The sequence below is a fragment of the Sphingopyxis sp. 113P3 genome (assembly GCF_001278035.1).
In the GTDB taxonomy this organism is placed as follows: domain Bacteria; phylum Pseudomonadota; class Alphaproteobacteria; order Sphingomonadales; family Sphingomonadaceae; genus Sphingopyxis.
The window spans coordinates 2,625,914-2,850,361 of sequence record NZ_CP009452.1; the positions used below are offsets into that span (position 1 = coordinate 2,625,914).

The 224,448-nt window shown below is 64.1% G+C and carries 217 protein-coding genes, 1 tRNA gene and 2 pseudogenes (2 of these 220 only partly in view); 95 read left to right on the top strand and 125 right to left on the bottom strand.

Features of this window, described 5'->3' with window-relative positions; genetic code table 11:
• Together LH20_RS12835 and LH20_RS12840 are read right to left on the bottom strand one after the other, a co-directional pair.
• A protein-coding gene (locus tag LH20_RS12835; RefSeq protein ID WP_053554537.1) for an MFS transporter crosses the window boundary here: on the bottom strand, positions 1-1,052 show its 5' portion. The gene continues 370 nt to the left of window position 1, outside the view; the window shows 1,052 of its 1,422 coding nt (coding positions 1-1,052); it begins with the start codon at positions 1,050-1,052; its stop codon lies beyond the left edge, outside the window.
• A complete protein-coding gene (locus tag LH20_RS12840) occupies positions 1,053-1,835 on the bottom strand; it encodes an SDR family oxidoreductase (RefSeq protein WP_083455401.1) in 783 nt (260 codons plus the stop codon). It lies immediately after the preceding gene.
• 117 nt (positions 1,836-1,952) lie between these two features.
• Here LH20_RS12840 and LH20_RS12845 point away from each other — a divergent pair, with 117 nt between their 5' ends.
• A complete protein-coding gene (locus LH20_RS12845) occupies positions 1,953-2,615 on the top strand; it encodes a TetR family transcriptional regulator (protein ID WP_053554539.1) in 663 nt (220 codons plus the stop codon).
• A gap of 4 nt (positions 2,616-2,619) precedes the next feature.
• Here the strand turns inward: LH20_RS12845 and LH20_RS12850 are convergent, their stop codons facing one another.
• The 7 genes from LH20_RS12850 to LH20_RS12880 form a co-directional block, all read right to left on the bottom strand.
• On the bottom strand, positions 2,620-3,444 hold the full coding sequence (locus LH20_RS12850; RefSeq protein ID WP_053554540.1) for a coniferyl-alcohol dehydrogenase: 825 nt from the start codon (positions 3,442-3,444) through the stop codon (positions 2,620-2,622).
• 20 nt (positions 3,445-3,464) lie between these two features.
• Positions 3,465-4,838, bottom strand: a complete 1,374-nt coding sequence (locus LH20_RS12855; RefSeq protein ID WP_053554541.1) for a phosphotransferase family protein — start codon at positions 4,836-4,838, stop codon at positions 3,465-3,467.
• Positions 4,835-7,033: a CaiB/BaiF CoA-transferase family protein gene (locus tag LH20_RS12860; protein WP_053554542.1), complete on the bottom strand. Its 2,199-nt coding sequence runs from the start codon at positions 7,031-7,033 to the stop codon at positions 4,835-4,837. Before LH20_RS12860 ends, LH20_RS12855 begins: the two co-directional genes overlap by 4 nt.
• A gap of 3 nt (positions 7,034-7,036) precedes the next feature.
• Positions 7,037-7,462, bottom strand: a complete 426-nt coding sequence (locus LH20_RS12865) for a Zn-ribbon domain-containing OB-fold protein (RefSeq protein WP_053554543.1) — start codon at positions 7,460-7,462, stop codon at positions 7,037-7,039.
• A gap of 5 nt (positions 7,463-7,467) precedes the next feature.
• On the bottom strand, positions 7,468-8,685 hold the full coding sequence (locus LH20_RS12870) for a thiolase C-terminal domain-containing protein (protein ID WP_053554544.1): 1,218 nt from the start codon (positions 8,683-8,685) through the stop codon (positions 7,468-7,470).
• Between the two features lie 70 nt (positions 8,686-8,755).
• Positions 8,756-9,982, bottom strand: coding sequence for an alpha/beta fold hydrolase (locus tag LH20_RS12875; RefSeq protein WP_053554545.1), 1,227 nt, complete (start codon positions 9,980-9,982; stop codon positions 8,756-8,758).
• On the bottom strand, positions 9,979-10,686 hold the full coding sequence (locus LH20_RS12880; RefSeq protein ID WP_053554546.1) for a FadR/GntR family transcriptional regulator: 708 nt from the start codon (positions 10,684-10,686) through the stop codon (positions 9,979-9,981). The genes LH20_RS12875 and LH20_RS12880 overlap by 4 nt, the downstream gene beginning before the upstream one ends.
• A gap of 131 nt (positions 10,687-10,817) precedes the next feature.
• Between LH20_RS12880 and LH20_RS12885 the strand changes: the two genes are divergently transcribed.
• A complete protein-coding gene (locus tag LH20_RS12885) occupies positions 10,818-11,933 on the top strand; it encodes an amidohydrolase family protein (RefSeq protein ID WP_053554547.1) in 1,116 nt (371 codons plus the stop codon).
• Positions 11,934-12,028: 95 nt separating this feature from the next.
• Here the strand turns inward: LH20_RS12885 and LH20_RS12890 are convergent, their stop codons facing one another.
• From LH20_RS12890 to LH20_RS12935, 10 genes are all read right to left on the bottom strand, one after another.
• Positions 12,029-13,279: an MFS transporter gene (locus LH20_RS12890; protein ID WP_053554548.1), complete on the bottom strand. Its 1,251-nt coding sequence runs from the start codon at positions 13,277-13,279 to the stop codon at positions 12,029-12,031.
• 108 nt (positions 13,280-13,387) lie between these two features.
• Positions 13,388-15,856 carry a TonB-dependent receptor gene (locus LH20_RS12895; RefSeq protein ID WP_235526972.1) on the bottom strand — a complete coding sequence of 823 codons (2,469 nt, stop codon included), beginning with the start codon at positions 15,854-15,856 and terminating at the stop codon, positions 13,388-13,390.
• A gap of 80 nt (positions 15,857-15,936) precedes the next feature.
• On the bottom strand, positions 15,937-18,273 hold the full coding sequence (locus LH20_RS12900; RefSeq protein ID WP_235526973.1) for a TonB-dependent receptor: 2,337 nt from the start codon (positions 18,271-18,273) through the stop codon (positions 15,937-15,939).
• Between the two features lie 191 nt (positions 18,274-18,464).
• A complete protein-coding gene (locus LH20_RS12905; RefSeq protein WP_144423574.1) occupies positions 18,465-19,346 on the bottom strand; it encodes a DUF2889 domain-containing protein in 882 nt (293 codons plus the stop codon).
• Positions 19,347-19,496: 150 nt separating this feature from the next.
• On the bottom strand, positions 19,497-20,291 hold the full coding sequence (locus LH20_RS12910; RefSeq protein WP_053554552.1) for an SDR family oxidoreductase: 795 nt from the start codon (positions 20,289-20,291) through the stop codon (positions 19,497-19,499).
• A 25-nt stretch (positions 20,292-20,316) separates the two neighbouring features.
• Positions 20,317-21,111, bottom strand: coding sequence for an SDR family oxidoreductase (locus LH20_RS12915; RefSeq protein ID WP_053554553.1), 795 nt, complete (start codon positions 21,109-21,111; stop codon positions 20,317-20,319).
• Complete coding sequence (locus tag LH20_RS12920; RefSeq protein ID WP_053554554.1) at positions 21,111-21,929, bottom strand: SDR family NAD(P)-dependent oxidoreductase; 819 nt, start codon at positions 21,927-21,929, stop codon at positions 21,111-21,113. The genes LH20_RS12915 and LH20_RS12920 overlap by 1 nt, the downstream gene beginning before the upstream one ends.
• A complete protein-coding gene (locus tag LH20_RS12925) occupies positions 21,929-23,428 on the bottom strand; it encodes a class I adenylate-forming enzyme family protein (protein WP_200905374.1) in 1,500 nt (499 codons plus the stop codon). The genes LH20_RS12920 and LH20_RS12925 overlap by 1 nt, the downstream gene beginning before the upstream one ends.
• Positions 23,428-24,192, bottom strand: a complete 765-nt coding sequence (locus LH20_RS12930) for an SDR family NAD(P)-dependent oxidoreductase (protein WP_053554555.1) — start codon at positions 24,190-24,192, stop codon at positions 23,428-23,430. The genes LH20_RS12925 and LH20_RS12930 overlap by 1 nt, the downstream gene beginning before the upstream one ends.
• Positions 24,189-24,953, bottom strand: coding sequence for an SDR family NAD(P)-dependent oxidoreductase (locus tag LH20_RS12935; protein ID WP_200905375.1), 765 nt, complete (start codon positions 24,951-24,953; stop codon positions 24,189-24,191). Before LH20_RS12935 ends, LH20_RS12930 begins: the two co-directional genes overlap by 4 nt.
• A gap of 83 nt (positions 24,954-25,036) precedes the next feature.
• Here LH20_RS12935 and LH20_RS12940 point away from each other — a divergent pair, with 83 nt between their 5' ends.
• Genes LH20_RS12940 through LH20_RS12955 form a run of 4 tightly spaced genes read left to right on the top strand, consistent with a single transcriptional unit; the run spans position 25,037 to position 28,804 of the window.
• The gene (locus LH20_RS12940; RefSeq protein ID WP_053554557.1) at positions 25,037-25,816 is read left to right on the top strand and encodes an enoyl-CoA hydratase/isomerase family protein; all 780 of its coding nucleotides are present in this window, start codon (positions 25,037-25,039) and stop codon (positions 25,814-25,816) included.
• A 2-nt stretch (positions 25,817-25,818) separates the two neighbouring features.
• A complete protein-coding gene (locus LH20_RS12945) occupies positions 25,819-26,727 on the top strand; it encodes an SDR family oxidoreductase (protein WP_053554558.1) in 909 nt (302 codons plus the stop codon).
• A complete protein-coding gene (locus LH20_RS12950; RefSeq protein WP_053554559.1) occupies positions 26,727-27,878 on the top strand; it encodes an acyl-CoA dehydrogenase family protein in 1,152 nt (383 codons plus the stop codon). Before LH20_RS12945 ends, LH20_RS12950 begins: the two co-directional genes overlap by 1 nt.
• A 5-nt stretch (positions 27,879-27,883) precedes the next feature.
• On the top strand, positions 27,884-28,804 hold the full coding sequence (locus LH20_RS12955; protein ID WP_053554560.1) for an acyl-CoA dehydrogenase family protein: 921 nt from the start codon (positions 27,884-27,886) through the stop codon (positions 28,802-28,804).
• Between the two features lie 5 nt (positions 28,805-28,809).
• On the opposite strand, the gene LH20_RS12960 is transcribed toward LH20_RS12955, so the two are convergent.
• Entirely contained in the window at positions 28,810-29,370 is a 561-nt protein-coding gene (locus tag LH20_RS12960) for a TetR/AcrR family transcriptional regulator (protein WP_158501139.1), read from the bottom strand.
• 62 nt (positions 29,371-29,432) lie between these two features.
• Here LH20_RS12960 and LH20_RS12965 point away from each other — a divergent pair, with 62 nt between their 5' ends.
• The 4 genes and pseudogenes from LH20_RS12965 (at position 29,433) to LH20_RS12975 (ending at position 32,949) form a co-directional block, all read left to right on the top strand.
• Positions 29,433-30,620 carry a cytochrome P450 gene (locus LH20_RS12965; RefSeq protein WP_053554562.1) on the top strand — a complete coding sequence of 396 codons (1,188 nt, stop codon included), beginning with the start codon at positions 29,433-29,435 and terminating at the stop codon, positions 30,618-30,620.
• 55 nt (positions 30,621-30,675) lie between these two features.
• Positions 30,676-31,080 (top strand): annotated as a pseudogene (locus LH20_RS24410) (aldehyde dehydrogenase family protein); the annotation flags it as partial.
• Positions 31,081-31,159: 79 nt separating this feature from the next.
• On the top strand, positions 31,160-32,158 hold the full coding sequence (locus LH20_RS24000) for an aldehyde dehydrogenase family protein (RefSeq protein ID WP_268796075.1): 999 nt from the start codon (positions 31,160-31,162) through the stop codon (positions 32,156-32,158).
• A gap of 2 nt (positions 32,159-32,160) precedes the next feature.
• A complete protein-coding gene (locus LH20_RS12975; protein ID WP_053554563.1) occupies positions 32,161-32,949 on the top strand; it encodes an SDR family oxidoreductase in 789 nt (262 codons plus the stop codon).
• A 47-nt stretch (positions 32,950-32,996) separates the two neighbouring features.
• Here LH20_RS12975 and LH20_RS12980 read toward each other — a convergent pair whose 3' ends face one another.
• The 6 genes and pseudogenes from LH20_RS12980 to LH20_RS23770 all read right to left on the bottom strand — a co-directional run bounded on the left by LH20_RS12980 (position 32,997) and on the right by LH20_RS23770 (position 37,632).
• Positions 32,997-34,502 carry an AMP-binding protein gene (locus LH20_RS12980; RefSeq protein ID WP_053554564.1) on the bottom strand — a complete coding sequence of 502 codons (1,506 nt, stop codon included), beginning with the start codon at positions 34,500-34,502 and terminating at the stop codon, positions 32,997-32,999.
• On the bottom strand, positions 34,499-35,269 hold the full coding sequence (locus LH20_RS12985) for a FadR/GntR family transcriptional regulator (RefSeq protein WP_053554565.1): 771 nt from the start codon (positions 35,267-35,269) through the stop codon (positions 34,499-34,501). Before LH20_RS12985 ends, LH20_RS12980 begins: the two co-directional genes overlap by 4 nt.
• A 110-nt stretch (positions 35,270-35,379) precedes the next feature.
• Positions 35,380-36,240 carry an SDR family NAD(P)-dependent oxidoreductase gene (locus tag LH20_RS12990; protein ID WP_053554566.1) on the bottom strand — a complete coding sequence of 287 codons (861 nt, stop codon included), beginning with the start codon at positions 36,238-36,240 and terminating at the stop codon, positions 35,380-35,382.
• Entirely contained in the window at positions 36,233-36,736 is a 504-nt protein-coding gene (locus tag LH20_RS12995; RefSeq protein WP_053554567.1) for an SDR family oxidoreductase, read from the bottom strand. Before LH20_RS12995 ends, LH20_RS12990 begins: the two co-directional genes overlap by 8 nt.
• A pseudogene (locus LH20_RS13000) lies at positions 36,733-37,455 on the bottom strand (SDR family oxidoreductase); the annotation flags it as partial. The gene LH20_RS12995 and the pseudogene LH20_RS13000, both read right to left, overlap by 4 nt.
• Positions 37,456-37,467: 12 nt before the next feature.
• Positions 37,468-37,632, bottom strand: coding sequence for a hypothetical protein (locus LH20_RS23770; RefSeq protein WP_200905379.1), 165 nt, complete (start codon positions 37,630-37,632; stop codon positions 37,468-37,470).
• Positions 37,633-37,695: 63 nt separating this feature from the next.
• On the opposite strand from LH20_RS23770, the gene LH20_RS13005 reads away from it, so the two are divergent.
• The 6 genes from LH20_RS13005 to LH20_RS13030 are packed head-to-tail and all read left to right on the top strand — an operon-like array spanning position 37,696 to position 42,589.
• Positions 37,696-38,556, top strand: coding sequence for an SMP-30/gluconolactonase/LRE family protein (locus LH20_RS13005; RefSeq protein ID WP_053554568.1), 861 nt, complete (start codon positions 37,696-37,698; stop codon positions 38,554-38,556).
• Positions 38,549-38,971, top strand: a complete 423-nt coding sequence (locus LH20_RS13010; protein ID WP_053554569.1) for a nuclear transport factor 2 family protein — start codon at positions 38,549-38,551, stop codon at positions 38,969-38,971. The genes LH20_RS13005 and LH20_RS13010 overlap by 8 nt, the downstream gene beginning before the upstream one ends.
• Before the next feature lie 41 nt (positions 38,972-39,012).
• Complete coding sequence (locus LH20_RS13015; RefSeq protein WP_053554570.1) at positions 39,013-39,471, top strand: MarR family winged helix-turn-helix transcriptional regulator; 459 nt, start codon at positions 39,013-39,015, stop codon at positions 39,469-39,471.
• On the top strand, positions 39,468-40,535 hold the full coding sequence (locus tag LH20_RS13020) for a phosphotransferase family protein (protein ID WP_053554571.1): 1,068 nt from the start codon (positions 39,468-39,470) through the stop codon (positions 40,533-40,535). The genes LH20_RS13015 and LH20_RS13020 overlap by 4 nt, the downstream gene beginning before the upstream one ends.
• 15 nt (positions 40,536-40,550) lie before the next feature.
• Positions 40,551-41,846 (top strand): acyl-CoA dehydrogenase family protein, encoded by a 1,296-nt coding sequence (locus LH20_RS13025; protein ID WP_053554572.1) that lies wholly within the window; start codon positions 40,551-40,553, stop codon positions 41,844-41,846.
• On the top strand, positions 41,843-42,589 hold the full coding sequence (locus LH20_RS13030; protein ID WP_053554573.1) for an SDR family NAD(P)-dependent oxidoreductase: 747 nt from the start codon (positions 41,843-41,845) through the stop codon (positions 42,587-42,589). Before LH20_RS13025 ends, LH20_RS13030 begins: the two co-directional genes overlap by 4 nt.
• A gap of 47 nt (positions 42,590-42,636) precedes the next feature.
• Here LH20_RS13030 and LH20_RS13035 read toward each other — a convergent pair whose 3' ends face one another.
• Positions 42,637-43,617: an NAD(P)H-dependent flavin oxidoreductase gene (locus LH20_RS13035; RefSeq protein WP_053554574.1), complete on the bottom strand. Its 981-nt coding sequence runs from the start codon at positions 43,615-43,617 to the stop codon at positions 42,637-42,639.
• An 85-nt stretch (positions 43,618-43,702) separates the two neighbouring features.
• Here LH20_RS13035 and LH20_RS13040 point away from each other — a divergent pair, with 85 nt between their 5' ends.
• On the top strand, positions 43,703-44,686 hold the full coding sequence (locus LH20_RS13040) for an NADPH:quinone oxidoreductase family protein (protein ID WP_053554575.1): 984 nt from the start codon (positions 43,703-43,705) through the stop codon (positions 44,684-44,686).
• An 89-nt stretch (positions 44,687-44,775) separates the two neighbouring features.
• Here the strand turns inward: LH20_RS13040 and LH20_RS13045 are convergent, their stop codons facing one another.
• The 4 genes from LH20_RS13045 to LH20_RS13060 are packed head-to-tail and all read right to left on the bottom strand — an operon-like array spanning position 44,776 to position 49,397.
• The gene (locus LH20_RS13045) at positions 44,776-45,834 is read right to left on the bottom strand and encodes a DUF7065 domain-containing protein (protein WP_053554576.1); all 1,059 of its coding nucleotides are present in this window, start codon (positions 45,832-45,834) and stop codon (positions 44,776-44,778) included.
• Complete coding sequence (locus LH20_RS13050; protein ID WP_053554577.1) at positions 45,831-47,195, bottom strand: wax ester/triacylglycerol synthase domain-containing protein; 1,365 nt, start codon at positions 47,193-47,195, stop codon at positions 45,831-45,833. The genes LH20_RS13045 and LH20_RS13050 overlap by 4 nt, the downstream gene beginning before the upstream one ends.
• Positions 47,196-47,198: 3 nt before the next feature.
• Complete coding sequence (locus tag LH20_RS13055; RefSeq protein ID WP_053554578.1) at positions 47,199-48,182, bottom strand: acyl-CoA dehydrogenase; 984 nt, start codon at positions 48,180-48,182, stop codon at positions 47,199-47,201.
• A 3-nt stretch (positions 48,183-48,185) separates the two neighbouring features.
• Complete coding sequence (locus LH20_RS13060; RefSeq protein WP_053554579.1) at positions 48,186-49,397, bottom strand: acyl-CoA dehydrogenase family protein; 1,212 nt, start codon at positions 49,395-49,397, stop codon at positions 48,186-48,188.
• Positions 49,398-49,569: 172 nt separating this feature from the next.
• Here LH20_RS13060 and LH20_RS13065 point away from each other — a divergent pair, with 172 nt between their 5' ends.
• Positions 49,570-50,874, top strand: coding sequence for an IS701 family transposase (locus LH20_RS13065; RefSeq protein ID WP_053552719.1), 1,305 nt, complete (start codon positions 49,570-49,572; stop codon positions 50,872-50,874).
• A gap of 42 nt (positions 50,875-50,916) precedes the next feature.
• On the opposite strand, the gene thiL is transcribed toward LH20_RS13065, so the two are convergent.
• The 4 genes from thiL to hisG all read right to left on the bottom strand — a co-directional run bounded on the left by thiL (position 50,917) and on the right by hisG (position 54,368).
• Positions 50,917-51,846 (bottom strand): thiamine-phosphate kinase, encoded by a 930-nt coding sequence (gene thiL / locus LH20_RS13070; RefSeq protein WP_053554580.1) that lies wholly within the window; start codon positions 51,844-51,846, stop codon positions 50,917-50,919.
• Between the two features lie 119 nt (positions 51,847-51,965).
• A complete protein-coding gene (nusB, locus tag LH20_RS13075; protein ID WP_053554581.1) occupies positions 51,966-52,430 on the bottom strand; it encodes a transcription antitermination factor NusB in 465 nt (154 codons plus the stop codon).
• Positions 52,427-53,725 carry a histidinol dehydrogenase gene (hisD, locus tag LH20_RS13080; RefSeq protein WP_053554582.1) on the bottom strand — a complete coding sequence of 433 codons (1,299 nt, stop codon included), beginning with the start codon at positions 53,723-53,725 and terminating at the stop codon, positions 52,427-52,429. Before hisD ends, nusB begins: the two co-directional genes overlap by 4 nt.
• Positions 53,712-54,368, bottom strand: coding sequence for an ATP phosphoribosyltransferase (gene hisG, locus LH20_RS13085; protein ID WP_053554583.1), 657 nt, complete (start codon positions 54,366-54,368; stop codon positions 53,712-53,714). Before hisG ends, hisD begins: the two co-directional genes overlap by 14 nt.
• 38 nt (positions 54,369-54,406) lie before the next feature.
• Between hisG and LH20_RS13090 the strand changes: the two genes are divergently transcribed.
• From LH20_RS13090 to LH20_RS13100, 3 genes are all read left to right on the top strand, one after another.
• The gene (locus LH20_RS13090) at positions 54,407-55,492 is read left to right on the top strand and encodes a DUF2332 domain-containing protein (protein WP_053554584.1); all 1,086 of its coding nucleotides are present in this window, start codon (positions 54,407-54,409) and stop codon (positions 55,490-55,492) included.
• 65 nt (positions 55,493-55,557) lie between these two features.
• A complete protein-coding gene (locus LH20_RS23775; RefSeq protein WP_200905380.1) occupies positions 55,558-55,707 on the top strand; it encodes a hypothetical protein in 150 nt (49 codons plus the stop codon).
• A gap of 232 nt (positions 55,708-55,939) precedes the next feature.
• Complete coding sequence (locus LH20_RS13100) at positions 55,940-56,416, top strand: hypothetical protein (RefSeq protein WP_053554586.1); 477 nt, start codon at positions 55,940-55,942, stop codon at positions 56,414-56,416.
• A 77-nt stretch (positions 56,417-56,493) separates the two neighbouring features.
• Here LH20_RS13100 and LH20_RS13105 read toward each other — a convergent pair whose 3' ends face one another.
• The 5 genes from LH20_RS13105 to LH20_RS24210 all read right to left on the bottom strand — a co-directional run bounded on the left by LH20_RS13105 (position 56,494) and on the right by LH20_RS24210 (position 59,902).
• Positions 56,494-58,077: a sulfatase-like hydrolase/transferase gene (locus LH20_RS13105; protein ID WP_053554587.1), complete on the bottom strand. Its 1,584-nt coding sequence runs from the start codon at positions 58,075-58,077 to the stop codon at positions 56,494-56,496.
• Positions 58,078-58,260: 183 nt separating this feature from the next.
• Entirely contained in the window at positions 58,261-58,518 is a 258-nt protein-coding gene (locus LH20_RS13110) for a DUF2171 domain-containing protein (RefSeq protein WP_053554588.1), read from the bottom strand.
• A gap of 136 nt (positions 58,519-58,654) precedes the next feature.
• Complete coding sequence (locus LH20_RS13115) at positions 58,655-58,984, bottom strand: hypothetical protein (protein WP_053554589.1); 330 nt, start codon at positions 58,982-58,984, stop codon at positions 58,655-58,657.
• 57 nt (positions 58,985-59,041) lie between these two features.
• Entirely contained in the window at positions 59,042-59,734 is a 693-nt protein-coding gene (locus tag LH20_RS13120; protein WP_235526974.1) for a DsbA family oxidoreductase, read from the bottom strand.
• Between the two features lie 33 nt (positions 59,735-59,767).
• Entirely contained in the window at positions 59,768-59,902 is a 135-nt protein-coding gene (locus LH20_RS24210) for a hypothetical protein (RefSeq protein WP_268796076.1), read from the bottom strand.
• A 223-nt stretch (positions 59,903-60,125) separates the two neighbouring features.
• Between LH20_RS24210 and LH20_RS13125 the strand changes: the two genes are divergently transcribed.
• The gene (locus LH20_RS13125) at positions 60,126-60,308 is read left to right on the top strand and encodes a hypothetical protein (protein ID WP_053554591.1); all 183 of its coding nucleotides are present in this window, start codon (positions 60,126-60,128) and stop codon (positions 60,306-60,308) included.
• Between the two features lie 164 nt (positions 60,309-60,472).
• Here the strand turns inward: LH20_RS13125 and LH20_RS13130 are convergent, their stop codons facing one another.
• Positions 60,473-61,822 (bottom strand): IS1380 family transposase, encoded by a 1,350-nt coding sequence (locus LH20_RS13130; protein WP_053552723.1) that lies wholly within the window; start codon positions 61,820-61,822, stop codon positions 60,473-60,475.
• Between the two features lie 419 nt (positions 61,823-62,241).
• Here LH20_RS13130 and LH20_RS13135 point away from each other — a divergent pair, with 419 nt between their 5' ends.
• Genes LH20_RS13135 through LH20_RS13140 form a run of 3 tightly spaced genes read left to right on the top strand, consistent with a single transcriptional unit; the run spans position 62,242 to position 65,451 of the window.
• Entirely contained in the window at positions 62,242-63,525 is a 1,284-nt protein-coding gene (locus tag LH20_RS13135) for an AAA family ATPase (RefSeq protein ID WP_083455405.1), read from the top strand.
• Complete coding sequence (locus LH20_RS22965; RefSeq protein ID WP_083455406.1) at positions 63,522-64,169, top strand: RloB family protein; 648 nt, start codon at positions 63,522-63,524, stop codon at positions 64,167-64,169. Before LH20_RS13135 ends, LH20_RS22965 begins: the two co-directional genes overlap by 4 nt.
• Positions 64,147-65,451, top strand: coding sequence for an IS701 family transposase (locus LH20_RS13140; RefSeq protein WP_053552719.1), 1,305 nt, complete (start codon positions 64,147-64,149; stop codon positions 65,449-65,451). The genes LH20_RS22965 and LH20_RS13140 overlap by 23 nt, the downstream gene beginning before the upstream one ends.
• A 42-nt stretch (positions 65,452-65,493) precedes the next feature.
• On the opposite strand, the gene LH20_RS22970 is transcribed toward LH20_RS13140, so the two are convergent.
• Positions 65,494-66,263 (bottom strand): IS5 family transposase gene (locus LH20_RS22970; protein ID WP_144423492.1). Its coding sequence is split into 2 segments (ribosomal slippage): positions 65,494-65,948 and positions 65,948-66,263, totalling 771 coding nucleotides; the frame shifts between segments, so codons are not numbered across the junction.
• Between the two features lie 350 nt (positions 66,264-66,613).
• Here LH20_RS22970 and LH20_RS13155 point away from each other — a divergent pair.
• The 4 genes from LH20_RS13155 (at position 66,614) to LH20_RS13170 (ending at position 69,935) form a co-directional block, all read left to right on the top strand.
• Positions 66,614-67,135 (top strand): hypothetical protein, encoded by a 522-nt coding sequence (locus LH20_RS13155; RefSeq protein WP_053554593.1) that lies wholly within the window; start codon positions 66,614-66,616, stop codon positions 67,133-67,135.
• Between the two features lie 208 nt (positions 67,136-67,343).
• A complete protein-coding gene (locus tag LH20_RS13160; protein WP_235526975.1) occupies positions 67,344-67,853 on the top strand; it encodes a hypothetical protein in 510 nt (169 codons plus the stop codon).
• Between the two features lie 168 nt (positions 67,854-68,021).
• Positions 68,022-68,501, top strand: a complete 480-nt coding sequence (locus LH20_RS13165; protein WP_053554594.1) for a PilZ domain-containing protein — start codon at positions 68,022-68,024, stop codon at positions 68,499-68,501.
• Positions 68,502-68,585: 84 nt separating this feature from the next.
• Positions 68,586-69,935 (top strand): IS1380 family transposase, encoded by a 1,350-nt coding sequence (locus tag LH20_RS13170; protein WP_053552723.1) that lies wholly within the window; start codon positions 68,586-68,588, stop codon positions 69,933-69,935.
• Positions 69,936-70,300: 365 nt separating this feature from the next.
• Here the strand turns inward: LH20_RS13170 and LH20_RS13175 are convergent, their stop codons facing one another.
• Positions 70,301-70,771 (bottom strand): DUF3237 domain-containing protein, encoded by a 471-nt coding sequence (locus LH20_RS13175; protein ID WP_053554595.1) that lies wholly within the window; start codon positions 70,769-70,771, stop codon positions 70,301-70,303.
• 56 nt (positions 70,772-70,827) lie between these two features.
• A complete protein-coding gene (locus LH20_RS13180; RefSeq protein WP_053554596.1) occupies positions 70,828-73,011 on the bottom strand; it encodes a TonB-dependent receptor in 2,184 nt (727 codons plus the stop codon).
• A gap of 144 nt (positions 73,012-73,155) precedes the next feature.
• Between LH20_RS13180 and LH20_RS13185 the strand changes: the two genes are divergently transcribed.
• The 4 genes from LH20_RS13185 to LH20_RS13200 all read left to right on the top strand — a co-directional run bounded on the left by LH20_RS13185 (position 73,156) and on the right by LH20_RS13200 (position 77,250).
• A complete protein-coding gene (locus tag LH20_RS13185; RefSeq protein WP_053554597.1) occupies positions 73,156-74,529 on the top strand; it encodes an MFS transporter in 1,374 nt (457 codons plus the stop codon).
• 92 nt (positions 74,530-74,621) lie between these two features.
• Positions 74,622-74,960, top strand: a complete 339-nt coding sequence (locus LH20_RS13190; RefSeq protein ID WP_083455594.1) for a putative quinol monooxygenase — start codon at positions 74,622-74,624, stop codon at positions 74,958-74,960.
• 136 nt (positions 74,961-75,096) lie between these two features.
• Positions 75,097-75,771, top strand: a complete 675-nt coding sequence (locus LH20_RS24415; protein WP_083455409.1) for a GntR family transcriptional regulator — start codon at positions 75,097-75,099, stop codon at positions 75,769-75,771.
• A 129-nt stretch (positions 75,772-75,900) separates the two neighbouring features.
• Complete coding sequence (locus tag LH20_RS13200) at positions 75,901-77,250, top strand: IS1380 family transposase (RefSeq protein WP_053552723.1); 1,350 nt, start codon at positions 75,901-75,903, stop codon at positions 77,248-77,250.
• A gap of 243 nt (positions 77,251-77,493) precedes the next feature.
• On the opposite strand, the gene ctrA is transcribed toward LH20_RS13200, so the two are convergent.
• Entirely contained in the window at positions 77,494-78,201 is a 708-nt protein-coding gene (ctrA, locus tag LH20_RS13205) for a response regulator transcription factor CtrA (protein WP_053554599.1), read from the bottom strand.
• Between the two features lie 187 nt (positions 78,202-78,388).
• Positions 78,389-79,339: a LysR family transcriptional regulator gene (locus tag LH20_RS13210; protein ID WP_053554600.1), complete on the bottom strand. Its 951-nt coding sequence runs from the start codon at positions 79,337-79,339 to the stop codon at positions 78,389-78,391.
• 136 nt (positions 79,340-79,475) lie between these two features.
• On the opposite strand from LH20_RS13210, the gene LH20_RS13215 reads away from it, so the two are divergent.
• The 5 genes from LH20_RS13215 (at position 79,476) to LH20_RS13235 (ending at position 83,208) form a co-directional block, all read left to right on the top strand.
• Entirely contained in the window at positions 79,476-80,171 is a 696-nt protein-coding gene (locus tag LH20_RS13215; RefSeq protein WP_053556280.1) for a pirin family protein, read from the top strand.
• Between the two features lie 90 nt (positions 80,172-80,261).
• Positions 80,262-80,858, top strand: coding sequence for an FMN-dependent NADH-azoreductase (locus tag LH20_RS13220; RefSeq protein ID WP_053554601.1), 597 nt, complete (start codon positions 80,262-80,264; stop codon positions 80,856-80,858).
• 71 nt (positions 80,859-80,929) lie between these two features.
• A complete protein-coding gene (gene wrbA / locus LH20_RS13225; RefSeq protein ID WP_053556281.1) occupies positions 80,930-81,532 on the top strand; it encodes an NAD(P)H:quinone oxidoreductase in 603 nt (200 codons plus the stop codon).
• Between the two features lie 8 nt (positions 81,533-81,540).
• Positions 81,541-82,347, top strand: a complete 807-nt coding sequence (locus tag LH20_RS13230; protein WP_053554602.1) for a DODA-type extradiol aromatic ring-opening family dioxygenase — start codon at positions 81,541-81,543, stop codon at positions 82,345-82,347.
• Between the two features lie 165 nt (positions 82,348-82,512).
• Positions 82,513-83,208 carry an RluA family pseudouridine synthase gene (locus tag LH20_RS13235; protein ID WP_053554603.1) on the top strand — a complete coding sequence of 232 codons (696 nt, stop codon included), beginning with the start codon at positions 82,513-82,515 and terminating at the stop codon, positions 83,206-83,208.
• A gap of 89 nt (positions 83,209-83,297) precedes the next feature.
• Here LH20_RS13235 and LH20_RS13240 read toward each other — a convergent pair whose 3' ends face one another.
• The gene (locus LH20_RS13240; RefSeq protein WP_053554604.1) at positions 83,298-83,963 is read right to left on the bottom strand and encodes a hypothetical protein; all 666 of its coding nucleotides are present in this window, start codon (positions 83,961-83,963) and stop codon (positions 83,298-83,300) included.
• A 308-nt stretch (positions 83,964-84,271) separates the two neighbouring features.
• Between LH20_RS13240 and arfB the strand changes: the two genes are divergently transcribed.
• Positions 84,272-84,700 (top strand): alternative ribosome rescue aminoacyl-tRNA hydrolase ArfB, encoded by a 429-nt coding sequence (arfB, locus tag LH20_RS13245; RefSeq protein WP_053554605.1) that lies wholly within the window; start codon positions 84,272-84,274, stop codon positions 84,698-84,700.
• Positions 84,701-84,712: 12 nt separating this feature from the next.
• Complete coding sequence (locus tag LH20_RS13250) at positions 84,713-85,309, top strand: SOS response-associated peptidase family protein (RefSeq protein ID WP_053554606.1); 597 nt, start codon at positions 84,713-84,715, stop codon at positions 85,307-85,309.
• On the opposite strand, the gene LH20_RS13255 is transcribed toward LH20_RS13250, so the two are convergent.
• Positions 85,306-85,731 (bottom strand): EVE domain-containing protein, encoded by a 426-nt coding sequence (locus tag LH20_RS13255; RefSeq protein WP_053554607.1) that lies wholly within the window; start codon positions 85,729-85,731, stop codon positions 85,306-85,308. The genes LH20_RS13250 and LH20_RS13255 overlap by 4 nt on opposite strands.
• Positions 85,732-85,862: 131 nt before the next feature.
• Here LH20_RS13255 and LH20_RS13260 point away from each other — a divergent pair, with 131 nt between their 5' ends.
• Positions 85,863-86,792: an isopenicillin N synthase family dioxygenase gene (locus LH20_RS13260; protein ID WP_053554608.1), complete on the top strand. Its 930-nt coding sequence runs from the start codon at positions 85,863-85,865 to the stop codon at positions 86,790-86,792.
• Between the two features lie 19 nt (positions 86,793-86,811).
• Here LH20_RS13260 and LH20_RS13265 read toward each other — a convergent pair whose 3' ends face one another.
• Genes LH20_RS13265 through LH20_RS13275 form a run of 3 tightly spaced genes read right to left on the bottom strand, consistent with a single transcriptional unit; the run spans position 86,812 to position 88,636 of the window.
• Positions 86,812-87,216 (bottom strand): hypothetical protein, encoded by a 405-nt coding sequence (locus LH20_RS13265; RefSeq protein ID WP_053554609.1) that lies wholly within the window; start codon positions 87,214-87,216, stop codon positions 86,812-86,814.
• Positions 87,192-88,010, bottom strand: a complete 819-nt coding sequence (locus LH20_RS13270) for a DUF1295 domain-containing protein (protein WP_053554610.1) — start codon at positions 88,008-88,010, stop codon at positions 87,192-87,194. Before LH20_RS13270 ends, LH20_RS13265 begins: the two co-directional genes overlap by 25 nt.
• Positions 88,007-88,636 (bottom strand): lysophospholipid acyltransferase family protein, encoded by a 630-nt coding sequence (locus tag LH20_RS13275; RefSeq protein WP_235526978.1) that lies wholly within the window; start codon positions 88,634-88,636, stop codon positions 88,007-88,009. The genes LH20_RS13270 and LH20_RS13275 overlap by 4 nt, the downstream gene beginning before the upstream one ends.
• Positions 88,637-88,745: 109 nt before the next feature.
• Here LH20_RS13275 and parC point away from each other — a divergent pair, with 109 nt between their 5' ends.
• Together parC and LH20_RS13285 are read left to right on the top strand one after the other, a co-directional pair.
• A complete protein-coding gene (gene parC / locus LH20_RS13280) occupies positions 88,746-91,049 on the top strand; it encodes a DNA topoisomerase IV subunit A (protein ID WP_053554611.1) in 2,304 nt (767 codons plus the stop codon).
• 90 nt (positions 91,050-91,139) lie between these two features.
• Positions 91,140-92,822, top strand: a complete 1,683-nt coding sequence (locus LH20_RS13285; RefSeq protein ID WP_235526979.1) for a putative bifunctional diguanylate cyclase/phosphodiesterase — start codon at positions 91,140-91,142, stop codon at positions 92,820-92,822.
• Here the strand turns inward: LH20_RS13285 and LH20_RS13290 are convergent.
• The 4 genes from LH20_RS13290 to LH20_RS13305 are packed head-to-tail and all read right to left on the bottom strand — an operon-like array spanning position 92,786 to position 95,715.
• The gene (locus tag LH20_RS13290; RefSeq protein ID WP_053554613.1) at positions 92,786-93,994 is read right to left on the bottom strand and encodes a CCA tRNA nucleotidyltransferase; all 1,209 of its coding nucleotides are present in this window, start codon (positions 93,992-93,994) and stop codon (positions 92,786-92,788) included. The two genes, LH20_RS13285 and LH20_RS13290, sit on opposite strands and share 37 nt — an antisense overlap.
• Positions 93,991-94,581, bottom strand: coding sequence for a CoA pyrophosphatase (locus LH20_RS13295; protein WP_200905381.1), 591 nt, complete (start codon positions 94,579-94,581; stop codon positions 93,991-93,993). Before LH20_RS13295 ends, LH20_RS13290 begins: the two co-directional genes overlap by 4 nt.
• Positions 94,581-95,165, bottom strand: a complete 585-nt coding sequence (locus LH20_RS13300; protein ID WP_053554615.1) for a DUF1285 domain-containing protein — start codon at positions 95,163-95,165, stop codon at positions 94,581-94,583. The genes LH20_RS13295 and LH20_RS13300 overlap by 1 nt, the downstream gene beginning before the upstream one ends.
• Before the next feature lie 46 nt (positions 95,166-95,211).
• Complete coding sequence (locus tag LH20_RS13305; protein ID WP_053554616.1) at positions 95,212-95,715, bottom strand: GNAT family N-acetyltransferase; 504 nt, start codon at positions 95,713-95,715, stop codon at positions 95,212-95,214.
• Positions 95,716-95,804: 89 nt separating this feature from the next.
• Between LH20_RS13305 and LH20_RS13310 the strand changes: the two genes are divergently transcribed.
• Together LH20_RS13310 and LH20_RS13315 are read left to right on the top strand one after the other, a co-directional pair.
• Positions 95,805-96,176: a dihydroneopterin aldolase gene (locus tag LH20_RS13310; protein ID WP_053556283.1), complete on the top strand. Its 372-nt coding sequence runs from the start codon at positions 95,805-95,807 to the stop codon at positions 96,174-96,176.
• Positions 96,173-96,937: an SDR family oxidoreductase gene (locus LH20_RS13315; protein WP_053554617.1), complete on the top strand. Its 765-nt coding sequence runs from the start codon at positions 96,173-96,175 to the stop codon at positions 96,935-96,937. The genes LH20_RS13310 and LH20_RS13315 overlap by 4 nt, the downstream gene beginning before the upstream one ends.
• A gap of 28 nt (positions 96,938-96,965) precedes the next feature.
• Here LH20_RS13315 and LH20_RS13320 read toward each other — a convergent pair whose 3' ends face one another.
• Positions 96,966-98,405: an NAD-dependent succinate-semialdehyde dehydrogenase gene (locus tag LH20_RS13320; RefSeq protein WP_053554618.1), complete on the bottom strand. Its 1,440-nt coding sequence runs from the start codon at positions 98,403-98,405 to the stop codon at positions 96,966-96,968.
• Between the two features lie 151 nt (positions 98,406-98,556).
• Complete coding sequence (locus LH20_RS13325; RefSeq protein ID WP_053556284.1) at positions 98,557-99,156, bottom strand: TIGR02466 family protein; 600 nt, start codon at positions 99,154-99,156, stop codon at positions 98,557-98,559.
• Positions 99,157-99,203: 47 nt separating this feature from the next.
• Between LH20_RS13325 and LH20_RS13330 the strand changes: the two genes are divergently transcribed.
• The 4 genes from LH20_RS13330 (at position 99,204) to LH20_RS13345 (ending at position 103,287) form a co-directional block, all read left to right on the top strand.
• On the top strand, positions 99,204-100,121 hold the full coding sequence (locus LH20_RS13330) for an SMP-30/gluconolactonase/LRE family protein (protein ID WP_053554619.1): 918 nt from the start codon (positions 99,204-99,206) through the stop codon (positions 100,119-100,121).
• Positions 100,122-100,140: 19 nt separating this feature from the next.
• On the top strand, positions 100,141-100,827 hold the full coding sequence (locus LH20_RS13335) for a VIT1/CCC1 transporter family protein (protein ID WP_053554620.1): 687 nt from the start codon (positions 100,141-100,143) through the stop codon (positions 100,825-100,827).
• An 80-nt stretch (positions 100,828-100,907) separates the two neighbouring features.
• The gene (locus tag LH20_RS13340; RefSeq protein WP_053554621.1) at positions 100,908-101,528 is read left to right on the top strand and encodes an OB-fold-containig protein; all 621 of its coding nucleotides are present in this window, start codon (positions 100,908-100,910) and stop codon (positions 101,526-101,528) included.
• A 64-nt stretch (positions 101,529-101,592) separates the two neighbouring features.
• Positions 101,593-103,287, top strand: a complete 1,695-nt coding sequence (locus tag LH20_RS13345; RefSeq protein WP_053554622.1) for a flotillin family protein — start codon at positions 101,593-101,595, stop codon at positions 103,285-103,287.
• Positions 103,288-103,433: 146 nt separating this feature from the next.
• Here LH20_RS13345 and LH20_RS13350 read toward each other — a convergent pair whose 3' ends face one another.
• Positions 103,434-103,823, bottom strand: a complete 390-nt coding sequence (locus tag LH20_RS13350) for a DUF488 domain-containing protein (protein ID WP_053554623.1) — start codon at positions 103,821-103,823, stop codon at positions 103,434-103,436.
• A gap of 56 nt (positions 103,824-103,879) precedes the next feature.
• On the opposite strand from LH20_RS13350, the gene LH20_RS13355 reads away from it, so the two are divergent.
• Together LH20_RS13355 and LH20_RS13360 are read left to right on the top strand one after the other, a co-directional pair.
• Positions 103,880-104,983: a DUF2855 family protein gene (locus tag LH20_RS13355; protein ID WP_053554624.1), complete on the top strand. Its 1,104-nt coding sequence runs from the start codon at positions 103,880-103,882 to the stop codon at positions 104,981-104,983.
• Positions 104,980-105,627, top strand: a complete 648-nt coding sequence (locus LH20_RS13360; protein ID WP_053554625.1) for an HAD-IA family hydrolase — start codon at positions 104,980-104,982, stop codon at positions 105,625-105,627. Before LH20_RS13355 ends, LH20_RS13360 begins: the two co-directional genes overlap by 4 nt.
• 3 nt (positions 105,628-105,630) lie before the next feature.
• Here LH20_RS13360 and LH20_RS13365 read toward each other — a convergent pair whose 3' ends face one another.
• Together LH20_RS13365 and LH20_RS13370 are read right to left on the bottom strand one after the other, a co-directional pair.
• The gene (locus LH20_RS13365; RefSeq protein WP_053554626.1) at positions 105,631-106,449 is read right to left on the bottom strand and encodes a universal stress protein; all 819 of its coding nucleotides are present in this window, start codon (positions 106,447-106,449) and stop codon (positions 105,631-105,633) included.
• A 55-nt stretch (positions 106,450-106,504) separates the two neighbouring features.
• Entirely contained in the window at positions 106,505-107,413 is a 909-nt protein-coding gene (locus tag LH20_RS13370; RefSeq protein ID WP_053554627.1) for a LysR family transcriptional regulator, read from the bottom strand.
• 87 nt (positions 107,414-107,500) lie between these two features.
• Here LH20_RS13370 and LH20_RS13375 point away from each other — a divergent pair, with 87 nt between their 5' ends.
• The 5 genes from LH20_RS13375 (at position 107,501) to LH20_RS13395 (ending at position 111,873) form a co-directional block, all read left to right on the top strand.
• Entirely contained in the window at positions 107,501-108,211 is a 711-nt protein-coding gene (locus LH20_RS13375) for a CoA transferase subunit A (protein WP_053554628.1), read from the top strand.
• Complete coding sequence (locus tag LH20_RS13380; protein ID WP_053554629.1) at positions 108,208-109,077, top strand: HAD family acid phosphatase; 870 nt, start codon at positions 108,208-108,210, stop codon at positions 109,075-109,077. The genes LH20_RS13375 and LH20_RS13380 overlap by 4 nt, the downstream gene beginning before the upstream one ends.
• A complete protein-coding gene (locus tag LH20_RS13385) occupies positions 109,077-109,742 on the top strand; it encodes a CoA transferase subunit B (protein WP_053554630.1) in 666 nt (221 codons plus the stop codon). The genes LH20_RS13380 and LH20_RS13385 overlap by 1 nt, the downstream gene beginning before the upstream one ends.
• 127 nt (positions 109,743-109,869) lie before the next feature.
• Positions 109,870-111,168: a serine hydrolase domain-containing protein gene (locus LH20_RS13390; RefSeq protein ID WP_053554631.1), complete on the top strand. Its 1,299-nt coding sequence runs from the start codon at positions 109,870-109,872 to the stop codon at positions 111,166-111,168.
• Between the two features lie 24 nt (positions 111,169-111,192).
• Positions 111,193-111,873 (top strand): glutathione S-transferase family protein, encoded by a 681-nt coding sequence (locus tag LH20_RS13395; RefSeq protein ID WP_053554632.1) that lies wholly within the window; start codon positions 111,193-111,195, stop codon positions 111,871-111,873.
• A 6-nt stretch (positions 111,874-111,879) separates the two neighbouring features.
• Here the strand turns inward: LH20_RS13395 and LH20_RS13400 are convergent, their stop codons facing one another.
• Positions 111,880-112,398 (bottom strand): sterol desaturase family protein, encoded by a 519-nt coding sequence (locus LH20_RS13400; RefSeq protein WP_053554633.1) that lies wholly within the window; start codon positions 112,396-112,398, stop codon positions 111,880-111,882.
• A 150-nt stretch (positions 112,399-112,548) separates the two neighbouring features.
• Between LH20_RS13400 and leuC the strand changes: the two genes are divergently transcribed.
• The 5 genes from leuC (at position 112,549) to LH20_RS13425 (ending at position 116,233) form a co-directional block, all read left to right on the top strand.
• Positions 112,549-113,979: a 3-isopropylmalate dehydratase large subunit gene (gene leuC / locus LH20_RS13405; RefSeq protein ID WP_053554634.1), complete on the top strand. Its 1,431-nt coding sequence runs from the start codon at positions 112,549-112,551 to the stop codon at positions 113,977-113,979.
• Positions 113,976-114,566 carry a 3-isopropylmalate dehydratase small subunit gene (gene leuD, locus LH20_RS13410; RefSeq protein ID WP_053554635.1) on the top strand — a complete coding sequence of 197 codons (591 nt, stop codon included), beginning with the start codon at positions 113,976-113,978 and terminating at the stop codon, positions 114,564-114,566. The genes leuC and leuD overlap by 4 nt, the downstream gene beginning before the upstream one ends.
• Positions 114,567-114,590: 24 nt before the next feature.
• Positions 114,591-115,586: an NADPH:quinone oxidoreductase family protein gene (locus LH20_RS13415; protein WP_053554636.1), complete on the top strand. Its 996-nt coding sequence runs from the start codon at positions 114,591-114,593 to the stop codon at positions 115,584-115,586.
• A 68-nt stretch (positions 115,587-115,654) separates the two neighbouring features.
• Positions 115,655-115,873, top strand: a complete 219-nt coding sequence (locus tag LH20_RS13420) for a DUF167 domain-containing protein (protein ID WP_321164244.1) — start codon at positions 115,655-115,657, stop codon at positions 115,871-115,873.
• Positions 115,874-115,981: 108 nt separating this feature from the next.
• A complete protein-coding gene (locus LH20_RS13425) occupies positions 115,982-116,233 on the top strand; it encodes a hypothetical protein (RefSeq protein WP_235526980.1) in 252 nt (83 codons plus the stop codon).
• A gap of 94 nt (positions 116,234-116,327) precedes the next feature.
• Here the strand turns inward: LH20_RS13425 and sdhA are convergent, their stop codons facing one another.
• The 5 genes from sdhA to ald all read right to left on the bottom strand — a co-directional run bounded on the left by sdhA (position 116,328) and on the right by ald (position 120,481).
• A complete protein-coding gene (gene sdhA / locus LH20_RS13430; protein ID WP_053554638.1) occupies positions 116,328-118,130 on the bottom strand; it encodes a succinate dehydrogenase flavoprotein subunit in 1,803 nt (600 codons plus the stop codon).
• 1 nt (position 118,131) lies between these two features.
• Complete coding sequence (gene sdhD, locus LH20_RS13435; protein ID WP_053554639.1) at positions 118,132-118,536, bottom strand: succinate dehydrogenase, hydrophobic membrane anchor protein; 405 nt, start codon at positions 118,534-118,536, stop codon at positions 118,132-118,134.
• Positions 118,529-118,972, bottom strand: a complete 444-nt coding sequence (gene sdhC / locus LH20_RS13440) for a succinate dehydrogenase, cytochrome b556 subunit (protein ID WP_083455410.1) — start codon at positions 118,970-118,972, stop codon at positions 118,529-118,531. The genes sdhD and sdhC overlap by 8 nt, the downstream gene beginning before the upstream one ends.
• 130 nt (positions 118,973-119,102) lie before the next feature.
• The gene (locus LH20_RS13445; RefSeq protein ID WP_053554641.1) at positions 119,103-119,345 is read right to left on the bottom strand and encodes a hypothetical protein; all 243 of its coding nucleotides are present in this window, start codon (positions 119,343-119,345) and stop codon (positions 119,103-119,105) included.
• Between the two features lie 20 nt (positions 119,346-119,365).
• Entirely contained in the window at positions 119,366-120,481 is a 1,116-nt protein-coding gene (gene ald, locus LH20_RS13450; protein ID WP_053554642.1) for an alanine dehydrogenase, read from the bottom strand.
• A 211-nt stretch (positions 120,482-120,692) separates the two neighbouring features.
• On the opposite strand from ald, the gene LH20_RS13455 reads away from it, so the two are divergent.
• From LH20_RS13455 to LH20_RS13470, 4 genes are read left to right on the top strand one after another with little or no spacing between them, the layout of a single operon-like run.
• Positions 120,693-122,042: a methyl-accepting chemotaxis protein gene (locus tag LH20_RS13455; RefSeq protein WP_053554643.1), complete on the top strand. Its 1,350-nt coding sequence runs from the start codon at positions 120,693-120,695 to the stop codon at positions 122,040-122,042.
• 50 nt (positions 122,043-122,092) lie between these two features.
• Entirely contained in the window at positions 122,093-122,785 is a 693-nt protein-coding gene (locus LH20_RS13460) for an SDR family NAD(P)-dependent oxidoreductase (RefSeq protein ID WP_053554644.1), read from the top strand.
• A complete protein-coding gene (gene bla / locus LH20_RS13465) occupies positions 122,775-123,677 on the top strand; it encodes a subclass B3 metallo-beta-lactamase (RefSeq protein ID WP_053554645.1) in 903 nt (300 codons plus the stop codon). Before LH20_RS13460 ends, bla begins: the two co-directional genes overlap by 11 nt.
• Entirely contained in the window at positions 123,674-124,645 is a 972-nt protein-coding gene (locus tag LH20_RS13470; protein WP_053554646.1) for a 50S ribosomal protein L11 methyltransferase, read from the top strand. Before bla ends, LH20_RS13470 begins: the two co-directional genes overlap by 4 nt.
• Before the next feature lie 4 nt (positions 124,646-124,649).
• Here the strand turns inward: LH20_RS13470 and phhA are convergent, their stop codons facing one another.
• The 8 genes from phhA to LH20_RS13510 all read right to left on the bottom strand — a co-directional run bounded on the left by phhA (position 124,650) and on the right by LH20_RS13510 (position 132,217).
• Complete coding sequence (gene phhA, locus LH20_RS13475; RefSeq protein WP_053554647.1) at positions 124,650-125,522, bottom strand: phenylalanine 4-monooxygenase; 873 nt, start codon at positions 125,520-125,522, stop codon at positions 124,650-124,652.
• A 50-nt stretch (positions 125,523-125,572) separates the two neighbouring features.
• Entirely contained in the window at positions 125,573-126,193 is a 621-nt protein-coding gene (locus LH20_RS13480) for a molybdenum ABC transporter ATP-binding protein (protein ID WP_053554648.1), read from the bottom strand.
• Positions 126,183-126,878 carry a molybdate ABC transporter permease subunit gene (gene modB / locus LH20_RS13485; protein ID WP_200905382.1) on the bottom strand — a complete coding sequence of 232 codons (696 nt, stop codon included), beginning with the start codon at positions 126,876-126,878 and terminating at the stop codon, positions 126,183-126,185. The genes LH20_RS13480 and modB overlap by 11 nt, the downstream gene beginning before the upstream one ends.
• On the bottom strand, positions 126,878-127,642 hold the full coding sequence (gene modA / locus LH20_RS13490) for a molybdate ABC transporter substrate-binding protein (RefSeq protein WP_053554650.1): 765 nt from the start codon (positions 127,640-127,642) through the stop codon (positions 126,878-126,880). Before modA ends, modB begins: the two co-directional genes overlap by 1 nt.
• A gap of 6 nt (positions 127,643-127,648) precedes the next feature.
• Positions 127,649-128,314 (bottom strand): Crp/Fnr family transcriptional regulator, encoded by a 666-nt coding sequence (locus tag LH20_RS13495; RefSeq protein ID WP_053554651.1) that lies wholly within the window; start codon positions 128,312-128,314, stop codon positions 127,649-127,651.
• A 138-nt stretch (positions 128,315-128,452) separates the two neighbouring features.
• On the bottom strand, positions 128,453-131,188 hold the full coding sequence (gene secA, locus LH20_RS13500; protein WP_053554652.1) for a preprotein translocase subunit SecA: 2,736 nt from the start codon (positions 131,186-131,188) through the stop codon (positions 128,453-128,455).
• Between the two features lie 107 nt (positions 131,189-131,295).
• On the bottom strand, positions 131,296-131,562 hold the full coding sequence (locus LH20_RS13505) for a hypothetical protein (RefSeq protein ID WP_053554653.1): 267 nt from the start codon (positions 131,560-131,562) through the stop codon (positions 131,296-131,298).
• 112 nt (positions 131,563-131,674) lie between these two features.
• Entirely contained in the window at positions 131,675-132,217 is a 543-nt protein-coding gene (locus tag LH20_RS13510) for a hypothetical protein (RefSeq protein ID WP_235526981.1), read from the bottom strand.
• A gap of 76 nt (positions 132,218-132,293) precedes the next feature.
• Here LH20_RS13510 and LH20_RS13515 point away from each other — a divergent pair, with 76 nt between their 5' ends.
• Positions 132,294-133,097, top strand: a complete 804-nt coding sequence (locus tag LH20_RS13515) for an SDR family oxidoreductase (RefSeq protein WP_053554655.1) — start codon at positions 132,294-132,296, stop codon at positions 133,095-133,097.
• 33 nt (positions 133,098-133,130) lie between these two features.
• Here LH20_RS13515 and LH20_RS13520 read toward each other — a convergent pair whose 3' ends face one another.
• The gene (locus LH20_RS13520) at positions 133,131-133,553 is read right to left on the bottom strand and encodes a hypothetical protein (RefSeq protein ID WP_053554656.1); all 423 of its coding nucleotides are present in this window, start codon (positions 133,551-133,553) and stop codon (positions 133,131-133,133) included.
• Positions 133,554-133,608: 55 nt separating this feature from the next.
• Positions 133,609-134,745: a tRNA 2-thiouridine(34) synthase MnmA gene (gene mnmA, locus LH20_RS13525; protein ID WP_053556285.1), complete on the bottom strand. Its 1,137-nt coding sequence runs from the start codon at positions 134,743-134,745 to the stop codon at positions 133,609-133,611.
• A gap of 145 nt (positions 134,746-134,890) precedes the next feature.
• Here mnmA and LH20_RS13530 point away from each other — a divergent pair, with 145 nt between their 5' ends.
• From LH20_RS13530 to LH20_RS13540, 3 genes are all read left to right on the top strand, one after another.
• A complete protein-coding gene (locus tag LH20_RS13530) occupies positions 134,891-135,274 on the top strand; it encodes a hypothetical protein (protein ID WP_053554657.1) in 384 nt (127 codons plus the stop codon).
• A gap of 2 nt (positions 135,275-135,276) precedes the next feature.
• Positions 135,277-135,576 carry a CtrA inhibitor SciP gene (gene sciP / locus LH20_RS13535; protein WP_053554658.1) on the top strand — a complete coding sequence of 100 codons (300 nt, stop codon included), beginning with the start codon at positions 135,277-135,279 and terminating at the stop codon, positions 135,574-135,576.
• Between the two features lie 178 nt (positions 135,577-135,754).
• Positions 135,755-136,027, top strand: a complete 273-nt coding sequence (locus tag LH20_RS13540) for a hypothetical protein (RefSeq protein ID WP_053554659.1) — start codon at positions 135,755-135,757, stop codon at positions 136,025-136,027.
• 62 nt (positions 136,028-136,089) lie between these two features.
• Here the strand turns inward: LH20_RS13540 and LH20_RS13545 are convergent, their stop codons facing one another.
• The 6 genes from LH20_RS13545 to argH all read right to left on the bottom strand — a co-directional run bounded on the left by LH20_RS13545 (position 136,090) and on the right by argH (position 142,623).
• Entirely contained in the window at positions 136,090-136,731 is a 642-nt protein-coding gene (locus LH20_RS13545) for a GNAT family N-acetyltransferase (RefSeq protein WP_235526982.1), read from the bottom strand.
• 66 nt (positions 136,732-136,797) lie between these two features.
• On the bottom strand, positions 136,798-138,621 hold the full coding sequence (gene lepA / locus LH20_RS13550) for a translation elongation factor 4 (protein ID WP_053554661.1): 1,824 nt from the start codon (positions 138,619-138,621) through the stop codon (positions 136,798-136,800).
• A 61-nt stretch (positions 138,622-138,682) separates the two neighbouring features.
• Positions 138,683-139,489: a precorrin-2 dehydrogenase/sirohydrochlorin ferrochelatase family protein gene (locus LH20_RS13555; RefSeq protein WP_053554662.1), complete on the bottom strand. Its 807-nt coding sequence runs from the start codon at positions 139,487-139,489 to the stop codon at positions 138,683-138,685.
• Between the two features lie 119 nt (positions 139,490-139,608).
• Entirely contained in the window at positions 139,609-140,868 is a 1,260-nt protein-coding gene (gene lysA / locus LH20_RS13560) for a diaminopimelate decarboxylase (protein WP_053554663.1), read from the bottom strand.
• A 121-nt stretch (positions 140,869-140,989) separates the two neighbouring features.
• A complete protein-coding gene (locus LH20_RS13565; protein WP_053554664.1) occupies positions 140,990-141,250 on the bottom strand; it encodes a hypothetical protein in 261 nt (86 codons plus the stop codon).
• 2 nt (positions 141,251-141,252) lie between these two features.
• On the bottom strand, positions 141,253-142,623 hold the full coding sequence (gene argH / locus LH20_RS13570; RefSeq protein ID WP_053554665.1) for an argininosuccinate lyase: 1,371 nt from the start codon (positions 142,621-142,623) through the stop codon (positions 141,253-141,255).
• Here argH and LH20_RS13575 point away from each other — a divergent pair.
• The 3 genes from LH20_RS13575 to LH20_RS13585 all read left to right on the top strand — a co-directional run bounded on the left by LH20_RS13575 (position 142,622) and on the right by LH20_RS13585 (position 145,562).
• Positions 142,622-143,254: a TlpA family protein disulfide reductase gene (locus tag LH20_RS13575; protein ID WP_053554666.1), complete on the top strand. Its 633-nt coding sequence runs from the start codon at positions 142,622-142,624 to the stop codon at positions 143,252-143,254. The two genes, argH and LH20_RS13575, sit on opposite strands and share 2 nt — an antisense overlap.
• Positions 143,255-143,479: 225 nt before the next feature.
• On the top strand, positions 143,480-144,397 hold the full coding sequence (locus tag LH20_RS13580) for an SDR family NAD(P)-dependent oxidoreductase (protein ID WP_053554667.1): 918 nt from the start codon (positions 143,480-143,482) through the stop codon (positions 144,395-144,397).
• Between the two features lie 13 nt (positions 144,398-144,410).
• On the top strand, positions 144,411-145,562 hold the full coding sequence (locus tag LH20_RS13585; RefSeq protein WP_053554668.1) for an acyl-CoA dehydrogenase family protein: 1,152 nt from the start codon (positions 144,411-144,413) through the stop codon (positions 145,560-145,562).
• A gap of 40 nt (positions 145,563-145,602) precedes the next feature.
• On the opposite strand, the gene LH20_RS13590 is transcribed toward LH20_RS13585, so the two are convergent.
• The 7 genes from LH20_RS13590 to LH20_RS13620 form a co-directional block, all read right to left on the bottom strand.
• Positions 145,603-146,604 (bottom strand): NAD(P)H-dependent glycerol-3-phosphate dehydrogenase, encoded by a 1,002-nt coding sequence (locus LH20_RS13590; protein ID WP_053554669.1) that lies wholly within the window; start codon positions 146,602-146,604, stop codon positions 145,603-145,605.
• Positions 146,605-146,741: 137 nt separating this feature from the next.
• A complete protein-coding gene (locus LH20_RS13595; RefSeq protein ID WP_053554670.1) occupies positions 146,742-147,677 on the bottom strand; it encodes an alpha/beta fold hydrolase in 936 nt (311 codons plus the stop codon).
• 34 nt (positions 147,678-147,711) lie between these two features.
• Positions 147,712-148,563 carry an alpha/beta hydrolase gene (locus LH20_RS13600; protein ID WP_053554671.1) on the bottom strand — a complete coding sequence of 284 codons (852 nt, stop codon included), beginning with the start codon at positions 148,561-148,563 and terminating at the stop codon, positions 147,712-147,714.
• A gap of 2 nt (positions 148,564-148,565) precedes the next feature.
• On the bottom strand, positions 148,566-150,014 hold the full coding sequence (locus tag LH20_RS13605) for a DUF3336 domain-containing protein (protein ID WP_053554672.1): 1,449 nt from the start codon (positions 150,012-150,014) through the stop codon (positions 148,566-148,568).
• Positions 150,015-150,034: 20 nt separating this feature from the next.
• Complete coding sequence (locus LH20_RS13610) at positions 150,035-151,588, bottom strand: WS/DGAT/MGAT family O-acyltransferase (RefSeq protein ID WP_053556286.1); 1,554 nt, start codon at positions 151,586-151,588, stop codon at positions 150,035-150,037.
• A 25-nt stretch (positions 151,589-151,613) separates the two neighbouring features.
• On the bottom strand, positions 151,614-153,962 hold the full coding sequence (locus LH20_RS13615; protein ID WP_053554673.1) for a glycerol-3-phosphate 1-O-acyltransferase: 2,349 nt from the start codon (positions 153,960-153,962) through the stop codon (positions 151,614-151,616).
• Between the two features lie 120 nt (positions 153,963-154,082).
• Complete coding sequence (locus LH20_RS13620; RefSeq protein WP_235526983.1) at positions 154,083-155,663, bottom strand: HAD-IB family hydrolase; 1,581 nt, start codon at positions 155,661-155,663, stop codon at positions 154,083-154,085.
• Positions 155,664-155,844: 181 nt separating this feature from the next.
• Here LH20_RS13620 and LH20_RS13625 point away from each other — a divergent pair, with 181 nt between their 5' ends.
• The gene (locus LH20_RS13625; RefSeq protein WP_053556288.1) at positions 155,845-156,093 is read left to right on the top strand and encodes a hypothetical protein; all 249 of its coding nucleotides are present in this window, start codon (positions 155,845-155,847) and stop codon (positions 156,091-156,093) included.
• A gap of 50 nt (positions 156,094-156,143) precedes the next feature.
• Complete coding sequence (locus LH20_RS13630; protein ID WP_053554674.1) at positions 156,144-156,896, top strand: alpha/beta fold hydrolase; 753 nt, start codon at positions 156,144-156,146, stop codon at positions 156,894-156,896.
• Here LH20_RS13630 and LH20_RS13635 read toward each other — a convergent pair.
• The 5 genes from LH20_RS13635 to LH20_RS13655 form a co-directional block, all read right to left on the bottom strand.
• Entirely contained in the window at positions 156,850-157,884 is a 1,035-nt protein-coding gene (locus LH20_RS13635) for an alpha/beta fold hydrolase (RefSeq protein ID WP_053554675.1), read from the bottom strand. The two genes, LH20_RS13630 and LH20_RS13635, sit on opposite strands and share 47 nt — an antisense overlap.
• 65 nt (positions 157,885-157,949) lie before the next feature.
• A complete protein-coding gene (locus tag LH20_RS13640; RefSeq protein WP_053554676.1) occupies positions 157,950-159,614 on the bottom strand; it encodes an MFS transporter in 1,665 nt (554 codons plus the stop codon).
• Positions 159,615-159,734: 120 nt separating this feature from the next.
• On the bottom strand, positions 159,735-161,117 hold the full coding sequence (locus tag LH20_RS13645; RefSeq protein ID WP_053554677.1) for a DEAD/DEAH box helicase: 1,383 nt from the start codon (positions 161,115-161,117) through the stop codon (positions 159,735-159,737).
• Between the two features lie 450 nt (positions 161,118-161,567).
• On the bottom strand, positions 161,568-162,236 hold the full coding sequence (locus tag LH20_RS13650; protein WP_144423576.1) for a phosphoribosyltransferase: 669 nt from the start codon (positions 162,234-162,236) through the stop codon (positions 161,568-161,570).
• Positions 162,199-163,107 carry a DNA-processing protein DprA gene (locus tag LH20_RS13655; RefSeq protein WP_053554679.1) on the bottom strand — a complete coding sequence of 303 codons (909 nt, stop codon included), beginning with the start codon at positions 163,105-163,107 and terminating at the stop codon, positions 162,199-162,201. Before LH20_RS13655 ends, LH20_RS13650 begins: the two co-directional genes overlap by 38 nt.
• A 391-nt stretch (positions 163,108-163,498) precedes the next feature.
• On the opposite strand from LH20_RS13655, the gene LH20_RS13660 reads away from it, so the two are divergent.
• A complete protein-coding gene (locus LH20_RS13660) occupies positions 163,499-164,971 on the top strand; it encodes a glycerol kinase (RefSeq protein ID WP_053554680.1) in 1,473 nt (490 codons plus the stop codon).
• Between the two features lie 31 nt (positions 164,972-165,002).
• Here LH20_RS13660 and rpmE read toward each other — a convergent pair whose 3' ends face one another.
• From rpmE to rpsB, 12 genes are all read right to left on the bottom strand, one after another.
• Positions 165,003-165,230 (bottom strand): 50S ribosomal protein L31, encoded by a 228-nt coding sequence (rpmE, locus tag LH20_RS13665; protein ID WP_053554681.1) that lies wholly within the window; start codon positions 165,228-165,230, stop codon positions 165,003-165,005.
• Between the two features lie 114 nt (positions 165,231-165,344).
• On the bottom strand, positions 165,345-165,824 hold the full coding sequence (gene fabZ / locus LH20_RS13670) for a 3-hydroxyacyl-ACP dehydratase FabZ (protein ID WP_053554682.1): 480 nt from the start codon (positions 165,822-165,824) through the stop codon (positions 165,345-165,347).
• Between the two features lie 4 nt (positions 165,825-165,828).
• Entirely contained in the window at positions 165,829-166,539 is a 711-nt protein-coding gene (locus LH20_RS13675; RefSeq protein WP_053554683.1) for an OmpH family outer membrane protein, read from the bottom strand.
• The gene (gene bamA, locus LH20_RS13680; protein ID WP_053554684.1) at positions 166,539-169,229 is read right to left on the bottom strand and encodes an outer membrane protein assembly factor BamA; all 2,691 of its coding nucleotides are present in this window, start codon (positions 169,227-169,229) and stop codon (positions 166,539-166,541) included. The genes LH20_RS13675 and bamA overlap by 1 nt, the downstream gene beginning before the upstream one ends.
• Positions 169,230-169,300: 71 nt before the next feature.
• The gene (rseP, locus tag LH20_RS13685; RefSeq protein WP_053556289.1) at positions 169,301-170,431 is read right to left on the bottom strand and encodes an RIP metalloprotease RseP; all 1,131 of its coding nucleotides are present in this window, start codon (positions 170,429-170,431) and stop codon (positions 169,301-169,303) included.
• Positions 170,424-171,587, bottom strand: coding sequence for a 1-deoxy-D-xylulose-5-phosphate reductoisomerase (locus tag LH20_RS13690; RefSeq protein WP_053554685.1), 1,164 nt, complete (start codon positions 171,585-171,587; stop codon positions 170,424-170,426). Before LH20_RS13690 ends, rseP begins: the two co-directional genes overlap by 8 nt.
• Position 171,588: 1 nt before the next feature.
• Positions 171,589-172,266 (bottom strand): phosphatidate cytidylyltransferase, encoded by a 678-nt coding sequence (locus tag LH20_RS13695; protein ID WP_053554686.1) that lies wholly within the window; start codon positions 172,264-172,266, stop codon positions 171,589-171,591.
• Between the two features lies 1 nt (position 172,267).
• A complete protein-coding gene (gene uppS, locus LH20_RS13700) occupies positions 172,268-172,954 on the bottom strand; it encodes a polyprenyl diphosphate synthase (RefSeq protein ID WP_053554687.1) in 687 nt (228 codons plus the stop codon).
• 122 nt (positions 172,955-173,076) lie between these two features.
• Complete coding sequence (frr, locus tag LH20_RS13705; RefSeq protein ID WP_053554688.1) at positions 173,077-173,631, bottom strand: ribosome recycling factor; 555 nt, start codon at positions 173,629-173,631, stop codon at positions 173,077-173,079.
• A 14-nt stretch (positions 173,632-173,645) separates the two neighbouring features.
• The gene (gene pyrH, locus LH20_RS13710; RefSeq protein WP_053554689.1) at positions 173,646-174,377 is read right to left on the bottom strand and encodes a UMP kinase; all 732 of its coding nucleotides are present in this window, start codon (positions 174,375-174,377) and stop codon (positions 173,646-173,648) included.
• A 118-nt stretch (positions 174,378-174,495) separates the two neighbouring features.
• Positions 174,496-175,422, bottom strand: coding sequence for a translation elongation factor Ts (gene tsf, locus LH20_RS13715; protein ID WP_053554690.1), 927 nt, complete (start codon positions 175,420-175,422; stop codon positions 174,496-174,498).
• A gap of 142 nt (positions 175,423-175,564) precedes the next feature.
• Positions 175,565-176,398, bottom strand: a complete 834-nt coding sequence (gene rpsB / locus LH20_RS13720) for a 30S ribosomal protein S2 (RefSeq protein WP_053554691.1) — start codon at positions 176,396-176,398, stop codon at positions 175,565-175,567.
• A gap of 376 nt (positions 176,399-176,774) precedes the next feature.
• Between rpsB and LH20_RS13725 the strand changes: the two genes are divergently transcribed.
• Positions 176,775-177,032 carry a hypothetical protein gene (locus LH20_RS13725; RefSeq protein ID WP_053554692.1) on the top strand — a complete coding sequence of 86 codons (258 nt, stop codon included), beginning with the start codon at positions 176,775-176,777 and terminating at the stop codon, positions 177,030-177,032.
• Here the strand turns inward: LH20_RS13725 and LH20_RS13730 are convergent.
• Both LH20_RS13730 and LH20_RS13735 read right to left on the bottom strand, forming a co-directional pair.
• The gene (locus tag LH20_RS13730; RefSeq protein WP_053554693.1) at positions 176,995-177,789 is read right to left on the bottom strand and encodes a CDP-alcohol phosphatidyltransferase family protein; all 795 of its coding nucleotides are present in this window, start codon (positions 177,787-177,789) and stop codon (positions 176,995-176,997) included. The genes LH20_RS13725 and LH20_RS13730 overlap by 38 nt on opposite strands.
• Positions 177,790-178,524, bottom strand: coding sequence for a phosphatidylserine decarboxylase (locus LH20_RS13735; protein WP_053554694.1), 735 nt, complete (start codon positions 178,522-178,524; stop codon positions 177,790-177,792).
• Positions 178,525-178,693: 169 nt separating this feature from the next.
• On the opposite strand from LH20_RS13735, the gene LH20_RS13740 reads away from it, so the two are divergent.
• Both LH20_RS13740 and LH20_RS13745 read left to right on the top strand, forming a co-directional pair.
• A complete protein-coding gene (locus LH20_RS13740) occupies positions 178,694-179,908 on the top strand; it encodes an NADP-dependent isocitrate dehydrogenase (protein ID WP_053554695.1) in 1,215 nt (404 codons plus the stop codon).
• A gap of 102 nt (positions 179,909-180,010) precedes the next feature.
• Positions 180,011-181,798 carry a cation:proton antiporter domain-containing protein gene (locus LH20_RS13745; RefSeq protein WP_053554696.1) on the top strand — a complete coding sequence of 596 codons (1,788 nt, stop codon included), beginning with the start codon at positions 180,011-180,013 and terminating at the stop codon, positions 181,796-181,798.
• 7 nt (positions 181,799-181,805) lie between these two features.
• On the opposite strand, the gene LH20_RS13750 is transcribed toward LH20_RS13745, so the two are convergent.
• On the bottom strand, positions 181,806-184,760 hold the full coding sequence (locus LH20_RS13750; protein WP_053554697.1) for a M16 family metallopeptidase: 2,955 nt from the start codon (positions 184,758-184,760) through the stop codon (positions 181,806-181,808).
• A gap of 95 nt (positions 184,761-184,855) precedes the next feature.
• Between LH20_RS13750 and LH20_RS13755 the strand changes: the two genes are divergently transcribed.
• A complete protein-coding gene (locus tag LH20_RS13755) occupies positions 184,856-185,710 on the top strand; it encodes a carbon-nitrogen hydrolase family protein (protein WP_053554698.1) in 855 nt (284 codons plus the stop codon).
• A gap of 124 nt (positions 185,711-185,834) precedes the next feature.
• Here the strand turns inward: LH20_RS13755 and LH20_RS13760 are convergent, their stop codons facing one another.
• Together LH20_RS13760 and LH20_RS13765 are read right to left on the bottom strand one after the other, a co-directional pair.
• Complete coding sequence (locus LH20_RS13760) at positions 185,835-186,065, bottom strand: hypothetical protein (RefSeq protein WP_053554699.1); 231 nt, start codon at positions 186,063-186,065, stop codon at positions 185,835-185,837.
• Positions 186,066-186,248: 183 nt separating this feature from the next.
• Entirely contained in the window at positions 186,249-187,046 is a 798-nt protein-coding gene (locus tag LH20_RS13765; protein ID WP_053554700.1) for an NUDIX hydrolase, read from the bottom strand.
• Positions 187,047-187,145: 99 nt separating this feature from the next.
• Here LH20_RS13765 and LH20_RS13770 point away from each other — a divergent pair, with 99 nt between their 5' ends.
• Both LH20_RS13770 and LH20_RS13775 read left to right on the top strand, forming a co-directional pair.
• Positions 187,146-187,763, top strand: coding sequence for a DUF4126 domain-containing protein (locus LH20_RS13770; RefSeq protein ID WP_053554701.1), 618 nt, complete (start codon positions 187,146-187,148; stop codon positions 187,761-187,763).
• Positions 187,764-187,950: 187 nt separating this feature from the next.
• A tRNA-Thr gene (locus tag LH20_RS13775) sits at positions 187,951-188,026 on the top strand.
• 56 nt (positions 188,027-188,082) lie between these two features.
• On the opposite strand, the gene LH20_RS13780 is transcribed toward LH20_RS13775, so the two are convergent.
• The 6 genes from LH20_RS13780 to LH20_RS13800 form a co-directional block, all read right to left on the bottom strand.
• Positions 188,083-188,472, bottom strand: coding sequence for a transposase (locus LH20_RS13780; RefSeq protein ID WP_083455413.1), 390 nt, complete (start codon positions 188,470-188,472; stop codon positions 188,083-188,085).
• Positions 188,450-189,655, bottom strand: coding sequence for an ISL3 family transposase (locus LH20_RS13785; protein WP_083455375.1), 1,206 nt, complete (start codon positions 189,653-189,655; stop codon positions 188,450-188,452). The genes LH20_RS13780 and LH20_RS13785 overlap by 23 nt, the downstream gene beginning before the upstream one ends.
• A 40-nt stretch (positions 189,656-189,695) precedes the next feature.
• Entirely contained in the window at positions 189,696-190,601 is a 906-nt protein-coding gene (locus LH20_RS13790) for an ISL3 family transposase (protein ID WP_083455414.1), read from the bottom strand.
• 275 nt (positions 190,602-190,876) lie between these two features.
• Complete coding sequence (locus LH20_RS23345) at positions 190,877-191,125, bottom strand: hypothetical protein (protein WP_144423577.1); 249 nt, start codon at positions 191,123-191,125, stop codon at positions 190,877-190,879.
• A gap of 48 nt (positions 191,126-191,173) precedes the next feature.
• On the bottom strand, positions 191,174-192,820 hold the full coding sequence (locus tag LH20_RS13795) for a DUF885 family protein (protein WP_144423578.1): 1,647 nt from the start codon (positions 192,818-192,820) through the stop codon (positions 191,174-191,176).
• Between the two features lie 49 nt (positions 192,821-192,869).
• Positions 192,870-194,039 (bottom strand): pyridoxal phosphate-dependent aminotransferase, encoded by a 1,170-nt coding sequence (locus tag LH20_RS13800; protein WP_053554704.1) that lies wholly within the window; start codon positions 194,037-194,039, stop codon positions 192,870-192,872.
• A 140-nt stretch (positions 194,040-194,179) separates the two neighbouring features.
• Here LH20_RS13800 and LH20_RS13805 point away from each other — a divergent pair, with 140 nt between their 5' ends.
• The 9 genes from LH20_RS13805 to LH20_RS13845 all read left to right on the top strand — a co-directional run bounded on the left by LH20_RS13805 (position 194,180) and on the right by LH20_RS13845 (position 202,861).
• The gene (locus tag LH20_RS13805; protein WP_053554705.1) at positions 194,180-196,480 is read left to right on the top strand and encodes a bifunctional salicylyl-CoA 5-hydroxylase/oxidoreductase; all 2,301 of its coding nucleotides are present in this window, start codon (positions 194,180-194,182) and stop codon (positions 196,478-196,480) included.
• Positions 196,481-197,242 (top strand): SDR family NAD(P)-dependent oxidoreductase, encoded by a 762-nt coding sequence (locus tag LH20_RS13810; RefSeq protein WP_053554706.1) that lies wholly within the window; start codon positions 196,481-196,483, stop codon positions 197,240-197,242.
• Positions 197,239-197,736, top strand: a complete 498-nt coding sequence (locus LH20_RS13815) for a MarR family winged helix-turn-helix transcriptional regulator (protein WP_083455415.1) — start codon at positions 197,239-197,241, stop codon at positions 197,734-197,736. The genes LH20_RS13810 and LH20_RS13815 overlap by 4 nt, the downstream gene beginning before the upstream one ends.
• Complete coding sequence (locus tag LH20_RS13820; RefSeq protein WP_053554707.1) at positions 197,733-198,542, top strand: enoyl-CoA hydratase family protein; 810 nt, start codon at positions 197,733-197,735, stop codon at positions 198,540-198,542. The genes LH20_RS13815 and LH20_RS13820 overlap by 4 nt, the downstream gene beginning before the upstream one ends.
• The gene (locus tag LH20_RS13825; RefSeq protein WP_053554708.1) at positions 198,542-199,708 is read left to right on the top strand and encodes an acyl-CoA dehydrogenase family protein; all 1,167 of its coding nucleotides are present in this window, start codon (positions 198,542-198,544) and stop codon (positions 199,706-199,708) included. The genes LH20_RS13820 and LH20_RS13825 overlap by 1 nt, the downstream gene beginning before the upstream one ends.
• Complete coding sequence (locus LH20_RS13830; protein WP_053554709.1) at positions 199,708-200,112, top strand: acyl-CoA thioesterase; 405 nt, start codon at positions 199,708-199,710, stop codon at positions 200,110-200,112. Before LH20_RS13825 ends, LH20_RS13830 begins: the two co-directional genes overlap by 1 nt.
• Positions 200,109-200,516 carry a RidA family protein gene (locus LH20_RS13835; RefSeq protein ID WP_053554710.1) on the top strand — a complete coding sequence of 136 codons (408 nt, stop codon included), beginning with the start codon at positions 200,109-200,111 and terminating at the stop codon, positions 200,514-200,516. Before LH20_RS13830 ends, LH20_RS13835 begins: the two co-directional genes overlap by 4 nt.
• Positions 200,517-200,531: 15 nt before the next feature.
• Positions 200,532-201,707 (top strand): acyl-CoA dehydrogenase, encoded by a 1,176-nt coding sequence (locus tag LH20_RS13840; protein WP_053554711.1) that lies wholly within the window; start codon positions 200,532-200,534, stop codon positions 201,705-201,707.
• A gap of 749 nt (positions 201,708-202,456) precedes the next feature.
• Positions 202,457-202,861 carry a MarR family winged helix-turn-helix transcriptional regulator gene (locus LH20_RS13845; RefSeq protein WP_235526984.1) on the top strand — a complete coding sequence of 135 codons (405 nt, stop codon included), beginning with the start codon at positions 202,457-202,459 and terminating at the stop codon, positions 202,859-202,861.
• Between the two features lie 9 nt (positions 202,862-202,870).
• Here the strand turns inward: LH20_RS13845 and LH20_RS13850 are convergent, their stop codons facing one another.
• Complete coding sequence (locus LH20_RS13850) at positions 202,871-204,214, bottom strand: amidohydrolase family protein (protein WP_053554713.1); 1,344 nt, start codon at positions 204,212-204,214, stop codon at positions 202,871-202,873.
• A 187-nt stretch (positions 204,215-204,401) separates the two neighbouring features.
• On the opposite strand from LH20_RS13850, the gene LH20_RS13855 reads away from it, so the two are divergent.
• Genes LH20_RS13855 through LH20_RS13870 form a run of 4 tightly spaced genes read left to right on the top strand, consistent with a single transcriptional unit; the run spans position 204,402 to position 210,627 of the window.
• On the top strand, positions 204,402-206,252 hold the full coding sequence (locus tag LH20_RS13855; RefSeq protein WP_053554714.1) for a tetratricopeptide repeat protein: 1,851 nt from the start codon (positions 204,402-204,404) through the stop codon (positions 206,250-206,252).
• A 31-nt stretch (positions 206,253-206,283) separates the two neighbouring features.
• Positions 206,284-207,063: a cyclase family protein gene (locus LH20_RS13860; RefSeq protein ID WP_053554715.1), complete on the top strand. Its 780-nt coding sequence runs from the start codon at positions 206,284-206,286 to the stop codon at positions 207,061-207,063.
• 7 nt (positions 207,064-207,070) lie between these two features.
• Positions 207,071-209,194 carry an indolepyruvate ferredoxin oxidoreductase subunit alpha gene (locus LH20_RS13865; protein WP_053554716.1) on the top strand — a complete coding sequence of 708 codons (2,124 nt, stop codon included), beginning with the start codon at positions 207,071-207,073 and terminating at the stop codon, positions 209,192-209,194.
• A complete protein-coding gene (locus LH20_RS13870; RefSeq protein ID WP_053554717.1) occupies positions 209,194-210,627 on the top strand; it encodes an indolepyruvate oxidoreductase subunit beta family protein in 1,434 nt (477 codons plus the stop codon). Before LH20_RS13865 ends, LH20_RS13870 begins: the two co-directional genes overlap by 1 nt.
• Here LH20_RS13870 and LH20_RS13875 read toward each other — a convergent pair.
• From LH20_RS13875 to LH20_RS13905, 7 genes are all read right to left on the bottom strand, one after another.
• Positions 210,610-212,367, bottom strand: coding sequence for a DUF885 domain-containing protein (locus LH20_RS13875; RefSeq protein WP_053554718.1), 1,758 nt, complete (start codon positions 212,365-212,367; stop codon positions 210,610-210,612). The genes LH20_RS13870 and LH20_RS13875 overlap by 18 nt on opposite strands.
• A gap of 585 nt (positions 212,368-212,952) precedes the next feature.
• Entirely contained in the window at positions 212,953-214,254 is a 1,302-nt protein-coding gene (locus tag LH20_RS13880; RefSeq protein ID WP_053554719.1) for an NAD(P)/FAD-dependent oxidoreductase, read from the bottom strand.
• A 135-nt stretch (positions 214,255-214,389) separates the two neighbouring features.
• Positions 214,390-215,289 (bottom strand): bile acid:sodium symporter family protein, encoded by a 900-nt coding sequence (locus tag LH20_RS13885; RefSeq protein ID WP_053554720.1) that lies wholly within the window; start codon positions 215,287-215,289, stop codon positions 214,390-214,392.
• Between the two features lie 12 nt (positions 215,290-215,301).
• Positions 215,302-215,781 carry a DUF3830 family protein gene (locus tag LH20_RS13890; RefSeq protein WP_053554721.1) on the bottom strand — a complete coding sequence of 160 codons (480 nt, stop codon included), beginning with the start codon at positions 215,779-215,781 and terminating at the stop codon, positions 215,302-215,304.
• A gap of 8 nt (positions 215,782-215,789) precedes the next feature.
• Positions 215,790-217,463, bottom strand: coding sequence for a DUF885 family protein (locus tag LH20_RS13895; RefSeq protein WP_053554722.1), 1,674 nt, complete (start codon positions 217,461-217,463; stop codon positions 215,790-215,792).
• Between the two features lies 1 nt (position 217,464).
• Entirely contained in the window at positions 217,465-219,693 is a 2,229-nt protein-coding gene (locus LH20_RS13900) for a S9 family peptidase (protein ID WP_053554723.1), read from the bottom strand.
• A gap of 87 nt (positions 219,694-219,780) precedes the next feature.
• Complete coding sequence (locus LH20_RS13905; protein WP_158501144.1) at positions 219,781-222,615, bottom strand: TonB-dependent receptor domain-containing protein; 2,835 nt, start codon at positions 222,613-222,615, stop codon at positions 219,781-219,783.
• A 460-nt stretch (positions 222,616-223,075) separates the two neighbouring features.
• On the opposite strand from LH20_RS13905, the gene LH20_RS13910 reads away from it, so the two are divergent.
• On the top strand, positions 223,076-224,448 hold the 5' portion of the coding sequence (locus LH20_RS13910; RefSeq protein ID WP_053554725.1) for a DUF885 family protein. It continues 331 nt past the right edge of the window; only the first 1,373 of its 1,704 coding nucleotides appear in the window; it begins with the start codon at positions 223,076-223,078; the stop codon falls past the right edge of the window.

The following is a 224,448-nucleotide window of genomic DNA, read 5'->3' on the forward strand; positions in this document are numbered from 1 at the left end:
ATGAACCAGATCAGCCAACCCGCGACGGTCAGAATTCCGCCTGCCACCATCGCAAAGCGCCCGCCGCCGCGGGCAGCGAGCCAGCCGCCCAGCGGCCCAGCGAAAACCGAACTGACATTCGAGGGCAGCTTCGCGAGGCCCGCAAGCGTCGCACTGAAGCCAAGGCCGGCAACTGTCCACAGCGGCGCCTGCATGACGAGCGAGAAGAAGACGGTGATCTGAAGCGCGCTCATCGCAACCAGCGCAGTGACAGCGCTGCCAATGGCGATGGTGCGATCCGAAAAACTGCGCACCGCGATCAGCGGATTGGGGCTCGCAAGACTTGCGCGCCACCACCAGACGACCAGCAGCGCGCCGGCGCCAAACGATGCCAGCGCCCACGGGCTCGTCCATCCCCAGCTTTTGCCCACCGAGAAATAGGCAAGAAGGAGGATTACACCCGGCGCGAAGGCGAGACCGGATACCCAATCGACCGGCTCGCTCGGGGGATGACGCGGCGAGCGGGGAATCAGGATCCGGATCGCAAGGGCCGAGACGGCGCAGAGCCCTGCACTTGCGAAAAAGACGCCGTGCCAGCTGAAGCGATCGACGATCATGCCGCCGAGCACCAGGCCGGCGGCAGTGCCCACCGAAGCGCCCGATATCATAAGGCCAATCGCCATCGGAGCGCGCTCTTTGCCCGCGGTCTCGTGAATGAGCCCGATACAAAGCGGCAAGATAGCGCCCGTTACGCCCTGCATCAGCCGGCCGGCGAGGAGGATGGCAAAATTGCTCGAAACCGCACTGATCATCGAGCCGGCGGCGCCGATCAGCAGCACCACGACGAGCACCTGCCGCCGCCCGAATAGATCGCCGAGCCGGCCGATGATCGCAGCGACCGCCGCGCCGACAATAAGATAGCCCGTAATCAGCCATCCAACCATCGCGGGATCGCCGAAATCCTCGATAAGCCTTTTAAGTGCAGCAAGAACCATCGCGGTTTCGAACGACCCGGTGACCTCGGCGGTCCACAGCGCGCCGATGACGAACGGGAGGTTGCGGCGCGCGAGCACCTAGGTCGCAACCGATTTGGCGCCCTCGGGCATGCCAACCTGCGCAGCGCGAACTTCGATGAGGTCGACACCGATGTCGGGCGGCAGATCCATGACCGAAATCAGCGCCTTTGCCATCGATTCCGGCGTTGCGCCCTCGCCCGTCATGGCCGCATGGCCCGTCTCCACGATCTTCTTGTAAAAGGCGGAGATGGTTTCCTCAGACCAGCTCTTGCCACCCGAGCCGCCCTTGACAGAACCCGACCGCAGCACGGTGAAGCGAATATCCTCGCTTCGCAGTTCATCGCGAAGGCCGTGGCAGAGCGTTTCCACCGCAGCCTTGGTCGCCGCGTAAAGCGCAAGCATCGGGAAGGGCATGTTTACCGACTCGCTGCTGATTGCGACGACCTGTCCCTTGGTAGCGCGCAGATGCGGAATGGCGGCCCGAACCAGCCAGCAAACGCCAAGGACGTTGATTTCGACATGGCTGCGGATGATGTCGTCGCTCCCCGCTTCGAAGGCGAAGGGGTGGAAAATGGCTGCGTTGGCGATCACGGCGTCGATGCGCCCGAAATGCTCCGCCGTTTGCGCGATCGCGGCGTTCACGGCCTCCGATGAGGCCACGTCACATGCAATTGGCAAGACGGCATTGCCGAACTCGGCGGCGAGGCTGTCGAGCTCGTCCGATGGCCGCGCGAGGCAGGCGACCCGCGCTCCTGCCCTGGTAAGGGCTGCGACGAAATGGCGGCCCATTCCTTTGGAAGCGCCTGTCACGACAGCGACCCTACCCGTCAGCCTCTCCATCCCCAACTCCTATTGTCCCTGATCAACGCGGGCCGTTTTTGACGATACGTCAACTTTTTGCCATGCCGCAACCCTGCTGCTAAGGTGGCAGCAAGATTTCGGGCGAGGAACAGATATTTGACGCAGCAACAGGTCATCAGCGAGGCGCCGCGTGTCGCTGAAGGACATAGGCGCAAGCTCGGCGCTAAGGGCCAGCGGACGCGCCAGCAACTGATCGACGCAACGGTCGCCCTGCTCGAGACGCACGGTCTGCGTGACGTATCGGTTGTTGACGTTGCGCGCGCTGCGCAAACCTCGCCGGCCACCTTCTACGTTTACTTCAAGGGCGTTCCGGAGGTTGTCCTTGCCGCGCTCGAAAATGCCGATCTGACCTCGCCCGAACTTGAGACCATCGTCAATCGTGATTGGCTGGCGCCGGGCGCCGCAGCGGCGGCCCTCGCCTTCGTCGAATGCTATACCGCGCTTTGGAATCGGCACCGCACGATCTACATCGTGCGCAACCTTGCCGCCGAAGAGGGGGACACGCGCTTCTATCATGCCCGGATGACGCAGGCGAAGCCGATGATGGACGCGCTCAGCCGGCAAGTCGAGCGCGCGCAAGCGGCAGGTCGTGTTCCAGAGCATCTTTCGCCGCGCTCCTGCGCCGGCACCTTGCTGATGATGCTCGAACGCCTCTCCGCCATCGGCCCGATGAGCTATCATAGCGACGGCGTCGGCTTCGCGGATCTGAAAGCGGCGGCGGCGCACAATATCGTCATGATGCTGGGCGCGCGCGACTGACGCATCACGCTGCCGCTTCGGCGATCATCTTCTGAAGGTCGAGCACGCCCGTCGCGAGGCCGCCTGCAAGACCTGCGTCGACTGGCAGGCAAACGCCGCTGATGAAGCTCGCCGCATCGCTGTTGAGCAGGATCAGCGGAAGCGCCTGTTCGGCAGCCGTCGAATAGCGCCCCTTGGCCTTGGCAAAGGCGCCAAGCACCGCGTCGCCTGCGACCTTGCGGAACTCGCCGAGCATCGGCGTGTCGATCGGGCTCGGCATCGTGCAGTTGATACGGATATCGCGTGAAATGAGATCAGGCGCCCGAACCTGCGTCCACGTATTGATCGCTTCCTTTGCAAGGCTATAGGGGTCTCCCACCTCCTTGGCCCGGTCGAGATACCATTGGCGCGCTTCGGCAAAATCCTCGATCGCGATGAATTCCCGAAGCAGCGGCTGGCGCGTCAGCCATTTCATGCCGCCGAGCGAGGAGACCGAGACGATCGCAGCGCCGGAATTGAGGTGCGGGATCCAGCCCTCGGTCCACGCGCGAATACCGAGAAAATTGACCGTCACGACATCTTCGCCCGGAAAGGTCTGCGGCAAGCCCGAAACATTGAAGACCGCGTCGACCTTGCCCCCGATCTTGGCGATACCCGCTAGAATGGCGTCAGGGTTCTTGAGGTCGACCTCGGTGAAGCTTGCAAGCTTCACCGGCGACGGCTTGATGTCGGCTCCGTGCACTTCGGCGCCAAGCTCGACGAGCGTACGAGCGCAGGCCTCGCCGGTGCCGGAAAAACAGCCCATGACGACGACGCGCTTGTCCTTGTAGCCCAGAATATCCTTCGGCATGTCCCTCAACCCTTCCTGAATTATTGCAGCGGTGCGAATTTCGTCCGGGCAAGGCCGCCCATCGCATCGGCCATCAGCGCCGCCTCGCGCGTCACATGCGCATGGCAGAGGATGATCGCCGCCTCGGCGCTGATCGTACCAGCCGCCGCGGCCTCGCAGTAAGCGGCCCATGCTGCCTGGTAATTATCGAAGGTCCGACCCAGCACGGCCTCGATCTCAGCCTTTTCAGCGTGCTGGAAGCCCGGCTCGAAACGCTCGATCGCGCGCCACCATTTTATGAGACGGGCCATGCCTTTTGCCTTCACGGACGCCTGCTGATCGGCCATTCGCGGGACGATCACGTCGCGTATATCGTCGAGCGCGATGGCAAAACTGCGATCGCGCGCGCCGAGCGGGGCATCGGGCAGCGCAACGGGCGGCAGTGTAATTCCTGCCGCCTCCGCCAGCGCCTCTGAGAGCACGCGGCGATGGATCGTCGAATAGACCATGTTCATGCCGAGGTTGGGCGGCGGCGGCGCGGCGGGATCATCGAGACGCGAGCGACGTGCAAAGCCTGTCTGGAACAGCACGCGCCAATAGCGCAGGCGGGCGAGATCAACGCGGTGCCCGCCAGCAGCTTCATAGGCGGAAAAGGCTTGCGGAAGCGGGACGAAGTCCTGGAACAGCATGCGGATCGCAAGCATCGCAAGATCCGCCATGGGGTCGCCATAATGAACGAGCTCCCAGTCGAGCATAGCGGTCACCCGTTCCTCGTCGAACAGGAAATTGCCCGGCCCTGCATCGCCATGGACGATGACCGGAGGAGGCAAATTTGCGGGAATATTCGCCTCAAGCCAATTCAGCGACAAATGGATGAGCGGATCCCAGCTTCTTTCGCTGTTCCCCCGCCGGAGCGCGGCGATGCGCCGCTCGATGAACAAACGCGAAGGTTCGACCGGGCCCATGCCCTCGACCGGGGTCGCTGCCACGTCGATGCGGTGGAGCGCAGCAAGCTGCGCCATGAAATCGGCGGCGAGCCGATCGCGCTGCGCGGGGTCGGTGATGGCGCCGAAGCGATCCCTTCCCGAAACGAGGCCGCAGACCAGCGCCCGCTGGTCGGGAACCGAAGCAAAAAAGGGAGCAACACGCACGCCCGCGTCGGCAAGCGGGCCCGAGAGCGCACGAAGGATACTGGCCTCGCGTAGAAAGGCCGCGTCGTCGCCTGCCCCCGCCTTGTGCACATCATAATTCATATAGGCGCTGGCGGTCCGCCCGCCAGGCCAGGCAAGATCGAGTTCGGCGCCCTCGCGCGAAGCACCGCCGCCGCCGCGGGGCCGAACCTCCGTGATCGTCGCGCCGCTCGCGGCTTCCACGGCCGCTCCGAGTCCCAAGGGCAGAAGGTCGAGCGCACTCATGCGATGATCTTCGCTTCGCGAAAGGCGGCGATCTCGGCATCGGAATAGCCGATTTCGCGCAGGATTTCGTCGCTATGCTCGCCAACAGCCGGGCAGCAGCGCTTGAAGACCAATGGTGTATCTCCGAAGTTCCAAAAGGCGCCCGGCTGTTCGACCATGCCGTAGAGCGGCTGCGGCAGAACCGAGACCAGATTGAGATCGCGGTTCTTCGGATCGTCGAAGAAGCGATGCATCGCGTCCTCGTAATTGACTGCATCGGCAGGAACTCCTGCAGCTTCGAGCGCCGCGAGCAGGTCGGGCGCCTTGCGGGTCTTGGCACCCCTCTCGAAATCCTCGCCGAGCAGATCTCGCAATGCCGCCCGCTGATCCGCCTTATGCGCCGCGACCGCGACCCACGCGCCGTCGGCGCATTCGTAGATGCGGTGATAAGGCGAAAAGCCCGTCTGGTCGCTGGTGAGATGATAGGTGTCGGTGAGCTCGCCATCAGGGCCGATAAGCCGCTCGCCCTGGGTGAAGGCGGCGAGACCGAGGAGCGAAGTCTGGGTGGTGTAGCCCCGGCCTGTGGTGCGCCGGGCATAGAGCGAGGCCATCAATTCAACGAGGCAGCTCTGCGCGGTTGCAACGTCCATTGTTCCTGGACGATTGAAGACCGGGCGATTGCCTTCACCCGCATTCTCGAACTCCCAGCCGGCAATCGCGTTGAAGATCGAGTCGTAACCCGGCCAATTGCCGCGCTGGCCGCGCTGGCCATAGGCGCTGGCATAGTTGAACGCGACATCGGGCTTGGCAGCGCGGATGGCCTCTTCACTGAGGCCCAGTTTGGCAGCGCCCTTGAAGCGCATATTGTGATGAACGATTTCCGCCCATTGGATCAGCCGTTCGAGAATTGGCCGCGCTTCCGGCCTTGTGAGGTCGATCGCGAGGCTCCGCTTCGAACGCGCCGCCGCCTGATAATAGCGATGCATGAACCGGATGCGGTCGCCCGTCAGCGCCTCGACCTTGACGACGTCGGCGCCCATGTCGCCCATCATGGAAGGCCCCATCGGCCCCGCGAGAAACATGCCGAGATCGAGAACGCGGACGCCTTCGAGCACTTCCGACGGCGGGTGTGCCTTCTCGGGCGCAGGCCTTGCCGGCCATCCTGTGTCACCGCCTTCGCCGAGACGGGGTGCAGGACGGCCCTGCGGCAAGTCGGCATCGCTGTGGAAAGGCGTGTTCGGTTGGCGCGTCTTGCCGAACTCGGGATCGTCGACTTCGATGACATAGCCGTTCGCCTCGACGTCCTCGTGCCGGAGCACTTCGCCCATCGGAAAAGCCGGTTCAGCGGCGATGTCGGCGGCGCGAAGATCGGCGAGCCAGCTGGCCAGCGGCCTGCGCCTGAAGGCTTCGGCCTGGCCTTCCTCGGTTTCAAGATCGATGTCGGCTTCGGCCAGGACCTCCCACATCGTCGGCATGGTCGCATAATCGAACTGGCGGGTCGGATCCATGATCTGCAACCAGTCGCCGTCGGCGCACTGGAACAATTGCTGCGCGATCGCGCGCGGCTTATCGGGCGGATAGGTCACCGGATTGGGCATCGGCCCTTCGCTGTTGCGCGCCCAGACGAGCGGAAGCGTGGCGAGGAAACCCTGGAAGATCGAGGTATGGGCAGGGCCGCCGCGCCCGCTCTGAAGGCGCATCACGAGGCGGGCGAGCAACCCCGCCGCGGCAAGATGCGCGGCCGACCAGCTGCCCTGACGGTAGCGATAGACGATCGGCCCGCCTCGGTGCCCGTCATTCTCGTACATGGCCCCCACGCGCGCGGCGACGAGCAGCTCGTCGTCGCTGCGCTCGACATCGGGGTGGTTTGCGGGCGAGCCGGTGATCGCGGTGACGACGAGATGCGGGTGACGTGCGGCAAGGTTCGCATCGTCGAGGCCAAGCGCCCTGGCGCGCGACGGCGTGAACTGGTGGAGCAAGGCGTCGGCTCCGGCGAGACGCTCCTCCAGCAAGGCGAGCCCTTCGGGCGTATCGAGATCGAGGACGAGGCTTCGTTTGCCCCGGTTCCAGTTCGCAAAAGGCGCGGTACCGCGCGCAGGATCGCCCCCCGGCCGCTCGATCTTCAACACGTCGGCGCCGAGTTCGGAGAGCATCAGCCCCGCCACCTGGACCGCCATGCCCTCTCCTATTTCGACGATGCGAAGGTCGCCGAGCATCGTTCAGGCCTTGAAGTTGGGGAGGACCCAGCCATCCTGGATCGGGGTCCAGTCGACACTCACCTTCATCCCGATATGAACATCTTCGGCATTGCACCCCGAAAGATTGGCATTGAGCCGGGTGCCTGGCGCGCCGTCGATGTCGACCACGACGGGGACATAGACATAGTCCTCACCATTCTTCGGGTTCTTGTTGCAGATCGCGAAGCTGAAGACCGTCCCCGTGCCGGGAAGCGTCGGCCAGTTCTTGGCGCGGCTTCCGCATTCGGGGCACACCGCGGTGGGCGGCATACGGAAATGGCCGCAATCGCCGCACTGGCAGGCCGTGAGCCGATGCTCTTTCGCTGCTTGCCAGAAGGGCTCGGTGTCAGGGTTGGTTGTAATCCGGATCTGGTCGCCGGGAAGCGCACGGGCGGGGCCATAGGTCATGTCGATCAGTCCTTGCGCAGGATGAGGCTGGAGACGGGCAGTGAGGCCGGGCCGCCCGATACGAGGGCGAATTCTGCGTCCCTGACCTGGTTGATTGCGGTGCCTCGGACCTGCTCGACGCCTTCGACGATATGCGTCATGCCGATGATATAGGCTTCGTTGAGGTTCCCGCCGTGGGTGTTCACCGGAATGCCGCCGCCCACCCCCTTGCCGGTCGTCGGATCGTAGCGCAGCTTGCCCGAGAGCACATAATCATTGCCCTCGCCCTTCTCGCAGAATCCGTAATCCTCCAGCTGCATGAGTACCATCGGGCTGAAATGATCGTAGAGCAAGGCGACGTCCATGTCCTTCGCCGAGAGCCCCGATTGGGCCCAGATCCGGTCGGCGGTGAACTTGTGGCCCGAACTTGCAAAATGCGGATCGGGCATTCCCATCCAGGCAAAGGCCCTTCCCCATTCACGCTGGCCGCCATGCGCCACAGCGTGCACCACCGCGGGCTTGTGGCGGCAATCCTTCGCGCGGTCCATCGTCGTCGTGATCACCGCGACCGCCCCATCGGTTTCGAGGCAGAAGTCGAGGCGCCGCAGGGGGTCGGCAAGCATCACCGAAGCATCATATTGCTCCTTGGTGAGAGGCTCCTTGCGGACGGCCTTGGGCCGATTGTGCGTATTGGCGCGCGTCGCCATGACGACTTCGCCAAAGGCGTCCTGGGTCGTGCCATAAAGATGCATGTGACGCCGCGCGAGCACCGACATCAAATGACCGGGGCCGACGAGCCCCGAAGGCTGGAGGAAGCTGTTCTCAGGGCTCGGCGCCGCCGCCCCGAAGACGACGCCAAGGCGGTGCTGCGGCAGCTGCTGGAGCGCCATCAGCGTGACCGAATAGGTGCAATCCTCGTTCATGAGCCCCGCCGTCGCAAGTCCGATCGCGCCGGGGCAGCCGCCGCCGCCGCTGGTCAGCGTCGCCGACCAGCTGATGTGGGGCATTCCAAGTGTTTCCATGAGACTCGCGGTATCGAACTTGTCGAGATATCCCGCACCGGCGGTTGAATAATAGGAGAAGCCATCGATCTGCTTGTGGCTGATCCCGGCGTCGGCGCAGGCGTTCATGATCGCCTCCGCAGCCATGTCGTTGATCGTGCGCGGCCAGCTTTTGCCGCGCACGTAATAGTCAGTCGCCCCGATACCGACGATCGCGCATTTGTCCTGATTGACCCAGGCCATTCGCATCTTCTCCTGATTCCCAGTTATCTAACTAGGTTGAATATGATGCTGGCGCGTGCTTGTCCAGCCGTCAAGCAAAATGGAGTTTGCGATATTTGCCGCGGAAATAGAGCAATGGGTCACGGCGCGGTTCGAATATCGCCTTGAGCACGCGCCCGACGAGAATGAAATGGTCGCCGCCATCGTGCACCGCATCGCGAGCACATTCAAAGCTCGACAAGGATCCAGTGAGAACCGGCGTGCCATATTCGCCCACCTCCCACGGGGTGAGACCAAAGCGATCCTCTCCCTTGCCTGCAAAGCGGTTCGAGGTCGGCTGCTGGCCAATCTGAAGCACATTGACAGCAAAACGTTCAGCATCGCGCAGGAAGGGCGCGCTCCCCGCGCTATTGGCGATGCAGACGAGCAGCAAGGGAGGATCGAGGGAGACCGACGTGAAGCTGTTCGCGGTCAGCCCGACCGGGCTGCCGTCGGGGCACATTGCGGTCACAACGGTCACACCCGTGGCAAAGCAGCCGAGCGCATCGCGAAAGGTGCGCGCATCGCTGCCCGCCCGATATTCAGGCGAACCGCGCGGCGCGCGCCGCTCGAGGAAATCAATAAGATAGCCGCTGAGCGCATCGGTGCGGTCGTCGGTCACGACAAGCGCGCTATTTTCAACCTCCACCAGCTCGCCATCGGGGAGCTGATCGACAAAGGCGGCGGCGTCGGCCCTCGTGACCAGTTCACTGATCGCGCCGCGCACATAGAGCGTTGGCAGCGCGATCTTTGAGGCCGCACCGTCGAGCCTATCGGCCATCGCCGAGGTGTCGAGCGTGTCGAAGAGGCGCACGTCCCACTGCGCCTGTCCCGGTGCGAGCGTCGCCGCTTCGCGCAAACGCTCGCCGATCCGCCGAGCCAGCGCCGGGTCGACGCTGACAGGTGAATCGACGAGGACGAGCCCCGACGCAAGAACCGCCGCATCCTGCTCAAGCGCTGCGCTGGCGACCCAGCCGCCCAAGGTCGATGCGACGACGACGGGACGGGTTCCCATTTGCGCGAGCACGGCGCGCAGATCCTCCACCAGCGCTTCGAAATCATAGCGCCCGTCCTCGGGCCATTCGCTGCCGCCATGCCCGCGCAGATCAAGGCTTATGACCCGCCTTCCCGCCTGCTCGAGCGCCTCCGCGACCCCCGACCAGACAGCCCGGGTCTGCCCCGCACCGTGAAGCAGGAGGACCGCCGGATCATTTTCTGAACCGATGATCTCAGCCTCCAGCCGGACGCCCGCAAAACCCCGATATTCGACGATAGTCATTGCCGGTCCTTACTTGCCGCATCCCCAAGACGCAGCCACTCATCAAACTGGTCGGAACGCCGCCGCATCATCAGCCTGGCGATGTCAGGGTCGCCATCGATAATCGCGTTGCACAGGTTGCGCTGCATTTCGCGCGCGCGCTGGCACCGTTCGGGATCGGCGTAAAGGTCGCTGCCCTTTTCGTCGAGGCCAAAGCTATATCCGATTTCAAGGATGAGTTCGATGACCGGATTGCCGCTCATCTGTGAAATCAGCCGCGCCATTTCCACCTCCCCCGCGATGAGGTCGCGCGGCGTGGCGCGCGCGTCGATCGTCGCGGCGAAGGCGCGCAAGCGCTCGGCATCCTCCGCGCTGCGCCGCCGCGCGGCGGCGGTCGCCGCCTCTTCGGACACCGGACGGGTGACCTGAATGACATGGCCGAGGTTCGCGCCCTTGAGACGCAGGTAGCGCGCAAGCGACTGGATCGCGTCGCGCGCATCGGGACGTTCGGCATAATAGCCGCCCTTGATGCCGCGGCGGATGCTGATGAGCCGGTCCCCTTCGACGAGTTTAGCCGCCTGGCGGAGCGTCGGACGGCTGACCGACAGTCGCTGGAGGAGCTCATCCTCCGCGCCGAGATGATCGCCAGGCTCGGCGGCGAGACTGAGGCGCGCAAGCTCGCGAGCCGTGCGGCTCGCGAGCGTTTCAGAGCTTCTTGGCTTCACGGCTCCCCCTCAATCAGATATCTATTTACGAGCAGGCAATGGTACATACTGATAGATTCACGTGTTGACTCGTATAACTAGGTATCTTTTAATGAGTCAAACAGGCCTGCGAGTCGAGAGGAGATTTTTCGATGAAACCCTTCGTGTTCAGCGCCGACAGCCATATCATGGAGCCGTCGGAAATTTTTCTCGACGGCCTGCCGGCGTCGCTGAAGGACCACGCGATCCACGCGCGGATGGAGGGCGAGTATCTCGTCACGGGAACCAGGGACAAGGTCATCTATCGCCTGCGTGTCGGGCAGCACCGCGAAAAGCAGCTCGGCGACGCCCAGCGAAAGGGCATCCGCGAGATACCGGGGCGCCTTGAGGACATGGAACTGGAAGGCATCGACGCGGAAATCTGTTTCCCCTCGCTTGGCCTGTGGCTCTACTGCCTCGACAATGCCGAAGCCGAGGCCGCATCGGCGCGTCTTTACAACGACTGGAACGACAGCTTCCTTGGCGGACATCCCAATCGCTTCGTTCGCTGCGGCATGCTGCCCGTCCTCGACTTTTCGAACACGCTTGCCGAGCTCGACTATCTCGCTTCAAAGGGCTTCACGGCCGCGATGCTGCCGGCAACCACCCCTGCGACGCTTCCCAAGTATAACAGTGATGCGTGGGATCCGATCTTCGCCAAGGCGGCGGCGCTCGGGATCGTGTTCGTGATGCATACCGGCACCGGCCTTGAAAGCGTGATCGTCGAACGCGGCCCTGGCGCCGGGATCATCAACTATACAAACCAGATGAACGATGCGCAGCACAGCGTCATGTATCTGGTGGCGGGCGGCGTGCTCGACCGCAACCCGGGTGCGAAAGTCGCCTTCATCGAAAGCGGCGCAAGCTGGCTCGTTGCGCTCGCCGAACGGATGGACGAAGTCTCGGTCGCGCATGCCAACTTCGTTTTCCCGAAGCTTACTCGCTCGCCGAGCCAGATCGTCGACGATCAGGTTTGGGCGAGTTTCCAGCATGACCGCGCGTGCATCGCGGCCGCCGCGGCAGGGCTGCCGGGGGCGAAAAACGTGATGTGGGGCTCCGACTATCCGCACGCAGAGGGAACCTTTCCGATCAGCCGCCGCATCGTGGACGAACTGTTCCTTGGATTGGATGTCAGCGAAGAGGTTCGGCGCGACATATTGGGGCTGAATGCGGCAAGGCTCTTCGGCATCGAACCTGAAGTCGCAACAAGCGCAAAAGTCGCGGCCTGACGAGCCCCCAATCCAAGGAGGGGGCCGCCCCCTTTGCGCCCTTGCGTTTGGCTCCCCAAAAGGTCCGCCGCACTGCGGCGGGACCTCTTGCCCGATCAGTCCTCGATCGGACGGGCCGTCCGCCCCGCCATGATGGCCGCGATACCGCCCACGAGCAGGCAGCAGGAGAGGGTCGCCAGCGCGGGCTGCAAGGATAAGTCGCCGTAGGCGGGCGTAAAGGCCTTGCTGAGGTAGCCCGCAATCGTCCCCCCGAGCCCGACTCCGGCGAGGCCGATGAACATGTTGATTGTCGCCGACATCATCGCGCGCATCGCGACCGGCACCTGCGCAAAGCAGAGCGCGATGATCGGTCCAAGATGAAGCGTCATCATGAATTTGACGACGACGAAACAGGCAAGCGCGACATAGGCGTTCCCAACGAGCGCAAAGCCGATACCGAAGGGGAAGGAGATGAGGAGCCCGATCCCGGCAAACCAGCCGTTGAAGCCAGGCTTCGCCTGGCCGTAGCGGTCACTCACCCAGCCCGCGACGAGGTTACCGATGACAAGTCCCGCCGCCATCGCACCGCCCAGCCAGAACCCGGTCTCGGTCTTGTCCATTCCGTGCACGCGCTGAAAGAATGACGCGCCCCAGAGGATGAACGCGAAACCGGTGACAGGGACCATGCAGAGAAGGAGCCCGGCCCAGCGCAGCGACGGGTTCGACGCCATGGTTCGTAACACTTCGCCAACTCCGCTCTGCGCTATCGGTCTCGGTTCGACGCCCCCGCGCCGTCGCGGCTCGGCCGCCAGCAGATAGACAAGCAATCCGACCGCGACCCCTGGCAGCCCGACGATCAGGAAGACCGCGCGCCAGCCATACCATTGCGAGAGCCACCCCGCGAGCGCCAGCCCCCCTGAGAGGCCCACGGCGTTCGCGGCGAGCATGACCGAGATGACCGTCGTGCGGCGATCCTTTGGAAAAATGTCGGTGAGGAGCGATAGGCCCGCCGGCCCTGCCCCTGCCTCTGCCGCGGCGAGACCCACGCGCGCCAGCAGCATCTGCCAGAAACTGTGAGCAAATGCTGACAAGGCCGTTGCGGCGCTCCAGATCGACACGCAGACGGCGATCACGAGCCGTCGGTCGCCCCGATCAGCGTAGCGCGCTATCGGAAAGGCCGCGAGGGCGTAAAAGGCTGCAAAGGCGATGCCGGTAAGGAGCCCGAGCTGACCGTCGTCGAGCCCCAGTTCTTTCTTGATATCGTCCTGGAAGAGCGTGAAGACCTGCCTATCGACATAGCTCAGGATCGCGACAAGGACGAGCAGGCCCAGCGTTAATCCGCGGCGGCTGGCGACTTGCGATGACATGGGCTTCCTTTCGAGGGGGACGAGAGAGGGTTATCGCGGCAAAAAAAGAGGGGCACGGCCGAAGCCGCCCCCCCCTAAAATGCTCTTACAAAGAGCGCCCTGTGGCCTTTAGAAGCGGACAGTGCCTGTGACGCCGAAGGTGCGAGGTTCATTTCGCGTCGACGAGACATAGCCCACCGGCGCCACCAGCAGATTGGCCGTGAAGGTGCGGTCGTTCGTGATATTGCGCACAAAGACCGCCAGCTCATAAGCATCGTCCGCGAAGCTGATCGACGCGCGGGCGCCGAACAGGTCCTGCGCATCGCGGGTCAGCACTTTATAGAGCTGCGCATTCTGCGTGTTGACTGCCCCGGGAACGGCGGTCGACCCCGGCGGGACCTGCGCCGCGTTCTGCGCGAAGAAATAAGAGCCCGACGCGCTGTCGCTGAAATGGCTATAGTCCGCATGCAGCTTCAGGCGGACGCCCCCGAAGTCGCGGTCATAGTCGAGCGCTGCGCCCCACTGCCAGGGCACGACCGCGTCGAACCGTTCAAAGCTCCGGTCGCCCGACAAGTCCGAATAACGGATATATTTGGGATCGACATGCGCGAGGAACCCGCTGAAGCGAAGCCCCTCTGCCAGTGAGATCACCGTATCCGCCTCAAAACCGCGGAAACGCGCCTTGCCCGCATTGCCCAAAACGGTTGCCGAGGCGCCCTGGTTCGAGCCGGGCTGCGCTATGAGCGTGCTCCGCTGGATGTCATTGACGTCGGTCTGGTAGGCCGCAATGTTCAGACGCACCCGCCGGTCGAGAAACTCACCCTTGAAGCCGACTTCGTGCGAATAGGCGATTTCGGGCTTGAACGGAATGAGGAATGCTGCCGATGGCGCGCGCAAATTCTGCCCGCCCGAGCGGAAGCCCTTGCCGGTCTTGATATAGAAGAGCAGGTCATCGGTCGGCTTATATTCGAGCCCCGCAGTATAGGACCATCCTGAGAAGGAATCGCGGCGCTTAACCGCGCACTGCGGCATCGCGACAAGCTCGGGCCCAACGATCGGCGGCGCCGCAAACAGCGAACAGGTCGTGGTGCTCGTGACCGTGTTGAAATTATTGTTGAGGCTCGTAATTCCCTTGTCATCGACCGAATAGCGCAGACCGCCCGTGAACGACAGCTTGTCGTTGAAATGGAAGGTCGCCTGACCGTAGCCACCCATGCTGTCATTGTCGATGTTGGCATAGAAATGCGAGGTTGTCGGGTTAATCGCCGGCGCCACGATCGAGATCGACTGGTCGAACCCATTTTCGTGGAAGGCAAAGAAGCCCGCGGCGTAATCGAGGCGGTTGTCGAAGCCGCTCCCGGTGATCTGAAATTCACCCGATAGCTGTTCGACCGACTGCTGGCTTTCGGTAAAATGGATCGGGAATGGCGAGCCATCGAGGTCGACCCCGGCATAGGCGTCGATCTTGCGGTATCCGGTAATCAGTTGGACCTGGCCGAAATCGGTATCGAGAATGCCGGTGAAGCCATAGGTCTGCGTCTTGGCATAGGCATAGGGGACCTCGTTGTTCGAGGCGAGCCTCGGATTGGCCGCGAGGTTGGCGATGATGGGGTCGAGGATCGACTGCCCCGCCGCCCCCGCGGTCGCGGGCGGCGAACCATTGATCAATCCGACGAACAGTGACCCGGTATTCGCGAGATTATAGGTCGAATTGCTGGCGGTGAACGGCGCCAGCGCCATCCGCATCTGGCGCGCGGGACCCGCCTCGTCCATCTCGAAATATTCGCCGGAGAAGCGCAGCGTCAGATTGTCGGTGGGCTTGATGTCGAGCTTGGCGCGGCCGTTCCACCGGTCGCGGTCGTCGAGCTTCACGCCGTTCGGCACCCCCGAATAGGGCGGCTTGGCGACCACCGGATTGGTAGCGCCCACTGCAGAGACAGCCCCTGCGGGCACGACGTTACGGGTGTAGCCGTCGCGCCGCGAGCGCTGCAAGGCAAGCCTCAGCCCGACCTTGTTCTCGATGATCGGCACGTTCAGAACGCCGGTTGCCTGAAACTCGTTGAACCGCCCGTAGGTCAGCGAAAGGCTGCCCCCGAAATCATTGAGGTCGGGGTTGTTCGAGTTGATCAGGAGGGCGCCGCCCGTCGTGTTCCGCCCAAACAATGTTCCCTGCGGGCCTTTCAGGATCTGCGCCGATTCCACATCGAGGAAGTCGCCATTGAGGCCGTAGGAGCGCGCCCAATAGACGCCATCGACATAGGTGCCGACCGACGGGTCGAGCGTGATCAGCGTATCCGACTGGACCTGGCCGCGCAGCGTCAGGATCAGCGCGCTGTGGGTGTTCGACCCTTGGCGGATCGAGAAGCCGGGTGTGAAATTGGCGATATCCTGCACACGCTGGACGTTACGGTCGATCAGCTCGTCACCCGAGAGGGCCATCACTGCGACCGGTACGTCCTGAAGATTCTCGGCGACTTTTCGGGCTGTGACGACAATTTCCTGAAGACCGCGGCTGGCGGTTGCCTCGTCCGGCGCTGCCTGGGCAAGCGCCGGAGACGAGGCCAAACCTATTGCCGCTAGCGACACCGTGGTAAACATCCGGGCTAAAACGCGATTTTTATTCAAAATCATGGTCTTCATCCTCCCCTAATGCTCCCTCGGAGCGCTATTTTAAGTGATCAGAATTTGAAACTTGCCGTCACTCCGTAGCTGCGCGGTTCGTTGTACGACGTACCGACGTAGATGTTGCTTAACAGAAGCGTGTATTGCTGTTCCTGGTCGCCCGTCAGGTTCTTGCCCCACAGCGCCAGCTCGAAGTTGCGTTCTGGCCCAAAAGCGACCGCGACGCGGGCATTGAGAATGCCCAAGGACCCCGAATTTGCGACCGCCGCGACCTGGGCTGCCTGATCGGGAGTCAGCCCAAGACCGCCGATATCGGTCGAGGCGAACAGTTCAGGCGGAATATCGATCTGCGGCATCTTGCCCTGCCAGGCGTAGATCACGTTCGCATCGACCCCGACGCTCCCCAGATCCTTCTTGTAGGAGGCGCCGAGCGAATATTGCTTTTTCACAATACCAATGAAGCGATAGTCGGTCTTGTCGACGGGTACGATGACCTGGCTTCCGAAATCGCCCGAAATGCCCGCCCCTTCGTAGCGCGTATATTTGGGATCGGTGAGCGCGCCCGAGGCGAAAAGGGTGAACCCGTCAGCGACTTCGATCGACGCATCGGCTTCGACGCCCCAGGTCTCGGTATCGGCGTTCTCGATCACCGTCTGGCTAAGACCATTGGGGGCAAGGACAGGTGTACGCTGCGCGCCCTTCACCTTGTTGTGATATCCCGCGATGTTGAAGGTTCCGCGGCCATTCAGGAAGCTCGTCTTGATCCCGACTTCCTGCTCATAGACGATCTCGGGCTGCGAGGGGATCGAGTCCGCGAGCGTCAGCGTGCGAAGCTGGAGCGCGCCGGAGCGATAGCCCTTGCTGTGCTTGGCGTAGACCATGACATCGTCGGTGAGATCGTAATCGATTCCCGCGGTATAAGAGAGGTTGGTGAACGACGCCTGGCTACGGCGCAGGCAGGGCACCGGGGTCTCCACGGGGCTGCAGAAAACGAAGACATCGCCGTTGTTCGGCGTGTTGCCTGACTGGGTGGTCAGACGCCGGTCGTCGATCGAATAACGGAGGCCGCCGGTAATGCTAAGCGCATCGGTGAGCTCATAGTTGAGCTGGGCGTACATGCCATAGCTGTCATTATCGAGCGTGCCGCTGAAATTCGACCAGTCGGTCGCTCCGACAAATTCAGGCGGTACCAAGGGATTGGTTGCTGCGAGCGTTGCGCCGAACAGGTTCGAGCGCGACTGGTCGAAGCCCGTTTCCCGGAAATAGGTAATCCCCGCCGCATAGTTCAGCCTGTCTTCGAACGCGGTGCCGGTCAGCTGCAACTCGCTCGAATATTGCTTCAAATCCTGCGTGCCTGCGGTGAAGTGCCCCACGACGCTCGACCCGTCGAGGTCGATCAGGTTGTCACTTTGAATACCGCGATAACCGTTGATCCAGCGCACCTGGCCGAAGCTGGTGTCGAGGATGAATTTGGCCATGTAGGTCTGGGTCTTGGTGTTGTTGAACGCGCCGCGCGGATCGGCGCCCGCCACCGCCGAGGGCGGCGTGAGTGCGGCGAGGTTCGCGTTATCGCCAAATGCGGCGCGCTCGCTCGCAGCCAGCCCATCGAGGATCGGCTTGAACGGACCGAAAGCCGCCGGTGCATTGAAGAAGAGATTGTGCCGGATCGGCCCGTCGATCTTGGTATCATACCATTCGCCCGAGAGGATCACCTCGAGATTGTCGACCGGGCGAAAGCCTAGCTTGACCCGGCCGTTGATCGTTTCGCGCCCTTCATATTTGGCGCCAGTATTGATGTCGGTCTTGTAGCCGTCGCGCTTTTGATAATAGAGCGCGCCGCGGACCGCGACGCTGTCGGAGAGGCCAAGGTTGATCACCGCCTGCCCGGTCCGTTCATCAAAGCGGCCGTAGGTGGCGCTGATCCTCCCTGAATATTCATTGTAACGCGGATCCGCGGTCTTGATCAGAACGGCACCGGCTGACGTATTGCGGCCAAACAAAGTGCCTTGCGGGCCTTTGAGCACCTGAACATTCTCGATATCAACGAGTTCGGTGTTGAGGCCGTAAGCCCGCGCGATATACATTTCATCGATATAGGTGCCGACCGAAGGCTCAAGCGTCGCAATATTGTCGTTTTGCACCTGTCCGCGCATGGCCAGCGTCAGAGCGGTCGGATTGTTGCCTGAACCGCGGATATTGAACCCGGGGGTAAAGGTCGCGATTTCATCAACCTTCTTGATCCCTTGCGCTTCGAGCTTGTCGCCGCTGAAGGCGGTGATCGCGATGGGCGTTTCCTGAATATTGGCATCCTGTTTGGTGACGCCGATCACGACGATTTCATCGCCGGCTCGCGCAGCATCATCACTGGCCTGTGCGAAGGCGGGGGTCGCCATAAGGGCCATCGCCGTCAGCGATACGCCGGCCAGAATACGTCCAGAATCAAAGTTACGGTTGAAAAACAACGCCTACATCCTCCCTTAGCGGCTCCTGGATGGTCCGCTTTCCCACTTATATAACTAAGTCTAACAAGACATACAAGTCAAATGCGCTGACGGGGCGGCTTGCGACACGCGCGCCCGCGCCGCTATTCCCTCGGCAAACGGGCCGCGAGCACAGGGACGTCTGCCAGGGCGCGCAGCACGTCATTGAGGTGGGTGCAACCCGCGGTTCCGGCGAGGGTCTCAAGCACCGCCTGCCGAAACTCGGTAACATTCTTGCCCACCATGCGCGTCGCCTTGATTGACGCGCCGGGGCACTCGCGAAACGGCAAGATCAGCGGCAACGCCTGCAAGGAAAGCAGCCTGCCGCTCGCCTCATCGATCTCGGCATAGACCCGATATTCATGGATCGCGGTGCGCGTTCCTGCAGGATTGGGACCGCTGTCCTGGAAGCCGGCGTCCACCTTGAGCACCCCTTCGGCGCGCCAGACATCGATCCGGCGCGCGCGGCGCGCGAGCGGACGGCCATCTTGATCGGGCATCGGGTGCCAGCCCATCGCGTCTTCAGGGTGGATGAGCGGACCAACCTCGGTCGCCGACTGGTCGCTATGGTCAACGTCGCCGTCGGCGGTGAGCGAACTTCCCCCTTCGGTAAAGCCGGTACAGATGTTGACCATCCGCCCCTTGTTCCCCGCTCCAGACTTCGCGCGATTGCTTGACATTCGCGCATGCCAGTCGTCGGTCCAGCGCGACCAGATCCAGCCTGCGACAAGGCTCGCACCGGCAAAATCGTCGAGAATCTGAAATAGCGGCGTACCGCGCAGATCACCCAGCACATCGGCGAGCGCAGTCCGGCTCGCTCCGCCCGCGCGCACGCCGACCATCTCGCCCGACCGCGGGTGACCGGGCGAGGTATCAATCGCAAGTATCTCGCGCTGCGGCGAAGCCGTGATCGTGTAAGCCCCGCTCGCCAATTCGACCGCGCCGCCATCGAAGGACGTCAGGAGATCGCGCCCACGCCCCGTCATGATCCAAGGTTCGCCGAAGCCATGAGGCCAATCGGAATCGATCGAAGTCGTCCGCCGGATCGATCCTGGACGACGAAGCGGGGCAAAACCCGCCGACTGGCAGGCAAAGGGAAATTGCTGGGGTGCGCTCAAGTCTTGGTCCAGTCCGAATTATTTGGGGGGCATGCGGATGGCGCCATCGAGGCGCAGATTCTGCCCGTTGAAATAGGTGTTGCGCGCGAGTTCGAGCACAAGCGAGCCAAACTCCTCGGGCTTTCCGAGACGCTTGGGGAACGGCACCGAAGCCGCAAGCCCTTCAAAGATAGCCGGCGCCTTGTCCTTTACCGCGAGCATCGGGGGCGTTGCAAAAATGCCCGGCATGATCGAATTGACGCGGATGCCAAGATCCATCAGGTCGCGCGCCATCGGCAGAACGAGACCGTTCACGCCAGCCTTGAGCGAGCCATAGCCGACCTGCCCGATCTGCGCATCCTGCGCCGCCGCCGACGCGGTGAGCACGATCGACCCGCGCTCCCCGTCCTCATTGAGCGGTTCAGCGTTCGCCATGCCGAGCGCTGAGAGCGAGGCGACGCGGTAACTCGCGATCAGGATGCCTTCCGCCGAGAACGCATAATCCTCAGTCGAATAGCGCACATAGCCCCCCGACGCCTTGTCGAAACGGATGGTCTTGCTGTTTTTCGAGATCTGCGCGCAGTGAACGAGGATGCGCTCCTGCCCTTGCGCCGCGCGCGCGGCGTCGAAACCTGCGACAACGCTTTCCTCGCTCGTGATGTCGACCTTGCAGAAAACCCCGCCGATCGCGTCGGCCACTGCCTTGCCGCCCTCTTCGTTGACGTCGAAAATCGCGACTTTCACGCCCTCGCTTGCCAAAGCCTCAGCGCTGGCCCGGCCAAGGCCCGAGGCACCTCCCGTCACCACCGCTGCAATGTCGCTTCCCAACTTCATATCCAGATCCTTCGCTTACTTAGCATTATTGCAATACTTCCAGATTGCCACCATCGACCACCAGCACCTGTCCGGTGATGAAGCCCGCACGGGCTGAACAGAGAAAGGCCGCCGCCGCTGCCATATCGTCGGGCGTTCCCATGCGAGGGATAGGCCACTGGCTCACGCGCTCTGCGATATGCTCGTCATAGGTCTGACCCTGCGCCTCGGCGATTTTCGTGAACACGTCCCTGAATTGCGGCGTCGCGATCGCCCCGGTACCCAATGTGTTGACCGTGATCCCCATTGGCCCAAGCTCGGCCGAAATCGTCTTCGACAATGCGAGCGCGCCGACCCGGTAGGTGTTCTGCGCCGCCCGCGCGAGCTTGCGGTGCGGGGCCTTTACCGAGTTGGTACCGATTGTCAGAATGCGGCCCCAGCCCGCATCGCGCATGTGCGGAACGACCGCCTGCACAGCCCAGCGGAAGGCCATGACATTATTGTTGTTCGCGGCAGCGAATGTGTCGTCATCGACGTCGAGGAAGCTGCCCTTGGGACCTGAATCGACGTTGAAGATCAGGATATCGGGCGGTGCGAAGGCGTCCGCCGCGGCTCTGACGGCCTTGGCGATCCCCTCCTTGGTCGTACAGTCAGCCGCGACTCCTATCACCTTGCCGCCCAGAGCGGCGACTTCGGCCACGGCCGCCTCGATGGTCGACTGCGTCCGCGCCGCGATGACGGTGCAGCATCCCTCGCGCGCAAATTCGTGCGCACAGCCAAGCCCAATGCCCCTCGAACCGCCAAAGACGAGCGCGACCTTGCCTGCGATCCCAAGGTCCATCAGAGCGCCTTTCCGTGCTGGAGCTTCAGACGCTCCTGCAGGATATCGTTCCGCCCCGGCGATATGGCGATCGTCGAGCCACCATCCATCTTGATCGTCGTGCCGGTAATATAGTCCGAGCGGGCCGACGCGAGAAACAGGCAGGCATGCGCGATATCCTCGGGCGTGCCGGCGCGTCCCACGGGGACGCTCGCGCCATAGGCGGCGAGCCCTTCCTCGCCAAGCACCGCTCTCGCCCGGTCGCTCGCGACCAGGCCGGGATTGATCGCATTGACAGTGATCCGCTCGCGCACCACGTCGCCCGCCGCCGCCCGGATGAACGCATCGAGCGCCGCCTTTGCCATGCCATAGGCGGTCATGTTGGGGACGACATTGAAGGTGCCGTTGACCGACCCGATAGCGATAAAGCGGCCGCCATCGCCTGCCCTTGCAAGAGGCGCCCGCGCTGCATCAAGGAGCCACCAGGCGGCCTTCGCGATGCTTGCAAACCCCGCTTCGAGCCGCTCGTCGTCAACCTGTCCGAGCCCGCCGTGCGGGATGTCTGCCGCGGCATGGATGACGATATCAACGCCGCCAAAGGCGTCTTCAGTTGCCGCAACCAGCGCGCGGCAATCGGCGTGCCGGGAGATATCGGCGCCGTGACACAGAGCGACACCGCCAGCCTTCTCGATTTCGGCTTTCACCTGCTCGGCGTAAGAGAGGGTGCGCGCGCCGAGCATCACCTTTGCGCCCGCCGCCGCGAAGGCACGTGCGATCCCGCGACCGACGCCGCGCCCTCCACCGGTGACGATGACGACCTTGCCCGAAAAATCTTCCATCAACCGGCCTCCTCGAAAAGTGCACGTAATTCCGGCGCTGATGGCTTCATCGACGGCGTGCGCGGAAAGTCGGAAACGATGCGGAAACGGACAGGAACCTGATAGGCAATGAGGCGCTCCTTGAGCCACGCCTTGAGGTCAGCTTCGGCCGGCGCGGATGCTCCCTCCTTCAAAATGATCGCTGCGGCGGGAACAGCGCCGAGTCGTTCGTCGGCGATACCGACAACCGCCGCTTCGCGCACCACTGGATGATCGTTGAGCGCGGCCACCACATCGTCGGGGTGGATTTTGAATCCGCCGCGGATGATCGCGTTGTCGGCGCGCCCGCGAATGAAGAGAAAGCGGTCCGCGTCGAGTACGGCGCGGTCCGTGGTGCGAAGCCACTCGAGCTCGTTGCCGAGCTGCTTGCCCTTGATTTCGAGGAGCCCTTCCTCGCCTGGAGGCAGGATCCGGCCATCGTCTGGGTCAACGACGCGGGCTTCGATATCGGCGTGGACCCGGCCCACCGCCCCGCGCTTTTCGGACCAGCGGGCACGAAAATCATCGATTGTCCAGCCCGCGATGGCCCCAGCAAATTCGGTCGCGCCATAGTTGGCGCAGATCGGGATGCCATATTTATCAAGAAACGCATCGACAAGATCGGGCGACAGCGGCGCGGTGCCGGAGATGAGCGCGCGGAGGCTCGAGAGGTGGGCAGGATCGATGTCGGCGTCGAGCAGCATCCGAACCGCCGAGGGAACCGCTGGCGCAACCGCGGGTCGGTTGCGCTTGACGGCCGCCACCCAGGCATCGACCGTGAATTTTTCCAGAAGCGCTATTTTCCGCCCCGCCGCAAGCGCGCCGATGCAGCTGTAAATCCCCCCGATATGCGTGAGAGGATTGACGATCATAGTGCAGCCCGAGTTGAGCTTCGGCGGATCATCAAAGCTTCGGGAGCGCTCATATTTGGTGAAGCCGCGAAAGCTCGCATCGAAGGATTCGCGGCTGAGCGGCACGCGCTTGGGTGCGCCCGTCGTGCCGCTCGTCAGCATTTCGATAGCAACCCCGGGCGATGTGGTGATGCGGGCAGAAATCTCGGCTCTCATGACTTCGACGCCATCAAGCCGTGCACCGATGGCAATCACCGCCGAACCTCCTCGCTCGAGAGCTTCGGTAACGCCGGGACGCGCGAGATCGGTTGCATCGGCGATGACAACCGGTAGGTCCAGCCCCTCGATGTCGGCAAAAAGCCGAGTGTCGGGCAGAACCGGGTTGAGCGTCACAAGGCAACGGTCCGACGAAAGAACGGCGACGATCGCGGCGATATGACCGGGCCGGTTGCGCAGCATGACGCCGATCCGGGCATCTTCGGGCAATCCCATCGCCGCGAGCGCAGCCTCGATCCCCTCTACGGCTTCAGCGATCTGGCGCCAGCTATAGTCCGTGCCCTCGAAATCGATTTCGACACGATCGGGTTCGAGCGCCATGATCGCGCGCAGCTTTTCGGTCATCAAGGCCATCAGAGCGCCAAGCCTCCGCTCGCCTCGATGATCTGCCCGGTGACCCAGCGCGCATCATCGCCGAGGAGCATCATCACCGCGCCCGCGATATCCTCCGGTTCACCGAGCCGGCCCATCGGCGTATGCTTCGCGGTCGCTTCATCCCATCCCGGCTGCTCGCGCAGCGCAGTGATAAAGTCGGTCGCGACCGCACCAGGCGCGATGCAGTTGCAGGTGATCTGCCGCTTGGCGACCGTGAGCGCGGTCGAGAAGGTCAGGCTCTGGATCGCCCGCTTCGTCATGGCATAGCTCGCGGCAAAGGGCTGGCCGACCTTCCCCGACATCGAGCCGATATTGACGATGCGCCCGCAATCGCGAAGCCGCGGCAGCGCGGCCTGCGTTACGAAATGCGGGCCCTTTACATTGACCGCGAAAAGTTCGTCGAACAAGGCCTCACCCGCACCCTTGAGCGTACCGTCGCGCCCGCCCCGCCCCACGCCTGCATTGTTGATCAATATGTCGAGGTTCGGCGCGCCGCCGAACTCCCTGTCGCATGCAGCGAACATCGTCTCGATGCCGGATAACGACGACACGTCGGCCTGGACGGCAAAGGCATTGCCGCCGTCGGCGAGAATTTCGGCCGCGAGCGCGTCGGCGGCCTCTTTGCTGCCCGCATAGTTGATCGCGACATGCGCGCCCGCCTGCCCGAGCCTGCGCACGATCGCGGCGCCAATACCGCGCGCGCCCCCCGTCACGAGCGCGGTTTTTCCTCTCAGATTCGTCACAGAAAGAGCCCTCCGCTGGCTTCGATAATTTGCCCCGTGACCCAGTGTGCTTCCTCCCGGCAGAGCATCATCGCGGCCCCTGCAATATCTTCAGGCACGCCGAGCCGTTTCATCGGCGTGAGCTTCGAGGTCGCTTCGGCCCAGCCAGGCTTTTCCAAAAGCGCCTTGTTGAACTCGGTGTCGACCGCGCCGGGCGCGAGGAGGTTGCAGGTTATGCCGCGCTTCCCGAGAACCACGGCTGTCGACATGGTCAGGCTCTCGAGTGCGCGCTTCGTCGCCGCATAGGCAGCGAAGGGCGGCAGCGCCGAGCGCCCACCGAGCGAGCCGATATTGATGATGCGTCCGTTATCGCGAAGGCGATCGAGGCACATTTGCGTGATGAAGTGCGGCGCCTTCTGGTTCACCGCGATCATGCGGTCGAACAAGGCCTCGTCGCACTTCGTGAGGCTCCCGGCATCGCCCTCGCCGCCGACGCCGGCATTATTGACGAGGATGTCGAGGTTGGGGAATCCGCCGAAGGCTCTGTCGCAGGCAGCGAGCATCGCCTCGATCCCTGCCATGGTGCCGACATCGGCCTGGACCGCGAACGCACGGCCCCCGTGCGCGATGACCTCGCAGGCGAGAGTCTCGGCGGCATCATGGCTGTGGGCATAGTTGATCGCAACATGCGCCCCCGCCCGCGCCAGTTTCCGCACGATCGCGGCACCGATTCCCCGTGAACCACCGGTGATGAGCGCTGTCTTTCCGCTCAGTTCCGCCAATTTCACTCTCCCCAGCCGTTTCCACATAATTGACTTAGTTATACAAGTCGTGCAAGCCCTGCTGAAAAGAAAGTGGGAGCAGAATGAGCGGGACGATCGAAAGCGAGCGCGATGGCGCCTTGCGCATCCTGACGCTGAACCGGCCTGAGCGGCACAACGCGATGGACGATGAGATGTCGGCGCTCTTCCGCGCGGCGCTTGACGAAGCGCTCGAGGAGAGCGGCAGCAATGCAATCCTCATTCGAGCCAATGGCAAGAGCTTCTGCTCGGGACGTGACACTACTGTGCTTGGCCAGCGCGCCCGCGAGGAAAGCGATTTTCATTTCATCCGCCGCCACCAGGAAGGCCGGCTCAAGATGCAGGAGGCAACAAAACCCATTATTGCGGCGCTGAAAGGCGGTGCAATCGGCGGAGGGTGCGAGCTCGCGCTTGCCGCGGACATCCGGGTGAGCGACACAACGCTGAAGATGGCGCTGCCCGAGATAAACTACGGCGTCCTCCCCGACACCGGCGGCACCCAGATGATGACCGCGCTGGTCGGCCCCTCGCGCGCCAAATATATGGTCATGAGCGGCCGGCCGATCGATGCCCGGACTGCGCTCGAATGGGGCGCGGTCGATTTTGTTGTCGCTCCTGAAGAACTCGATGCCAAATCGCTCGAAATCGCCCGCGATATTGCCGCCAAGCCGCCGATCCATCTCGCCATGGCGAAGGAATTGGTCAATCTGATGCACGGCCCGGCGATCCGAACCGGCACCCGCGCCGAGCTTTACGCGCAATCCTATCTCTTCAAGACCGACGATTACCAGGAGGCACGCGCCGCGCTCCGGGAAAAGCGCGCGCCCTCTTACAAGGGGAAATAGAAATGGCACTTCCCCCTCCCCCGCCGCTCGGCGCCAAGGCGCTGCCCGACGGAACCTACGCAGGACAGGTCGTCGCCGTCACCGGCGGCGGAACGGGGCTCGGCAAGGGCATGGCGACCGAATTTGCGCGCCTCGGCGCCAAGATCGCGGTGCTGAGCCGCAAGGCTGACCATCTCGCGGCGGGGATCGCTGCGACCGAGGCGGTCGGCGCCGAAGCGATCGCGGTAGCGTGCGACGTGCGCGATGCGGATGCGATCGCGCGCGCCTTTGACGAGATCGAGGCGAAGCTTGGCCCTGTCGATGTGCTCATCAACAATGCAGCGGGCAATTTCCCGGCGCCTGCCGAAGAGATGACGCCGAACGGCTTTCGCACGGTGGTCGATATCGTCCTCAACGGCACCTACAATTGCAGCCGCGAGTTCGCGCTGCGGCGGCTCCAAGCAGGACTGCCTGGCGCGATCCTCAACATCGGGGCCACCTACAGCTGGACGGGCGGGCCCGGGACGTCGCATTCAGCCGCCGCCAAGGCCGGCGTCACCAACCTCACCCAAAGCCTCGCGGTCGAGTGGGCGCCCGATGGCATCCGCGTCAACTGCATAGCGCCGGGGCGCTTTCCACACGACGATTTGCCCATGCATATGACGCGCCACCGCGAGGGAGAGCGCGGCGACAACACGGTTCCAGGCATGCGCGTCGGCGAGGTGCGCGAGCTCGGCTGGGCAGCAACGTTCCTCTGCTCGCCCTACGCGGCTTATATCAGCGGGCACACGCTCGTCGTCGACGCCGCCAACTGGCTGCGCCGTTCGCTGGTGATGCCCGAGTTCGTCCCCATCCGCGACCAGTTCGGCAGGCGCGCCGTCGAAAGCGGCCAGGCGCGCGAGGCGATTGCGAAGACGCGCGGAGACAGCTGATGCATATCGGATTTACAGCGCAAGAGACGCGCTTTCGGGAGGAATGCCGGGACTGGCTCGATGAGAATGTGCCCGCCGAGAAGCGACCGATCGACGCCGCTGACGCCATCGATTTCGACAAGGCCTGGCAGCGGCGCCTCTTCGATGCCGGCTGGGCGGGGATCAACTGGCCCGCCCAATATGGCGGCCGCGGGCTGTCGATCGTCGAGCAGGTTATCTGGCTCGAGGAATATGCGAAGGCCCGCGCGCCGTGGATCGGCGCGAACTTCGTCGGGATCAATCATGGCGGGCCGACGCTGATCCTCAACGCGAGCGAAGAGCAGAAGGCCTATCACCTGCCGCGCATCCTCAAGGGCGAGGCGATATGGTGCCAGGGCTTTTCGGAACCCGGCGCAGGGTCTGACCTTGCCGGGATCAGGACGCGCGGGCGGATCGAGGGCGATGAGCTGGTCATCAACGGGTCGAAGATCTGGACGAGCTTTGCGCATGTCGCTGACTGGCAGGAGCTTGTCCTGCGCAGCGAGGAGGGATCGACCCGGCACAAGGGGTTGAGCTGGGTCATCTGCGACATGCACGCGCCCGGGATCACCGTGCGCCCGATCCGCAAAATGTCGGGGCAAACCGAGTTTGCGGAAGTATTCTACGACGACGTGCGCATCCCGCTCGCGAACGTCGTAGGCGGGCTCGGCAACGGCTGGAGCGTCGCGATGTCGACGCTGAGCTTTGAACGCGGCACTGGCTTCATCGCCGATCAGGTGAAGCACAGCCAGGAAATCGAGGAACTGATCGCAGCGGCGCGCGCGAACGGAATGATCCGGGACGAGCGCATTGCGGACAAGCTTGCGCAGCTGCGCGCCGAGGTCGCGGCGGTCCGCGCGATGACCTATCGCAACATCTCCGAAGTGGCGCGGACCGGGCAACCCGGGCCCGAGGCATCGGTGATCCGTCTCTTCACCTCCGAACTCGGTCAGCGGCTTGAGCGCATGGCGGTCTTGCTGATGGGCGAGGATGTCCTCGATTTTGCCTATGGCGAGGACAATGCCGTCGCCGATTACTTAAGGGGCTTCGCCGCGACCATCGCAGGCGGCACCGCGCAGATCCAGCGCGACATCATCGGCGAGCGACTGCTCGGCCTGCCCAAATCGAGATAATCGCCATGGACCTGACACCGAACGAGGGCCAGACCGCTTTTCAGACCGCGACCGCCGAGTGGTGCCGCGGCAACATGGCGCTCGAGGATTGCCGCAACCGAGCCGATGCACTTTGGACAGGGCTCGAGGCGATGGGCTGGACGGCCATGACCGCGCGCGGGATGGGCCTCGACCATGCAACCGAAGCCCTTGTCTTCGCCGAGCTCGGGCGCTTCCTCGCGCCGATCGGCCTCCTCTCGACTGCGGTGGCACGCCGCTGGTTCGAGGAGAGGGTGACGGGCAAGGTCGCGCTCGCGCTGACAGGGTCCGTGCACGCTGCCTTGCGCGTCCTCGACCCTCCAGCTTCAAAGATGGTGCTGATGGCCGAGGCGAAGAAACTCACGCTTCTCGATCTTCCCGCTGCCGAGGGAGACGGTGGCGCGCACCATGTGCCGCACGCTCCCACCATCGACCTTTCGACGCTGCAGAGCCGGCGCGAACGCGCAGGCGCGGAATGGACCGCCGACGATCCCGCCGCGCGCCTCCACCTCCAGCTGCTCAGCGCCGCATTCGCTGTCGGCTGCGCCGACGCCGCGCGCGACATGGCAGCGGACTATGCCAAGCTTCGCGAGCAGTTCGGACGACCGATCGGCTGGTTCCAGTCGCTCAAGCACATATGTTCGGACATGGCCGTTCGCGCGGCCGCCGCGCGGTCCGAGCTTTATTTTGCGGCCTGCGCGCTCGATGAACATGTTGCCGACGCGGCTTTCCATGTTGCTGCAGCCAAAAGACTGGCCGACCAGGCCGCACTCGACAATGGCCGCGCCAACATCCAGGTCCATGGCGGCCTCGGCATGACCGACGAGGCTGCCGCGCATCTGCCGCTGAAACGCGCGCATCTGCTGCAGTTTGTCATGCCGGCCAGCCGCGAAACATTGCTGGCCTGACGATGTCATGCATCGACGATGGCCTGAAACTCGCGCTCAAGCCATTGGCGCAGGCGCGGCTCGATCCGCCCGGAGAATTCCGCGAGCGGCAGTTGGTCGCGGTAGGTGAAGAAGCCCAGCGAGACCATCATGAAGCGCGCCGCCCGCACGCCGGCATCGTCGCCGCCAATCCATTGCTTGAGCGGTTCAAAGACCCGGTCGCGCAAGAGCCGCTGAGCAACGGCGCGCGCGTCGCTGTCGGCCGAGGCCCCAAAAAGCATCGGCAACGGACTGACGCGCCGATCATCATCGGCAAACCGCGCCACGATCTGCTTGCCGAAGTCCTCCTTGGGCAGATCGGTCATCAGCCGGGTGTGCAGTGCCGCATCGAGCGCTGCTTCGAACAGCTTGAGCTTGCCGCCGAAATAGCGACTAACCAGCGAAGGGTTCACCCCTGCGCGCGCCGTAATCTCGCGCACTCCGGCTTCTGCAAAGCCTTTGGCCGCAAAAATTTGCTGCGCAGCATCGAGAATTGCTGCGCGGGTGCGGTCGGCGTCGCGTGCCGGCGCATCGATCGTGCTCGTCATCATCTCTCCCCGTTGACTCACCTTGTAAACGGTCGTTTACTTAGGTCAATGGGAGATGGAAAATGACCGATTCGCAGGGTATGGCGCGCGCGCCCGTTTTCGAATTCGATTATATCGCCGACCCCGGCCTGCTCGCCGATTGCCACGACCGCTATTGGGAATTGAAGGAGACAGCGCCGCCGGTCTTCTGGACCAATGCGCATGGCGGGCATTGGATCTGCAATACAGGGTCATCGGTGCAGCATGTGGTGCGGCATCCAGAGATTTTTTCGAGCCGCTTCCTGTCGATTCCGCCCAATCCCGACCAGCCGCGGATGATTCCCGAAAGCCTCGATCCGCCTGAACATCGCCGCTACCGTCAGTTGCTTCGGCCCTTTTTTGAATCGAAAGCGATTGCCCCGCTCGAGGCCCGCGTCACCGAATGGACCGAGGAACTGCTTGGCAAGGTTGCGGCCACCGGCGAATGCGAATTCGTCAGCGCGGTCGCCTCGCGCCTGCCGGTTGCGGTGTTCATGGAACTCTTCGGCTTCCCGATGGAGAAATTCGACGAGTTTCGAAAGCTCGTCGTCGACTTCTTTTCCTCGCGCGCGAGCATCGAGCAGCGCCAGGCCTATGCCTTCCAGATCATGGCGCACCTCGGTCAGCTCATTCAGGATCGGACCGCCGAGCCGCGCGATGACATGATCTCAAAGATCATCGCCAGCGATTTCGAGGGCCGCAAGCTCGACTTCGACGAACTGATGTCGATCGGCTTCCTCATGTTTCTCGCCGGGCTCGACACGGTGACCAACGCGATGAGCTTTGGCATGCGACATCTCGCGCACGACGAAAAGCTGCGCCAGCGCGTGATCGACGATCCCGCGGCGATTCCCAACATGGTCGAGGAATTGCTGCGTCGCTATGCATTCGTCGCCACGCCGCGCTACATTGTTCAAGATACCGAGCTCGAAGGCGCTCAGCTCAAGGCAGGCGACTGCATCCTGGCGCCCCTCCCCCTCGTGGGCTGGGACGAGGCGCTCACCGAGGACCCAAAGACGGTGTCCGTGGAGCGCCAATTCTATCGTCACGCCGCCTTTGGATCGGGCATCCACACATGCCTTGGCCTCCATCTTGCCCGCATGGAGCTGATCGTCTTCTACCGCGCCTGGTTCGCGCGGATCGGCCATTTCCGGCAGATCGAAAAAGGCGACGAGACCTGTCGGGGCGGCAGCGTGATGGCGCTCGAGCACCTCCATCTGGCCTGGGGTTGAAGTTCCGAGGCCGCTCTAACCCCTGAAACGATAATGGAATGAAGAGGATATCGGTATGGCAAGTGCACCCGCAGTTCACCTGCATCTCGGACATGAGCAACGCACGAGTGGCAGCGGCGGGGTGCACTTCCATCTCCACCCCGTAAGCCAGGAGACGCAGGCGCAAATCCCGCTGGCCGGCGCCAAGGAAGTCGAAGAAGCGGTCGCAAAGGCCGAAGCCGTGCGCGAGCAATGGCGCCGCACTCCGCCCGAGGCGCGGCGGGACATTCTTAACCGCCTCGCCGACCTGCTCGAGGCGAACAAGACGCGGCTGGCTGAAATGGCGGCGCTCGATGGCGGCACGACGTTGATGGTCGGCGAACGCGGGGTCGACACAGCGGTCGGCTGGACCCGTTATTACGCTGGATGGTGCGACAAGATGTCCGGTGAACTCATCTCGACCTTCGACACGCGGGGCGAGCTTAGCTACACCGTTCCGGAGCCGATCGGCATCGTCGGCATTATCATCACGTGGAACGGGCCCGCTCATTTCGCTCGGCATGAAGGTCGTCGCAGCCCTCGCGGCGGGCAATTGCGTGATCTGCAAGCCCGCCGAAATCACGCCTTTCGCTCCCGAGCTCTTCGCTCAGCTCTGCAAGGAAGCCGGCGTTCCCGACGGTGTGCTATCGATTTTCCCTGGCACCGCCGACGCGGGCGAAGCGATCGTCCGGCACAAGAAGATAAGGAAGATCAGCTTCACCGGCGGGCCGATCACCGCGCGCAAGATCCTCGCGGCGTGCGCCGAAGAGATCAAGCCGTCGGTGATGGAGCTTGGCGGCAAGTCGGCGAGCCTTGTCTTTCCAGACTGCGACATTCAGGCCGCCGCCGAGCGCGCTGTGTTCTGGACGGTCGGATGCCTCTCGGGACAGGGCTGTGCCCTTCCAACCCGCCAGCTCGTCCACGCCGACATCTATGACGACTTCGTCGCGCGGCTGAAGGCGATCATCAGCCAGTTCAAGGTCGGCGATCCGATGGACCCAACTGTCGCTGTGGGACCGGTGATCAACAAGGCAGCCGTCGACCGAATTCTCGGCATGTTCGAGAGAGCGAAGGCAGATGGCGCGGCGAAATTCGAGCTTGGCGGCGGCCGTTGCGGCGGCCCGCTGGCCAACGGCAATTTCATCGAACCGACGCTCATCGTCGACGCCGATCCCGACCATGAAATCTGCCAGGTCGAAATCTTCGGGCCCGCGGTCGTGGTGATCAAGTTTAAGACCGAAGACGAGGCGGTCGAGATCGCGAACAACTCCGAATATGGCCTTGCCGCCTATATTCAGTCGAATGATTTGCAGCGCGTCCATCGCCTGTCCGAACGGCTCAACGCGGGGGGCGTCTATAATAATGGCGGCTTCCAGATCAATCCTCACACACCGTTTGGCGGCGTGGGGATCTCGGGCTTCGGCAAGGAGGGGGGGCGCGCCGGTATCGACGAGTTTCTCCACTACAAGACCGTGACCATCGGCGTCGGCGCCCCGATTTTCCCCAGGCAGGAGGCATGAGCATGGCCGATTTTACCAACGAGCAGTTCCGCCTCGACGGAAAGGTCGCGATCGTCACCGGTGCCGGCGGCCGCGGCAACAGTATCGGACGTGCCTACGCGGTCGGCCTTGCCAATGCGGGGGCGAGCGTCGTCGTCGCCGACCTCAATCGCGAAGGCGCCGAACGGGTCGCGGGCGAAATAAACGAGACGGGAGGAAGGGCCACCGCGGTCGAGGTCGACATCGCCGACGAGGCGTCGGTCGCTGCTATGATGGAGGCGGCAAAGGCTGCCTTCGGCGGTCTCGACATACTCGTCAACAACGCCGCGCTCATGGTCGAGGCGGTTGGAACGCCGGCAATTCAGACGAGCATCGCCGATTTCGAGAAGCTGATGCGGGTCAATCTGGTCGGCGCACTCATCTGCTCCAAGGCGGCCGTCCCGCTCTTTCAGATGCGCGGCGGCGGCAAGATCGTCAATCAGCTCTCGGCGGGCGGTTTTCCAGCGCAGACGACATACGGTATCAGCAAGATCGCTCTCCTGGGCCTGACGACAACGCTCGCGACCGAGCTCGGTCCGCTGAATGTCAACGTCAATGCCATCGCGCCCGGAATGACCATGTCAGACGCCGGCAAGGCGCTGACCCCTGAAGAAAGCCCCTTTGTGCAGGCAGCGATGGCGCGCGTTGTCAAGCAGCCCCGCGGCGAACCGCAGGATCTGGTCGGGGCGCTGCTCCTGCTTTGCTCGCCCGCGGGCGACTGGATCACCGGGCAGGCGCTCAACGTCGACGGCGGCTTCATCATGCGCAACTGATAGCCTTTGCTGCCCTCCGGCCACAAACCCGGAGGGCAGCAAGATGGTCAAGCAATACGGCGCAGTTCGTGCTTCAGCACCTTGCCGGACGCATTGCGCGGCAATTCGGACAAGATGCTGAGGCGCTCGGGCGTCTTTTGCTTCGCAATCCCCGCGGCAAAGAAATATTCGCGCAGTTCGTCAAGCGACAAGGCGGCACCGGGCGCGAGCACGACGCAAGCACGCACAACCTCGCCCATCCGCTCGTCGGGTGCAGCCACGGCTGCCGCATCGACGATCTTGGGGTGGGAAAGAAGCAGAGCCTCGACTTCTTTCGAAGAAATATTCTCACCGCCGCGGATAATGATATCCTTCTTGCGGTCGGTGATGAGAAGATAGCCATCCTCATCCACGTGGCCGATATCCCCGGTGCGATACCAGCCCCCCGGCAGAAACGCGCCTTCGTTCAGCGACGGGTCGAAATACCCCATGAACAGTTCGGGCCCGCGCGTGCAGATTTCTCCGTCTTGCCCCGGGGGGACATCCTCGCCATCCTCGTCGACAAAGCGAATTTGCGAACCCGGTATCACCCGTCCCTCGGTGTGGAGCTGCTTGTCGAGCGGGTCGCCCACAACCCCCGAGGTAACTGTCGGGTGCTCGCTCGACCCGTAGCAATGATAGACCGCCAGTCCCTGTTCCTGGCAGCGCGCGATCAGCGAAGGAGGCACCGGCGCGGCACCAACCAGATACTGGCGGAGCGACGCAAGTGTGTAACCGTGCGCGTCGGCAGCGGCCATCATGCCCGCCAGATGAAAGGGCGTCCCCGACGAGGACGTTATATTATGCTCTTCGATCAACCGGGCGGCGAGCGCTGCGTCCCACTGATCCATCAGTACCAGCGGCGTGCCCTGACACAAAAAGCGGTACATCGACAAGGCACCCGCGACATGGCCCGGAGGCCAGGGTGAAATGATCGCGTCGTCGTCGCTTTCGCCGCGCATCTCGCGCATCGACGCAAGTTCGGCAAGGAAGGTGCGCGCCGAGTGCATGACGCCCTTGGGATCAGCGGTCGTTCCCGATGTGTAGACGAGCAGGGCAAGATCATCTTCGCCGACCTCGACCGGCCTTTGAACCGGACATGGCGCCTCAAGCGCCGCGAAGTCGGGACCGGTGACGCAGTGGCGTTCCAGCGCCGGCAGCTGTCCGCAACCGGCCACCACCTGAACATAATCGATATTGCGGAAGCGCTCGGGTGTAAAAAGCCATCGTGCACCCGACTGCTGCAGGATGAAGCCAAGTTCCTTGGCGCCATAAATGGTGACGATGGGCAGCATCACGGCTCCAGCCTGCGCGGCCGCGACCGCCACGACGAGCCATTCGCGCCAGTTCGGCACCATGCACGCGACGATATCGCCGCGGCCGACCCCCGCGGCGGTCATCCGGGTACCCATGCGGCGCCCCGCCTCAACAACCTCGCCCAGGGTTGAAGCGGAGGAATTTGTGTCGGATGCAACGGTGAGCGAAGCATGCGGCGCTCGCTTTGCCGCAGCCATCATGGCGTCGATGAAATTCATGCGTTGAGCGAGTCGACGATCCGTTCGCCTTCGCCGCGCGTCGCCCAGGTCTCATTGGCGTTGCGCAGGTGCAGCCGCCAGTGGGACACTGCGCCCTCAACATCGCCTTCTTCGATCAGTGTCACGAGCTTTTCGAAAGACTTATACCCAGCCCGCAGGCTCTTGTACTTGTCCTCGGTCGTGCGCGGATGACGTCGTTGATAATCGTTCTGATGGTTACGCGCGAGGTCGAGCAGCATACGGTTCATGAAGCTCAGCGTCTTGTTGCCGGTCGCCTCGACAAGCGTTTGATGGAAATGAGCAATATTGTCGACGAAATCGGAATAATTGTCCGCTTTCAGCATGGCATCGAGACCAGCAAGAACCGTCTTCACGCGGGGAAAGCCCGGTGTCTGACCCTTGGCCGTTGCGAGCCAGCGCACGACCGTGGGTTCGATCGCGAGCCGCGCCGCGTAAAGATCCGCAATCGTTGTTCCCTGCGCTTCAAGAACATAACCCGCGTAGCGCGAGACGAGTTCGGTCGATGGGCGATGGACGCGGGCACCGCTGCGCGATCCGCGCACGACGCTGATCAGATTTTCCGCCTCGAGAATGCGAAAGGCCTCGCGCAGCGTTGGCCGCGAGACGCCGAGCGTTGCCATCAGCGTGCCTTCGGGCGGGAGCGAATCTCCTTCATTGAGCTCACCGCGGACAATCTGCGCCCGGATCTGGTCGGCAACCAGTTCCGACGTCTTCGGTACCCGGATGCGCGCGTTGCCGTTTTCCATTTGCAAATTCCTGCCCCTGCTGCCGGATGCTGGTAAAAATTGCGAGCTACACTGCCAGCGTCTTTAGGGGCTTTGGTACAGCCCCGCAATGATCGCGCGGTATCTTGATATTATTGTCCAAATGACAGTCCTTCATTTAGCGTCCACTTCCCGTCACGACCGCGTACCCAGCCCGATGCGGCCCAGGTGCCCCCGTCGACCGGTAGCAAGGTGCCGGTGATGTACGTGGCCATCGGACTGACAAGGAAGAGCGCGGCATCGCCGCATTCCATATCGATCCCTTCGCGGCCGAGCGGCACAACGCGGTTCATCGCATCGACCTCGGCATCGCTGCGCACCTTCCACGTCGCCGGGTCGACAGCTCCTCCACGATTGCCCTGGTTTCCGGGTGTAATCGTATGGTCGGGTGCGATACAATTGACCCGGATCGCATGCGCCGACAGTTCCACGGCCATCGATTTTGTAAAGCTGAGCATCCCCGCCTTGCACGCAGCGTAGACGGCGAAATTCGGAGCCGCGCGGCTCGCCTCGATGCTCGCTACATTGACGATCGAGCCCCCTCGGCCTCCGGCCGCCATATGCAGTGCCGCGGCCTGCGTTGCGATCAGCATCGACATCAGATTGATGTCGATATGCTTGCGCATACTGCGCTCGCTTTGCTCGAGAAACGGGCGCGCCGATACGCCGCCGGCATTGTTGACGAGAATGTCGAGCCTGCTCCACTCGCAGGCGGTTTGGTCGATCGCCTTGCGCAGCGCGTCGCTGTCCATGACGTCGCCCGCGATGGCGAGCGCCCTTTGTCCGCGCTCCCGCACGCGCGCTGCGGCTTCCTCGGCACGCTCGGGTACGATGTCGAAGACCGCCACGTCGGCGCCGCCTTCAGCGAGGCGAAGCGCAATCGCGCGGCCAATGCCGCCCCCGCCGCCTGTCACAAAGGCCGACTGTCCGTCGATCCGCGTCCGGTCAGTCATCGATGCCAACCCCCATGACCGCCCCGGTCACATAAGCGGCATAATCGCTTACGAGATACGCCGCGAGGTGACCGAGCGTCGGCCCAACCTCCCGCGTCAGAATGGCATTTACCCGGATGCCGTCGCGGGCCCATTCGACCCCGAGCGTTTTGACAAGATTGCCAAGTGCCCCCGCGGCGGCCGCGTGATCGGCCCCATGCGCCTGCTCGGGGGCTCCCACGAACAGCACTGCCCCGCCCTTGCCCCGGGCGCGGCGCGCAGCGGCGAAATCCTGAGCGCCGAGGAAGCGCTGGTCGAGCCCGGCGTCGAGGCCTGCGCGCCACTCGGCATGCGTCAACATGTGCGCAGGCCTGGTCGCGGCGGGGCGCGCGATATGAACCCAGATATCGCACTCGCCTTCACTCACCAATGTCGCGCCGGCCGCCTCGATCGCTCGCGCAATGGCATCATGCCGCCCGTCGATGCGCGCGCGCTTGCCTGCCAGCCAAGCGTTCATCGCCACCCCCACGGTCCGTCGGCGCGTTCTCGGGGCGGCACAAAGTCTGGCATCATCAGCGATCGGCGGAGGCTTTCGCCCCCGTCCTGCACGATCACCTGCCCGCTCAGCTCGCCAAGAAGCGGGGTGCAGGTCATCGCGGACAGCCAACCGAACTCCCATATGCTCCCCGTGCGGCCAGCGGGGATCATGTTCTGCAAAGGTTCGATGCCCCCTTCGCGCCGACCCGCGGTTGATGTGGCATGGGGGAAAAATCCCGCCGCAACCGCGTTGACCCGAATATCGTAAGGGGCCCAGTCGGCGGCGAGCTTTCGGGTCATTGTTGCCTGTGCTGTTTTCGCTGCGGCGCTGTGCGCGTCGCCCGGAAACCCGGTCCAGATATACTGGGCGCTGTTGTTTACGATCGCACCGCCCTGCCCTGCGACGATGCGTCGGCGAGCGAATTCGGTCGAGCAATTGAATGTCCCGTCGATCGCGATCCGCGTGACCGCGTTCCATGCATTTAACGAAATATCCTCCGCGAGAATCGGGAAATTGGCGCCGGCGTTGTTCGCAAGCAGCGACACCGGACCAAGCGCTTCCTCAGCCTCGTCGAAAGCCGCCGCGACGGCGTCCGGCAGCCGCACATCGCAGCTCATGGCATGCGTGCGCACGCCGAGCTTCGCGATTTCAGCGGCACCTTCCTCCGCGCGCTCGATGCTGCGGCCCATGACGGCGACATGGGCACCGCCCTAGGCAAAGGCCCTGGCCATCGCGAGCCCCATGCCCGAACCGCCGCCCGTGACCAGGACCGTCTGGCCCGCAAAGATGTCGGCTGGATAGGGCGGCATGTCGTAGGGCGGCGGCAACGACAGGATATGATGTGCTGGAACCGGCAATTCTCTCTCCCTGCCCATGGGGTTGCGCCCTCGCCCCCCGCGTGTCAAGACATACATAACTAAGTTATACAGGATGCTGAGATGGAGATCATTGCCGAAGGGCTCGCTTTTCCCGAAGGACCCGTCGTCATGGCAGACGGGTCGGTCGTCGTCGTCGAACTTGCAGGCGGACGCGTCACCCGCTGCTGGAACGGGCGAACCGAGACGATCTGCGACATCGGCGGCGGCCCGAACGGTGCCGCGATCGGGCCAGATGGTGCACTCTATGTCTGCAACAATGGCGGTCTTGATCTTGGCAAATTCCAGAATGCGCGCGGGCCCGGTCACGAAGGACGCCTTGAGCGGGTGGACCTCTCGACCGGCAGGTTTGAGCGGCTCTATGATGCTTGCGATGACATCGCGCTCGAAGCCCCCAACGACATCGTATTCGACGCCGACGGCCGCATGTGGTTCACCGACCTCGGCAAGACGCACGACGGCATTCGCACTGCCAGCGGATTGTTCAGCGCACTGTCCGACGGATCCTCCATCACAGCGATTAACCGCCATGCCGTCTCCTATAATGGCGTTGGCCTGTCACCGGATGGCGGCCACATATATGTCGCCGACACGCATCAGGCGCGGCTCTGGCGCTATGATCGAAAGGTGGAGGCACAGCGCGCAGACTGGGTGGCAACAGCCCCTGGCCCGGTCGGCTTCGACAGCCTTGCGGTGACCGAAGCAGGCAATATCTGCGTCGCGACGCTTTACGATGGGGGGATCACCACGATCACCCCGAAGGGCGAGGTCAGCAAGCGCGACATCGCGGGCGAACCTTATGTGACCAATATCGCGTTCGGCGGCCCAGATCGCCGCGACGCCTATGTCACGCTCTCGCAGACGGGGCGGCTTGCCAAGCTGCGCTGGGACGAACCGGGGCTCGAACTTCATTATCATGGCTGACCTTGCCGCCGATCGCGATGCCATCCGGGATCTCCTCGCATGCTACACCTATCATGGGGACCGCGGGCGCCTTGCCGAGATGACGGCCTGCTTTGCCGAGGACGGCGTTCTCGAATATCCCGGCAAGGCGCCAAAGGGGCCGGCGGCAATCGCAGCAGCGCTCGCAGGAGGAAAGCGCGACGCGCGCAGGACCTTCGTCCGCCACCACATCACCAACCCGTTGATCGCCGTGAACGGCAACCAGGCGACGGCGCGCAGCTATTTCAGCGTTTATAGCAATCGCGGGGTCGACCACTGCGGGACCTATGACGACGAGCTGATCCGCACAGCTGCCGGCTGGCGCTTCGCATACCGGCGGGTGCGGATCGACTGGCAAGCCGAAAATTCGCTTTTCGAGCCAATGCCCACGCGCTGATCAACATTGACACCATTGTGTCGATTTGACATCACGGTGTCATGAGTGCGCGCTTTACCGACTTTGAACGATTCGCGGACGAGGTCGCGCGGCTACGTGGAAGGATGCGCGCGCTTTATGCCGAAACGCGCGCCGAAAGCGGCCTGCCCGAAATGGAGCTCACGGTCCTCACCGCGGCCGTGAATGCAGCGTCGCCGCCTACGGCCGCACAGATCGGCCGTAGCCTCGGCCATCCCCGGCAGGTCGTGCAGCGGGCGGCAAACCGACTGGCCGACCTCGGCCTGATCGCTTTTACCGAGAATCCTGAACATAAGCGCGCGTCGCTGATTGTCGCGACCGATGCCGGCCGCCGCCTCAAGGCCGCGGACCACGCCCGCGCCCAGGCCGTGACGAGGGCGGTCCACGCCCATGTTCCCGCGCAGGCATTTGGTGAGGCTGCAAGACAATTGAACACGATCCGGACCGGAATCGAAGCCTATTTGCGCGAGCGCAGCGAATGACCAGCGACGCTGCCTTCCTCGCGGACCCTGAGCGGCTGACTGCCTGGCTCGATCCCCATATCCCGGCGCTAGGCGACGGCCCGCTCGAGATCAGGAAAATCCACGGCGGCACCTCGAACGTGATCCTGTCGCTGAACCGCGGCGGTGAAACGCTGATCCTCCGCCGCCCGCCCGCCGTCCCGCCACCGGGCAGCGAAAAGAGCGTCATGCGGGAGGCCCGGGTGCTGACTGCGCTCAATGGCACCGACGTTCCCCATCCCAAATGCCATGGCAGCTGCCCCGATCCCGAGGTCATCGGCGCGCCCTTCTATGTCATGGAACTGGTCGAGGGCTGGCCCGCCGAACTCGCTCACGGCAAGATTCGCGACCGGCCGCCGTTCGACAAGCCGCCGCATGCGCGCGAGGTCCCCTTTGCGATGGTCGATGGGCTGATCGCGCTCGCCAACGTCAACTACAAGGCGGTGGGACTCGATGATTTCGGGCGCCCCGACAACTTCCTCGAACGCCAGGTCGACCGCTGGGAAAGCCAGATGAAAAGCTACAAGCAGCTTTACGATCACGAATGGCGTGAACTCCCCGGTTACGCGCTCGCCCGGGACTGGTTGCGCGCCAATATCCCCGATGATTTCCGTCCAGGCATCATCCACGGCGATGTTGGCACCCCCAACGCCCTGTTCGCCTTTGATCCCCCCTGCCGGCTTACCGCCCTGATCGACTGGGAATTGTCAACGATCGCCGATCCGCTGCTCGACCTCGCCTGGTTCTGCAACGGCGTGCGCGATGACCGCTTTCCGGGCCATGTGCCCGAAAAGGCACTGTACAATGTGACGGAATGGCCCACGCGCCAGGAATTGATGGCGCATTATGCAGCAGGCACCGGCCGCGACATGGCGAGCTTCGATTATTATCTGATCCTCGCGATGTTCAAGGGTGGCTGCATCCTCGAATACAAGGTCGCGCAAGCCGCCAAGGGCATTTTGAGCGCTGAAACCGGACGTCTTTTCGACCGGCTGGTCCGCGGCAATTTCGCCGAGGCCGAGAAACTCATCCGCCTCATCGGCTAATCCAGGGACGACAAGATGATCGATTTCCGCATCGAACCTGAACTGCAGGCAAAGCTCGACTGGATGGCAAGGTTCGTCCGCGAGGAATGTGAGCCGATGGATATACTCTTCCCCGGCCACGGCGCCCCCTATGACGTCGCGAACAAGGAATCGCGATCCTACATGGCCCCTCTCCAAGAACAGGTGAAAGCACAAGGCCTGTGGGCTTGCCACCTGGGCAAGGAGCTTGGCGGGCCGGGCCATGGCCAGCTCACCCTCGCGCTCATGAACGAAATTCTCGGGAGAAGCTATTGGGCGCCGACCGTGTTCGGGACGGCCGCCCCCGATACCGGCAACAGCGAAATCCTCGCGATGTTCGGGACCGAGGAGCAGAAGGCGAAATATCTGCAGCCGCTGATGGACGGCACCATCGTTTCCTGCTTCTCGATGACCGAGCCGCAGGGCGGCGCCGACCCCAAGGAGTTCACCTGCCGCGCGTGGCAGGAAGGAAATGAGTGGGTGATCGAGGGCGAGAAATGGTTTTCGTCGAACGCGCGTTTTGCCGCATTCCTCATCGTCATGGTCGTAACCAACCCGGAAAATCCGCCGCACCAGCGCATGTCGATGTTGATCGTGCCCACCGAGGTGCCCGGCATTGAGTTCATCCGCCACTCGCAGACAATGGGCGACAGCAAGGGGAAGGATGACGGCACCCACGCCTATATCCGATATAACAAGGTGCGCGTCCCGCTCGACGCGATGCTTGGTGGCCCGGGTGAAGGCTTCAAGGTCGCGCAGGCGCGGCTCGGCGGCGGGCGGGTCCACCACGCGATGCGCACCGTCGGCAAATGCCAGCGTGCGATCGATATGATGCTCGAGCGCGCCGTGTCGCGCCGGACGCAGGGTAAGCAGCTCAGCGAACACCAGTTTGTGCAGGGGGCGATCGCCGATTCCATCATCGAGCTTGAGCAATTCCGCCTGCTCGTGCTCAAGACCGCGTGGATGATCGACGAGGTTGAAGCGGGGCGTCTGCCCCACGGCTCGGCGCGCACGCATATTGCGATGTGCAAGATCCAGATGGCGAAAGTCTATCACGACATCGTCCAGCGCGCGATCCAGCTCCATGGCAGCCTCGGTATGACGCTCGAGCTGCCCCTCGCCGACATGTGGATGGGGTTGCCAGCGCTGGCACTCGCTGACGGGCCGACCGAGGTGCACAAGATCCAGGTCGCCAAGGCCTATCTCAGAGACGCCACCCCCGCACCGGGGCTCTTCCCGAGCGAACATATCCCGACGCGGCTTGAGGCAATCCGGAAGAGGATGGGCGCATGACCCCAGATCCGCTCTTCGATTTCACCGGCAAGGTGGCGCTCGTTACCGGCGGCTCGCGGGGGCTTGGCTATCGGATGGTGAAGGCACTCGCTGAACGCGGCGCCGACGTGATTATCGCCAGCCGCAAGCTTGACAAATGCGAGGAAGTCGCCGCGGAATGCCGCGCGCTCGGTCGCCGCGCGCTCGCCCATGCAGCGCATTGCGGACGCTGGGACGAGATCGATGCGCTAGTCGAGGCGGCCTATGCCGAATTCGGTCGCGTCGACATCCTCATCAACAATGCCGGCATGTCGCCGGCCTGTCCGAGCCACGAGATGACCGAAAATCTGTTCGATTCGGTACTTAATCTCAATTTCAAGGGCCCTTTCCGCCTCGCGAGCCAGGTTGCTCACCGTATGAGGAGCGGAGACGGCGGCTGCATCATCAATATCAGTTCGACAGGCGCGCTTATGGCGCTTCCCATGGTCGTCCCCTATGGGTCTGCCAAGGCCGCGCTCAATGCCATGAGCGTATCGCTTAGCCGGGAATATGCCCCGAAAGTAAGGGTGAATACGATCAGCCCGGGCCCGTTCCTGACCGATATTTCAGAGGCGTGGGAACCCCAGAAGCGCGAGACGCAGCCCGTCGCCCTCGGCCGTCCGGGCCACCCCGAAGAGATTGTGACCGCAGCGCTGATGCTCGCCAGCCCTGCATCCTCCTATACGACCGGGGCCCTCGTGCGCGTCGACGGCGGCCAGCGTTGAAACCTTCCTCCGCATGGCTTGGGGCCTGCGGAGGATATTTCGTCCCTCTACTGGCGGAACGATGCGAGCCGCTGATCGAGGATCGCTTCGGCTTCGGCGATAATCCGGTCGATCAGTTCCTGGCAGCTGGGGATGTCGTGGATCAGCCCCTGTACCATGCCCGCCCAGAAGACGCCCTTGGAAAGGTCGCCGGTCTCGAGCAGTTCGCGCCCCGCCGAACCTGCGACCAGTTCCTGCACATCGCTGAACTGGGCGCCCGGCTGCGCGAGACGGCGAACGACCTCTTCCGATACGGCACTCTTGCCGACGCGTGCGGTGTTCTTGAAATTGCGGAAAATCAGGAAGCTCCCGCGCTCGTCATTGTCGATATAGGCTTGCTTCACATTGTCGTGGATCGGGGCTTCCCTGGTCGCGCAAAAGCGCGTTCCCATGTTGATGCCCTCGGCGCCGAGCGACAGCGCTGCAACGAGCCCGCGGCCATCGCCAAAACCGCCCGAGGCGAGCATCGGGATCTTCACCTTGTCCGCGGCGGCCGGAATGAGGATCAGCCCCGGGATATCATCCTCGCCCGGGTGCCCTGCGCATTCGAAGCCGTCGATCGAGATGATATCGCACCCTGCCTTTTCGGCCGACAAGGCGTGGCGAACCGCGGTGCATTTGTGGAGGATGGTGACGCCATGGGGCTTGACCCGCGCCCAGATCTCGCGAACCGCCGGCGTACCTGCGGTCTCCATGATCTTGACCCCGCTCTCGACGATGGCGTCCGCATAGGCGTTGTAATCGGGCGAGTTGATCGTCGGAAATACGGTAAGATTTACCCCGAACGGCTTGTCGGTCATCGACCGGCATTTTTCGATCTCGTCGCGCAGCGCTTCAGGACTCGGCTGAGTGAGTGCCGTCAGAATGCCAAGGCCGCCGGCGTTCGACACCGCGCTTGCCATCTGGGCCGTGCCCACGCTCTGCATGCCGCCCTGGACGATCGGATGTTCGATCCCCAGCATTTCGGTAATCCGCGTCTTGAAGGCCATACTCACCCCTTTCAGTCTTATATAACTTAGTTATACTTCTTACCCCGTCCTGACAAGAGGTGTCCTGATGTCTCACGATAGGCCAATGGCAATACCCCGCGCCGTAATCGCCGATGAACTCGGTCCGGTGAGCAATTATCATCTGGTCGACCATGACCCCGGCCCCCCCTCACCCACGCAGGTCCGCATTTCCATAAAGGCCACGGGGATCAGCTTCGTAGACGTGCTCACGGCGGCGGGCGGATACCAGGTCAAGCCGCCCGTTCCCTTCATCCCTGGGAGCGAATGCGCGGGCATCGTCTGCGCGACCGGCGAAGAGGTCGAAGGGTTCGAAGTTGGCGATCGCGTCGTGGCCAGTGGGTGGGGCGGGCTGTTTGCCGATGCCGCCAATCTGCCGGCGCGTACGGTGCGCAAGATGCCCGAAGGGCTGACCTTCGAGGAAGCGGCCGTTTTCCCGGTCAGCTATGCGACCGCGTGGCACGCGCTGGTCGATCGCGGCAATCTCAAGGTCGACGAGACGCTGCTTGTGCTCGGTGCAGGGGGCGCGACCGGCTATGCGGCGGTGCAGATCGGCAAGCATCTTGGGGCCCGGGTCATCGGATCCGCATCGAGCGATGACAAGCGCAAGCTTGCTATTGCGGGCGGCGCAGACAGCGTGGTCGATGCGCGCGCCGATAATTGGCGCGAACAGGTGAAAGCCGCCAATGATGGCAAGGGCGTCGATGTCGTGTTCGATCCCGTAGGGGGCCAAGCGACCGATCCGGCCTTCCGCTCGCTCGCATGGAATGGACGCCACCTCGTGATCGGTTTCCCGGCAGGCATCGCGGCGTTGCGGACCAACCTGCCCCTGCTCAAGGGCGCGAGCCTGATCGGTGTCGACATTCGCCAGTTTGGCATTTTCGAACCGGAAAAGAACCAAGCCAACCGCGACACGCTGTTCGCGCTGGCAGCCGAGAGGAAGTTGAGGCCGGCCGTTGCAAGGCGCTATCCCCTCGATGAGTTCCGTGCCGCCATGGAGGATGCGGCAGCGGGGAAAAGCGCGGGGCGGATCGTACTGGTGATGGACTAGCCGCCGTCGGCGACTATCCTGCCTCTTAACAGAGCCCCAGGCGCCGACGAGCTGAGCCCGTCGGCACGCATGAGCCACGAGAGTCGCGGTCAGACGGTCGCCTTCAACGCATCGAGCATCCGTACGAAATGCCTGGGGTTCCAGACGTCCTGATCCTCGCCCCAGCCGATTCCACCGTCGATATCCCAGCGCATCAGCTGGTTCACGCCATAGCCCGCCTCGCTCATCGTGCTGACGACAAAGCCCTCGCTTTTCATCTGGCGGCCATGTTCGTCGACGAGCTCCACCTGCATATGGGTGCTCCAGCCGGTCCTGGGACTGCGAAACACGCGCATCCGCGATTTCGAGGCATCGAGGCTGCCGAACTGACCATCGCGGCGAATCCAACCGGCATTCATTGGCGACCAGCCGTCGGCATCGCCTTCCTGCACCCGCGCAAAGCCGAGAAAGCCGGTGCCATCCTTGCGATGGCCGAAGATATACTGGATTCGCCCGCGGCCGCGCTCACGCTCGATTTCTCGCCAGCGCGCCCCCCCGGGGTGTTTCACCCGCTCCATATCGCTCGCATAGACTTTCGGACTGGCAGCGTATGGCCCGCCGCGCGGCCCCCAAGTGCGGTCGCGCACGCCGATGCCGTCGATGCGGATCCGTTCGCCGCGGAGCGTCATCCAGCCCTCGACATGACCGAGCTGGTCAAAATGCGGCGTCTGCATGAAGGGCGGCTTGCCCGGCGGGAAGCGATGCGGCTCGTGGAGCCCCGTATGGGTAAAATCCAGCGCGAAGCCGCGGTCCGGGTCTTCATATCGAAGTTGGTATTTCATTCCGGGCTCCAGCATCTTGAGACTGTAACCGCCGCCATTCTTGTCGCCCGGGAATGTGATGTCGGTAAGGTCGGGATCGTCAGGCATCGGCGCCTCCTCGACCTTGCGGTAATAAGCCATGCGGGCCGGGTCATAGCCTTCATCGTCCCAGGCAAAAATGCGCCAGGTTACCGTCTTGCGGTTGGGATAATAGGGCGCATGGATCCAGCAGCCGATCTTGCGTTCGGGAATATTGAACGACCACCAGTTGGTTTCGGTCTCATAAGGGTCGTCCGACAGCGGGTGATAACGGTCATCCTCAGGCTTGAACGCCAGGTCGTCAGTCATGCAATTGTCTCCAGTTCGTCGAGCGCGGCAGTGAACAGCGCAGCAATCCGTCCGACATCGGCAATCTTCTCCGCATCGGCGATAACGCCCATGTCGAGATTTTCACCGCTGCGGCGCGAGGTGATATTGAGAAAGCGGCCCGACCCGATGATGGGAACAGGGTAGTTGTGGCGCTGATGAAAGCCGGCATAGCTCCGCCCCTCGGCGGGACCCGGTACATTCGACAGCGTCAGATTTCCCGGAAGGAGCCGCTTGCCGCCTGCGACGCGTTCGGCAAAGGCCGCGCGCCGGTCCCGTGCGCCGAACGGCTTTTCAGCCGCGTCGAGGAGCGCCTCGTCATATAGGGTCCGCTTCATCTCCTTGGCCATCGACGCCTGGATCGCGCGAAGGCGCGCCAGCGGATTGGCAAGATGCGTCGCGAGATGCGGATGCAGGGCTACAATGCGGTTGCCAAAGGGGCCATGCTCCTCGCGGCGGTAGGAGCGCGCCGAATTCACAACAAGGGGGGTCTCCGGCAGATCTCCGATCTCCAAGAGATAGTGCCGGAGCGCGGTGCTCGCGAGGGTAAGGAAGATGTCATTGACCGTCGCACCAAGGGCTTTGCGCACTGTCTGAATTCGCGCCACCGGCAGGCTGATCGTCGCGTAGCGGCGCATTGTCGAGGTCGGGCCCGAGAGCTTGAGCTGCGGCGTCGGTGCGCGATCATCCTCCAAAGCATCGAGCGCTGCGAGCGCGACCCTGCGCCGCGCCGATTGCTCGGCGCGCAGCGCTTCTTCTGCCTCGAAGCGGGCCTTGGCCTTCTCGAGCCACTTTTCGGTATCGGGGAGCCGCGCATCGGCAAAGCGCGCAGTGACGGGGGGGGCCGCGTCGCTGAGGAGCCCGAGTATGGTCTGGAAGCCGATGCCGTCCGCGACGCTGTGGTGCATTTTGAGATAGAGCGCGCTCCCCCCTTCCACGAGCCGCTCGAAGAGATGGACGGCAAAGGGCGGGCCCGACAGATCGAGCCGCCGCATGTTGAGCCGGGCCACCGCGGCATAAAGCTCAGCCTCGCTCCACGCGCCGTCGTGGGGCTCGATGGCAACCAGCGTCTCTAGATCGGGATGCGCGATCTCGCTCCAGACGTCGCTGTCGAAGCCATCGGGGGCCTGGTGCAGCCGAACAAGCAAGGGCGTCGCGGGCAGCCGGTCGGCGAGCTGGCGGCGGATAGCCGAGGCGAAACCCGACCGCTCATCGGCCGGAACATCAAGCAGGATAAGCGCGCCGACGTGCATTGGCGAAGCGTCGGTTTCCGACAGGAGCATGAAATGATCGTCGGGACGCAGACGCCGCACGCCGGGGACGAGGATCTGCGGATCGCTCACAGCCTACCAGCCCGCGAGTTTCGCAGCCCGCGCCCGGTGCTCGGCGGGACTTCCGAGCCAGGCGCGATCGGCCATCGCGCGGCGAAACCAGTAATGGAGACCATATTCCCACGTATAGCCGATGCCGCCATGGGCCGCGACCGCGGCACGGGTCGCACGGACATAGACCTCGCAAAGATGCGCCTTCGCCGCCGCCGCCGCGCGCGGTGCGTCGGGCAGCTCCGCGTCCCATGCATAGGCTGCGTACCAGAGAAGCGCACGGGCAGGCTCGACGTCGAGAGCCATGTGGGCGAGCTGATGCTTCAGCCCTTGAAACCGCCCGATCGGTTGACCGAACTGCTCGCGCTCCTTCGCATAGGCGACACTCATGTCCGTCACCCGCTGCGCGCCGCCGAGTGCATCGGCGGCAACGAGGACCAACGCCGCGTCGGCAAGGCGCGCCGTCATCGGATCAGCAGCGGCAAAGAGGGTCTCGCCCGCGCCTGAGGGAACCTGAACCTTCGACATGGGGCGAGTGCGATCGGCAGCCTTCACAGCTTCGACGGCGACATCGGCCGCGTGAACGAGGCGCACGCCCGAGACACGATCTACAATCAGAAAAAGATCAGCGGCGCGCGCCGAGGGGGCATAGGCGCTGCCGCCGTGGACCAAGGTTGCGACCTTTTCTCCACTTGCCAGCGCGTCGCCTTCGCCGTTTCGGCTCCTTGCTACCGCCGCCGCGGCGAGCAATTGCCCGACAATCGGCCCCGGGGCGGCCGCCTCGCCCGCCATCTCGCAGACAAGCGCGGCTTCGAGCAGACCCATGCCGCTATCGGGCATCAGCATACCGCCGAGGCCGAGCGCCATTAACGCCGACCAGCTCTCAGGATCGAAGTCGCCGTCGCCTTCGGCAAAGGCGTGAATGCGTTCCAGCGGCCAGCTATCGGCCAGCGTCCCGCGTACCGCGTCCTGAATGGCCGTCTGCTCCGCGGTGAGATGGAAATGCATGGCCTAGCGCTCCCCGCTCATCGCAAGATCGCGCGGCAGGCCGAGCCCGCGCTCGCCGACAATATTGCGCTGGATGTTCGAGGCGCCCCCCGCGATCGAGTTTCCAAGGCTGCCCATGATCTGGTCGAGCCATTTTTCCGGCCCGCGCGGTCCGCGAGGACCGCGCCCACCCGCGCCCGGCGGCTCGAGGAATGCATGTTCGCCAATCAGCTCCTGCGCGAGCAACGCCATGTCATGGCCAATCTCGGTGAGCAATAATTTCATCATCAGCGCGATGGGGCCGGGATCCTCGCCAGCCGCGGCGCAGCTGAAGATGCGATAACTCGAATAGCGATGCGAGAGAACGAACCCCTCAATCCGGCCAAGCTGGTCGCGAACGAGAGGATCGTCAATCCGCCCAACTTGCTTGGCAAGCTCAACAAGCTTGGCAAACTGCTTGCCAAGACCGTCGGCGCTGCCGATGCTCGCGCGTTCGTGTTTCAGCGTCGTGCGGCTGACATACCAGCCCTTGCCCCGCTCGCCCACCTGCCAGGATACCGGTGTTTCGGCGTTATCGAAGAAAAATTCGCAAAATGTGTGCTCACCGCCCTCGCCTGTCATCTGGCGGATCGGCCGACGGGTGACGCCGGGCTGGTCGAGATCGATCAGCAGATAGGTGATACCATCGTGCTTCGGCGCGTCGGGCTCGGTGCGAACCAACATGAACATATGGGTCGCTTGCATGCCCTGCGACGTCCAGATTTTCTGGCCATTGATGATCCATTTGCTGCCATCGGCCGACAATTCGCCCTTCGTGCGAACGCTTGCAAGGTCGCTCCCCGCTCCAGGTTCGCTATACCCTTGGCCCCAGATATATTCTCCCTCGACGGTCTTGCGAATGAACAGGTCCTTCTGTTCCTCCGTCCCCTGCTCGAGCAATGTTGGCACGGTCATGTTCATCCCGTTGCCCCCGACTTCCATCGGTGCACGCGCCTGAGCGAACTCCTCGCGGATCACCTGCGCCTTGATGACATCGACCGGTTGCTCAGACCCACCGTAACGCTTCGGAATTGCGCGGTAGAGGTAGCCCTGTTCCGTCGCGAGCATGCGAAAGGCGCGGACGAAGGCCTTGAGGTCAGCGCCGCGCAAGTCCGCCCGCGGGGGCCAGTGGGCCGAGAGGAAAGCTCGCACCTCTGCGCGGAAAGCTTCGGCCGCTTCGCCATAGCTCAGGTCCATCAATTGCTCTCCTTCGTTCGCCGAATCCTATGCCTCAGTTGTATAACTACGTCAAATATGTTGTACCGCCGATGGACCGTGCTAGCACTACTTTGGCAGAAATGTGATTTTTGGGATTCCCAAAAGGAGATTTCCCTGATTCATGGGGAGCCAGCTTTTATGGAGGCTGGCGATGTCAGAGGATTGGCGCAATGATCTTGAGGTTTGGCTGACGCCATTTTTGTCGGCGTTGCGGCACAAGGCGCGGAAGCGTGTGTGCCCGGCCTATATCGCGGGATTGATCGGCCCCGGTGACCGCAAGAGCGTGCAGCCGATGGCGGCTCGTGATGGTGAGTTTGGCTACGACCAACTGCATCATTTCGTCGCGGACGGGGTGTGGGATAGTGCGCCGCTCGAGGCTGTTCTTCTGAAGGAAGCCGATCGTCTGGTTGGAGACGAAGCGGGATATCTGGTCATTGACGATACTGCCTTGCCGAAGAAGGGCCGTCATTCGGTCGGCGTGGCTGCGCAATACGCCTCCTCCCTTGGCAAGACCTCGAACTGCCAATCCCTCGTTTCGGTGACGCTAGCGTCCGGGGAGGTTCCGGTGATGGTGGGCCTGCGGCTCTTTTTGCCTGAAAGCTGGACGGACGACGCCCCCCGCATGGAGCGCGCCCGTGTCCCCCAGGAGCGACAAGTCGCTCGCACAAAGCCGGAGATCGCTATCGAGGAGATCGATCGGGTCATTGCCTCGGGCACTCGGTTCGGCTGCGTTCTAGCCGACGCCGGCTACGGGGCGAGCGGCCCCTTCCGCCAGGCTCTGAGCGAGCGTGGTTTGCGGTGGGCGGTGGGCATGTCACGGCGTCAGAATGTCTATCCGGCAGACACCGGGCTGATCTTTCCCGAGGCAGCAACAGGCAGGCGCCGCAAATATCACGTCCCCGACCGCACCGCCGTTTCTGCCGAAAAGATGCTGGGAGAAGAAAAATGGAAGAAAATCAGCTGGCGACGCGGGACCAAAGGCAAGCTGACCTGTAAATTTGCGGCATGCCGCGTCCGGGTGGCCGATGGCCACAGGCACCGCATGAGTGACGGGCGGGTCCAGGCCATGCCCAGCGAGGAGGAAGTCTGGCTGGTGGGGGAACGGCGCGAAAGCGGAGAGCAAAAATACTATCTCTCGAACTTGCCAGCCGACACGCCGATCAAGGCGCTCGCCGGTGCCATCAAGGCGCGGTGGATCTGCGAGCAGGCGCATCAGCAGCTGAAGGAGGAACTCGGTCTCGACCACTTTGAGGGCCGATCATGGACCGGACTACACCGACACGCGCTGATGACGATGATCGCCTATGCCTTTCTTCAGTCCCGCCGTCTAAGCGCAGCGGGGCGGAAAAAAAAGAAACTCGGGACCGCCGCCGCAACCGACCATGCCTGCCGTCAGGCAGGCGATAATCAACCTCTTCGCAAGACCGCCACCGACGATCTGCCCTCACTGCAATAAACTGGTTACAGCGACCGATCCGAATAATCTGCCAAAGTAGTGCTAGTGCATGAAGCCCAGCCGCTCGGGAAGCGGGACCCGCTGCGCCTTGTGGGTCAGCACGACCCCCTCGCCCACTGCGGTATGACCAAGAAGCGTCACCCGGACGTCGAGCCCTTCGGCGATCTCGCGGATCGCAGCGGCCTCAGCCGGGTCGGCTGCGAAAAGAAGCTGATAATCATCGCCGGCAGTCGCCGCGGCCATCCGCGTGTCGACCACATCGGGGCGGACCGCAAGCAATGCTGCCGACAAGGGCAAGGATTCCAGCATGATGCCGAAGCGGCAGCCGCTCGCCTCTGCCATGCGCCCCGCGTCGATGATGAGGCCGTCGGATATGTCCATCATCGCGTGGACATGGGGCGCGACCGCCTGACCGAAGGTCAGCTGCGGCTGCGGGCGGCGATAGGCGTCGAGGCAGGTTTCATTGGGCTCAACCTCACCAAGCCGCATCGCAAGGCCGACGCCCGCATTGCCGATCGTTCCGGTCACCCAGATCTGGTCGCCGGGCCGCGCGCCGCCGCGCGATGGCGCGCCCTCTTCAGGAGCGCGGCCGATCGCGGTGAGGCCAAAGCTGCGCGGTGCGCCCGCTGGCGCGCGCACCGTATCGCCGCCGAGCAGCAGCAGGCCGAAGCGGCGCAGCGCGATATCGAGACCATCCGCGAAGGCCTTGTCCCATGCCTCGTCGCCCAGGCTGTAGCCGACGAGGACCCCGAGGGGCGCTGCGCCCTTGGCGGCCAGGTCGGAAAGATTCACCGCGACCAGTTTCCACGCGACGTCCTGCGGCTTTTCGTCGGGCAGGAAATGGATGCCCTCGATGATCATGTCGTGGGTGAGGACCAACCCTTCCCAAACCGCGGCATCATCGGCGAGCCCTCGCGCAGCGGGGTCGGTCGCGATACTCCGCAGGCGGGCAATGAAATCGGCTTCGCTCATAGACCCCTCGCGTCGACTGGGAGGCATCTCCTGTCCATCACCTCGCGCCGAACCGAGACACTATCGCGGTCGCCCCAGGCTGGCGGTGACGGCGGGCTTCGAGGATGCGAACGGGCGGGTCAAGCGCTGGTTCCCCGCACGGCCTTGCCGATCGCATCGAGCAGACCATTGGCAAAGCCCGCTTCGCGCGCATCGAAGAAGGCCTTCGCCACATCGACATATTCGCTGACAACCGCGCCCACCGGCACATCTGTGCGGGCGATCAGCTCATAGGCGCCGGCGCGCAGGATTGCCTTCATCGTGCGGTCGAGCCGCTCCATCGTCCAGCCGCTCGCGAGCCGCGCCGTGATCGCCGCGTCAACCTCGTCAGCCCTCGCGATGGCGCCTTTCACGATATCATCGAAGAATGGCACGTCCGCATCGGCATATTCGGCGTCTTCGATAATCGCACCGATGCGGTGCTGGTGGAATTCGTGAATCAGCTGCGCGACGGGCGTATTTTCCATCTCGTGCTGATAGAGGGCCTGCACCGCGGCGAGGCGGGCGGCGGAGCGGGGCTGGGTGCGTTTTGTGTTCTTGCTCATGACTGTTTCAATCTGTTCTGGACGCTGAGCGCATGGGCGGGCAGCCCTTCCGCGGTCGCGAGCGCAACCGCGGCGGGACCGATTGCCGCCAGGGCCCCCTCGTCGAGCGCGAGGAAGCTGGTGCGCTTCATGAAGTCGGTGACCGACAGCCCGCTCGAAAAGCGCGCGCGGCGTCCGGTGGGGAGAACATGGTTCGGCCCGGCTACATAGTCGCCGATCGCCTCGGGCGTCTGGCGGCCAAGGAAAACCGACCCTGCATGACGCACCGCCTTGAAGAGGACGTCGGCCTCGGCCGCGTCCACCGCGAGTTCGAGATGCTCGGGCGCCAGCCGGTCGCAAAGCGGGATCGCGTCGGCGAGCGTCGGAACAACGATGACCGCGCCATTTTCGGCCCAGCTTGCCTGCATCGTCGGCGCGGTGGCTAGCGTCGGGATCACATGCGCAACCGCCGCGGCGACCGCGTCGGCGAAATCGCCGTCGTCGGTGAAGAGGATCGACTGGCTGGTCGGGTCATGCTCGGCCTGGCTCAAGAGGTCGGCGGCAATGACGCGCGGGTCATTTTTCGCGTCGGCGACGACAACGATTTCGCTCGGCCCTGCAACCATGTCGATGCCCACGACACCGTAAAGCTGGCGTTTTGCCTCGGCGACCCAGGCGTTGCCGGGGCCGGTGATGACATCGACCGGCGCAATCCGCCTCGTGCCATAGGCGAGCGCCGCGATCGCCTGCGCTCCCCCGATCCGCCAGATTTCGTCGACCCCGCCGATATGCGCGGCTGCCATGACAACGGGATTGACCGCGCCATCGGGCGTTGGCGTGACCATGACGATACGCTCGACCCCTGCGACCTTGGCCGGGAGAATGTTCATCAAGACCGAAGAGGGATAGGCGGCGCGCCCGCCGGGCACATAAACACCCGCTGCATCAACCGCGCGCCAGCGTGCGCCGAGCCGGGCGCCCACCGCGTCACGATAGTCGCGGTCCTCGGGTCGCTGCGCGGCGTGATAGGCGCGGATGCGCTCGGCCGCGAGATCGAGCGCGGCGCGAAGCGCGGGGTCGAGCGCCTCATAGGCCGCGGCACATTCTTCCAGCGAGATGCTCCAGCCTTTTGCATCGAGATCGAAGCGGTCGAACCGCGCGGTATAGTCGGCGAGCGCCGCATCGCCCTTGGCCTTCACCCGCGCAATGATCTCGGCGACGTCGGCCGAAACGTCGGACGCGCTCTCGCGCCGGTCGTTTACCAGCGCGTCGAAGGCGGCCGCAAATCCAGGGTCCGAGGCGTCAAGCCGGCGCATGCCCAACCGCCTGCCGGAATGTCTCGACCAGTGCGGGCACTTCGGCCGAATGCAGCTTGAAGGCCGCGCGATTGACGATCAATCGCGCGGACACCTCGCTGATCACCGTCTGCTCGGCGAGCGCATTCTCGACCAGCGTGCGCCCCGTCGAAACCAGATCGACAATATGCGAGGCGAGCCCGAGCTTCGGCGCAATTTCCATCGCGCCGTTGAGTTTGATGCATTCGGCCTGAATGCCCTGCCCCTCGAACCAGCGGCGCGTGGTCGAGGGATATTTGGTCGCAACGCGGATATGGCTCTCGCCCAGCCCCGGCGGCGCGCTTCCTTGGGGTCCCGCGAGCGACAGGCGGCAATGGCCGATGCCGAGGTCGACGGGTGCGTAAAGCTCCGAATAATCGAACTCGTCAACGACATCCGACCCGACGATCCCGAGCTGCGCCGCGCCATGGGCAACAAAGGTTGCAACGTCGAAGGCGCGCACGCGGATCAGGGAGATATGCGGCTGGTTCGTCCCGAACACGAGGGCGCGGCTCCTGGGATCGAAGAAATCCGGCGCAGGCTCGATCCCGACGCGCGCGAGCAGCGGCAGCGCCTCGTCGAGGATTCGTCCTTTTGGGATAGCAAAGATGATCGGTTCGGGCATAAACGCCGTGCCTTTAAGCGGCAGCGGGAGAAAGGGCAATGAGCGAGCGCTATCAGTTTGTCGACATGGCAAAAACCGGCCCCGACGCCGTGCGCACCGCTTTTTCGAACCAGGTCGCCTATTGCCGCGCCGCCGACGCGCCGGTGACGGCGCGGATCGTCGCAGCAGCAGCCAGCCTTCTCGACAAGCCCGCCACCGACTTCGCGCGGCAGATCGCCGAATGGCCGGGCGCGCCGCTTGCCGACGCCCTGCCGCTGCGGGTAGCCGGCGGGCTCCACGCGCTTCACCTCACGGGCTCCGCGCCCGAGCTTGCGCCCATCTACGCCAATGCCGACGATATCAATGACGCCGCGATCGTCGCCGGCGTCGTTAGCCGGCACGAGACGGCCCTTCTCCCCTGGCTCGGCGGCCCGCCGCAGACCAACGAGGCGGGGCGCTCGGCCAATTTCATCGCGGCGATGCTTTGGCTTGCCGACCAGGGCTTGCCACCGCGCTTCCAATGCCTCGAAATCGGATCGAGCGCGGGGATCAACCTGATGCTCGGACGCTATCATTATGATCTTGCAGGAGTCGAGGTGGGGCCGGAGCCCGGCGTGATGACCTTTGCCCCCGAGTGGCGCGGCGCGCGCCCGCCGCACCACCCCATTGCAATTGCGAGCACGCGGGGCTGCGACATTGCGCCTGTAGATCTCGCCAATCCTCAAGAGGCGCTGCGGCTCAAGGCCTATATCTGGCCCGAGCATCATGTCCGCTTCGGCCGTATCGAGGCGGCGATCGCAGCGGCCAGGGCCGTCCCGCCCGATCTGGTGCGGATGAACGCGGCCGATTTTGTCGAGACCGAGCTTGCAAAGCCGCAGGCCGAAGGGACGACGCGCGTGCTCATGCACTCGATTGTCTGGCAATATGTGCCCGATGATGAGCAGGCGCGGGTGACCCGGGCGATGGAGAGTGCGGGGGCGAGCGCCACCTGCGAGCGGCCGCTCGCCTGGATCTCGCTCGAGGCGAACCGCACGCTGCACCGGCACGAGATGAGCGTGCGATACTGGCCCGGCGGCGGCGAACCGGTGTTACTGGGGAGCGCGCATCCCCACGGGGCCTGGGTCGAATGGACCGCGCCCTCATGATGCGTCTCTCGATTTTGGGTATCGAGCCCAGCCATGCTATGCTGCGCGCGGAAAGGAGAATGCCCATGCAGGCCGTAACCGAAGGCGACCGCCGCAAGGAACTCGCCGTCCTCCTCGACCAGATCCAGGCGCATCCGGAGCGTGACTGGACCCGCGAGCGGCAGCGGATCGCAACGCTCAACAAGCTGATTGCGCCCACCCGAAAACCGCACTGACGGCTCGAGGACACAAAGGCTGCAGGCGGCTCGCTGCGATCGCGCCCGAAAGCCTAATGCGTATTCCGGCGGCGGTTCGCCGCATCTGAGCGTCTGCCCACCGCGTTGACGCGCAGGCTCCGGGAACGCGCGGACCTTCTGTTCGTAATCCCCTCATTCGGCCGCTCGCGCGGGATCCTTGCCGCGCGGGCGGCTGCTTTGAAATCCAAGGGGGAACAGCAGGAGACACATCATGCGCAAGACCCTCATCCTTTTCGCGGCCAGCGCCGCTGCGGTGGCCACGCCCGCCCTCGCCCAGCTTGACACCGGCGTAGTCGGGCAAGTTGGCGGCACGGTTGATCCCGGGCGCGTTGCCGGCGACGTTGTCGGCGATGTGACGCAGCCCGTCGGCGGCGTCGTCGATCAGGTCGACCAGACCGCAAATGACGCGCTCGACAGCGCCGACCTCAAGCTCGCGGCCCGCGAGGAAGTGCGCGCGGGCGCGAATGTGACCGATTCCAAGGGCAACAGCATCGGGACGGTGCAAAGCATTGACGGCGACAACGCCGTGGTGGTGAGCGATGGCAAACTCTACAATGTTCCGCTTTCGGCTCTGTACAGCCACGCCGAAGGCACCGCGCACGGTCTTGTGACCAAGCTGCCCAAGGCCGAGTTCGAGGCGCGCGGCGCAGCCGGCGCCGAAACAGACGCTGCGAACCCCGGTCGCTGACCGAACGAGCCCCTGCGCGGCCATCCCCCCCCCGGCCGCGCATGAAGGCGCCGGAGCCCCCAACGGCTCCGGCGCCTTCACTCCATACCCGGAAAGCGCTTTGCGGCGTGCACCTCCACTTCGTCCCCGGCCCTTAGCGGAATCACCGCACGTCCAAACCAGACGTAGCGCGCGCTAGGCTGCGTCAGGTCATTGTCGTAACGCGCTGCGACCACAGCCTTGTCATATCCCATCCATCCAAGCGTTGCCGGCAGGATCTGGCTTGCCGAATGTCCCCCGCGCGGCGCCTCGGCATAGGCCTCGGCGAAGCGCGCGGGAAGAAAGGCGAGCAGCGGCACACGAAACTCGTCTGCCACGGGCTCGCGGCTGCAGTGCGGCAAGGCGCCCGGCGTCAGATTCTGCCCGTGGTCCGAGGTATAGACAATGGCGACGTCCCGGCGGTCGACCCCGGCGAGCAGCCGTGCGAAGAAGCGCCGCTTCGACCAGGCAAGTGCGGTCGCATATTGGCGTGCGGCGGGCGCGTCGGCGGGAATTGTCCCCAGCGGATAATGGTCGCGGTACTGGAAATGCACCCCGCGCAGCACCGCGTAGCTGAACGTCCGCCCCGGGCGCTTGATCTCGGCGTTCAGCCGGTCGGCAATCTGAAGGTCGGTGTCGATCCCCCCTTTCATCGAGAGGGCAGTGTCAATCAGGGCGCGCTCGGGCGGCAGCAGCAGATTTTGCGGCGCCCCGCTCGTCTGCCCGTCGATCAGCAGCGTGCGGTAGCCCGCCGCGTGGGCGTAGCCCCAGATCGAGGGCGTACGCCGCAAATCGGTTTTGGGGCCGGCGCGGCGCACATCGACGCCCGATCGCAGCGCGACATGCGCGGGGGCGGAGCAATTGGCCATCGAAGCTGCCACCCCGAAATCGAGATGAGGTACATTAGTGATCAGCGGCGCGATGATGCGCTCGAACGGCGCCTGCGCAACGCTCTCGTCGATCACCCAGACGATATGGCGCGGCGCGAGCGCGGCCCCCTCGCTCGTCGGCCGGAGCGCAGGCGCCGCGCGCGGCGGCGGCGCTTCGGCGGTCACAATATCCCAGCCAAGGCCGTAAAGATTGCGCTCGGCGCTTTCGGGCCAGAGGCCAAGAAGGCGCGTTGCAAGCCAAGGGACAATGAGCAGGATCAGGAGGGCGGGCAGTGCGCGCCGCGAGGCCGGAAGCCATCCGCTCCGCCGTGCGAGCACCCGCGCGGCCGCGAGCAGCGCCAGCGCCAGCGCCGCCTGCACGCCGGCAAGGAGCAGCGGCGCGCCAAATTCGCCAGCTGCGGCCCCCGCCTGCCGCGCTTCGGCCAGCATCCAGCCGAGCGTTGCGGCGTCGAGCGGCGCCCCGACCACCTGCCCATAGCCGAGGTTGACGAGGATCGATGCGCCCGCAAGCGCGAGGAGCGCGGTGAACCAGCGCCGGGGGAAGAGCAACGTCGCGGCGAGCAGCAGCGCGGCTTGCGCGGCGAGGAACGCGAAGGCCGACGCGGCGCTTGCCGCGTCGCCGGCGGCGAGACGGTAAAGTACCGAATGGACGAGCTGAAAGCGGTTGGCGAGCGCGAAACCGGCAGCAAAGAGCAACACGGCCGCGGCCATTCGTATCCCGCCGCCGCGCACCGCACGGCGGTCCTCGCTCATCCCCGCATCCCTCATCGAAGAAGGCCATAGCGGGAGAGGGTTGAAAAAGCACGAAGCGATCGCGAGGACCTTGCGCGCTTCCCAAAGGAAAATGGCCCGCCCCGGGGGGTGGGGACGGGCCAGTTTCAGTGCCGGAGCGCCCGATTGCGCATCCAGCCCTCTGATTATCTCGTCAAACTCTCGTCAGCCTTCTTCCTCGAAGAGGTCGGCAGCGTTGGCGGCGCTTGCCGAGAGCCGCACCGTGTCACCATCCACCGAGGCGACTAGCCCGGCGGGCAGATAATGGTGCCGCGCCCCTTCGCCATCCCCGGCCTGTGGGCTGTCGCTCTTGGTGAGCTTGATCCGCTCGCCGTCGAGATGGTCGACGGTGCCGATGTGAACACCGTCCGCGCCCACCACCTTCATATTTTCCTTGATCGCGCTGTGGTCATGCTCGGCCATGGTCTCTCTCCTTGCCGCCCGCGCGTCTCGCCGCGCGAGCTCTTCATCATACGCGCCAGATCGCGTTCTGCTCCCACGCTCCCCGACGAGCCGGGTCAAATTGTCGCCGGCCTTTCCCCTTCAAACGATCCTCGTATCAGGGCGCCCCTCGGGGTTCATCGTCGTCGATCCCGCCGGGGCCGAGTTCGCCTTCCTCATCGTCATCGCTGCGCTCGCCTCGATAGGCGTCCATGTCGATCCGCCCCGACCGCTCCATCTGGCGCATATGGTCCACAAGATCCTGGCTGTCGTCGCCCGGCCCCTGCGAGGGCGTCTTGTCGCTGTCACCTAGCCTGCGGCCGCTTTGCGCGTCCTCGGCAACGCTTTGCCCCTGGTTCTCGTCGTCGCGCTGCTCGCGGTTGACCGCCTCGGGCGCGCCGGGGTCGCGGGCATCGCTCGCGGGGGATGGAGAAATTGTCTCGTTCATGGCCGGCTCCTTCAGGATGGATACCGGTTCAACGCGCGGCTTCGCGCCGCTGTTCCTTCAGGCAGCGTCGGCGAGCACCTTGCGCTCGATCACGCGGATGAAGGCCTCGGGTTCCTGCGCCCCGGGGATCAGCATCCGACCGCCCAGAATGAAGGCGGGAACGCCGGTTATATTCTGGTCAGCCCAATAAGCCTCTTCGGTGCGCACCATTTCGGCAAAGTCGCCCGAGGCAAGGATTGCCGCTGCGCGGTCGGCGGCGAGCCCCACCGACGCAGCAACGTCAGCCAGAACATCATGATCGCTCACATCGCGATTGTCCGTAAAATGGGCACGAAAGAGCGCAAGCTTGAGCGCGGTCTGCACACCGGTTGGACCTGCCTGAGTGGGCTCCTCGAGGGCTCCTGCCCAGGTCAACAGGCGATGCGCATCGAAGCTGTTGCGCATTCTGAAACCCGGTCGGCGGTTGAAGGCGAAATCGAGATCGGCGGCGATTCTCGCCAGGCGGTCGCGGTTCGCCCGGCTCTGATCCGGCGTGATGCCATATTTTCGGATCACATGTTCCACTGCGTCCTCTCCCCCGGGCGGCATGTCGGGATTGAGTTCGAAAGGATGCCACTGGACCCGAAAATCGAGCCGTCCCGCAAAATGCGCGATGACCTTTTCAAACTTCAGCCAGCCGATGATGCACCATGGGCACATCACGTCGGACACGATGTCGACCGAGAGCAAGGGACGGGGCGACCGGGCCACGGCAATTCTCCTTCGCGCGCGGTGCCCGATTGATCAGCTCGTGCGACGATCCTTGCCGCTTCGCCGCTCGCCCTTGCGGCGTTCGCTGCCCTTGTAATCGGGAGCATCGCTGGCACGCCGTTCGCCCGATCGCCGATCGGGACCGTTTCGTTTTTCCTCGTCGGACATCCTTGTTTCCTTTCCACCACAAAGGAACGGGAAGCGACCTTGCGGGGAGTTACTCACATAATTGTCGAAAACACAAGCATCGGCGGATGAAAATCGTGCCCTGCAGGGCGCCTTCATGACGCAGCGAAGCCGCGCGCTCGCACGCGCAACTGGACAGCCTTTTTCAGCTATTGCGACGGCCTCGTCCCGGATGGATCGGCCGGGAGAGACAAGGTGAGGGAACTTGGGGGAACCATACACCCCACACGGCTTCCATTCGTCGTTCCGCGATTGGGTCAGCGAAGAGACGAACCACCCGAGCGAAATCGCCGAAGCCGCCCTCGCGCATACCTTCGCGAACAAGACCGAAGCCGCCTATCGGCGCGAAAACCTCCCAGAGAAGCGCCGGGCGATGATGGCCATCTAGCCGCTCTTATTCGTGACGATGTTGTTCTTGGGGAAGATCAATCGTTGGCGGCAGCGGGCGTTTGAGCAGGCCGAGTGCCTCCGCTGCGTCTTTCATCGCGTGGGATCGAGAGGCTTGCGGGTTTGATGGAGGGGCTCGGACGTTCAGCGGCACGGCCGCACTGGCTATGTCGGGGCGGGCCTGAGGGCGGCGGCGATGATCCGGAACAGGGCGGCGTCGGGACAGGCGGAAGCGAAGGCGACCCGGATGCGGGAGGCGGTCTCGATGACGCGTGCGGCGACTTTGAGGAGCCGCAGGCGCAGGGTCGCGAACTCAGCGTTGGCAAGCGCGGCTGCCTTGGGGATGGCCTGCTGGATGCGCCACATCAGCCAGAATGCGGCGGTGTGCAGGATCAGCCGCATCTGATTGGCGTTGGCTGATCGGCATGACGTGCGATCGCTGGCGAGCTGGGCCTTGTGCAACTTGATGAGGTTTTCGGCCTGGCCGCGGGCGCAGTAGAGTGTGTCGTAGATGTGCTCGGCCGAGCCCTGCTCGAGCGAGGTGACGACGTAGCGGATATCCATGCCGAGCGTGCTGGCCTCGATCCGGGCGACGACACGGCGCTGGCATTTCCAGCTTTTCGCCCCGTAGCGGGTCTGGGCATAATTTCGCAGGACCACGTGCTGTTCCTCGGCCCGCTTGACCGCGCAGGCATCGGCAATCTTCACGATCTGTGGATCGGCGCGCAGCACAGCGTTGGTGGGCAGGCCGAAGACATAATCGATGCCCTGTGCCTCGCAGAAGTTCATGACCTCGGGTCTGCCGTAGTGGCCGTCGCCCCGGATCGTGATGTGGGTCGTGGGCCAGTGCCTCTGGATCTGCCGCACCAGGCGACGGATATGGCCCGCGGCCTCCGCGCCGCTCGGCGTCTTGCCGGTGCGCAGCAGCATGGCGACCGGCCGCCCCGTTGCCGTGTCGTAGACGTGGATCGGCAGGAAACAGCGCTCACCGTGATGCCCGTTCCAGAACGATAACTGCTGGTAGCCGTGCACGACATCGCAGGTGTCATCGATGTCCAGCGTCACCGCCTCGGGCGGGGATGGATAACTGGCGCAGTAGATGTCGACCATCGCGGCCATCATGCGGGCCAGCTCGCGCGTGGTGGGTGCGTTTTCCCAGCGGCTCATCGTCGGTTGGCTGGCAAGGCCCGCGCCCGAACCCGGTAGCTTGCCCAGCGCCAGGCGGAAGCCGGGATCGTCACGCAGGGCGTCGAGGTCGTCGGCGTCCTCGTAGCCGCAGGCAATCGCCAGAACCCGAGCCCGCAGAATGTCATCCAGCTTGTGGACCACCCGCGAAGGATCGCGCCGATCGGCGATGCAGGTGGCCAGCTGCCTGCAGATGTCCATCTCGCGCTCGGCCTGCGCCAATAGCAGAACCCCGCCGTCCGACGTGATGCGACCGCCGTCGAAGGCAGCCGTGACTTTCTTGCGTTGGACCGCTGGGAATCGAAATGAGCTTGAGGTAACGTCGGTCATGGCGGGTGTAGCCTATGGCAATTTCTGTCCCGGAGCAGGGACGGCTTAGACACCCAATTTCTTACTTCAGAACAGAGCTTTACGCTACTCCCGCCTACCGCTCAGACACCCCTTGGTGCATAAGAGCGGCTAGGCCGCTCACTGCGAAAAAGTAGGCCAGAAACGAGTAATATGCAGGACAGTTTTGAAAGCCTGTTATGAACTGACGGCTTTTCGGCGGGACGCGCAAGGTTTGCTGCCAAGCTGAAACCTGATTGCAATCCGACGTCCTTTGGCCAGGTCCAGCACCATCCGCGGGTTGTCTGATCGCGCACACCGCCGCAAAAATTGAACTATCATTGAATTTTCTGGTCAATTTGGTAGAATATTCACCTAAGTCGGGTATAAATTCACCATTACGCTGACTCGGGAGTGCAAAAATGTTGTTGAGATTCCGCGCCAAGAATTACCTTTCCTTGGCCGACACCGAGGAAATCTCGCTCGTCGCTTCTAGTCTCAAAGGTCCAGAGTGCAGCTTAGTGCCCATTCCCGGGACTGACCTTTCTGCTTTGCCGAGCGCGATAATCTACGGCGCAAATGCATCGGGAAAAACAAACTTCTTGAAAGCCTTCAACTTCCTGAAACGCGCCATTCTTCAATCTCACACGCGCGGCAATCCCGAGGGGGGAGTGCCCCGGGTCCCGTTCAGGCTCAATCCTGATCATGCTTCAGATACGACAATGCTCGAAGCTGAATTCGTGGTCGAAGGCATTCGGCTACAATACGGCTTTGAATGCGATGACGACGCGTTCACCGCCGAATGGCTTTATGCCTACCCAGAAGGCAAACGGCGGCGATTGTTCGAGCGAACCGGAAATAAGGTTGAGTTTGGCTCTCACTTTAAGGGACCGAAGAAGATTCTCGTCGATCTCATGCGACCTAACAGCTTGTTCATTTCGACCGCAACGCAGAACGATCACGAGGAATTAAGCCATATCGTCGGCTTTTTCCGGCGGACCCGATTCAGTATGAATGTCGCGGTAGCTAAGGAATTGATCAATAACGCCTTCAAAGAAGATCAAGTGGACCCGAGAACGATTGAGTTTTTGAAATCGATCGGCACCGGAATCACAGGATTCAGGCAAACGGATATCGAAATCCCTGAGTCAGTTCGGATGCTGACAAAGGAGTTCGTTGCTATTGCTCGCAAGCATATGGGAGAATCAGCCTCCATGGATGACGAACATCCGGATCGTTCCCGTGATGTCGCAATTGAATTTGCTCATTCCAGCATCTCTGGGGAGCCATGCTACTTTGGTCTCGAACGTGAAAGCTCAGGGACGAGACGGCTCGTTCTTATGATGAATATCGTATTTAAGGCACTCGATGAAGGAAATCTTGTCGTAATTGACGAACTCGATGCTAGTCTTCATACGTTCGCTGCTGCGCAGATTATGGCGCTTTTCGAAAATCCGAAGATTAATCGGAAAGGCGCTCAGCTGATCGCCACGACGCACGATACAAACTTGCTAAGCCTATCGAGATTGCGTCGTGACCAGATTTGGTTTTGTGAAAAAGATGACGCGGGCGCGTCGCATCTTTTCCCATTGTCCGATATCAAGTCGAGGCCGACCGACAATTTCGAGCAAGGATACCTTGAAGGCCGTTATGGTGCGATCCCACATGCGAGTGACCTCGTAACGCTGTTTGAAGCCCGGCAATGAGGCAGCGCAGATCCCTCCGACGCGCCACTCCCAAACGCGCACCCAAAAAGAAGTTCATTATCTATAGCGAGGGAAAAAACACCGAGCCGCAATATTTCCAAGCTGTTCGTCGCAACCTTTTGGGTGCGCTGGTAGACTTGGAGGTAATTGACGCGGCGGGCGTTCCGATGACGATTGCCGAAAAAGCTTGCGAGCGCGCAACAACTATGAGGCGCGGCCGAGGACGGAGGTCCTCCTTCGAAGAAGGCGATCAGGTTTGGGCAGTCTTTGATCGTGATGAGCACCCGAAGGTGCCCGAAGCGATTGAAAAATGCCATGCATCGAGTGTGCAGGTAGCGTTTTCGGATCCATGCTTTGAAGTCTGGCTCTTACTTCATTTCGACAACTTCGACCGTCCGGACGACCGACGTCAGGTTCAGGCAGCGCTGGCAAAAATATGCGATGATTATGATCCAAAAGGAAAGAAATCGGCAGATTTTAGCAAATTGATGCCAAAGGTCGAAGACGCAGAAAAACGAGCTGAGGCACAACTAGCACTACTTTGGCAGAAATGTGATTTTTGGGATTCCCAAAAGGAGATTTCCCTGATTCATGGGGAGCCAGCTTTTATGGAGGCTGGCGATGTCAGAGGATTGGCGCAATGATCTTGAGGTTTGGCTGACGCCATTTTTGTCGGCGTTGCGGCACAAGGCGCGGAAGCGTGTGTGCCCGGCCTATATCGCGGGATTGATCGGCCCCGGTGACCGCAAGAGCGTGCAGCCGATGGCGGCTCGTGATGGTGAGTTTGGCTACGACCAACTGCATCATTTCGTCGCGGACGGGGTGTGGGATAGTGCGCCGCTCGAGGCTGTTCTTCTGAAGGAAGCCGATCGTCTGGTTGGAGACGAAGCGGGATATCTGGTCATTGACGATACTGCCTTGCCGAAGAAGGGCCGTCATTCGGTCGGCGTGGCTGCGCAATACGCCTCCTCCCTTGGCAAGACCTCGAACTGCCAATCCCTCGTTTCGGTGACGCTAGCGTCCGGGGAGGTTCCGGTGATGGTGGGCCTGCGGCTCTTTTTGCCTGAAAGCTGGACGGACGACGCCCCCCGCATGGAGCGCGCCCGTGTCCCCCAGGAGCGACAAGTCGCTCGCACAAAGCCGGAGATCGCTATCGAGGAGATCGATCGGGTCATTGCCTCGGGCACTCGGTTCGGCTGCGTTCTAGCCGACGCCGGCTACGGGGCGAGCGGCCCCTTCCGCCAGGCTCTGAGCGAGCGTGGTTTGCGGTGGGCGGTGGGCATGTCACGGCGTCAGAATGTCTATCCGGCAGACACCGGGCTGATCTTTCCCGAGGCAGCAACAGGCAGGCGCCGCAAATATCACGTCCCCGACCGCACCGCCGTTTCTGCCGAAAAGATGCTGGGAGAAGAAAAATGGAAGAAAATCAGCTGGCGACGCGGGACCAAAGGCAAGCTGACCTGTAAATTTGCGGCATGCCGCGTCCGGGTGGCCGATGGCCACAGGCACCGCATGAGTGACGGGCGGGTCCAGGCCATGCCCAGCGAGGAGGAAGTCTGGCTGGTGGGGGAACGGCGCGAAAGCGGAGAGCAAAAATACTATCTCTCGAACTTGCCAGCCGACACGCCGATCAAGGCGCTCGCCGGTGCCATCAAGGCGCGGTGGATCTGCGAGCAGGCGCATCAGCAGCTGAAGGAGGAACTCGGTCTCGACCACTTTGAGGGCCGATCATGGACCGGACTACACCGACACGCGCTGATGACGATGATCGCCTATGCCTTTCTTCAGTCCCGCCGTCTAAGCGCAGCGGGGCGGAAAAAAAAGAAACTCGGGACCGCCGCCGCAACCGACCATGCCTGCCGTCAGGCAGGCGATAATCAACCTCTTCGCAAGACCGCCACCGACGATCTGCCCTCACTGCAATAAACTGGTTACAGCGACCGATCCGAATAATCTGCCAAAGTAGTGCTAGGCCGTGGACTCATAAGCGTTGATCCAGAGGCGTGCTGAGAAGAGCTTGATGGCGGCGAGGAAGTTGTCGGCTCGCTTGTCGTATCGGGTGGCCAAGCCTCTGGCGTGTTTGAGTTTTCCGAAGAAGCGTTCGATCAGGTTGCGATATCGGTAGAGGAAGGTGCTGAACACAAAGCCCTGCCTGCGATTGCGCTTGGCGGGAATGTTGGCGAAGCCGCCTTGTGCTGTGATCCGCGCGCGGATGGCGTCGCTGTCATAGGCCTTGTCGGCGAGGAAGGTGCTGCCTTCCGGCACGGCGCCGAGCAGCGGATCAGCTTGTTTGCAATCGCTCGCCTGTCCTTCGGACAAGTGCAGCTGGATCGGCAGGCCTCGTCCATCAACCAGTGCGTGGATCTTGGTCGTCAAACCGCCGCGGGAACGTCCCATGCAGCGATTTGGGTCCCCCTTTTTAAGGTCGCACCGTGCTGGTGGACCCGGATGGAGGAACTGTCGATCATCACCAACTCGCCGTCGAAGGCATGGGAAACTGCCGTCAGCAGCCGATCCCACACACCGGCTTTGCGCCAGCGCACGAAGCGATTGTAGCAGGTGGTGTGTGGACCATAGCGTTCCGGAATATCCGCCCAGGGGCTGCCTGTGCGGAACCGCCACAATATCCCGTTGATCACCCGGCGATCATCCACACGTGGCACGCCCCGCGGCTTGTTCGGAAGCAGCGGCTCGATCACAGACCATTCGAAATCTGTCAGCTCAAAACGGCGACGCATCTCCAAGACTCCTTTCCCGAGCCTTGAATCAATCACTGCCGCCTCGCGCAACTCAGTTTATGAGTTTACCGCCTAGCGCTTCGAGAGAAAGAGGGCACGCCGCCACGCCGTCCTTATACAACCGTCTTCAACCTGACCAAGCAGATGCGAAAGGCTCATTTTGCTTACAAGGGCTCCGACGCCAGTTGAGCTTGCCATTTTGACGGCGACTATGGTGGCGTTCGTTAATCTTCTCAGCAAGATGGAGCAGGCTCTTTTGTCACGGTTCAGCCGCGCGAAAGCTAGCGGCGGCTATGGGCGTCGCCATTGCGGGCCGGAGTGTCCGTCGCCCGCCATGGAGTCCTCCGAAGATGCGCAGATTGACCGGCTTCGCCACCGCCGCCGCGGTCCTCGTCACCACCATCGGGCTCAGCGCCGCGCCCGCCGAAGCGCGCGGCCGCCACGGCGGCTGGGGTCACCGCCATCATGACCGGATCGATGCCGGCGACGTGATCGGCGGTCTGTTCGTGATCGGTGCGATCGCTGCGATCGCAAGCGCTGCGAGCAAGCCGAAGCGCGACCGCGATCACCGGTATGAACCACCCTATCGCGATGACCCGCGCGAAGATGCCGATTACGAGCGGCGTGACGTGCGCCCTTATGAGGACGGCGCCTATGGGTCGGGCGAAGCCGAAGCGCGCGCGAGCGATGCCTGCAGCTGGGCAGCCGAAGGCGAACTCGGCGAGGGCGCGCGCGTCGAAAGCATCACCGACGTGCGTCCCGGCCCCCGCGGCCTTTCTGTCACCGGCACGGTTTCGGAGGCAGACGGTCCGGTGCGCAGCTTTACCTGCAGCTATCGAGGCGGCCGCGTGATCGATGTCAGCTTCGGCTGACCCCTTGCGTCCGCTGTCTGATCGAAGCTCCCCGCAGGACGGGCCTCGTTCCGGCTGGCCCGTTGACACACGGGCGAAGATGAACGCCAGCCAACGACGGCTGAACCTCAGATAAGCAAGGGGTTCAGCGCCCCGTCACCCCCGCGCTGGTAATTCATCTTCAACAGGCTGCGAGTTCGCGCTGCCTGACGGTGAAGGAGACCGAACCATGGCTGAGATGATCAAAACGTCTTTGACCAAGGCCGCAATTGGTGTGGCCACCGCCGGCGCCTTGATGAGCGCCACACCTGCAATGGCGCGCGACCGTTATGACCGCGACGGCATCAGCGCAGGCGAGATCATCGCCGGAGCCGTGGTGCTCGGCGGGCTCGCGGCGATCCTGTCCTCGGACAATGATCGCAATGATTATCGCGCCCGCTACAACGATCCGCGCTACGGCTATGGCTATGATTATGGCCGCTATGGCAACAGCCGCACCGCGGTTGACCAGTGCGTCCGCGCAGCCCAGCGCAGCGCAAGCCGCTATGGCCGCGCCGACGTCACCCAGGTGACGAGCGTTGACCGCAAGCGCGACGGATACAAGATAAAGGGCCGCATCGTGGTCCGCGACGGTTACGGCGGACGCTGGGGCCGCGGAGGCTACTACGACAAGGGCAAGTTCAGCTGCGACATCCGTTACGGCCGCATCCATGATCTGAAGCTTTCGGGTCTGCGCTAAGCTGCCAGGAGGTGCAAGGGAGCCCGCCTGCCGATCGGCAGGCGGGCTCTTTGCGTGCGAGGTGTCCGCGAATGATGACCGAATATTTACCTTCCTTGTTTATACCGGTCCTTGGGACAATAATCGCCATCCGGACGTGGGGGACCGGACGGCAGCTATGGGTTGCGCATGTCTGATATCGAGACCGGATCCGATTCCGCAGGAGCGGACGACAAGCGCCAGCCGCGCCAGTCGCGCCTGGTGAAGGCTGCGCTCGCCTGTTCGCGCTTCGGACAATTTGACGTCACGATCCGCAACGTGTCGCAGACGGGGATTGGCGGCAAGGCGCCGCACACCCTCAATCTTGGCGAACGGGTAACGCTGTTCCTCCCCGGGCACGATCCGATGATGGGCACCGTCCGCTGGGTCGTCGACCACCGGTTCGGGCTCGAAACCGATGCCGAGATCTTTCCCGGCCGGCTCCGCGCTGCGCATTCCGATACGCTGGTGGCCGCGGACAGCCATGCCGACTTCCAGATCATGCCGCCGCCCAAGGTTTCGGCATGGCGGCCGGGTCTCACGCAACCCCAGCCGCTGCCCGGCCACTACGGCCGCAAACGCTATCCGCTCTTATGCACCAAGGGGTGTCTGAGCGGTAGGCGGGAGTAGCGTAAAGCTCTGTTCTGAAGTAAGAAATTGGGTGTCTAAGCCGTCCCTGCTCCGGGACAGAAATTGCCATAGGCTACACCCGCCATGACCGACGTTACCTCAAGCTCATTTCGATTTCCAGCGGTCCAACGCAAGAAAGTCACGGCTGCCTTCGACGGCGGTCGCATCACGTCGGACGGCGGGGTTCTGCTATTGGCGCAGGCCGAGCGCGAGATGGACATCTGCAGGCAGCTGGCCACCTGCATCGCCGATCGGCGCGATCCTTCGCGGGTGGTCCACAAGCTGGATGACATCCTGCGGGCTCGGGTTCTGGCGATTGCCTGCGGCTACGAGGACGCCGACGACCTCGACGCCCTGCGTGACGATCCCGGCTTCCGCCTGGCGCTGGGCAAGCTACCGGGTTCGGGCGCGGGCCTTGCCAGCCAACCGACGATGAGCCGCTGGGAAAACGCACCCACCACGCGCGAGCTGGCCCGCATGATGGCCGCGATGGTCGACATCTACTGCGCCAGTTATCCATCCCCGCCCGAGGCGGTGACGCTGGACATCGATGACACCTGCGATGTCGTGCACGGCTACCAGCAGTTATCGTTCTGGAACGGGCATCACGGTGAGCGCTGTTTCCTGCCGATCCACGTCTACGACACGGCAACGGGGCGGCCGGTCGCCATGCTGCTGCGCACCGGCAAGACGCCGAGCGGCGCGGAGGCCGCGGGCCATATCCGTCGCCTGGTGCGGCAGATCCAGAGGCACTGGCCCACGACCCACATCACGATCCGGGGCGACGGCCACTACGGCAGACCCGAGGTCATGAACTTCTGCGAGGCACAGGGCATCGATTATGTCTTCGGCCTGCCCACCAACGCTGTGCTGCGCGCCGATCCACAGATCGTGAAGATTGCCGATGCCTGCGCGGTCAAGCGGGCCGAGGAACAGCACGTGGTCCTGCGAAATTATGCCCAGACCCGCTACGGGGCGAAAAGCTGGAAATGCCAGCGCCGTGTCGTCGCCCGGATCGAGGCCAGCACGCTCGGCATGGATATCCGCTACGTCGTCACCTCGCTCGAGCAGGGCTCGGCCGAGCACATCTACGACACACTCTACTGCGCCCGCGGCCAGGCCGAAAACCTCATCAAGTTGCACAAGGCCCAGCTCGCCAGCGATCGCACGTCATGCCGATCAGCCAACGCCAATCAGATGCGGCTGATCCTGCACACCGCCGCATTCTGGCTGATGTGGCGCATCCAGCAGGCCATCCCCAAGGCAGCCGCGCTTGCCAACGCTGAGTTCGCGACCCTGCGCCTGCGGCTCCTCAAAGTCGCCGCACGCGTCATCGAGACCGCCTCCCGCATCCGCGTCGCCTTCGCTTCCGCCTGTCCCGACGCCGCCCTGTTCCGGATCATCGCCGCCGCCCTCAGGCCCGCCCCGACATAGCCAGTGCGGCCGTGCCGCTGAACGTCCGAGCCCCTCCATCAAACCCGCAAGCCTCTCGATCCCACGCGATGAAATAGACGCAGCGGAGGCACTCGGCCTGCTCAAACGCCCGCTGCCGCCAACGATTGATCTTCCCCAAGAACAACATCGTCACGAATAAGAGCGGCTAGCACTCGTCGGGCGTCGCACTTGGTATATTCGGGCGATACATTTTTGGGATCGCTGTCGTTCTGATCGCATTTGCGCGTCCTGGGGGCGCCGGCCTTCTGTCTGAAAGGCGCGGGACGCCCCCGGGGGGCGGGCTTGGCAAACACACTCATGCCCGCCGGCGGTTACGGCGGGCGCGCGGACTTGGTCGTTGCCAACTACAGCAGCTCGAACACGTCATATCGCACCGCGCCGCCGATGCTGGCGCCAAGGCCCACGGCAACGATGTCGTTCAACCAAGCGTAGCGCTCGTCGCCGGTTTCGAACATCGGTGTCGTCCGGAAATAGACTTCGGCCTTTTCCTCGGGCGTCTGGGGTCCGCCATTGCGCGCATGCTTGTGGGCGGCGGAGAGCGGTCGCAGAATCCCGCGATAGGAAACGTAGATCAGCGCGCCGTCGTGTGTTTCCATCGTGATCCGCGCATCGAGGCGCAGGGTGTCATTGTCGTCGATCGTCGCCCAGTCGCCTCCGCTCGGCATCACCCGCCCGCGTAGCCGGTCGCCTTCGACCTCTCCGCCGGTCAGCGCTGCGATCATCCGGCGCCCGAAATGCGCCTTGCCTACCATTTGTTGAGGTTCTGTGAAGGTCGCGCGATACGAACAGAGAAAGCGGAAACGAGGCTCTTCCATCGATTGTTCTTTCGAAAGGGGTGCGATGGCGCGGCGGCGAACCGCCGCGCCACGGGTCAGATCTTGAACGCGATTGTCGCGCCATAGGTGCGCGGGGGCGCGTAGGGTGTCAGGATCTGGCGAAATGCGCCGAAATAGGTGATATAAGTCGGCGTCAGTTCATTGGTCAGATTTTTGCCCCAGAAGGACAGTTCCCAGCGATCTTCCGGCCCCGACAGCGAAAGCCTTGCGTCGAGATTCTCGTGACTCGGCCAAAGCTGTTGCGGGATATTCGACGCCTCGAAAAAGGCGTCATCCACCCAGCTGTAATCAACCCGGAGCTTTGCCGACAGGTCGCCGAAAGGTACTTCATACTGGCCGCCGATATTGAATTTATTCTTCGGCGAGCGCGGCAACTGGTTGCCGGTGTAATTCTGTCCCGGGATCGTATATTCGGTGAACTTCGCATCGAGCCAAGCATAGCTGCCGTCGAGCTTGAAGCCGTCGAAGGGCCGGACCACGGCCTCGACTTCGATCCCCTTGATCCGCGCCTTGGCCGCATTGCTGACGACGACACAGCACAGGGGAATGAGCTGCGAGATCTGCAGGTCCGAATAGTTGGTCCGGAATGCTGCGATGTTGAGCCGCAGACGGCGGTCGAACCAGTCGCTCTTTGCGCCTATTTCATAGCTCCACGCGAATTCGGGATCATAGGGGGTCGAGGCGCCTGCCGCAGTCCCCGAGAGCCCCTGGAACCCGCCGCTCTTGTAACCGCGCGCGACCGAGCCATAGAGAAGCACGTCGTCGGTCGCCTTCCAATTGAGCGCGAAGCGGGGGGTGAAGGCCTTCCAGCTCTTCTTGCCCGTGACGTCATAGCCTTCAAGCGATCCCAGTGGCGGCGGCAGGCCCGGCCCATCGTCGGCCTTGTAGCCCGCGAAGCGGCCGCTTTTGCGTTCCCACGTCATGCGCGCGCCGACCGTTGCGATCAGCGAAGGGACAATCTCGTAATCGAGCTGACCGAAAACGGCGACGCTGCGCGCATTGACCGACTGCGGATAGATACCGGTGCCCGATCCTGCCGGGGTTGGGAAATCCTGAATCTGACCTTCGACGCGATCATTGTTTTCCTTGAGATAATAGACGCCCGTCTGTCCCTTCAGCTTGCCGTCGAATGCGTCGAAGCTCAGCCGCAGTTCCTGGCTGAACTGGCTGTTATCTTCCTGCCCGAAGCTGGTCGATTCGATCTGGTTGGGCGGATTGATCGGGTTGCTGAAGAAGGGGGTAACGAAATTGAACTTCACCTTGCGGAGAGCGGTGAGCGAGGTCAGCGTGCCGATGGGCAGGTCCAGATTGGCCTCGGCCGAATAGGTCTGTATCGTCCGTTTGACCTCGCCGTCGATATAGGCGTTCACAACGCGCGGATTGGGGTTGATCCCGACGCAGTGAATGCCGCCGTTGAAGCTCGTATCGCAATTATTGTGGCGCGGATTGCCCTTCTGGTCCTGATGAGAGACGTCAGCGCGCAAGATGAGGTCGAGGGTCTCGGTGGGGACGAAGCGCAGGGCGACACGGCCTGTCGTCAGGTTGAGGTCGTTGACGTCGTTGCCCGTCGTCTCGTTATATTCGAAGCCGTTGCGCTGCTTGTGCGAGAGTCCGGCCGCCAGATAGACTTTGTCAGTGAGGGCCATATTGCCGCGCGCGGTTACGCCGAAGCGATTATAATTGCCGTAGGTGCCCTCGAAATAGAAGCTTTCCTCGTCGGTCGGCTTACGGCTGATGAACTGGACGAGGCCGCCGATGGCGTTCTTCCCGAACAATGTCCCTTGCGGTCCGCGCAGCACCTCGACCCGTTCGAGATCGAGCGAGTCGAGGTCGGGGGTGCCGCCGCGGCCCGCATACACGCCGTCGATGAACACGACGACCGACGGGTCACCGCCGGCATTCTGACTGATGCCCGGCGGACTGCCGATGCCGCGCATCGCGAAGTTGGTGTTGACCGGATCGACCGCACTGACCGCGAGGCCCGGAGTGCGGATGGCGATATCCTGCACCGTTTCGATGCTGTTGTCGCGGAGCTGTTCGGCGCCGAAGGCGGTGACCGACACCGGCACGTCCTGCAGTCGCTGCTCCTGGCGCTGGGCGGTCACGATGATGTCGCCGCTGGTATCCGCGACGTCCTGCGCCGCTGCGATTTCGGGCGCGATGGCTATCGCCACTCCCGACAAAAGCAGGGCACACCGCTTGCTTCCGATTTTCGCCATTTCTCTTCTCCCAGCACGTTTGTTCTTTTGCATCCCGATCACGCTTGACTCGGTTACAAATTTACTTAGTTTTCTAAGTAACTAATTATATATAACAGGCTGACTTGCTGCGCAAGAGCGAGCGATGAGCGGGAGATGGGAGCTATGACGACGGGCACCGAAGCGGCAGAATCCCATCGATGGCCGCGCCCTGCCTATGGGTGGTACGTCGTTGCCGTCCTGCTGATCGCCTATACCCTATCGTTCGTTGACCGGATGATCCTGAGCCTGCTCGTCGCGCCGATTCGAACCGCGCTCGACATCTCGGATACCGAGGTCAGCCTTCTAATCGGGCTTGCATTCGCGCTCTTCTATACATTGCTCGGGCTTCCCATTGCGTGGATCGCCGACCGCTGGAATCGGCGGAATTTAATCCTCGTCGGGGTGGCTTTGTGGTGCTTGATGACGGCCGGATGCGGCTTTGCGGGAAGCTATGCCACGCTATTCCTCGCGCGCATGGGGGTGGGAGTCGGCGAAGCGGCCTTATCGCCCGCGGCCTATTCGATGCTCAGCGACGTCTTCCCCCGCGACCGGCTGGCGCGTGCGATGGCGATCTATTCGATCGGCGTCCCGCTCGGTTCGGGGATCGCGATGATTCTTGGTTCATTTGTCGTCCAGGCGGTGCTCGCAGCGCCGGTGGTGAAACTGCCACTGATCGGCCCAGTCGAGGCGTGGCGCACAATCTTCCTCTGGGTCGCGGCGCCGGGCCTACTGGTCTGTTTGCTGCTTCTCACCATTCGCGAACCCGTGCGTCGGGGAAGCGTCAAGGCCGTGGCGACGGGAGACGGGGCTGCACCGGGCTTCCTTGCGCACCTAAAGGCGCAACGTGTCGTGCTGGGTGCGCTGTTCGCGGGCATGTCGCTAATCGGATTGGTGATGTATGGCGTGATCGCCTGGGTGCCGACCTTCTTCGCGCGCACCTATGGCATGGACGTGTCGACGGCGGGCTTGTGGTTCGGGATCATCATGGCAACCGGCGGCGCGGCGGGGCTCGTGGCGGGTGGGTCGCTCGCTGACCGGATGTTCGGGCAGGGTGTCGCCGACGCGCACCTCCGCGTGATGCGGCTGTCGATCCTGCTCGGCGGTCCGCCGCTCCTCGCTGCGGCGCTGATGCCGGGGCCTGTGCCCGCCTTCGTTCTGCTCGCTGTCGCCTTTCCGATGCTGACCATGCACGGGGTCGGCACGGTCGCGCTTCAGCTGATCACCCCCAATGAATATCGCGCCCGCGTGACTGCGCTCTATTTCTTCATCGTCAATCTGGTCGGGCTTGGCTTCGGGCCGATGCTGATGGCGCTGACCACCGACCATTTGTTCGGTTACGATGGCGCGCTGCGTTATTCGATTGCTCTGGTGACGGGCGTCGCGCTGCCGCTGGCGGCAATCATTCTGACCATGGGCTTCAAGGCCTATGCGGGCGCCCTCACGAAGAGCGCAGATATCGATTCAATGTGCGGCGCGGCGTGCGAAGCAAATGGTTAGGGGCGCCGACGCGCTCGGCCTGCTCTTCACGGGCCCGCACGCGACAGGGTCACGGTGCACGTTTCTGAAGAACAACATGGATGGAGAATGTCATGATAGGAATTATCGCCGAGTTGAAAGCAAAGCCGGGCCAAGGCGACGCGCTGCTCGCAGTTATGTCTGAGGCGGCCGCGCTGGTGACCGCGCATGAGCCCGGATGCCTCTTCTATGAGGTGTGTCGATCCCGATCGGACGCCGACGTCATCAAGCTGTTTGAGATATATGCCGATCAAGCAGCGCTCGACGCGCATCGCACCACGCCCCATTTTGCGCTGATTGGCGGCAAGCTCGCTCCACTGATAGCGGCTCCGCCGCAGGTGGAAACTCTTGACGCAATCAGCGGGTCGATCACCCCGCCGAGCGAGGGGGGAACCGTTCAACGGACATGTTGACTTGTTCGTCGTGAGGACATTGGCAGGGAGACCTCCTGCGCGCGCATAGCCCTGCGCTGGCAGAAAGATTGCCGCGTGAGTTTGCATTGTATACAATCTCGTTGACAAAAACACCGGTCGGCTTTTAGCTTTGGCCATGCGCACGGCAGCCACTCCAATTGGGACCAATGAAGGACGCAAAGCCAGTCAAATCGAAATCGCCCGCTTCGTTGCGCACGGCATTTTGTCGGGTCTGGAGCTCGGGGAGATTCTTCCTGGACAGCGGCTTGTCGAAGCGGATCTTTGCCTTCGTTTTGGGGCGAGACGGCAGCCCGTTCGCATCGCTCTCCAGGAATTGGCGGGGCGGGGTGTGGTCGAGATTACGCCCAATCGGGGTGCCGCGATCGCACGTCTCGATGTTGATGAGGGTATCAAGACCCTCGAGGTCACCGAGATACTGTTCGATCTCGCGGCTCGGAGCGCAGCGCGCAATATCGCTGCGGGCGCGTCGCCGGACCCTCTTACGAAAATAGCTGAAGAATTCGAGGAAGCGCTTTCTGCAGGTGGGAATCCTGCCTTCGTTGCGGCTCGGCGCCGTTTTTTCGGGGCGATTGGCGAGGTGTCGGGAAATCCCGAGCTTGCGCGCCTGATTTCTCAGGTCCGCGTCCATGTGCTTCGGGCGCAGTTCGGGTTCGCGGCTATCTGGCGTCGTCACGCGCGCGAACTTGGTGCGATTTCCGGAGCCGTCCTTGCGGGTGATGAGCGACGGGCCGGGGAGCTCTGCAGAGCCCATATCCAAGGTGTCAGAGAACATCTCGAGCAACAACGATAGCCGCTCTTATGCACCAAGGGGTGTCTGAGCGGTAGGCGGGAGTAGCGTAAAGCTCTGTTCTGAAGTAAGAAATTGGGTGTCTAAGCCGTCCCTGCTCCGGGACAGAAATTGCCATAGGCTACACCCGCCATGACCGACGTTACCTCAAGCTCATTTCGATTCCCAGCGGTCCAACGCAAGAAAGTCACGGCTGCCTTCGACGGCGGTCGCATCACGTCGGACGGCGGGGTTCTGCTATTGGCGCAGGCCGAGCGCGAGATGGACATCTGCAGGCAGCTGGCCACCTGCATCGCCGATCGGCGCGATCCTTCGCGGGTGGTCCACAAGCTGGATGACATCCTGCGGGCTCGGGTTCTGGCGATTGCCTGCGGCTACGAGGACGCCGACGACCTCGACGCCCTGCGTGACGATCCCGGCTTCCGCCTGGCGCTGGGCAAGCTACCGGGTTCGGGCGCGGGCCTTGCCAGCCAACCGACGATGAGCCGCTGGGAAAACGCACCCACCACGCGCGAGCTGGCCCGCATGATGGCCGCGATGGTCGACATCTACTGCGCCAGTTATCCATCCCCGCCCGAGGCGGTGACGCTGGACATCGATGACACCTGCGATGTCGTGCACGGCTACCAGCAGTTATCGTTCTGGAACGGGCATCACGGTGAGCGCTGTTTCCTGCCGATCCACGTCTACGACACGGCAACGGGGCGGCCGGTCGCCATGCTGCTGCGCACCGGCAAGACGCCGAGCGGCGCGGAGGCCGCGGGCCATATCCGTCGCCTGGTGCGGCAGATCCAGAGGCACTGGCCCACGACCCACATCACGATCCGGGGCGACGGCCACTACGGCAGACCCGAGGTCATGAACTTCTGCGAGGCACAGGGCATCGATTATGTCTTCGGCCTGCCCACCAACGCTGTGCTGCGCGCCGATCCACAGATCGTGAAGATTGCCGATGCCTGCGCGGTCAAGCGGGCCGAGGAACAGCACGTGGTCCTGCGAAATTATGCCCAGACCCGCTACGGGGCGAAAAGCTGGAAATGCCAGCGCCGTGTCGTCGCCCGGATCGAGGCCAGCACGCTCGGCATGGATATCCGCTACGTCGTCACCTCGCTCGAGCAGGGCTCGGCCGAGCACATCTACGACACACTCTACTGCGCCCGCGGCCAGGCCGAAAACCTCATCAAGTTGCACAAGGCCCAGCTCGCCAGCGATCGCACGTCATGCCGATCAGCCAACGCCAATCAGATGCGGCTGATCCTGCACACCGCCGCATTCTGGCTGATGTGGCGCATCCAGCAGGCCATCCCCAAGGCAGCCGCGCTTGCCAACGCTGAGTTCGCGACCCTGCGCCTGCGGCTCCTCAAAGTCGCCGCACGCGTCATCGAGACCGCCTCCCGCATCCGGGTCGCCTTCGCTTCCGCCTGTCCCGACGCCGCCCTGTTCCGGATCATCGCCGCCGCCCTCAGGCCCGCCCCGACATAGCCAGTGCGGCCGTGCCGCTGAACGTCCGAGCCCCTCCATCAAACCCGCAAGCCTCTCGATCCCACGCGATGAAAGACGCAGCGGAGGCACTCGGCCTGCTCAAACGCCCGCTGCCGCCAACGATTGATCTTCCCCAAGAACAACATCGTCACGAATAAGAGCGGCTAAGAACGTCCCTCACGCATAAGAAAAACCGGCGCGGATCGCTCCGCACCGGCTTTGCTCGACCAGACAGAAGAGGCGTCAGGCGACGCGGCGTACTTCGTTGCCGTCGTCGTCGATGTCGCGCAGCACATAGCCGCGGCCCCAGACCGTCTCGATATAATTTTCGCCACCGCAGGCCAGCGCGAGTTTCTTGCGCAGCTTGCAGATGAAGACGTCGATGATCTTGAGTTCCGGCTCGTCCATCCCGCCATAGAGATGATTGAGGAACATTTCCTTCGTCAGCGTGGTGCCCTTGCGAAGGCTCAAAAGCTCCAGCATCTGATATTCCTTGCCGGTCAGATGCACACGCACGCCGTCGACTTCGACCGTCTTGGTGTCGAGATTGACCGCGAGCTTGCCGGTCTTGATCACGCTCTGGCTGTGGCCCTTCGAGCGGCGGACGACCGCATGGATACGCGCAACCAGCTCGTCGCGGTGGAACGGCTTGGTGACATAGTCGTCGGCGCCAAAGCCGAACGAGCGGACCTTGGAATCCATTTCGGAGATGCCCGACAGGATCAGCACGGGCGTCTGCACCTTTGCGGTGCGCAGCTTTTTCAGCACGTCATAGCCGTGCATGTCCGGCAGATTGAGGTCGAGCAATATGATGTCGTAATCATAAAGCTTGCCGAGATCGAGGCCTTCTTCGCCCAGATCCGTTGTATAGACATTGAAGCCCTCGGTGGTGAGCATTGTGTCGATCGCCTTCGCGGTCGTCGGCTCGTCCTCGATCAGCAATACACGCATTGGGCACCCCTTCGACTGTTTCCCACGAGAGCCCCGCGAACCGATCACCGGGCCATCGTAATCGTCCGCGGCGGATCGGTCCCCTGTTGCGGGACTGCCGGACCATTAACCACGAAACTAATGAAGGGAAAAGGTTAATTTTGGTTTAACCCGCAGGAATCCACGAGTCGCGACGAATTGCCAGGCCTCAGGCCCCGCGGTTTGATGCGCCTTCGTCCGCCGCGGCGCGCTCTCCCACGCGGTTGCACGAGCGCTTCAAGACATCCACCAGATAATCCGAAAGTGCACGCACGCGCGCCGGACGTAGCCGCGACGGGGGCGAGAGAAGGTGCAAATACGCCTGCGGCAGCGACCAGTCTGCCAGGATGCGCACGAGCCTTCCCGCCGCAAGCTCCTCTTCGGCAATGAAATCAGGAAGCATGGCGATCCCGCCCCCCGCGAGAAGCCACGGCACCGCAATGTCGCCATTGTTCACGAACAAGGGGCCGCTGGGCACCACGGCCGCCTCCTCCGTGCCGCGATGGAAGCGCAGCGGGGCCGCGCGCTCGCGGTGCCCATAACCCACGAGCCGGTGACGCGCGAGTTCGAGCGGGTGGCGAGGCGTCCCGTTCCTTTCAAGATAGGAAGGGCTTGCCATCACTGACGCTGCGACCGGCGCAATGGTGCGCGCGAGCAAAGCGGAATCATCAAGGCTCGCGATCCGCAGCGACAGGTCGATCCCTTCGGCGACAAGGTCATTGCGCGCATCGTTCAATATCACTTCGATCTCGACCGCTGGGTGCTGCTCGAGAAAGGCGGCGAGGGGCGGACCGAGCACCTTGATCCCAAAGCTCATCGGTGCTGCGAGGCGAATCGGGCCCGCAAGGTCGACGCGGTCGCCGCGCGCCGCCTCGGTTGCAGCGGTCGCCGCCGCCACCATCGCGCGCGCCTCATCGAGCAGTCCCGCTCCCGCGGTCGACACGGCAACGACGCGGGAGCTGCGGTGGAGCAACGTGATGCCGAGCGACGCCTCGAGCCGCGTTACCGCCTTCGAGACGCTCGCCTTCGACAATCCGAGCTGAGCCGCCGCCGCGGTAAAGCTGCCTCCGTCGGCCACGGCGACGAAACAGGCCCAGCCTTCATAATCCGGAAGCGCCATGAACACCCTCCAAATGGAAACGATAGATTTCCATCTACGCTATTTCAGAAACAATCCCAACCGCTATGTTGGTCTCAACGGAAATAGGCCGCAGCGGCAGCCGCGGTGCAAGCCGGCCAAGAGAAAGGATTGCCCGATGATCGACATTCGCAAATTCGAGACGCTGGGCCACGCGAACCACGGGTGGCTCGATGCCCGTCACCATTTTTCCTTCGCCAATTATCATGACGAAAGCCGCATGGGCTGGGGTGCGCTGCGCGTCTGGAACGACGACGCCATCGCAGCGCAGTCGGGTTTTCCCCCGCATCCGCACCGCGACATGGAAATCATCACCTATGTCCGCACCGGGGCGATCACCCATCGCGATTCGATGGGCAACAGCGGCCGCACGGCGGCGGGCGATGTCCAGGTGATGAGCGCGGGCACCGGCGTCACCCACAGCGAGTTCAACCTCGAGGATGAAGAAACCACGCTGTTCCAGATCTGGATCCTCCCAGATCAGGCGGGCGGTAATCCCGGCTGGGGCCAGCGCGATTTTCCGAAGGCCGACCGCTCGGGCCGCTTCGTGACGCTCGCAAGCGGAATCGAGGGCGATGATGCCTTGCCGATCCGCGCCAACGCCCGCGTCGCAGCGGCGACGGTGAACGCCGGCGAGAAGGTCGCCTACGACCTCGGGGCCGGCCGCCACGCCTATCTGGTCGCCGCCAAGGGCCGCATCCGCGTCAACGGCGAGGATGCAAGCCCCCGGGACGGCATTGCGATCCGCGACGTCGGCACGATCACCGTCGAAGCGCTCGACGATGCCGAGCTCGTCCTGGTCGACAGCCTCTGACACCCCCCGGGCCGCCGCCCCGCCCCTCCCTCGCGGCGGCGGCCCACCCCCTTCGCCATCCTCCCCCAAGCTGCCCACGGAGCATTTGCCATGACCCACATTCTTCGTATCGATGCGAGCGCCCGCACCCGGGGATCGACGACGCGTGCGCTCGCCGACCAGCTCGAAGCCCGCCTCGTCGAGCAGAGCTATGGCGCGTCCGTCACCCGCCGCGACCTCAGTGCGGCCCCGCCCGCGATGCTCACCGAAGCCTGGGTCGGCGCAAATTTCACCGACGAGACCGAGCGCAGCGAGGAACAAAGAAAGGTGCTGGCCGCCTCCGAAGAGCTGATCGGCGAACTCGAGCAGGCCGACACGATCGTGATTACCGCGCCTATCTACAATTTCTCCATTCCCGCCGCGCTCAAGGCATGGATCGACCAAGTGACGCGCGCTCGCCGCACCTTCCGCTACACCGAGGCGGGGCCCGAGGGGCTGCTGAAGGGCAAGCGCGCCTTTGTCGTCTTCGCCTCAGGCGGCGTTCCGCTCGGCAGTCAGGTCGATTTTGCCAGCGCCTATCTCAAACATATCCTCGGATTTATCGGCATTACCGACGTCGTTTTCATCGCGGCCGACGGCCATCAGACCGACGGCACGGCCATGGCCCGCGCGGCCACCGCGATCGACGCGCTGAAAGAGGCCGCCTGACGCCCACAGGGCCTCCCTACTCCCCTCCCTCGCGGGCAGTTTTTCTTGTTTATCCACGAAAGGACATGATCATGACAAGGATATTGGTTCTCTATTACTCAAGTTACGGGCATATCGAGCAGATGGCTGAAGCTGTCGCTCTAGGCGCGCGCGCCGCGGGCGCCGAGGTCGATATCCGCCGCGTCGCCGAAACCGCGCCCGCCGCGGTGGTCGAGGCGGCCGGCTTCAAGACCGACACCGCGCACCCGCAGCTCAGCGACCCGAACGAACTTGCCCAATATGATGCGATCGTCGTTGGCACCCCTACCCGCTACGGCCGCATGGCGAGCCAGATGGCAAGCTTCTGGGACACCGCTGGCGGCGTCTGGGCGCAGGGCAAGCTCAATGGCAAGGTCGGCGCCGCTTTCACCTCGACCGCCTCGCAGCACGGCGGGCAGGAAACGACGCTCTTCTCGGTCCTCACCAACCTTCTTCATTTCGGCATGACGATCGTCGGCCTCGACTATGGCTTTTCCGGACAGATGGGGGTCGATGAGGTCAAGGGCGGCGCCCCTTACGGCGCTACCACGATCGCCGACGGCGACGGGTCACGCCAGCCAAGCGAGACCGATCTCGGCGGCGCGCGCTATCTCGGCGAGCGCGTCGCGCGGACGGCCGCGAAGCTTGCCGCTTGAGAACAGCGATGCACCGGCTTCCCGCTCTGTTCCTTTCGCATGGGTCGCCGATGCTGTCGCTGGAGCCCAGCCCGGCGCGCGATTTTCTCGCCGGGCTGGGCGACCAGCTGCCGCGGCCGCGCGCGGTCCTGATCGTCTCGGCGCATCACGATGCCGCTTATGAGGCCGGGCGCGTCACGGTCACCGCTTCGCCCGCCCCGCCCACAATACATGATTTCGGCGGATTTCCGGACGCACTTTATGCCATGCAGTATCCAGCACCCGGCGATCCCGTACTCGCCGCGCGTATCGCAGCGCTCCTCGGCGCAAAGGGCCTCGACGTCGCACTCGACCCGGCGCGCGGTCTCGACCATGGCGCCTGGATCCCGCTTTCGCTCGTCTACCCGGACGCGGACATTCCAGTCGTCCAGCTTTCGATCGCCTCGCACGCGGCGCCCGAATGGCACTACGCGCTCGGAAAGGCACTCGCACCGCTCCGCGACGAAGGCGTTCTGATTGCAGGATCGGGCAGCATGACGCACAATCTGCGCGCCCTTTTCGCAGCGCGCCCGGCCGTCGATGCGCCCGCGCCCCCTTGGGTCACCGGCTTTGCCGATTGGGTGGCTGAGCGCCTCGCAGCGGGCGCCGTCGACGACGTTCTTCACGCGGTCGAGCGCGCACCGCACGGGAAGGACAGTCATCCCACGATGGACCATATCCTGCCCTTGTTTGTTGCGATGGGCGCGGGGGGCACCCCGCTCGAGGCCCGGCGGCTTCACGCCAGCACGACCTATGGCCTGCTCGCAATGGACGTCTACAGCTTTGGCGCTCTTTAGGACCGCGGCCTCCCCCGAACCGCAGGATCCTTCGCCGGTTCCGCCTGCACCGGCGCGTTCGGCGAGCGAGGGCCCTCGATCCAGCGCGGCGCCCATTCCCACGCCCGATGCTGCAAATCCTCTTTTGCGCTTTCGGCTACCGGGCGGGCCGCCTATAGCGCGGCGATGCTCCTTTCTGACCGCATCCTTTTCCTCGACGGCGAGGCGATCGTAATCGACAAGCCGGCAGGCCTGCCGGTCGATCCGCCGCGCGACGGCAGCCTCAGCCTCGAGAACCACCTTGATTCGCTGCGCTTCGGCTTCAAGCGCTGGCCGCTCGCGGTGCACCGGCTCGACCGCGACACCTCGGGCTGCCTGCTGCTCGCGCGCAATCCCAAAGCCCACGGGCGCTTCACCCGCGCCTTTGAAGAGCGCGCCGTCGACAAGCAATATCTCGCGATCCTCGAGGGCGTTCCTGATGGCGACGGCGGCACGATCGACTTGCCGCTTGCCAAGATCTCGTCTGCCGAGGCGGGTTGGCGGATGGTCGGCGACGCCGACGGCACGCAAAGGGGCAAGGCGGCGGTGTCGCATTGGGAAAAGCTCGCCGTGGTCGAGGGGCGCAGCCTGCTGCGCTTTCGCCCGGAGACCGGGCGCACCCACCAGCTTCGCGTTCATGCGCTCGAAGGACTCGGCTGTCCGCTCGTCGGCGATCCCGTCTACGGGCGCGGCACCTCGCGCACACGCACGCTGCTCCACGCCGAGCGGCTGGTGGTGACGCGCGAGCCCAAGCCGCCGATCATCGCCGAGGCGCCTTTCCCCGATGCGTTCGTCGCGCTCGGCTTCACCGCGCCCGAAGGAGCGGCGCCGACCCGCGGCTGACCTCCCGCGCGAGCGCAATCATCGAGACGCATCTGGAAACGGTGCGGCCGGGCAGGCAGCTGTGCGCGTGAGCGTGCCGCCCGCGCGCCCTATTGCCAATTGAGCCCCTCGGTCTTGAAGGTGAATTGCTGATTGCCTTTCTGGAAGAACTCACCTTCGATGATGAGCTTTTTTGACTTTTTGAGACTGGTCAGGAACGAGCGCTCATTGAGGATGAAGGCGACATCCGACGAGCCGTCGCTCGCGCCGGTGCAGCTGAACCGCCTGATCGGCTGATCGTCGAATTTGACCGAGACATAGCCGTCGCTAAAGGAATGGCAGAGAATCTGCCCCTTATCGACCGAGAAGATGATGCTCAAACCGTCCTTCTTCTGCTGGCGCACCGTCAGATAGCCATTCACGACGCCATAGGGGAAATCGAGGTCCACTTCATTTTCGCTGACAACGCGGGCAAACTTCGTTGTCGTGCCGCGCATTTCGTCGGTGGTTTCGCTATAATCCCAATTGGTATCAGGAGCATCGGAAGCCTCGGCCGCTTCGGCTTTCCCGCCAGCGGGTCTAGCAGCGGCAGATCGCTCCTTCTCAGACGTTCCCGCCTCGCTCACGGACGCGGGGTCCGGCTTAGGGGCGAACACCCCGATCAGGATGAAGGACGCGAACGCGGCAAGGCCGAAATGCCACCGCTTTCGGCCAAGATACGGCCTGAAGACCCCGACAATCGCGGCGAGAAACACAAACAGGAACAGAAACGACACGGAAAGCCCCCCCTCGCGAAAATAACTGCGTCGATATGCCGGCTTGGCGTAAACGGCGGCTTAATCATCGGTCACCGCCCTCGGCCCAGGGTTCCGGCAATGTCCCTGTCAGGTCTTACGCCCGGTGTGATGTTTCTCTTCCGGGTTTCGAGACTGTGTCATCCCGCGGCGAGAGCGGATGGGGTTCTAAAGCTGCTCTCCTGCTCCGCGTATCGCCGCCCAAGCCCGGTCGGGCCACAATCCATCCTGATCCAGGCGCCGGCTACCAATAAGTTGCACGGCCGATAGAGCCTGCATATCGAAGAGCCATGGGTCTCATACCGATCACACGCAGCATCGCCATCGACAGCGATGAGCTTGACGAAAGCTTCGCGCGCTCGGGCGGCGCGGGAGGCCAGCATGTCAACACGACCGATAGCGCGGTCATGCTCCGCTTCGACGTGGCCAACTCTCCTTCCCTGCCCGAGGCCGTCAAGACACGACTTGCCGTCCTGGCAGGGTCGAGGCTGACCAAGGACGGGATTCTGATCCTTCGCAGCGAAGGGAGCCGATCACAGGCCCTCAACAGGCAGGAAGTGCGCGAACGACTCTTCGCCCTGATCCGCGAGGCGACCTTCGTCCCAAAAAAGCGCAAACCGACCAAGCCAAGCGCGTCGTCGAAAAGGCAGCGCGTCGAGAGCAAGCAGCGTCGGGGCGCGATCAAGGCGGGACGCGGGCGGGTGCGCGGGACCGACTGAAGCGCACCGCCGGTGACCCGCCTCTACCGCCTCGATGCGCCTGCCAGCGCGATCGCGGCCGCCTTCGGCATCGAGGCGGGCGATGATCCCTGGACCGGTGATTATGTCGCCCCCGGCCGCCCGGCGCCGGTAATCGTCGGCGACGGCCGCAGCGGATCGCGCCGATCTCTGCGTCCGCGGCTGTGGGGCGTCGCGCCGCCGCCCAAGGGCGTGCAGCCCGTCACCACGGTCCGCAACCTCCAAAGCCCTTTCTGGATCGGCACGCTGCGGCATGCCGAGCTGCGCTGCCTCGTGCCCGCGACCGCCTTTGCCCTGTGGTCGGGTTCTGCGGGCGCAAGGCGGCAGCACTGGTTCTCGCTCGCATCGCGCCCCGTCTTTGCCTTTGCAGCGATCCAGCGGCAGATCGAGGATTGGCCGGGATTTGCGATTCTCACGAGCGAGCCCAACCGGCTGGTTGCGCATTACCATGAGGGCGCGATGCCGCTCATCCTCCATGCCGAGGATCATGACCGCTGGCTGACCGCCGACTGGCGCGACGCAGCGGCGCTGGTTGCACCCTACCCCGGCCAGCTGATGCGGGTCGGCGATCGGCCGCCGCCCGCGCTTTAGGTTCCGGGCTTTTCCGACTTTTTGAGGATATGCTTCCACTCCTCCGCCGTCACGCGCCCGACCGACAGGCGCGAGAGGCGGATGAGGTCCATTCCCGCAAGCTTGGGGTCGCCCTTGATCGCGGCGAGCGTCACCGGATGGGCAAGCGGCCGCACGGGTTCGACGCGTACGACGACCCAGGGCGAGCCTTCCTCGGCGGTCGGGTCGGGAAAGGCGGCCTCGGTGATCTTCATGATCCCGACGCATTCCTTGCCGATATTGCTGTGATAGAAAAGCGCCTCGTCGCCGACTTTCATCGCCTGCATGTTGAGTTTCGCCGTGTGGTTGCGCACACCGTCCCAGATCCCGCTGCCATCCTGGACCAGCGTATCCCAGGAATAGACGTCGGGTTCGGATTTCATCAGCCAATATTGCTTTGCCATGCGGCCGCGCTTAGCCGAGCGGACCGCGCGACGGAACTGCCTTTTTCCCTTTCACCCTCCGGCCGGAGCGCCTAAATCGCAGCTATGAGGCGCCCCGGGGCGCAAACCCCTTACAGATGGACTCCACTCGCATGACCGCCGCCGTTCCCGTTATTTCCCTCTCGCTTCCCGCCGAGCAGTTCGCGCATGATTTTGGCGCCTCATTCGAACGCTTCGGCTTTGCCATGATTACCGATCACGGCATCGAGCCTGCGCTGATCGACGATGCCTGGGCAAAGGCGAAGCAATTCTTCGCGCTGCCCGAGGAGCAGAAGCGGGCCTATCATATCCCTGGCGGCGGCGGCGCGCGCGGCTACACGCCCTTCGGAACCGAGATCGCTAAGGGCGCGAAAGAGGTCGACCTTAAGGAATTCTGGCACGTCGGCCGCGACCTGCCCGAGGGCCACCCGCTCGCTGCGCAGCAGCCGAACAATGTGTGGCCCGCCGAGATTGCAGGGTTTCGCGACACCTATGAAAAGCTGTTTGCCGAATTCGACCGCGTCGGCGGCCGCCTGCTTTCGGGCATCGCCCGCTACCTGGGGCTTGCTCCCGATTTCTTCGACGAGACGGTGAAGGATGGCAACAGCGTGATGCGCCTTCTCCACTATCCGCCGGTCAAGGGCCCGGCGAAGGGCATCCGCGCCGAGGCGCACGAGGATATCAACACGATCACCCTGCTGCTTGGCGCCGAAGAGGCGGGACTCGAGATTCTCGACAAGGACGGCAGCTGGCTTCCCGTGAGCCCGCCCGCCGGGGCAATGGCGGTCAATGTCGGCGACATGCTGCAGCGGCTCACCAACAACCGCCTGCCCTCGACCACCCACCGCGTTCGCAACCCCGATGAAGGGCGCGCCAGCATCGCCCGCTATTCGATGCCCTTCTTCCTCCATTTCCGCTCGGACTATGTCATCGAAACGCTCGACAACTGCATCGATGCCGAGCACCCGAACCTCTATCCGACGCCGATCACCGCCGATGACTATCTGCAGGAACGGCTGCGCGAGATCGGACTCAAGAAATAGGCGCGTGTTGCGGTCGCTCTCAGCGCCCGTCCCAGAAATCGAATACCGCCTGCTGCTGCTCGCGGATGAAGCGGGCAGCGCTCGCGCCCTCCCACGGGCCATCGTAGCCAAGCAGCAGCGCGGTGCCGCCGACCCACCAGCCCTGCCCTGGCAGGCGGTCGCTTTCGCGCACGACGAGCACCGCAAGGTCGGGCTCGCCGTCAAGCGCGCAGAGGCGGTCGACCTCGGCAAGCGTCTTGCACAGCGCGCGCATCTTGGGACGGGTGAAACGGAAACCGAGATCGCCAAGCAGCTCCGAGTAGCTCACGCTTCGTCTCTCGCGCGCAGCCTCGGTCAGGATCGCACGGATCCGCGGCGCGTCGCCGAGCGCGCCGACGTCGGCGGCGGTCTCTTCGGCGCCTAACCCCTGGTCTTTGGCGGCCATGGTATGAATCCGGAGGTGCGCTCAACATAGTCGGCGTAGCCCTCACGCGACTTGTGAAGCCCCTTTTCGAGCAGCGCCTTGCCTGACCAGCGGGTCAGCGTGAAGGTAAGGAAAACGGGGCCGATAATGCTTGCGAGCGCGACCCAGAGCCCCGCGTCGGCGGCGACCAGCCAGATGCCCCACCAGGTGAGCGTGTCGCCGAAGTAATTGGGATGGCGCGTATAGCGCCAGAGGCCGGTGTCCAGCACCTTGCCGCGGTTTTCGGGGTCCTTGCGAAACGCGTGGAGCTGCGCGTCGCCGATGCTCTCGAACGCAATTCCGGCGAGCGCGGCGAAGGTGCCGAGCGCCGCCAGCCAGCCCGCGGTCGCGGGCGGGGTCGTCGCGCTCGCCCAGATGCCGACCTGTGCCGGAAGCGAGGTGAGAAAAAGCAAGGGCGCCTGGGTCAGGAACACCGAGACCAGGGCGGCCGTGCCCCAGCTCCAGCCGCGCTGCTCGATGACGCTGCCGAGGATCTTGCGGTAGCGCGGGTCCTCGCCGTTGGCGCGCCAGCGCAGGAACAGGTGCCCGGCAAGGCGCAGCCCCCACAGGGTGACAAGAAGCAGCAAGAGCTGGGTCCGTACTCCATCAAAGCCCGCCTGAAGCGCGGTTCCCCATGCGAGCAGCACCATGCCGAAAGCCCAGAAGGCGTCGATGAACGAGACATCGCGGATTGTCCACGCCGCGATCCAAAGGGCAAGAATCACGACCAGGAGGCCCGTGAAATTGATCGCCAGAACTGACCCGAGCCCCGTCATGCTACCGCTCCTTCGCCCTCTTCTCCTAATATATCAGCAAGCGAGCGCACAGCCCGGTCGGGATATTTGGGGGTGCAGTCGCGATAGATGGCGAGCACCTTCTCCATATCGGCACGAAAATCGCCCGTCGGCCAGATCGCGGGCCCGAGCCCGCCCGTCTTTTTACCATAATCCATCAAGCCGACCACCATCGGGACCTTCGCCGCCATCGCGATGTGGTAGAAGCCGGTGCGCCATTTCTTCGTCCGTCCGCGCGTGCCCTCGGGCGCGACTGTCAGCATGAACGCGTCGCGGCGCGCGAATTCAGCGACCATCGCATCGACATAATTTTTCCCGCCGCTGCGATCGACCGGAATCCCGCCCATCTGCCGCATGAAGCCGCCGAGCGGCCACCGAAAAAGGGAAAGCTTCCCCATGAAGTGCGGGCGAATGCCAAGGTCAGCCGTCAGACCGAGATAATAGAGAAAGTCCCAATTGCTCGTGTGCGGCGCGGCGATGATCAGAAAGCGCCGCGGCTCGGGCACCTCGCCCGCTGCCGTCCACCCCTGGCGGCGGTAGAACCACAGCATCGCGGCGCGTACGAAGCGCGCAAGCAGACCCGGCGGGTCGTCCTTGAAAGCACCCACAGCCGCTCCCCTCTCCAGAGCCCGGGATTGCGCGAAGGCGCGCGGCGACGCAAGCGACGAAAGCTTTGCCCTTTGCCTGAGAGCCCGGCCTTGCTATCGGCACCGGACAATGGCGAATACGACCGACGATCCCGAACACACCGACCCCGTCCCCGGCCAGATCGATACCCCGTTCGACAGCGCGCTGTCGGAACGCTATCTCGTCTATGCGCTGTCGACGATTACCGCGCGCTCGCTTCCCGACCTGCGCGACGGGCTGAAGCCCGTCCACCGCCGTCTCCTCTGGGCGATGCGTGCGATGCGGCTCGATCCGAGCCAGGGCTACAAGAAATCGGCGCGGGTCGTCGGCGACGTCATCGGCAAGTTCCACCCCCACGGCGACACCGCGGTCTATGATGCGATGGTCCGCCTCGCGCAGGACTTCTCGCTCCGCTATCCGCTCGTCGACGGTCAGGGCAATTTCGGCAATATCGACGGCGATAACGCGGCCGCCTATCGTTACACCGAAGCGCGGCTGACGCGGGTTGCGATCGACCTCATGCAGGGGCTCGACGAGGGCACCGTCGACTTCCGGCCCACCTATAATGGCGAAGACGAAGAGCCCGAGATCATGCCGGGCCTCTTTCCCAACCTGCTTGCGAACGGAGCGAGCGGGATCGCGGTCGGCATGGCAACGAACATCCCGCCGCACAATGCCGCGGAGGTGATCGACGCCGCGCTCGTCCTCATCGACAATCCGAAGGCCGAGCTTTCGCAGCTCCTCGAGCATGTCAAAGGCCCGGATTTTCCAACCGGCGGCATCGTTGTCGACAGTGCGGACGCAATCGCTCAGGCCTATGAAACGGGCCGCGGCGGCTTTCGCGTTCGTGCGCGTTTTTCGACCGGCAAGGACGCCAATGGCGTCTGGGAAGAAAGCGGGATCGAAAAGCTGGCCGGCGGAACCTGGCAGCTTGTCATCAGCGAAATTCCTTACGGCGTCGCCAAGGGCAAACTGATCGAGGCGATCGCGCAGCTCATCGCCGACAAGAAGCTCCCGATCCTTGAGGATGTGCGCGACGAAAGCGCCGAGGACATCCGCATCGTCCTCGTTCCCAAGAGCCGCAATGTCGATCCCGATGTGCTCAAGGAGAGCCTCTTCCGGCTGACCGAGCTTGAAAGCCGCTTTGCGCTCAACCTCAACGTCCTCGACGCGACGCGCACGCCAAAGGTCATGGGGCTGCACCAGCTGCTGACCGAGTGGCTGCAGCATCAGATCATCGTCCTCGTCCGCCGCGCCGAGCATCGGATCGGCAAGATCGACGACCGGCTGGAACTGGTCGGCGGCTACCTGATCGCCTTCTTGAACCTCGACCGCGTGATCGAGATCATCCGCACCGAGGATGAGCCCAAGGCGGTGATGATGGCCGAGTTCGAGCTCACCGACCGGCAGGCCGAGGCCATCTTGAACATGCGTTTGAGGTCTTTGCGCAAGCTGGAGGAAATGGAGCTCAAGCGCGAGCAGGCCGACCTGATCGCCGAACGCGAAGAGCTCGCAAAGCTGGTCGAAAGCCCGGCGCGCCAGCGCACCCGGCTGAAACGCGATCTCGCCGCCTTGCGCGCGGTTTACGGCCCGGACACCGCGCTTGGCGCGCGGCGCACGACGCTCGCTGAGGCAGCGCCCGCGCGCGACATTCCTCTCGACGCGATGATCGAGAAGGAGCCGGTGACGGTCATCTTGTCGAAGCGCGGCTGGATCCGCGCCCAGCGCGGACATGTCGCGCCCGAGCAATGGGGGGAGTTCAAGTTCAAGGAAGGCGACGAGCTCGCCTTCGCCGCCCATGCGCAGACCACCGACAAGCTGCTGATCGCCGCGAGCGACGGCCGCTTCTTCACGGTGGGCGCGGACAAGCTGCCCGGTGGGCGCGGCTTTGGCGAGCCGCTCCGGCTGATGGTCGATATCGATCCTGAAGCGCGGATTGTCGCGCTGATCCCGGCGAGCGCCGAGGGCCGCCTGCTTCTCGCCTCGACGAGCGGGCACGGCTTCATCGTCCAGATGGGCGAAGTCACCGCGGAAACGCGCAAAGGCCGCGGTGTGGTCAATCTGAAACCCAAGGCCCAGCTCGCCGTGGTGCGTCCGATCGCGCCGGATGATGACAGCGTCGCGGTGGTGGGCGAGAACCGCAAGCTTGTCGTCTTCCCGATAAATGAAGTGCCGGTCATGGCGCGCGGCCAGGGCGTGATGCTGCAGCGATACCGCGACGGCGGCCTCTCCGATGCGACAAGCTTCGTCTTTGCAGAGGGGCTGAGCTGGGCGATGGGCGGCGACAGCGGCCGTACCCGGACCGAGACCGACCTCATTCCCTGGCGCGTTGCGCGCGGCGCGGCAGGACGCATGCCGCCGACCGGTTTCCCGCGAAACAACCGTTTCAACTGAAACGGAAAGTCCCTTTGCCGTAAATAGCTTTTTTACTTCCCGTGACATAGGCATGGGGCAATGGGGAAAGGTCGCACAAAACCCTTCGTTATGGCTATCGATCAGACCGGCGAAGACCGGCCCTTGCTTTACGTCGGCTGGATCGACGCTCTGCCGGTTCCCGCTGCGCTGATCCGGCCGATGGAGCGCGGCAATTTCAGCCTTCACGCGAGCAATGTAGGGTTCGACCGGCTCGGCTTGACACCCGCCAGTACCAGGGCGCCGATCGAAATGCGCCGCGCGATCGAGCGCGCGGCAGCTGGAGTGGCCGACGACACGGAGGAATTCTCCTGCCGTCTCGGCGAGGGCGTCGCTGCGCGCGACTTGCGCGGGGCGATCGGCCGGCTGTCGGACGAATGCGGCGACGAGGCGCTGTTCCTCCTTACGTTGATCGACCGCACCCAGGAAATGATGACCGAGCGCAACCTGCGCCGCGAGCTCGTGTCGGACAGCCTCACCGGTCTTCCCAATCGCGCAGGGTTTCAGGAACTGGTCGAGCAGCGCTCGCGCGGCGATGAACCCGCCGACCATGCGATCCTGCTGCTCGATCTTGCGCGCTTCAGCCGCATCAATGAACATATCGGACCGCTCGCGGGTGACGAATTGATCATCACCGTGGCGCGCCGCCTCAAATCGAGCCTGCGCAGCGGCGACATACTGGCTCGCAGCGGGGGCGACGAATTTGCCATCTTCACCCGCATTACTGGCGGCCGCGCCGATGTGCGCGAACTCGCGCGGCGAATTCGCGGCTGTTTCGATCATCCTTTCCGGATCGGGGAATTGAAGGTCAGCGTCGATTGCGCGCTCGGCTGCGCCATTCAGCCTGGGCATGACACCGATATCGGCGACCAGATCCGTCACGCGCAGATCGCCTTGAAGCGCGCGAAGCAGACCGACCGCATCGAAATTTACGAGCCTGAGGCGGCTATGCTCGCCGACAATCGCTTCGGCCTCGAGACCGCGCTCAGGAGCGCGATCGAGGAAGACCGGCTGAAGCTTGCCTTCCAGCCGCTCATCGAACTGGGCAGCGGCCGGGTCGCGGGCTTCGAGGCGCTTGCGCGCTGGGACGATGAAGGCGGTAGCCCCGTCTCCCCGGCCGAATTCATTCCGGTCGCCGAGGATTCCGGGCTCATCGTGCCGCTCGGCCAATGGGTGATTGCAAAGGCGGCAAAGGTGCTCGCCGCCTGGGACCGCGACAATGGCGGAAGCCCCGTCGAATGCTATTTCTCGGTCAATGTCTCGGCCATCCAGCTCGTCCGGGACGATATCGCGGCCGTGGTTCGCCAAGCGCTCGAAACCAATGCCATCGGCGGCGAGCGTCTGATGATCGAGCTTACCGAAAGCGCGATCATCGGCGATCCTGATCTTGCCCTCTCGGTGCTGAGCGAACTCAAGGCGCTCGACGCGCGGATCGCGATGGACGATTTCGGCACCGGCTATTCAAACCTCGCCTATCTCCAGCGCCTGCCTATCGACGTGCTCAAGATCGATCGCAGCTTCGTCGACCATATGGTCGAGGACCGCGACAAGGCCGCCATCGTGCGCACGATCCAGAGCCTTGCCGAGGTCTTGGGAATGAAGACGACGGCCGAAGGCGTCGAGACTGCCGACCAGGCCCGGCTCTTGTCCGCGCTCGGCTGCGATTTTGGTCAGGGCTACCTCTTCGCTCGCCCGATGGGCGGCGCTGAAGCCTTTGCTTATTGGCGCGAATCGCTCGCGCGGCCGATCATCTGATCAGCAAGTTCGCGCGCGCGCACCGCACCTGGAAAATCTTCCGCGACCCAGGCCGCCTCGACCGCGCGGAGGACGCGCGCCACCTCCGGACCCGCTGTCACGCCGCGCGCAATGATGTCACCGCCCTTGATCGGCAGCACGGGGGGCGACCAGCCTTCAAGGCTTTGCACCTCGGCGACGTCGAGGCTGCCGAGGAGATGGACATCGCGCGCAGCGTCCACGCCGATCTCATAGGCAAGCCGGCGCGCCGGGCGCGCCCTGTCGTCGCGGTGCGCAGCGACCGCGGCCAGGTGCTTTCGCTGGCGCGTCGAGAGGCGCAGCCGGCTCGCCACGGTCTCGGCGGTTTGCGCGTCGGCCGGGAGAAGCGCCGACAGCCGGCGAAGCGGGGCGGGCGGCGAACAGCTCGCGCTCTCGTTCGTGATGAGGCGGTCCAGCGCTACGGCGAAGGCTCGATCAAGCTCGGGTACAATCACCGCGAAAATACCATCGTCCGCCATTCGGCCGGCGATGGGGCGCGGATCGGGAAGCGCGAGGATCTTCATGAGCTCGTCGGCGACGCGCTCGCGTGAGAGGCTCTTGAGCGAGTGGCGCGCGGCGACCACCGCGGCGTGGCTCGCGGGGTCGAGGTCGCCGGTCCCGAACCGCGCGGCGAAGCGGTAAAAGCGCAGGATGCGAAGATGGTCCTCGGCGATCCGGGTCGCAGCGTCGCCGATGAAGGCAACGCGGCCTGCCTCAAGGTCGGCGAGCCCGCCGAACCAGTCGTCCACCTCTCCCGTCGCCGGGTCGGCATAAAGCGCATTGATCGTGAAGTCGCGGCGCGCCGCATCCTCCCGCCAGTCGTCAGCAAAAGCGACCGTCGCGCGCCGCCCGTCGGTCGCGACGTCGCGGCGGAGCGTCGTGATCTCGTGCCGATCGCCGCTTGCGATTGCGGTCACGGTTCCGTGCGCAATGCCGGTGGGGATGACCTTGATGTTGGCGGCAGTCAGCCGCGCGGTGACCTCGTCGGGACGCAGCGGCGTCGCAAGATCGACGTCCGTCACCGGAAGCGCAAGCAGCGTATCGCGCACCGCGCCGCCGACGACCTTGACCGCGCCGCCATCGGCTGCAAGCGCTGCCACGATGCGGGCAAGGCCGGGCCTCTGTCGCCATTCGGCGTCGGGCAGCCGGGTCACCGGTACCAGCCCGCGGGCATTCGCCGCGCCAGATTGATGATGATGCCCGCCGTCACGCCCCAGATTCGCCGCCCCTGCCAGTGCATGTCATAATAGTGACGATCATGCCCCTGCCAATGCGCCTGCTGGCGATGGTAGTTGGCGGGGTTGAAGAGAATGTCGAGCGGCACCTCGAACCAGTCCTCCACCTCGTCGGGGTTGGGGTCGAGCGGCAGGTCGGGCGGAATCACACCGAGCACGGGGGTGATGTGATAGCCGCTCCCCGAGCGATAGGCCTCGCTCGTCCCCGCGATCGTCACGTCCCGCCGGTCAAGGCCGATCTCTTCTTCTGCCTCGCGAAGCGCAGCATCGACGGCGTCGCGGTCGCCCGGATCAATCTTCCCGCCCGGGAAGGCGACCTGGCCGGCGTGACTGCGCAGCCATTGCGGCCGCTGGGTGAGAATGACGCCAGGTTCGGCGCGGTCGGTAAAAGCAATGAGCACCGCCGCGTCGCGAAGGGTCGGGGCGCTCTCGAGCAGATAGGTCTCATCCTCTCCCGGATGGGGAAGCAGATTGCCGAGCGCATCGCGCAGCTTTTCCGAAAGCATCAGACGTCCACCAGCGGGAAACGGACCCCGTCCGACCAGATGGCGGGTTCTGCCGCATTCTCCGCAAGCGCCATCTCGGCGATCTCGTAATAGAGCGCGCGCTCGATGCGCGCCTCAAGTCCGCACCCGATCGCGCCGCGGACATGAAGGCGGGGGTCGGGATTATCGGGGTCACGGCCGAAGGAAAGCGGGTGATCGCCTCCCGCGAGCACCAGATCGTCGGTGTCGAGGCGAAATATGAGCTTGCGCTCCTGCCCCTCGCCCTCGCTCTTCATCTCGACCGCGCGGAAGGGCGTGTCCTCGACCGCGATCGCAAGCTTCTCGGCAGGCGTGACGAGAACATGGCTCCCGTCGGGTTCGCGCCGCAGAATGGTCGAGAACAGCCGGACCATCGCTGGTCGGTCAATCCGCCCGCCTTCATGATACCAGCTGCCGTCGGCGCGAATCTCCATCGCGCTGTCGCCGCTGCGTTCAGGGTGCCAGGTTTCAACGGGAGGCAGCTTGCGCGCCGCAAGAAGCTCGGCCGCCTCGGTAAGCGAAAGCTGCGAAAAGGGTTTGGGAAGCGACGGCGCGGGCGTGACCATGGATCTGACATAGGCGGGCGGGCGCGCCGTGCAACCCCGCGTGTCGTCAGCGCGGAAAGATCATCCCCGCATCGCTCGGCACCGCATGACCGTTCACGGCGCGCGCCAGGAGACGCCTTTTCTCGAAGGGGCCAGGCAGATCCCACGCCCCCGTCGCATCGGCCGCAAATCCGAAGAAGCGGCCATAATATTCAGGATCGCCGATCATCATCAAAGCGCCGTCGGCAATCGCTTCGGCCGCCTCGAGCATGTGCGCCATGAGCGCGCGGCCGTGCCCGCCGCGCTGGACGTCCGGGCGCACCGCGACGGGTCCGACCATCACGAGCGGCAACGCGGCGCCCCTTCTTGTGCGCAGGGCGACAGGCCAGCACTGGATCGTTCCAACGAGCGATCCCTCCTCTACGAGCGCAAAACTCAGCTCGGCGATCGCCGCGGTGCCTTCACGGATGCGGTAGGCGGTTCGTCCGAAGCGGTCGGGCCCGAAAGCGGCGTCGAGCAGATGCTCGACCGCCTGCGGCTCGATATTCGCCAATGGAAGTAACTCGACCAATGCACGCCCTTTCGCTAATGCGGCGGCGCTTTAGGGTCGCGGCACCGCATTGGAAAGCCGAATGTCGCGCCCACAGACAGGATTTTCTTGTGACCGACCAACTCTGGCTCGAAGTCGACGGGCTGACCGTCCAGGTGCTGACCGGCATCTATTCCGAGGAAACCCACCTTCCCCAGCCCTTGCGCATCTCGGTGCGCGCACGGCTCGCGATGGCGGACCATTATGACCCCGCCACCCCCTTGAGCGCATCGAAGAATTACATGCACCTCAAGTTCGCGGCGACCGAGGCGATTCCCAAAGACGTGCATTTCGTGCTCATTGAAAGCGTCGCGGATCATATCATCGACACGCTGTTCCTCCAGGACGACCGGGTCCTCGAGGTGGAGGTAAAGATTGTGAAGCTCGCGATCGCCGAAGACGGCGAGGATATCGGGATCACGATGCGGCGCACGCGAAAATGACGCAGAAGCTTGCCCTTGTTACCGGCGGGCTCCACCGCGTCGGGGCCGCGATTGCAGCGCGGCTCGCGCGCGAGGGCTATGCGCTAGCGCTTCACAAGCACAGCCTCGCCGACCCCGATCCGCTCCTGTGCGACGCCCTTGCCGAGACGGGCGCCGATAGCAGGCATTTCATCGCTGACCTCTCGGAGCCGAGAGAGGTCGACGCTCTCGTCCCGGCGGTCGCCGACGCCTTCGGGCGAACGCCAGACCTTCTTGTCAACAATGCGGCGCTGTTCGCCGAAGGCGAATGGCCCGAACTCACGCAAGCGGACCTTGCCGCCATGATGCAGCTCAATCATCATGCGCCCGTCATGCTCGCCAAGGCGCTTGTTGCCCGGGCGGCCGAAGGGCAGCGCACCGCGATCATCAACATCGTCGATCAGCGCGTCGCGCAGCCTGTGCCCGACCAGATCGCCTACAGTCTCTCGAAATCCGCGCTGTGGCAGGCGACGGCGATATTGGCGGTGGCCTTCGGGAGCCGCGCGCGGGTCAATGCCGTGGCCCCGGGGCTCACCCTTCCGACCGACGATTATGTGCCGGGACAGATGGAGCGGCTCGCCCGGCGCATGCCGCTCGGGGCGTTGCCAACCCCGGCTCAGATCGCCGACGCGGTCGCCTATCTTGCACGCGCCGAGGCGGTGACGGGGCAAACGATCTTCGTCGACGGCGGCGCGCATCTTGCGCCCATGGGACGCGATTTCGTGGCGCTCGAGCGCGATTGAGGCGCATCGCTCGAGCGGCGGCGGGCCCTCAATAGATATGGACCGCCTTGGTCACCAGATAGGAGTCGAGGCCTTCAGGACCGCTCTCGCTGCCGAAGCCCGATTCCTTGATGCCGCCAAAGGGCGCATCGCTTGCTGAAATCACGAAACTGTTGATCCCGACCATGCCGCTCTCGATGCCGTCGGCGATACGGTTGATGCGGCGGCCATTCTCGGTGAAGGCGAAAGCGGCAAGACCATAGGGCAGCCGGTTGGCTTGCTCGAGCGCTTCCTCCTCACTCGCGAACGGGCGCATCAATGCCAGCGGGCCGAAAGGCTCGTGATTCATTGCATCCGCGTCGAGCGGCACGTCAGCGATTGCGGTGGGCAGAAAGAAATTGCCCTCGCCCGTCGCTTCCCCGCCCGCGACGATGCGCGCGCCCTTGGCCTTTGCATCCTCGATCATCGCCTCGAGCGCGGGCGCGCGGCGCGCATTGGCAAGCGGTCCCATCTGCGTATCGGGATCGAGCCCGCTGCCGATCTTCACCTTCGCCGTGCGTTCGGCAAAGCCTTTGACGAAAGCTTCGTAAATGCCCTCCTGGACATAGAAACGCGTGGGTGAGACGCACACCTGGCCCGCGTTACGGAACTTCTGCGCAACGACGCGGTCGAGCGTTGTGTCAAGGTCGCAATCATCGAAGATGAGCACCGGCGCATGGCCGCCAAGTTCCATCGTGATCCGCTTTACGCCGTCGGCGGCGAGCCGCATCAGATGCTTGCCGACCGCGGTCGACCCGGTGAAGCTGACCTTGCGGATCACCGGACTTGCGAGCAGGTGGCGACTGATCATGTCGGGAACGCCGTAAACAAGCTGGGCGACGCCTGCAGGGATGCCTGCGTCGTCGAGGCAGCGCATGATCGCGCTGGTGCAGCCCGGCGTTTCCTCGGGCGCTTTCGCGATCACCGTGCAGCCGGCGGCGAGCGCGGGCGCGATTTTCTTGACCATCAGATTGACGGGGAAATTCCACGGGCTGAACCCCGCTGCCGGACCGACGGGCTGCTTCAGCACCATCGCGCGCTGACCGGCGGGGCGCGGCAGCACGCGGCCCGTCACGCGCTTGCCCTCTTCCGCAAAATAGGCAAGCAGCCCCGCCGCCGACGCGACTTCTCCGCGCGCCTCGGCGATCGGCTTGCCCTGTTCGAGCGTCAGAAGCGTCGCAATCGGCTCGATGCGTTCGCGGATGATCTGAGCTGCCCTGTGCATGAGCGCTGCGCGCTCGTCGGGGGTCTTGGCGCGCCACTGCGGCCACGCCGTCTCGGCGGCAGCGAGAGCCTCATCGAGATCGGCGACTGTCGCGACAGGCAGCTCGGCGATCGGTGCACCCGTCGCGGGATTGTAGACCGGCGCGACGTCGCGTCCTTCTCCGCTCCGCCACGCGCCCGCAATAAAGAGTTGCAGGTCGGCGTTATAGTCGGCGGTCGCGGTCATCGAAGAGCTCCTTCTTGGCACCTCCCCTCTCCACCCGCCCCAAGCGAAGGGAGCAGCCCGATCGGCGCTGATGCTCGAGGGGCGTATCGACTTCGCAGGGCACGAAGGAGAAGAAGGGATGGTCAGCAGATGCGCCTCATATAGGAGGGGCTCAGGAGTAGTTAAAGCTGATACTGATCCGCTCGTGCCTGCCGGCATTGACCATCACCTCGTGCCTGAGCCAGCTTTCCCACAGGAAGATGCGCCCGGGCGCAGGCTCGGCATAGATGAAAGGGTGAAGATGCTCGGGCGCATCGTCGGTGCGGCCGGGCGCTGCCATCAGCATCGGCAGCCGCGGGTCTTCAAGTTTCAGCGCGCCCGACCCCGCTGGCACCGTGACGTAGAAAGTGCCCGAGACAATACTGTGCGGATGAATATGGCCGCTATGCGTGCCGCCCGGTTTCATCAGATTGACCCAGAGACTGTCGAGCCGAAGCGGCTTTGCGAGATCGAAACAGGAGGCCTTGGCAAAGGCCCTCACCTCGCGGTCGAGCAGGCGCTTGAGGTATGCAAAGGCGGGGTCGCGCTGAGGCAGGTCGTTGAGACTCGCATAGCTGGTGTAGCCCCGATACCCGTGAGCGCGGCTCCAGCTGCGGCCCGCGCTATCTTCTTCGGCGAGCAGCCGGCAGCTTTGCTCGAGTTCCTCGAGCAGATCGGGCGTGCCAATGTCGGCTTCGTAGAAATTTGTGGCGAAGAGCGTGCGAACGGGCATGATGGGCGGGAAAGCACAGCAGACGAACGAGGGCAAGGGAGACGAGGATGGAATTCGAACTGATCGCGGACGGTTTGCGCTTCCCCGAGGCGCCGGTGGTGATGGACGATGGCAGCGTGATCGTGGTCGAGATCGAGCAGGGCCGGATCACCCGCTGCTGGCCCGGCGGCCGAAAAGAGGTCATCGCCACGCCCGGCGGCGGTCCCAACGGGCTCGCGATCGGTCCCGACGGCAAGCTTTATTGCTGCAACAACGGGGGTTTCAACTATCTCGAATCCAATGGCTATCTCGCCCCCCACGGGATCGCGAGCGACTATTCGGGCGGGCGCATCGAACGCATCGACATCGAAACCGGCGCGGTCGAGATCCTCTACCAATCCGGCGATCAGGGCGTCACGCTGCGCGGCCCCAACGACATCATGTTCGATGCGCACGGCGGCTTCTGGTTCACCGATCACGGCAAGGTCGATTATGAAAAGCGCTGTCACGACATCGTTGGCATCTTCTATGCGAAGGCCGACGGGAGCTTCATCGAAGAGGTGATTTTCCCCAGCTACAACCCCAATGGCGTCGGCCTTTCTCCTGACGGCAAGAAGCTCTACGCCGCGGAAACCTACACATGCCGGCTGACCCAGTTCAACATTGTCGCGCCCGGAAAGGTCGACGATACCGCGGGTCCCGGCGGGCCCGGCATCCCGCTTTACCGCCCGGCGGGCTATAAATTCTTTGACAGCCTCGCGATGGAGGCGAATGGAAATATCTGCGTCGCGACGATCGGCGAATGCGGAATCAGCGTCGTCTCGCCCGAGGGCGAGCTCGTCGAGTTCGTTGCGACCGACGATATCTTCACGACCAATATCGCGTTCGGGGGCGACGACATGCGCGACGCCTATCTGACGCTCTCGGGCAGCGGGCGGCTCGTCAAGACGCGCTGGGCTCGGCCGGGACTGAAGCTGCAATATTGAAGAAGAGACGGGGGAAACCATGCACCGCGAATCCCATACGGTCGAGCGGATCGGCTGGCTGCGTGCCGCGATCCTCGGCGCGAACGACGGCATCGTCTCGACCGCGAGCCTGATAGCCGGGGTCGCCGCGGCGGGCGCTGCGCAAGCATCGATCCTCGTCACCGGCGTTGCAGGGCTCGTTGCCGGCGCGATGTCGATGGCGGCGGGCGAATATGTGTCGGTGAGTTCGCAGGGCGATGCCGAAAAGGCCGACATCGCGCGCGAAAAATTCGAGCTCAGGACGCAGCCCGAGTTCGAGCTTGAGGAACTGACGCAGATCTATGAGGGGCGGGGGCTCGACCGGCGTCTCGCTGAAGAGGTTGCTGAGGCGCTCACCGCGCACAATGCGCTCGACAGCCATTTGCGCGACGAGCTTGGCCTCAGCCGCGAAATGCGCGCGAGGCCGGTGCAGGCCGCGGCCGCGTCGGCTGCGAGCTTTTCCGTGGGCGCAGCGCTCCCGCTCCTCATCGTGCTGCTCGATGCCGGCCCTTCGCTCCCCTGGACCGTCTCGGGCGCCTCGCTCGTCTTCCTGGCGTTGCTCGGCGCCCTCGGAGCCTGGGCGGGCAGCGCCCCCATCGCGCGCGCGGTTCTGCGCGTGAGCTTCTGGGGGGCGTTTGCAATGGGGGCGACCATGGCGATCGGATCGCTGTTCGAGACCGCGGGCTGAGGCACTGCCCGATGGAATGAACCGGCACGATCGAACCGGCTCCCGCTTGCCAAAGCCAGCCTAGACAGCCAGAAAAAGAAATGCTCGAACTGCTCCTTGCCCCAGAAAATGTCGCGTTCAGCTCCGCGTTACTCCTCATGCTGCTCATCGGCGTTGTCCAGGCGACCGGGCTCGTCGGCGACATGGACGCCGCAGATATCGACGCCAGTGACGCAGGCGCGGCGGATGCTCTGCTCGCCTGGGCGGGCATCGGGCGCGTGCCCTTCTTGATGTGGCTTGTCATTTTCCTCGCCGTCTTCGGCGCCCTCGGCCTGGGGTTGCAGCAACTCATGTCCGCTTTGACCGGCGGGCCGGGCTCCAATCTGCTGATGGTACCGCTCACCGGTGCCGCCGCCCTCGTGCCAACGAGCGTAGCAGCGAAGATCGTCGGGCGCATTCTTCCCGGCATCGAAACCACCGCAATCGACCGCGACGAATTGATCGGGCTTTACGCCGAAATCAGCATCGGCACGGCTAGCGAGGGACATCCCGCGCGCGCGCAGGTCACCGACCGGTTCGGGCAAATGCATCAAATCATGGTCGAACCCGACAGCTCGGACCAGATTTTCCGGACGGGTGAAAAACTCCTGCTGGTCAAACGCGAAGGCGAACTGTTCAAAGGCTACTCGAGCGGCGATTTCTATTTACCCCGGCTCGACTGATCCTAAGATCACCTGGGAGACCTTCCAGGATCTGGAAGCGCGAATCGGGGAGCACACACAATTGATGATCGAGATCGCAATCTACGCCGGGATCGGCCTCGCCGTCCTTCTCGTCCTGGGCTTCATCGTCACACGGCTCTACCACCGCGCGACGAAGGAAATCGCGTTTGTGCGCACCGGTTTTCGCGGCGAGCGTGTCGTGATGAACGGGGGCGCGCTCGTCCTGCCGGTCCTGCACGAGACCATGCCGGTCAACATGAACACCGTGCGGCTAGCGGTCGAACGTAAGAATAGCGACGCGCTCATCACCCTCGATCGGCTGCGGATCGATGTGAAGGCAGAATTCTATGTCCGCGTCCGCCCCGATAGCGGGGCGATCGCGATGGCGGCGCAGACCCTGGGGCTGCGCACGATGAATCCCGAGGCGCTCAAGGACCTCGTCGAAGGCAAGTTCGTCGACGCGCTTCGCTCGGTCGCCGCGGGGATGACGATGAACCAGTTGCACGAACAGCGCGCGGACTTCGTCCAGAAGGTGCAGCAGGTCAGCTCGAACGATCTTGCCATGAACGGGCTTGAGCTTGAATCGGTGTCGCTCACCGGTCTGGATCAGACGTCGATCGAGCATTTCAACGCCAATAACGCATTTGACGCCGAAGGTCTGACCAAGCTCACCGAGCAGATCGAGCTGCGAAAGAAAGCCCGCAACGACATCGAACAGGATACGCGCGTCCAGATCGAGACGAAGAACCTCGAAGCCGACAAGCGGAGCTTCGAGATTGCGCGCGACAATGAGTTCGCCAAGCTAAGCCAGGAGCGCGAAATCGAGATTCGCCGCGCAGAGCAGGCGGCCGAGGTCGCGCGCGAACAGGCTCAGCGCAACCAGGAAGCGGAAAATGCGCGCATCCAGGCCAAGCAGCTTGTCGATGCGAAACAGATTGAGGCGGATCGCGCGATCGAGGAAGCCCGCATCGCACAGGAGCAGGCCATCGAGCTTGCCCGCCAGGAGCAGCAGATCCTGATCCAGAACAAGAGCCGCGAAGAAAGCCAGGCGCGCGCCGAGGCAGACGTGGCGCGCGCGACCGCGGTAGCGGCCGAGGAGCAGGTCTCGACGGCGCGTGAAACCGAAGTCGCCGAGCGCTCGAAGCGGATCGAGCTCATTGAAGCCGCAAAGGAGGCCGAACGTCAGGCGATTTCGCTCAAGGTCCAGGCTGAAGCAGAAAAGGAAGCGGCCGCGAACCGAGCGTCAGCCTTGCGGCTCGAGGCGGAGGGCGAAGCGGAAGCGGAAAAGCTGCGCGCCGAGGCTGCGCGTGTGCGCTTCGAAGTCGAGGCCGCAGGCCAGCGCGCCATCAACGAAGCGGCCAATATACTGTCATCGGGGCAGATTTCGCTGCAGACGAAAATGGCCCTGCTCAAGGTGCTGCCCGAGGTGGTGCGCGAGGCGGCCAAGCCGATGGAAGCGATCGATTCCATCAAGATCGTCCAGGTCGACGGGCTCGGCCAGAATGGCGGCCATTCCGCGATGAACGCGGGCGAGGCCGGGAGCGGAAACCTTGCCAGCAACGCCGTCTCGGCGGCCCTCGCATACCGGGCACAGGCCCCGGTTATCGACAGCTTGATGAAGGAACTCGGCTTTGACGGAGGATCCCTCGACGCGCTGGTGAAGGGCGCCGCTGACCAGCCCGTGGAGACACCGGCGGTCGAAATTATCGAAAAGCCGCGGCGCCGCCGCGAAGCCGCTCCGGCGCCGGATGCGGAATGAAAGCGCAATAGCGGGCCGGCTATCTGCGGGACATTTCGCAGATGAGTGATAATGTGCGGGGGGGCTGGACGCCCCCCCGCGCTACCGCCTGGTCCCGCTGAAGGATAAAGGCAGATGCGGGTCTGCGCGCGGCCCGGATCCCACCATCACGCCTCGCGCGCTTCCAGCCACTCGCGCAGGGCAATGGCGTTGTTGCGGGCCTCGTCTTTCGCCGCATAGAGGAGGGTGACGGGCCCTTTCTTTCTGGCCGTGTCCAGTTCCGCGAGCGCCGCTGCAATATCCTCGCCCCCGGCGTCCAGCGCGGCAAGGTAGACGCTGCGAAATGCGTCCCAGGCTGCGTCGCTGCCCGCAGCGGCATGATGGAACGCATCGCGCATCGCATCGGTGGGCGACAGCGCTTTCAGCCACGCCGCGATGCCCGCCTTCTCCTTCGAGATGCCACGGGGCCATAGCCTGTCGACCAGGAAGCGCGTGCCGTCCCCGGGCTCTGCCGGCTCATAGATGCGCTTCACTGCGATTGTATGGGGAGGCGTCATCTGTATGACTATCCCCCATCCCGCGCTAGTGGGCAAGAGAATCGGAAGGGGTTTGCATGCAGAACGGCTGGGCAATCGACATTGATCGCGACGACATCACGAAAGCGGTGCTGATCGAGGAGGGCCATGCGCCGCTCGCGCCGGGGCAGGTCCGCGTCGCGATCGACCTCTATGCGATGACCGCCAACAACGTCACCTATGCCGTGTTCGGAAAGCCATCGGGCCTGTTCGGCAACGACCAGGGCTATTGGGATTTTTTCGCCGAGCGGGATGCCCCCGGCCGCCTCCCCGTCTGGGGGTTTGCAACCGTCGCGGAAAGTGCCGTGGAGGGTGTCGCCGCCGGCGATCGCCTTTACGGCTATTATCCGATGGCGAGCCATGCAGTGCTGACCCCGGACACCGCGGGATCGGGCGGCTTTACCGACGTCACGCCGCGCCGGACCGCGCTGCCCCCCGTCTACAATCAGTATCAGCGTCTCGAGGCGCTGCCCGACTATCGCGCCGGCCACCATGACTATTGGCCGATCTTTCGCCCCCTTTTCCTGACCGGCTGGCTGATCGCAGACCAGTTCGACGATGAGAGTGACTATGGTGTGGATCAGATCCTGATCGCGAGTGCGTCGAGCAAGACCGCGATCGGCCTTGCTTATTCGCTCGCACGGCGCGGCGGGGAGAGGCCCCAGACGATCGGTCTCACCAGCCGCCCGCATGTCGCCGACCTCGCCGCCCAGGGCATATATGACCGCGTCATCGCCTATGAGGAGGTCATGACGCTGCCTGCTTCGATCTCGGCAGCGCTCGTTGACATGGCAGGCAATGGCGCCGTCACGCGAATGGTGCACAGCCATTTCGGGAGCAATCTCAAGGCCTCGATCATCGTCGGCAAATCGCACTGGGATGCGCAGGCCGATAACGCCGGGCTTCCGGGGCCCGAGCGCCAGGGCTTCTTCGCCCCGGGCCGGGTGCAGAAGCGGATAGGGGACTGGGGCGGCAGTGCCTTCGGACAGAAAATGGGCGAGGCATGGCTCGGCTTCATGGATGTCGCGCCCCGGCTCGCGCGCCCCGATACGCGCGCGGGCGGCGCAGCGGCGCTTGACGCCTATCTCGAAATGCTGTCGGGCGCGGCGGACCCCAAGACAGGACTATTGATCGCGCCATGAGCTTCACCACGGTTATTTTCGACTTCGGCGGCGTCATCACCGCCTCACCCTTCGAGGCGTTCAACAGGTTGGAAGAAGAGCGCGGCCTGCCGCGCGACTTCGTGCGCCAGGTCAATGCGCGCGACCCCGACAGCAATGCCTGGGCAAGGTTCGAGCGCGCCGAGATCGACGCTGCGGCCTTCGATCGCACCTTCGCTGCCGAGGCCCGCGCGCTGGGGCACGAGCTTGAGGGCGAGGCGGTGCTCGCGGTGCTCGCCGGTGCCGTACGCCCGGCAATGGTTTCAGCGCTCGATACGCTGAAGTCGCGCGGGTTCGCGATCGGGTGCATCACCAACAACGTCCCGTCGGGCAAGGGCGCGGGCATGGCGCGCAGCGACAGCGCCGCGGCCGAGATTGCAGCGATCATGGAGCGCTTCGATCATGTCCTCGAGTCGAGCAAGGTCGGGGTACGCAAACCCGACCCTGCGATCTACCGGATGATGTGCGACGCGCTTGGCGTTGCACCGGCCGACTGCATCTATCTCGACGACCTCGGCATCAACTGCAAACCCGCTGCCATGCTCGGCATGCACGCGATCAAGGTGACGAGCGGCGAGCAGGCGCTCGCCGATCTCTCCGCGGCGCTGGAGATGCCGCTGCCCTAGACTTTAGTGCGCAAGGAGCAGCGGCGTCCGGCTGTGCGACAGGAGGTGCCGCGTCACGCCCCCGAAGAGCGTCTCGCGCAGACGGCTGCGGCCAAAGGCTCCCGTGACGATGACCCCCGCGCCGAGGGCCGCCGCTTCGGCGACAAGCTGCTCGCCGACGCTTTCGGCGCTGCGGGCGACGGTCTTGAGCTCTCCGTGGATGTCGTGGCGCGACAGGTAACGGAGCGCGTCGGTCGCGGGGAAGCCGTCTTTATCGCCATCCTCCTCATCGACCGTCACGAGGGTCACCGCGCGTTCCTGAAGAAGAGGAAGCGCCGCGCGGAGGGCGCGGGCCGATTGCGTACTGCCATTCCAGGCGACCATCACGGATCCTTCAGGAGCGAACGACTTTGTCTCGCGCGGCAGGGCGAGAACGGGCACCGATGCCGCGAGGGCCACGTCGCCTGCGAGCAGCGGCAGGTCGCCCCGCCCCTCGCCTTCTCCTGCCGGCAGGCTGACGATGGCAAGATCGGCGAAGGTTGCAGCGCCGGCGAGCGCGCCTGCGACGTCGCCATCGGCCATTGCGATGTCCCAGGGCACGTCCTCGTCCGCGAGGCGCTCGGCAAGGCGGCTTTCGAGCGCCAGATCCTCAGCCTGCGCCGCCGCGAGCGCCTCGGCAGCAAAATAGGTGCCGCCAAAGGGATCGAAACTGACGAACTGGCGCAGCGGCGTTGCGATCAGCAGCGTGACATGCCCCTCGAATTTTCGGGCGAGATCGAGCGCGGTCTGGAGCCGTCCCTCGAAAGCGGCGTCCTTATCGGCATGAACGAGAATCGAGCGCATGCGTGCCTCCTTTGCCATATGATAGGCGGAAGACTGCACCGCAGCTCGCGGCGATTCATTGACCAGCGTCAATTGCCGGCGCGATACTGAGCCGCGCAGCCTGCTCGAAGATGCGCACCAAAACGGGTTCGGTATCGGCGACGCGCATCGCGACATGGAATTCGACCGGCGCGGGCGGCGGCATTCCGGCGAGCCCAACAAGCGCGCCGCGTGCAACTTCGGCGCGGACCATCGGCTCGGGAAAAATTCCGATCCCGCCACCTGCGAGCGCGATGTCGATCATCATCCGGGCATTGTTGCAAAGGTTCAAGGAACGCGGCGCGATGCGTGAGGCGTCGATTGCGTCGCGCATCCGGCCGTGGATTGGTGAATGGCTCGCGAGCGACCAGACCGAGACGGGCGCTGCCTCGCCGCCCGCATCGAAGGCCGCTGCCACCGCGGGACTGGCGAGCCAGAGGAGCGCCACCCGGCCGATGGGCCGCGAGGTGAGCGCGGGATGCGCAACGGGACCCGCGGCGAAGGCCATGTCGGTGCGCCCCGTGAGCAATTGCTGGATCAGGTTGGCGGTGAGGTCGATCTCGATCTCGAGCCCAACCCCCGGCATCTCCTCCTTTAGCGCAGCAACGAAGGGCGGAAGGCAGCTTGCCGCTGCAATTTCTCCCGCGCCGATCCGGACCACGCCGCTCGCCTCGGCGAAACCGCCGCTCCCAAGCAACGCGCTCTCCATGTCGCGAAGCAGCGGCGCGCAGTCGCGCACGAGCTTTCGCCCCGCCGGGGTGAGCGACATCGTGCGCCCGTCGCGGCGGAAGAGCGTCGTGCCGAGCCGCTGCTCGAGTTCGCGCATTCGCGCCGAAACGGCAGGCTGGGTCGTGTTGAGGCGCTCCGCGGCAGCCGAGAAGGTGCCGAGCCGGTCGATCCACAGCAGCGTTTCGAGATGATAAAGCGCGATTCGATTGATCGACATCGCTTATCGATAATCTAAAAACACTATGATTAGAATTGATATGTCGGATCGGCCAATGTCGCAGCATCAATGGCAGGAGGCCGAGTCATGGCGAACAAGCGATATCCCGACGCAGCGACAGCTCTTGAGGGTATCCTCTTCGACGGAATGCAGATTTGCGCTGGTGGCTTTGGCCTTTGCGGCATACCCGAGCGGCTGATCGACGCGATCCGGGACTCCGGGGTCAAGGACCTCACCATCGCGAGCAACAATGCCGGCGTCGACGGCGAAGGGCTCGGCAAGCTCCTGCGCACGCGCCAGATCAGGAAGATGATCTCCTCCTATGTCGGCGAGAACAAGGAATTCGAGCGGCAATATCTCGCAGGCGAACTCGAGGTCGAATTCTGCCCGCAGGGTACGCTCGCGGAACGCTGCCGCGCTGGCGGCGCGGGTATTCCGGGATTTTACACCAGGACCGGCGTCGGCACTGCGGTCGCCGAGGGCAAGGAAGTCCGCTCGTTCGACGGCGAGGACTATATCCTCGAACGCGGCATCTTTGCAGACCTTGCGATCATCAAGGGCTGGAAAGCAGACGAGAGCGGGAACCTCATCTTCCGCAAGACCGCGCGCAACTTCAACCAGCCGATGGCGACCGCGGCGAAGATCTGCGTCGCAGAGGTCGAAGAGATTGTTCCCGTCGGGAGCCTCGACCCCGACGCCATTCATTTGCCGGGCATCTATGTGAAGCGGCTCGTTCTCGGCGCGCCCTATGACAAGAAGATCGAGTTCCGCACCGTGCGGCCGCGGGAAGCCGCGTGAAGCGCGCCCTCGCCCTGTCGCTTGGCCTCCTTCTTGCCGGCTGCGCGAGCACGGGAGGAAACTCCCTCGCGTCCGCGCCCGTCGCCCCCGGCGAACCGGCAACGCCGGCTACCGCGCTTCAATATCTTTATGGCTCGGCCGAGGCCGAAATCGCCGTGCGTGCGGTCAATATCCGGATCGCTGACTATGTGAGGGAGCGGGTCAAGCAGCGGCCGCAGGACAGCGTCATCCTCGCGCCCGGTGCGCGCATCGAGGCGCCGCGCTTTGAGCCTTGCGGCGACAAGCCTTTCGCGGCGGTGTTCGATGCCGACGAGACGTTGATCTGGAACCTCGGCGCGACGCGCTACATGGCCGAGCGCGGTATCGCCTTTGATCCCAAGATCTGGGACAGTTGGGAAAAGACGGGCGCCGGCGCTGCCAAGGCGATGCCCGGGACCGCCGAGATGGTGAACGCGCTACGCGCCGTGGGCGTCACCGTGGTTGCCAATACCAACCGTCTCGCCGCCAATGCCGAGGGCGCCGAAGCAACGCTGCGGGCGGCGGGCCTCGGCGAGTTCAAGCATGGTGAGACCTTGTTCCTAGCGGGCGACGATGCCGGCGGATCGAGCAAGGATGGGCGCCGCGCCGCGATCGCCTCGAAATTTTGCGTGATCGCGATGGCGGGCGACCAGCTCGGCGACTTCAGCCAGCAATTCAATGAGAAGACGCTGGCGCCGGGAGCGCGGATCGCGCTCGCGACCGGCCCTGCCGCTTCCGCGCTCTGGAACCAGGGCTGGTTTCTCTTTCCCAACCCCGTCTATGGTCCGTGGGACCGGCTGGGCTGGGATGATCTTTTCCCCTCCGACACCCATTGGGAGCCGAAATAATGGCCGACGAAAAAAAGGGCTGGACCCGTGACGACATGGCGGCGCGCGCCGCCAGGGAGCTGGAAGACGGCTATTATGTCAACCTTGGCATCGGTATTCCAACGCTGGTCGCCAATCATGTGCCCGCGGGCATGACGGTGACGCTCCAGTCGGAAAACGGCATGCTCGGGATCGGCCCCTTCCCCTATGAGGGCGAAGAGGATCCCGACCTCATCAATGCCGGCAAGCAGACGATCAGCGAACTGCCCCAGACCGCCTATTTCGGGTCGGAGCAGAGCTTCGCGATGATCCGCGGCGGCCACATCGACCTTGCAGTGCTCGGCGGCATGGAAGTCGCCGAGAATGGCGACCTTGCCAACTGGATGGTGCCCGGCAAGATGATCAAGGGCATGGGCGGCGCGATGGACTTGGTTGCAGGGGTGAAGAAGATCATCGTGGTGATGGAGCATGTGTCGAAAGACGGTAGCCCCAAGTTCATTCCCGAATGCACGCTTCCGCTCACCGGGAAAAATGTCGTCGACATGATCGTCACCGACCTTGCGGTCTTCAAGCGCGACGATCATGCAAGCCCTTTCAAGCTTATCGAGCTGGCGCCCGGCGTGACGGCCGAGGAGGTCGCGGCGAAGACGACCGCCAGATATGAGACGGCGCTCGAGACAGCCTGACCCGGACGCCTGTGTTCGCGCCATTGAATCGCCGCGCGGCGCAGGGACCCGCTTGACCCGTTCATCCATCCTGCCGTCTCCTTGGGGGTGACGGCGGGGAAAGTCGCGGCTAAGAGGGCGACCAAATATGAGGTCGCGATCACCCAACAAGTCCGCTCTGCGGCTCCTTCTTGCTCCCGTTGCGCTCGCCGCTCTGGGTCTTGGCTGGTTTGGTCTTCACGCCTCGGGCGGCAGCCAGCCGCTCGCGAGCATCGCGATACCGATGAACGCTCCGGAGGACCTGCCCGACACGCCGGCCGAATGGCGCGGGCGGGTCGATTACGAGGCGATTGACCGGCAATTGACCGACCTTTCACGCCGTCCCGAAATGGCGGGGCTTGCGGTTGCGGTGGTGGAGGACGGGAAGTTGCGCTTCGTGCGCACCTACGGCGTCGCCGACCGCTCAACCGGGGCGCCGGTCACGCCGCAAACCCTCTTTCGCTGGGCCTCGGTTTCCAAGACCGCGACCGGCGTTCTCGCCGCCGCGATGGCGCGCGACGGGACGATCGAGCTCGGCCGCCCCATCACCGCCTGGCGCACGTCGCTCCATCTCCCGGGCGGCGCCGAAGCGCGTGTCACGCTCGATCAATTGCTCGCCCAGCGTACGGGCCTCACCAAGAATGCCTACGACGACCGGCTCGAAAACGGGCAGAATCCCGCGCTCCTGCGCGCAAACCTTGTCGATGCACCGCTGCAGTGCGAACCGGGTACCTGCCACACCTACCAGAATATCGCTTTCGATGCGGCGAGCGAAATATTGGGCGAGGCAGCGCAAAAGGCCTTTCCCGATGCGGTGAGTGAGCGGCTCTTCCTCCCGCTCGGCATGGTGAGCGCCGGGTTCGGAATGGAGCGGCTGACGGGCGCGAAGGACTGGGCGAAACCGCATCGCGGGCGGATGATCCTGCCGCTCAAGGAATCCTATTGGCGCGTTCCCGCCGCCGCAGGGGTCGAAAGCGATATTGTCGATTTTGCGCGCTGGATGCAGGCGATGATGGGCACGCGCCCCGAGGTGCTGCCAAAAGCTGTCTTGGAAATCGCTCACCGCCCGCGGGTCAATACCGCGCGCCTTTACGGGGGCGCGCTGCGTCAGGCGACGAGCGATGCAGGCTATGGTCTCGGCTGGCGGAGCTTCAGCTATGAGGGGCGCAGGGTTGAAGGCCATTCGGGCGCGGTTTCAGGCTACCGCGCCACGATGATGTTCGAACCGGCGACCCGTACCGGCGTGGTGGCCATGTGGAACAGCGACTGGGGCTTCCCGTTTCGCATCCCATTCGCCGTGTTCGACAGCTATCACAAGCGCGAAGATGCGCGCTGGCTCGACCTTCGTGAATTGCCGAAGGTCAAAGAGGATGTGGCTGCAAGGCGTGCGAGGCCATCGGCGGGCTGAAAGCAATGCGAAGGGGGGCTTCCCATGTACGAGCTGATCACCGCCAACCGCAACTATTCGAGCTGGTCGCTGCGACCCTGGGTGCTGATGAAAGGGCTCGAAATCGCGTTCGAGGACCGGATCGAGCCTTTTACGCAGCCCGTCAACTACGACGCCTTCCGTAGCTTTTCTCCCACTGGACAAGTGCCCGCGCTGATCGACGGTGAGCGGACAATTTACGATTCGCTCGGTATCACCCTCTATCTTGCCGACCGGCACGATGGCGTTTGGCCGAGCGATCCCGACGCACGCGCTTTTGCGCAATGCGCTGTCTGCGAGATGCACAGCGGATTTGGCGCACTGAGGAACGATTGCACGATGAACGTTGGCGTTCGCGTGCAGCCCAAGCCGATGTCGGATGCACTGAAGGCCAACGTCGGGCGGATCCGCGAGATGTTCGAAGACGGACTTGCGCGTTTCGGCGGGCCGTGGCTTGCGGGCGCGACCTTCAGTGCCCTCGATGCCTTCTTTGCGCCCGTGGCTTTCCGAATCCGCACCTATGGTCTCGACGTCGGCGCCGGAGAGGCCTGGGTCACAGCGATGCTCGCCCATCCCGCGATGCAGGAGTGGGAAGCACAGGCCCTTACCGAAAGCTGGCGCGAGGAAAGCCACGAAGCCGAGTTGGCGGCAGCGGGCGTGATCACTGCGGATTACCGCAAAGCCTGACCGTCGCTATTCCGCAAGGGCCTCGCGCACGACGGCGACCCCCGCCTCACGTTGCGCCTTGAGCTCGGCCTTCAGTGCCGCGGGATCGCGCGCGAAGAGGAAGCCGAAGCTGACCCCGCCTTCCTTGCCCAAAGTCGCATGGTGGAGCTTGTGCGCTTGGACGAGCCGCTTTGCGTAGCCGCGCCGCGGCACCCAGCGAAACCAGCGCTGGTGGACGAGGCCGTCATGCGCGAGCGTGTAGAGGATGCCGTAAGAGAGAATGCCGAGCCCGATCCACGTCCCCGGCTCCCACGCACGGGCGCCCATGATCATCGGGCTGCCCAAGGCGAACATTGAAATGCTCATCGCGGCGCCCGCAAGTGCGAAGCGGTCATTCTTCTCGAGCACGCCATCGTGCGGCTCGTGGTGATCGCGGTGCCATGCCCAACCGAAGCCGTGCATGATATATTTGTGGCTCGCCCAGGCGACGCCCTCCATCGCCGCAACGCTGGCAAGAACAAGGAAAAGGATGGCGGCGGTCGACATGGCCAGAGTATAGACCGCTCCTCTTCCCGGCGCACCCTCCTTCCGCAATCCCGCGCGGCGAAATCGAAATCGCGCACGCCCCGCGACCGAAAATTTCGTTTCCTTCCGCCACTGGCTTGCATTGTTATGCAACCGGCTTAAGTGGACGGCATGACTCGGCCCCGCACTCTCTATGAAAAGATCTGGGACGCGCACGTCGTCGAACGGCGTCCCGACGGAACCTGCCTGATCTTCATCGACCGGCACCTCGTCCATGAAGTGACGAGCCCGCAGGCGTTCGCAGGCCTTCGCGCAAGCGGTCGCACGGTGCGCCGGCCCGATCTCACGCTTGCGGTGCCCGATCATAATGTGCCGACTACAGCGCGGCTCGATGCGGCGGGGAACAAGCTGCCGATCACCGATCCCGAGAGTGCAGCGCAGCTTGCAGCGCTCGAGACGAACGCGCCCGATTTCGGCATTCGCTATATCGACGCGGTCGCGCCCGAACAGGGCATCGTTCACGTGGTCGGACCCGAGCAGGGCTTTTCGCTGCCCGGCGCGACGATCGTCTGCGGCGACAGCCACACCGCCTGCCACGGCGGCATCGGCGCGCTCGCCTTCGGCATTGGAACGAGCGAGGTCGAGCATGTGCTCGCGACGCAGACGCTGCTGCTCCAGCCTGCAAAGACGATGGAAGTCCGCGTCGAGGGCGAGATCGGCCCCGGTGTCAGCGCGAAGGACATCATTCTCCACATCACCGGCACGATCGGCGCCGCAGGCGGGACAGGCCATGTCATCGAATATACGGGCAGCGCCATCCGCGCGCTGTCGATCGAGGGTCGCCTCACGATCAGCAACATGGCAATCGAGGGCGGAGCGCGCGCCGGGCTGATCGCACCCGACGAGACGACCTTCGCCTATCTCAAGGGCCGGCCCTATGCGCCGAGGGGTGCCGACTGGGACGCCGCGGTCGCCTATTGGAAAAGCCTCGCGACCGATCCCGGCGCGACCTACGACAAGGTGGTCGTGATCGACGCTGCGGACATCGCGCCGAGCGTGACATGGGGTACGAGCCCCGAGGATGTCGTGCCGATCACCGGCGTTGTCCCCGATCCTGCAAGCTTCGCCGACCCCTCCAAACAGACCGCCGCTGCCAAGAGCCTTGCCTATATGGGGCTTGAACCGGGTATGCGGATGCAGGACGTGCCGGTGGAGAATATCTTCATCGGCAGCTGCACCAACAGCCGCATCGAGGACATGCGCGCCGCCGCTGCGGTCATCAAGGGCCGCAAAAAGGCCCCGAACGTCAAATGGGCGATCGTCGTCCCCGGCTCGGGTCTCGTGAAGCGGCAGGCCGAGGCCGAAGGGCTCGACCGCATTTTCATCGAGGCGGGTCTTGAATGGCGCGAGCCAGGCTGTTCGGCGTGCCTTGCGATGAACCCCGACAAGGTGCCCACCGGTGAGCGCTGTGCATCGACGAGCAACCGCAATTTCGTCGGCCGCCAGGGGCCCGGCGCGCGTACCCACCTCGTCAGCCCCGCGATGGCCGCGGCGGCAGCGGTGACCGGCAAGCTCACTGACGTCAGGGAGTTGATGGCATGACCCCGCTGGAAAAGGTCGAGGGCCGCGCGATTCCGCTCGGACTCAAGAATGTCGACACCGACGTCATCATTCCTGCGCACTGGCTGAAGACGACGACCCGCGAGGGCATGGGACGCGGCGCGTTCGAGAGCCTTCGCGCCGACCCCGACAATCTCTTCGACCGGGCCGAATACAGGGGCGCACCGATCCTCATCGCGGGCGACAATTTCGGCTGCGGCTCGAGCCGCGAGCACGCGGCATGGGCGCTCGGCGATCTCGGCATCCGCGTCGTGATCGCGCCGAGCTATTCCGACATCTTCTCGGGCAATGCGGTCAAGAACGGCATCCTGCCGGTCGTGCTCCCGCAGGCTGCGATCGACCGATTGATGGAAGTCGCAGCGACCGATCCCATCCATGTCGATCTCGACACGCAGACCGTAACGACGCCCTTCCAGGACCGTTTCACCTTTGAAATCGACCCGTTTCGCAAGATGTGCCTGCTCGAAGGGCTCGACGAGATTTCGCTGACCGAGAAAAGCGGCGCGGCCATAGACGCCTATGAAAAGACCCTCGATGCCGAGCGGCCGTGGATGCGGCCTGCCGTCTGATAATCTGAATAAAAGGAGACGATGATGAAGGCTCTTCTGTCGACCGCGACCGGCGGCCCCGAGACGCTGACGCTCGGCGAACTGCCGCGCCCGACCGCGGGCAAGGGGCAGATCGTCATCGACGTCAAGGCCTGCGCGGTCAACTTCCCTGACGTGCTGATCATCGAGGACAAATATCAGTTTCGCCCCGAGCGCCCCTTCGCGCCGGGCGGCGAGGTGGCAGGGCTCGTCGCCGAGATCGGTGAAGGCGTCACCGAGTTCAAGGTCGGCGACCGCGTGATTGCGGGCTGCGGCAACGGCGGCATGTCGGAGGCCGTCGCCGTCGGCGTGCACAATGCCTATCACCTGCCCGAGGGCCATGATTTTGCCGAAGGCGCATCGCTCCTGATGACCTATGGCACCTCCATTCACGCGCTGGTCGATCGCGGTCATATCAAGGAGGGCGATACGCTGCTCGTTCTCGGCGCATCGGGCGGCGTCGGTATCGCGGCGGTCGAACTCGGCAAGGCGTTTGGCGCGAGGGTCGTCGCGGGCGTTTCGAGCGAGGAAAAGGCCCAGATCGCGCGCGCGGCAGGCGCCGACGAGGTGGTCGTCTATGGCCGCCAGCCGTTCGACAAGGACCAGTCGAAAGACCTTGCGAACAAGTTCAAGGAAGCGGTGGGGCCGAACGGCGCCAACCTCGTCTACGACGCCGTCGGCGGCGATTATGCCGAACCCGCACTGCGCTCGATCGCATGGGAGGGTCGCTATCTTGTCGTCGGCTTCCCCGCGGGCATCCCGCGCCTGCCGCTCAACCTGACGCTCCTCAAGAGCTGCGATGTCGCGGGTGTCTTCTGGGGCGCCTTCGTCGCGCGTGAGCCGGTGCGCAACCGCGCCAATATCGCGCGCCTGTTCCAGCTTTGGGAACAGGGCAAGATCAGCCCGCGGGTCACCGAAACCTTCGCGCTCGAGGACGGCGGGAAGGCGATCGCGAAGCTCGGCGATCGCACCGCGGTCGGCAAGCTGGTCATCACCCTCTGAAATACCGGCCCGACCCGGCGCTGACCGAGGCGCTGCGCGCACTCGCCGCATCATCGGGGAAGCTTGAACTGCGCGTCACGCCGGGCGCGAGCCGCGATGCTGTCGCCATCGCGGACGGGATTGTGCAGGTGCGCGTGACCGCCCCTCCAGCCGATGGCGCTGCAAATGAGGCGGTGCTGAAACTTCTCGCCGCAGCGCTCGGCTGCGCGCGCCGCGACCTGACGCTCCTGCGCGGAGCCACCGGGCGCACAAAGCTTGTCGGGGTCGATCTTCCGGGCGGCAATTAACGCTTTGTCAGGGGCTTTCCCCTAATGTGCGAAGTACGACAGAACCGGGCGCAAGGGTGGGATTTCATGGCGACTCGCCGTTCGATAGGGGAACCAGGTGCCGCGGGCGTGGCGAATATCTCGCGCACCCGCCGCGCGCAGCTCGTTGCCGAGTTCGAAGGCGAACTGGGCATTGATCACCAGGCACGCGCCCGCGCCGCCTATGAAGCGCGGCGCTGGCAGATCATCAAGACGGTGATCGTCTGGACGATCGCGATCATGTTCTTCCTGATCGCGTGCCAGAAATTATGGCTCATGGGCCTCGAAGTCGATCAGCCTTTTTCCGATCTCGATCCGATGAAGAGCCTTTTCGGCGATTAGCCCCACGCGCCGCGTCAAAGCCGCAAGGCTTTGCATCAGCCCGCAGCCTTCATCCCCGCATCGCCGAAAGAAGAGCCGCCCAAAAGGCGCGGGATCAGTAGACCCGCGCCTTCGGCTTGATATATTCGACGTCGTCCGAGAGCGTATATTCGTGGACCGGGCGGTAATCGAGCGTTACGCCGCCGCCCTTGCCGCCCCAGCCGTCGAACCAGCTCACCGTGTGCTTCATCCAGTTCGCATCGTCGCGGTTCGGGAAATCCTCGTGCGCGTGAGCGCCGCGGCTTTCCTTGCGGTTGAACGCCGAGTGCATCGTCACCGTCGCCTGCGCGATCAGATTGTCGAGTTCGAGCGTTTCGACAAGGTCGGTGTTCCAGATGAGGCCGCGGTCGGTGACGTGAATGTCCTCCATCCGCGCATAAGTCCTGGCGAGCTTTTCCTTGCCCTCGGCCATCAGGTCGTCGGTGCGGAACACCGCCGCGTGCTGTGACATGGCGCGCTGCATCTCGGTGCGAATCTCCGCGGTCGGCGAACCGCCATTTGCATTGCGGAAATGGTCGAGGCGGCCGAGCGCGAGGTCGGCGCTGTCCTTCGGCAGCGGCGCCTGCGCCGCGCCGGGCTTCAGCAGTTCCTTGAGGCGATGCCCGGTCGCGCGGCCGAAGACGACAAGGTCAATGAGGCTGTTCGAACCGAGGCGATTGGCGCCGTGGACCGACACGCACGCCGCCTCGCCGACGGCAAAGAGGCCGGGCACCACATGCTCGGGGTTGCCGTCCTTCAGCGTCACGACTTCGCCATGATAGTTGGTCGGGATGCCGCCCATATTGTAATGGACTGTCGGCACCACGGGGAGCGGCGCGCGGGTGAGGTCGACACCGGCGAAGATCTTGCCGCTTTCGGTGATGCCGGGCAGGCGTTCCGCCAGCACCTTGGGATCGATGTGATCGAGGTGAAGATAGATATGATCCTTGTGCGGACCGACGCCGCGGCCCTCGCGGATCTCGAGCGCCATCGAGCGCGACACGACGTCGCGTGAGGCAAGGTCCTTCGCCGACGGGGCGTAGCGTTCCATGAAGCGCTCGCCTTCGGAGTTGGTGAGGTAGCCGCCCTCTCCGCGCGCGCCCTCGGTGATGAGAACGCCCGCGCCGTAGATGCCGGTCGGGTGGAACTGAACGAACTCCATGTCCTGCAGCGGCAGCCCTGCGCGCAGCACCATGCCGCCGCCATCGCCCGTACAGGTGTGCGCCGAGGTCGCGGTAAAATAGCAGCGGCCATAGCCGCCGGTCGCAAGCACAACCGCCTGCGAACGGAAGCGGTGGATGCTGCCATCCTCGAGGCAGAGCGCGACCACGCCGCGGCACACGCCATTTTCCATGATCAGGTCGAGCGCGAAATATTCGATGAAGAAGTCCGCGTCATATTTGAGGCTCTGCTGGTAGAGCGCGTGGAGCATCGCATGCCCCGTGCGGTCGGCCGCGGCGCAGGTGCGCTGCACCGGCGGGCCTTCGCCCATATTCTGCATATGGCCGCCAAAGGGGCGCTGATAGATGGTGCCGTCCGCGTTGCGGCTGAACGGCACGCCCGCATGTTCCAGCTCGTAGACCGCCGCCGGCGCCTCGCGCACCATATATTCGATCGCGTCCTGGTCGCCGAGCCAGTCGGAGCCCTTGACGGTGTCGTACATGTGCCACTGCCAGTGATCGGGCGTGTTGTTGCAAAGGCTTGCCGCGATGCCGCCCTGGGCCGCGACCGTGTGGCTGCGGGTGGGAAACACCTTGGTAATGCAGGCGGTCTTGAAGCCAGCCTCGGCGCTGCCCATGGTGGCGCGCAGCCCTGAGCCACCCGCCCCCACGACGACGGTGTCGTAAATATGGTCGATAATCTTGTAGGCTTCACTCATCTCACATGCCCCCCGGGCCGAGCGCAGCGGGCGCCAGCGCGATGCGCACGATCGCGAAGATCCCGAAGGCCGCGCCGCCGATCGCGTAGAAATTCAAAATGACAAGCGCCAGCAATCGCGTCGCTTCGCCATGAACATAATCTTCGATCATCACCTGCAGTCCGAGGCGGAAGTGCCAGAAAACGCTTATGATGAGCAGGATCAGGCCGAGCGCGACGGTCGGGTTGGACGCCCAGCGCGCAACGGCGCCATGATCGGCGAGCGGTAGCCGAACGAGGCTGACAAAGAGCCAGGTGACGAGCAGCAGATTGCCCAGCGCGGTCAGCCGCTGTTGCAGCCAATGACCGGTCCCATGGTGCGACGAGCCGAGCCCGCGCACGCGGCCGAGACGCGTTCCGTTACCCATGAAGCGCCTCCTTCGCGATGTAGAGCCAGACCGCCGCGGTCGAAAGGATCGCGCCGACAAAGACGAGGATCGACCAGAGCCGATTGGTCTTGAGCTCGTAGCCCGCACCCGTGTCGAGAACGAGGTGGCGAATGCCCGAGAAAAGATGCTGGAAGAACGCCCAGGTCAAACCGACAAGGACGATTTTTCCAAGAATGTTGGTGACCTGATGGAAGGACCCGGCGTCCGGATCGTGCCAGACGCAGGCAACAAAGGCGGCATAGGCCTCGGGCCCCGCGGCAATCGCGCAAAGCCACCAGAGGAAAAGGAGCACCCCGGCAATCGCGAGTCCGTCGCCGGTTATGCGATGGAAGATCGAGACCGCCATCGACGGTGCCCATTTATATACTCCGAGGTGCGGAGAGAGCGGTCGCCCGCCCGGTTCCCTTTCAGCCATATCAGCCCCGTATCTTCATGACTCTATCCGGTCGATGGGGGCCGGTTAAGCCTTCCTGCCGCGATATGCAATTGCCTTGGCAGATGAAGATGAAGATTTCAGGCCGGCGGCCGAGGCAGCGCCCGAGGCGCTACCTGTTCTTGTCGCGGTTCGCGTAGAGCAGCGCCGCCAGAACGGCAGCGGATCCGATGCCGATTCCGGCGGCTGCGGTTTTCCAGCCGCGCTTCCGGTTGATCTTCGCTGCAGCCTCCTTGTCGGCGGCTTCGGCCCTGTCGGCGGCTTCCTTCTGCGCCTGGAGCTCGCGTGCGGCGCGGAGGACTTCATTCTCTTCTTCTTGGGGCGGGGGAGGATTCGGCTGGCCTTGGTCCGTCATCGGTCTTCTCTGTTCCTTGCTCAACGTAACGCCTGGTCGACAGGCACATAGTCCGTTCCGATCGCTTCGGCTACCGCCTCGAACGTCACCTTCCCATTCCAAACGTTCAAGCCCTGCGCAAGATGCGCATCGCGGCTGAGCGCTTCCTTCCAACCGAGGTCCGCGATGCGCAGCGCGTGCGGCAGCGTGACATTGTTGAGTGCATAAGTGCTCGTTCGCGCGACCGCGCCCGGCATATTGGCGACCGCATAATGGACGATGCCATCGACGACATAGGTGGGATCATCGTGCGTCGTCGCGTGGCTCGTCTCGAAGCAGCCGCCCTGGTCGATCGCAACGTCGACGAGCACCGATCCGGGGCGCATCGTCTTCAGCATGTCGCGGGTGACAAGCTTGGGCGCCTCGGCACCCGGGATCAGCACCGCGCCGATGACGAGATCAGCTTCGGCGACGCATTCGGCGAGGTTTGCGCGGTTCGAAAAGCGGGTTTTTGCCCGCGATTCGAAAAATGTGCCAACACGTTCGAGCACTTCGGGATCGCGATCGAGGATGGTGACGTCTGCGCCGAGCCCGGCTGCCATCTGCGCCGCATTGAAGCCCACGACGCCGCCGCCGATGATGCAGACTTTCCCCGGCGCTACGCCCGGGACGCCGCCGAGGAGCACCCCGCGCCCGCCATGCGCCTTTTCGAGCGCCGTCGCTCCCGCCTGGATCGACATGCGCCCTGCAACCTGGCTCATCGGCTTTAGAAGCGGCAGCCCGCCATGCGGGCTCGTGACCGTTTCATAGGCGATGCACACGGCGCCCGACCCCATCAGGTCGCGCGTCTGCTCAGGGTCGGGCGCGAGATGAAGATAGGTATAGAGGATCTGGCCGGCGCGAAGCATCGCCCGTTCCGCAGCCTGCGGCTCCTTCACCTTCACCACCATATCGGCGGAGCCGAAAATTTCCGCGCCGCTCGCGACAATTTCGGCGCCTGCATCCTCATAGGTGCGATCGCGCGCGCCGATCCCCTCGCCCGCCCCTGTTTCCACCAGCACCCGGTGACCGTGCACGACGAGCTCGCGCGCGCTTTCCGGCGTCAGCCCGACGCGATATTCGTGATTCTTGATTTCCTTGGGGGTACCGATGATCATGACCGCGTCTCCAACCGGTTTCACCTGCAACCAATAGCCGCCCTGAACCCCCGATGTATAGCGCTCACGGGCCTGCCGCGCTCACCAAATTCGCGGGCGCCGGGTTAACGCGCAATTTACCCTTATTGCAGCATATCGCGTTCACCAGTTTTTCGGACGCAAGAGGGCGGCAGCCGCCGCGCGTCGAGATCATGGCTTCGGGGGACGGGAAATGGTGAAGGAAAATCCGATTCATAAGCAGCAGATTGATCCGGTGCTGATGGCCGATCGCTTTTTCTATTACGACCTCGACGGCCGCCTCGTCGCTGACGCTGCGGATATTGCCGCGATCGTGGCGGGCCATGAGGAAGAATTGGGGCGCGCCTATTGGAACGCCTTCAACGCGCTGCCCCATATCCGCAAGGTCGAGGGCGAGCTTCTTGAAACCTATGTGCGCGGCAGCGCACGGCATATGCTCATCAAATATTCCGATCCCGCGGGCCAGGAATCGGCGACGATCGCCTGCCAGAACACGCATATGGCGCGGCGCGTCAATGTTCCCCTCGCCTCGGTGCTGTCGTGCCTTGGCGAATGCCACCGCCTCACCATCGAGCATGTCGTCCGGGCCTGCGACGGCGACGCCGAGCGCATCGTCCGGCTGACGAGCGCGGTCAACCGCCTCGCCCTGCTCGAGATCGACATCATGCAGACCTATGCCGAGAAATTGGAGCGCGCCGCGGTCTCGAGCGAGCGGCAGGCGCTCGCGGGCGATTTCGACCGCTCGATCGCGACGCTCGTCCAGGACACCGACGGGGTGCGCCAGCAACTTGCTATCCAGGCCGAATCGGCCGACCTTGCCGCCAAGGGCATGATCGCAAAGACCAGCGAGGTCGCCGCGGCCTCCGAGCAGTCGGCAATCGCGATGCGCGAAGCCGCGTCGACTGCCGCAGGCCTGATCCGCGCGATCGAGGACGCACGCAGCGAAGTCGAGGCCTCGGCCGCGGTCGCAACGCGCGCCTCTGAACAGGCGGGCGAAGCGGTGGCGATGTCCGAAGCGCTGTCGCGCCACGCCGAATCGATCGAGTCGATCCTCGGGCTGATCCGCGAGATCGCCGGCCAGACCAACCTACTCGCCCTCAACGCGACGATCGAGGCGGCGCGTGCGGGCGAATCGGGCCGCGGCTTTGCGGTGGTTGCGCAGGAGGTGAAGAGCCTCGCCAATGAAACCGCGCGCGCGACCGACGATATTGCGGGCAAGATTACCGCGATCCAGCAGGCAACGAAGGGCGCGGTGAGCGCCAACCAGTCGATCCAGGCGACGATCGTCGAGGTCCAGCAGTCGGCCGAGCGGATCCGCGACGCGATGGATGCGCAGGCGCAGACCGTCACCTCGATCACCGCCGCGGTCGACGAAACCGCGCTTGCCGCCGACTCCATGTCGTCAACGATCGCGAGCATTCGCAACGATTCAGGGATAGTCGCGGGCGAGATCAGCGTGCTGAGCGAAAAATTCGCCAAGATGGGCGAGCGGCTCCAGTCGCTCGAACAGGCAGCGAGCGAGTTCAGCCGCCGGGTCGCCTAGCGCGACTTACGCCCTTGGCACGGCGCCCCCCCCACCGCTAAACGCGGCGGATGAGCAGGCATATCCTCATCACGGGCGCGAGCCGCGGCATCGGTGCCGCGATCGCGGCGGCGCTTCAATCCCCCGATCACCGGGTCGTCGCGCTTTCGAGCGCCGATGGCGACCTTGCCGACCCTGCCGTGCCGCCCCGACTCTGGAACGCGAGCCTCGACCGGCTCGGCGGCCGCATCGATGTGCTGATCAACAACGCCGGGGTGTTCGAGGCAAATCCGATCGACCAGAGCGACGCCGATTGGCTTGCGGGATGGAACCGCACGCTTGAGATCAACCTCACCGCAAGCGCCCAGCTTTGCCGTCTCGCCGTGCAGCATTGGCTGGAGGGCTGTGAGGGCGGACGCCTCGTCAACATTGCAAGCCGCGCCGCGCACCGCGGCGACAGCCCTGCACACTGGCACTATGCAGCGTCGAAGGCGGGGATGGTCGCCATGACCAAGACGATCGCGCGCGGCTATGCCCGCGACAATATTCTTGCCTTTGCGATCTGCCCGGGCTTCACCATGACCGGCATGGCCGATGACTATCTCGCGAGCCGCGGCGGCGACAAATTGCTCGCCGATATCCCGCTCGGCCGGGTCGCCGAGCCGGAGGAAGTCGCAGAGATGGCCCGGTGGTGCGCCCTTCAAGCCCCGCCGTCGATGACCGGCGCCGTGCTCGATGTGAACGGGGCAAGCTATGTCCGCTAAGCCGCTTCTCCTCGCCGCGCTGCTGCTCGCAGGCTGCACGGCGCCCACTGGAGAAGTCTCCTTCCCGTCCTCTGCTGCCACGGGCAAGGCGCTCGCCGCCGCGTGCGAGGGCCGCGAGGGCTGGAGCGACCCCGCGCCGCCCGCGAAAATTTTCGGCAACAGCTATTATGTCGGCACCTGCGGCATTTCCGCGGTGCTGATCGACGCGCCGGGCGGTCTTGTGCTCATCGACGCGGCGACAGAGACGGCCGCACCCCAGATTCTCGCCAATATCCGTGCGCTGGGTTTTGACCCCCACAATGTCCGCATTCTGCTCGCGAGCCACGAGCATCTCGACCATGTGGGCGGTCTTCGGGCGCTGCAGGACGCCACCGGCGCCCAGGTTTTTGCGCGCCGCGAAGCCATCGAGGCCCTGACGAGCGGCGAGCCCGGGCCACGCGATCCGCAGCGCGGCGCGATCCCCCCTTTTCGCGGCGTGGCCGTGTCTGGGGAACTTCAGGACGGCGAAACGCTGCCGATTGCAGGGCTTGAACTCACGCTTCGCGCAACGCCCGGCCACACGCCGGGGAGCACCAGCTGGACATGGAAGTCGTGCGAAGGTGCCGACTGCCGGACCATTGCCTATATCGACAGCCTGAGCGCCGTGTCGGCCGATGATTACCGCTTCACCGATCACCCCGATTATGTCGCCATGCTGCGCGCTACCTTCGCAAAGCTGTCCGCATTTCCCTGCGACATACTGGTCACCCCGCATCCTGCCGCAAGCAACCTGTTCGCGCGTCTCTCGGGCGCCGCTGCGCTCGAGGATAGGGACGCCTGCCGCCTCTATGCCTCGGGGGCCGCTGAGCGCCTCGACGTGCGCCTTGCCAAGGAGGCTGAAGACAAATCATGAGCTGGCTCGTCTCGCTCCCCTGCACCCGCGATGAGGCCGAAGCGCTCTCGGGAGAAGTGCCTTCGCTCGACGCGCTTCCCGATGCGCCCGTTGTGGCAACACGCGAAGTCGACGAAGCAGCGGGCCAGTGGCAGCTCGATGCCTATGTCGAGGCGCCGCCCAGTGCTGCCCTCCTCGAAACCTTGCACGCGCTGATCCCGAGCGCCAAGGGCGCCGTGCCGACGGTCGAGGAGCTGCCCGAAGAAGATTGGGTGACGCTGAGCCAGCAGGGACTCCAGCCCGTCCAGGCCGGCCGTTTCTTCGTCCATACGAGCAGCCATGCCGGCCATGTGCCGCCCGGCGCGGTAGCGTTTCAGATCGACGCGAGCCAGGCCTTCGGTACAGGCGGACACGACACCACCGCGGGGTGCCTTGCGATGCTCGATCGGCTGGCGCGCCGAGGCGCCGCGCCGCGCAACATCGCCGATATCGGCACCGGCACGGGGCTCCTCGCCTTCGCGGCCGTGCGCTTGTGGCCCCGCGCGCGCGTGATTGCCTCCGACATCGACCCCGCGAGCATTTTCGTCACGCGGGACAATGCCGTGATCAACGCCGTGCCGCTCGGCCGCGGCGGCGGGCAACTCGCACTCGCGGTTGCAGCGGGAACCGATCATCCCGCGATCCGCCACCGCGCGCCCTACGATCTCGTCGTCGCCAATATTCTCGCTGGACCGCTGATCACCCTCGCCCCCGACATCGCCGCGGCCACCGCCCCGGGCGGCCATGCCATTCTTGCCGGACTGATCGCGCGCCAGATGGAGGCGGTGCTCGCCGCCTATCGCGCGCAGGGCTTCCGCCTCGCAGCGCGCGGGGGAAGTGCCGAATGGCCATGCCTGCTCCTCGTCAAGCGCCGGCGCTATGGTTTTCGGCGCAAGGAACGCGCCTTCCACCGGTCGGACCCGGCGGACGCCAGTTTCGGGAGCTGGTAGGCGCTTACGAGCTCTTGGCGAGCGCATAATCCTGCGTACCGCGCGTGATCACCTCGTCGCCGGGCAGGATGTCGGCGATCGGGATCGGCGGCAACGCGGCGTTCGAAGCGTAAAGCGGCGCAAAGTCGGTATTGACCGTCACATCGAGGAGCTGGTCGAGGCTGTCGATGACAAAATAATTCTGCTGGAAATCGTCGATCCGATAGTCGGTGCGCATCACGCGCGCGAGATCGAAGCCGATGCGGTTCGGGCTGTGTGAATCGAGCGCAAACACGCTCTCGGCATAGGAAGACACGATGCCCGCGCCATAGATGCGCAGACCCCCCGCTTCCCGGATCAGGCCGAATTCGACCGTGTACCAGTAGAGCCGGGCGAGCTGTTTGAGCGCATCAAATTTCTGGCTGCGAAGCCCGCCCTCGCCATAGGCCTGCATATAATCGGCAAACACGGGGTCGGCGAGCATCGGGACATGGCCGAAGACGTCGTGGAAGACGTCGGGTTCCTGCAGATAGTCAAGCTGCTCGGGCGTGCGGATGAAATTGCCTGCCGGAAAGCGCCGGTTGGCGAGATGATCGAAAAAGACATCGTCGGGGACGAGGCCCGGCACTGCGACGACCTGCCAACCCGTCGCCGCCATCAAGCGCGAATTGAGCTCGCGATAATCCGGAATGCCGGGCTTTTCGAGCTTGAGCACGTCGATACCGCGCAAAAAGGCTTCCGAGGCACGGCCGGGAAGCATCGCCGACTGGCGCGTAAAAAGGCGGTCCCACATCGCATGCTCGGCGGCGGTGAACGCCTCCCAGTTCTGCGCAATCGTCCAGTCGGGCGCGGCGCCCGGCGGCGGCGTGTTGTGGACATGGGTGTCGGGATTCGTCATGCGCAACGCGCTACCATAAAACTGGTTTCAAGTGAAACTTTAAGTCGGTCTCAGCCATCGAGCGCGATCACTTTGGTCGCGAGCCGATCGACCTCGTCGCGGTCGTGGCTCACGTAGAGAATCGGAAGCTTCAGTTCATCGCGGATGCGCTCGATCACCGTCATGATATCGCCGCGCCGCGCGGCATCGAGCGAAGAAAGCGGCTCGTCCATCAGCAGGATTTCGGGTCCGGCAAGCAGCGCGCGGCCGATCGCGATGCGCTGCGCCTCGCCCCCCGAGAGGCTCCCTGGCCAGCGATCGAGCAGATGGCCGATGCCGAGGAAGGACGTCGCCTCTTCAAGGGTCATCCAGCGGCTCGTCGGCGGTGCAATCCTCTGCCCGTAAAGGAGATTGGCCCGCACCCGCCGGTGCGGGAAAAGACGCCCGTCCTGAAAGACGTAGCCGACCCGCCGAGCCTCGGGAGGCAGGTCGATGCCATCTCCAAAGAGCGTGCGCGCGCCGATGCGGATATGTCCGCGATCGGGCCGCAACAGTCCCGCGACCATATCGAGAAGGCTGGTCTTGCCGGCACCCGAGGGGCCAAAGAGGGCGGTAAGCCCCGGCCCCGCTGTAAAGCGCGCGGAAATCAGCCGCTCGCCGCGCCGCTTCGCAACGTCGATATCAATCGTCATGCTGCTGTCTTCCCGCGGGCGTGCGCCGAGCGAGCCATTCCGAAAGGACCACGGCCCCGAGCGACAGCGCGACCGAAAAGAGCGCAAGCCTGGTCACCATCGTCTCGGACCCCGGGATCTGAAGCGCCGAATAGATGGCGAGCGGGAGCGTGCGCGTCTCGCCCGGAATGTTCGACACGAAGCTGATCGTCGCGCCAAACTCGCCGATCGAGCGCGCAAAGCCGAGCACGAGCGCGGCGAGCACGCCGGGAAAGGCAAGCGGGAGGCTGATCGTCCAGAAAGCATGCCAGGAGCTTGCCCCGAGCGTCCGCGCCGCCCCTTCAAACCGCCGGTCCACCGCCTCGATCGAAAGGCGCATCGCGCGCACCATCAGCGGCAGCGCCATGATCGCCGCCGCGAGCGCCGCGCCAGTCCAGCGGAACATCAGGCTCAGGCCGAACCAGCTTTCAAGCCAGCGTCCCGCCGGACCCAGCGGTCCGAAAGCGAGCAGCAGCAGCCAGCCCGTGACGACCGGCGGCAGGACGAGCGGCAGATGGACGAGGCCATCGAGCAGGAGGCGCCCCGGAAAGCGGTAGCGCGCAAGCACCCAGGCGAGCGCAAACGCCAGGGGCAGCGCTGCGAGCACCGCGGCGCCGCCGACCTTCAGCGACAGCGCAACAATGCTCCATTCGGCCGACGTGAGCATCAGGGCGCCGAAAAGCCGTGGCGCGCGAAGATCGCGCGCGCCTGCCGCGAGAGGAGGAAGGAGCGAAATGCGGCTGCATCCCTATGCCGCGACGCCTTAAGCACGGCGATCGGATAGCGTATGGGCGCGTGGCTCGAGGTCGGAAAGACGCCCACGACGCGAACGGCGCGCGACGCCTTCGCGTCGGTTTCATAAACGATGCCAAGCGGCGCGGCCCCCCGCTCGACCAGCGCCATCGCGGCGCGGACATTCTCAGCCGGGGCCAGCCGCCCTGCGAGCGCGCTCCAAACGCCAAGCGAAGTCAGCGCAGCCTTTGCATATTTGCCCGCCGGCACCGCATCGGGATCGGCAAGAGCAAGCCGCCCGCCGCCAAGCACGCGGGCGAGCGGAAAACCCTGCGCGACCTTCAGCCGCACCTTGCTCGCCGCGGGCGCGATCAGCACGAGCCGGTTACCGAGCAGGGCCGCGCGGCTTCCGGCCCGCAGGCGCCCCGCCGCCCCGACCCTGTCCATCCAGGGCTCGTCGGCAGAGAGGAAAAGGTCTGCAGGCGCGCCCGCGATGATCTGCCGGGCGAGAGCAGATGAGGCGGCAAAGGAGAGCACGGGCCGAGCGTGACCCTCCGCCGCCCAGGCGTCGGCGACTTCGCTCAAGGATTCCTGGAGGCTCGCTGCGGCGAGCACCAATGGTCCGCGTTCGGCGGCACTCACAGCCGGCGCGAGAAAGAGCGCGGCAAGGAAAAGACCAAGGGAGCGGACAAACGCCATATCGTCTCAACTATACCGAGCGCCGCTGCGCTGCGAAAGCGAGGTGGCGACACGGATGCGGCCATAGCCCGGCTCGACCAGCCCGCGCGCAGTGAGCTCGCGAAGCGCTGCCCCGAGGGTCACACGCGAGACCCCGAGGAGATCCGCGAGCTGCTGCTGCGTTGCGCGGACCGTGCTGCGATCGGGCGCGTCTGCCGCCATCGCAGCGAGCAGCTGCACAAGCCGGTCGGCGGTGGGCAGACGCCGCTCGGCGTCGATGATGTCGAGCGTGACAGCAAGCTGGCGCGACAGGCTGCGAAGCAGGAGTTCGGCCCAGCCGATATCCTCCGCCATCAGCCGGCGCAGCAGCGGCCGGTCGATCGCGATCAGCCTCGCAGGTCCGCTCGCGATCGCGTCGACCTGGCGGGGTACGCCGGCAAAAAAGGCAAGTTCGCCGAACATGTCGCCCGGCCCCAGCACGGCAAAGGCGGTGAAGCGTCCGTCCTCGGCATGACGGCCGGCAAGGACATGCCCCTCGCAGACCACCCAGAACGTGTCGCCAGGGTCGCCCTGGTGCTGCACGAACTGCCCATCGGCGATGCTGCGCACCGGCGCGATTGCTGCAAGCCGCTCGCGCTCGGCGCGCGCAAGCCCGGTCCGCTCGGCAAGCGCAAAGTGATAACTTCTTTGCATTCCGCTGCTGGAACTGGGCCAGCAAGCGACAAAAGGCAAGCCGCCGGAACCGGTGGACGGCCCGGCGCACATGTCGCCGTCAGCGGGGGTCTTGCGGCCGAGCCCTCTCCCGCCCGCGACCCGGGCGGGAAAGGCGTGTCACAAGGCCCCGTGGCAATGCTTGTATTTGCGTCCCGAACCGCAAGGGCATGGCGCGTTGCGGCTGATATCGAGGCCGGCGTAGGGATTCTCGCCCTCGGGCATATCGGGACGCGGCGCCTGCATCGGAGGCAGCGTGTTCGCGATCACCCCGAGGTCGCCGCCATCGATATCGGCGCTGTTGTCCTCGCCGGTGAAGGGATCGATGTGGGTGGTGAGAAAGTCGGGCAGTTCCGGGAGCGGCATCGGCTCGGGTTCCTGGAACTGGAAGTCGATCCGCGCGACCGTGCGCGTCACATCCTCGCGAATATTCTGCAGCATCCGCTCGAACAGCGCGAAGGCCTCGGCCTTATATTCGTTGATCGGCTGCTTCTGCGCGTAGGCACGCAGGAACACGACCTGACGCAGCGCATCGAGGGTGGAAAGATGCTCCTTCCAATGATGGTCGAGCGTCTGGAGCAAAATCGATTTTTCGATTCCGCGCCACGTATCGGGGTCGACCTGCGCGGCCTTCTCGGCCGCCGCGGCATCGGCCATCTCCTGGATACGCTCCTCGAAGACTTCCGGATCGACTGCATCCTCCTCCATCCACGCATCGATCGGCGGCGTGAGGTCGAGAATATCGGCGACGCGCGCCTTCATGCTCTCGATGTCCCACTGCTCGGGATAGCTTCCGGGCGGGCAGGCGTCGGCGACGATCGAATTGACCGTTTCGGCGCGCATCGCTGCCATCGCATCGTCGACGGTCTCGCTGTCGATGATTTCGCCGCGCTGTTCGTAGATGACCTTGCGCTGATCGTTCATGACATTGTCATATTCGACGACCTGCTTGCGGATGTCGTAGTTGCGCGCCTCAACCTTCTTCTGCGCGGTCTCGATGGCCTTCGAGAGCCATTTCGAGCCGATCGCCTCGCCGTCCTCGAGATTCTTGTTCATCATCTTCGCGAACAAGGTGTCGGGACCGAAGATGCGCAGCAGATCGTCGTCGAGGCAGAGGTAGAATTTCGAAAGACCCGGGTCGCCCTGACGTCCCGACCGGCCGCGCAGCTGATTGTCGATGCGCCGGCTTTCGTGGCGTTCGGTCGCGAGCACGAACAGGCCGCCCGCTGCGCGGACCGCCTCGCGCTCGGCCGCCACCTCCTCATGGATGCGCGCGATCGCCGCATCGCGTTCGGGCCCCTCGGGCAGGTCCTTCAGCTCATCCTCGATGCGGAATTCTTCGCTGCCGCCGAGTTTGATGTCGGTGCCGCGGCCCGCCATGTTGGTCGCGATCGTCACCGCGCCGAGCCGGCCCGCCTGCGCCACGATATGCGCCTCGCTTTCGTGGAAGCGCGCGTTGAGGACGCTGTGCGCGACGCCTTCCCTTTCCAGATAGGAGGAAAGCAGCTCGGACTTCTCGATCGACACCGTGCCGACGAGTACCGGCTGGCCGCGCTCCTGCGCCTCGCGGATCGTCCGCGCGATGGCGCCGAACTTGTCTGTGATATTCTTGTAGAACTCATCTTCCTCGTCGCGCCGCGCGATCGGGCGGTTGGTCGGGATGGTGACGACGTTCATCTTGTAGATTTCGAAAAATTCGGCCGCCTCGGTCGCGGCGGTGCCGGTCATGCCCGAGAGCTTGGGGTACATGCGGAAATAATTCTGGAAGGTGATCGAGGCGAGCGTCTGGTTCTCGGGCTCGATCTGAACGCCCTCCTTGGCCTCGACCGCCTGGTGCAAGCCGTCGGACCAGCGGCGCCCTTCCATCATGCGGCCGGTGAACTCGTCGATGATCACGACCTTGCCGTCTTTCACGATATAGTCGGTATCGAGCTTGAACATCACGATCGCCTTCAGCGCCTGGTTGACGTGATGGACGATCTGGGTGTTCTCGATATCGTAAAGGTTGCTGCCCTGGAGGAGCCCGGCCGCCTCGAGCAGCCGCTCGACATGCTCGGTGCCTTCTTCGGTGAGGCTGATCGACTTGGTTTTCTCGTCCTTCTCATAATCATCTTCGCCGAGCTGGTTCACCACCTCGTTGACGCGAATGTAGAGCTCGGACTTGTCGTCGGTCGGACCCGAGATAATGAGCGGCGTGCGTGCCTCGTCGATCAGGATCGAGTCGACTTCGTCGACGATGCCGAAGTTGAAGGGGCGGTGGACCATTTGCGACCGCTCGAACTTCATGTTGTCGCGAAGATAGTCGAAGCCGAGCTCGTTGTTGGTCGCGTAGGTAATGTCGCTGTTATACGCCTCGCGCCGCTGCGCTTCGTTGAGATTGGGGACGATGACGCCGGTCGTCAGGCCGAGAAAGCCGTAAACGGCACCCATCCACTCTGCGTCGCGGCGGGCGAGATAGTCGTTGACGGTGACAACGTGGACGCCCTTGCCCTCGAGCGCGTTCAGATAGCAGGGCAGCGTCGCCATCAGCGTCTTGCCCTCGCCCGTCGCCATCTCGGCAATCTCGCCGCGGTGAAGGACGATGCCACCGATCATCTGCACGTCAAAATGCCGCATGCCGAGCGTGCGCTTCGAGGCTTCGCGGACCGTCGCAAAGGCTTCGGGCAGAATGTCGTCGAGCGTTTCGCCCGCCGCCAGCCGCTCGCGGAATTTCGGGGTCTGCGCCTGCAGCGCAGCGTCGTCGAGCGCCTCCATCTGTGGCTCGAACGCATTGATCTTGTCGACGATCTTGCGGATCGAGGCGACATAACGGTCGTTGGACGAGCCGAAGAGGCTCTTGGCAATGCTGCCGAACATGCTGGATTTCCTTGGATTATCGCTGGGGAAGCGGCAACGCGGTGCGTCGCCCGTTCGCCGCGGGAGCGGCGTGAGAAAGAGTCAGGCGGATTGCCCGAGAGGCCGCGCTATTCGAGCGCGCGATCCGAACGGCTGAGAACGCCGGGAAGATAGGGCGGCGCCGTACGCACCGGCTTGCGGCACGCGCAGGAGGCGCGGCGCGAGGGCACCGGATCGGCAGGCCGGCGCGCCTTGTCGGACGCGTCCGATTGAGCTGAGGTTTCGGCGAGTAGAACGAGCGACCCCATCGCCGCCGGCATCGCCGGCGCCGCCTGCGCGCGATCGGCGCCGGCAAGACCGGTCAGCAACGCGAGCAAGGTCAATAACAGTCGCAATCGGGGCCCCTCTTTGGTCCAGCGTACGAATAGTGCACGCTGAAGGCTGAACATAGGGTGAAAAGGGCGCGGCGTCCAGAGTTTGATCGAGAACAAAGCCTCGCAAAACGCATCATGAAAGCTGCGGGTTCAGCTCTTTCACTTCGCGAAGAAAGCTCTTGGGCTTCTTGAAGAATTTGCTTTTGCGGTTGACCTTCAGCCCGACCACTTCGGCGAGCTCCATCACGAAATGGACGCAGTTATGCTTGCCGAGGTTGTAGCTTGGCTGTTTGCGCTCCTGCCATTCGCGGATCTTGGCGGTCAGGCGGGCATAGGTCGCATCATCGAGCGTCAGGCTGAACTGCTTGTCGCTCTTTGCCACATAATCGGGTTTCGAGGTCTGGACATAGCCCTTTACCGATCCCAGCAGGATCGCCGGGCTCACCGATTGGGCGGTGAAGCCATAATTGGTGTCGACCAGCTCGCCGGTCGCGTCGACGCGCCCCTTCAGCGTCACAAAGGCGTGGGGGAAGCGGTCGCCGAAATCATGGCTGTAAAAACTCACCACCACCGCGGCATGCGCCGGAAGCGCTGTGCAGAGGAAAAAAACCAAGAGGGAGAGGAGCATCGGCCGCAAAAAGGTCATCGCACCGTGATAACCAGCCCGCCTCCCCATGGCCACCCCCCGTTATTGCCGCTTGACCTCTACCGCCCACCGCGCTGACAGTCATGTCAGCACGAGGGAGGACAGCATGGCACGCAAGGCGATCTTCATCACCGGCGGCGGGTCGGGCATCGGGCGCGCAACGGCCCGCCATTTTGCAGAGCGGGGCTGGTTCGTCGGGCTCGCCGACGTCGATGCCCAGGGGATCGACGAGACCGCCGCGCATCTCCCCGAGGGCGCCGCCTCGCGCCACATCATGGACGTTCGCGACCGCGACCAGTGGCAAAAGGCACTCGCCGATTTTGCCGCCGCGAGCGAAGGGCGGCTCGATGTTCTTTTCAACAACGCCGGAATTGGCACGGGCGCCCCGTTCATCGACATGCCGCCTGCCGAGGCCGACCGGCTGATCGCCATCAATTTCGGCGGCGTCGTCAACGGAATCTACAGCGCGCTGCCGCTCCTTCGCGCGACGCCGGGGTCGACCATCCTCAACACGGGCTCGGCGTCAGGCTTTTACGGCGTCGCGGGGATCGCCCTCTATTCGGCGACGAAATTCGCCGTGCGCGGCCTCACCGAAGCGCTCGAGATCGAATTTGCCAAATATGGCATCAAGGTTTGCTCGCTGATGCCCGGCTTCATCGACACGCCGCTCCTCGACCAGGTGAGCGCCGACAGCAACGAGCCTGCGCGCAGCCGCCTCGCGGCGAGCGGATTCGAGATCGTGCCCGTCGAACGCGTCGCCGAGGCGGCGTGGGAGGCGGTGCATGGCAGCCGTGTGCATGTGACCGTCGGCAAGATGGCGAGGCGCCTGTCGCGCCTCGCGCGCTTCTTTCCCGGGCTCATCGCGAAGCAGTCGAAAAAAATGAACGGTTTCGGCCAGGCGCAATCTTGACGGGAGGAGCCCGCCCGCGCTGCTTGCCGCCCGTCAGTGGACCGTATCGGCCGCCCCCTCGCCTGCCGAGGGTCCGGGCCGCGACAAGATCCACCAGCTTGCAATCATCAGCCCCGCCGACAGCGCCTCGATGATCATCGCCTGGATGATGGCAGGATCGATGGCGTCGCCGCTTGCCGCCCCGATCAGCCGCCCGACCAGCGCGGTGCCGTAGAGCGCCGCGGGCACCAGCAGCGCGCGCGTCCATCCGGGGAGCAAGGCGCCCACCGCCGCTCCGCCTGCGGCGACGAGGAAGAAGGCGGACAGATCCGCGCGCACCGTGTTCGCCGCCGGCCCTTCGGCGATGATCCCGAACAAATCGGTGAAGCTTGCGGGATCGATGATCCCGCGCAAACCGACAATGGCAAAAAACAGCGCCCAAAGAAGGACCGCACCGCGCAGCACCCAGTTGATCATCTCGTCTCTCCCCTAGTTGGCGCGCAGGCTGCGGCATCCGGGGAAAAACTTCAATCTATTCCGCAAGGTCCGCAGCGATCGTTTCCTCGATCCAGCCGCCGCCGAGCACGCGGCTCTCGTCGGCCGCGTCGTAAAGCACGGCCGCCTGTCCCGGCGCGACGCCATATTCGGGTGCGGCAAAGCGCAGATGATCGCCCTCGACCCGTGCCGGCGCGGGCCTTGCCATGCTGCGCACCTTGGCGAGCACATCGCGCCCCTCGACATCGGCAAGCCAGTTTGCCTCGCCGAGCCGCGCGCCCGTGACGGCGAGCGCACGCCGCGGTCCGACCACCACGCGCTTTGTCTCGGCATCGAGCCGGACGACATAAAGCGGCTCCGCCTGGCCGCCGATCTCGATCCCTCGCCGCTGCCCGACCGTATAGTGGATGAGGCCGCGGTGGGCGCCGAGCAGCGTGCCGTCGACATGGACGATCTCGCCCCGGTCATCGGCCTCGGGGCGAAGCTTGCGGACAAGGCTCGCATAATCGCCGTCGGGAACGAAGCAGATGTCCTGGCTGTCGGGCTTGCCGGCAACGCCGAGGCCAAGCTCGCGCGCAATTTCGCGCACCACGCTCTTTTCGAGCCCGCCCAGGGGAAAGCGCAGGAACTCGAGCTGCTCCTGCGTTGTTGCAAAGAGGAAATAGCTCTGGTCGCGCGCCGGGTCGACCGCGCGGTGGAGCTCCGCTCCTTCTGGCCCCATCACGCGGCGGACATAATGGCCGGTTGCAAGGCAGTCCGCGCCCAGGTCCTTCGCCAGTGCGAAAAGATCGGTGAACTTGACCCCCATGTTGCAGCGCACGCAGGGAATGGGCGTGCGCCCGGCAAGATATTCGTCGGCAAACTGGTCGATCACCGTGTCGCGAAACCGGCTTTCATGGTCGTGGACATGGTGAACGAAGCCCAGGCGGTCGGCGACCGCGCGCGCATCGCGGATATCCTGCCCGGCGCAGCAGGCTCCCACGCGCTTCGCCTTCGCGCCATGATCATAAAGCTGCAGCGTCACCCCGATGACCTCGGCGCCCGAGCGCGCAGCAAGCGCTGCAACGACGCTCGAATCGACGCCGCCCGACATGGCGACGACGATTCGCCGGTCCTTCAGCGGTTCGGCGAGCTGGAAATCGCCGAGTCGGTCGGGGGAGAGCACAGAAGCCATGATCGCGGCCATCTAGGGACGACTGTGCCAAAATGCCAGCTTTCCCGGGCGTCGCGTCAAAATATTGACGCGGATTAAGCTTCGCTAACAAGCGCTGAAACGGGCATTTACCGGGCTTTAGCGCCTCGACGCTAGACGGGGGGGCATGAACCTTGCCCCGTCCGACCTTCCACGCCTTGCCGGTGCTGCCAGCCTGTCGAAGCCCGGCTTCGACATCATTCTGGCAGTTTCCGCCGCGCGGCAGGCTGCCTTGCCGACCGTGCGTCTGCTCCGCACCCGGTCGTATCGCGAATCGCGGCAGGCCAAGGTGAATGCTCTGCGTGCCATGTTCGGCGGACCTGCGGGCGGAGACCGGAATACCGGTCCCCGGCCCGCTCGCTTCTTCGATCTGTCCGATCGGAAAAACGCCTTGCCTGAAACCATGAACAGCCCGTTTACCAGAGGATTTCAGCCGATGTTGAACCTCGCTTCTGTAGGTAGGCGGCTGTCGGTTGCACCGATCCCCCCCGCTCAAGACGTTATGGAATGATCATGATCGAGAACCAGAAAATCCGCCCGGCCCAGGTCATCGGCCCCTTGGGGGAACCGCTGACACTGGACTCGCTGCCGCCGCCGAACACGACCCGCTGGGTCGTGCGGCGCAAGGCCGAAGTCGTTGCGGCGGTCAATGGCGGCCTGTTGACGGTCGACGAGGCGTGCGAGCGCTACGGGCTGACGATCGAGGAATTCGCCAGCTGGCAGCGCTCGATCGATCGCAGCGGCATGCCGGGCCTGCGCGTGACGCGGATCCAGCATTATCGCGATCTCTACGAGCGCCAGCAGCGTTTTTGAGAAGAGCCGAAAAGTCGCGGCAGGAGGGCGCCCCGGGCGCCCTCTTTTTTGCCGAACGCCCCGCATATCCGACCTTTTCAGCAGAAAAATGCGCGGCTTTCCCGATATTTGACAATTTGCGTGCAACCCCTGCGTTCACTCAGCGTTAAGGCACGGAGTCAATCAGGAGATCACTCATATGCGCAAGTTTGCAATCACCCTCACCGCCGCGTCGGCGCTCGCGCTCGGCGCTTGCCAGAGCCCGGAAGCCGACAGGGTCGAGGATCAGGCCGAAGCCCAGGCTGAAGCGATCGACGCCCAGGCCGACGCCATGCCCGAAGGCCCGGCGAAGGAGGCCATGGAAAAGAAGGCCGACGTCGTCGAAGAGCAGGGCGAGGAAAAGGCCAACGCGATGGACGACAATGGCGAAATCGCTCCGTCGGAAACTGGCGTCGGCGACACGCAACAGTAAAAGCCGGCCTTCCTTTGCGAAGGCTGCAGGAAGGGCGCCCGGCCTCGCCGCGGCGCCCTTTTCTATGCGCGGCCGCAAAGCGTGCGAAACACGTCCTGCACCCCGCGCGCCGCAGTGTCGCGGCGCAGCCGATCGAGCGCGCCTGCGACATCGAGCCGATATTCGGACACGCCCGCCGCCGCGCGCTCCCATTTGGCGCCGAGCGATCCGACCAGCCGCACCGCGGCGAGGTTCTCGGACAATATGTGAACGTCGAGCACGGTCAGCCCTTCAGCCAGGCACTGGATCAAGAGCGCCGTGGTCATCATGCGCGCGAGCCCCTTGCCATGAAAGGCGTCGATCACCGCGACCGAATATTCGCCAATCCGGCCGCCATGCGCATAGCGCACCGCGTGCACCGCGCCGATTGCGGGCGTCCCTTCGCATTCGGTACACAGCGCACCCCATGCGATATGATCGTGCCCGTCGACGTCGACCAGCCGCTCGACCACGTTGTCGGGCGGCATCGGCGCGGGCGAGAAGAAGCGCAGATAGCGCGCCTCGGCCGAGAGCCTTGTGATCCCCTCGCGCAGCAGCGGCTCGTCCGCGGGCGTAATGGCACGAAGGCAGACGGCAGTGCCGTCGGCAAGCACGCTATGCACTTCAATGCCGCCGAGCGGCATCCGCGCGGTCGTTGCCATCCCGATCTCCCGGCCGCGAACCATGGGAAGACGATAGGGCGGCCGCGCGGGCGCGGCAAGGGAGCAGCCTCCCCGCCCTAATCTGAAGGATCAGGCATCGTCGCCCATGCGAAGCGCGGCGATAAACGCCTCCTGGGGGATGTTGACATTCCCATATTCGCGCATCCGCTTCTTGCCCTCTTTCTGCTTTTCGAGGAGCTTTTTCTTGCGGGTCGCATCGCCGCCATAGCATTTGGCGGTCACGTCCTTGCGCAGCGCCGCGATCGTCTCGCGGGCGATCACCTTGCCGCCGATCGCTGCCTGGATCGGAATCTTGAACATGTGGCGGGGAATGAGGTCCTTCAGCCGTTCGCACATGCCGCGGCCGCGGCTTTCTGCCGAGCCGCGGTGAACGATCATCGAGAGCGCATCGACGGGCTCGTTGTTGACGAGGATGCTCATCTTGACGAGGTCGCCCGGGCGGTGGCCGATCTGGTGGTAGTCGAACGAGGCATAGCCCCGCGAAATGCTCTTCAGCCGGTCGTAGAAGTCGAATACCACCTCGTTCAAGGGCAGCTCGTAGGTGATCTGCGCGCGGCCGCCGACATAGGTAAGATTCTTCTGGATACCGCGGCGGTCCTGGCAGAGTTTCAGGATCGAGCCCAGATATTCATCGGGAACATAGATCACCGCCTCGATCCACGGCTCCTCGATCTCCTCGATCCGGTTGGGGTCGGGCATGTCGGCGGGGTTGTGGAGCTCCATTTCGGTCGGCCCGCCATCCTTCGACCGGGTGAGCTTGAGCTTGTAGACCACCGAGGGCGCGGTGGTGATGAGGTCGAGATCATATTCGCGGGTGAGCCGCTCCTGGATGATCTCGAGGTGGAGGAGCCCCAAGAAGCCGCAGCGGAAGCCAAAGCCCAGCGCCGCGCTCGTCTCCATTTCGAAGCTGAACGAAGCATCGTTGAGGCGCAGCTTCTGGATGCTCTCGCGCAGCTTTTCAAAGTCATTGGCGTCGGTCGGGAAGAGGCCGCAGAACACGACCGGCTGGACCTCCTTGAACCCCGGCAGCGGCGCTGCGGCAGGCTTTTTCGCGTCGGTGACCGTGTCGCCGACACGCGCCTGTGCAACATCCTTGATCTGCGCGGTGATGAAGCCGATTTCGCCCGGGCCGATCTCGGTGAGGTCCTGCCTCTTGGGCGTGAAGCAGCCGACGCGGTCGATGAGGTGGGTGGTGCCCGCCTGCATGAACTTGATCTGCTGACCTTTCTTCAGGACGCCATCGACGACCCGGACGAGAATGACGACCCCGAGATAGGGGTCGTACCAGCTGTCGACGAGCATCGCGACGAGCGGCGCCGACCCATCGCCCTTGGGCGGCGGGATCTTGGCGACAATCGCCTCGAGGCATTCCTCGATGCCGATCCCCGATTTGGCCGATGCGAGCACCGCATCGTCGGCGGGCAGGCCGATGATATCCTCGATCTCGGCCTTCACCTTGTCGACGTCGGCGGCGGGAAGGTCGATCTTGTTGATTACCGGCACGATCTCGTGATCATGCTCGATCGACTGATAGACGTTGGCGAGCGTCTGCGCCTCGACCCCTTGCGCGGCGTCGACGACGAGGAGCGCGCCCTCGCACGCAGCCAGGCTGCGCGACACTTCATAGGCAAAGTCGACGTGACCGGGCGTGTCCATGAGGTTGAGCTGATAGGTCTCGCCATCTTTCGCCTTGTACGAAAGGCGCACTGTTTGCGCCTTGATGGTGATCCCGCGCTCCTTCTCGATGTCCATATTGTCGAGGACCTGCGCCGACATCTCGCGCTCGGTGAGGCCGCCGGTGAACTGGATCAGCCGGTCGGCGAGCGTCGACTTGCCATGGTCGATGTGCGCGATGATCGAAAAATTACGGATATGCGAGAGAGGCGTTGTCATGGCGCGCGCGTTAGCAGGGGTTTGCCGCGCTGTCAGCAGCCGAGTCGTGCCGCCGCGCCCCTCAGGCGGGGCCGGAGGCGCCGGGGGCTCCAAGCCATAGCGACAGGCCCGGCGGCACGTCGGCGGGGGGGACTTGCGCCTCGGTGCGCACCGCGTCGGCGCGGGCGCGCGTCAGGATCGCAGGGGCAACCGCCGGGTGGTGGAAAATAAAGTCGGCCTGCCCGAGGAGCCGCGCCGCGCGCAAGGTGAGCTCGTCAGGGTCGTTGCTCGCAAGCGCCAGGATTTCGAGGCGCGCGGGCGCCAGGGGGTCCGCGCCGTCGCCGGTGCTCGCCGACGCGAGCCAGGCCTCGACGCGCTCTGCTGCCCCCTCGTCGAGCGGGTCGAGCACACCGCCTTCGGCAAGCGCGGCGTCGATCGCGCGGCGCCGGTCGGCAGCGGCCGGCCAGCGCTCGGTCATCGCCGCGCGGGCGGCGTGGAGCGCGGCGGCGAGAGCGCCGAGCCCTTCGGGAAGCAGTGCCTCGATGCGCTGGCGGATCGCTTTGGCAAGACCCGCCGACGCGCCGCCGGTGGCGACCGCGATGGTGACGGGCGCGCGCTCGACAATGGCCGGGGTTGTGAAATCGCAAAGATCGGGCCGGTCGACGACGTTGACGAGAAGCCCGTGCGCGCGCAGCGCCTCGGCCGCAGCGCGCGCGGCGGCCTCATCCTCGAGCGCGACGAAACCGATGGCCGCGCCAGGCTCCCACGCGGCAACGACCCGCCCCCCTGCCCGCGCGACGAGCCGCGCCTTGGCCTCGGCCGCGGCGCCGGTCCCGACGATTACGACGGTTCGGCCGGCAAGCGTGAGGAAGAGGGGGAACTGGTGCATGAGGCAACTCTTAGCAAGCCCATCCGCGTGAGGGGAGAGGCGGAGGTGGACGGGGGCGCTGCGACACGCCGCCCGGGCGCCCCCCCCCGGCGTCCTGCAGGCTAGAGAGCGCTCGCGCGTCAGTCGATCCAGTCCGGCACGCGCTCGGCCGCCATGATCGTGCCGGCGGCGATCCGGTCAGCGACGACGATGTAGCGCCCGCCATCGACGAGCACTTCGGGGACGAGGCTGCGGCTGTTGTAGGTCGACGCCATCGTCGCGCCATAGGCGCCCGCGGTGCGAAAGACGGCAAGGTCGCCGGCTTGCACGGCGTCGATCTCTCGGTCGCGCGCGAAGGTGTCGCCGGTTTCGCAGACCGGGCCGACGATCGATGCGGTCATCTTCTCGCCCGTCGGCTTCACCGCCACGAAATCGTGATAGGCATCGTAAAGCGCGGGGCGCGCCAGATCGTTCATCGCGGCATCGACGATGACAAAGGGGTTTGACGCGCCGGGCTTCACCCAGAGCACTTCGGTCAGGAGCACCCCGGTGTTGCCCGCGATCACACGGCCGGGTTCGAACATCAGCGTGACATCCCAGTCCTTCGTGACGCGCGCCACCATCGCGCCATAGTCGGCAGGGCTCGGCGGATTGTCACCCGGCTTGTAGGGCACGCCGAGCCCGCCGCCGAGATCGACATGGGTGATGCTGTGCCCCGCGGCGCGCAGATCCGAAACAAGGAGGCCGACGCGCTCGAACGCGGCCTCAAGCGGCGCGAGGCTGGTGAGCTGGCTTCCGATATGGAGCGCGACCCCGCGCAGGTTGAGCCCGGGTAGCGCGGCGAGCCGCGCGAAGATCTGGGGCGCGACATCGATGCCGACCCCGAACTTGTTTTCGGCCTTGCCGGTCGAGATTTTGGCATGCGTGCCTGCGTCGACGTCGGGGTTGACACGCAGCACCGCATTGGCTGTCGTCTCGCGCGCAAGCGCAATCTCTGCGAGCGCGGCGCCCTCGGGCTCATGCTCGATGTTGAACTGGCCGATGCCGCGGTCGAGACCCTGCGCAAGCTCGGCACGCGTCTTGCCGACGCCCGAGAAGACGATGTCTTCAGCCGCCATGCCCGAGGCGAGCGCGCGTTCAAGCTCGCCCCCCGAGACGACGTCGGCGCCGTAGCCCTGCCGCGCGAGCACGCGCAGCACGCCGAGATTGGGGTTGCACTTGATCGCGAAGGCAAGGTGCTTCTTCGGCACATCCTTGAGCGCGTCGCGGAAGACCTGCGCATGACGCTCGAGCGTCGCACGCGAATAGACATAGACGGGGGTTCCCACCTCAGCGGCAATCTGCGGCAGGGGGATATCTTCGGCGTGGAGGACGCCGTCACGAAGTTCAAAATGGTCCATCGAAGGAAATCCTGATCATCATCATTTGCACGCGCATCGAGCGATCGAGATGCCCCGAGGGATAGGAAAGATCGTGGGGGTCTCGATGGGGCGCGATGCGAGCGGGAGGCCGGGGGTTTGGTCAGCCCGGCGGGGGCAGATCGAAGTCGTCGGGTTCGCGCTGTTCGGACCGTTTGAGAAGTTCGTCGCTGCGCGCGGGCTTGGCCTGCGCGTCAGGCGTCGTGAGCTCCTCATTCGTCGGGGGGCGCGTCGCGCCGATGGGGATGACCGGCGGGGCCTGGCCCACCACGGGCTTCAAGTCCTCGCGGCTGCCGCACGCGCCGAGCGTTGCTGCAAGGGCGGCGGCCGACACGATCGCGGCGATGAGCGGGCGGGTCTGCATCGTCAACTCTCCAGCGCGGCGCGCGCCGCGGCAATGGCCTGCCTTACCCGTTCGGGCGCGGTGCCGCCATAGCTGATGCGGCTTGCAACCGACGCCTCGACGGTGAGCGCTGCGAGCGCCTCGGGGGTGACGGCCGCGTGGATCGCCGCTGCCTCGGCCGCAGGCAGCGCCGAAAGTTCAACGCCAAGCTCTTCGGATCGTTTCACGCACGCACCCACGATGTGGTGCGCCTCGCGGAAGGGCACCCCTGCCTCGCGCACCAGCCAGTCGGCAAGGTCGGTCGCAGTCGAAAAACCCGAGGCGGCGAGCGCGCGCATCCGGTCGGTGCGGAAGGTCAGCGTCTCGACCATCCCGGTGAGCGCGGCAAGCGACAGCGCAAGCGCGTCGAAGGCGCCGAACACCGTCTCCTTGTCGTCCTGCAGATCCTTCGAATAGGTGAGCGGCAGCCCCTTGACGATAACCGCGAGCCGCTGGAAGGCTCCGAGGAGCAGCCCTGCACGCCCGCGCACGAGCTCGGCCGCGTCGGGATTGCGCTTTTGCGGCATGATCGAGCTGCCTGTCGACCAGGCATCGGGCAGCGCGACAAAGCCGAAGGGCTGGCTTGCCCAGATCACGATTTCCTCCGCGAGGCGCGAGAGGTGCAGTGCGGCGATCGCGGCGGCAGCGCAGAATTCAAGGGCAAAGTCGCGGTCGGAGACGGCGTCGATGCTGTTCGCCATCGGACGCGCAAAGCCGAGCGCCTTGGCGGTCGCATCGCGATCGACCGCAAAGCCCGTGCCCGCAAGCGCCGCGGCGCCGAGCGGCGATTCGTTGAGCCGCGAGCGCGCGTCAGAAAAGCGCCCGCGGTCGCGCGCCGCCATCTCGACATAGGCAAGAAGATGATGACCAAGCGTCACCGGCTGCGCGACCTGAAGATGGGTAAAGCCCGGCATGATGCTCGCGGCATGCTCCTCGGCGCGCGCAAGCAGCGCGGCCTGGAGGCCCTTCAGCCCCGCGTCGATGCGCTCGCATGCGCCGCGCACCCAGAGGCGGAAATCGGTTGCGACCTGGTCGTTGCGCGAGCGCGCGGTGTGAAGGCGTCCGGCAGGCTCGCCGACAATTTCCTTGAGCCGCGATTCCACCGTCATGTGGATATCCTCAAGCGCAAGGTCGACGGGCACCCCGTCGCGGGCGAACTCGGCGGCGATTTCGGCAAGGCCTGCGTCGATCGCTGCAGCATCAGCCGCGGTGATGATGCCCTGCGCTCCGAGCATCGCGGCATGCGCGCGGCTGGCCGCAATATCTTCTTCCCACAAGCGCTTGTCCACGGGGATTGAGGCGTTTATTTCCTGCATGATCGCCGCGGGACCGCCCCCGAAGCGGCCGCCCCACATGCTGCTCTTGTCCGGAGATTCCGCCATTCGCCGCGCCCTAGATCCGAAAATTGCCCTCCTCGCCATCCTGCTGGCGGGGTCGATCGCCGGCTGCGATAGGGAAAAGCGGGACCAGGAGCAAGCGGGGGCGTCGCAAGCAAATATTGCCCCCGATGAAGCGAAGGATGCGCGCAGCGCCGGAACCTTCCAGCATCAGATCGATCGCTCGCATGCGGGCGAGGCGGCTCCCTCCGCGCGCTTTTTCGGCCCCGACAATGCGCCGGTGACGCTCACAGCCTTCAAGGGCCGGCCGCTCCTCGTCAATCTCTGGGCGACCTGGTGCGCGCCCTGCGTCGCGGAAATGCCGACGCTCGACGCGCTCGCGGCGCAGCAGGACAAGGCAATGACGGTGATCGCGGTCGCGCAGGACCTCCAGGGCGCCGCGGTCGTCGACCCCTGGTTCCAGAAGGCTGGGCTCACCTCGCTCCAGCCCTATGTCGACCCCGAGAACGCTCTTCTCGATGCGGCGAGCAGCGCGCTTCCCACAAGCATTCTCTACGATGCCGAAGGCAAGGAATTGTGGCGGATAATCGGCGCGATCGACTGGCAGGGAGCAAAGGCGAAGGCGCTGCTTGCCGAGGCGGGCATCTAGACGGGATCCGCCGCCCCCCGCCACGCTGCGGCGGGGGCCAGCGACGACGGCGATCCGGGCGGCGAGCGAGAGGGCCATGCCGGCTGGGTTCGGCTTGAAGGCGCGCGATGGCAAGCGGGGGCAGGCGCCTCCCATTTTCATATATATGAAAACATCTTTCTGGATATTGAAATAGCCGCGCTACTCCCCTAGCCCCATCATCGATAGGAAAGAGGAGACTCAAGCATGAGCGGGCTGCTTACGGACAAGGTGGTGGCGGTGACGGGCGCAGGACGCGGGGTCGGGCGCGAGATCGCCCTTCTTTGTGCGCGCGAGGGCGCCGCCGTGGTGGTCAACGACCTTGGCACCTCGGGCGAAGGCGAAGGCGCTGACCTCTCGCCCGCCGAAGAGACAGTGAACGATATCAAGGCAGCCGGCGGCCGCGCGGTGGTCAACGGCGCAAGCGTTGCCGACCCCAGGGGCGCGGCGAGCATCATCGAGGATGCAGTGCAGAATTTCGGGCGCATCGACGCCGTGGTCAACAATGCCGGCATCCTGCGCGACCGCATCTGGCACAAGCTCAGCCACGAGGACTGGGCCGCTGTGATCGATGTCCATCTCAACGGCTGCTTCAACGTATCGAAAGCGGCAACGCCCTATTTTCGCGAGCAGGGATCGGGAAGCTTCATCCACTTCACCTCGACGAGCGGGCTCATCGGCAATTTCGGCCAGGCCAATTATTCGGCGGCAAAGCTCGGCATCGTCGGCCTCTCGCAGTCGATTGCGCTCGACATGGCGCGCGCGGGCGTGCGCTCGAACTGCATCGCGCCCTTTGCCTGGAGCCGCATGACCGCCTCGATCCCGGCAACGACGCCCGAAGAGATTGCACGGGTCGAGCGGATGAAGACGATGAGCGCCGACAAGATTGCGCCGCTCGTTGCCTTCCTCGCGAGCGACGCGGCCAAAGAGGTGACCAACCAGATCTTTGGCGTGCGCAAGAACGAGATTTTCCTTTTCTCAAAGCCGCGCCCGATCCGCTCGATGCAGAAGAGCGAGGGCTGGACCCCGCAGGCGATCGCAGACGAGCTCTTGCCCGCGTTCCGCCCCAGCTTCGCTCGCCCCGATGAACGCTCAGGCGACGTCTTCGGCTATGATCCGATCTGAGGATAGAAGGCCCATGCAGGATTACACCGCCATCCGCGAAGAGGTCGCAAAGCTCTGCGCCGCCTTTCCCGGCCCCTATTGGCAGGCGAAGGACAAGCGGCGCGAATATCCTTCAGAGTTCGTCGCGGCGCTCGGCGAGGCGGGCTATCTCGCCGCGCTCATCCCCGAGGAATATGGCGGCGCGGGCCTGCCACTCTCCGCAGCCGCGGCGATCCTCGAGGAAATCCAGCGCCAGGGATGCAACGGCGGCGCGGTGCACGCGCAAATGTACGTGATGGGAACGGTGCTGCGCCACGGGTCCGAAGAACAGAAGGCCCGCTATCTGCCGCGCGTCGCGACGGGTGAGCTGCGCCTGCAGGCGTTCGGGGTCACCGAACCGACGAGCGGCACCGATACGCTGAGCCTCAAGACCACGGCGAGGCGCGAGGGCGAACATTACATCGTCAATGGCCAGAAATTATGGACGAGCCGCGCCGAGCACAGCGATCTCATGATCCTGCTCGCGCGCACGACGCCGCGCGAAGAGGCGGCGAGCCGCACCGAGGGTCTCTCGGTCTTCCTCGTCGACATGAAGGAAGCGCTCGCCGCGGGAACGCTCACGATCCGGCCGATCGACACGATGATGAACCATGCGACGACCGAGGTCTTCTTCGACAATATGCGCATTCCCGCCGCCAATCTGATCGGCGAGGAGGGCAAGGGTTTCCGCTATATCCTGTCGGGGATGAATGCCGAGCGGCTGCTGATCGCAGCGGAATGCATCGGCGATGCCAAGTGGTTCATCGACAAGGCGTCGGCCTATGCAAAGGAGCGCGTGCTGTTCGGCCGTCCGATCGGCCAGAATCAGGGGGTGCAGTTTCCCATCGCGCGCGCCTATACCCAGATGCGTGCCGCCGAACTGCTCGTCCACGACGGAATCGCCAAATATGAGGCGGGCGAGAATGCGGGGGCCGAGGCCAATATGGCGAAGATGCTCGCCGCCGAGGCCAGCTGGGCCGCGGGCGAAGCGTGCATCCAGACCCACGGCGGCTTCGGTTTTGCAGCCGAATATGACATCGAGCGGAAGTTCCGCGAGACGCGCCTCTACCAGGTCGCGCCGATCAGCACGAACATGATCCTCTCCTATGTCGCCGAGCATGTGCTGGGGATGCCGCGAAGCTATTGAGGCGGGGTCGCGCCCGCCCCGCCTTTCGCACAGCGCCGCGCTAGCCTGGATGCGCTTCGTCGCCGACGGTTGAGCGCAGGAGGCCCCTGAACACCTCCTGCGCCGTCCGCTTTCCTTGCGTCACGTCGAAAACGTCGCTCGCGATCGGCATCGCGATGCCGTATTTTTTGGCGAGCGCCATCACCGTTGGCGCGCTCTTCACGCCTTCAGCGACCATGTTCATGCCTTCGATGATCGCATCGATGTGGCGCCCCTTGCCCAGTTCAACCCCGACGTGGCGATTGCGGCTCAAGGGGCTGGTGCAGGTTGCAATGAGGTCGCCCATTCCGGTGAGGCCCGCGAAGGTTTCGGGGCGTCCCCCCATTGCGACGCCGAGCCGCGTGATCTCGGCAAGCCCGCGCGTCATCAGCCCCGCGCGCGTATTGTCGCCTGCGCCAAGCCCGTCGCCCATCCCGACCGCAATCGCGATGATATTCTTCAAAACCCCGCCGAGTTCGCAGCCAAGAAGATCAGTATTGGTGTAGACGCGAAACAGCCCCGAGTGGAAAACGGGCTGGAGCGCGCGCACGACGATCTCGTCTTCCATCGACAGGACGCTCGCTGCCGCCTGCCCGCTCATGATCTCGCGCGCGAGATTGGGGCCGGTGAGGACACCCACGGGGTGGCCGGGCAGCACCTCTTCGATGAGCTCGGTCATCCGCTTGCCCGAGGCGAGCTCGAGCCCCTTGGTGAGGCTGATGACGGGAACCCAGGGACGAAGATGGCGCCTCGCCTCTTCGAGCACCCCACGAAAGCTGTGCGAGGGCACCCCCATGACGAGAACGTCGGCGCTCGCCACCACCTCCTCGAGACTGGTGGTCGCGTTAAGCGCTGCGGGGAGCGTAATGCCGGGGAGATATCTGGGGTTCTCGTGCGCGCGATTGATGCTCTCCACTGTCTCGGCATCACGCGCCCAGAGCGTGATCGGCGCATTGCGAGACACCAAGGAGGCGACCGTCGTCCCCCAGCTACCGCCCCCGAGCAGCCCGATCTTCAGCCGCATCGCCCCCTCCCTTTCTTTGAAGCAAAGAGTGGCGCGACTTTAAGCCCTTGGCAAGCCGCGCTGGCCGCACTCCTCACGCCGGCTGGGATCCGCCGCCCTCTCATGGCGGGCGGGGCACCAATGAGGCAATCGAAGACTTAGGCAAGCGCTCCAAGAAAGTCCCGGATGATTGCGGCGGTCGCCTTGGGATCCTCGACCATCGGGACGTGCCCGACATGCTCCAATATATGTGCCCGGCTGCCCGCGATGCCGGCTTCGAGCACGGGGACGCAGCTGACGTCAATGAGCCGGTCGTGGCGGCCCCAGAGAATCAGCGTCGGCACCCTCACCTCGCCGAGCCGGTCGTTGAGCGGATGGTCGCGCGCTTCGGTCGCGATGATCCAGAAGACGCCGTCTAGCTGATCGCGATATTTGAGCGCATCGGCATAGAGCGCGGGTTTGAGCCGGGCCGGGATGAAGGGGGGCTTGTGCGTCACCATCGCGAGGAGGCGGTCGGCATCTTCAAGATTGGCGAGAACGAGTGGATTATAGTCTTCGTTGGCGGCCTGTTTTTCAAGATCGCTCTCGTTCGCTCCCTTCACCCCTGCATTGTTGAGGAGAATGAGGCTCGCGAGCGCATCCGGATAATCGAGCGCGTAGCGCAGCGCGATCCAGCCGCCCATGCTGTTGCCGCAAAGATGCGGGGATTGGAGCCCCAGGGCATCGGCGAACCCCTTGAGCCGCGCGGTCTGCGCCGCGATGTCGTAGGCGAGCTGGGGATTGCGCTCATTCTCCCCAAACCCCGGCAGATCGGGGGCGATGACATGAAAGTCGCGCGTGAGATAGGGCGCGATCATCGACCAATTGTCCTTGTCGCCCGCAAAGCCGTGAACGAACAGCAAGAGCGGCTTTGCCGGATCCCCGCCCTCGAGATAGGGCCAGGCGCGGCCGTCGACGGTCACGCTCTTCAGCGCGAGACCGCCGCGCCTGCGAAGAAGCCAGCGCCCGAACGCGACAAGCCGGCCGGGGAAGAGAAAATAGAGAAGAATGAGCGCGATCATGGGCGCAAAAATCAGAACGAGCAGAATTTTCATGGCGCGCTCCCGCCCTCCTCTTGCCTGCGTGCACTCATGCCTTCACGACATGCGCATCGAACCAGCCGATCAGATCGTCGAGCACCTGGTCGCGTTCCGGCTCGTTGTAGATTTCATGAAAAAGCCCCGGGTAGACTTTGAGGGTCTTGTCGGTCGAGGAGACATGCTCGAAGAGATAGCGTGAGCCTGAAGGCGCCGTGAGCGTGTCGGCCCCTCCGTGCTGGAGCAGGATCGGAAGGCTGATCCTCACCGCGCCCGCCTGCGCCGCTGCCATCGCGTCCATGAACTCCGTGCCGAGCCGTGCGCCGATCTTGCCTTTGTAAACGAGGGGGTCGGCGCGGTAGGCCGCCACCACATCCGGGTCGCGGCTCACACCCTCGGCATCGAGAGCGAGCACACCGAGCCTGGGGAAGAAGCGCGAGAGGAAGCGACTGAGGTAGATCGTCATGCGCGAAGGCGGCGCGGCGGGGACGATCGCTGGCCCCGAGAGCGCCGCGGCGACGAACGCGTCCTGCCGCTCGAGCAGAAAGAGCGTCGCAATGAGCCCGCCCATGCTGTGTCCAAGGAGCAGGCGCGGGGTGCCGCAATGCTGGACCTCGACGAGCGTCTGCAGCTCGGCCATGCCGTCGGTAAAGGCGGAAAAACGCGGCACGAAGCCCGGCGTCCCGTCCGACTTGCCATGCCCCCAGTGATCGACGGCATAGACCGCGTAGCCCCTGCCCGTCAGGCGCTCGGCGACATGGGCGTAGCGGCCGGCATGTTCGGCATAACCGTGCGCGAGGAGAACGACCGCCTTCGGCGCTCCGGCGGGAAGCCAGTGGGTGACCGAGAGCGCCGACCCCGCTGCTGCCGAGCCTTCGGGAAGGACGAGTGCGCCGGTCGCCACGCTCAGCGAGCTGCCTTCGTCAGCGCCGAGCTGCGATGCCCCGGGCCATCGTCGCCCGCCTTGTCGACGCGCGCGAGGATCGCATCGAGCGCGCGGCTGATCGCGGTCTGGGTGCGCACCATCTCGATCTTGGGCCAGGCCGTGCGCATGCCGGTGTCGATCAGCTCGTCGATATCCTCCTGCGCAAGGTCGGAGAGGATCTTGGTCGGCGACCAGAATTTGGGCGGGCGGATGATATTGATGTCGCCGGTATATTCCTGGTTGATCACCGAGCGCGCGAGATTGGCGAGGCTGTTGAGCGGCGGCACCAGTTCCAGCGGCTTGCGGAAGATCGTCATATTGGCGTTGAGCCACACTTTGAAGGTTGCGAGCGAGGCGTGCTGGATCGCCTCGATGGGCGCCATTTGCTTGCGCGTGTCGCTCGCAAAGGGCAGCGCGAGGGGGTTTGCCTGGCTGACGATATGATGGTTGACGCCGTAGAGGCGCTCAAGCCGCTTGGTGGGAATGTCATGCGTCACCGATCCGTCGACCCAGCGACGGTCGGGCTGATAGGGCACGCGCGCGCCGTCCTCGCCCCGCGCCATCAGCATGACGGGCGGAAAGACCCCCGGGACCGCGCAGGAAGCGAGCACGGCCTCGCGGATGAGCACATTGGGCGCCGTGATCGCGTTGAGAAGGCGGCCGTTCTGATGCTTTTCGGCCGGTGCGACCGAGACGTTGAGATGACGGCCGCTCCGCTCCCACGCCTCGCGAAAGGTGAGGTCGGGAATGAGCTCGGCGAGCCGGGCACGCACCTCATCGGAGGCGAGACGGCGGGTTTCAGCGCCCCGCGCAGGGTTGGCAAGCCGCTCGCTCGCGAGAAACGCTCCGACCTCCGGGTCCTGGCGCGTCGAGACGATCGCTGCGACGACCGAGCCGCCGCTCGAGCCTGCAAGGATATTGGGAAGCACGCCTTCGTCCCAGAGCGCCCTTACCACCCCGACATGGAAAAAAAGAAAGCTTCCCGAGCCTGAAAGCAGGAGCGCGGAGCGGCCGTAGCAATGCTGGGCACGGCGGAAGAAGTCGCGCTTTTCCTCGCGCGGGACGGCGGGCGAGGAGGCGATCTTGCCGAGCGCGGCAACGACCTCTGCCACATAGGCCTCGATCAGTATTTTCGTCCCGAAACGCGCCTTTTGATAAAGCCGCTCGTGCCCCATTCCGTCGATATTGCCGTGTATGCCCTCGTTGAGGACGAAGAGCAGCCCCTTGACGTCGCCCGCCGCGGAGAGGGCGCGCAGCCTCTCGAGCCGGGCGCGGATCGCCTTGAAGTCGAAATGCTCGCTTGCATCGGCTTCGCGCCACGCCTGCATTCCCGATTTCGCGTCGTGCGCCCGCGCCGCCTTCGACCAGGCGGCATAGTCGGGCGCATTGGCCAGTTCGGCGTCGGCGCTCAGCGTCGGGGAGAAAATCATCCGGTCGTCCTCGAAGAGGGTTATTTTTTCCGAGTTTTGCGCCTTGCGTTGCCTTTGGCAACTGGTTTCGCCCTGGCTTTGGGAGCAGGCTTCGCCGGGACGGCGACCTTGCCCTTTCCTTTCGGCCTTGCCGTAGGGGCTTTCGCCGCCTCCCCATTCGGCGCCGCCATGAGCTCGGCAAAGCTTTCCTCGATACAGGCGCGGAAAAAGGCGATGTCGGGCATCACCTCGCGCTCGGATATGATCGAGAAGGCGATCCGACCATTGTAGCTCGGCGTCGCAATGAACAGCCCCATATTGTTGGCGAGCGGCGCCATGCCATATTGCGCAACAAGCTGCGCGCCGGCGAGATAGAGCGGTACCTGCACGCCCGGCACGTTCGAGATGAAAAGATTGGTCCCGCGCACCGCGAAGCGTTCGCTGGTGAGAATGCGCGCGACCGCCGCCATGGTCGCGCCGGGGATATGCTGCGAAAGATCGGTCATCAGCCGTGCGCTGACGCCCGCCTTTGCCTCCTTCGCCTCAAGGGTAAAGTCGCGGATCGCCGCGAGCCGGGCGAGGGGGTCGGCGATGTCGGTGCGCACCGGCACGCTCATCGCGGAGACCTGATTGCCGGGGCTTGAGGCCCCCCTTCCTTCGCCTTTCGTCTTGCCGCGCAGGTTGATCGGCGCGACGGCGACGAGGCTTTCTTCGGGCAGCTCCCCATGGCTTTCAAGATATTTGCGCAGCGCGCCTCCGACCGCCGCGATCACGACGTCGTTGACCGTCGCGCCGGACACCTTCTTTCGCACCTCGGCGACGTCGGCGAGCGCGATGCTGGTGCCGTCGAACATCTTGCGCGGTCCCACGGGCACATTGAAACGCGTTTGCGGCACGCCCGCGGCCATTCCGCCCTCCGCGATCGACCGGCGCGCCGAGGCGACGATGGCCGGTGAGACCTTCAAAAGCGCGTTCATGAACTTCACCGGTGACTGCATCGAGGCCGACCACGCGCGCGTGAGCGTTTCGACGCTCGAAGGCGCGCGCCCCAGCGCCTCGAGCGGCGGTGGCTCGGCGATCGCCGGCGTTCCCCTGGCATCGATATCGCTCATCGCGATGAAGGCGTGCGCCCCCGATGCGCCGTCGACCGCGGCATGGTGCACACGGTGGAGCATCGCGAAACTGCCCTTGGGGATGCCCTCGACACGGTCGAGCCCCTCGATGACGTAAATGTCCCAGAGCGGTCGGTTCATATCCATGGGTTTGGAAAACCACCGGGCGACCGCGATGCAGAACTGGCGCCAGTCGCCAGGTTCGGGCAGGCGCGCGTGGCTCATATGCGCCTCGATGTCGAAATGCTCGTCCTCGACCCAATAGGGATGGTCGACATCGAAGGGCAATCGGTGGAGCCGGCGCCGGAAGAGCGGCGATGTGTCGAGACGGCTTTCGACGTGATGGATGATGTCCTTGAAGCGGACGAAGCCCCCGGGCGCGGTCGAGGGATCGTAGATATAGACCCCCATGATATGGGTGAGATTGTTCGCGGTCTGGGTGTAGAGGAACTGGGCGTCCTGCGCGCTGAGCTGCTTGAGCATCATCATTCCTTCTCTTCCAGCATCGTCATGGCGGCCCCAGCAGCCGGTCGGCGAGCGCGAGCGTTGCAAGGCGCATCGATTCCATCAGATTGGCGAGCCCGCGAAGCTCGGCGAGCAGCGCGCGGCGCGCCCGGAGGATGTCCGGGGTCGCGGTGTCCGCAAGACCCATATGGCGCATCAAGGCGAGCCCGTTTGCAAAGAGCAATTTGCCGATCGCAGCCTCGCTGCTGATCCGGCGCAGCAGCCAGGCCTGGCGCCCCTCGACCAGGGCTGCATCGAGCAGGGCCTTTTCGTCGACCGCCTCGCCGGGCGCGGCGCGCGAAAGGATGTCGGCGACGACCGAATAGGCCTCGGCAAAGGGCAGAAGGATCGCATGGCCGACGAGCGGCTGGCAGCGGCGGATGAGCTGTGCAACGCCCCGATCCCCGCTTGCGAGACGCTTTTCCCAGGCGGAATCTATGCGCGCAAGTTCCGCCTCGAGGGCGGCGCGGTGCACGTCGCGCGGGGGATAGAAAAATTCGAACTTGAACAGGTCGCGCAGCCGGTCGACCCTTGCCCAGAAAGCCTCGGTCGCATCGCCGCGGTCGGCGTCGCGTAGCGCGAACAACGCAAGTTCGATCATCGCTCGGTCGAGGAAATGGTGCGCGATGATGTTGCGGTAATAGCTCGCCATGGGATGATGGGCAGGCGGGATCGAATAGACGGGCTCGCTCCCCCCATCGAAGCGGGTCAAAAGCCCGCTCGCCACGAGCGTGTCGAGCGTTGCTGCGAGCGCTCCTTCATCGCCGCTTTCCAGCTCACGGCTGAGGCGGATATCGCGCGCGCGGGCCCAGTCGACGACCCGCGCGATCGTCGCGCGCATCTCGGCCTCGGTGACGCCGCGCGGCGCGGTGCCGAGCAGCATCAGGCAAAGAACCGAGGTAACGGTGAGCGGGGTCACCCGGTTCGCCTCGACCGCGACCGAGAAGGCGATCCGCTCGAGCGCACGCCGCTCGTCAGGCCCTGGCGCGCGTTCGATCACCACCGGTTCGCCGATGTCGATGCGAATGCGACCCGAGGGCGCGCGGAGGCTGCGCATATAGCCGAGGAACCAGGCGAGCGATTCGGGTTTCTTGCTGCGCCCTGTCTGCTCGGCCGCATATTCCTCGACATCGCGGATCAGGTCGAAGCTGGTGACGAAGGGGACGAAATGCACGTCGCCCGTCCCCGTCGCATGGGCTGCATCGAGGACATATTTCATCAGGCCATATTTGGGCGGCATCAGCTTGCCGAGCCGCGAGCGCGTTCCCTCGAAGGCCCAGCTCAAGGGGAAGCGCTTGGTGAGGAGCCACGCGATATAGTGGCGCAGCACCAGCTTGTAGACTGGCTGGTCCTGGAAGCTGCGGCGGATGAAGATCATCCCCGAGCGGCGAAAAAAGGATCCCATCACCGCGATATCGAGATTGGCGCCGCCGAAACTGTGGAGCATCGGGAGGTCATTTTCATAGGCAAGGCGGCTCGGCGTCGCGCCATCGATGTAGGTTTTGTGGGTGAAGAGGATGCAGGTCGGATGCTCGCGCAGCACCGAGCGGAGCTTTGCAAGTTCGCCCGCATCGATCTCCATCTCGGGCGCGTAGCCCCCGAACATCATGCGATCGAGGCGCGCGCGCAGATCCAGGAAGAGCGCGCCCGGGACCGCGATCACTTCCTTCATCAGCGGCCGGGCCTCGCGGTGTAGATCGCCGACCGGACGGCCGAGCTGCTCGGCCAGATCGGCAAGCGCGGCGCGGAACTTGGGACTGGTGCGCAGGCTGTCGGCAACGAAGCGCGGGACCTTGTAGCGCGTCCCCCGGATGCCGCGCTCGGCGACGTCGAGCGCGAGCCCCGCCTGCCGCGCGACAAAGGCGGCAAATTCGCTCTCGCCCTCCCCTGCGTCCCCGCCGCCCGTCTGGGTCAGGAATCGTGCCCGAAGCACGTCCTCGCTCGCCGCTTCGCCGACCAGTATCTGCGCGCGCCGCCGGTCGCGCCACAGGATCAGCTGCGCGCGCAGCGCTCCTGGCTGGCGCGGGTCGCCGAAGATCAGGTGACGGAATTTGAGCGCGCGGTCGCGTTCGAAATGCGGGATGCGCCACGCGACGCGCAGCGGCACGACCTCGCGGCCCGAGGCCTCGCCGAGCCGCCGCTTGAGGGCATCGAGATCGAGCGCATGGTCCCCATCGGCAATGCTGAGGCTCACCCATTGCGGCGCCTCGTCGCCGCCGACGTCGCCCGCGGTTGCATGAATCCAGTCGAGGAGCACCCGCCGCTCGACCCGATTGCGCGCGTCGATGATGTAGAGACGGTCGGCCGCGGCGACCTTGGAAGCGACGGGCGCGCGGGGCGTTCCGTCCGCCATGGCTCAGCAAGCCCCCGCCCGGTCCCGGCGCGTCTCGGGCAAAGCGGCGCGCCGCCCCGAAAGAGCGCTAGCGAAGGGCATCGTGCCTTCGCGCGATGCGAACAGCCGGGGAAGGATCCCTCACCCCTTTGCCGCCTTCTTTGCTCCCCGCGACTTTGCGGGTCTCGGGGCCGCCGCTTGCTTCGCCGCACTCTTCACCGGCGCTGTCTTCGCGGGCATGGCTGCCTCCTCCGGATCGTCCTCGCTCTGCCCCAGCGTGCGCAGGAACATCCCGCGCACCTCGCGGACGTGCTCGCTGATCGTCTTCACGCTCCAGCGCGACGTGTCGACCGGCGGCAGCACGGTGACACGCACCGTTGCGGGGCGCATCACGAACTCGTTCTTGGGGGCAACGTCGGTCGCATTGTGGATGACAATGGGAACGATCGGCACGCCAGCCTGCATCGCGAGATGAAAGGCGCCCTTCTTGAAAGGGCCAAGCTTTGGTGTAAGGGTGCGCGTTCCCTCGGGCGCGATGCAGATCGACTTCCCATCCTGGCGGATCGCGTCGACCAGCGGCTCCATCGCCCGGATCGCGCTCTTGCCGTCGGCGCGGTCGATAAAGACCGTGCCGCCCCACTCCATCAGCTTGCCGAGAATGGGGATATCGCGGATCTCCTTCTTCCCGACGCCCCCCATGTCGCGGCGGATGAGCTTGGCGAGGATCATCACGTCCGCCTTGCTCTGATGATTGAAGACAAAGACGCAGGGCCGCGAAGCCCAGAGATGGCGCTCGTCCTCGACCTCAAGCTCGACCCCGGTGATCGCGGTGGCGAAATCGCCAAAGAGGCCCATCGAGAAATTGACCGCCTCGCGCTGCGAGCGCGTCAGCGCCCAGATGGGGAGCCCTGCGGCAAAGGCGCCGACGAGCGAGCCGGTCGCGTAGAGGGTGCGCGTATAGTCGATCCACGAGGGGGTGCCGCGGCTTGCAAAACGTTGCACCGGCCAGCCGCGCTCGTCGGCGATCGCCTTCAATTTCAGGTTCGGATTGAGCGGGCGCGGCTTGCCGACGCGCTCGAGCAGTTCGATATCGTCATCGCTGTCGGAGTAGAAAAAGCTCTGGTCGAGATCGAGACCATGGTCGGCCGCGAGTTCCTCGGCCGCGATGACCTTGCCTTCGCCAAAGCAAAGGGGGCGGACGATCTCGCCCGTGAAAACGCCATCTTCGATCTCATAGGCCGAGCATTTGATGTCGGTAATGCCAAGATCGCGCGCAGTCGGTGCAATCTGGTAGATCGTCGCCGATGAAATGATCGCGACGCGGTGCCCCTTCGCCTTGTGTGCCTCGATGATCGCACGGGTTTCGGGATAGATCTTGCGCGCGATATGCTTTTCGTAGAGCTCCTCGCCAAAGGCGACGAAACTTTCCTCATCGACCCCCTTCATGAATTTGGCAGCGGCGCTCATCAGGCCCGAAAAGCCGATATTGCCAAGACTGTGCTGCGCGATGACCTGCGCAGTCTCGGCGATCTCCTCCACCGACATTTCGCGGCGCTGGAATTTCTCGCGCAGCATAGCGGTGGCTGAATAGCCCGAGATGATCGTGCCATCGAAATCGAAGAGCGCAGCGATATGCGGCCCGGGTTCAGAGTTGAGAACCTCATCCAAATGCGGCTGCGGTCTTGGCACACGCATCTCCCCACCGACGGTAATGGCGACCACGATGACAGCAAAGCCGGGCTCATGCAATGCGGCGAATGTTGGGCATCCGGCCGTCCGAAACACTCCTGCCGGCCCCTCCCCCCTTCCCTCGATTGTCGGATTAATTTACGAGTAACCATATGCCCAAAAGCACAAGTCCCCGATTTGCGCGAGTGGCATGGCTTTTGCTGGACCGACGATGATGTGGAAAAAAATCGGACGACTCTTCGTTATCAAGACCCGGTTCGAGGCGTGCCTTATCATCTACGCGCTCGGCGTCGGCGCGATGGCGCGGGGCATGGCCTATCTCGACCAGTTTCCGGGCATCGGCGGCAAATTGCTCCTCGTCGCCTGCTCGGGTTCGGTGTTTCTAGCCGGCGCCAAGATTTTTGACTGCCTGCGCTACGAACAGGCCGCACGCGCAGCCGCGGCCAGTCATCCTCCGGCATAGGCTGCGCGCGGGCTTTCCACCGTCTCCTGGATATGCAAAGGCAGCCCGCTATGAGCAGGATTGCGGGCAACCCCACTCTTAGCGTGCAGCGGGTCTCTGGCCTCGCGCTGCGCGTCGCACGCTGGCGGGTGGATGCGGGCGGAACGCCGCTCGTCTTCCTCAATGGCATTGGCGCCGACATCGGCGCCGCGGCGCCGCTGCTGGCCCAGATTTGGGGACGCGAGGTGTGGACGCTCGATATGCCCGGCGTCGGGGGATCGCCCGATGCGCTGCTCCCCTATGGCGCCCCGACAATGGCTGCGACGGTGATGGAGATCGCCGACCGCTTCGGCCAGGAAAGAATCGATCTTGCCGGCTTCAGCTGGGGCGGCGCGCTGGCGCAGCAGATCGCGGTGCAGTTTTACGGGCGAGTCCGCCGCCTCGTCCTGATGGCGACCACGCCGACAGTCTCGGCGCCCGGGATCGGCTGGGCGGCGCTCCTCGACGAGGACATGCTCGCAAGCGGGCTCAAGCTGCCGACCGCCACCCCGCTCGGCCTTGCCTATCAGGCCGCCGCCATGGCGGGCTGGACGAGCGCGCCGATGCTGCCCTCGCTGAAGAGGCTGCCCACATTGGTTCTCACAGGCGAGCGCGACGGGGTCGTTCCATCGTGCCACGGCCAGGCGATCGCCGAGCTCATCGACGGCGCCCTCCTCGAGACAATGCCGGGATCGCACCTCTTTCCCTTCACCCATGCCGCGGAGGTCGCGGCGCGGATCAGGGCGTTTCTGGAAGAGGGTGGGGCGGCGCAAGCCGCCGCGTGAGGAAGTCCGCGATCGCAGCCGCGGTCGCCTCGGGCGCCTCTTCCATCGGCAGATGCCCGACGCCGGCGAGGAGCACCACCTCGGAGCCCGCGATACGCTCATGGAAGGTCTTAGCGGCGCTCGGATTGATCAGCCGGTCCTCCTTGCCGAAGAGGATCAGCGTCGGCGCCCGAATTTCGCCGATCCGGTCCGCCATCGCGGGTTCGCGGTCGCTGCGGGCCCGCAGCGACGTCGCCTCGCGGTTGCCTGGAAAGCGCAGCAGCTCCCAGTAGCGGTCGACCATCGCATCATCGATGATCTCCTGCCGCGCGACCGAGCCGCGCAGCGATTTTTCAACGAGCGCACGCGGCGTGATCTGGCCCGCGAGCCAGCGGCCGAAAGGATATTGAAGGAGGCGGAAGCCGACATTTGAAGGCGGCCGCTTCTCGCCCTTGCGCAGCGGCATGCCAGCCGCATCGAGCAGCAGCAGCGCATCGACGCGGCCGGGCTCGGCGAGCGCATAGCGCCACGCGGCCCAGCCCCCCATCGAATTGCCCCCGAGAATGAAATGATCAAGGTCAAGCTGCGCTGCGACGACATCGACCGCGGCCATCATCCCCTCGGCGCCATAATCCTTGTCAGGCGTCGCACCGGTGAGACCGTGACCGGGCAAATCAAGCGTGACGATGCGGTAGCTTGCGCCCAGCCGCTTCACGAGCGGCTCCCATGTGTGAAGGCTGCTGTTCGATCCGTGGAGCAGCAGCATCACCGGCCCGTCGCGCCGGCCCTGATCGCGGTAATGGATCCGCTGGCCCGCAGGACCAAGCGCAAACTGGGCATCGCCGCCGCCATATTTGGCGATCATCGCGTCGCGGTCGGTGTCAGGCGTCCTGAGCGCAAGAAAGACCGCAAGCATGAGGAGGCACAGACCGAGCGGGATAAGGACACGCTTGCGCCGCACGAGCGGACGCCGCAGCGGCGGCTCCTCGAAATCATCATCATCAATCATAAGCCCTCCCCAACCCCGTCATCCGACCCTAGCGGGCGGCCCGGCGGGGTCAATCCGGGGGGCGCTCAATGAATGGAGCGGCGGAAGGTTTCAGGGAGGAAGAGCAGGCCCACGACCAGCGTCAGCAGCGCAACTCCGATCGGATACCAGAGACCATAATAGATGTTCCCCGTCGCTGCGACCATCGCAAAGGCGGTCGTGGGCAGGAAGCCGCCGAACCAGCCATTGCCGATATGATAGGGAAGCGACATCGCCGAGTAGCGGATGCGGCTCGGAAAAAGTTCAACGAGAAGCGCCGCGATCGGGCCATAAACCATCGTCACGAGGAGAACGAGCCAGAAGAGGATCGCAACGACGCGCGGCTTGTCGATCGCATCGGGATCGGCGGCCGCAGGATAGCCCGCCGCAGCGGTTGCGGCGGAAAGCTCACGGCGAAAGGCCTCGGCGGCATCGCTGCGCGCCTCTTCCGCTAGCCGCCACGGCTCGGGCGCAATGAGCTCGCGCGCGCCGATCCGGACATGCGCGGGCGCGCCGGTGATGCGCTCGCGCGTCACGCTGGTATAGCTGACCCCGGACTTGGCGAGCGCGGCCTTCGCGATGTCGCAGCCGGTGCGCTCGAACCTGTTCCTGCCCACAGGGTCGAACTGGAACGAACAGACGCCAGGATCGGCCGTGACCGTGACCGCAGCGCGCGCCTGCGCTGCGGCCATCGCCGGATTGCCTGCCGCCGTCAGCATCTGGAAGGCCGGAAAATAGGTCAGCGCCGCAAGCGCGCAGCCCAGAAGGATGATCGGCTTGCGTCCGATCCGGTCGCTCAGCCAGCCAAAGACGATGAAGAATGGCGTGCCGAGCGCCAGCGCGATCGCGATCAGGATATTCGCGGTCCCGCCATCGATCTTCAGCGTCTTTTCCAGGAAAAAGAGTGCGTAGAACTGCCCGGTGTACCAGACAACCGCCTGCCCCGCGACCGCGCCGAGCAGCGCGACGAGCACCCATTTGAGGTTCGACCAGCGGCCAAAGGCTTCGGTGAGCGGCGCCTTGGAGGTCGTCCCCTCTTCCTTCATGCGCCTAAAAACCGGGCTCTCCTCAAGCTGGAGGCGGATCCAGAGCGAGACGCCAAGGAGAATGACCGAGATGAGGAAGGGAATGCGCCACCCCCAGTCGGCGAAGGCTTCCTCGCCCACGAGAAAGCGCGTTGCGATGACGACGAGCAATGCGGCGAACAGACCAAGCGTTGCGGTGGTCTGGATGAAGCTGGTGAAGAGGCCCCGCTTACCGTCGGGCGCATGTTCTGCGACATAGGTCGCAGCGCCCCCATATTCGCCGCCGAGCGCGAGCCCCTGGACGAGTCGGAGCAGCACAAGCAGGATCGGCGCCGCAACGCCCACCGCTGCATAGCTTGGGAGAACGCCGACGAGAAAGGTCGAGAGGCCCATCAGTCCCATCGTCACGAGGAAGGTATATTTGCGTCCGACAAGATCGCCGATCCGGCCAAAGACGAGCGCGCCAAACGGGCGCACGGCAAAGCCCGCCGCAAAGGCGGCCAGCGCGAAGATGAAGCCCGTGGTCTCATTGACGCCCGAGAAAAACTGCGCCGAAATGATCGTCGCGAGCAGACCGTAGAGATAGAAATCATACCATTCGAAGACCGTGCCGAGCGAAGAGGCAAGGATGACCTTGCGCTCGCTCTGCCGGCTTGTCGTGGCACCGTCAGCGTCCTGCCCGGCCATGCGCGTCTCCCGTTCACCTTCGAGTTTGCCTCAAGGCCCCTCTTTCGTTCGCCTAACGCTAGGGAAAGACAGGGGAATGGGCAAGCGCGGCCGCGAGCGGAAGGAGCAGGCGCGAGCGAATTAACCGACGCGCGTCACCGCGCCCTTGTGCGCGCCAACGCCGCTTCGGCGCGGACGAAAACGCCGCTTGCGCTGCGGCTGCTGTACGCCGTCACCGGCTTGCGCCTCGCGGCGCGGGCCGCGGTGAGCTGCATCGCGTTGCCCTTCGCCCTTCCTGCGCAGCGCCTCGTCGCGCTGGCGCTGCGGATCGCGGCCCTTGCCGCCGGTGTTGCGCGGCGCCTGGGCGGGCTTGGGCAGGTTGCGGACCATTTCCGTAAAACCCTCAGGGAGCTTCACCGGCTCGGCGCGGGTGCGCGTCACCCGTTCGATATCGCGCAGATAAGCCTTTTCGTCGGGCGCGACGAAACTGATCGCAAGCCCCTCGGCCCCGGCGCGGGCGGTGCGGCCGATGCGGTGCACATATTGCTCGGGCACGTTCGGGATCTCGAAGTTGATCACATGGCTCACCCCCGAGACGTCGATGCCGCGCGCGGCGATGTCGGTCGCAACGAGCAGCCGCACCTGCCCCGAGCGGAAGGCCTGGAGCGCGGTCGTCCGCTGCGCCTGGCTCTTGTTGCCGTGGATCGCATAAGCCTGGATCCCGGCGCCCGCGAGGTGGCGCACGACGCGGTCGGCGCCGTGCTTGGTGCGCGTGAAAATGAGCGCGCGGTCGATATTCTCGCTCTTCAGCACATGATGGAGAAGCGCCTGCTTTTCCTTCTGCTCGACAAAGGTCACCTGCTGGCGGACCTTTTCGGCAGTCGTCGCCTGCGGCGCTACCGAGACGGTGACGGGATCATTGAGGAACTGCTGTGCAAGCGCCGCGATCTCCTTCGGCATTGTCGCCGAGAAGAAGAGGTTCTGGCGTTCTTCCGGCAAGAGCTTGGCGATCCGGCGCAGCGAATGGATGAAGCCCATGTCCATCATCTGGTCGGCCTCGTCGAGGACGAATATCTCGACATCCGCGAGGCGAAGCGCACGCTGGTCGATGAGGTCGAGCAGGCGGCCGGGCGTGGCGACGAGAATGTCGACGCCCTGCGCAAGCTCGCGGATCTGCCTGTTGATCGGCACGCCGCCGAAGACGGTCGTGACGCTGAATTTGGTAAAGCGGCCATAATCACGGCAGCTCTGCGCAATCTGCGCTGCAAGCTCGCGCGTCGGCGAAAGAACAAGCATGCGGCAGCCACGCGGCGCGGGCCGCCTGGGATTGTTCAGCAGATAGTCGAGCGAGGGAAGCGAAAAGGCTGCGGTCTTGCCGGTGCCGGTCTGCGCAATGCCGCAAAGGTCGCGGCCCTGGAGCAGGACGGGGATCGCCTGCTCCTGGATCGGGGTCGGCTCGCTGTAACGCTTTGCCGCGAGTGCTCGCTCGATGTCGGCGTGGAGGCCGAAGTCCTTGAATTCCATATTATCTCATACTCACAAACGGGCCGCGAACGCGCCGAAGAACGGCCGCGCGCGGCGGGCGGGTTCGAAACGACCCGCGTGAAAGGGTGCCTCAGGGGACAAAAGCGCTTCCGGCTCGTCCCGCACCTGTCTCGGGCGGGAAAATCACGCTGCCGGAGGTTGCGGCGGTGTGTCCGCCATGCTGCGCTGCACAATCATATGGCAGATGTCGTCCCCGATTGCAAGATATTGCCAAAATCTCCGCAGGGCTTTCGCCCCACGCCCGGGCGCTTTGCGGCTCGCACGCGCCTAGAGCGCCGCATTCTTGCCCTCGCCATCGGCACGCTCAACTCCCGCAGCATCGCTTCCATCCTCCAAGATCCGTCTCGATCTGGTCAGCTGCTACCAGCCCAGCGGCGAGGCGATAGTCCATCACCTCAATGTGGTCGGCTCGTGTTATTCTCCAACGCGTCAGGGTATCAAATCGGTGAAGGCGGCAAAGGGATTTGGAAGAACGCGGCGCGAGATGAAGAGGCCGAAGACCGGCATCGAGGGCCATTGGTCGGCGATGATGTTACGGCAGGCGCGAAAGCTGCAGCCGGTTGTGATCATGTCGTCTATTAGGAGGATGCGTTCAACGCCAGGCGCAAGGAGGTGCGCTTCGCACGCCATCGTCGCGGCGAGCGCCTCAGGGTCGCGGCGTTCGGCAGAGCCATGGAGCGCGGCGCGATCGATGACGGTCCGCAATAGCTCGGCGCAGCAGAAGGGGGCGCCCACGCTTTCGCCCACGTGGAGCATTCGCGGATCATAGTCGGGATGCGCGGCCGTCTTCGAAGACGGGATCGGCACGAGCAAAGTCGTCGCCATGCGCTGCGGATCTAGGTTTGCCCGGATCGCCGCGGCGGCATCTCTGATTGCAGCGAGCTTGTGCGGCCATTGTGCCGTATTTCGGGTAGTCCTCGGTACCTTTTTGAGATTGAGGATAAGATTGTTGGTGCTGCTGTGCTTCCAGCCTTCGCCAGGCGTATATTCGCCAAAGAAGGCACACTGGTCGCCGGCTTCGAGGTGATGGTGATCGGGGCGCTCGAGGTCCCCAATCAACCTAAGCCGTCCCGACCAGCTCGCGTCTGACGTCGGCATAGCTGTTGACGCGGATCGCGCCCTCCAGTTCAAACTTGCGGGGCCAGGTCAACTCCGAATTTTCGAAACAGCTGTTCATGATGAAGAGCTTTCGCTTCTGCTTCAGCGCTTCGCGCGCCTGAACGAGCGTCCCGGACGTCTCACCGGCCTCGACAATAATGGTAGCCTGTGTGAGCGCCGCCATTGTCTTGTTGCGCTCAGGAAAGAAGAAGCGATTGACGCGAAAATCCTGCGCTTCATAGCGTTCAACCGGAACTTGACTGATAAGCAGATATTCGCGCGCAATCTTCTCCTGAAGGGCGGCGTTGCGTTTGGGATAGACTTCACCGAGCGGCGTACCAATCACGGCAATCGTCTGGCCGCCGCCTTCAATCGCCGCGCTATGCGCCGCGGTGTCGATACCTTCAGCAAGACCCGACACTACGGTAAAGCCGTCTGCTACGAGCTTTTTCGCAAGAAAGCGGGCGCGTTCAAGCGCCTTTTGCGAGGGTTTGCGAGTGCCAACGACCGCGACAGCCGGAGTCGAGGCTAGTGCCCAATTGCCCTGAAAATAAAAAAACTCGAGCGGATGCGTCGCGTCGCGAAGCCGCTCGGGATATTCGGTCTCGCCATGGATGCGGACGTCAAATCGTCCAGTCCGATTGCGCAGCTTGTTGAGTACGCGCGCGCCGACAGCGCGTGCCTCGTCCAGGGGAACAAGATCCGAAGGCCTCAGATCAGGATTATCTCGAAACCGATCCGCGATCGACTTGAAGCTTGCATTCTGCCGCGACCAAAGTGCCTCATAGGCGCCAAGCTCCAGCAGCGCGTCGAGCGGCGCCGCGATCGGACCGCTGGCGTCTCTGAAACCCCAGAAAGTCTGTTGTTGCACGTTTCTCTCGCTTCTCTCTGGCCTACAAATGGGCGCTCGCCTGCGGGTCCGTCAAGTCGCTTGGGCCGCGTCGGATTGCGAGGCAAAATAGAACATAGTAAGAACGAATGCAAATCATTGTTATAGTTCTACGCGGTCGAGTTGCTGCAATATTGCGCAAACTGCCCTGATGTCTTGCGAGCCGCCAGACCGGAATCTCAGCCAGGAGAAAGCGAAGGCGCTCCGGATGCCAACGACTTCGCCAGGCCATCTTCGGTCAAATGCGACAGCGCTGTACATCTCCGTCCCATATCGCGCTGACCTTGTCGAAAGGTCCTTCTTTCTGCATCGTGCGGGGGAAGACAGGCAGGGCCGAGCCAGGCTCTGTGAGGGCGGTGGAGTGGACAGGCGAGTGACCGAGTATATCATCGTCATCGACGAGGGCACGACCTCCACCCGCACGATGCTCTTTGCCGCCGACGGCACGCCGCTCGGCAGCGCGCAGCGCGAGTTCCGCCAGCATTACCCGGGCCCCGGGCTCGTCGAGCATGACGCGGCCGAAATCTGGAAGGCCACCCTCGCCTGCACCCGCGCGATGATCGACAAGGCGGGCGGCGCGGCTCGGATCGCAGCGATCGGCATCACCAACCAGCGCGAAACGGCAGTGTTCTGGGACCGGGAGACGGGCGAACCTCTCGCCCCTGCGATCGTCTGGCAGGACCGGCGCACCGCCGCCGACTGCATGGCGCTGAAAGAGGGAGGCCATGAAGCGGCAGTACAGGCGAAAAGCGGCCTCCTTCTTGATCCCTATTTTTCCGGAACCAAGATCAGCTGGGCGCTTAAAAACTGGCCGCAGCTTCGCGAGGCAGGAGACCGGCTTGCGGTGGGAACGATCGAATCCTACCTCGTCTATCGCCTGACGGGCGGCGTGCATGTGAGCGATGCGACCAATGCCTCGCGCACCTTGCTGATGGCCATCGACGGCGGGGGCGTTTGGGACGCAGGGCTTTGCGACCTCTTCGGCGTTCCAATGGCGCTGCTGCCCGAGATCGTCGGCTGCACGGCGAGCGTCGGGACCACCGATCCCGCCCTCTTCGGCGGCGCGGTTCCGATCTGCGGCATGGCGGGCGACCAGCAAGCTGCGACGATCGGCCAGGCCTGTCTTTCCCCCGGGCAGACCAAGGCGACCTTCGGCACCGGCGCCTTCATCCTTTCGGCAAGCGGAACGCGCCGCCCGCATTCAGCAAACCGCCTGCTTTCCACCGTGCTCGTCCAGGAAGGCGATGTCCGATCCTACGCGCTCGAAGGCTCGGTGTTCGTCGCGGGCAGCCTTATCCAGTGGCTCCGCGACGGGCTCGGCCTTCTCGCAAGCGCGGGCGAGAGCGAGGGGCTCGCCCGCTCGCTCGGCGACAATGGCGGCGTCTATCTCGTCCCCGCCCTCTCGGGCCTCGGGGCGCCGCACTGGCAGCCCGGGGCGCTCGCCGCGCTCTCGGGGCTCAGCTTTTCAAGCAGCAAGGCGCATGTGGCGCGCGCCGCACTGGAGGCGCAGGCCTATCAGGCGCATGACCTCAAATCCGCCTTTGCCGCCGACGGCGTCGACTGGGCGGATCTGAGGATCGACGGCGGCATGGCATCAAACAACTGGATGGCCCAGGACCTTGCCGACATGCTGGACCTCACCGTCGAGCGGCCCGACTTCGTCGAGAGCACCGCGCTTGGCGCCGCCATGCTCGCTGCGACGGGGGCGGGCCTCTACCCCGATCTTGCCAGCGCGGCGCAGGCGATGCGCGGACAGACGACGCGCTTCACCCCGGCACTGGAGGCGGACATACGCAAAGCGCGCCTTGCCGGTTGGCAAAGCGCGCTTGCTAAAGTTCTGGAATAAGCTCCTCCTGGCCAAGGCCGGGAGCGCGCGATCAGCGCTTGAGCGTCAGACCGCCGAAACGCTTGTTGAACTTGGCGACCTGGCCGCCCGTGTCGAGCATGCGGCCCTGACCGCCGGTCCAGGCCGGGTGCGCGGTGGGGTCGATTTCGAGCGTCATCACGTCGCCCTCGCTGCCCCAGGTCGAGCGCGTCTGATATTCGGTGCCATCGGTCATCTTGACCGTGATCATGTGATAGTCGGGGTGAATGTCTTTTTTCATCTCTAAAGCTCCTGTGCCGCTGGTTTCCGACCAGCCGCTGAGTCGATGCTTTCCCGTCGGGGGGCCGCGAAGCGGCGTCCCCTAACGGCGAACGCGAAAATTTGCAAGGGCGCCTTAATCCGCGGGCGGATCGGCGATCATCGCGGTGAACTGGCATTCGGTCGCGAGCTGACCATCCAGCATCGCGCGCCCTTCGAACTTGCAGATGTTCCGCTTGGCCTGAAGGATGGTGACGTGGAGGTCGAGAAGGTGGCCGGGCTCGACGGGCTTGCGGAATTTCACTCCGTCGATGCCCATGAAGTAGACCAGCTTGCCGGAACCTGCGAGCCCCAGCGATTCGATCGCAAGGACGCCGCCGGCCTGCGCCAGCGCCTCGACGATGAGAACACCGGGCATGATCGGCCGGCCAGGAAAATGTCCCTGAAAGAAGGGCTCGTTCATCGTCACGGCCTTGACCGCGTGGATCGAGCTGTCCTTCTCCATCGCGACCACCCGGTCGACGAGCAGCATCGGATAGCGATGCGGCAGCAGCGCGAGGACCCGGCGGATGTCCGCCGGGCCCAAAGCAGCCTTATCCTCGCTTCCTTCGGCCATCGCCTTAGCGCGTGGTAGGCGGCGTGCCCGTCGCCGGCGCCGGGGTCGTCGCAGCCGGTGCTGCCTGGCCCTGCTGCGCGCGGGCGGCGTTGAGGAGCGCCTGGTTCTTCTGCTGCATCAGCTGACCCGGCTGGTAGCCGGCGGGAACGGCGATCGACACGCTCGGCACCAGCGTGTTGAGCTCGGCGATGATCGCATCGGTGATATCGACGGGCGGCTGCGCGGCGAGAACGACCTGCTGGTCATAGTTGAGGAGCAGATCGACCTTGCGCTTGGTCATCGCACCCTTGACCGCATCGTCGAGACGCACGGTGATTTGGTCGATCGCGTAGGCACGGGCGAGTTCATAGGGCTGGGCCATCTGCGCGATTTCGCGCTGGGCGGCCGCCGACTTGTCCTGGAATGCCTTGACCGCGGCATCGAGCGCTGCCTTGTTCTGCGGCGTCTTCTTGGCTTCTTCGTTCGCCTTGGCACGCAGCACGTTGAGCTCTGCGCCCAGCGTCTGGTCGCGCGCCTCGACCTGGTCGATCTGCGCCTTGTAGGTGGTGCGGATCTGGTTCAGCGCGGTCTGATAGGCGTTCGAGCGCGTCGTCGCCACATCGAGGTCGGCGATGCCGATCCCGGTCTTCGATTGGGCCGCGGCGGGCGCGGCAGTCATGGGCGAAACCGACAGCGCGGCAATCGCCAGCGCCGAAGCGACAAAAATTTTCTTCATCAGAATTGAGTTCCTACATTGAATGAGAAGCGTTTCGTATCATCGCCCTCTTCTTTGCGAAGGGCGTAAGCGAAGTCGATCCGGAAGGGACCGAAAGGCGAATTCCAGTTGACGCCCGCACCGATCGACACCCGGGGCATCCAGGTGTCACCATAGAAGCGTTCCTCGAACGGGGCGAGCGAGGAGAAGCCTTCGGGGCAGACGCTGTAGCTGCCGCTCGGCGTACCGTCGGAGCCCGTTGCCTGCGTCCCGAACTGCTGCGTGCCCGTCGAGGCATTGCGGCAAAGATATTTGGTGAGGCCATCGGAAGGATCGCGGAAATCCGCAAGCGTCGTAAGCTGCGGACGGCGAACGTTGAAGACCGAGCCCACGTCGAGGAAGACCGAAGGCCGCAGCCCCATTTCCTTTGCGCCCGAGCCAAGCGGAATATCGATCTCGACGCGGCCCTGATAATAAGCGCGGCCGCCCAGCGCGTCATCGATGAGCTGGTTGCGGTTGATCGTCGTGTCGAGCACCGGATTGGCGGGGTCGCTAATATCGACATTGCTGTAGCGGATCACGCGCGGGCCAAGGCCGCGAATGTCGAAGCCGCGCATCTGGGGCTCACCGAGGAAGAAGCGGTCGGTCAGGCGAACCTTGTCGCTCGACGGCGTCGGGCGGCCGCCGAGGGGATAAATATATCCGCCTTCCGCCGAGAGATTGAGGATGAACCGGCTACCAAGATTGAAATGCTTGCTCGCCGCGGCACGGCTACGCACATATTTGACGCTGCCGCCGAGACCCGCGAAGTCCTGGCTGAAGGAGAAGGACTGGCCGCGCGTCGGGCGCAGACGGTTGTCGCGATCGTCATAGGCGAGCGTGAGGCCGAGGAGCGATGTCGTGCGCTTGCCGATCGCGTCGCAAAGATAGCGGCCCGCCACCAGCGGGTCGCACTCGTCGCCGAAATAATAGATGCTGCGATCGAGCGACACGTCGTCGAAATTGAGGCTGTAGCGCCCGAACGCCGACATATATTCGGTGAGCGGCACGCCCACGTTGATCTGGAAACCGGTCGTCGTCTGCTCGAATGTAGTGCGGCGATCGTTGTTGATGAAGTTGAACGAGTTGAGATCGCGGCGATAGACGCTGCCGCCGATCGAGATATTGCGGTCGAACAGATATGGCTCGGTAAAGCCGAGCTCGACCGATTTCGAATAGCTTGAATAATTGACCGAGGCCTGCAGCTGCTGGCCCTTGCCGCGGAAATTGCGCTGGCGGATCGAGGCCTGGACGAGGAAGCTTTCGATCGACGAGAAGCCCGCCGAAAGCGAGAGTTCGCCCGTCGGCTTCTCCTCGACATTGGTTTCAAGAATGATGCGGTCGGGCGCGCTGCCTTCCTTGCGCTGGACCTCGAGATTTTCCTGGAAATAGCCGAGGCTGTTGATGCGCCCTTCGGTGCGCTTCACCGCAAAGCTGTTGAAGGCATCGCCTTCGTTGAGGCGGAATTCGCGGCGGACCACCTTGTCCTGCGTGAGCGTATTGCCGTTGACGTCGATCCGCTCCACGTAGGTACGCGGGCTTTCGGCGACGTTGAACGTGATGTCCATCGTCCGCGTTTCGGGGTTGCGGCGGAATTCGGGGTTGATGTCGGCAAAGGCATAGCCGAACAGGCCCGCGGTCTCGCTGAGGCGCTCGACCGTGTCCTCGACCTGCTTGGCATTGTACCAGTCGCCGGTCTTCATCGGCAGCATCGCCTTCATCGTTTCCGGCTTGAAGTCGCGCAGGCTGCTCTCGAGGTTCACCTCGCCGAACTTGTAGCGTTCGCCTTCCTCGACGACATAGGTGATGATGAAATCCTGCTTGTTGCTCGTAAGCTCGGCGACAGCGGAAATGACGCGGAAGTCGGCATAACCGTTCTGCAGGTAGAAGAGGCGCACCTTCTGCTGGTCATAGGCAAGGCGATCAGGGTCGTAGGTGGTGTTCGACGACAGCATCGTCAAAAGCCCCGTCTCCTTGGTCGCCATCTCGTCCTTGATGTCGCCATCGCTGAACTTCTCGTTGCCGATGATGTTGATCTGGCGGACCTTCGATTTCGGCCCCTCGTTGATCTCGAACACCACGTCGACGCGGTTCTGGTCGAGCTGCACCATCTTGGGCTCGACGGTCGCGGCGAACCGGCCCTGGCGCTTGTAGAGCTCGATGATGCGCGCAACATCGGCGCGGACCTTCGAGCGCGTGAAGATCTGGCGCGGCGCGAGCTTGATCTCGGGGCGGATCTTCTCTTCCTTGAGCCGCTTGTTCCCCTCGAGGATCACGCGGTTGATCACCGGGTTCTCGGTGACCTGGATGGTCAGAGCGCCGGCGTCGTCGGTGATCTGATAATCCTTGAAGAGCTCGGTCGCTGCAAGGTCCTTCAGCGCCTGGTCGAGCGTCGCGCGCTCATAGGACTGGCCGACGCGAAGGCGCAGATAAGAGAGGATCGTCTGGGATTCGAGGCGCTGGTTGCCGGTGACCGTGATCGACCGGATCGTCGAGGCCGTCGGGACGGCCTCGGGGGCAGGCACCCTAAGGGTCGGCACGGCCGGGGGCGGCGTCGGTGCGGTTTCCTGGGCCAGCAGCGGTGCGGCGGGCCACGCCAGCATCGTTCCTGCCATAAGGAGTGCCGACAGCTGCGTCCGCGCCCTGAAAATGTGTGAAGCCACGCTGTTCATCCCGCCAAAATAACCCGAAAGCGATCAACCCGCCTATGAGCGGGTTGGCGCGCACTCCTGCACCAGTCCGCCTATCCAATCAAGCGCGCGATCCCGTCCCATACCCCGATTGAGGCCAAATCGTTGAAAGTCACGACCAACATCAAGGTCACGATCGCCGCAAAGCCGAACCGGAACGCCCATTCCTGCACTTGTTGCGACGCCGGACGCCGCCGGAGCGCTTCATAGCCGTAAAAGAGCAGATGGCCACCATCGAGCATGGGCAATGGCAAGAGGTTTATGAACCCCAGATTGATGGAAATGAGCGCGGCAAGGAACACGAGCTGTTCAGCGCCGAGGCTCGCGGCCTCGCCCGACACCTGCGCGATCTTCACCAGCCCGCTCATATCCTTGATCGACCGGTGGCCGGTCAGAAGCTGGCCGAGCACCTCCCACGTCTGGCGGATGATCTGCCCCGTCTGGCGCGTCGCAACGAGCGGCGCCTCGACGAGCGGAACCTTCTCGAAGACGACCTCGCCCGGCCCGATGCCGATCAGCCCGCGCTCGAAGACATTGCCAAATCGGTCGGTTTCCTTGACGGCTCTTGGCGTCAGCCGGATCGCCTGCTCGCTGCCGCCGCGCACGAAACGGATATCCATCGCCTCGCCAGGCCGATGCGCAACCGCCATCGGGATGTCCATGAAGCGTTCCATCGACCGTCCGTCGACCGAGACAATCCGGTCACCTGGCCGCAGGCCCGCCGCATCCGCCGCCGACCCCGCGATCACCGACCCGACGACCGGGGGATTGGTGGGAACGCCGCTCAGCGCTGCAAAGCCCGCGAGGATCAGGATCGCAAAGAGGAAGTTGGTGACCGGTCCTGCCGCGACAATCAGCGCGCGCTTCCAGACCCGCTGGGCGGGAAAGCTCTGCGCGCGCTCGGCGGCGGGCAGATCTTGCCAGTCGGCGTCGGGCTGGCTGACCGCGTCGCGGTCGCCTGCAAACTGGACATAGCCGCCAAGCGGCAACCAGCCGATCTTCCATTCGGTGCCGCGCCGGTCGCGCCATCCGACGATCCGGCGGCCGAAGCCGATCGAAAAGGTGTCGGCTTTCACCCCGCACCAGCGGCCCACGATATAGTGACCATATTCATGCACGAAGACCAGCGGCCCCAGCACGAGGAGGAAGGCGACGACATAAAGCCAGAAAGGCACCTCAGACATGTTCACATTGGTCCACAAATTGCTGCGCGGCCGCGCGCGATGCGGCATCGACGCTGAATATGTCCTGAAGCGAGCCCGGATCGGCCGGCGCCGCAGCGTCGATCACGCGGCGTACGGTGTCGATGATCGCGGGGAAGGAAATGCGCCCCGCAAGGAAGGCGGCGACGGCAACCTCGTTCGCGGCGTTGAGCTGCGCCGGGCGCGCGCCGCCCTCTGCGATCGCCGCGCGGCAGAGCGCGGTGGCGGGAAAGCGCTTCTCGTCGGGAGCCTCGAAATCGAGCCGGCCAATCGCTGCAAGATCGAGCGGCGCGCACGGCGTTTCCATGCGCTGCGGCCAGGCGAGTGCGCTGCTGATCGGGATGCGCATGTCGGGCGAGCCAAGCTGCGCAAGGGTCGAGCGGTCGATATATTCGACCATCGAATGGATCACCGATTGCGGGTGGACGAGGATCTCGATCCGATCGAGGCCGACAGGGAAAAGATGATGTGCTTCAATGAGTTCAAGGCCCTTGTTCATCATCGTTGCCGAATCGACGCTGATCTTGGCCCCCATCGACCAATTGGGGTGAGCGACCGCCTGCGCGGGGGTCACATGCGCCATCTCGGCGGCGCTCATCGTACGGAAGGGGCCCCCGCTCGCGGTCAGGATGATCCGCCTGACCTCGCTGAGGCGCCCGCCCGCGAGGCACTGAAAGATCGCATTATGTTCCGAATCGACGGGCAGGATCGTCGCACCCGAGGTGCGCGCTGCCGCCGTCATGAGCTCGCCCGCCGAGACGAGCGCCTCCTTGTTCGCTAGCGCGACATCATGGCCGGCCTCGAGCGCCGCCATCGTCGGAGCAAGCCCCGCGCAGCCGACAATCGCTGCCATGACAAGATCGGTCGGCTCTTTCGCCGCCCCGACGAGAGCCTCGGCGCCTGCCGCAACCTCGATTCCCGTGCCGGCGAGCGCATTCTTAAGGTCCCCGTAGCGCGCCTCATCGGCGATGACCGCGAGCGCCGGGCGGAACTCGCGTGCGAGACTTGCCAGTTCAGCGACGTCGCTGTTCGCGGTGAGCACCGATAACGCCCAGGCCCCGCCGTCCGCGCGGACAAGGTCGAGCGTCGAGCGCCCTACCGAGCCCGTGGCGCCGAAGAGCGACAGGCGGCGCGCCATGTCAGGCGGCCGCCCGCACGGCAATATGCCCGAAGAGCGCAAGCGCGCCGAGGAGCAGCGCAACCGGCAGCAGCCCGTCGACGCGATCGAAGAGGCCGCCGTGACCGGGAATGAGCTTGCCCGAATCCTTGACGCCCGCGCGGCGCTTCATCCAGCTTTCGCCCAGATCGCCAAGCTGCGAGAGCAGCCCCATGAAGAGGCCGATCCAGAGCGGAACGCCGATAATGCCGGCGCGGTCGCCGATCGTCGCGCTCGCGATAAGCGCTGCCATCATGCCGCCGATGAGGCCCGACCAGGTCTTCGACGGGCTGATCTTCGGCGCAAGGCGTGCGCCGCCGAAGGCACGTCCCGCAAAATAGGCCCCGATATCGGTCGCCCAGACCATGCCGAACACCCAGAGCGCCGCGGTGACGCCGAGGCGGTCGCGAATGAACCAGAGCCCCGCGATCGCGCCGAGCACGAGGATCGGACCCGCGATCATCAGCGCTCCCTTGGCACCGCTCCCCAGCGTCATCGCGCGCACGAGCGCGAACCATTCGACGAGCACCAGCGCGCCCCCGACGAGCAGGAGCAGGGCAAAGGCGATGCCGCCGAACCACAGCGCTGCGCCGGCAATCGCGAACAGCACAAGCGCCGATGCGATGCGGAGCCCGAGATCCGATTTTGCCGCGGTCGCCATCCTACAAACCTCCGAAGCGGCGTTCGCGCCGCGCAAATTGATCGAGTGCCGCTGCAAGATCGGCCGGCTCGAAGTCGGGCCACAGGCAGTCGGTGAAGTAAAGCTCGGCATAGGCCGCCTGCCACAGCAGGAAATTCGAAAGCCTTACCTCGCCCGAGGTGCGGATGAGAAGGTCAAGCGGCGGCAGGTCAGCGGTGTCGAGATGCGCCTCGATCGCCTCGGCGGTGATCGCCCCCTCCCCCGCGGCAGCACGCGCGGCGCGCACGAGCTCGTCCTGCGCGCCATAGTTGAGCGCTACCGCGAGCGTCGTGCGCTTGTTGCCCGCGGTGCGCGCGAGCGCCTCCTCGATGAGCCTCACGACGTCGGGAGCGAGCGCACGCCAGTTGCCGATGACCTTGAGCCGCACGTCATTGGCGGCAAATTCATCGAGATCGCTCAAGATGAAGCGCTTCATCAGCCCCATGAGGTCGCTGACTTCCTCTTCGGGGCGTTTCCAGTTTTCCGAGGAAAAGGCGTAGAGAGTGAGCGCCTCAAGGCCGAGGTCGCCCGCCGCGCGCACGATCTTGCGTACCGCCTCCACGCCTGCGCGGTGGCCGGCGACGCGCGGCAGGTGGCGCTTCTTGGCCCAGCGGCCGTTGCCATCCATGATGATGGCGACGTGGCGGGCACGAGGTTCCGTTGCCGACATCGAGCGGCCTCAAATCCCGTTCGCGCCGAGCGACGCCGGGATGCACTTCGGCCTCGAACTCATCCAACTTGGGTCTGGGCTTCGCGCGATGCGAACGGAAAAAAGGCGGGCGCCGGACATCACTAGCCCAGGATTTCCTTTTCCTTCGCCGAGGCCGCAGCATCGATCTCAGCAATGGTCGCGTCGGTGAGCTTCTGCACCTCGGTCTCGTGGCGCTTGCGCTCGTCCTCGCTGATTTCCTTCTTGCTCTCGTCGGCCTTCAGATTGTCCATGCCGTCGCGGCGCACGTTGCGCACCGCAACACGCGCCTTTTCAGCATATTGGCCGGCGAGCTTCGAGAGCTCCTTGCGGCGCTCCTGCGTCATTTCGGGGATCGGGAGGCGCAGCATCTGGCCATCGACGATGGGGTTGAGACCAAGGCCTGCCGAGCGGATGGCCTTGTCCACGGGGCCGACGTTCGACTTGTCCCACACCTGTACGGTGAGCATGCGCGGTTCGGGCGCGCTGATCGATGCAACCTGGTTGAGCGGCATGTGCGCGCCGTAGACCTCGACCGTGACCGGATCGAGGAGCGCAGCATGCGCGCGGCCCGTACGCAGGCCCGCCAGATCGTGCTTCAGCGATTCGACCGCGCCGTGCATGCGGCGTTCGAGATCGGCCTTGTCATATTTCGCCATTTTTCATTCCTCTCTTAGGCGTTGCCGGCAGCGTCGCCGACCACGGTGGCGACACCTTCGCCAGCCAGGACACGCGCGAGATTGCCGGGTTCACGGATGTTGAACACGACGATCGGGATATGGTTGTCGCGGCAAAGCGCCACCGCGCTCGCGTCCATCACCTTCAGATTGTCGGCAAGGACGCGGTCATAGGTCAGTCGGTCGTAGCGGGTCGCGGACGGATCCTTCTTGGGATCGGCATTATAGACCCCGTCGACGCTCGTGCCCTTCAGAAGCGCGTCGCACTTCATCTCGGCGGCGCGCAGCGCCGCCCCGCTGTCGGTCGTGAAATAGGGAGCTCCAACGCCGGCGGCGAAGATCACCACCCGACCCTTTTCCATGTGGCGCTCGGCGCGGCGACGGATCACCGGTTCGCATACCTTGTCCATCTCGATCGCCGACTGGACGCGCGTCTGGACGCCAAGCTGTTCGAGCGCATTCTGCATCGCGAGCGCGTTCATCACGGTTGCGAGCATGCCCATATAATCGGCCTGCGCGCGGTCCATGCCCTTGGCCGCCCCCGCCATGCCGCGGAAGATGTTGCCGCCGCCGATGACGAGGCAGATCTCGAGCCCGCGGTCCTTCGCGGCCTTCACTTCGGCGGCCATGCTCGCGACCGTCGCGGGGTCGATCCCGAAGGCGCTGGAGCCCATCAGCGCCTCGCCCGACAGTTTGAGCAAGATGCGTTTCAGGCCGGGCAATGCCATGGGGGGGAACCTCTATCGATGGGGGCACAATATGCGAATGGCGCGCACCCTAGTGAGAGTGCGCGCCATTGCCAAGCAGGCTCCCGCGCCTGGCAGCGCGGCAGCCCTTGCTTTTCGATCAGCGACCGGCGGCGGCGGCGACTTCGGCAGCAAAGTCGCTCTCTTCCTTCTCGATGCCTTCGCCGAGCTGGAAGCGCACGAAGCCCTTCAGGTTAATCGTCGCGCCCACATCCTTGCCCGCGGCGGCGACGACTTCGGCGACCGGGGTCTTGCCATCGATCACGAAGGGCTGCGAGAGCAGCGCATTTTCCTTGCGGAACTTTGCAATGGTGCCGTCGACCATCTTCGAGACAATATCGGCGGGCTTGCCCGACTGGGCCGCCTTTTCCTCGGCGATCGCGCGTTCGCGTGCAACGAGATCGGGGTCGAGATCATCGCCATTGAGCGCGAGCGGGTTCGCCGCCGCAACGTGCATCGCAAGCTGCTTGCCGAGCGGTTCGAGCACATCGGCGCCGGCGCTCGACTCGAGCGCGACGAGGACGCCGATCTTGCCAAGACCGGGGGCGGCTGCATTGTGGACATAGCCCGTGACGACGCCCGAGCCGACCGAGAGGATCGCGGCGCGTCGCAGCGACTGGTTCTCGCCGATCGTGGCAATATTCTGGGTCAGCGCCTCGGTGACGGTGCCGCCCGAGGGATAGGCGGCGGCGCCGAGCGCTTCGGCGTCGCTGATGCTGCCAGCGAGCGCAACCTGCGTGACGTCGCGCACAAAGCCCTGGAACTGCTCATTCTTGGCAACGAAGTCGGTTTCGCTGTTCACCTCGACCATCGCGCCCTTGGTGCCATCGGTGGCAACGCCAACGAGACCCTCGGCGGCAACGCGGCCGGCCTTCTTGGCGGCCGCAGCGAGGCCCTTGGTGCGCAGCCAGTCGATCGACGCTTCGATGTCGCCGTTGTTCTCGGCAAGCGCCTTCTTGCAGTCCATCATGCCTGCGCCCGTGCGGTCGCGCAGTTCCTTGACGAGAGCGGCCGTAATCTCAGCCATGGGAATATCCTTTCCAAAAGCGGCAGGCCCGGATTGCGGCCCTGCGATCTGCCCCGCGTGCGTGGCGGGGGACAAGTCAAAGCGATGACCAAGGCGGCGCGCGGCGCATCGCGGCGCGCCGCCTCGTCATGCAAGCGTGCCTTTAGGCGTCGCTTTGACGTTCGGTTTCGGCAGCAGCTTCGGCCGGAACCTGCTCATCTTCGGTCACCGGGGCGACAGCCTCTTCGGTGAGCGCGGGTTCTGCGACGGGTTCGACTGCCGCGCCAAGGTCCTCGCCGCGGTCCGCGCGGGCCTGCTGGCCGCCGCGGGTCGCCGCCTGGGCGACCGCATCGCAGTAGAGGCGGATGGCGCGCGCAGCGTCATCGTTCGCGGGCACCGGGAAGGCAATGCCGTCGGGCGAGACGTTCGAGTCGAGGATCGCAACGACCGGGATGCCAAGAACATTGGCTTCCTTGATCGCGAGCTCTTCCTTGTTCGCGTCGATCACGAACATCACGTCGGGAATGCCGCCCATGTCGCGGATGCCGCCAAGGCTGAGCTCGAGCTTGTCGCGCTCGCGCGTCTTGTTGAGCACTTCCTTCTTGGTGAGGCCCGAGGTGTCGCCCGAAAGCTGTTCCTCGAGCGCCTTCAGGCGCTTGATCGAGTTCGAGATCGTCTTCCAGTTGGTGAGCATGCCGCCCAGCCAGCGGTGGTTGACGAAGTGCTGGCCCGACGCACGCGCCGCGTCGGCGATCGGTCCCTGCGCCTGGCGCTTTGTGCCGACGAACAGCACCTTGCCGCCCGCAGCAGCGGTCGACGAAATGAAGTCGAGCGCGCGGGCGAAAAGCGGCACGGTCTGCGACAGGTCGAGAATGTGGATGCCGTTGCGCGCGCCGAAGATGTACGGCTTCATGCGCGGGTTCCAACGGTGGGTCTGGTGGCCGAAGTGCGCGCCGGCCTCGATAAGATTCTGCATCGTGACGACAGGGGTCGCCATAGTCTTTCTCCTTCCGGTTAGTCCTCTGGAAGGCGAGAACCAGGGTCTCCGCAGGGGGATGGCCCGGCACCGGTATGTGCGCCTTCCATGTGGAATGGGCGGCCCGTTAGCGGCGTTTGCGAGGAAAAGCAAGGGGCGGACAGCCGATGGGGTGCGCAGACCCCGGGGACTGCCCCCCTCCCTGCGGCAGCAGCGCATGGGGCCTGGCCCGCAGACTGGCGCCATCTGTCCCATCAGGGGCCACTCAACTCGGCGATGATATAGAACCGTTCACCGCAATATAGTTGAGAACAAATAGGGAACACGGAACAAAGCCCAGGCGGAAATAGTCGCTTCGGCGGGCCGCACGAACGCCCTTTCAAGAAGGACATGGCTCATGCTTCAGATCTCCGCTGCTCTCCTCTTTGCCATCGCCGCCGGGCTCGGCATCGCGGTGATATTGGGGATGCTGAAGATGAATGGCGAGGCGATTCTTTCCGCGCTCGCCGGCGAAGGCGCCTTCCCGCTTGCCGCGGGGCCGCAGACTGGTCCGGTGACGCGCGCGGTGACGCTCCGCCGCGCGAAGGCACGCTGCGATGCGCCGCGTCCTGTCCGGGCTATGTCTGCTCGCTCGCCGCTGAGCCGCGCCGCCTGACCTTCGCATAGCTTGCGATCCCGAAAGGCAGGAGCACAAGATAGAGGCTCGAGACCGCGAGCAGGGTCGGCCATGGCGCTGTGACAAGCGCTGCTCCGAGAAGTCCGACACCCGCAAGCGCGAACAGCCGCCATGAGCGGCGCAGGCGGATCGATGACCAGCTGTAGGTCGGGATCGCCGAGATCATCAGCATGGCAACGCCCAGCGCCCAGGGCATCACGACATACCAGGCGCGGAACAGCTCGTGGCCCGTCACGAGCCACAGATAGACGGGAACGAAGGCAAGCCCCGCCCCGGCGGGGGCGGGAATGCCCGTGTTGAAGCCCGCTGACTTGTGCGGCTGGAAATCGGCCTCCATCCGCGAGTTGAAGCGCGCAAGGCGGAGCGCGCAGCATACCGCAAGCGCCAGCGCCGCCGTCCAGCCGAATTTCGGAGCGTCGGCAAGCGACCAGAGAAACAGGATCATTGCCGGCGCGACCCCGAAGGCAATCACGTCGGAAAGCGAATCGAGCTCGGCGCCGAATTTGCTCTGCGCCCGCAACAGCCGGGCAATGCGCCCATCCATCCCATCGAGCACGCCGGCAAAGATGACCGCGGCGAGCGCTTTTTCCCACTCCCCGCCGATCGCGAAACGCACCCCGGTCAGACCGAAGCAGAGCGCGAGCGCGGTGATCGCATTGGGCGCAAAGGCGCGCAGCGGAATGCCGCGGATGCCGCGCCCGGGTCCGGAGCGGGAAGAAAGTTCAGCTTCGGCCATTTATTGCCCGACGCCCTCAAGGAGCGAGCCGTCGCCGATCCGCGCAATGATCGTCTCGCCCGCAAGCGTGCGCTGCCCAAGCAGCACCTGCGGCGTCGTGCCCGCGGGCAGATAGACGTCGACGCGGCTTCCGAAGCGGATGAGGCCCACTCGCTGGCCGGTCGAAAGCTCGGTCCCCATGCTGACGAAAGGCATGATCCGGCGCGCGACGAGTCCCGCAATCTGGGTGAAACCGATACGAACACCGTCTGCACGCTCAACGAGGAAGTGCTGGCGTTCATTATCCTCGCTCGCCTTGTCGAGGTCGGCGTTGACGAAACGGCCAGGAATATAGGCAAGTTTGCGCAGCGTGCCCGCGACGGGGGTGCGGTTGATGTGGACGTCGAAGACGCTCATGAAGATCGACACGCGCAGGAGGGGCGCCTCGCCGAGGCCATCGGGACCCGCGATCTCGGGGGGCGGCAGAACCTCCGCGATCTGCGTCACCAGCCCGTCGGCGGGTGCGATGACGAGATCGGCGCCGACCGGCGTCACGCGTTCGGGATCGCGGAAGAAGGCGCCGACCCAGATGGTAAGCCCCAGCATCAGCCAGCCGGCGATTTCCCAGCCGAGCAGCCAGAAGCAAAGCGTGACGATCGCAGCAATCAACAGGAATTTGCGTCCCTCGGGGTGAATCGAAGGCCAGCGCCACTTGATGCCGCCGCCGGGGCGGTTCGAGGATATGGTTGTGGACATGCGGGCTCTTCTACGGTGCGACCTTGGCACTGACAATGAATAAGGCGAAGGCCGAGTTCCACGCCGGTAAACGTGCGGGGCGCACATCGCCGGGTCACGAGAGTTGATCAATCGGACGGCATTGCCTAAGGCCCGCTGCAATTCGACTCCCCAAGGAAAAGGCACGCATATGGGCAAGATCAAGGTAGCCAACCCCGTCGTCGAACTCGACGGCGACGAAATGACGCGGATCATCTGGCAATGGATCCGCGAGCGGCTCATCCTGCCCTATCTCGATATCGACCTTCATTATTATGATCTCGGCATCGAAGAACGCGACCGCACCGACGACAAGATCACTGTCGAGGCGGCGAACGCGATCAAGAAGCATGGCGTCGGCGTGAAGTGCGCGACGATCACCCCCGACGAGGCGCGCGTCGAGGAATTTGGCCTCAAGAAGATGTGGAAGTCGCCGAACGGCACGATCCGCAACATTCTTGGCGGCGTCGTCTTCCGCGAACCGATCGTGATGAAGAATGTTCCCCGCCTCGTTCCCGGCTGGACCGATCCGATCGTCGTGGGCCGTCACGCATTTGGCGACCAGTATAAGGCGACCGATTTCCGCGTCCCCGGCCCCGGCAAGCTCCGCCTCGTCTTCGAAGGCGAGGACGGCACCGTCATTGACGAGGAAGTGTTCCAGTTCCCCTCGTCGGGCGTCGCGATGGGCATGTACAACCTCGACGATTCGATCCGCGACTTCGCCCGCGCCAGCCTCAACTATGGCATTGCGCGCCAGTGGCCGGTATATCTCTCGACGAAGAACACGATCCTCAAGGCCTATGACGGTCGCTTCAAGGATCTCTTCGAGGAAGTCTACCAGACCGAATTCAAGGCGAAGTTCGACGAGCTCGGCATCACCTATGAGCACCGTCTCATCGACGACATGGTTGCCTCGGCGCTCAAATGGTCGGGCAAGTTCGTCTGGGCCTGCAAGAATTACGACGGCGACGTCCAGTCAGACACGGTCGCGCAGGGCTTCGGCTCGCTCGGCCTCATGACCAGCGTGCTGATGACCCCCGACGGCCAGACGGTGGAATCGGAAGCCGCGCACGGCACGGTCACCCGTCACTATCGCATGCATCAGCAGGGCAAGGCGACCTCGACCAACCCGATTGCCTCGATCTTTGCCTGGACGGGCGGCCTCAAGCACCGCGGCAAGCTCGACGACAATGCCGCGCTGGTGAAGTTCGCCAACGACCTGGAAAAGGTCTGCGTCGAGACCGTCGAAGGCGGCAAGATGACCAAGGACCTCGCGCTTCTCATCGGCCCGGACCAGAACTGGCTGACCACCGAAGGCTTCTTCGAGGCGATCGTAGAAAATCTCGAGACGAAGATGGGCGCCTGAGGCCTTGCCTCGAAGGGGAGCTTCGGCTCCCCTGCCCTTCCTCCAAGCGTTTTGATTGACAAAGGCATAGCCAAGCTGCGTCTCGCTCCTTAAGAGCGTTTCATGTCCATCGAAACGGAAGCATCCAGTCTCGGCAACGCGCTCGTTGTCTTGGGGGCCGCGGGGATCGTGATTCCCGCCTTCGCCCGGTTCCGCATCACCCCGGTGATCGGTTTCATTCTCGTCGGCCTGCTCGTAGGGCCCTCCGGGCTCGGCGCACTCGTCGGCGACTATCCGTGGCTGCGCCACATCACGATCCGATCGGCCGAAGATATCGAACTTTTCGGCGAGTTCGGCATCATCCTGCTGCTCTTCTCGATCGGCCTTGAACTCTCGTTCCGGCGCCTGTGGCAATTGCGCAAGCTCGTCTTCGGGGTCGGCGCGGCCGAGCTCGTGATCAGCGGCGCCATTCTTGGCGGCCTCCTCTACATGATCGGGACCTTGTCGCTGCCCGCAGCCTTTGGTCTTGGCATCGCACTTGCCCTCTCCTCGACCGCACTCGTCCTCCCGATCGCGGGGACCAAATCGGCGGTCGGCCGCGCCTCCTTCTCGATGCTGCTCTTCGAGGATCTGGCGATCGTCCCGATCATCTTCGTCCTCGGCGCCTTCGCCCCGAGTGCGGGCGGCGACAATGCCGAACTGTTGCTGACGACGCTATGGCAAGGCGTGCTCGTCGTCGCGGCGCTTGCGATCGGCGGCTGGTTTCTCCTCCCGCGCATCTTTGCGCAGGCAGCACGCGCGAAGGACCCTGAACTCTTCCTCGCCGCAAGCCTCCTTGTCGTCATCGTCGCCGCGCTCGCGACCGCGACGGTCGGTCTCTCGCCAATCGTCGGCGCGCTGCTCGCCGGCCTGATGATCGCCGAGACCGAATATCATGGCGAGGTCGAAGCAATCACCGCACCCTTCAAGGGCCTCGCGCTCGGGGTCTTCCTGATCAGCGTCGGCATGGGGCTCAACCTCAAGTCGATCGCAGGGCAATGGCCCGCGCTTCTCGCCGCGGTCGTCGGCGTCGTGGCGATCAAGGCGATCGTGACCGCGACGATGCTGCGCTTTTCCGGGTCGGCGAGCCGCGGCACCGCGGCCGAAGTCGGCCTCCTGATGGCAAGCCCCTCGGAAACCACCCTCATCGTTCTCGCGACCGCGTTTCAGGCGCAGCTCATCAGCCGCCAGACCGCCGAGTTCTGGCAGCTTGTCACTGCGATCGGCCTCACCATCACGCCGCTCCTCGCGCGGATCGGGCGAAGCGTCGCGCGCCGCATCGAGATGGGCAATGTCGAGGCCGAGCCCGACGATGCGCCGCCCAAGCGCACCGTCGTCATCGGTTTCGGCCGCGTGGGACGCGTCGTTGCCGAGCTGCTGCGCGAACATCAGCGCGCCTATGTCGCTGTCGATGCCGACATCGATGCGGTCGCGCAGGCCCGGCGCGATGGCTTTGACGTGCGCTATGCCGACGTCGCCCGCCCCGGGAGCCTCGACAAGCTCGGGATCGAAAACGCCGACGCGGTGGTGCTCACGATGGACGATCCGGTCCAGCAGCTGCGCATGACGCGCCAGCTGCGCCGCCGATACCCTGAGCTGCCGATCATCTCGCGCGCGCGCGGGTCCGATCACGCCGCCGCGCTCTATCAGGCGGGCGCAACCGATGCGGTCCCCGAAACGCTCGAAAGCTCGCTGCAGCTCGCCGAGGCGGTGCTGATCGACCTTGGCGTCGCGATGGGCCCGGTCATCGCCTCGATCCACGACGTGCGCGCCAAGATGCGCCATGACATCATGACCAAGAGCCATCTCGACCGCGAGCCGCGCATCCGGCGAGTGCGATCAGCCCCCGCGCCCGCAGGCGAGGACGGCTAGAAGCGGACTAGCGCCCGCCTGCCGATACGGCGGACGGCCCGTCCATCGCCGATGCGTCGGCAAGCGTCATCCCCTTCGGGAGGATCGCGAGCGACCATTGCCGCGCGGGCTCGAGATATTGTTTGGCAAGCCGCTGAATGTCTGCCGGCGTGACCGCCATGATATCGTCCTGGATCGAGAGCGCGGCGGCGGCAATCCGCGGGTCGCGCGTTGCGCCCTCGAGCATGTGCATCCAGTAGACATTTCCGGTGGAGGCGCGCGCCACCTGCTCCCGGATCGGACCCGCATTACGCGCAAGCTCGTCCGCGGTGACCGGGTTGGAGGCAAGGTCGGCTGCGATCTCGCGCGCGATCGTGTAGAAGCGCTCGATGTCCTTGGGCGCAAGCAGGCTGCCGACGAGCAGATAGCCGCCGCTCTCGAAGGCGGTGGGCCAATGACTGTCGACCACGGGGCCATAACTGGCCCCCTGTTCAGCGCGGAGCCGGTCGAAGAGCCGGTCGTTGAAGATGCTTGCAAGAACCTGGAGCCCCTGCTGGTCGCGCGGCGCCCCCAGCCCGCCGCTCGTCGGCCAGGCCGTCATCGCCGCCGCCTGCCCCTTCTCGCCGCGGTGATAGGCGATAACGGGCTCGGTGACATGCTCGGCGAATGCGACCCTCTCGCCGCCCGCTGGCGCGAGCGGCGAGCGCGGCGGCAGCGCGCCCAAGGTGCTCGCCAGGATCTGCTTGTAGTCCACGGACGCAAGGTCGCCGAAGATCTGCACCTCGATCGGCCCGCTTGCGAGCCGCGGCGCCCAGAAGGCCTTGAAGGCGGCCGGGGTCAGCGCTTCGATCTCGGCGCGGCTGGGAGGCGCCCAGCGCCGGTCGCCGCCCGCGAGCCACCCGCGCAAATTACGGTCGAGCACCGCATTCGGCGTCGCGTCATTGAGATCATAGCCCGTGAGATAACCGATACGCAGCCGATCGACGGGGGCTGCGTCCCACCGCGGAAAGGCAAGTTTTCCGGCAATGAGCTTCAACTGGTCGGCAAGGTCTGCGGGCTTGCTCTCGGCCGACAGCTCAAACGCATCGTCATCGACCGCGAAATTGAGCTGGATCTGGCGGCCGTTCGTGAGCTGGTCGATCGCATTCTGGCCCCAAGGCCCGATCCCGCTCGCGACGAGCGCATAGTCGCCCGTCCATAAAAGATTGGGGGCGTCGGCAGCGACGCTGCGATTGCCGCTTCCGAAGCGGACGTTGACGCGCACCTTGCCGGGCTCGACCGGATTGTTCGACACGAGCGCGGTAACGCCGTTCGCAAACTCGATCCGCTCGGCGCGCAGTCCGGCGATCATCGTGCTCGAGGCGATCGTTCCCGGCTTGCCGAGCGGGGGAAGCTGGCTGAAATCCGCCTTGATCGCGGCGAGACGCTCGTCCTTGATCGTGGCGGGCCGCGCGAGCGCTGCCAGCAGCGCGCCCTCGCCCCCCTCGACAGGTGTCGGGGTTGTGAGGACAAGCCGCGTCGCGGGTCCTGTAAAGATCGCCCGGCTGATGCCGAGCATCACCTCGGGTGTCGCCGAGGCGCGAATCGCCTTGAACATGTCGACCTGCGCCTGCGGACTCGTCACGACCTCATGGATGTCGATCGCGCGCACGAGATCGTCGGCGAGCCGCGCGCCGGGTTCATTGCGCGCGTTCTCGAGTTCCTTTTGCAAGAAGGCCTCGATCTCGTTCGCCTCGCGGTCGATGTCGGCCTGCGAGGGCGGCGTCTTCATCGCATCGGCGATGACGCCGCGCACGTCGGCAAGCGCCGCCTGCCAGTCGGTGAGCGGCACGATCTGCGCCATGGTGACGTCGGCGCTGCGGTTCATATATTCCTGGTCGACGCTCGCAACGAGGTAGGAGCCGCCGCTGCGGGCCCGATTTTCAAGCCGGCGGTTCACCAGCGCGACCGCAAGAAATTCAAGATAAAGCCGGCGGGTATTTTCAACCGTATCGACCCGCTTGATCCAGGGTCGGACCGTTGCGAGCGTCAAGGACAGAGGCTGATTGGGCTCGACGATGATGCGCGCGACGGGCGCGCTTGGGTCGGGCTTTCCGAAATCGGGCTGCTTGGGATTGGGGCCGTTGCTCTCCCAGTCGCCATAATATTTCTCGATCAGGCGGGCGAACTCCAGCGGGTCTCCATCGCCGACGATGACCACAACCGCCCGGTCGGGCCGATACCACCGATTATGAAACGCCGCGACGGCGTCGGCGCGCGCTCCGGTCAACGATTCGATCGTGCCGATCGGCGAACGATCGCCGAGCAGCTGCCCGGCGAAGAGATGCGCTGTGGTCGCATCGGCAATCCGCTTTTGCGGGCCATCCGATTCCCTGAGTTCGGACATGACGACGCCGCGCTCCGCCGTCACCGCAACGTCCGTAATGCGCGGCTCGCGCACCATCCCCGCGAGCAATTTCATGCTTTCATCGAGGCTCGTCGGCGTCACGCTCGGCAGGTCGAGCTGATAGACGGTCTGCGAGGGTGTCGTCTGCGCGTTCGAATCGCTCCCGAATGTCACACCGAACCGCTGCCAGATACGCTTCGCCTCGCCATCAGGAATATGTTCCGAGCCCCGAAAGGTGAGATGTTCAAGGAGGTGCGCAAAGCCGCGCTCCTTTTCGGTCTCGAAGAGCGAACCGACGTCCATCCGGACGCGGATCGACACCTGCCCGGGGGGAACGCCATTGTTCCGAACCGCATAGCGCAGCCCGTTGGGAAGCTCGCCGAACTGCCAGCCCGCATCGCGGGGAATGTCGCTGCCTTCGTAAAGCCAGCTTTCGGCCGCGGGCTTGAGCGAAGCAGGCTTCTGGGGCGCGACCAGCGGCGCGGGCGCGGTCTGCTGGGCGCCGGCGAAGGGCGGCGCGAGCAGGAGGCCAAAGGCGGCGGCCGACAGGATCGAGCGGGCGAGACGCAGCGGCGCCGACGCGGAAAGAATGGACATCGGCCGATCTTATCGCGTTCGAACCTTGCTGGCCACTGAACTATGGCTCCGACCACCCGCTTGCACGGCCAACCGCTTCTGCCTAGCGATACCTTATGGAAACCTCAGCACCGACCTCCCGCATCGCGCTGGTCCAGATGACCAGCGGCATCGATCCTGCCGCCAATCTTGCGCTCATCGACGGCGCACTCGCTGAGGCCGCGGCGGGAGGCGCCGCAATGGCGTTTCTCCCCGAAATGTCGATCCTTCTCGATCGCGACCGCGAGCGATCGGCGGCGCATATTGGGCGCGAAGCCGAGAGCCCCTGGCCCCGAGCATTGCAGGAGATGGCGCGCCGTCACAGCCTCTGGCTGCATACAGGATCGGTACCGCTCCTTGCCGATGCCGGCGATCGCCGCGTCAATCGAAGCCATGTCATCGCAGCGGACGGCTCCATTCGCGCGCGATACGACAAGATCCACATGTTCGACGTCGACCTCCCCACAGGGGAACGCTGGGCGGAATCAGCAAGCTATGCGGGCGGCGATGCACTGGCGGTCGTCGAAACGCCGGTGGGGACGCTCGGCCTCAGCGTCTGCTACGACCTTCGCTTTCCTGAGCTTTACCGCGCACTCGTCGAGCGGGGCGCCAACATATTGGCCGTGCCGGCGGCCTTCACTGTCCCGACCGGCGAGGCCCATTGGCACGTGCTCTTGCGCGCGCGCGCGATCGAGACCGGATCCTTTGTCGTCGCGGCGGCGCAATGCGGAAAACATGCCGATGGCCGCGCAACTTATGGCCACAGCCTCGTTGCCGATCCCTGGGGGTCCGTCCTGGTCGATGCAGGCGCCAATGTGCCGGAATCCGGCTTCACCTTGGCCTTCGCCGATATCGACCCCGCGGCGCTCGACAAGGCGCGCGGGTCGATCCCGCTCGCGCGCTCGCGGACGATCCGCAACATTCAACTATAGCCTGGCAAATTGGCCTCGGCGGCTGACCGGCATGGCCAAGGCTGCCTATCATGAAGCCGAAGCCCCAATGCAAAAAGGGCCCCGGAAATGTCCGGAGCCCCTTGAAACTTGCTAAGCAGCCGAATTACGGGCTGGTCGGCGTGTCCTTGTCGTTGTCCGCAGCGATGATGATACCGCCGACGATAGCGATCAGTGCCAGGAGGCCGATGAGCCAGCCCGAGCTACCTTCGAGTTCGCTCTGGCCGTCAACGCGCGACACAGCGTCCGCAACAACAGGAGCAGCCGATGCCGCGACCGGGGCCGCAATCATCGAAGTGGCCGCGAGGGAGATCGCAGCTTTCTTGAGCAGATTCATCTTTTTCTCCATCCACTGGACTTTAATCTTCTCGAACCAAGCCGAGGAGAATCACTCCCCATCCCGATTCCGCAAGTTCTTCTAGGCAAGGTCGCTAATAATTGCAACGACTTTCGCGCTGTAGCGGTAATTGGCTCAAAAAGTCTTAATACGACACAAAAAGCGCAAGCATCGCATGTCACTTCATCCGCGGCGAACGCGTTCAAAGGGTTCGCTCGTGACTGGATAGCCGAGGTGGCCGGGGATGCAAAGATGAGGCTCGCCCCCGCGTTCCTCGATCCAGGGCGTGACGAGTTCGACGGGGTGATCAGCCGCATGGAGAGAAAAGGATGTAAAATCATCGACCTGGGCAAGACGTTCAAGGTTCCTTCGCGTCGGGAAGATGATCGACACCTCGCCGCGGTCGGCCATCGATAGCGTAGCGCGCGCGCTGGCCCAGAAGATGTGACTATGCTCGGCCGCCTCGACGGTGAGCTCGTGTCCGTGCGGCGGAGCCTCGACGGCAAAGAAGCGTGTGTCGAAGGTCCTGGCTTCCTTGAAATTGGGGCACCAGCGCGCGAACGGAACGAGCGCGTCGAGCGCAAGCAGATCCCCGCGCGCGCCCAATATGTCCGAAAGCCGCTCCTCGGCGAGGAGCGCACGGCGCACCTCATCGGTCTCCGTTTCGGCGAGCGTCGGCCAGCCAACCGCCAACCCCGTCTCTTCGAGCGTTTCGCGGAGCGCAGCGACGCGCGCTGCCCCCTCGACATCGCCCTCGGCAAACCCATGCTGTGCCGCGACCAGATAATCGTCGGGATCGATCCGCCCGCCAGGAAACACCACGGCCCCGGCAGCGAACGCCATCGTCTGGGACCGCTTCACCATCAAGATCTCGTCAGGTCCGCCGCTATCGGAACGCCGCATGATCACGAGCGTCGCGGCGGGAATGGCGCTGGCGGGCGGCGTTCGGGACGCGTCGGTTTGCACATTGTTATCTGTCATGAGAATATCGATAACCGCCGTTCGCCGCCTTGTCATCCAGCATTGCGAGCGCGGCCATGGCGGTGCAGGATGCGCTGAAAAGCAGCCGGGAGCGGGCTCATGACTATTGTCGAGATCTTGGGGGTCGCAAGCAGCCTCAGCCTGCTCGCCGGATGGCGTCTCTATCTGACGATCCTCGCAACTGGCATTGCGATGTTTTTCGGATGGTTGCCCCTCCCTGAGCATCTGAAGGCGCTGCAGATCCTTGCCAATCCATGGGTACTTGGCGTGGCGGCGGCTGGCACGCTTGCGGAATTCCTTGCGGACAAGATCGCTTGGGTCGATTCAATCTGGGATGGCATTCACGGCATTATCCGCCCGCTCGGCGGCGCGCTGCTGGCGCTCGCGCTCGTCGATTCGTCGGATCCCACGTGGCAAGTCATCGCCTTTCTCCTCGGCGGAGGCGGCGCCTTGCTCAGCCACGGCGCCAAGGCGACTACCCGCGCGGTCGTCAATGTGAGCCCCGAGCCCTTCAGCAACGCGGTGGTATCGACCGGCGAGGACGTCGCCACGGGCGGATTGCTCGCGCTCGCAATCGCTTACCCGCCGCTTGCAATCGTAATTGCCCTCCTGCTCGCAATCGCGGCGGTGATCGTGATTATCGCGCTGCGCCGCCTGCTCCGCAATATCAAAGCCACGCTCAAGAAGGCGCTCGGCGATGCAGAGGAGGGCGCGTAGAGGACCACGCGCGAAACCGGAGCCGTTCACACGACCGCGGACCGCGCGATGGTGGCGTTAGCGCCGTGGGCAGGCGCCCTCCCCCGCCTGATAGGAATCACGACAGCGGCCGCAGTTCACACGGCCCGCAACAAATATGAGTGGGCGCTTGTCATAGTCGAAACCCGCTGTTAGAGGCGCCGGCGTTGCCGCTTTAGCTCAGTTGGTAGAGCACATCATTCGTAATGATGGGGCCACAGGTTCGAGTCCTGTAAGCGGCACCACCTTCCTTAAGGTGCTTTCCCGAGGCTCTTCCCCGTGAACGGGGGATGAGGGTGGATCAGACCCGATTGATGACGCCATTCCAACCGCAAAGAGCGAGCACGCGCAAGCGGTAGTTGTGAAAGTTTCGGAAGCCGAACGCGCGGCGCGAGATCATCTCCATCTTTGTGTGAAAGCCCTCGGTGATTCCATTGTTCCTGGAAAAGCGCCACATGCGGGCGACGGGCTCGAGCCAGCTGGTCAGGGTATCGGCGAGGGACTTGAGGGGGCTGGCGGCGAACTGATCGATCAGCCTGAGCAGGTCGGGGATAAGCTGGCTGGCCTTTTTGACATTGAGGGATTTTTGCGTCAGCAGGAGGGCCATGTCCTGCTTGGCAGTGTAGAGGGCTTCGGGCTCTTCCCCGTGAACGGGGGATGAGGGTGGATCAGACCCGATTGATGACGCCATTCCAACCGCAAAGAGCGAGCACGCGCAAGCGGTAGTTGTGAAAGTTTCGGAAGCCGAACGCGCGGCGCGAGATCATCTCCATCTTTGTGTGAAAGCCCTCGGTGATTCCATTGTTCCTGGAAAAGCGCCACATGCGCGCGACGGGCTCGAGCCAGCTGGTCAGGGTATCGGCGAGGGACTTGAGGGGGCTGGCGGCGAACTGATCGATCAGCCTGAGCAGGTCGGGGATAAGCTGGCTGGCCTTTTTGGCATTGAGGGATTTTTGCGTCAGCAGGAGGGCCATGTCCTGCTTGGCAGTGTAGAGGGCTTCGAGCACCGGATTGGCTTTCAGGTAGACGGCCAGCCTTTTGCGCTGTTCTTCGCTTAGCTTCCATCGATGGCGCCGCATCAAACTGAGCAGCCCGCGATTCTTTCGGCCCTCGGGATCGAAGCGCTTCCATCCTTCGAGGAAATGCTGGTTGAGCAGCCGAATGACATGGAAGCGATCGGCGACGATCTTCGCGTTCGGAAAATATTTGCGGGCGATTGCGCGATAGGTTTCCGACAGGTCCATCACGATGACCTTGACCTTGTCGCGCCCTGGCAACCTTCGCAAATAGCTTCGTAAACTGTCTTCCGAGCGTCCCGGGACGACATCGTAGACCTTGTGATTCTTCAGATCGACAAATGTCGTCGCATAGCCTCTCTTGCGCGAGAAAAAATGCTCGTCGATCCCCAGGACCTGCGGGCAGGGCCGACCGGACAGCTCCGAGACGCGCTGTTCGATGAAATGATGATACCAGCGCTCGATGGTTGCGCTGCCGATCGCATGGGTGCTCGTCAACTGGCTTTGGCTGATGCCTCCGTGGTGACCGTCGAAGACCTCAAGACGGTACGTCTCCGTCGCGCGATAGCGCGGACGGATGCCCGAAAAGCGATGACGGAAATAGCGGCCGCAACCGGCACAATGATATTTGGGCACCGCAAGGTGCACGATCAGGATCTGGTTGCCTTGACGCGTGTGCTTGAGCTCGCGCTCATAAGTCGCCTTGATCCGCAGCCCCCCGTGGCCGCAATAAAGGCAAACAGGCCGCTTCGTTGGCCGCGCCCACACACGAATGTCGCGTCGCCGCTCGACACGGACAATCTCAACATCCGACAGCCCTAATATGCCGTCGATTCCCTGATCAGCCTTCTTCTTCATCAGACTTGTCCTTCCTATGACAAGTCTAACCCAATTTCCCTCATCCCCCGTTCACGAGGAAGAGCCGGGCTTCGAGCACCGGATTGGCTTTCAGGTAGACGGCCAGCCTTTTGCGCTGTTCTTCGCTTAGCTTCCATCGATGGCGCCGCATCAAACTGAGCAGCCCGCGATTCTTTCGGCCCTCGGGATCGAAGCGCTTCCATCCTTCGAGGAAATGCTGGTTGAGCAGCCGAATGACATGGAAGCGATCGGCGACGATCTTCGCGTTCGGAAAATATTTGCGGGCGATTGCGCGATAGGTTTCCGACAGGTCCATCACGATGACCTTGACCTTGTCGCGCCCTGGCAACCTTCGCAAATAGCTTCGTAAACTGTCTTCCGAGCGTCCCGGGACGACATCGTAGACCTTGTGATTCTTCAGATCGACAAATGTCGTCGCATAGCCTCTCTTGCGCGAGAAAAAATGCTCGTCGATCCCCAGGACCTGCGGGCAGGGCCGACCGGACAGCTCCGAGACGCGCTGTTCGATGAAATGATGATACCAGCGCTCGATGGTTGCACTGCCGATCGCATGGGTGCTCGTCAACTGGCTTTGGCTGATGCCTCCGTGGTGACCGTCGAAGACCTCAAGACGGTACGTCTCCGTCGCGCGATAGCGCGGACGGATGCCCGAAAAGCGATGACGGAAATAGCGGCCGCAACCGGCACAATGATATTTGGGCACCGCAAGGTGCACGATCAGGATCTGGTTGCCTTGACGCGTGTGCTTGAGCTCGCGCTCATAAGTCGCCTTGATCCGCAGCCCCCCGTGGCCGCAATAAAGGCAAACAGGCCGCTTCGTTGGCCGCGCCCACACACGAATGTCGCGTCGCCGCTCGACACGGACAATCTCAACATCCGACAGCCCTAATATGCCGTCGATTCCCTGATCAGCCTTCTTCTTCATCAGACTTGTCCTTCCTATGACAAGTCTAACCCAATTTCCCTCATCCCCCGTTCACGAGGAAGAGCCTTTCCCGAGCAAAATCATCGGTTAGCTATGAAGGCGCGATAGTCTAGGCGGGCATGTCCTGCCTGCCGAAAGGCCCCCAGCCCAGACCCGGTGGGCGTAGAATGGCGCTTCCCTTTGGTTTGGGAATCCTTTGGTTGAAGGCCGTTCGGCTAGCCGCGTGCTTCGCGAATTGCGAACATGCGGCCTCGCCGCCGCCATGATGTAGCAGGTCAGAGCATATCGGCGCGCCGATGCTCAGCGTCGCCGATCTGCCCCGATTTCGCTTTCGCCAAGATCGGGAGAGCTTTCGCGTCGACGCTCGCCCGCATCTCGTCGAACCCGTCACCTCCGAGCGGCATAGCGCAGGGGTCCGGGATGCGAGGGAAGTCGCCCCGGCCAGCGCCGCTGCCGGGCGAGCAAAGCGTCGCCATCGTACGGGACTGGCTCGGCGCTGACCCGAACAATATCAAGCGGCTCATCGCCGCGAAAGTTCTGCAACCGACCGAAGATACGGTGTTCAATGCGATCTACCGCATGCCCCTGATTTCGTCGTCGCGGCCCGTCATTTCCCAGCGGATGAGCGAAATCGGGATTGATCCCGCTGCGCGAAAGCGGTCGTGAAAGGACTTGATGTCGAACTTTTCGCCCTCCTGCATCGCAACGTCCGCGAGCAGCTTTTCGAGTTCGACCTTGCCGATATAATAGCCGATCCCATAACCCGGCTGGCGCAGATAAAGTTCAATATCGAACTGCGCGACTGCGTCGCCTTCCTCCATCCATTTGGGCGTACGCGCGATCAGCGAGGCATTGGCCTCCTTCCACGTCCATTCATTCGCTTGCATTTTCAGTTCGGGCAGGATGCGCGCGGCGCGTTTCGCGCCCAATATATAGTCGATCTCGCGAGTCTTCGGCCGGTCTTCGAGCATCCCCGCCTGGAGGATCATTTCCTCAAGATAAAAGGCCCAGCCTTCGTTGCGCATCCCGTTGACGAAGAAGAGTCGCGGCGCCCCCCGGACCGGACGTGTGTCGCGCGCCGCCTGCAGCGCGTCGAAAGCGTGGCCGGGCAGGTTGTGCGCCCGCAACGGCCGCCCGTCGCGGAATTCGGTCTGAAAAAAGAAATGCAGATGCAATGGCGGGTCGAACAGTCCCGGCTTTGACGGGTCCTTTTCGAACGGGAATAGGTAGGGTCCTTCTTCCGGATCGTGCTGGACATAGTCAGGGATAGTGACCCAGTCACCATCGCGCAGGAACTTGAGCAGATCCTCGTCCTCCACCTTGCGCTTGGCGTCGAATTCGGCACGCGTCTGCACAGGCTCGGGCATCGCGATGCCGCGGTTGCGATGCTCCTCGATCTTCAGAAAGGCGAGCTGGCGCTGATACTCGCGCTCGCCGATCACCGCGATCTCTTCGGGCGTGTAGGGAAGAAGAAGAACATTCTTCAGATACCAGGCATAATTCTCCCGGCCCACCCCGCCGTGCGCGGGAAGGTCGGCTTCGATGCTTTCTAGCCAGGCCTTGAAGCCGGCCGCCGCTGCCTGCGCGCGCTTCGCGGGTGCAACCAGCTCGGGCTGGACCTTCGCGGCGCGCGCGGCAAGTTCACCATAGACGTTCACCTCGACCTGCTTCTGCGCGATCCCGAGCCGCGCAAGATCGCCGCGCGGGTCCGTGAGATTCGCCCGCGCCTGTCGCAACATCTCTGGCACCGTTTCGAGCTGAGCCTTGAACTTCGCCAGGGCGTCAGCTTCAAGCGGCAGCTTCGGGATCGCGAGCGCGCCGTGCATTTTGGGTCCGAAGCCGAGATTGGTCGTGCTGTAGAAGGCCGGATCGTGCTTCCAGGGTTGAACGACCCGGTGCTGAAATTCGAGCCCTCGCATTTCGGCAAGCACGACCATATAGTCCACGCGCTGGGCGATCGGCCACGCTGAGTCATCGATCGCCTTCAACCGCGCCGCGAATGTCTTGAGCCCGGCATGATGGCGGGCCATCGCCGAAGGCGAATAATCGGGTACGCCATTAACCATCGGCGGTGGAACAAAGGCGCGGAACTCCTCGTAGAGCGCGAGCAACGCATCATAGCCAGACGTCGCTGCTTGGGTTTGCGCGGCTAGCGGAAACGGAGCAGCCAGTGTCAGCAAGCTTGCAGTCATCAGCGCGGCGGCCGCACGCATTTTCATCTTCAAAGCCTGTCTCCCGAACGAAAAGTCCCTTGCCTGCACCCGATGGTCAGAGCGCGTTGAAGAAGCGAGTTAACCGCCCCATCGCCTCGGTCACCCGCGCTTCGGATTCCGAGCCGAAGCAAATCCGCAGATGTCCCTCGCCTCCCGCGCCGTAAAAGCTGCCCGATTCCACCACCACGTGCGCTTGCTTGAGGATCGCCATTGCCAGTTCGTGCGACGAACGCCCTGTGGCACGGATATCGGGAAAGGCATAGATGGTGCCCTCGGGCTCGGGACACGTCACGCCAGGCATCTGGTTTAGCGCCTGCACAACGATGTCGCGCTTGCGTCGATCCGCCTCCACCATCGCCAGCATCGCATCGGGCGGTCCTTCGATCGCTGCACGCCCGCCTTCCTGGATGAAGACATTGACATGCGTCACGTCGGTCATCGTGATCTGCATAATCGCCGGCATCAGCCGCGCGTCGGCGGTCAGATAGCCAAGGCGCCAGCCATCCATCGAATAGGCCTTGGTGAATGCAAAGCAGCTGATCGTGCGTTCCCGCATACCGGGCAGGCTCGCGATGCTGATATGCTCGACCCCGCCATAGGTGATATATTCATACACCTCGTCCGACAGCACGAGCAAATCATGCTCGATCGCAAGATCGGCAACATTTTGCAGTTCCGCGCGGCTATACACGCGGCCCGTCGGGTTAGCCGGATTGATGAGCACGATCATCCGGGTCTTATCAGTGATTTTCGCGGCGATTTTTTCTTTGGAGATTGCGAAATTATTCGCCTTGTCGAGCTCGGCGATCACGACTTTGCCACCAGCCAGTTCCGTCTTGCCGATATGCTGGGGATAATAGGGGTCGAGCAGAATGACCTCGTCCCCCGGATCGATAGCGGCCATGAAGGCGGCGAAGGAGGCATGGGTCAGCCCATTTGTCACGAGGATCTCATCAACGCCGTAGTCGAGCCCGTTGAAGCTTTTCAGCTTCTTTGCCAGCGACTGGCGGAACGAGAGCGTGCCGCGAAAATCGCCATAGTGAACGATCCCTGCATCGAGCGCGGCCTTCACCGCCTCCTTGACGTGCAAGGGGGTGTCGGCATGTGGACGCCCGAACTCGAGGTGGATCAGGTCCGCGCCCGCAGCGTCGAGCTGCGCCGCCTCTTCGTACATGCCGAAGCTTTTCTTAGACCCCGCCGTCAGGCGCTGTGCCGGCCACTTCATAAATCTGGACCTCCGGATGCTTGCCATACACGTGAATAATTGTGTGATACAGGATATTTCAAGCCTAAAATTTTAGGATTGAAGCATTTTGCTGCGCTGGTTATGAATCGCGCCATCGGTCAATGCCATGGAGTCGCCCAGTGAGGATCGCATGTGTCGGAGGCGGGCCGGCGGGCCTGTATTTCGCAATTTCGATGAAGCTGCGCGAACCCGCGCACAGTATCGACGTCTTTGAGCGCAACAGGCCTGATGACACTTTTGGCTGGGGCGTCGTCTTTTCCGATCAGACGGTCGAGAACCTGATGGCGAACGACCCCGTCAGCGGCGCGACGATCCGCGATGAATTCGCACATTGGGACGATATCGACGTCCATATTCACGGCGAATGTATTCGCTCCTCGGGGCACGGTTTCATCGGCATCGGGCGCAAGCGCCTCCTTGCGATCCTTCAAGACCGCGCCCGCGAGCTCGGCATCGCGCTGCATTTTGAATATGAAGCGAGCGCAGACCTCGCCGATTGGGCCGATTACGATCTGGTAATAGCCGCCGACGGAGCGAACAGCCGGATTCGAAGCGCGCATTCCGAGTTTTTCGACGTCGATATCGAGGTCCGCAAAAACAAGTTCTTCTGGTTCGGGACTTCGAAGCAATTCGACGCGTTCACCTTTGCCTTCGAACGCACCGAAGCGGGCTGGGTATGGGCGCACGCCTATCGTTTCGATGACGAACTTTCCACCTTCATCGTCGAGATGGAGCCCGAGACTTGGACAGGGCTCGGCCTCGACAAGATGGACCAGCCTGAAGCGATTGCGCTGTGCGAAACCATCTTTGCGCGCCATCTGGACGGCAATCCGCTGATGTCGAATGCCGCCCACCTGCCCGGTCCGCAGGCTTGGCTCAACTTCCGGCGCATCATTACCGGGCGCTGGTCGTACCATAAGTTCATACTCCTCGGCGACGCAGCACACACCGCCCATTTCTCGATCGGGTCGGGCACGAAGCTCGCGCTCGAAGATGCGATCAAGCTCGCCGAAGTGTTGAGCCGCCCGGGGCTGAGCCGCGCTGAAGCACTCGATGAATACCAAGCCGAGCGCAGTATCGAGGTGCTGAAACTGCAGAACAGCGCCCGCAACTCGACCGAGTGGTTCGAGACCCTGGACCGTTATCTGCCCTTCGAGCCCATTCAGTTCGCCTACTCCCTGCTCACACGTTCGCAGCGTGTAAGCCATGAGAATCTGCGGCTTCGTGACAGAAGCTGGCTTGAAAGCGTCGAGCGCTGGTTTCAGTCACGCGCGCCAGGCGGACGCGACGAGGGTGCGCCGCCGATGTTCGCGCCGTACAAGCTGCGCGAAATGGTCATCGAAAACCGGATCGTCGTCTCGCCGATGGCGATGTATTGCGCGACGGACGGCACGCCGGGCGACTTTCATTTCGTCCACTATGGCGCGCGCGCGCAGGGCGGCGCAGGGCTCGTCTATACGGAGATGACCTGCGTGTCGCCCGAAGCGCGGATCACGCCTGGCTGCCCCGGAATGTACGCGCCAGAACATGTCGCCGCCTGGCGCCGTATCACCGAGTTCGTGCACCGCGAAAGCAAGGCAAAGATCTGCCTTCAGCTGGGCCACTCGGGCGCCAAGGGGTCTACCAAAGTCGGCTGGGAGGGGATGGACGAGCCACTCGACGAGGGCAATTGGCCCCTCATCGCCGCCTCCGACGTGGCGTGGAGCCCAGGCAACCAGACGCCGCGGGCTATGAGCCGAGACGATATGACCATGGTGCGCGAGCAGTTTGTGGATGCAACGAAAATGGCGATCGATGCCGGCTTCGATATGGTCGAAATGCACGCCGCCCACGGATATCTTCTGTCAAGCTTCATCACCCCCCTCCTTAACCGGCGCTCCGACGAATATGGCGGGTGCCTTGAAAACCGGCTGCGCTTCCCGCTCGAGGTGTTTGCCGCGATGCGCGCCGTCTGGCCCGCCGAACGGCCGATGTCGGTGCGCATCTCCGCCAATGACTGGATGGGCGATGCGGGCGTGACTCCCGACGAGGCAGTGCTGATCGCGCAGGCGTTCGATGCCGCAGGTGCCGACCTGATCGACGTCTCCGCGGGCCAGACCTGGGCCGATTGCAAGCCCGTCTACGGCCGCATGTTCCAGACCCCTTTCGCCGATCAGATACGCAACGAGGCGCGAGTATCGACGATGGCGGTCGGTAACATCTTCGAGACGGACCACGCCAATTCGATCCTCGCTGCCGGCCGCGCCGATCTGGTCGCGATCGGGCGTCCGCACATGATCGACCCCATGTGGACACTGCGCGCGGCGGCGCAGCACGACTATCACGGCGCTGCGGTACCGCCGGGGTACCGGAACGGGTTCAGCCAGCTCGCACGCAATATGAAGCGCGCGGCTGAACAGGAAGCGGCGTGGAGAGGGTAGATGCGGCTGAAGGACATGCATGCTGTCGTTACCGGCGGAGGATCGGGGATCGGGGCCGCGGTCGCTCGCGCGCTCGCCGCCGAGGGTGCGCGGCTGACGCTGGTCGGTCGGCGGCGTGAGGCGCTGGAGGCCACTGCAGCCACTTTGCCGGGCGCTTGTGTCGCACCCGCGGACGTTGTCGACCGCGCCGCGATCGATGACGCTTTTGCAGCAGCGCGCGATGCGCATGGCCCCATCAAGATCCTCGTCAACAACGCCGGCATTGCGCCCAGCGCACCTTTCGCCCGCGTCAGCGCCGAAACATGGCGCGCGACCATGGCGGTCAATCTCGACGCGCTCCTCCACTGCTGCCAGTCGGCCCTGCCCGACCTGTTGGCCGCAGAAGCCGGCCGCATCGTCACCGTCGCCTCGACCGCTGGCGTGAAGGGCTACGCCTATACCGCTCCATATGTGGCATCGAAGCATGGCGCGATCGGACTGATGCGCGCGCTCGCTGCCGAATATGCCGCTACCGGCTTGACCGCCAACGCCGTGTGCCCGGGCTTCACCGACACCGATATCGTTGGAGAGGCAGTAGCGAACATCCGGCTGAAAACAGGCCGCAGCGAAGCGGATGCGCTCACCGAGTTGACGCGCTTCAACCCGCAGAAGCGGCTGATCGATCCGGCGGAGGTGGCCGAAGCGGTCCTGTGGCTCTGCCTCCCGGCCAGCCGGTCGGTCACAGGTCAAGCAGTGATGATCGCGGGCGGGGAAGTGATGTGACCGAGCGGAGAGCCATTCGCGAAAAGCACGAGGGCGCGCTCGACGATCGCGGCAACGTCCGGCTGTGGCTGCGACTGCTGACGTGTACAACGGTGATCGAAAAACGCCTCAAGCGCCGCTTCGCCGACCAATATGGCATCACGCTGCCGCGCTTCGACGTCATGGCGGCGCTAGACCGCCACCCCGAGGGGATGACGATGGGGCAATTGTCGCAGGCGCTGCTGGTCTCAAATGGCAATGTTACCGGCGTCGTGCAGGCGCTGCTGCGCGACCGCTATCTCAGTATTGCGCCCTCCCCCACCGACGGCCGGGCGTCCATCGTCCGGCTGACCCCGCTCGGGCAGGACTGCTTCAGCGGTCTTGCCGAGGCGCATCACGAATGGGTCGACACGATGCTGGGCAACCTCACGGGCGATCAGCGCGCGGCGCTCTTCAATCTTCTCGGCGCGCTCAAGGATTCGCTCGCCGCCGACAATGGAAAGGAACAGCCATGAATCCCGAAAACTTCCTGCCCGAACATTTCGGGTGGCGTTTCGACGGAGGCGTCGCAACGATTACGCTGAACCGTCCCGACCGCAAGAATCCCCTCACCTTCGAAAGCTATGCCGAATTGCGCGACACGTTTCGCGCTCTCGTCTACGCGCCCGAAGTGAAGGTCATCATCGTTACGGGCGCCGGCGGCAACTTCTCATCGGGCGGCGACGTCCACGAGATTATCGGCCCGCTTACGAAAATGCGGATGCCCGAACTGCTCAATTTCACGCGCATGACCGGTGATCTCGTCAAGGCGATGCGCGCGTGCCCACAACCGGTAATTGCGGCGATTGACGGTATCTGCGTCGGAGCTGGCGCTATCATAGCAATGGCCTCGGACATGCGCCTTGCGACCCCGCGGGCCAAGACGGCCTTCCTGTTCACGCGGGTCGGCCTTGCCGGCTGCGACATGGGCGCATGCGCAATCCTCCCGCGCATTATCGGCCAGGGGCGCGCCTCGGACCTCCTGTACACCGGGCGCATGCTCAGCGCCGAAGAGGGCGAGCGGTGGGGCTTTCACAACCGCCTGGTCGAACCCGACGCGCTGCTCGAGGAGGCGACCAACCTAGCCCGCTCGCTCGCCGCAGGGCCCACTTTCGCACACGGCATCACCAAGACTCAGCTCGGCATCGAATGGGCGGTCTCGGTCGAAACCGCGATTGAAATGGAAGCGCAGGCGCAGGCCATCTGCATGGCGACGAATGATTTCCGCCGCGCTTTCGAAGCCTTTGCGGACAAGCGCATCCCCGAGTTCGCAGGCGACTGATGGCCGATCGCAGCTTCCTCGACTGGCCGTTCCTTGATGATGGCCACCGCCGCCTCGCGATCGAGCTCGACGACTGGTGCTTGGCGAACATCACCCACCATCATTCGGGCGATATCGATGACGAATGCCGCGCGCTCGTTCGCGCGCTCGGCGACGCGGGCTGGCTGCGCTACTGCGTGCCGGCCGCCTATGGGGGGGTGCACGAAAGCATTGACATTCGCTCGCTCGCGCTGATCCGCGAAACTCTCGCGCGTCATTCGGGACTCGCCGACTTTGCGTTTGCGATGCAGGGGTTGGGATCGGGCACGATCAGCCTCTTCGGCACCGAGGCGCAGAAAACGGCCTATCTGCCTGAGGTTGCCGCAGGGAGAAAGATCGCCGCCTTCGCCCTCACGGAGCCCGCGTCGGGGTCGGATGTCGCCTCGATGGAAACGACGGCGACACGCACCGCCGACGGATTTGTTGTCAATGGCGCCAAGACCTACATCTCGAATGGCGGCATTGCCGACTATTATGTTCTCTTCGCCCGCACGGGCGAAGCGCCCGGCGCGAGGGGCGTTTCGGCCTTCATCGTCGACGCCGACACGCCGGGGCTCGACGTGACCGATCGCATCGCCGTGATTGCGCCGCACCCGCTCGCGACGCTGACCTTCACCGACATGGCGCTCGCCGATACCGCGCTGCTCGGTGAGGCGGGGCGCGGCTTTGCGCAGGCGATGGCGACACTCGACATCTTTCGCACCACCGTGGGCGCCGCTGCGCTCGGTTTCGCGCGCCGCGCACTCGACGAGGCGACCGCGCGCGCGCGAGTCCGCAAGCTGGGTTCGGCCACGCTCGCCGACAATGCGATCACGCAATCAAAGCTCGCCGAAATGGTCCTCGACGTTGATACCTCGGCGCTTCTCATCTACCGCGCCGGCTGGCTCCGCGACGTGCGCGGAGAACGAAACACCCGAGAAGCAGCGCTAGCAAAGCTTCATGCCACCGACAGCGCGCAGGCCGTGATCGACAAGGCGGTGCAGATATTCGGCGGGCTCGGCGTCACGGTCGGAACACCCGTCGAGGCGCTATATCGCGAGGTACGCGCGCTACGTATCTACGAGGGCGCCTCGGAAGTGCAAAAGGTCGTTATCGCCCGCCAGCATCTCGCCCAGAGCGCATCCTGATGTTCAGGACCAGTCTTCCGCTGCGCTTCGCGCACTGCGACCCTGCGGGCATCGCCTATTACCCCCGGTACTTCGAGCTATGCGACGCGGCCATCGAAGACTGGACGGCAGCTGTGCTCGGCATCGATCGGCGCAAGATGCACCTCGAAATGGGGCTCGGCCTGCCCACCGTCAGCCTTAACGCCGAGTTCTCGGCGCCGAGCCGCTTGGGAGACATGCTCGATTTCACCGTGACCGTGACGCGAGCAGGGCGCAGCTCGGTCGATCTCGCGGTCGACATCGCCTGCGCTGGCCAGCCGCGCTTCGCGGTGCGTTTTACGCAGGTACTTACCGATTTGGCGAAGGGAAGCTCGCGGACCTGGCCCCCCGAATTTCTCGAACGCCTCAAGAAGGAATTGTCATGACTGCTCACCAATCCCTCCTTCCCCCCGGCTGGAAGCGCCCGCGCGGCTATGCCAATGGAGTCGCAGCGAGAGGCGATATGGTTTTCACCGCCGGGGTCGTCGGCTGGGATGCCGAAGAACGCTTCGTTGCGCCCGACCTCGCCGGACAGTTCCGCCAAATACTCGTCAATACGCTCGCGATTCTCGCCGAGGGGGGCGCGGGGCCCGAGCATATCGTGCGCATGACCTGGTATGTGACGAGCCGCGAGGAGTATCTCGCCAGCCTGCCCGCGATCGGCGACGCCTATCGCGAGCTTATCGGCAAGAACTTCCCGGCGATGGCGGTCGTCGAAGTGGCCGCGCTGGTCGAGGCCGAAGCCAAGATCGAGATCGAAACGATCGCCGTCGTTCCCGACGCCGGTTGAGCAAAGGGCCGAGACATGCAGAAATTCGACTGGGCCGACGCCTTCCTCCTCGACGATCAGCTGGAAGATGATGAGCGGATGATCCGCGACAGCGCGCGCGCCTATGCCCGTGACCGGCTGGCGCCGCGCGCGATCGACGCGTTCGCGACCGAGCACACCGATCCGGAGATCTTCCGTGAAATGGGTGAACTCGGACTCCTCGGACCGACGATCCCCGAAACCTATGGCGGGGTTAGCGCCTCTTATGTCGCCTATGGCCTCGTCGCGCGCGAGGTCGAGCGTGTCGACTCGGGCTATCGTTCGATGATGAGCGTTCAGTCGAGCCTGGTCATGTATCCGATCCATGCCTTCGGGTCCGAGGAGCAGAAGCAGCGCTATCTACCGAAGCTGGCGCGCGGCGAGTGGATCGGCTGTTTCGGATTGACCGAACCCGACGCCGGCAGCGACCCGGGCGGGATGCGGACACGCGCGGTCAAAATCGACAGTGGTTATCGCTTGTCAGGCACCAAGACCTGGATCTCGAACGCCCCGATTGCCGATGTTTTCGTCGTCTGGGCCAAATCCGACGCGCACGGCGGCGCGATCCGCGGATTCATACTCGAAAAGGGAATGCCGGGGCTCTCGGCGCCGAAGATCGAAGGCAAGTTCAGCCTCCGTACCTCTGTCACCGGTATGGTAGTGATGGAGGATGTCGAGGTTACCGAAGACGCATTGCTCCCCGATGTCGAGGGGCTGAGGGGCCCCTTCTCCTGTCTCAACCGTGCGCGCTACGGGATCAGTTGGGGTGCGCTCGGCGCCGCCGAATATTGCTTCCACGCCGCGCGGCAGTACGGGCTCGATCGGCACCAGTTTGGCCGCCCGCTCGCCGCGACCCAGCTGTTCCAGAAAAAGCTCGCCGACATGGAGACCGACATCGCGCTCGGACTGCAGGCCAGTCTGCGCGTCGGGCGGCTTATTGACCAAGGCCGGTTCGCGCCCGAAATGATCTCCATGGTCAAGCGCAACAACGTCGGAAAGGCGCTCGACATTGCCCGCATGGCGCGCGACATGCACGGCGGCAATGGGATCAGCGGAGAATATCAGGTCATTCGCCACATGGTGAATCTCGAAACCGTGAACACCTACGAAGGCACGCACGACGTGCACGCGCTGATCCTCGGCCGCGCGATAACGGGCATATCCGCCTTTTGACAAGGCGCGCTCGCGCCGCCCTCGCGGCGGCGCCCGCTATGGGCGATCCCCGCCGCGAAGTAACGATCGGCATTTCCATATCCGTTCTCACGCATTGCCCGCGAAAAGCCGGTGGAGCTTTACCATCGCTGTCCGGCACCGGTCATCCCGGGTTATCCTTGCCTTCCCTTCCGGCGCCTGGACCGCGGGGCGCGCGGCGCAGCCCATCCCCCGCAGACCAAGCAGACAGCCCTCGAAACGAGCCAAACGGACGTCGAGCTTCTCCGCCAGCTTTGGCAGTCACCCGGAGAGCCGCATCCAACAGCGTCTGAAATGACATATATTCATATTCATACGAATATCGTTTGATTATGGCATGAGCGGGGACGTATGATCCGTAAGGCCTTTGTGCCCGGACGCGCGATCCCCTTGTGCCGGGACGCGTCAGTTCAGGAACATAAAGGCCGGGACACCGGGCGCAAAGTTCGGACTGTCACACCAAAATCACGGAAACGCTTCCATTGCCGGGGCTGGGCGCTCGCACCCACGACCGACATAATTGAATGCAAATACATATGCTTTCGGCTAATTCGCGGTCAGCGCCAACCGGCCATGACGGAACGGCTTGATCGAACGAGACATTTGAGGAACACATGAAGACAGGGTCGACGGAGAAATCGGCAGGCAGGGCAGAGGGAAAAATGGAAAACCGTGGCGACTATGACCCGAGCAGCCCAACGTTCCGCTTGGAAAACTCCCCTTTCTACCTGATGGCGCACGCCGATTTCAAATATCACGAGGATATGGACAAGGTGCTGCACAAGCACGGCGTGTCCAAGCCCATCTACCGCGTCATGACGGTGCTACGCGAACGGCAACCGGCAAGCATCGGCGCTATTGCTGAAGCAGCCCTCACCAAGCGGTCGACGATCAGCAGGATCATCGACCGGATGGTCGAGCAGGGCCTGGTCACGACCGAACCCAATCCGGAAGACAATCGGATTACTGAAGTCACGCTGACCGCGGCAGGCCAGCAAACGCTGCGCAAACTCACCCCGATCGTTGGGCGCCAGTTCACCCGCGCGATGGACGGCGTCAGCAATCGCGACATCGCCCATCTATTGCGCACGCTTCAAAGGATCAGCGCCAACCTCAGCAAGCTCCCGATCGAATAGCGCGGCCGCTCAGCGCGCGGGACCCTCAACGACGAGCTTACCGTCAGCGACAACGTAGCGGACGTCGCGAAGATTCTTGAGGGACTCAAGGGGATTGGCGCCAACGATCAAGAGGTCGGCGATCTTTCCCTTCTCGATCGTCCCGAGCTTGTCGCCCATACCCAGTATCTCCGCCCCAACGCGCGTGGCCGACGCGAGAACAGCCGCGTTGCTCATCCCGGCCTCGCTCAGGTAATCGAGTTCGCGGAAATAGGCGTCAGGATAACGGGTGTCATTTTCGAACGGGATGTCAGTGCCGACGCCAATCGGCACCCCCGCGCGATAGGCTTCAGCGACCCGTTTCAAATGGTCCTGCTGGTCGATGACAAACCGGCGCGAATGGGTGTGATAGAAACCACCAGAGGGGATCCCCGCTGACGGGTAGCCGCCGTTCAGCAGATTGTCGAAGGCCCCGATCGTGGGCACGAATGCCGTGCCATGCTTCTTCATCAGCGGCACCGCCTGGTCGCTCATCAGCAACGGATGCTCGATCGTGTCGACCCCCGCCTCGATCGCCCAGTCGGTATATTTACCATAGCTGTCGATTGCGACCGGAACTCCGAGCGAATGGGCTTCTTCGATCGCCGCCGCGAGTTCCTCCTTGTCCGCCGGCGCCCCGAGCTTGATCCAGTCGGCGAGGTTGCGGACCTGCTGCCGCACCGCGGTGCGCCATTCCCACGGGCCGTTGAAACCCTTGCTGGGCCCTCCCAGCGCGGGCTTCTGCCGTCCGGTCGCGGTGGAGGTCACCTCGTCGCCATGGCCGCCAGTCGTCGCAATGATGCGACCACTCCAGAGCACGCGCGGCCCGCGAATAATTCCCCGGTCGACCGCCTCCTTGATGCGCAGCGCCACATCATCGACAGTCCCGACATCGCGGGCCGCGGTAATGCCGGCGCTGATCAACTGCTCCGCGAGCGCGACCCCCCGGATCGCGGCTCCCGCCGGACTGTCGGAATATTTGCCGAAGTCATCGCAGCGCTGCTGCGTGAAATGGATGTGCAAGTCGATCAGGCCGGGCAAGATGTAAAGGCCGGTCGCGTCAATCCTTCGCGCCGCGCCGGCCGGGACCGCCGTTACGCCGGCAGGCCCGGCCGAAACGATCCGGTCACCCTGCATGACGACAACCGCGTCGGGAATTGGCGCGGCACCCCGCCCGTCGATCAGCGTGCCGCCAGTGATGACGACGACCGGCTCCGTGCTGCGATCGACCGGTGGGATCGGGAGGCGGCGCACGTCGTCGGTGGTCTCCGGGATCGCGCGCGGTGCAGCCTGGAGATGGGCGGGCAGCATCGCAAGCGCAACAAGCGCGCTCATCCCCAAGGCCGCCTTTTCACGACGAAGGCGGGCTGATCTGCGTGCGGGCGCGACAGGCATGGTGATCTCCAACAACATGTGAATTTACATATGATTTAAAGCGTGAATTGCTTGACGAAACAAGAGGGATTTGCTTCCCTCTCCAGGCGGCTGGGTCGGCAGGCGATCGCAACCCCGGGAACATGGCATGCATCTGGCAAATTCGCAGGCGAGGATCGGGCAGGGTCTCGACCATGCGATGACGCTCGCCCGCGCCGGCCAACTCGACGCGGCCGAGGCGAGCCTGCGCGGGATATTGATCGCCCATCCCGATCACCATGACGCGCTGCAACTCCTGGGCATGGTCGCGCGCAGCCGAGGCGAGCATGAAGCCGCGATAACCCTGTTCGGGCGTTCGCTCGCCGTGCGGCCGGAACAGCCCCACGTGCTGAATAATCTCGGCAACAGCCTGGCGGACAGCGGCCGACACGCCGAAGCGGTGCAAGCCTATGAGAAGGCGCTCGCGCAGACACCGGCATATGTCGACGCCCGCTTGAACCTGGCACTCGCCTGGCTGGCGCTCGGCCAGCCGGAATCGGCCTGCGAAACGCTGCAACCGGCCCTCGGCTCGATGCCCGAGCACGCCCGCGCATGGGCAATCTTGGGGCAGGCGCTGGGCGAGATGAAACAGGCCGGGCGTGCCGTTGACGCGTGGAAAACCGCGCTGAGCCTACGACCTGGCCACGTCCCCTGGCTCCATAACTTGGCAGTCGCGCTGCGCCTTGTGGGCCGCGCCCGCGAAGCCCTGCCAATCTTTCGCGAATGCGCCGCCCGCTCGGCTGACGAAGCGAAGATCCACTACAACCTCGGCCACTGCCTGCAGGATCTAGGGCAAATCGATGCAGCGGCTGCAGCCTATAAGCAGGCCATTCGCCTGACGCCGACCGATGCCGAACTCCATGATTCGCTCAGCCGCATGCTTTGGCAGCACGGCCAAACGCAGGTGCATGTGAGGAGCTATCGCGAGGCCCTGGTCGACCACCCTGATGACCCGGGCCTCCTCGCGGGACTGGCAAATCGGTTGACGCTGGCCGGCGAGCCGAGAGCGGCAGTGGACATACTGGCGCCTGCCATCGCTCGCGGCGCCGCTGACGCCGATCTTCACTACCGCCATGGCCAAGCGCTTTGGACGTCCCACCAGCCTGACCGTGCGCTCGCAGCGTTTGAGGCCGCGCTCGCCGCGGATGCCGGCCACGCACCCAGCCTTCGCGAGTCGGCAAGAGCCCTCATCATTCTCGACCGGCTCGCCGAAGCGCGTCCACGGATTGAGCGTCGGCTCGCCGCAGAACCGACCGACCAGCAGGCGCTCGCCCTGCAAAGCATATTATGGCGCCTGGACGGCGACGAGCGCGCGCTATGGCTGACCAACCCCGGACTGATCGGTCGCGTACGGCTTATGCCTGGGAATGGCGACGCAGCAGCTTTCAACGACCAGCTCGACCGTGCGCTGGGCGCGCTCCACATCGGTTCGCGACATCCGCTCGAACAGACGCTGCGGGGCGGCACCCAGACCACCGACGATCTCTTCAGCCGCGATCTCCCAGAGATAAGGGCGGTTCGCGCGATGATCGAAGCGGGTGTGCGACGCTATATCGACGCGCTGCCGACCGATCCGGCTCACCCCTTTCTGTGCCGCAAGGCGCCCGCTTTTACCTTTTCGGGTTCGTGGTCAGTCAGGCTCCACGGCGGCGGCCACCACACGAACCATATCCACCCAGAGGGCTGGATCAGCGCTGTCTACTATGTCTCGCTGCCCGAGGCGGTCGGCAATTCCGAACAGGGCTGGCTGAAGTTTGGTGAGACGGGACTTAACCTCGGCGAACGCGAGCAGGTCCAACTGACCGTCCGCCCGGAACCCGGGCTGCTCGTTCTCTTCCCTTCCTATTTCTACCATGGGACGACCCCCTTCGCGGACGAGGACCATCGCACCACCATTGCGTTCGACATCGTGCCGACAAACCGGGCGAACGTCAAAAGCCCCGCAAATCCTGCTTCATGATTGCATATTTCCGGTTCGAGAGGAGTTCAGCATGGCCAGTCAGATACTTCAGCAGTTCGCCGCCGGGGTCGCTTCCGGTGCAATCCGCACGATCGACCTGACCCAGACGCTGTCGCCCGAGACGCCGACGCTGGTGCTGCCGCCCGAATTCGGCCAGTGCGCCGCGTTCAGCCAGGAAGAAATCTCGCGGTACGACGATCGGGGCGTCGCCTGGTACTGGAACAATTTCACCGTCAGCGAGCATACTGGAACGCACTTCGATGCGCCGATTCACTGGATCACCGGAAAGGATCTGCCGAACAATGCGGTCGATACGGTCGCGCCGGCCGATTTTGTCGCCGCGGCCGTGGTAATCGACATTTCGGACAAGGCGGCGGCCGATCCCGACTATCTGCTTACCGTCGCCGATATTGAAGCATGGGAGGCCGAACATGGCCGCATCCCCCCGCGCAGCTGGGTGATGCTCCGCACCGACTGGTCGAAGCGTGATGTCGATGCCTATACCAACCGCCGCGAAGACGGCGCGCATACGCCCGGACCGTCAGTCGAGGCGGTGCGGTTCCTCGTCGATCAACGCGATGCCCATGGTCTCGGCGTTGAAACAATTGGAACAGACGCCGGGCAGGCGCATCTGCTCGACCCCGCCTATCCCGCACATACCCTGTTCCACGCTGCGGGCCGTTATGGCCTGCAATGCCTTGAGAATCTGGACAAGTTGCCGCCGACGGGCAGCGTGATCATTGCCGCGCCGCTCAAGATCAAGGGCGGCTCGGGCAGCCCCCTGCGCGTTCTTGCACTCGTCGCGGACTGAGGCCCACATGGCGGAGCGGTCGTTCAAGGCGGAAGTCGAGCAGCTCAAGCTCGGCGACGGCGAGATATTCGAGGGTGAAGGCATTCTTGCGGTCACCAAGGCTCTTCTCCAAGCCGGTGTCGCCTATGTGGGCGGCTACCAGGGATCGCCTATCAGCCACCTGATGGATGTGTTTGCCGACGCGAGCGACCTGATGGCGGGGCTCGGCGTGCACTTTGAAAGCTCGTCGAGCGAGGCGACAGCGGCGGCAATGCTGGCTGCATCGGTAAATTACCCGCTGCGAGGCGCGGTCGCGTGGAAATCGGTCGTTGGTACCAATGTCGCCTCGGACGCCCTCTCGAACGTCGCGTCGGGAGGTGTCACCGGCGGAGCGCTGATCATTCTCGGCGAGGACTATGGCGAGGGTTCCTCGATCATGCAGGAGCGCACGCACGCCTTTGCCATGAAGTCGCAAATGTGGCTGCTCGACCCGCGGCCAAGCCTGCCCCTGATCGTCGACATGGTGGAAAAGGGATTCGAGCTGTCGGAGGCCTCGAACACGCCGGTGATGCTCGAACTGCGGGTACGCGCCTGCCACGCAACCGGCCGCTTCGTCGCGCGAAACAATCGGCGCCCCCCGTTGACCGTCGCCGACGCCGCGGCGTCGCCGAGGCGCGATACCAGCCGCATTGTCCTGCCGCCCGCCAATTTCCTGCACGAGGTCGAAAAGATCGAAAAACGCTGGCCCGCGGGCATCGACTTCGTGAAGGGGAATGGGCTCAACGAGTATTTTGGCCCCGACAGCGACGAGATCGGTATTATCGTCCAGGGTGGGTTGTTCAATTCTCTCAACCGCGCGCTCGAAATGATCGACCTTTCGGACGCCTTCGGCAATGCGGCGATGCCGGTCTATGTCCTCAACGTCACCTACCCTCTGATCCCCGACGAGGTGAATGCCTTTTGCGCGGGCAAACGCGCGGTCCTGGTGGTCGAGGAAGGCCAGCCCGAATTTATCGAGCACGAGCTCAACACGCTTGTCCGCCGTGCGGGCCTCAAGACCCGCATTATCGGCAAGGAAGTCCTTCCGCGCGCGGGTGAATATACAACGGCAGTCATCAAGGGCGGCATCGCGAAATTCCTCCATGCGCATGCCCCTGAGCGCGCACCGGCGGAGGAAGCGGCTCAGCCCCCCGCGCTGCCGCCAAGCGCTGTCCCGCAGCGTCCGGCCGGCTTTTGCACCGGTTGCCCGGAGCGCCCGATCTTTTCAGCGATGAAGCTGGTGCAGAAGGACATCGGTGAATTGCATGTGTCAGCCGACATCGGCTGCCATCTTTTCTCCATTCTGCCGCCGTTCCATATCGGAAACACGACGATGGGCTATGGCCTCGGGACCGCGGGCGCGTCGGCCTTCAGGCCGAAGGACAAGCGCGCCGTCGCAGTCATGGGTGACGGCGGCTTCTGGCACAACGGACTTACCTCGGGGATCGGCAACGCCGTGTTCAACCAGGACGACAACCTGACAATCATCGTCGACAACGGCTATTCAGCCGCAACGGGCGGCCAGGACATTCCCTCGTCGCGAGCGACGCCCCCAAACCGCAAAACGAACAATCCGATCGAGCGCGCGGTACGGGGTGTCGGCATTGCCTGGGCGCAGACGCGGACACGCACCTATGACGTCGCGGGGATGCGCGATGCGATCCGCGAGGCGCTCACGACGCCCGAAAAAGGCCCGAAGGTGCTCGTCGCGCAGTCCGAATGCCAGCTCAACCGCCAGCGACGCATAAAACCCCAACTCGCCAAGGCGATGAAGGCGGGCAAGCGCGTCGTGCGCGAGCGCTTCGGCGTCGACCCTGATACCTGCACGGGCGATCATAGCTGTATCCGCTTGTCGGGCTGCCCGTCGCTGACAATCCGCACAAACCCCGACCCGCTGCGAGAAGATCCCGTCGCGCATGTCGAGAACAGCTGTGTCGGTTGCGGCGTCTGCGGCGAGATCAGTCACGCTGCCATACTCTGTCCATCCTTCTACAAGGCCCGGATCATCGCCAACCCCAGCCGACGCGACCGCCTGCGTCAGCGGCTCCGGGGCTGGGTCATCGGCGCGCTCCAGAGGCGATCCGCGCGAAAGCTCGCCGCGAGGGCCTTCTGATGCGCCGGCGTGAACGCATCACCATCGCCGTGCTCGGTCTTGGCGGCCAAGGGGGGGGAGTCCTTGCAGACTGGATCGTCCAGCTCGGAATGAAAAACGGTTATGTGGCGCAGGGGACGTCTGTCCCTGGCGTCGCTCAGCGCACCGGCGCGACGGTCTACTATATCGAGATGTTCCCGGGCGGGTCCGGGGCGGAGCCCATTCTCGCATTGATGCCGGTGCAAGGGGACGTCGACATCGTCGTCGCATCCGAACTGATGGAGGCAGGCCGGGCCATCCTGCGGGGCTTCGTATCGCGCGACACAGTGCTGATCGGTTCGACGCATCGCGTCTACGCCATCGATGAAAAGATCGCGATGGGCGACGGCCGCGCCAGTAGTGAGCGGATCATCGCAGCTGCCCACGAGCGCGCGGGTCGCTTCATTGGCTTCGACATGGATGCCGCCGCCGAGCGAGCAGGCAGCGTGATCAGCTCGGTCATGTTTGGCGCCCTCGCGGGCAGCGGCGCCCTCCCCTTTTCACGCGCCGCGTTCGAAGAGGCGATTCGCGCTGGCGGCAAGGCCATCGACGCGAACCTCCGCGGCTTTTCCATTGGCTTCGATGCCGCCCAGGGCAAGGCAGATGCCGACGACGCCTCGCCAGTCCGCGCCGAGCCCAGCACCGAGATCGGACGCGCGTTCCTCGCCCGTATCCAGGGGAAATTGCCACCCGAAGCGCAGGAGTTTGCGGTCGAGGGCGTCAAGCGGCTCATCGATTATCAGGACGCAGCCTATGCTGACTTCTATCTCGACCGGCTCGAAAGTCTCGAAAGGGATCCGCAACTCCTTACCGAGGCCGCGCGGCACCTCGCGCTCTGGATGTCCTACGAAGATACGATTCGGGTCGCCGCGCTGAAAGTTCGCGCCAGCCGATTTGCGCGGGTGCGCGCCGAGGTGAAAGCGAAGGACGATCAGATTGTCCAGCTCACCGAATATATGCACCCACGCCTCGAAGAAATTTGCGAGACGATGCCCGCCGCGCTTGGCCGCCGGCTTCTCGCCAGCCGAACGCTCTCCCGTGTCCTTAAACCGCTGTTCAGCCGGGGCCGCCACGTCGAGACGACCAGCCTGCGTTGGTTCCTGACGCTTTCGTTGGTTGCCGGCCTGCGGCGCTGGCGGCGCGCTACGCTGCGCTACAAGCTGGAGCAGGCCCGTATCGAGGATTGGCTGGCGCTTGTCCGAGCCGCCGAACCGGCAACAGCTCTTGAACTTGTAAAGTGTCAGCGACTGATCAAGGGCTATGGCGAAACGTTCGAGCGCGGGCTCGGCAATTATACGCGCATCGTAGAGCGCTACCGCGCTGGCGGCCTCGCCGCCCCCGATATCGCCCGCCTGCGCGACGCCGCGCTGGCAGACGAACGCGGCGATGCGCTGACGCTAGCCCTCGCCTCCTGATCGCTGGGACGCCGCTATCCACGCGTCGACCTTGGCCTCGAGCATCGTCATGGGTAATTGCCCCTGCGCAAGGATAAGGTCGTGGAACGCCCGAAGGTCGAACCGTTCGCCGAGCGCTGCCTCAGCGCGTCGACGTAGCTCGACAATCTTGAGCTCCCCCACCTTGTACGCCACCGCGCCGCCCGGCGCTCCGATGTATCGCGCCAGTTCGGTGTCGATATTGATGTCGGCCAGCGCAGTGTTCTCCTCGAAACATCGCCGGGCCTGCGCATAACTCCAGCCCATGACGTGAATCCCCGTGTCGACGACCATCCGGCATGCGCGCCACATCTCGGTTGAGAGACTACCGAATTTTTCATAGGCGTCGCGATATACGCCCATTTCATGTCCCAAGCGTTCGGCATAGAGTGCCCAGCCTTCGCGGAATGCAAGCAAATCGCGCGCACGGCGAAATGACGGCAACTCGGCGTTTTCATTATTGAGCGCTCCGTGCGTGTGGTGTCCGGGGGCGGCCTCGTGCAGGCTGAGCGCCGGGACCTCGTACAAGGGCCGCTGGTCGAGATGCGAGGTGTTGACTACGAAGGTTCCGGCAAATCCCTTGGCGAAGTCGCCGCCCCCGCCCCCACGCGCGGTCGTATAGCCTTCCTCGAGCTCGCGCGGCACCGGGACAATGGTGAAGGGCTGACGCGGGAGCACGCTGAAATAGCGGGGCAGCACGCCGTCGATCCGCTTCGATGCGGCAGCATATTTCTCGATCAACCCTTCGCGGCTGGTGGCATAGAAGCGCGGGTCGGTCCGCAGGAACCGCAGCCAGTCGGCAAAGTTCCCCTCAAAGCCGGTCGAGGCAATGACCCTGTCCATCTCCCCGCGAATCCGCTGCACCTCAGCAAGCCCCATCGCATGGACCTGCTCTGCGCTGAGGTCGGTCGTGGTATAATAGCGCAGCAGGAAATCATAATAGGCGCGCCCGCCGGGCACCGCGGCGATGCCGAGTTCCTTGCGCGCCTTTGCGCGGTACGGGCCATCGATATAGGCGAGCGCTGCCTTTTGCGCCGGGCGGATCTCGCGCTCGAGAAGTTGCTGCGCCTCCGCGTGGACAGCGGGATAGCCGGCGAGCGGCGCGAGCATCGGATCGTCCGCGACAGGGACCGCGATCTGGTTGCGGAGCACCGCCACTGCGACATCGATCACGACCTGCGGGTGCGTCCAGCCCGTTGCCACGCCGCGTTCGAGATTGGCGCGCTGCTCAGCGAAGTAGCGCGGAATGCCGCGCATCCGAGCCGCCCACGCGCGGGCTTCAGCCTCATCGCTTATAGCAAGCCCTCGGGCCAAGGCATAAGGCGTGTTGTAAAAGCCTTCATGCGCGACAAATGCGAACCGGCGCTCGTCGAAATCGATGCCTTCGACCCGCCAGCCGATCAGTTGGCGCAAATAGTCGCGATTGACGCGCTCCTCTCCCGTCAGCGTCGCGACATCAAGGGCATCAAGCTCGGCGGCGATCCGCTCCAGTTCGGCCTTCCGGCGCCCCATGCCGTCCGGGGTCTCATCAGGCCAGCCCACGCGTGAGCGCGACGGGTCGGACCTCCCCGCTTCCATCGGATAATCTGCAGCGAAATGCTCATATTGTGCGATCAGGTCCGACAGTTCAGGGGCGCTCGCCCCGGTCAAGAGGACCGCCGAGACGCTCAGCACAAATAGTCGCCGCCAGCACCGTCCTGGCTGCGCGGTCAATTTGATCATCGGGAATTCCTTTCGCAGAAGGTTGCCGCATCCGTTCCGGATCGAACATCGATCGGACGGGGCGGGTGGGAACGACCAGGCATCTGGCCAAACCGGCGCAAATGGACGCATTTCTGCCGGGCCATCCCGGCCCCGCAGGCTTCCAGGAAAAATAATATAGCTTCAACCTGCTCAACGCGCTGCCGAGCAGGCACCAGGTTCGCGGCGGCCAGCGGCGCGCCATCAGTCCCGAAGGTGGAGGCTCGCGGGCGCTCATCGCTTTCGGCGAAGCATCGCTCCGCGGCGCACGCGAAATCGCCGCTTCGGCTGTGATAGGCCTGTCGCCGATGAGAGGAATTATCTAGCACATGGACCTGGCACCAGCGGCGAGGGCAGCAGCGCGACGCCCAGATGACGCGCGCGTTGCTCAGGTCACGTGCGCGGCGGGCGGCCGAACCCGACCTCGAAAGGGGCAGCGAAATGCCGCGCCCATCTGCGCGCCTTGGATCAAGGGGCCATTGCCCAATGCGGTCGCCCCCCCTCTTGCGCCGCCTGGACACCCTCCCGACAATCCCGAACCGCTGGCGCCCCGAATGTTCCATCGCTTCAGTTCGAGAGATAGGCCATCGACATCAGCAATTTGGGCAGCACGGCTGCAGCGGCATGAAAGCGCACCGGAGACGGCTCGCGCGGCCGGACTGAAAGGGCCTCGCGGTTTCCCGTCACCAGCATCTCGGCGACCTCGGCCCCGATGACGCTGTTCGTCGAGATGCCGCGTCCGTTACACGCCTGGATTGCGATCGCCCCCTCGCCCAGGTCATAAATTTCGGGAAGGAACGAGGTGTTCACCCACGCCACCCCGCGCCACAGATAGTCGATCTGGGGATCGGGCATGGCCGCGAAATGCTGTTTGAGCCGCCGCCGGGCTTCACGATAACAGGCCTTGTCCCCGCGCACGAGGAAGGACACCGGAAAGGCTGAGATAAGATGTCCGAAGCCGTCGAGGCGCGCACTGAAAAGATAAGGCACCTTGTCCGTGAACGCGCCTCCTTGCGGAAGGATGACTTCCTTTTGAGCGACATCGAGCGGCGCTGTTGCGAACTGGAAGACGTGCAGCGGCAGGGTCGTACGGTGCATCGCCGGATGGAGCGCGGCATTGCTCCCGTTGGCCGCGAGCACGACGCGGGCAGCGCGCACCGTGCCCCCAGGCGTCCGGCACACCCAACCGCCATTCCGGCGCTCGAGCGATCGCACCGGGCTGTTGGCGAAAAGGCGGGCGCCGTGGCGCACGGCGGCGGAGCCAAGTCCGCGCACATAAGCGAGAGGATTCAGGCTGCCGCCGTCCCCAAAGCGCAGCGCGCCGCAATAGCGGTCGGCTCCGAACAGCCGCCGCGCCTCACCGCCCGCTACGAAATCGACATCATGGCCACGCTCACGCCACTGCCCAGCATAGCTACGCTGGGTATCCGCCAGGGCCTCGGTATGTGCAGGCGCGTAAAAACCGTCCTGGCGCGCATCGCAGTCAATATCATAGCGCCTGACCAGGTCGAATACGCGCTGCGCTGAGGCGCCTATCATCTGCGTGAGGCGGTCGCCCGCTTCCTCGCCAATCACCTCACCGATCGTTTCGGGGGAATGACGGATATAGTCGGGTGCAACCAGCCCCCCGCTCTGCCCGGTCGCGCCATCGCCGAGCTGTCCGGCTTCGACGAGGACGACGTCCGCGCCCTTTTCAGCGAGGTGGAGCGCGGTCGAGGTGCCCGCAATGCCGCCGCCAATCACCAGGATATCGGTTTCGATTTGGCCTGCGAGTGGCGCGAGGCGGGGACCGGGTGCCGCAGTCGCGGTCCACAACGGAACCGTCACGCTTTCACGGCGCGCGGCGCGGGATAGGGAGTGATGCTGCATCACCGCTCCGTCGACCAGGCGAAAGAGGAGGGTATCGCGACGAGGGGGAGTAACCCCGTCGCGGCGCCCTCAACTCGGGACAATATCATATGCGAACTTTCCTGCTCGCCCGGTCAGTCGCCGGGCTGTTGTGTTTCAAGTCGTGGCGGGAATTTGCAGCGCCCCCCGTCCCTTCCGCCGCGCGAGGGCGACGAAGAGGAGAACGAAGCAGAGCGCGACGGGAGTATTCATGATCATCGGCAACGACATTTCGTTGTTGCCGACGATCGATACGGCGATGAAGATCGCAGTGCCTTCCTGCCGCATCAGATGCTCGACCCCGATCGCCACATTCTCGCGCCTGGTGAAGCCAGCAAAGCGCACGATGGTCATCACCACCGCGACCATGATGAAGTTGAGCGCGACGGTTATCCAGAAGAGCGCGCCCAGATTTTCGCGCAGCACCGGCACCTGATCGTAGAGGATGACACCGAACGAGCTGAACAGCACGATCGTCGCGGCATTTTTCAGGTAACGCTTGAACCCAATCGCGAAATCGGGACGCCAGGCACGCACTGCAAAACCGACCGTCGCCGGCAGCACGGTGATCGAGAAAATGTCCCAGAAGAACGACGCGAGCGGAACCTGGACGTCCGCGTCGAGCCCCATGAAATGGAGCAGCGCGAAATGCGCGTAAAAGGGAACGACGAGGATGTAGATCATGCTGAGGATCAGCGTCAGCGACATTGACAGCGCGAGATCGCCCTTTGCCATGTCGGTGAACAGGTTCGAGAGCATCCCGCCCGGCGTGGTCGCAAGCAGGACAAAGCCGACCGCGAGCGCCGCGGTCGGTGCCACGGTCAGCGCGAGCGATACACCGATCAGCGGGGGCACGATCAGCATCGAACACACGCCAAAGATCAGCGCGCGCTTGTTGCGAAACACCTGGCGGAAATCATCGGCGGTCAGCGACAGCCCCATCGACACCATGATCGCGACCAGCGACCCGGGCAGCAACCAGTTGCCCAACAAGGACATCAGTTCGTCATAAGTCATCCGCGAACGTCCTCAAGCCGTCTCGAGCGACAGGGTACAGGCTCCATTGCGGCGGATCGTGCGGCAATCGGCCTGCGCTTTGGCAAGATCCTCGTCGACAATCCGCGCGCAGACATTGGCCTGGATCCAGCCGAACGGCATCAGCAGCCGCCCGCCCCCGCCGTAGAAGACGCCGATGTCATAGAAGGGGCCCGGCGGAAGCCCCTTCGTGCTGCCCGCCGACAGATAAGCGAGCACTATGTCGCCTGCGTCGGGATAGGACGTGGCGTTCTCGGCCGGGATCGTTGGCTGAGCCATCGCGGCCGGTAGCGTACTGGCCGGCATCGGGACGGATATTTCCGGACCGGTCCAGATCGCATGCATCGCCTCGAACCCTGCCCGGCGTTCGGCGAGATCCCACAGGAAAGCCGTCGATACGGGCGCCACGTCGTCGAGCAGCCGGCAACGCGCAGAGAGCCCCGATTGCGGCTCGATCAGTCTGATGTAACGCATGCCCCCCCCTATTTTCCGCTCACCATTTCCAGATACTCCTCTTTTTGGAGCGCGATGGGAACGTTGCCGTTCTGCCAGAGATAATCGTGAAAGCGCTTGAGATCGAACGTCTCGCCCTCGCGCACGCGGGCCTCGGCAAGGAATTCCGCGGTCTGCATCTTGCCAATCTGGTAACTGATCGCCTGCCCCGGCGATGCCGCGAAGAAGACCGCCTCCTCCTCTGCCGTCGCGCGGTCCATCGGCACCATCTTTTCCAAATAGTCGGCCGCCTCGGAGATACTGAACTCGCCGAGTGCGAGCTTGACGTCCACTTCGACGCGCAGCGCGCGCAGCCGCGCGAAATTATAGATGATCTCGCGCGTCTTGGGCGCGTCGGCCCACAGTCCCGCCTGCAACATCATTTCTTCGGCGTAGAAACCCGTGCCCTCGTTCGCTCCGCTGTCGTAATAATGGCGGCGTAGCGGGTTCGAATGTTTCCAGCCGAGCGTGAGCTGGAAGAAATGCCCCGGCACGCCCTCGTGGACGATGATTGGCCGGGGGTCCCGGGCGATCGAGAGGTTGAAATAACCGAGCTTCGGCGACGGTTCTGGAAGGTAGACCGTCGCATCCTGTCCAACTCGAGCCTGGCTGGTCAGGTCGAAGGTGCGCCCGAGCCAGGCGATCGGTGCGAGATAGGCGGGGAACGGCTGCGCCTTGTAATGCCCCGCCCACTCGGGGACGGTCAGCAGATTCTTCTCCCGCAGGAAGTCGCGCACCTTGAGCTCATCGGCGTTGAGCTTTGCAGTCACCCGATCGATCGAGCTGCCGATCGGCAAGTCGGCGACGCCTGCATTCCGGCTGCGCTCAAGCTCTTCGAACAACACGGAACGCGCCCATTCCTGCCGTCCCATCACGAGCAGATCTTCCGGCGAATAAGGATAGAGCGCTACGCTGCTGAGGAAATAGCGGTAGGAATCGCGCCCTACCGCAGTGGTTTCGGAAAGCCCCGCGCGCTTCCCTTTCAAAAAGGTGCCGAAGTCGGCAAACGCTGCGACTGCCTTGTCTCTCGCAGCCTTCAATCGTTCCCGCTGCGCGGGGCTCGCGTGCGGATCGATTCCTGCGACCATGCCGTCGAGGCTGGCGGGCACCTCCGCCATTTGATGGAGCGCTGCGTCGACGAAGGGGCCGCGCATGTCGGTGAGGTTGGCCCTGCCCGCCGCGAGGATCGCGGGTGCGTTGCCGAGCAGCCGGATCACATCATCGATCCGTGCGCGTTCAAGCGGCGGTGGCGGCAGCAACACCTCGAAAATCGGGTTCAGCGCCTGTGCGACATAGAAATGCGGTTGCCGGCGCCAGGCGGCGACATGGTCGAGCTCCCAGCGCACGCGCGACAGCGCTGACCCCACAAGACGGTAATCGACCCTCTCTTCGGCAGTTCGCGGCTTGCCCGCCAGCGCCTTCCATTCCACTTCGAACGCCGCGAGCCGCTTCTGCTGTGCCGCGACTGCCGCGGGCGACCAGTCGGGTGTCCAGCGCTGCGGCCGGACGATGCGCGGAATATCGTCGCTCGTTGCGGGCTGCGTCTCTGCACGCCACGCCCAGAATTCGGCGCCGAGCCGCTGAACTTCGGCTTGCGCGGCCGCATTTGGCGCCGACAGGAGGGCAGCACCGCCGACCAGCACTGAGATCGCCCGGCGCAGCATTCTATTCCCGGTTCTTCACATGGCGGTCCAAGAAATCGACCATTTTCTTGAACGCGAAGCGAGCTTGCGGAAGATTGTCGCTTGCCCAGGCGTGATTACCGCCCGGCAGCGTTACCAGTTCGAACATCTGCTCGCGCTGGATCATCTGCTCGGCAAGCGCGATCGTGTCCGAATAGAGCACCACAGGATCGCGCGTCCCGTGGATGATCATCAAGGGATCCCTGATCCCCTTCGCCTGGTAGAGCGCCGACTGCGCCTCGTAGCGCGCGGGCATGTCGGCGCCCTCGGGCGGCCCCATGATCCACATCTGCGACGGGTAGGCGTGCCACACGTTCGTCGCCGGCGCACCCGCGATCCCGGCGGCATAGACGCCCGGCTTCTTCGACAATGACATGATCGTCATCAGCCCGCCATAGCTCGACCCCCAGATGCCGATACGCTTCGGGTCGGCGTAACCCTTGGCGACCAGGTAGCGCACCCCGCTCTCGAGGTCGTTGATGTCGGTTTCACCATAGCTGTGATATTGCGTCTGGTTGTGATCGCGGCCCTGCCCCCACGATCCTCGCACATTGACGTTGAGCACAATATAGCCCTGCGCGACGAAATATTGGTCGATCCCCCACGTCGGGTGTGCGCGCCGCCCGCCCCATTGGTTGCGCACGGCATCTGAATAGACCGACCCGACGATGACCGGATAACGTTTGGAAGGATCGTAATTGGCCGGCAGGCTGATACGCGCGAGGAGATTTGTCCCGTCGACATGGCTCGGGAATTCGGCGTATCCGATATCCGCCCACGTCTGCTGATAGAATTCAGGCTGGGGCGACTTGGTCACCTGCGTTGCCCGCCCCGGCTTCGTCGTATCGACTAGATAAAGTTCGGGCGGGGTCGTGTCGTTGCTGTACCAGTCAGCGACGTGCCGGAAATCAGGTGAAAAGACAGGCTGGTGCGTGCCGGCCGCCGCGCCGCTGATCCGCTGAATATTTCCGCCTGCAACCGGTACACGGTAGATTTGGCGGTCAGCAAGGCGGGACTCGTTCGCGGTGAAATAGAGCTGGCCAGCCTTGCGATCGACCGTGAAGCTTTCGACCTCCCACTTGCCGCTCGTAATCTGGCGGGGCGTTCCGCCTGCCGCGCGCTGGTGATAGAGGTGCAGCCAGCCGTCCCGATCGGTCAGGATGATCAGGCCGTCGTCACCCGGCGCCCACGCGACTTGCCAGTCGGGACGCAGATGCTTGGGTTCGCGGAGCTGGTAGAAGGTCTCGCGCGCACCGCTTGCCACGTCATAGACGTAGATTGTGTGCTCCTTGGCCTCCATGTCGGATCCGCTAACGAAGAGGCGCTTGCCATCGCTCGAAATGCCGTAATCCCACACGTGATGCTTTGCATCGGGGCGTTCGTAAAAGCGCGTTTCGCCCGACGCCAGCGTCACGACGCCGATCGTCGTCCTGGTCGTCTCGTCGCCCGGAAATGGCCGGATCACGCGGTTGTTCTGCAGTTCACCCTTGGCATAGTAGAAGATATCGCGCTCGGGCGTGGCACGATCGTCGGACTGCTTGAAGGCGATCGCCTTGGCATCCGCGGCCCATTGGAAATCCTCGATATAAACCTTGGGGTCCTCGTCACCTGCAACCCGGCGCGCAGCGTTGGGCGCCTTTGCCCCAATATCACGCACCCAAAGCACCCCGCCCAGCGTCACCCGGTTTCGGGGGTCAACCGGGTTGCCCGAGATGAAGGCGAGCCGGGTCCCGTCGGGCGACACCGCAAGCTTGCGGATCGCCTGCTTGTCGGTCTCGACCTTCGCGATCGTTCCGTTCGCCTCGCGGATATGAAGTTGGCCACCGAGAGTGAAGGCGATGCGCCCCTTGTCGAGTGCGACCGCCTGGGTGATCCCCTTCGCCTCGGCCTCGGGCTTGCTGTCTTCACCAAGCCGCGTCAGGCGAACCTTTTTTCCGGTCTTTACCGAATAGGACCAGATGTCGCGGAAGCTGTAGCCTTCGTCGTTCCAGAGGAAGAGCACGGTGCTGCCGTCGGCCGACCAGGCATAGCCTTCGGGCGTCGTACCGATCAGGCTCTTGTACCGGTAGAGCTCGTCGAGCGACAGCGACGTTCCGGCCGAACTCGCGGTGCCCCGAACCGGCACGGGCCGATCCTGCGCAACCGCGGCGGGCGATGACAGCGCGAGCGCCAGCACGGTGCCGGCCATTCCCAACAGACCCAGTTTGTTCATCGAGGTTTATTCCCAGCTTCACACGACCGCGGACGCGACTGGTTGAGCCGCGACGGAACCTTGCCGCCGCGGCCCCCAGACTTCCACTCAGAAGTTTGCCCGAAAACCGATCGTGAAACGGCGGCCGATGGCGTCGTAGGTTTCACGTTCATAGAGGTAGAAGGGCGGTTTGCGATCGAACAGATTGTCGACATTTGCGAAGAAGCTGAAGTTCTCGCGCACGTCGAGGTTCGCACCGAGGTCGAAGTAATGCACGTCCCCGGTCTCGGGCACGGCGAGCAAGGGAGTCGCCGCGCCCGAAGCTTTTGCACCCGCGATACGACCGTCCTTCGCGGAGCCGATGAAGCGATGACGGAGCGAAAGCTGGAGCTTTTCCATTTCCCACGTCAGACGCTGGGTGAAACGCCATTTGGGGCTGGCGGTGCTGCAGCTTCCGCCGCCGATATAGCCGGCACAGTTCACCGGGTTCACGATCGGACTGCCCTGCGAGATCGCATCGATCAAATAGGTACCCGCGATATAGTAGCTCAGGCTGCCGGATGATCCGAGGCTGTGCCGATAATCGAGCCGGTAGTCGATGCCCGAAGCCTCCAGCTTCGCGATATTGGCATTGAGTAGCGGCACATCATAGAGCTGGCCGTCCGGCGTCCGGTTCTGCAGCGGCTGGCAGAAGATGTTGTTCAGCGACATGTCGGCGTTACACGCCGTGATGACCGACTGCAAACCTCCACCGAACGATCCGATCGCGTCGTCGATCTTGATCTTGTAGTAATCAACCGTGAGCTGCAGGTTGGGAACGAACTCCGGGCGGATAACCGCTCCGACCGACCAGGTATCCGAGGTTTCCTCCCTCAGGTTCGGGTTACCACCGGTGATGGCTCGGATCTGCTGGTTTTCCTGCTGGAACACGTCGATTACCGATGCAGGGATGCCGAGCGAATTCACGCAGAAATCGCGCTCCTGCTGCGTGCGGTCGGGCCCCGCGTTACAGAAGTCGACGGCCTGGGGCGCAGTGTTGGTGGCTCCGGAATAGAGCTCGACCACGTTCGGCGCGCGCACCGCACGCTGATAGAGGCCGCGGAACTTGAGACCGCGGAAAGGCGAATATTCGCCGCCCATCTTATAGGACCAGACCGCACCCGCTGTCGAATAATCCGAAAAGCGCAGTCCCCCCTCGAAGGCCAGCAGTTCCACCCCCGGCATGTCTCCAAGGATCGGCACGTAAAGCTCGCCATAGACTTCAGAGACATCGAAAGAGCCCGCCGTCGGGCTGAGGCCGGCCGAGCGCGACAGGGCCTTGCCCTGGACATAGAGCTGGTCGGGGTCGAAGGACGAGCTTTCCTTGCGATACTCGGCACCGATCGAGATACCGAGATCCCCTGCGGGAAGCGAGAAGAGCGAACCCGTCAGGCTGGCACCGACCTGTTTCTGCCGGATCGTGGTGATGTTGGTGAGATCCGTATAGATATAGCTCATCATCTCGGGGGTAAGCGAATTAAGCCCGAAAGGATTGAGAACCACGCAATTCGGATCGGCGACCGCGCACTTGTAAGGGTCGTTGGGATCGGTCAGGAAGCCGTTGGCAAAATTTTCGATCAGGACGCCGCCGCCCTGGACATCGGTAACTTTGGTCTGGCCCTGGTTATAGAAGACTTCCCACTTCAGCCGATCGGTCAGATTACCTTTCAGGCCGACGACAAAGCGATAGAAGTCACGCGTCTGGTCGCTGGTACGCGAACCGCCGTCGAGCAGGCGCCGGTTGATATTGACCGGCACGAGGCTGTCGGCGTCCCCATCCAGGTTCACGCTCAAGAAGTCGCGCAGCGTCGGATCGAGGTAGGGATTGCGAATATCGAGCTGGAAGCCCGGGATAAATCCTGAGCTGCTCATAGGCACGGCGCCGAGCGTCGAGTTGATTTTGCTGTGGACGTACGACCCTTCCCAGAAGGCGGTAACGCCGTCGCTCACGTCATAATGACCGATCACCGACCCCTGCCAGCGCTGCATCGGCATCTGGAGGTTTGTGTAGGGACGATCGTTGAAACCGTCACTGGCCTGGTAGGCGCGCCACCCCTCATCGGCAAAGAAGATGCCGGCGGTCCCTATCGTAGTGCCATATGGATCGGTCAGGCCAACGAGCTGAGGGCTGAAAATCGTACCTTGCGGCGTGACGCCGTTGCCCGCCGGCACCAGAACCGGCTTCCCATCGACGACGGCATCGGCAAAATACTCGACCGCGTGCTTGCGCGCCGCGCCCTTGACCATCGCGCGATCGTAATAGCTGCCATGAAACACGATGTTGCCGCGCCCGTCAGCGAAATTGCCACCGACCGTCAACTCGAGATTGTACCGCTCTGCGTCACCCTTGTCGCTGAGGCCATAGGAGCCGCCGACCTCGAAACCTTCGAAATCATCCTTGGTCACGAAGTTGACAACGCCCGCCATGGCGTCCGAACCATATACGGCCGACGCGCCGCCGGTCACGACCTCGACGCGCGATACGAGCGAGGGTGGAATCATGTTGAGGTCGACGACGCCATCCTGCGACGCCCCGACAACCCGGCGCCCGTTCTGCAACACCAGCGTGCGAACCGTGCCGAGGTTTCGAAGATTAACCGTTGCCGAACCGTTACCCGCGTTCGATTGTGCGCCGGCCCCCGCCACCGCCTGGGGCAGCGCGTTGAGCAGCTGCTCGGTCTCGAGGGTTGCGGAATATTTGATTTCGTCCTGACCGATCACATTGACAGGGCTGTTGGATTCAAGGTCAGGCCGCGGGATGCGCGAACCGGTGACGACAATCGACCCCTCGTCGTCGGCGAGCGCCTCCTGCGCCATTGCCGACCCCATGACTGCCATTGACAGGAAAAGCGCCGAACCGCCCCTCAATCCCGCCCGAACAGCTGCTACCCTCTTCAAACCCATGATCGTCACTCCCTGAAACTGGAACGCCCGCCTGCGCTGCTCACGATCGCTGACGTTTGCCGCCATCCATTCCCGTGAACAGTTGCGTGATTTTGAGCATATTGGCGCGAGGCAGTCAATTCCATGGCGCGAAAAAATGTGAAATGTATCATTTCAGACGTGTGACCGCGCTTTGAGCCCTGCGCCTCGATTGGCAATGAAGCGGCAAATTTCAAATATAACTGACTGTATTGAAATGGTTATTTCTCATAGCCGATTCAAGAAACACATCCTCTTCCGGAAGAGACGCTCACGCGCGATCGGGACGACTGCTGCCCCGTCCGGCCGCTTGTCGGATGTAATATCGACACTTGACCAAGGGCGCCCGCTATAACATCATGACCAAAATCACGCGTTTTTTGGTTTAATAATCGCGCGGTGAGTCGGCGAGCCGCCGGCGGCAACATAGGAGACCTTATCGATGAGCAAGGCATTCGTCGTGGCGATCACCGCCCTGATCGCGGGCACTACCAGCCTTACCCCGTTCGCGGCGGCCCGCGCGACGGAGCAGGTCTCGCTTCTGCAGGCTACGCCGCCCGATGGCCAGGGCAGCTACGAGGAGTTGGTCACGCTGTTTACCGCCTTTAATGAGTGGAAAACACCAAAGGCGATCGACGGCATAGTCAACTATAGCCCCGCCGCCGTCGAAAAGCGCCGTGCCGAACTTAAGGCCTTCCAGGCGAAACTAGCCGATTTCGCGGTCGCGCGCTGGGATCGACACAAGCAGGTCGACTACCTGGCCGTCCGCGCACAAATGGACCTTGCCGACTTTACACTGAATGTCACCAAGCCCTGGGCACGCGATCCGGGCATGTATGTCGACGAGCTTCAACGACTTGCCTACACTGACGTGCCGCTCAAGGGGGAGGCCCTTAAATCCTTCCGTGCTCGGCTGCGGACAATCCCGGGCTATCTCGCTCAGGCCCGCATCAACCTCGACTCGGTTGCCGCCGACTATGCCGATCTCGCAATCCACAGCCTGTCGCACGGCGACGGCGTCGGCCACGGCATGCCCTACCGCCCCGTCGAACCTGAAGGCTTGATCGGCTGGTTCGCCGACCTGCACGCACGCGCCGCGAAGCAGCAGCCCGCGTTGGTGCCGGATATCGAGGCTGCGGAGCAGGCTATCATCAGCTTCCGCGACTGGCTGGTCAGCGCGCGCCCCGCCATGACCGCGCCCGCCGGTGTCGGCAAGGCTGCCTATGACTGGTTCCTGACCAACGTCCGGCTAATGCCTTATGACTCTGACGAGATTGTCACGCTCGCCGAGCGCGAGCTCGCGAGGCACTGGGCGAATTACACGACCGAGCGCCACCGCAACCGCAATCTGCCCGAACTCGAACTGCCCGGATCGGCTGAGGAGTATGAAGCGCAACTCGCCGGCACGGACGCCAAGATCCGCAAATGGTTGAGCGATGAAGAGATCATCACCATTCCAGACTATATTCCAGCGACCTACCAGGAAGTCGGCTTCAACGCGCCTTGGATTGTCCGCCCGAACGGACCGATGTTCTGGGAACAGGTCCAGTTCCGCGACGCCTCGCCCGACCATCTTCACGCGACTTTCCCCGGCCACCGGTTCGACGGTATGACCGGCAAGCGGGTTTCGCACCCGATCCGCCGCCATATCAGTGACAGCGGCCGGACCGAAGGCTGGGGCTTCTACCTGGAGGAAAGCGCGCTCCAGCTGGGGCTGTTCGACGACCGTCCGCGCACGCGCGAGCTCATCTACATCTTCGGACTCTTCCGCGCTGCCCGTACGATCGGCGACGTCAAGATGCAGCGCAACGAGAT

Bases quoted from the DNA above. Each gene is read 5' to 3' on its own strand.
- LH20_RS12840 (WP_083455401.1), bottom strand. From the start codon at position 1,835: ATGGAGAGGCTGACGGGTAGGGTCGCTGTCGTGACAGGCGCTTCCAAA.
- LH20_RS12850 (WP_053554540.1), bottom strand. From the start codon at position 3,444: ATGCCGAAGGATATTCTGGGCTACAAGGACAAGCGCGTCGTCGTCATG.
- LH20_RS12855 (WP_053554541.1), bottom strand. From the start codon at position 4,838: ATGAGTGCGCTCGACCTTCTGCCCTTGGGACTCGGAGCGGCCGTGGAA.
- LH20_RS12860 (WP_053554542.1), bottom strand. From the start codon at position 7,033: ATGCTCGGCGACCTTCGCATCGTCGAAATAGGAGAGGGCATGGCGGTC.
- LH20_RS12865 (WP_053554543.1), bottom strand. From the start codon at position 7,462: ATGACCTATGGCCCCGCCCGTGCGCTTCCCGGCGACCAGATCCGGATT.
- LH20_RS12870 (WP_053554544.1), bottom strand. From the start codon at position 8,685: ATGGCCTGGGTCAATCAGGACAAATGCGCGATCGTCGGTATCGGGGCG.
- LH20_RS12875 (WP_053554545.1), bottom strand. From the start codon at position 9,982: ATGACTATCGTCGAATATCGGGGTTTTGCGGGCGTCCGGCTGGAGGCT.
- LH20_RS12885 (WP_053554547.1), top strand. From the start codon at position 10,818: ATGAAACCCTTCGTGTTCAGCGCCGACAGCCATATCATGGAGCCGTCG.
- LH20_RS12890 (WP_053554548.1), bottom strand. From the start codon at position 13,279: ATGTCATCGCAAGTCGCCAGCCGCCGCGGATTAACGCTGGGCCTGCTC.
- LH20_RS12895 (WP_235526972.1), bottom strand. From the start codon at position 15,856: ATGTTTACCACGGTGTCGCTAGCGGCAATAGGTTTGGCCTCGTCTCCG.
- LH20_RS12900 (WP_235526973.1), bottom strand. From the start codon at position 18,273: ATGGCGACCCCCGCCTTCGCACAGGCCAGTGATGATGCTGCGCGAGCC.
- LH20_RS12905 (WP_144423574.1), bottom strand. From the start codon at position 19,346: ATGACGGGGCGTGGGCGCGATCTCCTGACGTCCTTCGATGGCGGCGCG.
- LH20_RS12910 (WP_053554552.1), bottom strand. From the start codon at position 20,291: ATGAAGTTGGGAAGCGACATTGCAGCGGTGGTGACGGGAGGTGCCTCG.
- LH20_RS12915 (WP_053554553.1), bottom strand. From the start codon at position 21,111: ATGGACCTTGGGATCGCAGGCAAGGTCGCGCTCGTCTTTGGCGGTTCG.
- LH20_RS12920 (WP_053554554.1), bottom strand. From the start codon at position 21,929: ATGGAAGATTTTTCGGGCAAGGTCGTCATCGTCACCGGTGGAGGGCGC.
- LH20_RS12925 (WP_200905374.1), bottom strand. From the start codon at position 23,428: ATGGCCTTGATGACCGAAAAGCTGCGCGCGATCATGGCGCTCGAACCC.
- LH20_RS12940 (WP_053554557.1), top strand. From the start codon at position 25,037: ATGAGCGGGACGATCGAAAGCGAGCGCGATGGCGCCTTGCGCATCCTG.
- LH20_RS12945 (WP_053554558.1), top strand. From the start codon at position 25,819: ATGGCACTTCCCCCTCCCCCGCCGCTCGGCGCCAAGGCGCTGCCCGAC.
- LH20_RS12950 (WP_053554559.1), top strand. From the start codon at position 26,727: ATGCATATCGGATTTACAGCGCAAGAGACGCGCTTTCGGGAGGAATGC.
- LH20_RS12955 (WP_053554560.1), top strand. From the start codon at position 27,884: ATGGACCTGACACCGAACGAGGGCCAGACCGCTTTTCAGACCGCGACC.
- LH20_RS12960 (WP_158501139.1), bottom strand. From the start codon at position 29,370: ATGACGAGCACGATCGATGCGCCGGCACGCGACGCCGACCGCACCCGC.
- LH20_RS12965 (WP_053554562.1), top strand. From the start codon at position 29,433: ATGACCGATTCGCAGGGTATGGCGCGCGCGCCCGTTTTCGAATTCGAT.
- LH20_RS24000 (WP_268796075.1), top strand. From the start codon at position 31,160: ATGAAGGTCGTCGCAGCCCTCGCGGCGGGCAATTGCGTGATCTGCAAG.
- LH20_RS12975 (WP_053554563.1), top strand. From the start codon at position 32,161: ATGGCCGATTTTACCAACGAGCAGTTCCGCCTCGACGGAAAGGTCGCG.
- LH20_RS12980 (WP_053554564.1), bottom strand. From the start codon at position 34,502: ATGAATTTCATCGACGCCATGATGGCTGCGGCAAAGCGAGCGCCGCAT.
- LH20_RS12985 (WP_053554565.1), bottom strand. From the start codon at position 35,269: ATGGAAAACGGCAACGCGCGCATCCGGGTACCGAAGACGTCGGAACTG.
- LH20_RS12990 (WP_053554566.1), bottom strand. From the start codon at position 36,240: ATGACTGACCGGACGCGGATCGACGGACAGTCGGCCTTTGTGACAGGC.
- LH20_RS12995 (WP_053554567.1), bottom strand. From the start codon at position 36,736: ATGAACGCTTGGCTGGCAGGCAAGCGCGCGCGCATCGACGGGCGGCAT.
- LH20_RS23770 (WP_200905379.1), bottom strand. From the start codon at position 37,632: ATGGGCAGGGAGAGAGAATTGCCGGTTCCAGCACATCATATCCTGTCG.
- LH20_RS13005 (WP_053554568.1), top strand. From the start codon at position 37,696: ATGGAGATCATTGCCGAAGGGCTCGCTTTTCCCGAAGGACCCGTCGTC.
- LH20_RS13010 (WP_053554569.1), top strand. From the start codon at position 38,549: ATGGCTGACCTTGCCGCCGATCGCGATGCCATCCGGGATCTCCTCGCA.
- LH20_RS13015 (WP_053554570.1), top strand. From the start codon at position 39,013: ATGAGTGCGCGCTTTACCGACTTTGAACGATTCGCGGACGAGGTCGCG.
- LH20_RS13020 (WP_053554571.1), top strand. From the start codon at position 39,468: ATGACCAGCGACGCTGCCTTCCTCGCGGACCCTGAGCGGCTGACTGCC.
- LH20_RS13025 (WP_053554572.1), top strand. From the start codon at position 40,551: ATGATCGATTTCCGCATCGAACCTGAACTGCAGGCAAAGCTCGACTGG.
- LH20_RS13030 (WP_053554573.1), top strand. From the start codon at position 41,843: ATGACCCCAGATCCGCTCTTCGATTTCACCGGCAAGGTGGCGCTCGTT.
- LH20_RS13035 (WP_053554574.1), bottom strand. From the start codon at position 43,617: ATGGCCTTCAAGACGCGGATTACCGAAATGCTGGGGATCGAACATCCG.
- LH20_RS13040 (WP_053554575.1), top strand. From the start codon at position 43,703: ATGGCAATACCCCGCGCCGTAATCGCCGATGAACTCGGTCCGGTGAGC.
- LH20_RS13045 (WP_053554576.1), bottom strand. From the start codon at position 45,834: ATGACTGACGACCTGGCGTTCAAGCCTGAGGATGACCGTTATCACCCG.
- LH20_RS13055 (WP_053554578.1), bottom strand. From the start codon at position 48,182: ATGCATTTCCATCTCACCGCGGAGCAGACGGCCATTCAGGACGCGGTA.
- LH20_RS13060 (WP_053554579.1), bottom strand. From the start codon at position 49,397: ATGGACCTGAGCTATGGCGAAGCGGCCGAAGCTTTCCGCGCAGAGGTG.
- LH20_RS13065 (WP_053552719.1), top strand. From the start codon at position 49,570: ATGTCAGAGGATTGGCGCAATGATCTTGAGGTTTGGCTGACGCCATTT.
- thiL (WP_053554580.1), bottom strand. From the start codon at position 51,846: ATGAGCGAAGCCGATTTCATTGCCCGCCTGCGGAGTATCGCGACCGAC.
- nusB (WP_053554581.1), bottom strand. From the start codon at position 52,430: ATGAGCAAGAACACAAAACGCACCCAGCCCCGCTCCGCCGCCCGCCTC.
- hisD (WP_053554582.1), bottom strand. From the start codon at position 53,725: ATGCGCCGGCTTGACGCCTCGGACCCTGGATTTGCGGCCGCCTTCGAC.
- hisG (WP_053554583.1), bottom strand. From the start codon at position 54,368: ATGCCCGAACCGATCATCTTTGCTATCCCAAAAGGACGAATCCTCGAC.
- LH20_RS13090 (WP_053554584.1), top strand. From the start codon at position 54,407: ATGAGCGAGCGCTATCAGTTTGTCGACATGGCAAAAACCGGCCCCGAC.
- LH20_RS23775 (WP_200905380.1), top strand. From the start codon at position 55,558: ATGCAGGCCGTAACCGAAGGCGACCGCCGCAAGGAACTCGCCGTCCTC.
- LH20_RS13100 (WP_053554586.1), top strand. From the start codon at position 55,940: ATGCGCAAGACCCTCATCCTTTTCGCGGCCAGCGCCGCTGCGGTGGCC.
- LH20_RS13105 (WP_053554587.1), bottom strand. From the start codon at position 58,077: ATGAGCGAGGACCGCCGTGCGGTGCGCGGCGGCGGGATACGAATGGCC.
- LH20_RS13110 (WP_053554588.1), bottom strand. From the start codon at position 58,518: ATGGCCGAGCATGACCACAGCGCGATCAAGGAAAATATGAAGGTGGTG.
- LH20_RS13115 (WP_053554589.1), bottom strand. From the start codon at position 58,984: ATGAACGAGACAATTTCTCCATCCCCCGCGAGCGATGCCCGCGACCCC.
- LH20_RS24210 (WP_268796076.1), bottom strand. From the start codon at position 59,902: ATGTCCGACGAGGAAAAACGAAACGGTCCCGATCGGCGATCGGGCGAA.
- LH20_RS13130 (WP_053552723.1), bottom strand. From the start codon at position 61,822: ATGACCGACGTTACCTCAAGCTCATTTCGATTCCCAGCGGTCCAACGC.
- LH20_RS13135 (WP_083455405.1), top strand. From the start codon at position 62,242: ATGTTGTTGAGATTCCGCGCCAAGAATTACCTTTCCTTGGCCGACACC.
- LH20_RS22965 (WP_083455406.1), top strand. From the start codon at position 63,522: ATGAGGCAGCGCAGATCCCTCCGACGCGCCACTCCCAAACGCGCACCC.
- LH20_RS13140 (WP_053552719.1), top strand. From the start codon at position 64,147: ATGTCAGAGGATTGGCGCAATGATCTTGAGGTTTGGCTGACGCCATTT.
- LH20_RS13155 (WP_053554593.1), top strand. From the start codon at position 66,614: ATGCGCAGATTGACCGGCTTCGCCACCGCCGCCGCGGTCCTCGTCACC.
- LH20_RS13160 (WP_235526975.1), top strand. From the start codon at position 67,344: ATGGCTGAGATGATCAAAACGTCTTTGACCAAGGCCGCAATTGGTGTG.
- LH20_RS13165 (WP_053554594.1), top strand. From the start codon at position 68,022: ATGTCTGATATCGAGACCGGATCCGATTCCGCAGGAGCGGACGACAAG.
- LH20_RS13170 (WP_053552723.1), top strand. From the start codon at position 68,586: ATGACCGACGTTACCTCAAGCTCATTTCGATTTCCAGCGGTCCAACGC.
- LH20_RS13175 (WP_053554595.1), bottom strand. From the start codon at position 70,771: ATGGAAGAGCCTCGTTTCCGCTTTCTCTGTTCGTATCGCGCGACCTTC.
- LH20_RS13180 (WP_053554596.1), bottom strand. From the start codon at position 73,011: ATGGCGAAAATCGGAAGCAAGCGGTGTGCCCTGCTTTTGTCGGGAGTG.
- LH20_RS13185 (WP_053554597.1), top strand. From the start codon at position 73,156: ATGACGACGGGCACCGAAGCGGCAGAATCCCATCGATGGCCGCGCCCT.
- LH20_RS13190 (WP_083455594.1), top strand. From the start codon at position 74,622: ATGATAGGAATTATCGCCGAGTTGAAAGCAAAGCCGGGCCAAGGCGAC.
- LH20_RS24415 (WP_083455409.1), top strand. From the start codon at position 75,097: ATGCGCACGGCAGCCACTCCAATTGGGACCAATGAAGGACGCAAAGCC.
- LH20_RS13200 (WP_053552723.1), top strand. From the start codon at position 75,901: ATGACCGACGTTACCTCAAGCTCATTTCGATTCCCAGCGGTCCAACGC.
- ctrA (WP_053554599.1), bottom strand. From the start codon at position 78,201: ATGCGTGTATTGCTGATCGAGGACGAGCCGACGACCGCGAAGGCGATC.
- LH20_RS13210 (WP_053554600.1), bottom strand. From the start codon at position 79,339: ATGGCGCTTCCGGATTATGAAGGCTGGGCCTGTTTCGTCGCCGTGGCC.
- LH20_RS13215 (WP_053556280.1), top strand. From the start codon at position 79,476: ATGATCGACATTCGCAAATTCGAGACGCTGGGCCACGCGAACCACGGG.
- LH20_RS13220 (WP_053554601.1), top strand. From the start codon at position 80,262: ATGACCCACATTCTTCGTATCGATGCGAGCGCCCGCACCCGGGGATCG.
- wrbA (WP_053556281.1), top strand. From the start codon at position 80,930: ATGACAAGGATATTGGTTCTCTATTACTCAAGTTACGGGCATATCGAG.
- LH20_RS13230 (WP_053554602.1), top strand. From the start codon at position 81,541: ATGCACCGGCTTCCCGCTCTGTTCCTTTCGCATGGGTCGCCGATGCTG.
- LH20_RS13235 (WP_053554603.1), top strand. From the start codon at position 82,513: ATGCTCCTTTCTGACCGCATCCTTTTCCTCGACGGCGAGGCGATCGTA.
- arfB (WP_053554605.1), top strand. From the start codon at position 84,272: ATGGGTCTCATACCGATCACACGCAGCATCGCCATCGACAGCGATGAG.
- LH20_RS13255 (WP_053554607.1), bottom strand. From the start codon at position 85,731: ATGGCAAAGCAATATTGGCTGATGAAATCCGAACCCGACGTCTATTCC.
- LH20_RS13260 (WP_053554608.1), top strand. From the start codon at position 85,863: ATGACCGCCGCCGTTCCCGTTATTTCCCTCTCGCTTCCCGCCGAGCAG.
- LH20_RS13265 (WP_053554609.1), bottom strand. From the start codon at position 87,216: ATGGCCGCCAAAGACCAGGGGTTAGGCGCCGAAGAGACCGCCGCCGAC.
- LH20_RS13270 (WP_053554610.1), bottom strand. From the start codon at position 88,010: ATGACGGGGCTCGGGTCAGTTCTGGCGATCAATTTCACGGGCCTCCTG.
- parC (WP_053554611.1), top strand. From the start codon at position 88,746: ATGGCGAATACGACCGACGATCCCGAACACACCGACCCCGTCCCCGGC.
- LH20_RS13285 (WP_235526979.1), top strand. From the start codon at position 91,140: ATGGCTATCGATCAGACCGGCGAAGACCGGCCCTTGCTTTACGTCGGC.
- LH20_RS13295 (WP_200905381.1), bottom strand. From the start codon at position 94,581: ATGCTTTCGGAAAAGCTGCGCGATGCGCTCGGCAATCTGCTTCCCCAT.
- LH20_RS13300 (WP_053554615.1), bottom strand. From the start codon at position 95,165: ATGGTCACGCCCGCGCCGTCGCTTCCCAAACCCTTTTCGCAGCTTTCG.
- LH20_RS13315 (WP_053554617.1), top strand. From the start codon at position 96,173: ATGACGCAGAAGCTTGCCCTTGTTACCGGCGGGCTCCACCGCGTCGGG.
- LH20_RS13320 (WP_053554618.1), bottom strand. From the start codon at position 98,405: ATGACCGCGACCGCCGACTATAACGCCGACCTGCAACTCTTTATTGCG.
- LH20_RS13325 (WP_053556284.1), bottom strand. From the start codon at position 99,156: ATGCCCGTTCGCACGCTCTTCGCCACAAATTTCTACGAAGCCGACATT.
- LH20_RS13330 (WP_053554619.1), top strand. From the start codon at position 99,204: ATGGAATTCGAACTGATCGCGGACGGTTTGCGCTTCCCCGAGGCGCCG.
- LH20_RS13335 (WP_053554620.1), top strand. From the start codon at position 100,141: ATGCACCGCGAATCCCATACGGTCGAGCGGATCGGCTGGCTGCGTGCC.
- LH20_RS13340 (WP_053554621.1), top strand. From the start codon at position 100,908: ATGCTCGAACTGCTCCTTGCCCCAGAAAATGTCGCGTTCAGCTCCGCG.
- LH20_RS13345 (WP_053554622.1), top strand. From the start codon at position 101,593: ATGATCGAGATCGCAATCTACGCCGGGATCGGCCTCGCCGTCCTTCTC.
- LH20_RS13350 (WP_053554623.1), bottom strand. From the start codon at position 103,823: ATGACGCCTCCCCATACAATCGCAGTGAAGCGCATCTATGAGCCGGCA.
- LH20_RS13355 (WP_053554624.1), top strand. From the start codon at position 103,880: ATGCAGAACGGCTGGGCAATCGACATTGATCGCGACGACATCACGAAA.
- LH20_RS13360 (WP_053554625.1), top strand. From the start codon at position 104,980: ATGAGCTTCACCACGGTTATTTTCGACTTCGGCGGCGTCATCACCGCC.
- LH20_RS13365 (WP_053554626.1), bottom strand. From the start codon at position 106,449: ATGCGCTCGATTCTCGTTCATGCCGATAAGGACGCCGCTTTCGAGGGA.
- LH20_RS13370 (WP_053554627.1), bottom strand. From the start codon at position 107,413: ATGTCGATCAATCGAATCGCGCTTTATCATCTCGAAACGCTGCTGTGG.
- LH20_RS13375 (WP_053554628.1), top strand. From the start codon at position 107,501: ATGGCGAACAAGCGATATCCCGACGCAGCGACAGCTCTTGAGGGTATC.
- LH20_RS13385 (WP_053554630.1), top strand. From the start codon at position 109,077: ATGGCCGACGAAAAAAAGGGCTGGACCCGTGACGACATGGCGGCGCGC.
- LH20_RS13390 (WP_053554631.1), top strand. From the start codon at position 109,870: ATGAGGTCGCGATCACCCAACAAGTCCGCTCTGCGGCTCCTTCTTGCT.
- LH20_RS13395 (WP_053554632.1), top strand. From the start codon at position 111,193: ATGTACGAGCTGATCACCGCCAACCGCAACTATTCGAGCTGGTCGCTG.
- LH20_RS13400 (WP_053554633.1), bottom strand. From the start codon at position 112,398: ATGTCGACCGCCGCCATCCTTTTCCTTGTTCTTGCCAGCGTTGCGGCG.
- leuC (WP_053554634.1), top strand. From the start codon at position 112,549: ATGACTCGGCCCCGCACTCTCTATGAAAAGATCTGGGACGCGCACGTC.
- leuD (WP_053554635.1), top strand. From the start codon at position 113,976: ATGACCCCGCTGGAAAAGGTCGAGGGCCGCGCGATTCCGCTCGGACTC.
- LH20_RS13415 (WP_053554636.1), top strand. From the start codon at position 114,591: ATGAAGGCTCTTCTGTCGACCGCGACCGGCGGCCCCGAGACGCTGACG.
- sdhA (WP_053554638.1), bottom strand. From the start codon at position 118,130: ATGAGTGAAGCCTACAAGATTATCGACCATATTTACGACACCGTCGTC.
- sdhD (WP_053554639.1), bottom strand. From the start codon at position 118,536: ATGGGTAACGGAACGCGTCTCGGCCGCGTGCGCGGGCTCGGCTCGTCG.
- sdhC (WP_083455410.1), bottom strand. From the start codon at position 118,972: ATGGCTGAAAGGGAACCGGGCGGGCGACCGCTCTCTCCGCACCTCGGA.
- LH20_RS13445 (WP_053554641.1), bottom strand. From the start codon at position 119,345: ATGACGGACCAAGGCCAGCCGAATCCTCCCCCGCCCCAAGAAGAAGAG.
- ald (WP_053554642.1), bottom strand. From the start codon at position 120,481: ATGATCATCGGTACCCCCAAGGAAATCAAGAATCACGAATATCGCGTC.
- LH20_RS13455 (WP_053554643.1), top strand. From the start codon at position 120,693: ATGGTGAAGGAAAATCCGATTCATAAGCAGCAGATTGATCCGGTGCTG.
- LH20_RS13460 (WP_053554644.1), top strand. From the start codon at position 122,093: ATGAGCAGGCATATCCTCATCACGGGCGCGAGCCGCGGCATCGGTGCC.
- bla (WP_053554645.1), top strand. From the start codon at position 122,775: ATGTCCGCTAAGCCGCTTCTCCTCGCCGCGCTGCTGCTCGCAGGCTGC.
- LH20_RS13470 (WP_053554646.1), top strand. From the start codon at position 123,674: ATGAGCTGGCTCGTCTCGCTCCCCTGCACCCGCGATGAGGCCGAAGCG.
- phhA (WP_053554647.1), bottom strand. From the start codon at position 125,522: ATGACGAATCCCGACACCCATGTCCACAACACGCCGCCGCCGGGCGCC.
- LH20_RS13480 (WP_053554648.1), bottom strand. From the start codon at position 126,193: ATGACGATTGATATCGACGTTGCGAAGCGGCGCGGCGAGCGGCTGATT.
- modB (WP_200905382.1), bottom strand. From the start codon at position 126,878: ATGCTCACGTCGGCCGAATGGAGCATTGTTGCGCTGTCGCTGAAGGTC.
- modA (WP_053554650.1), bottom strand. From the start codon at position 127,642: ATGGCGTTTGTCCGCTCCCTTGGTCTTTTCCTTGCCGCGCTCTTTCTC.
- LH20_RS13495 (WP_053554651.1), bottom strand. From the start codon at position 128,314: ATGCAAAGAAGTTATCACTTTGCGCTTGCCGAGCGGACCGGGCTTGCG.
- secA (WP_053554652.1), bottom strand. From the start codon at position 131,188: ATGTTCGGCAGCATTGCCAAGAGCCTCTTCGGCTCGTCCAACGACCGT.
- LH20_RS13510 (WP_235526981.1), bottom strand. From the start codon at position 132,217: ATGGGGAGGCGGGCTGGTTATCACGGTGCGATGACCTTTTTGCGGCCG.
- LH20_RS13515 (WP_053554655.1), top strand. From the start codon at position 132,294: ATGGCACGCAAGGCGATCTTCATCACCGGCGGCGGGTCGGGCATCGGG.
- LH20_RS13520 (WP_053554656.1), bottom strand. From the start codon at position 133,553: ATGATCAACTGGGTGCTGCGCGGTGCGGTCCTTCTTTGGGCGCTGTTT.
- mnmA (WP_053556285.1), bottom strand. From the start codon at position 134,745: ATGGCTTCTGTGCTCTCCCCCGACCGACTCGGCGATTTCCAGCTCGCC.
- LH20_RS13530 (WP_053554657.1), top strand. From the start codon at position 134,891: ATGAACCTTGCCCCGTCCGACCTTCCACGCCTTGCCGGTGCTGCCAGC.
- sciP (WP_053554658.1), top strand. From the start codon at position 135,277: ATGATCGAGAACCAGAAAATCCGCCCGGCCCAGGTCATCGGCCCCTTG.
- LH20_RS13540 (WP_053554659.1), top strand. From the start codon at position 135,755: ATGCGCAAGTTTGCAATCACCCTCACCGCCGCGTCGGCGCTCGCGCTC.
- LH20_RS13545 (WP_235526982.1), bottom strand. From the start codon at position 136,731: ATGGTTCGCGGCCGGGAGATCGGGATGGCAACGACCGCGCGGATGCCG.
- lepA (WP_053554661.1), bottom strand. From the start codon at position 138,621: ATGACAACGCCTCTCTCGCATATCCGTAATTTTTCGATCATCGCGCAC.
- LH20_RS13555 (WP_053554662.1), bottom strand. From the start codon at position 139,489: ATGCACCAGTTCCCCCTCTTCCTCACGCTTGCCGGCCGAACCGTCGTA.
- lysA (WP_053554663.1), bottom strand. From the start codon at position 140,868: ATGGACCATTTTGAACTTCGTGACGGCGTCCTCCACGCCGAAGATATC.
- LH20_RS13565 (WP_053554664.1), bottom strand. From the start codon at position 141,250: ATGCAGACCCGCCCGCTCATCGCCGCGATCGTGTCGGCCGCCGCCCTT.
- LH20_RS13575 (WP_053554666.1), top strand. From the start codon at position 142,622: ATGCTGCTCTTGTCCGGAGATTCCGCCATTCGCCGCGCCCTAGATCCG.
- argH (WP_053554665.1), bottom strand. From the start codon at position 142,623: ATGTGGGGCGGCCGCTTCGGGGGCGGTCCCGCGGCGATCATGCAGGAA.
- LH20_RS13580 (WP_053554667.1), top strand. From the start codon at position 143,480: ATGAGCGGGCTGCTTACGGACAAGGTGGTGGCGGTGACGGGCGCAGGA.
- LH20_RS13585 (WP_053554668.1), top strand. From the start codon at position 144,411: ATGCAGGATTACACCGCCATCCGCGAAGAGGTCGCAAAGCTCTGCGCC.
- LH20_RS13590 (WP_053554669.1), bottom strand. From the start codon at position 146,604: ATGCGGCTGAAGATCGGGCTGCTCGGGGGCGGTAGCTGGGGGACGACG.
- LH20_RS13595 (WP_053554670.1), bottom strand. From the start codon at position 147,677: ATGAAAATTCTGCTCGTTCTGATTTTTGCGCCCATGATCGCGCTCATT.
- LH20_RS13605 (WP_053554672.1), bottom strand. From the start codon at position 150,014: ATGATTTTCTCCCCGACGCTGAGCGCCGACGCCGAACTGGCCAATGCG.
- LH20_RS13610 (WP_053556286.1), bottom strand. From the start codon at position 151,588: ATGCTCAAGCAGCTCAGCGCGCAGGACGCCCAGTTCCTCTACACCCAG.
- LH20_RS13615 (WP_053554673.1), bottom strand. From the start codon at position 153,962: ATGGCGGACGGAACGCCCCGCGCGCCCGTCGCTTCCAAGGTCGCCGCG.
- LH20_RS13625 (WP_053556288.1), top strand. From the start codon at position 155,845: ATGTGGAAAAAAATCGGACGACTCTTCGTTATCAAGACCCGGTTCGAG.
- LH20_RS13630 (WP_053554674.1), top strand. From the start codon at position 156,144: ATGAGCAGGATTGCGGGCAACCCCACTCTTAGCGTGCAGCGGGTCTCT.
- LH20_RS13635 (WP_053554675.1), bottom strand. From the start codon at position 157,884: ATGATTGATGATGATGATTTCGAGGAGCCGCCGCTGCGGCGTCCGCTC.
- LH20_RS13640 (WP_053554676.1), bottom strand. From the start codon at position 159,614: ATGGCCGGGCAGGACGCTGACGGTGCCACGACAAGCCGGCAGAGCGAG.
- LH20_RS13645 (WP_053554677.1), bottom strand. From the start codon at position 161,117: ATGGAATTCAAGGACTTCGGCCTCCACGCCGACATCGAGCGAGCACTC.
- LH20_RS13650 (WP_144423576.1), bottom strand. From the start codon at position 162,236: ATGCCGACGTCAGACGCGAGCTGGTCGGGACGGCTTAGGTTGATTGGG.
- rpmE (WP_053554681.1), bottom strand. From the start codon at position 165,230: ATGAAAAAAGACATTCACCCCGACTATCACATGATCACGGTCAAGATG.
- fabZ (WP_053554682.1), bottom strand. From the start codon at position 165,824: ATGGCCGAAGGAAGCGAGGATAAGGCTGCTTTGGGCCCGGCGGACATC.
- LH20_RS13675 (WP_053554683.1), bottom strand. From the start codon at position 166,539: ATGAAGAAAATTTTTGTCGCTTCGGCGCTGGCGATTGCCGCGCTGTCG.
- bamA (WP_053554684.1), bottom strand. From the start codon at position 169,229: ATGAACAGCGTGGCTTCACACATTTTCAGGGCGCGGACGCAGCTGTCG.
- rseP (WP_053556289.1), bottom strand. From the start codon at position 170,431: ATGTCTGAGGTGCCTTTCTGGCTTTATGTCGTCGCCTTCCTCCTCGTG.
- LH20_RS13690 (WP_053554685.1), bottom strand. From the start codon at position 171,587: ATGGCGCGCCGCCTGTCGCTCTTCGGCGCCACGGGCTCGGTAGGGCGC.
- LH20_RS13695 (WP_053554686.1), bottom strand. From the start codon at position 172,266: ATGGCGACCGCGGCAAAATCGGATCTCGGGCTCCGCATCGCATCGGCG.
- uppS (WP_053554687.1), bottom strand. From the start codon at position 172,954: ATGTCGGCAACGGAACCTCGTGCCCGCCACGTCGCCATCATCATGGAT.
- frr (WP_053554688.1), bottom strand. From the start codon at position 173,631: ATGGCGAAATATGACAAGGCCGATCTCGAACGCCGCATGCACGGCGCG.
- pyrH (WP_053554689.1), bottom strand. From the start codon at position 174,377: ATGGCATTGCCCGGCCTGAAACGCATCTTGCTCAAACTGTCGGGCGAG.
- tsf (WP_053554690.1), bottom strand. From the start codon at position 175,422: ATGGCTGAGATTACGGCCGCTCTCGTCAAGGAACTGCGCGACCGCACG.
- rpsB (WP_053554691.1), bottom strand. From the start codon at position 176,398: ATGGCGACCCCTGTCGTCACGATGCAGAATCTTATCGAGGCCGGCGCG.
- LH20_RS13725 (WP_053554692.1), top strand. From the start codon at position 176,775: ATGCTTCAGATCTCCGCTGCTCTCCTCTTTGCCATCGCCGCCGGGCTC.
- LH20_RS13730 (WP_053554693.1), bottom strand. From the start codon at position 177,789: ATGGCCGAAGCTGAACTTTCTTCCCGCTCCGGACCCGGGCGCGGCATC.
- LH20_RS13735 (WP_053554694.1), bottom strand. From the start codon at position 178,524: ATGTCCACAACCATATCCTCGAACCGCCCCGGCGGCGGCATCAAGTGG.
- LH20_RS13740 (WP_053554695.1), top strand. From the start codon at position 178,694: ATGGGCAAGATCAAGGTAGCCAACCCCGTCGTCGAACTCGACGGCGAC.
- LH20_RS13745 (WP_053554696.1), top strand. From the start codon at position 180,011: ATGTCCATCGAAACGGAAGCATCCAGTCTCGGCAACGCGCTCGTTGTC.
- LH20_RS13750 (WP_053554697.1), bottom strand. From the start codon at position 184,760: ATGTCCATTCTTTCCGCGTCGGCGCCGCTGCGTCTCGCCCGCTCGATC.
- LH20_RS13755 (WP_053554698.1), top strand. From the start codon at position 184,856: ATGGAAACCTCAGCACCGACCTCCCGCATCGCGCTGGTCCAGATGACC.
- LH20_RS13760 (WP_053554699.1), bottom strand. From the start codon at position 186,065: ATGAATCTGCTCAAGAAAGCTGCGATCTCCCTCGCGGCCACTTCGATG.
- LH20_RS13765 (WP_053554700.1), bottom strand. From the start codon at position 187,046: ATGACAGATAACAATGTGCAAACCGACGCGTCCCGAACGCCGCCCGCC.
- LH20_RS13770 (WP_053554701.1), top strand. From the start codon at position 187,146: ATGACTATTGTCGAGATCTTGGGGGTCGCAAGCAGCCTCAGCCTGCTC.
- LH20_RS13780 (WP_083455413.1), bottom strand. From the start codon at position 188,472: ATGGCGTCATCAATCGGGTCTGATCCACCCTCATCCCCCGTTCACGGG.
- LH20_RS13785 (WP_083455375.1), bottom strand. From the start codon at position 189,655: ATGAAGAAGAAGGCTGATCAGGGAATCGACGGCATATTAGGGCTGTCG.
- LH20_RS13790 (WP_083455414.1), bottom strand. From the start codon at position 190,601: ATGAAGAAGAAGGCTGATCAGGGAATCGACGGCATATTAGGGCTGTCG.
- LH20_RS23345 (WP_144423577.1), bottom strand. From the start codon at position 191,125: ATGAGCCGCTTGATATTGTTCGGGTCAGCGCCGAGCCAGTCCCGTACG.
- LH20_RS13795 (WP_144423578.1), bottom strand. From the start codon at position 192,820: ATGAAAATGCGTGCGGCCGCCGCGCTGATGACTGCAAGCTTGCTGACA.
- LH20_RS13800 (WP_053554704.1), bottom strand. From the start codon at position 194,039: ATGAAGTGGCCGGCACAGCGCCTGACGGCGGGGTCTAAGAAAAGCTTC.
- LH20_RS13810 (WP_053554706.1), top strand. From the start codon at position 196,481: ATGCGGCTGAAGGACATGCATGCTGTCGTTACCGGCGGAGGATCGGGG.
- LH20_RS13820 (WP_053554707.1), top strand. From the start codon at position 197,733: ATGAATCCCGAAAACTTCCTGCCCGAACATTTCGGGTGGCGTTTCGAC.
- LH20_RS13825 (WP_053554708.1), top strand. From the start codon at position 198,542: ATGGCCGATCGCAGCTTCCTCGACTGGCCGTTCCTTGATGATGGCCAC.
- LH20_RS13830 (WP_053554709.1), top strand. From the start codon at position 199,708: ATGTTCAGGACCAGTCTTCCGCTGCGCTTCGCGCACTGCGACCCTGCG.
- LH20_RS13835 (WP_053554710.1), top strand. From the start codon at position 200,109: ATGACTGCTCACCAATCCCTCCTTCCCCCCGGCTGGAAGCGCCCGCGC.
- LH20_RS13840 (WP_053554711.1), top strand. From the start codon at position 200,532: ATGCAGAAATTCGACTGGGCCGACGCCTTCCTCCTCGACGATCAGCTG.
- LH20_RS13845 (WP_235526984.1), top strand. From the start codon at position 202,457: ATGGCGCACGCCGATTTCAAATATCACGAGGATATGGACAAGGTGCTG.
- LH20_RS13850 (WP_053554713.1), bottom strand. From the start codon at position 204,214: ATGAGCGCGCTTGTTGCGCTTGCGATGCTGCCCGCCCATCTCCAGGCT.
- LH20_RS13855 (WP_053554714.1), top strand. From the start codon at position 204,402: ATGCATCTGGCAAATTCGCAGGCGAGGATCGGGCAGGGTCTCGACCAT.
- LH20_RS13860 (WP_053554715.1), top strand. From the start codon at position 206,284: ATGGCCAGTCAGATACTTCAGCAGTTCGCCGCCGGGGTCGCTTCCGGT.
- LH20_RS13865 (WP_053554716.1), top strand. From the start codon at position 207,071: ATGGCGGAGCGGTCGTTCAAGGCGGAAGTCGAGCAGCTCAAGCTCGGC.
- LH20_RS13870 (WP_053554717.1), top strand. From the start codon at position 209,194: ATGCGCCGGCGTGAACGCATCACCATCGCCGTGCTCGGTCTTGGCGGC.
- LH20_RS13875 (WP_053554718.1), bottom strand. From the start codon at position 212,367: ATGATCAAATTGACCGCGCAGCCAGGACGGTGCTGGCGGCGACTATTT.
- LH20_RS13880 (WP_053554719.1), bottom strand. From the start codon at position 214,254: ATGCAGCATCACTCCCTATCCCGCGCCGCGCGCCGTGAAAGCGTGACG.
- LH20_RS13885 (WP_053554720.1), bottom strand. From the start codon at position 215,289: ATGACTTATGACGAACTGATGTCCTTGTTGGGCAACTGGTTGCTGCCC.
- LH20_RS13890 (WP_053554721.1), bottom strand. From the start codon at position 215,781: ATGCGTTACATCAGACTGATCGAGCCGCAATCGGGGCTCTCTGCGCGT.
- LH20_RS13895 (WP_053554722.1), bottom strand. From the start codon at position 217,463: ATGCTGCGCCGGGCGATCTCAGTGCTGGTCGGCGGTGCTGCCCTCCTG.
- LH20_RS13900 (WP_053554723.1), bottom strand. From the start codon at position 219,693: ATGAACAAACTGGGTCTGTTGGGAATGGCCGGCACCGTGCTGGCGCTC.
- LH20_RS13905 (WP_158501144.1), bottom strand. From the start codon at position 222,615: ATGGGTTTGAAGAGGGTAGCAGCTGTTCGGGCGGGATTGAGGGGCGGT.